Genomic DNA, 226,168 nt, shown 5'->3' with positions numbered 1-226,168 from the left:
ACTAAGGAAAATGACATGAGAAGGAGGACCTGTACACGTGCCATCAATCCCCCAGAAACAGACGTTACCCCCGCAGCATCAGGAGCAACAGCCTGGGATCGAGAGCGAAATGACACCGCGTCCCGTAACCGTCGCCCCTCATTAATGGTAAACGGCTGACCGGTTTCGGCAGCCGTTTTTTCTTGGTTCGCTCCCCCGGGACCGCCATGAAGCGGAATCAGCCCGCGTCCTTGCCCCGGGCGGGCAGCGTGACGGTAAAGCTGGACCCAACGCCCTCCTCGCTTTCCACGCGAATCCGGCCGCCGTGGGCATCCACAATCCACTTCGCGATGGACAGGCCCAAGCCGGTTCCTTCCATCTCCCGGGAACGCATTTTGTCCCCGCGGTAAAACCGGTCGAAGATGAAGGGCAGGTCCTCCTTGGAAATGCCGATGCCGGTATCGGCCACGACCATCGTGACCCAATGGCTGTCCCGTCTGCACGTGACCTTGATCGTCCCTTTTTCTTTCGTGTATTTCAAGGCGTTGTCCAGGAGAATCACCAGCAGTTGGTACAGCCGCTCCTCATCTCCCCAGATTTCCAGCGGCTGCTCGATGTCCGCCTGCACGTCAATCTCCTTCATCTCCGCAAGCTGCTGAAAGGACTGCACCGCTTTCCCCGCCAGCTCATCCAGCCGAACGCGCCGCTTCATAATCTGCAGCTCGTTGGAATCGGAGCGGGCCAGGGTCAGCAAATCGGAGACCAGCTTGTTTAACCGCTTCGTCTCCTGAATGCTCACCCAAATGTTTTCGCTTTCCTGCTCGATCGTATGGTCGGGATTGCGGAACAGCCGTTCGAGGTGAAGGAGAATGACCGACAGCGGCGTGCGCAGCTCGTGGGAGGCGTCCGCGATGAATCGCTGCTGCTTCTCCCAGGACAGTTGAATGGGAATCAGCGCCCTTTTCGCGAGGAACAGTCCCGCAAAGACAGCGATCACGATGCTGACCACACCGCCGATCCCCAACACGTACAGGAGGGTGTTCAGCATTTTTTCTTCCGGTTCCAGGTTGACCACCATCTGGATCTGTTTCACTTTCCACACCCGACCGTCCGCGAACACCCGCTTGTCGATGGACAAGGTGTAGACGCGATAGGTCTGCCCGTCCACCGTCAAGGTTTCGATGCCGTCCGCCCCTCCTCTCGGCCGGAATGTGAGCAGTTCTTCCGCGTCGATGGAGTCGCCGTATTCCTTGCGAATGAGCTCTCCCCGATCGTCCCAGAGCAGGAAGACCATCCGCCTGTCCACGTCGAGCATCCGCTTTTTCTCGGGCCGAAAAAACGGGAACGGATCGAACAAGAGGCGTTTTCCGATCTGCCGCAATTCTGCATCCACCTGGGCATACAGCCGATACTGCATGGAGACGTACAGCGCGCTTCCCAGGCCGTTCAGCAGCAGGACGAACACGATCACGTTCAGCGTGACCAGGCGGATCCGCGTCTTTCTAAACATGATCCTTGTTCCCCTTCAGGATGTAGCCGACGTTTCGAATCGTGCGGATATAGTGGTCGCACCCGTGATCGGCCAGCTTTTTGCGCAGGTAATGGACATACAGGTCCACAATGCCGTAGTTGACCTCGGATTCGATCCCCCAGACCCGGTCGAAAATCTGGTCGCGGGACAAAATCTGTTCCCGGTTGTAGAGAAAATACTTGAGCAGATCGTACTCCTTGCTGGTTAACCGCAGCGGATGGGGCCCCACATACCCGTCGTGCTCGTACTCCTTCAGACAAATCGGGCCGTAGCTCAGTTCGCCTTCCTTGGCAAACTTGCCGTTTCGCCGCAGCAGCGCTCTCGTTCGCGCCAGCAGTTCTTCCACCGCGAACGGTTTGACCAGGTAGTCGTCGGCTCCGGCGTCCAATCCTTCGACCCGGGCTTCCACGCTGTCTTTGGCGGTCAGGAACAAAACCGGCGTCAGATTACCTTTTGACCGCAGCTTTCTGACGATCGACAAGCCGTCCAATCCGGGCATCATGATATCCAGCACCAGCAGGTCGTAAATGCCTCGTTCCGCCAGCAGCAGGCCTTCATCCCCCCTGTCGGCACAGTCAACCTGGTACCCTTCTTCCGTGAACACGGCGGAAATCGCCTGAAGCAAATGACGCTCATCCTCTACTGCGAGAATTCGCATACCCATCCCTCTTTCCTGCTCCAATCCCCCTCCCGTCTGCGTCCGGGAGACGCCGGGAGGGAACGCATTTCCTTTTTCATCTATACTACACCAATTGTGCTTGTGACCGTACTCTCCCATTTTATTAGTAAACCATCCGTTTTTTTGAAACAGATTTGAAAAAGGCAGGTGATCGCTCACCTGCCCTCTTTTCTCCCGTTTCAGAAATTACGGTTCTACCACGGTCTTTTCGGCGTGACCGGCGGGAAAGGTCCGCTCGATCAGCTTTTTCACCACGTTCTCGATCTCTTCTTTTCGCTTGTCCGCCTGCTCCTGCGTCAGCTTGCCTTCTTTCACCGCTGCTGCCAGGCGTTCTTCCTGCTGCTTGGTCAAGAGGCTGACCAGCTCATCCGTGGAAACGCCCTGCGCCTTGGCGATTTCAGCCAGCGACTTGCCGGCTTTCAGCTCGCTTTGCAGCTTTTCTTCATCCAGCTTCAGCAGCGCCAGCAGTTCTTCATTGCGGCCGAATCCCGGGAACTTTACGATGAACTTCCCAAAGCCTTTTCCCGGATGAGTGCCTTCCACAATGTGCTGCACCCGCTCGGCAATGGTCTCCTTCAGCTTGTCAGCCTGCTCCTGCGTCAGCTTGCCTTCTTTCACCGCCGCTGCCAGGTGTTCTTCCTGCTGCTTGGTCAAGAGGCTGATCAGCTCATCCGTGGAAACGCCCTGGGCCTTGGCGATTTCAGCCAGCGACTTGCCGGCTTTCAGCTCGCTTTGCAGCTTTTCTTCATCCAGCTTCAGCAGCGCCAGCAGTTCTTCATTGCGGCCGAATCCCGGGAACTTTACGATGAACTTCCCAAAGCCTTTTCCCTGATGAGTGCCTTCCACAATGTGCTGCACCCGCTCGGCAATGGTCTCCTTCAGCTTGTCAGCCTGCTCCTGCGTCAGCTTGCCTTCTTTCACCGCCGCTGCCAGGTGTTCTTCCTGCTTGGTCAAGAGGCTGACCAGCTCATCCGTGGAAACGCCCTGGGCCTTGGCGATTTCAGCCAGCGACTTGCCGGCTTTCAGCTCGCTTTGCAGCTTCTCTTCATCCAGCTTCAGCAGCGCCAGCAGTTCTTCATTGTGGCCGAACCCCGGGAACTTTACGATGAACTTCCCAAATCCTTTTCCCGGATGGGTGTCTTCCACAATGTGCTGCACCCGCTCGGAAATGGTCTCCTTCAGCTTGTCAGCCTGCTCCTGCGTCAGCTTGCCCTCTTTCACCGCCGCTGCCAGGTGTTCTTCCTCCTGCTTGGTCAAGAGGCTGACCAGTTCATCCGTGGAAACGCCCTGCTCCTTGGCCACGTCGGCCAGGGACTTGCCGGCTTTCAGCTCGGTTTGCAGTTTCTCTTCATCCAGCTTCAGCAGAGCCAGCAGATCGGCGTTTTCCCAGAGGGACGGCCCTTTCACAATCACTTTTCCTTCTCCGGGTTTCCCCACTTTGAACCAGCCCTGCCGTTCGATCTTGACGCTTTGTTCCGCAGACGGCTGATTGTCGGCCGCGGCGTAGACGCTTCCGATACTGCCGACGCTCAACGCCGTAGCCATTGCTCCCAAAAGCATTCCGATTTTTGCTTTGCTGAACATGCTGCTTCACCCTTTCCATCATTTTGGACTTGTACCTAGGTACAGCTTTAGTGTAGAGTCTCAATTTTTGATTCGCCTTTGAGAACTGTGGAAAACTGTAGGAATGATCGTGGAAGAGTTGTGTGTCGGGGGAACGCATGCAAAAAGAGAACCCGCTGCTTTTCAGCGGGTTCCCTGTCGTAAGTGTCCTCCGGGGTTTCCCCCCGGGGTATTCATTCAGATCTCTTCTCCGTCCAATTCAATGTCGCCGCTGTCGGCATCGCCGAAGAAGTCGTGCAGTTCATAATCGTCGTCGGAGATGTCAATAATAACCCCATCGATGTCCGCATCCTCGAATTCATCCCAGATATCGCTGCAGATGTTTTCCACCAGATCCTCGATGTCGCTGGTAGTAAGATCGTCGTATTCGTCCTGGTACTCGTCGAGGTCGACTTCGATCTCCACGTCAATGTCGTCCTCGTCACCGCTCAGGTAAATCGACCATTCCAGATCCTCATAATCCCCGTAGTCATCGTTCAGGTCATCTTCCAGCTCGTCGATCCGGTCATCGACGTCATCGTCATCGGCGCTCGCCAGTTCGTCCTCCGCATCCTGCAATTTCTTCTCCAGTTCGGCAATCCGGGCATCCTTTTGCGCAATTTCCGCCTGCAGGGAGGCAATCCGCGGGTCCTCCTTGTCCGTGACGCTCACGGTATACGTGTTCCCGTCCCACGCCACGTTCTTGTTAAACACACCGGCCATCATCCGCAGAGGAATGTAGGTCGTGCCGTTGATCAAAAACGGTTCGATGTCGGTGGGAACAAGCTGACCGTTATACGTCACTTTCACATTGTTGTATTTGACCTGCACGTTCTTGGTCGCGACCGCGGCATCGGAACTGGACGCCAGGACGCCTGCCAGCAGCACGGAGGACAGGACAACGGCCGACGTTTTTTTCCACATGCCAGATCCCTCCCCCTTGGTTTTTTTCAACACCATGTCTCACCCCTTCAGCCATTCCTGATTTTGGTACCGTTCCGGTACAAGCCCAGTGTACCGTTTCTTTTTTTGAATTCTCTTTGAAATCGGACATTCTTTGCGCAGACCATCACCCGCTCACCTGGCGCATTTTTCGCGTCATGCTTTCCACGGTGTGCATGATCCGGGCCAGTCCCCACGACAGGAACACGGTGCCCGCGTAGATCACCAGCAGATAGAGCAGCGTAAACCAGATGTTGGCGAAAATCCACGACAGGTCCCCCGTCAGCTTGATCAGCGCGAGGTTGCAGCAGATCATGACGGCCGAATGGGACAAATAGATGAACAGCGTGAGCCCTTTCCGGAACCGGACGGGAATGGAATCGGCCCAGCGCTCCAGGACCATCAGCAGCACGATCAGGGAAACAAACGCAACCAACACGAATCGCAGGTGAACCGCCACATAGATGGTGTCGGACAGGACAAACAGGACCGTGCTCACGACGGACAGCAGCGTACAGGCGAGCAGCAGCCCCCGATGCTTTCGCAGGAATTGCATCGTCTCATGCCGGTACCAATACAGCAGATGGCCCAGGTAAAAGGTGAAGATCCAGGCGGGAAAGAAATGGCGCGTCGTCAACCCCAGCCATCCGTGATGAAGGTAGTGAATGTACACGAATTGGAGCGCCATGAACAGCCAGATCAGGACCGTGATGTTTTGTTTGGTGATGATGTTTCGAAACAGGTAGGCAAAGACGTAGTACTGGCACAGCATGAACAGAAAGTAGAGCTGGTCGCCCGTCTTTCCCAGCAGAATATGGACAAACGCTTCTTTCGTATGCGGCCATTCGGCAAAGAGCAAATAGTGGTAAACCACTCCGGCGCTCAGGAAGGGCACGACGATATACAGCAGCTTCCCGGAAAAGTACTGCCGCGCTGTGGGCTGTTTGGTCTCAAAGGTATGGGCCGTAAAAAACCCGCTGATCATGGCCAGCAGAACGGTGCCGTACCGACTCAACTGATTCAGGGCCGTGACCCAGAAAGCACTGTCGTACTGAAGCACCAAAGCCGTGTAATGCCCCGAAAACACGAGAAAGGACGACAACAACTGCGTAAGGAAAAGCGATTTGAACAATCGCGACTCTCTTCCCATCTCCACGCTCCTTTGTATAGGGATTGCCGGTCGTGTCCCAAGCTGCCCGAGCCCTCTGCTTTTGGAAAACGGTTTTAGTATAAAATAACAAATTTTGATTCAGATTTGAAAACGGCTATCGCTGCCCGGTCTGCTCTCTGGACCAAGCAGCGATAGCCGTTTTCCCTTGTTGTGACCTTTTCACGCGCCGTACAACAGACAGCCGGCACGGATACCGGGATACCGAAACGGAATGACCCGCGCCAGTCATCGACGCGGGTGGAGATGTGTGCCGGAAGCCAATTGGCTTACGCGGTTTTCTTCAGCTTTTTGGCCGCCCAGTTGCCGAGCGATTGGATTGCCTGCACCAGGCAGATCAGAATGATGACCGTCATGATCATCACTTCGATATCCCACTGCTGATAGCCGTAGCGCAGCGCCAAATCACCCAGACCGCCCGCGCCAACCGCTCCCGCCATCGCCGTCGCCCCGATCAGGCCGATGGTCGCGATGGTCAGACACAAGACAATGCCCGGTCTGGCTTCGCGAATCATGATGCGGAAAATGATTTGCGAGCGGGAAGCGCCCATTGCCTGATACGCCTCAATCACGCCCCGGTCCACTTCGAGCAGCGCCGTTTCCATCAGGCGGGCGATATACGGCGTGGTATACACGATAAGCGGCACGATCGCGCCCTCAACCCCGATGGAGGTGCCGACGACAAACTCTGTGAACGGGATGATCGCCACCATCAAAATGATGAAGGGAAGCGAGCGAATCACGTTGATGATGACGTTGAGACTGTGATAGACCCACTTGTTGGGGGCAAGGTGATCCGGACGGGTAATGACCAGCAGCACCCCCAGCGGAATGCCCAGCAGTGTGGAGATGAACAAGGAGATCCCGACCATGATCACCGTTTCTTCAAAAGATTGATAAAACAGCGGCAGCAGTTCCACCAGTCGATCCATTATCTCCCCACCTCCTCTTGCGATACGACATCCACCCGGTACACGGACTCGCGCAGATAAGCGATTCCCTCCTGCACCGCTTTTTCTTCACCGGAAATATGCAGCAGCAGGATGCCGAGCGCGGTTCCTTTTATCGAGCTGATCGACCCGTACAGCAGGTTTGTCCTGACCGGATAGCGGGAGGCAAGCGTTCCCAGAACGGGATCGAGGGCCGCATCTCCGCGGAACGCGACGCGCAGGATGTACGCGCTGGGACCGGCGTTCTTGATTTTGGCCAGCATCTCTTTCGGGACCTGGTCATCAAAGACCGTCTTGATAAAGTTGCGCGTCGTCGGCTGCTGCGGATTGCTGAAGACATCCAATACCGTTCCCTGCTCGATGATGACCCCGTTTTCCATAATGGCCACGCGGTCGCAGATTTTTTTGATCACCTGCATCTCGTGGGTGATCAGCACAATCGTCAGGTTAAACTTTTGGTTGATGTCCAAAAGCAGGTCAAGAATCGACTCCGTGGTTTGCGGGTCAAGCGCCGAGGTCGCCTCGTCGCACAGCAGGATTTCCGGATCCATGGCAAGCGCCCGGGCTATCCCCACCCGCTGTTTCTGCCCGCCCGACAATTGGGAGGGGTAGGCGCTCGCCTTGTCTTCCAACCCTACCAGGCGCAGCAGTTCCTCCACTTTTTTTCGAATCTGCTCTTTCGGCACCCGATTCATCCTGAGAATTTCGGCGACGTTGTCAAAAACGTTGTACGACGACAGCAGGTTAAAGTGCTGAAAAATGACGCCGATCTTTTTGCGGGCGTGGCGCAGTTCCTTCTCGGACAGCTTCAGCATGTCCTGCCCGTTGACCACGACCGATCCGCTTGTCGGCTTTTCCAGCAGGTTGATCGTTCGGAGCAGGGTGCTTTTCCCTGCTCCGCTGAACCCGATCACGCCGAAAATTTCGCCTTTGTTGACGTGGAGCGTTACGCCTTTCAGTGCTTCCACCTGTTTGCTGCCAACCTTGTACGTCTTGTGAATATTCGTTAGCTGTATCATCTGCCCATGCTCCTCCCTGTTGGGACGTTTCCCTCCTTACCAAGAAGGGAGCACCGATCCGGAAAACTCTTCCTCGATGAACTTCTTGACTTCCTCCGAGCGGTAGATCTTGACCAGTTTTTGATAGACAGGGTTGTCCTTGTCCTTCTCGTTTACGGCGAGAATGTTGACGTACGGGGAGTCCGGCCCTTCGGCAAAAATCGCGTCTTTTTTCGGGTTGTACCCCGCTTCCATCGCAAAGTTGGTGTTGATGCTTGCCGCGTCCAGGCTTTTCAGCGTCCGGGCGAGCAGTGCCGCCTCCAGTTCTTTAAAGACCAGCTTTTTCGGGTTTTCGATGATGTCCTGCGGCGTTGCTTTGTTGCCGACGCCGTCTTTCAGCTTGATCAATCCCGCGGCCTGATAGAGCTGCAGGGCGCGCGCCCGGTTGGTCGGGTCGTTTTGGATGCCGACCGTGCCGCCTTCCGGGATGTCCTCCACCTTCTTGTACTTGGTGGAGTAAATCCCCATCGGGAAGGTGACGGTTTTGCCAATTTCGACAATATGAGTTTTGTGATCTTCGTTAAATTTCTCTAAAAACGGAATGGTTTGAAAGCTGTTTACGTCAATGTTTCCTTTATCCAGCGCCTGATTGGGAAGAACGTAGTCGTTGAACACGACGACTTCGATGTCCAATCCTTCTTTTTTGGCCACTTCCTTTACCTTGTTGAGGATTTGTTCGTGCGGGCCGGCGGTGACGCCCACTTTGATCGTTGTTTTTTCCCCAGCCGGTGCGGCCGAATTGTCCGACTTGTTTCCTCCGCAGGCGGAAAGCAGCGTGGCGATCACAAGCAGCATGATCAACAAGAAACGCGTTTTTTTCATGATGGTCTTCTCTCCTTTTCTCCGATGAAACGATGTATGAATGCATGATGGGAAAACAACGGCGTCGATGTGAACGCATCCTCTCCTTTCAATAAAAAAACCTCTTACAAAGAAGAGGTAAGGGCAGCAAGCCGCCTGCTGCGTAAATACCTCTCTTATCTTTCGGAATCGAACCTAGCGGAATCGATCCGTTGGATTTGGCACCACAAATGTTCGTTTAGGTTGCCGAGGCTTCACAGGGCCAGTCCCTCCACCTCTCTTCATAAGAGATCATCCTATCCAGTTGTAAGTGCAATTCCGATTTGATTAGTTGGATTATAACGTGTCCGCAGGTGTCTGTCAATGACTTTATCGTTTATTGTCGCTATGTATTGAAAATTGTCAAAACGAATCGAATCAGGTCGCAAAACGAACGAAAGAGGCGGAAAGCCGCCTCTCCTTGGTCCCCCGAGCGAGTCGCCGAAGCGATCCACGAACAGTCCTTGGCCGAATCGCTACGGTTGAAAGATCTTGTACTCCTGCATTTTGCGATAGAGCGTATTGCGGCTGATCTGAAGCATTCGGGCTGCCTTGCTGATATTCCAGCGGGCCAATCGAAGCGACTGCTCGATCGCCTCTTTTTCCAAAACCGGTAAGGAAGGAACCTTTTGTTGATGTTCCTCCTCCCGTTCTTCCGTTTCAAACTGAAGATGTTCGGGACCGATCGAATTCCCTTCCGCCAAGAAGACCGCCTGGTTTAACACGCTGTACAGCTCCCGTACGTTTCCCGGCCACGAATAGGCACGCAGCTTTGTCTGTGCTTCCGCGGAAAGTGTGATCGCAGCAGAGCCGCTCATCGTCCGGAGAAGATGTTCCGCCAGCTCAATCACATCGCTCCGCTTGCGAAGCGGCGGCAGGGTTATCTGAATTCCTTTCAATCGGTAGTAGAGGTCGGCCCGGAATCGATTCGCCTTGATCTCTTCCCGCAGGTCCTTGTTTGTTGCCGCGATGATGCGGACATCGACCGGTTTGCTTTTCACACTGCCCACCGGGGTAACCACTTTCTCCTGCAGGACGCGGAGCAGCGCCGCCTGGGCACGGAGGGACATGTCGCCGATCTCGTCCAAAAACAGCGTTCCCTGATGCGCCGCTTCGATTTTCCCGATATTCCCCTCGGCTTTCGCTCCCGTGAAGGCACCTCCCTCGTATCCGAACAGTTCGCTTTCGATGATCGTTTCCGGAATGGCGCTGCAGTTGACGGCAATAAACGGATGCCGCGCTCGCAAACTGGCGGAATGAATGGATTGGGCAAACAGTTCTTTGCCCGTTCCCGTTTCGCCCAAGAGAAGAACGGACAGATCCGTTTCCGCCACTTTTTGTGCCAGCGCCTTGGCGCTCTGCAGACTGGGACAAGAGCCCGCTATCCGCTCAAATGTGTGCAGCGGCTGTCTGGCCGCATCCTTCGTGAGCACCGCAACAGACCGCCAGATTTTGCGCGTATGGTCCACGATGGATTCGATTACGAACCCCTTTTTCTCTCGGAATTCCTTGCCCACGCAATCCTTTCCCAGTATGCGCCGTGCCGCTTGATTCGCACGAATGATGCGGTTGTCGCCGTCGAGGGTCAGAAGCGGGGTATGAAGCCGATTGGACGTGTGTTCCAGTTCCTTCAGGGTGATGAGGTGTTCGTGCTTGACCTCTTCCAGCAGAAGGCGGTTTTGCACGGATTCCGCAATGAACTGCACAAGCGAGGAGAGAAAGGGATGGAATTGGTCCCTCGTCGCACTGATGTTGATCGCCCCTGCCAGTTCACCGGCGGGCGTAAACAGGGGGGACGCGGCGCACGTGAGAAACCGGTTCTGAACAAAGAAGTGCTGTTCGCCGTGAATACGCACGGACATTTTCTCCTCCAGGGCGACTCCCATCGCGTTTGTCCCCTTCTTTTTCTCATGCCAATTCGCCCCTACGCGCAGGTGCAGCTTTTTGGCCTGGCTGTCAAAGTCGGGATCGCTTCGTGTATGGAGCACGACTCCCTGGCGATCGACCAGCAGCGCGATTTGGCCGCTTTTCCTGAGAGAGGGGGTCAACTTCTCAAACACGGCGGCCACGTGGCAAAGCAAAGCGTGATTCTCCTGCAGCAATTCGTGTACCTGTCGGTCGGGAAGGAGCTCATCCTCGACGGCATCCATCGGTGTGAATCCAAACGAATAGCATCGTTTCCACGAACGCTGTATCATTTGCTGCTCTTCCAGAGGCGTAAGAGATGACAACAGGATCACCTCCAAACAAGCAATGGGATGGTGCACACCCAGTATATCACAAAATATTTGTATATTTGCTCAATATTTGCGCAGTTTGTTGTTTCAAAGTGGAGCAGTTCACCATCCCCCTCTGCGAAAGCGCTGTCACGATCGGCGATCTGGGTCTGGCATGCCTTTTGCTTTACATGTCCTGCGCAATCCCATTCATGATAAGTAAGGAGGAATTGGCATGGCAAGCAACCGGGGAGTCGTCTACATGGGACCAGGCAAGGTAGAGGTGCAGGACATTTCGTTTCCGGATTTGGTACTGCGGGACGGGCCGGGGGTGAATCCGCTGAACGTCGGCCGCAAATGTGACCACGGCGTGATCCTGAAGGTGGTGACGACAAACATTTGCGGAAGCGACCAACACATGGTGCGCGGCCGCACCACGGCGCCCCCCGGACTCGTCCTGGGCCACGAAATTACGGGAGAGGTGATCGAGGTCGGACGCGATGTGGAATTCATCAAAAAAGGCGACCTCGTTTCCGTGCCGTTCAACATTGCCTGCGGACGTTGCCGGAACTGCAAGGAACAAAATACCCATGTCTGCCTGAACGTGAACCCGGATCGTCCCGGATCTGCCTACGGGTATGTCGACATGGGCGGCTGGGTAGGCGGTCAATCGGAATACGTCATGGTTCCCTATGCAGACTTTCAACTGCTGGCATTCCCCGACAAGGATCAGGCGATGGAAAAAATCCTCGATCTGACCATGCTGTCGGATATTTTCCCGACAGGGTACCACGGTGCCGTCAGTGCCGGCGTGCGTCCCGGCTCTACCGTCTACGTCGCCGGAGCAGGGCCGGTTGGGCTTGCCGCTGCCCATTCCGCCCAACTGTTGGGCGCATCCGTCGTCATTGTCGGCGACTTGAATCCCGCCCGGCTGGAACAGGCGAGAAGCTTTGGATGCGAAACCATCAACCTGAGTGAACACGACAACCTGGGAGAACAAATTGAACACATTCTGGGCGTTCCCGAAGTGGATTGCGCGATCGACTGCGTTGGTTTTGAAGCGCACGGTCACGGTCGCGACCATTCCGAGGCACCCGCCACCGTGCTCAACTCCATTATGGAAATTACCAGAGCCGCAGGCCGACTCGGCATCCCGGGGCTGTACGTGACGGGTGATCCTGGCGCCGTGGACGAGGAGGCCAAGGTGGGGACATTGAAAATTCGCATCGGCCTGGGCTGGGCAAAAGCCCATACCTTTGTCACCGGACAGACGCCGGTCATGAGATACCACCGCGAGTTGATGATGGCCATCCTCCATGGCAAGGCGCAGATCGCCAAAGCGGTCAATGCCACCAAAATTTCGCTGGACGAAGCCCCGAAAGCCTACAGCGACTTTGATAAAGGGGCGGCGAGAAAATACGTGATTGATCCCCATGGCTTGGTCAAGTAACGCCCTCCGCCTGCGTGAGGCTGTCCCCGGCGGGGATTCCATCGGTTGCAGGAATGGTGCGAAGGAAAGGTGGTGTGACCATGGAGCATCCACCTGCTTTATGGAGGCGGAGTCTCGCTGAGTTTGTCGGTACGGCCCTGCTGGTGCTCATCGGCCCGGGCAGTGCCGCCTTTCACGGAATCCTGTCGGCAAAGGCGAATCACCCCACCACGTTGGCCGATATCGGCGTCATCAGCCTGGCTTTTGCCATCATCGTCACCGCGATGATCTACACCTTTGGAAACGTATCCGGGTGCCACATCAATCCGGCGGTGACCATCGGATTGGCGGCGGCGGGACGCTTTTCCTGGAGGGACGTCCCCGCCTACGTGACGGCGCAGTGTGCGGGAGGAATCGCGGGCGCCCTATTGATCCTGGTCGTGCTGGGCACGGACGGAGCCGTCATCGGAAATCTCGGCGCCACCGTCCTTTCGCCGACCACCGGATACGTGCAGGGCATTGCCATCGAAGCGCTGGAGACCTTTATTCTGATGCTTGTCATAATGGGAGTGGCCGTCGATTCGCGGGCGCCCCACGGATTCGCGGGACTGGTCATCGGCCTGACGGTTGGCGGCATCATCATGATGACGGCCGGACCGACGGGTTCCTCCTTCAATCCGGCCCGAACCTTCGGCCCTTACGTGGTGGACAGTTTGGCAGGCGGAACCGTGGACTGGAGCCATTTTCCCGTCTATGTGATCGGTCCCCTGCTCGGCGCCGTCCTGGCTGCCTTCACCTATGAGGCGATTTCTGCGCCTGCGCGCGGTGCCGCTTCCGGGAGAACCACAGATACAGGCAGGTAACAGGTGAGCAGAAAAAGTCTCTGGCTTCCCCCATTGTTTATCAAAGAAGAAGGGCTGTCTCGTCGCAGACAGCCCTTTTTCCATGCTTCCATCCCACGCGAAAGGCTGCTTTTTCCGCGGGCCGCGCAGGCGTAAGGGATTGACTGCCAGCACCCTATTTTGGATCCCGGAACCGTAGGCGGAGGACAGCGGCAAGATCAACCTGCGTATGCCATCATCACTGCACCGGCCGTTTGCAGTTGAGACGGAATGGGAAGGCCACAGAAAAGGGAGGCAGACTGCGGCCTGCAGCACCAGAACCCATAAGCAATCAGACAATTTTTCCCCCTTTACAACCAAAGCCAAACATAAGGATGATTGGTCTAATAAGTGTCAGGGAGTGGAAACGGAATAGAGGTTGTTTCCTTAGTAAAAAAGCGCATGAAAGGAGGGAAACGGAATGGATGCTGTTACCTTAGTAAAAAAAGCGCAGCAGGGCGATGAAACGGCTTACCTTGCATTGTTTCAACAATACGAAGAAATGATGTACAGGATCGCTTTTGTCTATGTGAAAAATCAAGAAGATGCCCTCGATATTGTTCAAGAGGCGGCTTATCGCTCCTTCAAGTCAATCAAGACATTACGGGAACCCCGATACTTTAAAACATGGGTAACGAAAATTACCATGAGCTGTTCGATCAACTTGCTTCAGAAACGAAAGAAAGTCGTTCCATTGAAGCCGGAACAATTGGATTTTTTTCATTCAATGGATGAGGATCTTCCTCTTTCCATCACATTAAAAGATGTGCTTGAAAAATTAGATGTGAATGAAAAAAGTGTGGTCTTGCTGAGGTTTTATCAAGACTACACGTTGAAGGATATCGCTCAGATGTTAGAACTCCCCTTGGGTACAACCAAAACCATTTTGTATAGAGCCTTGGAAAAACTTCGTGGAATTTTAAGGGAGGAGGAGCGTTCATGAAAAGAAGCACCCTGAAAGAGGAAATGGAAAAAATTGAGATTCCGCCAGATCTTCATCACAGAAGTAAAATGGGTATCCAACAAGCGAAATTAGAAGAGCGACATAGCGAGAGGATCATTGGGAAGAAACGCGTATGGGGCGGAATCGTTTCGGCTGCCGTTTTGGTGTCTGCCATTATTGCTTTGAACGATTCCAGTCTGGCTTCATCTGTACGTGGATATTTCAGGGATATCGTCAACTGGAAGAACGAGGTGGTAGACACACAATATTCCCAAGCTACGGATGAAATTAAGGTCGAGGCGAATTCAGCCACTGTACAATCTGAAACGATTATTGTGCCAGTAACGGTTACCCTACAAGACATTACGAAACCGCCTTACAGTACGATAGAGGTTCTTACTTTCGGCGATTTCGAGGTTGTGGGAAGTTCAGGAGAGTCTTTGACCAACAACCAAATTACCGTCCAGGCTGCATCAGACAACCGTTATGAATTTGATATAAAAGATCGTGACAAACTTCTTTCCGAAGTAAAAAGTCCGAAAGCGAATGAAAGAGTGTTTCAGGCAAACCTTCTCCTTGATGCTGGCTTCTTCAATAACAATGAGCGTTTTACGTTGAAGATCCGTTCATTCTTCGGACAGAAAAAAGCTGACTCGCCTTTAAAAATAGAAGGGGATTGGAAGGTTGCTGTTTCTGTGAAGCGTTCCTAACTGCTGCTTCTGTCCTTTGTTTCAAAACAATTCATGTCCCATTGGGGTCTTACCCTCTCAAGTAAACAGACTCTGGGCTCGGTATTAAACCGGGCTCAGGTAGTCCCCATGGAAAATCCCCTCCAAGGTAACAGGAAGGGAGTTTATCCTTTACTGTCTACATAGAAGGGGTTTATTGAGATGGGGATGTTTTTGACAATCCCTAAATGAAGCTAATCAAGGCCGTCGTTAGGCCGGGTGATAATGATCGTACGGGTGTGATGTGTCCTAACGTCGGGCCCCGTCCAGGTGTAAAACCGGCCGGCAAAGGTGAACGCTTCTCAGTGAAACGAACAACACGAGTTGTTAAAACGCAATAAAAATGAAAAACAAGACTAGAACATACCCCGGAAACATCGAAAGTTGTATACTGTGTTTTTTACTGTTAATGAAATGGGCCCAGTAAAAGGATATTGATCCCAAAACAGCTGTGTAAAAAAACATGTCGATTGGGTTTCTATGCAACACAAATTTATGAATCAAATACGAATACATTGCACCTGTTAACGCAAAGATAATGGTTCCAATAATGCGGCTATTTATTTTGGACGCAAATGTATATACTAATTCTCCGATTAAGCACCCAGCGTAACAAACCGGAAGTAAATAAAATGACAGCATAAACGCAATAAACTTATGGACTCCCTCTTCACGAAAAGATTCAACAGGTACAATACTAACGATATATACAATGGCACTGATGAGATAAACGACACCTGATGAAGCAAAAAAACGTACGATTCTCATAAACACCCCCATATCATCAGTGGTAATCTTATGTTTTTTACATGATTGAATACTTGAGGAGAAATTTTCCATGGACAACTTTGTACACAATTTTTATTTAGGGTTACAAGGAGTCTTTATTGTATATATTCTCTTTTCCCTATATTTCTCTATAATTAAAAACGAGGGATTACGTGCCTTCTTTGACTGGAAGTTAATAAGTATTAACTTAGCGGTAGCCGTAATAATTGCTGCTATTTCAACTTTGGTTATATAAGACTACGGGGGGATGATCCCCCTTTTTCTTTTCCCATGCTTCCAGCAACTTGATGTCGTCCGGGTGTGATCGATCCCATTCGATGTACTCTTCCCGGGCCAATGCGGCCAGCACCTCCAACACGCCGCTGCGGCTGCGGCCGGTTTTCACGCACAACTCATCCACTGTCGGCGTGCGCCGGCGCCCAACTGAGAAATTGGCAATGATGTGCAGAACTTTCCGTTCAATATCCTGCAGCATGACGTTTCACCACTGGGGCAACGGCAAGGATGTTGTCAACGGAGAATACACGGAACGCCCTACGTGCAAAGCAGTAGGCTTTCACCCGGCCGCTGCTGATCTCATGTATCCGGACTGTTCGCTTCGACGTTCGGCCGTGGCGATCCAAATAGATGATCTCGACAAGCTGACCTCTGCTCATATAGCGTTTTAAGTTCCCGAGCATATTCGTTCCCCTCTGCAATACGAACACGAGGCGAACATGTAAAAAATAAAGACACCTGGAGAGGGGGTTGACTCATAAAAAAACTCCGACCATCTAAAGATGATCGGAGAAGTAGTACGTGAATGATGTTATTATAATTACTGACAATTGGAATTTCCTTAGATTATTGATGGTAAGTGAGTAAAGAATATCCTCAATTGGTGCTTGAATGAAAAAAAGGAGACAGTCTCCTGCACAATTTGACTGCCTCAATTCATTACCCCAAGAACATTTCGTAGAGGACTTACCTCTTCACCCTGTTTATCGGATGGAGAGGATTATACATTCATGCATAAATTATGGAAATTGGTCTGACCACCTGCCGCCACATGACGAAGTGCTCGCTACGGTCGCTCTTCTGGCCCATTATGGTGATGCCGGCGCGCCGCAGCTCCTTGGCGGCTTCTCTCTCCTTGGTGAACGCTGCTTTGCCGAGTAGACGAAGATACGCCCCATACACGATCAGAAAGGTATCTGACGACACCACCAAGGGAAGGTCGTCCTGCACGTACTTTACGGCCTGACGATCTCAAACAACGTATGCAAGAAGAAAACGAACGAGAAGAGACCATTCGTCAACAACTGCAGGTTGAGACCTTATTTGAGAAACAGCAACCAAAACTCTCCCCCAATGAGGTCATAGAAGTAGCCAAAAGTCTGAAAGAGAACTGGTCCTTTCTTGAGCCGGATCACAAAAAAATGATCATGCAAACCCTCTTCTCGGAGATTACCATAGACGTCACTGGAGAGGCAGTTGGAGGTCCAGGTCGAAGAGCCCCAGCTGAGATTATTTCACTGAAAACGAACTGAAGAGGCGGATTTCCGCCTCTTCTTCATTCCAGTTAATCCCAAGCGAAACGTTGTTCGCGCCACGGGTCGCCGTACATGTGATACCCGTTCTTCTCCCAGAACCCCTGCTTGTCTTTTTCCAAAAACTCGACGCCGCGCACCCACTTGGCGCTCTTCCAGAAGTACAGGTGCGGGATGACGAAGCGGAGCGGCCAGCCGTGTTCCGGGGTGAGATCCTGTCCGTTGTGCTTGAAGGCAAACAGGTTGCCCGGCTTGAGGAAGTCGTCCAGCGGCATGTTGGCCGTCCAGCCGAATTCGGCGTGCAGCATCACGTATTTGGCCTCCGGCTTCACCTTGACCAGCTTCACGATTTCTTCCACGGGAATGCCTTCCCAGACGTTGTCCAGCTTGCTCCAGCCAGTGACGCAGTGAATGTCGTTGGTCACCTGCGCTTTGGGCAGGGCCATGATCTGCTCATAGGTAAGCGTCACTTCCTGCTCCACCAGGCCGAAAATGCGAAAGCTCCACTGGGTCGCCAAATCGGTGTACTCCGGCACATCGCCGTAGTGCAGGACGGGAAAGCCGGTCGTCACTTTCTGATTGGGAGGCACGCGGTCATGCCTGGTTTCCAGGGTCTTGTTGGTAAACATGGGGCTTCACTCCTTTGTCCGACAGGCGTGATCGATTCCCGGGCGCAAACGCCGTCCCGCGTAGTATGTGCGGAGAGCGGCCAGCCATACGGGAACGACTCGTTGTAGGTATACCACCTTCTTACCATATCCCGCAGGTCGCTGCAAGAAAAACACCCCCGCCAATGTGCGGGGGGACGTCCCTCGCGAATACGGGACAACAACCCGCACGCAGTCCGCTGCCGGACGGCTGCGTCCGCCGGTCTATTTTTTCCCCACGCGCAGGAGGGCGTGATCCACCTTGATGCACAGGTCCATGATGACCTCGATGCCGTGCTGTTTCGCCAGCGCGGCCGCCTCTTCGCTGACGATCCCCTGCTGCAGCCAGAGGGCCTTGGGTTTCAGTTTGACCGCTTCCTCGGCGACCGGCGGCACGTCCTCGCTGCGGCGAAACACGTTGACAATGTCAACCGGCTCGTCGATCTCGCTCAGGGAAGCGACCGCTTTTTCGCCCAGCACTGTCTCGCCGGCAATCGTCGGGTTGACCGGAATGATGCGGTAGCCCGCGTTTTGCATGGCGGCCGCGACCATGTAGCTGGTGCGCTCCGGCTTGTTGGAAAGGCCGACCACCGCGATGGTTTTCGCCTCCTCCAGCAGTTGGCGGCGGCGTTCGTCACTCGGATTGTGGAACATGGCTTGACAACTCCTTTACGCATTGGATTGGCTGCGGTTCAGCACAAATTGGGCAAGCGTGCGGACCATGACGCCGGTTCCGCCCGCCGGCTGCATGTCGCCCGCGCTGCCGGTGTACGCCGTGCCGGCAATGTCCAGGTGGACCCACGGGGTATCACCCGCGAACTCCCGCAAAAAGGCTCCGCCGATGATGCAGTGGCCGTAACGGCCGCCCGAGTTTTTCAGATCGGCATAGCGGCTTTTGTTCAACTCGCGATACTCCTCAAACATCGGCAGCTGCCAGAGGCGTTCCCCGGCCTGCTCGGCCGCGGACAGCAGTTCGCCGACGAGCGCCTCGTCGTTGGTCATCGCGCCGGAGCAGTAGTGGCCCAGGGCGACGACGATCCCGCCGGTCAGGGTGGCGGCGTCCACCAGGCAGGAGACGCCCTGTTCCTTGGCGTAGGTGATGCAGTCGGCCAGGACCATCCGTCCCTCGGCGTCGGTCGTGATGATTTCCACCGTCTTGCCGCTCATCGTGGTAATCACGTCCCCCGGCTTGTAGGCCGTTCCCGACGGCATGTTTTCCACGCAGCCGATGACCGCGAGCACGTTCGCCCGGGGCTTGAGCTGGCCCAGCGCTTCCAACGCCCCGATCACGGCAGCCGCTCCGCCCATGTCGGACTTCATGTCTTCCATGCCGGCAACCGACTTGATGGAAATGCCGCCGGTATCAAAGGTGACGCCTTTGCCGATCAGGCCGATCACGTCCTCCCAGGTCTCTGTTCCCTGGTATTTCACCGCGACGACGTACGGCTCTTCCGCGCTGCCCCTGGCGACGGCCAGCACGCCGCCCATGCCCATTTCCTCCAGCTTATCTTTTGTCAGCACCTCGTACGCCATACCGTAGCGTTCGGCCACGGCCACCGCCGCGTCTTTCAGGGCGCGCGGCGTCAGGTAATTGCCCGGTTCGTTGACCAGCGTCCGCGCCAAGTTGGTTCCCTGCGCCAGCGCTTCGCCGCGCATCACGCCCAGCATGGCGCTGGCCGCTTCCTCGTCGCTGCCGACGAGAAGCTGCACCGTCCCCAGCGGCTCCGTCTCCCGCTTCGGCTTTTGCCGATAGCCTTCGTAGTGATACGCCGCCAGGCAAAACGCCTCCGTCACCGCCTGCGCGAAGCGGCCGGTCGACAGCTTCCGCCCGCCGCGCAGATCCACGGCCACGGTTTTGCCGCTGCCTTTGCCTCCCACCGTCTTGGCGGCCCGCCCCCAGGCGGCGCGGATGGAGACGAAGTCGGCCTTCTCCCGGTCACCCATGCCGATGACGATCAGCTTTTTGGCCACAAGCCGGCCCATCGTGTGAACGACGGCCACCGCCTTGGCCTCCCCGCTGATTTCCTTGTCCCGCTGCAGCGCGGCCAGCCCGCCTGCAAACCGTTGATCCAGATCCGGATACACCTGCGCCAGCTCCTCCTCTTTCCACAGCGGGATCACCAGCTCATCGCACGGAACGGTCCACCATTCGCTCCGTTTTTCTACCGTGACGTTCATATACCCTTCCTTCTTTCTCTATGATAGGATAAAACTACGGGCACATGCATGCCTCAGCGTGTGCCCAGACTCAGATGCAGGGAAGGAAACGGGATGGCTTTCGCTTCCGTGTACGGAATGGCGTCCGCCTGTGGCAGCGCGGCCGTGCAGTCGTCGAGAAAACGGAGAATGGCGTCGACATCGAGATCCCAGTGGCGCGGACCGTATCTGGCCAGATATTTGCGGGCGTTGGCAAACATCAGGCGCGCACCCTTGACGTTGCCGCCGGAGAAGTGATACAGCCCGACCGCCATCTGCAGCAGTCCCTGGAGAAACTTGTTCGATTTGTCTTCCATCCAGATTTCCTCAAGCAGGTCGTGGCACTCGTAGTACTCGCCGGCGTTGAACTTTTCGATAAACCGTATGTACTGCTCGGGGTATCGCATGGTCAACCGCCACCGTCCTTCCGCTTTCCATCGTAACACAGATTGCCCGGTCTCGAAATCCTGACGAAAACTTTACGGATGAGCGAAACGCCGTTCTGTTACAATAAACGCAGACGCAGCAGAAAGGAATGGATCTTTCTATGGCAGCAATACTCGACAACTTTCCGTTATGGGCGGCTCTGATTGCCATAGGAATTGCCCAGTTGATCAAAATCCCGCTTCACTACATCGCCACCCGGACCTGGCAGTGGTCGCTGATGTTCAGCACAGGCGGCATGCCCAGCTCCCATTCGTCCGCAGTGACCGCTCTCTCGACGGCCGTGGGCATCCGGGAAGGGTTCAGCAGCAGCATGTTCGCCATCTCCGCCATTATCGGGGTCATCGTCATGTTCGACGCGGCCGGTGTCCGCCGCCACGCCGGCATGCAGGCAGTCGTGCTGAACAAGCTGGTGGACGAATTCAACCACCTGCTGGAGGGGATGAAGACCTTCAAGGTGCGTCCCAACCAGGAAAAGGCCCAAAAGCTGAAAGAACTGCTCGGCCACCAGCCGATCGAGGTATTCATCGGCGGATGGCTGGGTGTCATGATCGCGCTGATCACACATAGGTTGATGTAGGGCGGCAGGAGACCGCCGGAGTTGTCCCGCACCGGAAACGGAGCCGGGCAGCGCCGTTTCGGGGAGGGAGAGCATGCGCATCGTTTCCATTTGTCCGAGCAATACGGAAATCCTCTATTATCTGGGACTGGGCGATCAGGTGGTCGGTCTGGACGACCACTCCGACTGGCCGGGCGAATGGCAGCACCTGCCGCGCGTCGGACCCGATCTGTCCATCGACATGGAGAAAGTGGAGGCGCTGCGGCCCGATCTGGTCGTCGCCTCGCTCAGCGTTCCGGGCATGGAAAAAAACGTAGAGGAACTCGCCGCCCGGCGGATTCCCCATCTCGTGCTGAATCCGTCGCGGATCGCCGACATCCCCCAGGACATCCGGCTGGTGGGCGAGGCCACCGGTACGGAACAGGCCGCCGAACGGCTGGCCCAGCAATTTGCCGAAAGAGTGGAAACCATCCGTCAGGCGGCAGCGCGGAGGGGCACCCGGCCAAAGCTCTACTGGGAATGGTGGCCCAATCCGATCTACACCCCCGGACGAGACAACTGGCTTACGGACGTAAGCGAGATCGCCGGTGGCGTCAACGTGTTCGCCGACTTTCCCTGCGCCAATGTCAAAGCGACCCGCGACATGGTGCGGGAGCGGAATCCCGATCACATCTGCGTCGTCTGGTGCGGCATCGAGCTGCGCCGGATCAAACCGGGGATGATCACCGACCGGCCCGAGTGGCGGGAGATGGACGCCATCCGCCGCGGGCGCGTCCATCTGCTGGAAGAAGGACTCTACTGCCGCCCGTCGCCCCGCATCCTGGACGGGTTGGAGCACCTGGTCAAGCTGCTGCACCCGGACGACGTCACCTGAGAGCGTGTTTCCCCTGTACACAAGCAAAGGATTTGCCGCCGGCATCAACACCGGGGCAAATCCTTTTGTGTGTTCCCATCCCGCTAAAGTCAGTGGATGGGGTCGGCCATTGCCGCGATTCCTTTTTCGTTCAGTCGGGTCATCATCGCTTCCGTCACCTTGCCGTCGCCGCGGCGGATGACGTACACGTCCAGGGCTTTTTTGCCCCACTGCTTGAACACATCCTGCTTGGTTTCAAAATAGAGGTCGATCTTGTGGCCGCGAATGGCCCCTCCTTTGTCCGCCACCACGCCGTAGCCGTAACCGGGTATGTACAGGACCGTTCCCAGCGGAAACACGCGCAGGTCGGCGGCAATGGTGGAGTATTCATCCCGGCGAACCCTCACGCCCGAGTATGTAATGCCGTAAGACGGATGGGACGGATGTTTGCCCGTCGATTCATACCCGGCGTAATACCCCGTCGCCACGACGCGAACCTTGGGATACTGCTCCAGCATCCGTTCGTTCTTGTCGGTCATCGGGAGGAAGGAGCTGGTGGAAACCGTCCGTTTCTTGACGACCTGCCTGCCATCCCTCGTCTCCGTGACGCCGAATGCGGTCTGGACGGAGCGATCCCCCATCACATTGTAGCCCAATCCGTCGGTCGCGAAGCCGGTCAGTACGGTAACGCCCAAGACGATCATACTCACCAATCGCTTACCATTCATTCTGTAAAAAACCTCCTCTCGGTTCTAGTCTTGTCCCGAAGAGAAGGAAACTATACACAAAATGACCCCATTACAAAAATATTCTGGATCTTGCGGCACAAAAAAGCCGCCCCGTGCCGGAAGGCGGAAGCTCCTGTCGCCGAGAAGGTTGTGCAGCCTGAACAGAAAAAGGCAGACCCCGCAAAAGGCCCGCCCGAACCGTCGTTAAAACATCCGATACCCTTTTTTCCGCAGCGTTTGGATCGTCCAGCCGCTGACCACCGTGCCCGCCATGCCGCATCCCAGGATGATCGCGTCCCAGGGGCCGGGAACGATTTTTTTGTACAACAGCGCCCCGACCACCACGCCGATGACGAGCACCACCGGCAGCCAGGTCGTCCGCAAAATCATGTTTATGATAAAACCGATGCCAAAACCGAGCACGGCAAACAGCACAATGGACACTACAAATTGCAGCAAACTCATCGCCCGTTCAATCCTCCAGCCTTCTGGACGTATCGGCATTCGCGTCCAAACCACGTCCGTTTCCGCTTTTTAGTGTAGCCCAATCCCCGGGGGAGGTCAATCGCAAAAGCGGCACCGCCCTGTGCAGGCCCAAACAAAAGAGCCGACGTTCGTCGGCTTTCGGCTACGCTTTGACGGGAGAAGCGGCCGTCATCGGTTCGGAATGAGTCCCGGTGCCGTCACAGCCCGGACAGTTCTCGGTGCCGCCCAGCAGCAGTTGGAAATACCCCTGCCCCTTGCAGTACGGGCATTGTTCTTGTTCGGTTCTCATGGTGACCTCTCCTTTCCCATCCACTTTGGGAAATAAATTGTATTTTCTGATTTTTTGGATGTGTCTTACTATAACAAAGAATCCGCAGGCACGACAACGGGAAAATCACTCGGAAAACGGAAAAAAACCGGGATGTAAGCGGCTGCATCCCGGTTTTTCTGTCTATTTCTCACGCTTACATAGTCCATCCAGAAGACCACCACAAAAACCCCCGGTATTTCGCCGGGGGCATTCGTGCATGTCTGTCCTGCTTTCCCAAACCGCCTGCGTTTCGCCGGCCCTTTTCTTCGCGCTACTCGTCGTCTGCGTCGAGCAGGCCGTTGTCGATCATGTAGCGGAGGTTCTCCCGGTCCCGCTCCCGCCCTTTTTCTTTCAGGCGTTCGATCGCGGGCAGGATCAGGATGTCGACTTCGCGCTGCACGTGCTGGGCCAGGTCGTAGCGACCCTGTTCCTCCAGGTAGGCGCCTACCTCCATCAGCGCGTTGTAGCGCTCCAGCTCATCCCTCGTCAGCAATCCTCTGACCTGAATACTGGCGTGACGCATGGCTGCCTCTTACAACCGCACTTTTTTCATGGCCAGACCGACCCCGCCGATCTTCCACAGGTAGCGGAGGTCGCTCGCCTTCTTCATCAGGGCGGCGGTGCTGCCGAACAGCTTTTTCGAGCCGACCATGCCGATGCCTTCACCTTTGCCGAGCGATGCCAGGGTGCCCTGCAGCGCCGGAACGAACGGCTGCATCACTTCGCCGCGAATCAGGGCCACCAGGTTGTCGCCCAGGTTTTCCCCTTCCTGTACGGCGATCTGGGCGGTCGGCGGATACGGACGGCCCTCGGCGTTAAAGATCAGGGCGCAGTCGCCGACGACAAACACGTTTTCGTAGCCTGGCGCGCGCAGGTACTCGTCTACTTTCACGCGGCCGCGCATGACTTCGAAGCCGGATTTCTCCACGATGCTGTTGCCGCGCACACCCGCCGCCCAAACGACGGTTTTCGACTTGATCTCTTCGCCGGTAGCCAGCAGGACGCCATCTGCGGTGCACTCCTTGATCGGCGTGCCGATCTTGAACTCGACGCCTTTGCGGCCCAGGACGTCCATCGCGTAGCTGACCAGCTCCGGATCAAAGCCCGGCAGAGCGGTCGGCGCCGCTTCGATGCAGTAGATTTTCACCAGTTCCGGATCGACGTCAAACTCCCGGCACAGCTCCGGAACACGGTCGGCCAGCTCGCCGCAGAACTCGATGCCGGTGAAGCCGGCTCCGCCCACCACGAAGGTGAGGTAATCGGTGCGCTCCGGCTCGTTTTTGTACTTTGCGAACATGTACTCGATGTGCTCGCGGATCTGACGCACGGCGTTGATGCTGCGGATGCTGAACGCGTATTCTTTCAAGCCTTGGATGCCGAACGTTTCCGGCTCGCTGCCCAGACCGATCACCAGGTAGTCATAGCTGAGCACTTCGCCGTTTTCCAGCGTGACGGTTTGTTCGTCCGGCTGGATGGACTGAACGGTGCCTTTTACAAAGTTCACCTTGTTCATGTCGATGATCTGATCCAGGCTGACGCGGGCGTGGTCGGCGGAAGCGGTGCCGGCAGCCGGCTCGTGCAGCCAGGTGGTGATGTAGTGGTAGTTGTGCTTGTTGACCAGCGTGATTTCCGCTTCGTTGTAGTTCAGCTTTTTCTGCAGCTTCAGCGTGGTCAGCAGGCCTCCGTATCCGGCGCCGAGGATGAGAATTTTGGGTGTGCTCATGGTATCCCTTCCATTCGTGTTATGATAGGCATTCCCTGGAAGTTTGTGCGAAATTTCACGTGATTGGATACGCTTAAGATGCCCTGAACGACCGCTCCTGTATAAACGGAATAATTGCCCTGCCAGATCCGGTGCTCCAATCTGTGAAAAAAAGCACAATCCAGGAAACAAAAAATTTTGTCAAATTCGTTACATTCACACTCATATTAAAAGGAGTCGACAAGATTTTCAAGTCATTTTTGCCCATCTCCCCGTTTTTTCTCTTCTTTTTTTCGTTTACAGGTATGGGTATAATAGGAAAGGATGCTTTCAGAATATTTCGGAGGTGCTTGAGATTGAACCTTCTGCAAAAGGACGAGCAGGTGTATGACATTACCATTATCGGAGGCGGCCCTGCCGGCTTGTTCACCGCGTTTTACGGCGGGATGCGCCAGGTTAGCGTAAAGATTATCGAAAGCATGCCGCAGCTTGGCGGACAGCTTTCTGCCCTGTACCCGGAAAAATACATATACGATGTGGCCGGGTTTCCGAAAGTGCTGGCCCAGGACCTGATCAACCATTTGAAAGAACAGGTCTCCCGGTTTCAACCGACCGTCTGCCTGGAGGAAAAGGTGGAAAACGTCGAGAAGAAACCGAACGACATTTTTGAAATCACCACCGACAAAGGCATTCACTACTCGCGCGCCGTCATCATCACCGCCGGCGTGGGCGCGTTTGAGCCCCGCAAACTGGAACATCCTGACGCCGCCAAGTACGAAAAAGCCAACCTGCACTATTTCGTCACCGATCTGAACTCCTTCAAGGGACAGCGCGTAGCCGTCATCGGCGGCGGCGACTCCGCCGTGGACTGGGCGCTGATGCTCGAACCGATTGCCAAGGAAGTCACTCTCATCCACCGCCGCGACAAGTTCCGCGCTCACGAACACAGTGTCGAAATGCTGATGGCCTCCAGCGTCAACGTCACCACGCCGTATGAAATCGCCGCCCTGCACGGCGACGAACGCATCGAACGACTCACGATCGTCAACAACGTCACCAAAGAAGAGCGCGACCTGGAAGTGGACGCGGTCATCGTCAACTTTGGCTTCATCTCGTCTTTGGGACCGATCAAGAACTGGGGACTGGAACTGGAAAAAGGGGGCATCCTCGTCAACTCCCGCATGGAGACCAACATTCCGGGGATCTACGCGGCCGGCGACATCGCCACCTATCCGGGCAAGGTCAAACTGATCGCCGTCGGCTTCGGCGAAGCGCCTACCGCTGTCAACAACGCGGTCGCCTACATCAATCCGGATGCGAAACTGCAGCCCGGCCACTCCTCCAGCATGGACAATTTCAAGTCGTAACCGTTCGCAGCAGCGCCCTGCCAGCCGTTATCTTCGGCTGGACAGGGCTTTTTTTGTCGGGCAAGCCCGAACAAGCGTCCCACCCGTCCTTCCGCGTGGGACGGCCCGTTTGCCTGCGCCAGCCGCTCTGCATAGGGGATGCCGCCCCGGCGCACAGTAGGGAGAGAACGACGCCACAAAAAAGGAGGGATCCATCCGGCCATGGACCATCTCTGCCCCGTCTGCAACGGCCTCATGCCCTACCAGGAAGCGTGCCCCCGCTGCGGCCGCCCGTTGGACGACGCCGGACGGCTGTATGACTACTACGGCGATTACAGCCCGTACCTGGAGATCGACGACTCCAAGCTGAGCAACGGCTTTCCCGACCGGCTCCACCACCACTGCCTGCACGTGGGCTGGTGTCCCGCCTGCAGGCAGGAGCATCTGTCGGTGATCGAGGAGTGGAGCAGCCAGGCGCTGCAGGACCAGTCACCGCCGCCCTTTACTCCGGATGCAGGGGAATCTCCACGGTAAAGCAGACGCCATCGTCCGTGTTGGCCGCCCGCAAAGGGGCACGGTGCAGCCGGGCAATCCGCTGCACAATCGCCAAGCCCAGGCCGAACTCCCCCTTCTCCCCTTTCACAAACTGCTTGAACAGCGCTTCCTCCTCCGGAATGGGCGGCCCGTCGTTGCCGATGCGCAGCACCGCCTTTCCGGCTTCCTGCCGCAGTGAGAGGAAAATCCGCTCCCGGGCATAGCGCGTCTGGTTGTCCAGCAGGTTTTCCAGCAGGACGCCCCACTGCTCTCTGTCGCCCGTGACGGTCACCGGCTCCAGCGACTCCTCCCAGCGGACGTCGTCCGCCGCCAGCGCAGCCGCTCCCATACATCGCGGGCCAGCTCGTCCAGGCGAAACGGCCGGTGCTCCGGCCGGCGCGTCTCCAGATAATCCAGCTTGGTCATGTAGAGCAGGCCGCGAATCCGTTTTTCCAACCGCTCCGCCTCGCTGTCGATCACCTGCACCGACCCCTGCAGGTCTCCGCGCGGATAAATTCCGTCCAGGATCGACTGGGCGTAGCTGCGAATCACCATCACCGGCGTTTTCAGCTCGTGGGAGACGTCCTGCAAAAAGGCCTGCTGGGCTTCATCCTGCCGAACCAGCCGCTCCCTCATCCGCTCGATCGAACGGGCCAGCCGGCCGATTTCGTCGCTGCGGTCCGTCACGAACGGCTCGTGCCAATCCCGGTCGGCGATCCGTTTCACCCGCTTTTCCATCTGCACCAGCGGACGGGTGAGGTAGCGGGCCAGCCAGATGCAGGGCAGCAGGCTGGCCACCAGCACGATCCCCAGGATCAGGAACAGCCGGCGAACCAGCGTGCGCACCAGGTCGTTCAAGTAGGTCTCCCAGACGTACGACACCAGGTACACCGTCCTGCCGCTCGCCTGTTCCCGGCGAATGACGTAGAAGATGGTATCGTCGTCCACGCTGCGGATATACCGCTGGACGTCGGGAAGCTACGTGCGAATATCCTCCCCGACCACCTCGACAAACGAACGCGGCAGCATCCGTCCGACAATCGGCCTGCCGTTTTCGCGAAAGAAGACGTGGTCCACCGTGCGAATGTTTTTCCTCTCCAGTTCCCGCCTGAACAGCCTGTTTTCCTCCAGGGGAGGCCGGATGTAATCCAGCAGCGTATCCTGGGCCGTCTCGATGGTGGCGAAGACTTCCCGGGTAAAAAAGCTGCGCAGCGTCCACGGAAACAAAAGGGCCAGGAGGATCGCGACGCCCAGCGTGATGCCGGCGAAGACCAGCCAGATCTGGACAGCCAACGGGTAGTTTTTCATGAGCCGATCATCCTGTAGCCAAATCCGTACAGGGTTTCCAGCCGCAGCTCCGGCATTCTCTTGCGCAGGCGGCGCACCAGATCGTCGACGACGCGGTCGGTCCCGTCGCAATCATCGCCCCAGATGCGGCGCAGGATGCTTTCCCGTTCAAACGCCTGGCCCAGGCCGCTTCCCCGTTGTGAAACGAACGCACCTGCCACCCTTCGTTTTGCAAATAGGAGGTGAGTACCCGGTTGAGATTATCCTCATCTTCCACCAGATAAATGAGATAGCTCACGTTCATGCCTCCTCCGTCTTCCCCCTGCGAATGCCGGCATCCCGTCCGGCCGGCCCATTCCATGAAAAAAGGACGCGCACGGGGACACGTCCTTTTTGGTTCCTATTGTACCGAAAACCGGCGGCTGCCCGCTAGTTTTTCTTCTGTTCCAGCTTTTTGGCGAGGTGCTGGTTGACCGTTTTCACCTCGTCCAGGAGCTTCGGCAGCACGTCCTTGATCTTCGCGGCGTCACCGGATTGGATCGCGGCGTCGAACGCCTCGTGGGTCTGTTTAAACTGTTCCATCACGGCGCGCATCGTTTCCGCGTCTTTTGAATTGCGCTCGCCGAAGTTCTTGACGCGCCATTCTTTCAACTGCTGCTTCATCTGCTCTCGGGTGATCTCGCCATTTTTCACCTGCTCGTGCAGTTTTTCGCTCAGTGCTTTCCATTCCTCCCGCAGTTTTTGTTTTTGCTCGTCCTGGCCGTTTTGCTCCCGCACCGCCTTCAGTTCCGTCATCAGGCGTTCCCGTTCGGCAAAAGCGGCTTTCCATTCGTCCACGCTGTCCGGCGTGTACTTTTCGGCCAGCAGGGTCAGGTACATCTGACGGTGTGCATTCAGGTGCATCCCGCGGTGCCATTTGCCTTTTTGGTGTTCGCCTTGATGCTCGTGCTGCGCGCCGACCTGTCCGGCCTGGATGAGCTTCGCCGCCGGCCGTGCCTGGGTGTCCGCCGCGTGTACGCCGGCCGGAATCGCCAGACCCGTCACAAGTGCTGTCGCCAAAACGCTTTTTTGCCAAAGTTTCATGTTCCGTCACTCCTTTTTGCGTGCTGATCTGGTCAAGATGCCGGTCGCTTCCCGGCTGCAGGTAACAGTCTACGCAAACAATGTGGCACGATTGTCAAGCGAATGTGGAAAATTGTGAAATGGCCTGGCTACAGCGGCCGCAGCCCGTCCCTGTCCAACCCCAGCCTCTCCACCAATCCCATCTGTTCGAGATCGTTCCGGGTTTTCGGCGTGCCCAGCCGGTAGATCGTGCGGTAAATCTCGCGCAGGTTGTCGTCGTACTCGTCGTTGTCCCGATCCGGCATGTCGCTCCACAAGGTATGCCCGTGCATCCACATCATGAAGTCCCCGTGCACGCAGTGGTTGAACAGGTCGCGCAGCATTCCCGCTTCCACCTCGGTCGCCTCGATCTCAAAGTCGTAGGTGGAATCGCCCTTGACGTCGCGGATCTCGGCCACGGTCGTCCCCGACTGCAGCGTGATGTAATACCGGTTTCTTTCCAGGGCCATCATCTCCTCTGCTTCAAACTCGGCCCTGCCGTAAGCGGAGCCTATGGAGGTTGCATGCAAGCATTCCCTTTCTATCATGCGCCGGGCAGAGGGAAAATATGTATCTCGCAATCTAAAAAATTGTAATCATGTAGCATATTTTGCCTTGACGACTCACATGAAGTCATCATATACTGGCCTCGTTAACGATAATGATAATCGTTATCATACATTTTTTTATTCTTACAAGGAGGTTCATCCATGAAGTTCCATTTGCTCAAACCGCTTTACACCACGACCCTGATCGCCGCGATTCTCTCAGGTGCAGCACCTGTCCTCGCCGCTCCTGCCGATGCGGGTGCATCCGAAGCTGCTGCTGCGGCCCCGGCAGAAATTTCCGACCTGACGCTTGAGCAGGCGATTGAAAAGGCAATCACCAGCAGCATCGACCTAAGGCTGCTCAAGCTCGACAGCGACTCCGCCTATTACACAACACGCCTGACTTTATTGGGCACGAAAGCGACGAAAGTAGATTCCATCAAGACCTTGAGCAGTGCCAAATCGAAATTCGAGACAGAAGCAGATGCGATCAGGGATTACAAGGTCGCCGAGTCCAACTGGAAAATACAAGAAAACAACGTCCGACTCAATGTACACAAAGCGTATTTTGATGTACTGGCAGCGAAAGAGAAGGCGGACTTGCAAAAGAAGTACGTCGAAATGATGAACGGGGACAACAGCAGCGACGCTCAAGAAACACTCCGCGAACTCGAAGCCAAGTATCGTGAGGCGCTTGCCAAACTGAATCAACTGATGAACGAAAAGAGCGACAAAGAGTGGAACCTGGCAGCCGTGAATTATTCCGCCTTCCAACTGCTCCCGGTCGACGAATACAAAAAAACCGCCTACGAAAAACGCCCCGATCTGGTGAAAGCCTCCGCCGAAAAAGCATTTTACCAAGCCAAAGTAAACTACATCAGCCAGTACGCCTCCCTCAGTACCTACCCTGGGCGTATCGCACAAATTGAGCTGACAAAAGCCGAGCTTTTGTGGCAAACAGCCCAACGGAAAGCTGACCAGGAAATCGCGGCCAATTACGAGAAAGTGATTCAGGCGAAACAAGCCATGGAGGAAAGCAGCGCAAGTCAAAAATCGGCGGAAGAACGTTACCGTCAAACCTACATCGACTACCTGAACGGACAAGCATCCGCATCTGAGCTGGCTGACCGTAAGGAAAAATGGCTGGACAGCATTGCCGAAAGCATTGATTCTGCGTATCAATACAATGTTGCAGTAGCCACTTTGCAATATTCCATCGGATTTTAATCGCCCCATTACCTGTATGGCCCTCTATCCGCTGTGCTGACAAGCTGGCACTTTACGGAATGGAGACGAAACCATAGTATCGCGCGTTTGTCACGAACCCTGGGATAAAGCAGGTGTTTGCACTACGCAACAAACGGGCTTCATCATAACAAAAGCGTGGCGGTCAAGAACCTGTTCACACGTTCTGTCCGCCACGCTTTTCCTGCTGCTGCTCCTCTACTTGTTTTCTTTGCGCAAATTGTGCCCCGTATTTTCCCCCGTATGGGGAGGTGTGCTGCGAGAGCCGGCCGCAGCCTCAGTCGGCCGTTTGTCCTTGTTGTTGTGCTTTGCCATCTGGGATCTCCTCCTGCGTGTAGGATACCCCTGTAGGATGTCCTGCGGCAGAATGGAAAAAACACCCTGACCCGCGCTGCAGGCCAAAGTGTTTTGAGAGGTCGTGCTCTTCTTTGTTCGTTTGCTTTATTTCACCACGAGTGTGGCGACCATTTTGCCGTGATCGGGACCGCAGACGACGTTGCAGAAGATTTTGTACTCGCCCGGCTTGTCGACGGTCAGCGTCTTGCTGCCCTCGTTCTGGATGTCCACGTCCAGCCCTTCAATGCCGATGCCGTGGAAGCCTTCGGTCGACTTGAAGTTGATCGTAAACGGCTCACCCGCTTTTACTTCAAATGTATCCTGGTTGAACTTCCAGTTGCTCGCCTCAATGTTGATCGCCGTGCCGGACGCCGCCGGAGCGGGTTGGCTGCTCCCTTGAGCCGCTTCCTGTTTGTCGCCGCCGCAGCCTGCCAGCATGACGGACAAGACTGCTGCCGACATCATGAGACCCCACATTTTTTTCATAAGACACCCTTCTTTCATGCAATGTCTTCACGTTCTACAATTTCATTGTAGCGAAAGAAATCGGTCCAGAATCTGCCAACCTGTGAACGAATCTTGACGAACCGGCGAACGATTGGTGAACGCCGCTGGCGGCCGCTTCCCTACCCGCGCTTCTCATCGATGCCGTACTTCTCGCTGTCCCTGCGGGCGTTCCACCATGCCAGCGCTCGCTGTTCCAGCGCCTTGACAAACGCGTCTTTGCCGGCGACGTACGCAGCAATGTCGGCGGGAAACCGCTCCGCCAAACGCCGCTTCAGGTCACGGTAGGCCGCCGCTTCCGCCGGATGGGCCATCAGATAGTCGCGAAACGCCAGAAGGCGGATCACCTCGTCGCTGCCCTGTTGAAAGACATGGACATGATGGGTCCGCTTGTCGCCTCCTTTGCAGAAGTAACGCCGCCCGGGGATGCCGTTTTCGCCGCGCGCTTCGTAGCCCAATGACTCCATGCGGCTGCAGCGGGCATCCACGCTCTCGATCCGGTCCACCTCCACCAGGATGTCGAGAATCGGTTTGGCGGCCATGCCTGGCACCGACGTACTGCCGATGTGATGAATGTCCCGTACGGCACCGCCAACGGCCTCCCTGATCTTCGCCGCTTCCTCCCGAAACATCTCCGGCCAGCGGTCGTCGTACGCTACAACCTCCACGGTTCGCATCGAATCGCCTCCCGCTTCTCTATTCCTCCTCCCCTGCTCCAACTCCTTCCAGCCCGTAAAAGGGGCGATATCCCCTATGCATGTCAACGGGAAGCGAGGTTCGCCTCCGTCGAGCGAGGATCATCTACGTCTTCGTCGGCAAAAAAGAAACCCTCGCCGGCATCGCATGACCGTCATGCAATGCCCACGAAGGTTGTGTCCTCTCGTTATGCGTCTTACTCGTCGCACTTCTCCGGCTTGCCCTCGGCCAGCGCCGTTCGAAACGACGCGCCGCAGCCGCAGGAGGCGACCGCATTGGGGTTGTCGATGGAGAAGCCGCCGCCCATCAGCGATTCCTTGTAGTCGATTCGCGTGCCTTCAATGTATAGATAGCTGTCCTTGTCGACAACAATCTTGATTCCGTCCTGTTCGAAGGTGTGGTCGCCTTCCTTCATTTCCTGATCCCAGCCCATCCCATAGGTAAAGCCGCTGCATCCGCCCGGACGGACGCCTACGCGCAGGAACAGCTTGGGATTGTTTTCCGCAGCCAGCATCTCCTTTACCTTCCGGCTGGCTTGTTCCGTCAATGTGATCATCTCGTTTCCCTCCTTCACCGGCGGTTTCCATTCCATGAGACACCACGCAAACGCCGTGTTCCTTTTTACAGGGTGCCGCTTTCTGCTTTCAGTATACAAAAGGAAGACGCGTTTTCACAAGGCTGCCCTGCACTTCGGGCGCCTGCCCCCTTCCCCCACTGAACACGCCTGCCCAAACAAAAAAAGAGGGGTTGCCCTCCTCACGCAAAATGCGCCTTGTTTTCCAACATGTAAAAGCGATACGGTTTTGACTTTTTGCCTACCTTGGACAGACTATGATCCAATTGGTTCAGTTCGTTGTGAAGTTGATCAATCTGCTTACTGTATTCCAGGACATCCGGATGATCCAACCCAAACTCTAACCCCATTTTCACCATACGCTGTCGAAGGAGTTCGATTTTTTCGAGTACCATATCTCGCATTGCTGAAGCTCCTCCTAAAGATAGATAAGGCGTTCGTACCTTCATTTCATTTACATTTTACAGGAACTGCAGCCATAAGGCAATCAAAATTTCCTTATATAACCATGAAAATACCGGGTTTTTGGCGATATTTGCAAGATTTTTACAGGTCGGACGCTGCTAAACTTCTGATATTGTTCCACCTTCCCAAGAGGTTTATAATTATAGATGCTTTTGTGAACGATTGACGGATCAGCCCTGACCACCCGCATCAGGGAAACCGACCGGACGAAATCTGAGAAGGGAAGTGTTCGGATGGCGCTTGACACCTTAACCATCCAAGACCAATCGCTGGCCGGCGTGGCGGAAAAGGTCATTCACGGCGAGCGGCTTACACTGGAAGACGGCCTCACCCTGTTCAACTCGAACGATCTGTTGACCATCGGCCAACTGGCCAACCTGGTCAACCAGCGAAAAAACGGGAATAACGTCTATTTTATTCAAAACATGTACATCAACCCGACCAACGTCTGTGAGGCGCACTGCAGGTTCTGCGGTTTCCGTCGAGATCTCGGGGAAGACGGCGCTTACACGATGAGCATGGACGAACTGCTGCACTACGTCGGCTCGCGGTATCGCGAAGGCATCCGCGAGTTCCACATCGTCGGCGGCCACAATCCGCACGTGCCGTTTGACTATTACGTAGACACGATCCGCACCCTGAAAAAGGCGTATCCGCACGTAACGATCAAAGCGTACACCGGCGCGGAGATCGAATTCTTCACACGCATCTCCGGCCTGTCCATCAAGGAAGTGCTGCAGGAGCTGATGAAAGCCGGGCTGGAAAGCCTGACCGGGGGCGGCGCGGAAATCCTGACGGAGCGGTACCGCATGAAGATGAGCCCGGAAAAGGCCAGCACGGACATGTACCTGCAGGTGCACCGCACGGCTCATCAGCTCGGCCTGAAGACCCACACCACGATGCTGTACGGCTCCATCGAGACGCTGGAGGAGCGCCTGATTCACATGATCCGCCTGCGCGAACTGCAGGACGAGACCAACGGCTTTTTGGTGTTCATCCCGCTGGCGGTGCAGCCGATCAAGGCGTCGGCCGGCATCAAGCGGCGCAACTCGGCGATCGACGACCTGAAGACGATGGCCATCAGCCGCCTGATGATGGACAATTTCCAGCATATCAAGGCGTACTTTATCAACATCGGCACGCAGTTGACGCAGGTGTCCCTGACCATGGGCATGTCCGACGTGCACGGCACGCTGATCGAAGAGCGCATCAGCCACTCCGCCGGCGCGCTGACCCAACAGGCCCTCACCGTCGACGAACTGGTCTGGCTGATCAAAGGAGCCGGCAAACGCGCGCTGGAACGGGATACGTTCTACAACGTCATCAAGGAACACTGAGAACCGGACCCGCGACACGACATGCCGCCATACCCTCACCGCAAGCTGGCGTCTCTCTTATGGGCGTCGGCTTGTTTTGTTTCGCCCCCGTGTCGGACTGCTTCCCCAGAGGGTTCAGCGGATGACATTCAGACGTCGTCCGCATTCGGTTCCACCAAAAAAGGCACGCCGAAGCATTCGGCCGTGCCTTTTTCATCCACCTGTCTTTAAAACGGGAATCCGTCATCCTCCTCGTCTTCCCGCAGCTTTTTCTTGATGTTCGCCAGAAGCTCCTCCGCGGTGGCCGCCTGGACCAGGTCGCCGTTCACCAGCGCAAACGGCTGCATGTAGCATTCGCCGCAATGGCCGAGACAGCCGTACTCCAGCACGTCCACATCCAGCTCGGGATCGTTTTCCAGCGCCTCCATCACGGATTTTGTATAGGAAGAGACGTTGCTCGCGCAAAATTCAACTAATGGCTTCATCCATTTTCACCTGCCGTCAACATGGACTGTTCTCCTCATCGTGTACCGCGTCATGGCAAACGCTGCGGTCCACAGGGGAATTTTCCGGCGAACCCGCACGCGGAATGCGTCGTCAGCGCCGGCATTCCCGGTTTCGTGCGAGCCCTCCAGACCCTCCCCCTATCATAGCAAACTGAGGCCTGATCGCAACTGGTTTCCCCCCTGGCAGGTGCAGTGATCCGCGAATGAACGGGAAAAAGATTCTGCTTGCAATTTGCGCAAAAGAGACTAACAATAGAATGGGTGCTGTAAAATAACGGACAGAAGAAAGGACTAGACCTTCTATGAAACGACTTGTGATCCTTGGCGGAGGGTACGGGGGTCTGCGGATTATCGAGCGGGTCCTGTCCCCGGATTTGCCTGACAACGTCTTTGTGACGCTTGTGGACCGGATGCCGTTTCACGGCTTGAAAACGGAGTATTACGCCCTCGCGGCGGGAACGGAACCGGAAAAAGCCGTGCGCGTCCCGTTTCCAAGCGATCCTCGTTTGACGACAAAATTCGGGGAGGTAACCGGCGTAAATATGGACGAGCGGATCGTCACGTTCGCAAACGGTGACACCCTCTCCTACGACTGGCTGGTTATCGCGCTCGGATGTGAAGACCGTTATCATGACATCCCGGGAGCGGAACAATATACCCACTCGATTCAAACCATGAACGCGACCCGCAACACCTACGCAGCCATCAACAACCTGGACCCGTACGGTACAGTGACGATCGTCGGCGGAGGTTTGAGCGGCGTGGAGCTGGCCTCCGAACTGCGGGAAAGCCGCCCGGACCTGAACATTCGCATTCTGGACCGCGGCCCGAGCATTCTCAGCCCGTTCCCGAAAAAACTGCAGCAGTACGCCTCCCAGTGGTTTATCGAACACGATGTGCAGTTGGTCTCCATGGCCAGCGTCAACCGCGTCGAGCCGGGCGTGGTCTACAACCACAACGAGCCGGTGGAAACCGACGTCACCGTCTGGACGGCCGGAATCCAGGCCAGCCGCATCGTGCGCGCTCTGCCGATCGAGAAGGACAACATCGGCCGGGCCAAGCTGAACCAGTATCACCAGATTCCCGAGTATCCCAACGTGTACGTGGTGGGCGACTGTGCCAGCCTGCCCATCGCCCCGAGTGCCCAATCGGCGGAACTGCAGGGTGAACAGATCGCCCTGATGCTGAAGAAGGACATCAAGGGCGAAGAATACCCCGCTTCCCTGCCGGACATCAAGCACAAGGGATTCCTCGGCTCGCTGGGCAAAAAGGAAGGCTTTGGCGTGATGGGCAAAGTCTCCCTGGTCGGCCAAATGCCCCGCGTGATGAAGAGCGGCGTGCTGTGGATGTACAAGAAGCATCTCGGATAGTGCGGATCAAGATGAACAAAGCCTTTCGGTTCCTCGCCGAAAGGCTTTTTCGTTTCCAGATGACACGGTTACTGCGAGACATACATGAAATTGTTGATGTAACTGCCATCTTTCTGCAGGAAAATCGTCTGCAGTGCTCCCGTTTGGAAATCGTAATAGTAAATGTCCCTTTCCTGTTTGTGGGAGGAGTCTTTGCTGCCGCCCAGGAAGTACAATCCCTTCCCGTCTTTGGTCAAAAAGACGCCGGTTCTGGCAGAGATAGGCAAGTCAAGTTTCCGTCTCTTCCCCGTATTAATGTCCACCAGATTGTATTCGACCGGTGGCCTGAGCACATGGGGCGACGTGACCAGAAACAGTTGCCCGCCTCTGGCCGAAATCCCCATAATTTGCTCATCTTTCAGCTCGATGATGTTCCGCTTCTGTTTGGTGACGTTGTCGATTTCGACTACGGTGTGGGTGGCGGGCACCATGAAGGTCTGTGTCTCGTTGGCGTGCATCAGTTTTGCATAATCCTCTTTGTCCGAATACTGCACAAGATATGTCTTGTTTGTCTCGGGATCGTAGCTGGCCGTCCACGTGTTCGTGTCCGTGTCCTGCTCGTCGATAAATTCGAGCCTCTTCGTCTTTTTCTCGTAAAAGGCCGTTTGCAGCACGCGCCTCCCTTTTTTCACCGCGATCACAATCACCGGGCCTTCCGCAGTCGTCGGAATGATGTGATTGATGGCAAATAGATCGGTGGATAACTGTTCGGTCTTTCCGTCGCGCAAATCGTACGCAAACAATTGGTCACCCTTGTCACCTACGTCGGCGGAGTAGTACAGCTTGTGTTCAGGCCAGGAAACAACCGTCAGGGGGTATTGGGACGTGTACGGGATGTCATTGACGTGAACAAGTTTTCCGTTGGCCAGATCGTAGGTGTACACTCCCATCGACATCCCGCCTTCGGGACTATACCCGTCCACGTACTCGGTTCTCGTTATTGACAAATAATCACCCGACGGCGGCACAGGAGAAGCACACCCTTGAAGCACCGCACAGAATAGCAGTGCGGCTGCAAAACATGCCCCTGCTTGGGATAATCGTCGCATCATGGTTACCTCATTTCACTGGTATAACTGCACCATAACCACCATCTTTAGCAAAAGCGGCCTTCTCCAAAGAACAGTTTTCGTTCCCTTACTTGTCCTGCGGATAAATGATCTCTTTGATCAGACCTTCCCCGTCATATATGACCCTCATACCGGGCTCGGGGGCGGGATTTTCCAAGTGGTATACGGGTAAATCCTTTGCTTCTTCCCGAATTTTTTGCACCATTCTCTCTTCTTCCTCAAGCAGTTTCTTTTGTTCGGGTGAGAGTGGCTTTTTCTCGATCGGCTTCTTTTCGGGAACCGGTTCCCCTTCCACAATGATTTTCATCCTGTTGTTTTCGTCAAATTCGATGATCGTCCCAGCTTTCATTTGGTCTGGGATCCGGGTTACTACCTGCCCGTTGTCGTCCTCACGCAATTGTGCTGCCGTAAAAACAGCAACCGTGCCCAATACGAGTACAACAAGCAAAAGAACGCTTCCGCCAGCTTTTCTTAACATAGCGCCCTCCTGGTAACAATTGTGTCCCTCGGCGAATTACAGGTATATTTTACTAACAATCGCAATCAAAAGTATTACAAATGATTTACGAAAAGGCAGTTTTGATTAAATGAGCCTTTCGGTTTGTCGCCGAAAGGCTTTTTACGTTGCCACTTGATACTGTACTGCGTGACATACATGAAATTGTTGAGATAACTGCCGTCAGGGGGGGATTGAGACGTATACGGGATGTCATTGAGGTTGAACCAATTTTCCATCGACATCCCGCCTTCAGAGACTATTGCCGTCCACGTACTCGGTACTTGTAGTCGTCAGGTATTCACCCGAAGTCTGCACAGGTGGAGAGGACGTTTGCGGGCTTGCGGTCGGTCGATTTGCATCAGCAGTGAAGCACCGCATAAAAAGCAGCGCGGCTGCAAAACATGCACCTGCTCTGGATAATCGTTGCATCGTGATTGCCTCATATAACTGTAACCAAGCTTAGCGTTACGAAAGATACTGGATGTACGTTTTATTTATCATCATTTTCATTAAACTCGTAGTAATATCTTCCTTTAAACGACAACGATGACGACCAGGTCAAACCGTATAACTCGACTCCTGTTTTCCAAATGTCAAGGACTGCATCAGGGAGAGCACCATTGTCTCTTTTATATACATATGCAAAAACGTCGTTTTCGAGGTTCCTTGAAGCAATCTTTGTCCCATAACTTGGATTGTCAATCTCGCCTTTTGTCGCACAATCGCCTTTTTTCAACGTATTGTCATTCTCTCCAACCGTATCTGAGTAGTTGGTAAAGCGACCTTCTCCAAGTACGGAACCCGATGTGGTTCCTTTAATCGTAATGCTGTTGTTACTTTTGCCGTATGTGTATGTCCCTGGGGGTTTCCTCGTACCTCTGGGAAGTGGCTTATACGCATTAGGAGAAATATTCTTCGGATAAATAATCTCTCTGATCAAACCTTCCCCGTCATAAATGACCCTCATACCGGGCTGGGGGGCGGGATTTTTCAAGTGGTATACTGGCAAATCTTTTGCTTCTTCCCGAATTTTTTGAACCATCTTTTCTTCTTCCTCAAGCAGTTTCTGCTGTTCTGGCGAAAGAACCTTTCTCATGATTGGCTTCTTTTTGGGAACTGGTTCCCCTTCAACGATGATTCTCATCTTGTTGTCTTCGTCAAATTCTATGATCGTCCCAGCTTTCATTTGATCTGGGATCCGGGTTACTTGTTCGCTGGCGGCAACTTGCGCACTTATTCCTGTGAAGAAAACAGCAGTCGCCAAGGTAATTGATAGCGGAATGATCCTCTTAGTCTTTTTTCGCATGGTTCTCCTTCCCTTCAATAGAATTTTGGATACGAAGTTAATCAGTTTATTTACAACTCTTTCCATTACTCATTTTACCAATTATTCCTATATTTTGAATAGGTACATTTTACTAAATGATATTAATTCCTCATAGTGAAATACGGACTTTTGTCATCTATACAATGAGAAAGATTATTCATCAGACTAAAATTCGCAAAATTTATTTTTAATATTTTGATTATTATGTATATGAATAAATTGATAAACAAAACCTTTCCTTACTCTTTGTCAGCAGAAACCTTTACAGTTGGAAATGCGAGCATACATAAAAAAAGCCTTTCGGATTCTCACCGAAAGGCTTTTCCCTCAAATGCGGCTATCGCTTTTGCACGCGCAGGACGGGAATGTGTTTTCGTTCGTATGTTCCCTCCAGGATGCCGTCGTGAATCACGTTCAGCTTGAGCAGACTGGCGATTTTTCCGGCGTCCGCCCGGGACATCAGCCGCCACAGCGATGGATCGGGCAGGGCATTGTAAACCCGCTCATCGTAGTACTCCCGCCGCTCCTGATAGTGGATGGTCAGCTTGTACGCCCCTGCCTCGGCACCTCCGCTATCCCCATATTCTGCCAACAGTTTCTGCCTCAGGTCGTTCAGCTCTTCCTCGATTTTCTTTTGTGTTTCTTTCAGCTCGTAATAGCGAGCCAACTGCTGTTCCATGCAGGGCGCCCTCCTCGATTCCAGTTTTTCCTCTGGATGTATATGAATCGGGTGGGACACGTAGAACTCTCTTCCCGGGGGGGAGTTAGATAGTTTTGAAAATTAAGATAATAATCCTGTTACTCTACGAATGAAGCAGACACCTGCAATAGGTGGCGACAAGGATTATGCCAAAATCTTGCTTCTTCCGTGCGTCACCCTGCATACAAACGAAAACGAGCGGGATTGCTCCCGCTCGCTCCTATTTCGCCGCGTCGAGCGGGGTTACCCCCAGCTCTTCCAGCTTGGCGTATATATCTTTCAGTTTCGGATTTCCCTCGCCGACAATTTCCCCGGAAATTACGACAAGCGGATACCACAAATCTTCTTCCACAATGCGTTTGGCCCAGCTTTTGTCATCTTCTGTCTCGGGCTGCTGAAAGTCCTTGTACACGATGCGGACGCTGTCGTTTCCGAATTTGCGGGAGACTGCCGCCTGCAGCCAGTCGGCCGTCTCCCTGGCCGACGGCAGGTTGACGCAGCTCGCGCACAACTGCTCGGTGCCGTAGACCTTGATTTCCACGCTCATCTGCTCCGCCCCCTGCTCCTCTTTCCTGTCTCTCAGGAAAGGGCTTGTTCCAGGTCGTCAATCAGATCCTGCACATCTTCAATCCCTACCGAGATGCGGATCAATCCGTCCGTGATGCCCAATTCCGCCCGCCGCTCGGCCGGAATGGAGGCGTGGGTCATGCGGGCCGGGACGCTGATCAGGCTCTCCACCGCACCCAGCGATTCTGCCAGCGTAAAGTATTTCACCTTGGCCAGCACTTCATCGGCCCGTTCGGCGCTGCCGACGTCAAAGGAGATCATGCCGCCGAAGCCGCGCGCCTGTTTTTTCGCCAGCTCGTGGTTGGGGTGGCTGGGCAGGCCGGGGTAGATGACGCGTTTGATGTCGTTCCGCTCGGCCAGCCAGTTGGCCAGTGTTCGCGCGTTTTGCTCGTGCTCTTCCATGCGTACGCCCAGCGTCTTCATCCCGCGCAGCAGCAGCCAGGAATCCTGCGGCCCGAGGATGCCGCCGATCGCGTTTTGCAGGAAGTGCAGCTCTCCGCCCACCTTGGCATCTTTGGCCACGACCAGGCCGGCCACCACGTCGCTGTGTCCGCCCAGGTACTTGGTCGCGCTGTGGTAGACGATGTCGGCGCCCAGCTCAAGCGGATTTTGCCAGTACGGGGTCATGAACGTGTTGTCCACCATCAGCATGATCCCTTTCGCTTTGGCGATCGCGGACAGGGCGGCAATGTCGCTTACTTTTAACAGCGGGTTGGTCGGTGTTTCCATGATGATCGCCTTGGTTTCCGGGCGAATGGCCGCTTCCACCGCAGCCGGATTGCTCGTGTCCACGTAGGTGGCATCCAGTCCCAGGCGGGAAAAGACGCGGGTAATCACCCGGTACGTGCCGCCGTACACGTCGTCGCCCACCACGAGATGGTCTCCTTTGGAGAACAGGGAGAGAACCGTGGACAGCGCCGCCATGCCGGAGCCGAACGCCAGGCCGCGCGCTCCGCCCTCCAGCTCGGCGATGTAGGTTTCCAGTGCGTGGCGGGTCGGGTTGCCCGTGCGGGAGTATTCATAGCCCTTGTGCTTGCCGACTGCTTCCTGCTTGTATGTGCTGACTTGATAAATCGGGACGGAAACGGCTCCCGTATGGGGATCTCCCTCAATCCCTCCGTGGATCAGGCGTGTTTTGATCCGCATCTTATACTCCTCCTTGGTAGATTTTTTTGCTCAAATAACGCTCGCTGCTGTCGGCAAACAAGGTGACGATGTTGGTCCCCGGCTTTGCTGCCCGCGCTTCCCGCAGCGCCGCCGCCATCGCCGCGCCCGCCGAACTGCCCACCAGCAGTCCCTCTTTGGCGGCCAACTGTCTGACCATCTCAAAGGCGTCCACATCCAGGATAGTGTGGATGGCGTCAAAGTAGCTCGTGTCCATAAACGGCGGCAAGAACTCCATCCCGATTCCTTCCGTCTTGTGCGGACCGGGTTCGCCGCCGTTCAGAATGGAGCCCTCCGGTTCGACAATTACGGTTTTAATGGACGGCTTCTGTTCTTTCAGGTAGCGGGCTACCCCCATGAAGGTGCCGCCGGAACCGGCCCCCGCCACAAACACGTCCACGTTGCCCTCCATCTGCTTCCAGATTTCCGGTCCTGTCGTTTTGTAATGAGCCGCCGGGTTGGCCGGATTGGCAAACTGCTGGGGTACGTACGCGCCGGGAATGGACGCCGCCAGTTCCTGCGCCTTGGCGATCGCCCCTTTCATGCCCAGCTCGGTCGGCGTGTTCACCACTTCCGCTCCCAGTGCGCGCATCAGTTCCTGCTTTTCTTCGGAAAACTTGGCCGGCACGCAGAAGATCACGCGATAGCCGGTTCCGATCGCGGCCAGCGCCAGGCCGATTCCCGTGTTCCCCGCCGTCGGCTCGATAATCGTTCCGCCCGGCTTCAACTGCCCGCTCTCTTCGGCGGCGCGGATCAGCTCCAGTCCCAAGCGGTCCTTGACGCTGCCGCCCGGGTTGAAAAACTCCAGTTTTGCAAACAGTCGAACGCCTTCCGGCACATCAAACTGTGTCAGCTCGACAATCGGCGTGTTGCCGATCAATTCCTTCACGTTACGGTATACGTTCACGACACCGACCCCTTATCTTGTTGTTCCTTTTCGCCCCTCTATTATAACATGAGGCCGTGCGAAAAAGTCCATGCGGCACGCCACCGGGAACACGATCCCCGACAAAGTGCCGCTTCGGGCGCATCGGTCATGGATTTATCGGCTCCGGGAGATTATAATAGAGGGAGGATGGAAAGGAGTGAAATTCCCATGGACATGTTCGATCAAGTACAGGAAGTACTCGATAAACTGCGTCCGTACCTGCAGCGCGACGGCGGCGACGTGCAGCTCGTCGATGTAGAGGACGGCGTCGTCAAACTGCGCCTGATGGGTGCCTGCGGAAGCTGCCCTTCTTCCACGATCACGCTGAAAGCAGGGATCGAGCGCGCGCTGCTGGAAGAAGTGCCGGGGATCAAAGAAGTACAGCAAGTATTCTAATGCAAGCGAAAGCCCTTACCGGTTTCTGGCCGGCAAGGGCTTTTCCGTTTTCAGCAGCGTCTTGTGGAAAAAAGCGGCCACCCTCTCTCCGTACTCGTCGGGCATCATGGCGTAGCTGCGCACATGGCCCGCCTGCGGCACCAGCCAGAGCGCGGAATCCGGGTGAGCGGAGAGCGCCCGAAGCTGTTCGCTGTTGCCGCACGGCACGGTTTCGTCGCCGGTGCCGTGGATGAACAGGATCGGCTTGTCGGCCCGCTTCACCGCCATGTACGGCCTGACCTCCGACGGATTGGCCCGCAGCATGACCGGGCTGAGCGTCAGAATCAACCAGTTGAACGGCACCCGCGGCAGGCCTGTCCACTGCGGCAGGTTTTCCTCCAAATACTCGCGCAGCGAATAAAACGGCGAGTCGGCCACCACGGCCTGCACACGCTCGTCTGTCCCGCCGACCAGAAGCGAAGTGGCGGCACCCATGGAAAACCCGATCAGACCGATCTTTTGCCCGGGACGGCTTTGTTCCACGTAATCGATCGCGCCCCGCAGGTCCTGCTGCTCCCGAAGACCGATCGTCGTCAGCGCGGGGGTTGACTCTCCCGCATTGCGAAAGTCAAACATCAGCACGTCGTAGCCGGCGGCCAGCATCCGTGCGGCCAGCGACAGGGCGGGCAGATGCGGTTCCAGCCGGTTTTGCCCGTAGCCGTGGGCAAAGATCAGCGTACAGCCGTTGCCGTCGTGTCCGTTGGCTTCCGCCGGTATGTACCAGCCGCTCAGGGTGATGCCGTCCTCCCGGCTGGGAAAGGTGACGGCTTCCACGTGACCGATGCCGAAGCGGGAGGGCTCCATGTCCACCGGCCTGCGGCGCGGGTGCGTCAATTTCCAGGCCACGCGCAGCGCCACGGCCGCCATGCATGCCGCTGCCAGCACCAGACCGGCCACCGTCGCAATCATCCAGTTCATACGGGGGTTACGGGCTCCTTTCCGCTCAGCACGGCGGCGATGTTGGCCGCAGCCAGCCGGGCCATTTCCAGTCGTGTCTGATGCGTCGCGCTGCCGATGTGCGGCAGGGCCACCACGTTGGGCAGCGACAAGAGCGGGTTGTCGAGAGGCACAGGCTCCTGCTGGAACACGTCCAGACCGGCGGCCCAGATTTGCTTGTCGACCAGCGCCCGGTAGAGCGCCGCTTCGTCCACCGTGCCGCCGCGCGACACGTTGACGAACACGGCGGTCGGCTTCATCAGGGAAAACTCCCGCTCGCCCATCAGATGGCGCGTCTCCGCCGTCAGCGGCGTCAGCAGCACGACGTAGTCCGATTCCCGGAGCAGTTCGTCAAACGGCGCGTACTGCGCTCCTGTCGTTCGCTCCGCTTCCGGCCGACGGCTGCGGTTGTAATAGAGAATCCGCATGCCGAAGCCCGCTGCCCGCCGGGCTACCGCCTGTCCGATGCGGCCCATGCCGACGATGCCGAGCGTCGCTCCGTAGATGTTTTGGCCGACCATCAGGTGAGGGTTCCAGGATGTCCACCCGCCGGCCAGCAAAAAGCGGTTGGCCTCCACCAGCCGCCGGCCCGCCGCCATCAGCAGGGCAAAGGCCAAATCGGCGGTCGCCTCCGTCAGCACGTCCGGCGTGTTGGTCACGATCACGCCATGCCGTTTGGCCGCCGCCACGTCGATATTGTCGTAGCCGACGGCCATGTTGGCGACGATGCGCAGCCGTTTCGCCCGCATCAGCAGTTCTTCGTCAATCCGTTCCGTCAGCATGGTCAAGAGGGCGCTGGCTTCTTCCGCCTTTTGCAGAAATACCTCTCGGGGGATGGGACGATCCTCCGCCCAAACTTCCACGTCCGCCACCGCCTCCAGCATGGCGATGGCTTCATCCGCCACTTGCCTCGTCACGTACACCATCGGTTTTGTCATCGGCAGGCCTCCACAACCAGTCAATGTGCGGAACCGGCGCCCCGTATCGCTGCGCAATCGTCTGCGGATAGCGGCGAAGCGCCTCTTCCATGTGTATCAGTTCTTCCTCCAAGTGTTCTTTCCACGCCGCGCCGTCCACTTCCTGCCGCTCTTCCCACGGCAATGCGCGATACGTCTCCACCAGCTTGAGAAAGCGCCCGGGGTACAGCATCAGGCCGTAAACCACGGCGTATTCGCTTTCCAACAGCGGGCAGACGCTGTTGTACCCGTCCAGGAAACGGGTCACCACGTCTTCCTGCCAGCCGTTCCGGCGCACTTCCGCCTTGATCCACTGGCCGATGTCGCGCGCCCGCATGTCGAGCACCCAGTTCCATTCGCCGCAGACGTAGCGAACGGCCTCTTCATTCCATAAGATATACCCCTGATCAAAATTTTGGTAGGCAACTTTGCCGCAGTGGGCCGTTTCCTTCACCACGCTGTCGTAACCGGCATGGTACAGGTACTGCACCGCCGTCTCCCCCAACTGGTGAACATAGGTGTAGCTGGTCAGGAGATACTCGTCAAACGGGAATATCTCGCCGTCCGCTTCGTCCATGTCCTCCCGGTAGCCGTTGTACTCGCGCAGTTTTTTCCGCCACATGCCGGGCCAACGGCCGAGCGTGGAGTAAGGCAAAAACAGCTTGTCGCTCTTGAACGAACGGGTCGCCTGATGAAACTGGGCCAGCGCCTGCCCTGCGGCAAACGCCGGATCGTCCGGGACCCCTTCCCGCACGCCCCGGTACAGGTAGTAGATCTGGTCGTCGCTGACGACGTGCGGGTATCCCTCTTTCGTCTTGACCAGCGACAGCATGTTCACTTCCTGCTGCTGCGCCAGTTGTTTTTTCACCCGCTCGATGAACCTGCTTTTGTATTTGGATCCCGCCGGCGCGGTATACAGGTAAAACAGCCCCTGATCCGTCTCCAGCACGGTTCCCGCCCCGGCGGTTCGGCAGCCGTGCAGGGAAAATCCGTATGCTTCTTCTAGCAAGGCTTTGTACTCCATGAGAACAACCTCCCCACACACCTTCTCATGGAGCATGGTATGTAGCGCCGGCGGGATAGGTGCCTATCTCGCTGCAGATACTACCCACGTGCACGTAGAGCAGCACCTACCTGCCTGGCCGGCAATCGCCGCAGGCGGGTACCCAGGAAAGCCGTGGCGAGAGGAGGACAGCGGTGAACCACAACAATCCGCTCAACAGCTACACGTGTTACGACGCCGTCGTCACGCTGATGGAGCAGCGCGGCGTCCACATCGACCACATTGCCGAGATCGTCATGTTTCTGCAAAAAGACTACATTTCCGACCTCTCCATGGACACGTGCCGCGAAAGCGTACGGGCCGTATTGAAGAAGCGGGAAGTGCAGAACGCCCTTTTCACCGGCATTCAGCTCGACATGCTGGCCGAAGAAAAGAAGCTGCTCCCCCCGCTTCAGGACATCATCGCGTCGGATGAACCGCTCTACGGAGTGGACGAAGTGCTGGCGCTGGCCGTCGTGAACCTGTACGGCAGCATCGGGTTCACCAACTACGGGTACGTGGACAAGGTCAAGTACGGCAAGCTGCGGGAGCTAAACGACAAGCGCTTTGGCGTCCACACGTTTCTGGACGATCTGGTCGGGGCCATAGCCGCCGCGGCGTCCAGCCGCATCGCCCACCGCCAGAAGCAGGCGGAGGAAGACTGCCTACCCTCCGATTCTTCGCAGCCAGTCCGCTAGATCGGATGCGATGTGCGTCGGCCGGCAGGGGTGCGTGTCCACGTCCTCCCTCGTGGAGTAACCGGTCAGGACCAGCAGGCTGTCCATGCCCGAGCGGTTTCCCGCAGCTATGTCGGTATCCAGGTTGTCCCCGACGATCAGCGTCTCCCCGGCGGACGTGCCCAGCCGCGCCAGCGCGTAGTCAACGATGATGCGCTCCGGCTTGCCGACGACCACCGGCTTGACCCCGGACGCCGTGGAGACGGCCGCCACCAGCGAACCGTTGCCGGGAAACAGTCCCTGTTCCGTCGGCAGGGCGGCATCGGCGTTGGTGGCGACCAGTGTGGCCCCCTGCCGGATCGCCCGGGCGGCCGCCGTCAATTTGTCGTAATGGAACGAACGGTCAATCCCCACCACCACGTACCGGGGGCTCTCCTCGCTCATGACAAAGCCGCTGGCCGTCAACTGCGCGATCAGTCCCTCCTCGCCGATGACGTACACCGGCGTGCCGGCCGGGGCCTGCTCCCTGAGAAACTGGGCGGTCGCCATTGCGGAGGTGTAGACCTCTTCCGGCTTCGCGTCGATGCCCAGCCCGGTCAAGCGCGCCGCCACCTGCTCCGGCGAAGCGGACGCATTGTTGGTCAGATACAGGTACGGAATGCCCTGTTCGCGCAAATGCCGGACAAACCGGGCGGCTCCCGGAATTGCCTCCCTGCCGCGATAAATGGTTCCGTCCAGATCCAGCAAATACCCCTTGTACTTCTTCATGCTACGTCATCCTTTCCCCGTTCACAACAAAATCCACCCGGCGACGAGTGGATTTACGCACGTTGTCATTCGTTTAGGCCTGCCGCGCTTCCTTGATTTCAAACACGCATTTGTCTCCGCCCTTGGCCATGCAGGAGGTCTGTACCACGTCGGCTTTCAGCACGCGGCGGAACAGGGAGAGCTCGCAGTTGCACGCCTGGTTGAATTCGCGCGCCACCTGGGAGATGGGACAGTTGTACTCGCGGATGCGGTAGCAGCCGCTCTGTTCGTCCTTTTCCCACTCCACCATGTAGCCCTTCTCGTTTTGCAGTTCGGCCAGCTTGGCGACCCGCTCTTCCAGGGCCTCCTGCTGTATCTGCTTGCGGTATGCTTCTTCCAACCGGTTCTCCCGGCGGCGGAACAGCATTTCCACTTTCCCGGTTCCGTCCATGGCTTCCAAATCGCGCAAAAAGTCGAGCGTCAGATGAGAGTAGTTGCGCGGAAACAGCTCATCTGCCTCCTCCGACAGCGAGTAGACATTGGTCGGGCGTCCCATCGCCTGGCGTACCAGCGTCGATTTGATCAGATTGTCCCGCTCCAGCGTATTCAGATGGCGCCGCACGGCCATCTCCGTGATCCCCAGCTCGACGGCCATGTCGCTGACGGACAGCGAGCCTTTTACCTTGAGCATGTTGAGGATCTGGTCGCGGGTGGAAGTTCCTTCGTTGGCCATCGTAATCACCGCCCTTTCTCTCTATTGTAGCGAATCGGGCCTCTTTAGTAAACAAAAGAAAACGTTTTGTATAAAAAATCCGCGATTCACGCGTCAAAACAGTTCGTTTTGCAGATACGTGCGGACAGCGGGTTCGAACTGGCGAAGCGTCGGCAGGCTGTTTTGCACCAGCGCCACCATCTCCGCCGCCGGTACACGGGTATACTGGTTGACCAGATGACGGCGGAACTCCACCACGTCTGTCAGCACCCGCGCCTGCTCGTCGCTGATCACCCGCTCGTCCCGCAAAATTTCCACGATGTCGGAATAGCTGCCGGGATCGCGCATGATAAAGCCGTCAATCAGCGCGTTGCCCACGTCGATCACCGCCTCGATGGACAGATGCAGCGCCCTCTCCATCGCCGCCTCGGCCACGTCGTCGGCAAGAACGTTCTCCGCTCCCCGGGCCGCCAGCTTGTCCAGCAGGTCGAGCATCCGGGACAGGTGAGTCAACACTTCGTCGATCTTTTTCGTATTTACGTCGTACATCGAGAGATCTCCTTTATCATTTTCGCTTTTTCGCTGCCCATTTTGCGTAGAATACGGTAATGGCAAACGTCAGCACCAGCACCAGAAGAACCAATTCCCCTTGCCGCAGGTAGGAATCGTTCATCGCCTTCACCTCTTTTCATCCATCAGTATACCAAAATTGTCTGGACTGTCACGAATCCCCCTCTCATTTGTGTTACAATGAGGGGTGAGTTTTTGGCGGCACAAGGGGAGGATACGCAACTGTGGAACGCGAACTGGCACTGGAAGTGGTGCGTGTAACGGAAATGGCGGCGCTGGCCTCTTCCCACTGGTTGGGGCGAGGCAGGAAAAACGAGGCCGACGAAGCGGCGACGAGTGCCATGCGCGCCATGTTTGAGACGATCAACATGCGCGGAACGGTCGTGATCGGCGAGGGCGAGCTGGACGAGGCGCCGATGCTCTACATCGGCGAAAGGCTGGGCCATCCGGACGCGACCGGTCCGGAGGTGGACGTGGCCGTCGATCCGTTGGAAGGCACCACGATTGTCGCCAAAGGACACAACAACGCCATGTCGGTGGTGGCCATCGGCGACAAGGGGACGCTGCTGCACGCCCCCGACATGTACATGAGCAAAATGGCGGTGGGCAGGCGGGCCGCCGGCAAGATCGGGCTGGACGACCCGGTGGAAAAGATGATCGAAGTGGTGGCGGAAGCGAACAACAAGCGCATCCAGGACGTCACCGTGATCATCCAGGAACGGGAGCGCCATCAGGCGATCATCGATGCAGTTCGGGACAAAGGGGCGCGCGTCAAGCTGTTTGGCGACGGCGACGTGGGCGCGGCCATCGCCGCCTGCATGCCGCATACGGGGATTGACCTGTTTCTCGGCACAGGCGGTGCGCCGGAAGGAGTGATCAGCGCGGCGGCGATCAAATGCCTCGGCGGCGACATGCAGGCCCGGCTCCGGCCGCAAAACGACGCGGAACGGCAGCGCTGCATCCGGATGGGGCTGGCCGATCCGGAGCAGCTGCTGACCCTGAACGATCTCGTCAAAGGAGACGACGCGATCTTCGCCGCCACCGGCGTCTCGGACGGCGAACTGCTGCAGGGCGTCCGCTACCTCGGCGACGACATGGTGGAGACCCACTCCATCGTGATGCGCGCCCAGACCAAGACCATCCGTTTTATCCGCGCGCTGCACAATCTCACCCACAAGCCCAATCTCGTATGGAAGTAAGGGGGAAGGAAATGGCCAACGACCTGTTTTTCCTGTACGACGAGACCGAGGAGACCAAGACCCGGTTCGTCAGCTTTATGGGCGAAGCGACGCGCTTTGATCTGGCGATAACGACCACCAACCGCTTTTACGGCAAAAAACTGGTGATCAACATCCAGAACGGCCGCTCCGCCATCATCGGCGACGACGATCTGAAAGAGGAAGGCTACCTGGAGTACGCCTTCAACCTGAACGAAAAGGAAGCGGAAGAACTGCGCTCGTTTTTGCATACCGTGATTTACTGATCCGGGACTGTACACGGTGCATCACTTGGGCAAATCGACACGGGGGAATCCGCCCGCCTGCTGCCGGATAGAAGCAGGCTGCTTGCATGGATACGGGCGGAGACGACCGGGGATTCAACGAACCTTTCTCACGCCAAACAAGGGACGGCCTGACATAAAGGCTCGTCCCTTTTTCACCGCACGATGAGGGCTCGGCGTGTTAAAAACTTTTTTGTAGTTAAGTAAAGGAAGGATATCCCTGGTCAGAAACGTTTTCATTTCCGGTACACCCGCCCATTTCCCTGCGGACAACGCTCCACCCGGGCAGATGTCTCGTATACTGCAACTACAAAGCAGACAACACGAGAGGAGTGCCACATCGCGCGATGCAACCGTATCCCTCCGAACAATCAGGCGATTTTCCGTACGAGTCGCGTAGCCATCAACACCACAGGGAAGATCTGGCCGCCCCGGTGTTTTGGCGGCGGCGGAGAAGGCATCCCCGGTTTGATGTCATCATTCCGTTTGTCTTCCCGTTCGGCGGTTTCTACCCGTATTATTCCTACTATCCACCGTTTCCCTACGCTCCCTACCCATTCTACCCGTTTTATCCGTATTGAGGCTGCCGTGTTGTACCGCCGGCGTGACGGCATGTCGGAGACCCAAGGCATCGATCCGCGCTCAGCGGACGGTGCCTTGTCGCGTTTTTACGCGGGTGTCTCCCGTGCTGGCGATCCTGCTTTTGGTCGGCATGGGCGGAGCGCTGTATGCCTTTTACCGGATATTCCTGATCCTGTTTTGATGTGCGGACCGCGACAAAAAACAACAGCCCGATCCATCGGATTCGGGCTGTTTTCAGGTCAACTGCCAGTGGGCTGGTTTACGATTCCCGTTTTGGTTGGTTGGGACCGGCCGGGATCTTGTCCCGTTCGCGGTTGGTTCGCGGCGCATTCTGACGGCGTTCTTTTCCGCCGTCGCGTCCGCTTTTTTCCCCCTTGGCAAACTTGCTCTTGTTGTCTCCCCGCTCCTGGCGGCCGCTGCGCTCTGCGGATGGGCCGTTCCGCTCGGTTCGTTCCTGTCTGCCGTGGCGCGGGTGGAAACGGCGGCGTTCCTTTCGTTCGATATACAGGGATTGTTCGTCCCTGTCCGATTCCTTGCGCTGGTCGGCGTCCGTCCCCTCGTCTCCGGCATCCGTTTCCTGCCCATGCTGACCCGAGACAGGCGAGGCCGGTTTTACCTTTTTCAGCACGAAATAGGGACAGCCGAAGTTGCAAAACTCGTGCAGGTATTCATCCAACGCGGCGATTCGCTGCTCGAACGGCACTTTGCGGTTGGTGTTCTCGTAAAACCCGCGCAGGCGAAGCTGGCCGTATCCCCAATCCCCCACGATGTAATCGTACTTGTCGAGAATGTCGCTGTAGCGTTCCTTGAACGCTTCCGGGTTCCACCCGTCGCGATTTTCCTCCATGACCTCGTAAGTACCGGCTGGCGTGCGAATCAAGTCCGCTTCCTCCTTACACTTGCATACTACGTCCATCTTATCACATTTTTCGCAGGGGGAGATAAAATTCCCACGAAAACAGCCCCCCCTCGGGGGACACCCTACCTGTAGGGGGTGGAACCATTGAAAAAAACATGGCTGTTTCCCGTAATCGCAGGTCTAGCTTTGGTCGCGTCCGCTTGTACGCCAAACGCCGCTCCGAATGACCGCCAACAAGGCACGACGGTTCACCAGGCCGCTCCCCGCACGCAGTTCGACGGCGTCGGCGTGCGGAACTACGACGGTGTCGGCGCGCGTCCTTTCGACGGCCTCGGTACGCGTCCCTTTGACGGTTTGGGTGTGCGCAATTACGATCTGGGCGTGAGAAACACTCCCTACGGCACCGACTACCACAACTACAACGCGTACACCAGCGGCGCCCGTTCGTACAATGCCTTTACGGACGACGGCCGGCGCCCGCTTGACGGCATTGGCGCCCCGTCCATCTATCGCGCCCGCAACGGCGCGGGCGTGATGGCGACGACGATGCCGCGATTGGGCTATGCCCAAATCGACCGGAAGCACGTCCGTACGGCTGGAGGGAACAATGTCTTTGTCGACCGGGAAGCGCTGGCCCGCGCCGTGGGCAACGTGACCGCTACCTGTCCGGGCGTGGACCGCTCCACTGTTCTCGTCACGGACGAGGAGATTTTCGTCGGCCTCAACACGCTGGGCGACAACGCCCGCACGGCCAAGGAACAGGCGCGCATGGGCGCCCAGTCGATTGCGCCGCGCTACTACAAGGTGTATGTGACCGACAACGCGAACGACATCGCCGAAATCTCCCGGATCGCGAGCCGCGCGAGCAATGTCTCGATGGGGCGCGCCGACGAAGAACGCAGCGTGGATGCCCTGATCAAGCGGATGGGCGGCATGGTGGACGGCGAAGAAATGAGGACCAAAGGCTCCAGGATGACCACAACCACCCGCTAACGGCAACAAACCCCTATGTCTGACATAGGGGTTTGCGTTTTTCCTTGGTTATTTTGCCTGGGCGATCGTTTCCTTGGCGGCGTTGGCCTGTTCGTGGGCGTGGTACGAGCTGCGCACCAGCGGTCCCGCCTCCACGTGGCTGAACCCGCGCTTCATGCCCTCTTCCTTGAGGCGGGCAAACTCGTCGGGATGGTAGTACTTTTCCACGGGCAGGTGCTTTTTGGTCGGCTGCAGGTACTGGCCGATGGTCATGATGTTGACGTCGACCGCGCGCAGATCGTCCATGGTTTCCAGAATCTCCTCGAACGTCTCGCCTACCCCGATCATCAGGCTGGACTTGGTCGGGATGTCCGGCTGCAGTTCCTTGGACTTTTTCAAAAGCGCCAGCGTCCGGTCGTACTTGGCGCGCGCCCGCACGCGGTCGGAGAGGCGGCGCACCGCTTCGATGTTGTGGTTCAGCACGTCAGGCCGGGCATCCATGACGACTTTGAGTGCATCCCAGTTGCCCATGAAGTCGGGGATCAGCACCTCCACGGAGGCGAGCGGCAGGCGGCGGCGAATCGCCTTGATCGTCTCCGCGAAGATCATCGCCCCGCCGTCCGCCAGATCGTCGCGGGCGACCGAGGTGACGACGACGTGTTTCAGCCCCATTTGCTCCGCCGCTTCCGCCACGCGTTCCGGCTCGGCCAGGTCCAGCTCCGTCGGCAGGCCGGTCTTCACCGCGCAAAACCGACAGGCCCGGGTACATATATCACCCAAAATCATGAAGGTGGCCGTACGGTTGGCCCAGCATTCATGAATGTTGGGACACTTTGCTTCCTCGCATACGGTATGCAGCGTCTTGCTGCGCATGGTCTGCTTCAGTTCCTTGAAGTTGGCCAGTTCTTTTCCTGATACAAGGTTGATCTTGAGCCACTCCGGTTTGCGTTGCGTCATTGGGCTCACTCCTCATTGGACTTGGTCATCCTCCATTATAGAGGAACGCCTTTGGGGGGAGCAATATCCGCTCCCGTTTCGGGTGTACGGACGCCCGCCCCGCCAGACGCCCGGACCGGTGAAGCCAGATGCATGAACCGGGTGAGGCCCGCCGCCCCTGTCCCTTTCGGCCGCTTTACAGCCGGTGCACCATGTGCCGGTCCGATCCCCGCAGGTACGGCTCCAACAGCGTCAGCTCCCGCTCCTGGCAGGTGAACAGGAACACCTGATGCTCTTCGCTCAGTTCCGCCACAAAGGTCAGCGTCCGCTTCAGCCGCTCCTGATCGTAATGGGCGAAATGGTCGTCGAGAAACAGCGGCAGCGGCTCCGTCTGCCGGCTGACGAGGCGCAGCAGCGCCACCCGCTGCGCAAAGTGGAGCTGATCCTGCGTGCCCAGGGAGCACTGTTCCTGCTCCACGACCAGATGCCGGTCGGGTTCCAGCAGCCGGACCGCAAACCGTTCGCGCGGGTCCAGCCGCACGTCCCGGTACCTGCCGCCCGTGATTCGCGCCATCACATCGGAAGCCAGTCCGTTCAGGACAGGAGAGACGTCCCGATTCCATTCCGCCAAAGCCTCCTGCAGCGTGTCGCGGGCGAGCTGCAGCGCTTCCCTCCGCATCTGCAGGCTGCGCAGGACGGCCGCGGCGTCCTCGTACTCGCTGCGTGCCCGCGCAACCGATACCGCGTCATGGCTCCCCATCTCGCCCGATGCCCGGGCGATCTGCTCCCGCAGCTCCTGCAGCCGCTCTTCCGTCTCCCTCAGCGACTGCACGAGACCGTCCCGTTCCCTGTCACGTTCCGCTTTTTCCGCTTCCAGCAAGGAGCGCAGCGCATCCCCCCAGCGGGCAAGCAGCCGCGCTTCCTCCTCGCGCCGCTTCCACTCCGCCGCCTGCCTGTCCGCTTCCCGCTGCCGGCTGCGGTTCATCTGTTCTTCCCGGAGCAGGAGGAACGCGTCCCAATCAGCCGCGTTCCATTCCCGATAGATGTCGCAAAGCTCCGCTTCCAGGCGGTCCGCCTCCTGCTGCAGGCGCCGCCACTCCTCGATGACGGCCGGCACGCGCTGGTTTCCGCGTGCGCGTCTGCGGCTCCACGCGCCCACCGCAGCCAAGAAGACAGCCAGTACGCTGGCGATCCAGCCAAACGCGCCTCTCCCTGCCGCAAAGGCGCCCGCCGCCAGCGCCATCAGCAGACCGCTGCCCGCCCACAACAGCCGGTGTGCGGAAAGCCCCCCGGCGGCTTTTCGTCCCTGCCGCGGCCGCTCCGTTCCGGCGATGGCGGATGCGGCCAGGCGGTTCACCTGTTCCCGGCACGCTTCCCACGCCTTGCGCAGCTCCACGGCCCGCTGGTAGGCCGCTTCCAGCCGTTCCCGTTCCGCTCCCGGCTCCGTATCGGCATCGGGGACAGACCGGGCGGCCAGCGCAGCCAGCCGCTCCCGCGTCTCCCGGTGCAGGCGGCGCTCTTCCGCCGTGACGGCATTCCGCTCCCACTCCTCCCACTGTTCAGGGGAAGGAGGAACGTGGCTATGCCGCCAGCGCGCCTGCCACTCCGCTTCTTCCTGTTCCATCCTCTGCAGGCGCTGCCGCAGCTTCTCCCGCGCCCGCTCCCGTTCCTTTCGCTCCGCTTCCCAATCCGCGATGTGCCGGGCCAGCCTGCTCGCAGCAGCCCACCCCGCTTCCGCTTCGGCCAGGGCACGCTCTTTTTCTGCGACGCGGGCGCCTGCTTTTCCCAGCAGCGTATTTTCCGCCCGCTCCTTTTTCCCGATGGCCGCCAGTTCCCGCTCCAGCTCCGCCAGGACCCGGTTGACAGCCGGGTCGGCTTCGTCCGTGCCCAGCGAGGGCAGCAGGTGCTCCGCCGCCGCCATCGGCTCCCGCCTGATCCAGGTGACATCGGTAAACAGGCTGCGCGTCAATCCGAGATGCAGCTCGAGAAAATTGCGCTCCTTTCGCCGGTCTTCCTGGTACAGGCCGGTTACCTCCGACCAGTCCGGATTGAGAAACAGCCGCGCCTGCTCCCGCTCCTTTTCCAGCCAGCGGTGCAGCCGGTAGGATTTGCCTGCCACTTCGTACTGGACAATGGTTTCGTACGCCCCGCCGTCCCAGGGCAGGTACTTCTCGTATTCCGGCAGGTAGCGGGCCGTCCGGACGTAGTCTTTTTTCATCCCGTACAGCGCGGCAAACAGCCCCTGCAGCAGGGTGGATTTGCCCGCTTCGTTGGGGGCGCAAAACAGGTTGATGCCCGGGGCGAAGCGGAATACCGCCTCACGCCATTTGCCGAATCCCCGGAGCTGCAGTTCGTCGATTCTCACCGCATGATCCCCCCGATTCGCGCCAGCGCTTCCCGGCGGGCCATCCGGACGACGTTACGGCGCCATTCGTCGGCCCCTTCCGCCTCCGCTTCCGCTTCTGCCAGCTTGGACAGCCACCTGCCCCAGACGCCGGACTGGGCTTGCAGGTGTTCCGCGTCCAGATCGGGCCAGGTGCGGTCCGTGCACTGCACGAAAAAGAAGCGGGACAACCGCTGCTCCAGCACCTCCACCGGCGGCGTGAAGTGGACGGGCCGCTCCCCCGTCAGCGTCAGGTACAGCAGGCGGCCGTCCCCCTCGTCGGCCAGCTCCCGCTCCAGCACATTGACGAGCTGTTCCGTCGTCTCCGCCCCCGCCACGTCCACCTCCCGCCTGGAGATGATGCGGCTTTGCACCGGCACGTGCTCCAGCCGGAGGCGTCCGTCTCCGTCCAGCTCACCCAAAATGACAAAACGCTCCCCCGCTTCTTTGGCGGAAAGCCCTTCCGGCGAACCGGGATAGGCGGCAAACGGCGTCTGGCTGATCGGGTGGAGAAACACGGCCGGCTTGTGGATATGGCCCAGCGCGATGTAGTCCATGCCCGCCGCAGCCAGTTCTTCCAGCGTCACCGGCGCGTACGGATGATGCCCGTCCGCCCCGCCGTTGACCACGCTGCCGTGCAGCACCATCAAATGGTGACGGTACCCGTGCAGCCGGCCGGGAAAGGCAGGCAGCGGTGATTCGTACACGTGCGGCTGGGGAAAGCCCCATCCGTAGACGACGCAGGATTTGTCCGGGAATTCGTACGCCCCCCATTCCGGCGTAAACCAGAAGACATTGCCCGGCCACTCCAGCGTCTGGTAATAGGAGTCGGGATGCCACGGATCGTGGTTGCCTGGCGCGATGCAGACCGGCACCGGTGCCACGCTGGCAAACAAATCGCGCAAAAAGAGTGCGGTGGAGCGCCTCCCTCCGTGGTATTCCAGCAGGTCTCCGGCGATCAGCCAGAAATCGGCCTGCCTGGCCAGCACCAGGTCGCGGATGGTCCGCATCGTCCGGCGAAAGTCGTCCTGCCTGAGCTCGTACAGGGCGGACAGCGTCTGAAGCGGCGCATCCAAATGGACGTCCGCAGTATGGATAAACCTCAGCATGTGAACCTCCCCGACATGACAGCGCCCCGCTGCCGTGATACACTTTGGTCAACGGATGAATCGTCACGCGAACATATTTTCCCTTTCATGATACAGGAAAAAACAACCGATTGAAAAGGAGCGATTGCGATGCGCATAGCGTATCTGGACTGTTTTTCCGGGATCAGCGGCGACATGCTGCTGGCCGCGCTGGTGGACGCGGGGGCGGACCGCGGCCGGATCGAACAGGAACTGCGCAAACTGCCGCTGGGGCCGTTTCGACTGGAGTGGAAAACCGTCGTCAAAAAAGGCGTCAGCGCACTAAAACTGGACGTCGTCGACGAGGAGCAGGAACGCGCCCGCGAGCTCAAGAAGCTGCCCGTTCTGGCCGGCCGCCATCACGGGCATGGCGACCACGGACATGAGCATGACCACGGGCATCATCATCACGACCACGGCCATCACCACGAACACGGCCATCACCACCGCCGCTACAAGGAGATCGCCGAGATGATCGATGCGGCCGAACTGGCTCCGCGAGTTGCGGCCCGGGCTCAAGCCGTGTTTGAAAAAATCGCGGTCGCCGAGGCAAAAATCCACAACATCCCGGTGGAAACGGTCCACTTTCACGAAGTGGGGGCGCTGGACTCGATCGTGGACGTTGTCGGGATCGCCCTGGCCCTGGAAGAACTGGAGATCGACCAGTTGTACGCCGGTCCCGTCCCCACCGGAAACGGCTATGTCCGCTGCGACCACGGGCTCTATCCGGTCCCCGCTCCGGCGACGATGGAGATGCTCAAAGGCATTCCCCTGCGCCGCACCGACATCCAAAAGGAGCTGACCACGCCCACGGGGGCGGGCGTCGCGGCGGCCCTGGTTCGCGAGTTTGGGCCGCTGCCGGCGATGAGCGTGGAAGCGATCGGCTACGGGGCCGGCACGCGCGATCTGCCCGACCAGCCCAACGTCCTGCGCGTGCTGATCGGCCGTCCCTGATGAGCAAAAAAACAGCCTTGCCCGCTTTTCCGGCGGACAAGGCTGTCGTTTTTTCGCTAGCGGAGCAGGCGAATAAACTCGCGCATGAATCCCGGCAGATCCGGCCAGGCGTGAGCCGACACCAGATTGCCGTGCACGTGCAGCGTGTCGGTTTTGTAAACGGCGCCGCACGCCTCCACATCGGGACGGCATGCCTGGTAGGCGGTCATTTCCCGGCCGCGCAGGTGTTCCTTGACCAGGGCCAGGACTTGCGAGCCGTGGCAGATCACCGCGATCGGCTTGTTCGTTTCAAAGAAGTGGGCGAGGATCGGCTTCAGGTGTTCGTTCAGCCTGATGTACTCCGGTGCCCGTCCCCCGGGAATGATCAGGCCGTCGTACTCTTCCGCCTTGACGTCGGCAAACGCGACGTGGGAAGACAACTGGTAGGCGGGCTTTTCTGTGTACGTCTCGCTGTGGGCTTCAAAATCGTGACATACCGTGTGCAGCGTCTTTTTGGCGGGGGAAGCGATCACCGCTTCGAATCCCTCTTCCAGGCAGCGGTAGTACGGATAAAAGACTTCCAGTGCCTCTACCGCGTCACCGGTGACAATCAACACCTTTTTACTCATCGCACAGCCTCCCTGCGTCTTTCTGAGGAATCTCTTCCTCTCTTTTCCATTTCTCCACGCCGCCTTCTTCCTCCTGCCTGGTTTGCGCCTTCGCGGATTCCGCCAGCAGCAGCGCCTGCTGGTACACCTGCTTCAACGGCACCCCGGCCTGCTTCGCCAAACGGGCGCAGACATCGTATTCCGGCGCCGCCTGCACCCGCTCTCCCCGGTGGTAGCCCAGCTTGACCGGCACGTCTCCCCACGGGGTAGTCGCGGTGACGACGCGGCGGGCCAGCCTGTGGCAGGAAACGGGAAAATACCGAACGCCAAAGGTGGTCGTCTCCCGAAACAGGATGGATTTCAGTTCGTCCAGCCGGCTGCCGTAGCACAATGCCTGCAGCAGCACACCGGGACGGCTCTTTTTCATCGTCGCGGGCAGAAAGTGGACGTCGTTGGCTCCCGCCGCCAACAGCCTGTCCAGCACATGGGCCAGCCACTCGGGACTGCTGTCGTCCAGATTGGCCTGGAGCAGGTACATTCCTTCGTCAATGTGCTCCTCTTCGTGCTGCCGCCGTTCCTTGACGACGGGCACGTCGGTCCCGTCACCCCGCGCTTCGCTCTCCAGCCGGATCACCGCCACCCCTTCCCCGTGCTCCACCCGCGCAAGCCGGCCTTCAAGCCGGGCGAGCGGCCGGGCGCCCACGGCCTGCAGCCACAGCATGGCAAGCGGGGAGAACAGCGCCCAGGGCCAGTCCTCTTCACGGATCATCCAGCCCTCGAGCAGCGTGAGCAGGGGAACGGGCAGACCGGCGGGGACGGGCAGGCACTGTACCCCAAGCGCGACACGCCGGCCGTTTTCCGGAAGAAGCGTCATCAGCGTCCGCAGCGCCGCCACTTCCGCCGCCCAGTCGTCCTCCCGGCAAAACGGCCGGTACGCCGCAGCGCGATTCAGGATGTCCGCGACCCGTTCGTTCGCGGAGAAACAGTCCGTTTCCCCGGCGGGCAGCAGGCGCCTCAGCGGTTCGGCCAGTTCGCGCAAAAACAGCGGCCGTTCGCTGCGTATGACCAATCTCATCATCACCCATCCCTCCGGCACGGTTCCTTTTCTTGCATCATACACCAATTCTTCTTCCGGCGCCTGCCATTCCGTCTGCCATTTGGCAAAAAGTAATGCGGATAAAGCGGGGAAGCTGGCAGAAACTACAACGAGAAACTACCTGGCTGGAGGGAGACGGAATGTTTGTTTTCCGCCTAATCGTTCAGATCAGCTTGTGTTTGGCAGTTGCCGCCTGTCCGCTGTCTTCCGCTGTAACGGCTGCTTCGTCCGTCTCGTCCGGCACTCAGGCCGATCCCGTCCTCAAGGAGCGGCTGGAGCTGTTCCAGCGGATGGAACTGGTCTACGGTATCCCCTGGCCGTATGTGGCGGCCATTGATCAATACGAGCGAACCATGCAAAAGCGGTCCAAACAGGAGCCCCCTCAGAAGGAGCCGGAGCGCTTGACCGCGATCGACATTCCCCCCGCCCTGTGGTGCGGAGAACTCAATCCCGAGGACGACGACACGGATCCGGTTTCCATCCGCTTTTTTGGCGGAATCGGGGCAGACGGGGACGGAGACGGAAAAGCGGACCGCACCAACGACATGGACGTGCTTGCGGCGATGATCCGCTTCCTCGCCTCGTACGGCTTCCAGCATGACGACTGGCGCATCGGCTTGTGGGCCTACTACAAGTGGGATTGGGCGGTCAAGACCATCACCCAGTTTGCCGCCGTTTACGACAAGTACAAGCGGCTGGATCTGGACGGCCACCACTTCCCCATCCCCAAGCGGTACAACTACAGCTACCACAGCACGTGGGGCGACCCGCGCGGCTGGGGCGGGCGGCGCATCCACGAAGGGACGGACATCTTTGCCGGATACGGGACGCCCGTGCTCAGCACAGGGTACGGCGTGATCGAAGTGGTCGGCTGGAACCGGTACGGAGGGTGGCGCATCGGGATGCGGGACATGGGCAACGTCTACCACTACTTTGCCCACCTCTCCTCTTTCCGAAAGGGGCTGAAGCCGGGAGACATCGTCGAACCGGGGGAAGTGCTGGGCTACGTCGGCAGTTCCGGCTACGGCAAACCGGGGACATCCGGCAAGTTTCCCCCCCACCTGCACTACGGCATGTACCGGGACAGGGGCTACAGCGAATGGGCATTTGACCCGTATCCCTATCTGAAGCGCTGGGAACGGCAGATGTACAGCAAAAAGAAGCGGTGAAAAGCCGCTTCTTTTTTTGCGTCCGCCCCAACCGAACGGCATCGTTCCTCGACGGGAAAACGGCCGTTGGTTCGTTTGACACATGTGGCGCGTTTGACAGAAACACCCACCCTACATACAATGAAAACAGAAAAACTGGACATTTGTCCAAAAAATGGTGGTGTGTAAAACCGTGACCCGTTCCGCCCGTTCACAAACAAAAGCGGACGCCAAACGGGCCTACCTGATCGAACAGGCGACCCGCTGCCTCGCCGAAAAAGGGTACGCCCGCGTCTCGCTGCGTGACATCGCCCGGGAGTCCGGCGTCTCGCTGGGCATCCTGCACTATTATTTTGCCGGCAAGGAAGACCTGCTGCTTGCCGTCATCTCGGGGTACAAGGAGCGGTTTCTGCGGGAGCTGGAGCAGGAACTCCTGAGCGCCCCCCTGGAAGGGTGGATGGACCGGCTGCTCGCGGTGCTGCGCCGGGCGTTGGTCGAGGATCAGGCGGTGCACCGCCTGTGGTACGACTTTCAGGTGCAGGCCATGTACCTGCCCGCATTTCGCGACGGCGTGCGGGAGATACGCGCCCGCCTCTTCGAGCTGATCGGCGAGATGCTGGACAGATTGCGCAGGGAAGCGGGGTTTTCTCCCCTGACGGAAGCGGATGAGGCCGTCCCGCTGCTCTACTCCCTGATCGACGGCCTGTTTTTTCAAGCGCTTCTCGACGAGGCGGACGATCCCGAGCAGACGGTGAATCGGCTGGAGCAGGCGCTCCCCCGCATGCTTGCGCTGTTATTGTCCCCATCATCCCAAACGGAGAGGTGATCCACCATGGGCGTTCTCACGATGCAAAATCCGGCCACCGGCGCCATCCTCGGCGAACTGGCGGAGGCGACGCCGGAGGAGGTACGCCTGGCAATGGAGCGAGCCAGGCAGTCGTTTGGCGGTTGGTCCGCCACGCCGCTTCCGGAACGGCTCCACTACCTGACCCGGCTGCGCCATTACCTGGTGGAGCAGGCGGAAGCGCTGGCGGAGAAAATCAGCGCCGACACCGGCAAACTCACGCTGGAAGCGCTCATGACGGAAATCTTCGTCACCGCGGACACGATCCGCTTCTACGAGAAGAACGCAAAGCGGATGCTGTCCCCCAGACGGGTGCCCACGCCGCTGGTGCTGTGGCCGAAACGGTCGTCCATCCACTACAAACCGCTGGGCGTGGTCGCGGTCATTTCGCCGTGGAATTACCCGTTCCAGCTTTCCGTCATTCCCGCCCTTTCCGCGCTGGCGGCCGGCAACACGGTCCTGCTGAAGCCGTCGGAAGTCACGCCGTACACCGGCCTGGTCATGGACGAACTGTTTCGGGCCGTCGGCTTCCCCGAGGGGGTCATCCAGGTGCTTCACGGCGGCAGGGAGGTGGGGCAGGCGCTGGTGGCTGCCAAGCCGGACAAGATCTTTTTCACCGGCTCGGCGGCGACGGGCCGCGCCATCATGAAGCAGGCGGCGGAACACCTGATCCCGGTGGAACTGGAGCTGGGCGGCAAGGACCCGATGATCGTCTTTGCCGACGCCCATTTGGAGCGGGCCGCCAATGCCGCCGTCTGGGGCGCGTTCACCAACGCGGGACAGGTCTGCATGTCCGTCGAGCGTCTCTACGTCGAGCAAAGCGTGTACCCGCAGTTTGTGGAGCTGGTCAAGGCGAAGACGGCGGCGCTGCGCCAAGGCTTTCCCCGTCAGGCGGACATCGGGTCAATGACCTTTCCCCGACAGGTCGAGATCGTTCGTGACCACGTGGCCGACGCCATCGCCAAGGGAGCCGTGGTGGAGATCGGCGGCCGCTTTGAAGAAGACGGGATGTTTCTGCCCCCGACCGTCCTGACGGGCGTGACGCACGCGATGAAAATCATGCGCGAGGAGACGTTTGGCCCCGTCCTGCCGATCATGCCCTTTTCCTCCGAGGAAGAAGCGATCCGCCTGGCAAACGACTCGCCGTACGGGCTGAACGCTTCTGTCTGGTCGCAGGACGAGACAAAGGCCAGACGAGTCGCGCTGCAGTTGGAAACCGGCAATGTCTGCATCAACGACTGCCTGGTCAGCTACGCCAACCCCCATCTGCCGTTCGGCGGCGTAAAACAGAGCGGCATCGGGCGCTACCGCGGTCCGGAAGGCTTGCGGGCGTTTACGCACGCCGTCTCCGTCATGCACGATCCCGGCAGGCGAAAACGGGAGGTCAACTGGTATCCCTACACCGAGGAGCAGGAGACGATGTTTGTCGGGCTGATCAAGGCCCTGTTCGGCAGGGAACGGAAATGGAACCGCCAGGCCCTGCGTGCGGCCTGGCGGGAGTGGAAGCGTCTGCGGGAATAGCGGCCGCCCTTTAGGCGAACTGCCGGTTCAGGTTCGCCATTTCGATGGCGGCTGCGGCCGCTTCCCATCCTTTGTTGCCTGCTTTGGTGCCGGCCCGCTCGATCGCCTGCTCGATCGAGTCCGTCGTCAGCACGCCAAAAATCACGGGAACGCCCGTAGCCAGGGAGATGGACGCCACCCCTTTGGCGCATTCGCTGCACACGTAGTCAAAGTGAGGCGTCGCTCCGCGAATGACCGCGCCCAGCGTGACGACGGCGTCGTAGCGGCCGGACTCCGCCATTCGCTTGGCGATCAGCGGGATTTCAAAGGCGCCGGGCACCCAGGCCACGTCGACGTTTGCTTCCTCCACGCCGTGCCTCTTCAGCGCGTCCAGCGCGCCGCCGAGCAGCTTGCTGACGATCAATTCGTTAAACCGGGCTGCCACGATGCCTACGCGCAGACCCGTTCCTACCAGATTTCCCTCGAACACTTTCATGGTTGTTCACTCCTTGTTCAAAGTTGAAGCAGGTGACCCAGCTTCTCGTGTTTGGCGGCCAGATACCGCCTGTTGTGCGGATGGGCCGGCATCTGAATCGGCACCCGCTCTGCCACTTCCAGTCCGTAGCCGCTGAGGCCGCGGATCTTCCGCGGGTTGTTGGTCAACAGCCGCATGCGTTTCACGCCCAGATCGCGCAGGATTTGCGCCCCGATCCCGTAGTCGCGCAGGTCGGCGGGGAAGCCCAGCTTTTCGTTCGCTTCCACGGTGTCGTAGCCGTCCTCCTGCAGCTTGTAGGCGCGCAGTTTGTTGATCAGGCCGATGCCGCGCCCCTCCTGCCGCATGTACAGGAGGACGCCCCGTCCTTCCGCTTCGATCTGCCGCAGGGCGGCGTGCAGTTGGGGGCCGCAGTCGCAGCGGTGCGAGCCGAAAATATCGCCGGTCAGGCACTCGGAGTGGACCCGCACCAGCACCGGTTCGTCGGGCGTGATCTCTCCCTTGATCACCGCCACGTGCTCTTTGCCGTCCAGTTCGTTGGTGTAGGCGGCGATGCGGAAGTCGCCGTATTCGGTAGGCAGGTTCACCTCGATTTCCCGCTTGACCAGCCGCTCCGTCCGCATCCGGTAGCGGATCAGGTCGGCAATGGTGATCAGCTTGAGATCAAAACGCTCGGCGATCTCGGCCAGTTGGGGCAGGCGGGCCATCGTCCCGTCCTCGTTCATGATTTCGCAGATCACCCCGGCGGGAAAAGCGCCCGCCAGCCGGGCCAGATCGACGGCCGCCTCGGTGTGTCCGGCCCGGCGCAGGACGCCGCCCGGTTTGGCGATCAGCGGAAAGATGTGGCCCGGACGTTGAAAATCGTCCGCCGTTTTTTGATCGTCCAGCATCGCCAGCACGGTGCGCGAGCGTTCGTGAGCGGAGATGCCCGTATGGGTTCCCGCTTCGTCGATGGAGACGGTAAACGCCGTACCCTGCCGGTCCGTGTTTGCCTCCACCATCGGCTTGAGCCGCAGCCGGGCGGCGTGCTCTTCCGTGATCGGCACGCAGACGAGGCCGCGTCCGTGCGTCACCATGAAATTGATCATCTCCGGCGTGGCCGCTTCCGCCAGGCAGACGAAATCCCCTTCGTTTTCCCGGTCCTCGTCGTCCACGACGATCACCGCTTTTCCCTGTCTCAAGTCTTCCAGCGCTTCTTCTATGGCATGGAACATGGTCGGTTCCCTCCCCTCTGTTTTGGCAGCACCCGTCGATTCCATCAGACGAACCCGTGCTCCCGCAAAAACTCCGGCGTAAGCCCCGTCCGCCGCTCCGGCTGCGGCTGTTCGGAGCGCCACGCCAGCAGCCTCTCCACGTACTTGCCGATGACGTCCGCTTCGAGGTTGACCGGATCCCCGATCCGCTTGTCCCGCAAATTGGTGTGGGCCAAGGTGTGCGGGATGATGGAGACGGAAAAGCTTTCCGCGTCCACGTCGACGACCGTCAGGCTGATGCCGTCCAGGCAGATCGAGCCGCGCGGCACCACGTATTTGAGCACATCCGGCTCCGCTCCGATCCGAAACAGCACCGCGTTGGCATGCGGGTGGCGCGAGAGAATGGTTCCCGTCCCGTCCACGTGGCCGGAGACGATGTGGCCGCCGAAGCGGTCCCCCAGCCTCATCGCCCGCTCCAGGTTGACAATCTGCCCCCGTTTTGCCTGCCGCAAACTGGTTTTGTTCAAGGTCTCCGGCATCACGTCCACGCTGAATTGACGGTCGGTATGGGCCGTTACGGTCAGGCAGACGCCGTTGACGGCGATGCTGTCGCCGACGCGGACGCCCTCCAGCACCCGCTCGGCGCGGATCACCATGCGGCATGCCTGGCCGTCTCCCGTCACGCTCTCCACTACGCCCACTTCTTCCACCAGTCCGGTAAACATGGCGTCGCTCTCCTCCTTGTGTCTCATGATTCCGAATCCCAGACGGGGTAGCCGGTGATCCGCAGGTCGTGCGGTCCCACCTGCTCCCACTCGACATCGGCCAGCGGCACCGCCTCGTCCATCCGTTCCAGCCCCGGACCGCCAAACGGCGTGGGGGCACCGGCGCCGCCGACCAGCTTCATGGAGAGGTAGGCGACGATCTTTTGGACCGCCCGCGCGCGGAGAAACGAGCCGTTTACCTCCGCACCGCCTTCCACCAAAAGCGAGGTGATGCCCCGCGCTCCCAGTTCATCCAGCACCTGCTCCACCGTGACCGGTCCGTCCGGCACGAGTACCGTCACACCGCGCTCCTCCAGCGCCGCCCGCTTCTCTGCCGGCGCCTCCGCCGAGGTGACAATCCACGTCGGCGCCTTGCCGTCATTCACCACGCGGGCATCCAGCGGCGTGCGCAGCCGCCTGTCCAGGATGACCCGAACCGGCTGACGGCCCGTCGCCGTGCCCGCCGTCCGGGCCGTCAGCTCGGGGTCGTCGGCGATCACCGTCCCGACCCCCACGAGAATCGCGTCGTGCCGCCGGCGCAGTTCGTGCACCTGCCCGCGCGCCTCCTCGCCCGTGATCCAGCGGCTGTGCCCCGTCACCGTGGCGATTTTGCCGTCCAGGGTGCTGGCCGTCTTCACGGTGACGAACGGCCGCCGGGTGGTGATGTAGTGGAAAAAGACTTCGTTGAGCCGCCGCGCCTCCGTCTCCCCGATGCCGACGGTGACCTCCACGCCGGCGGCGATCAGCCGGGACACCCCCTGCCCCGCCACCAGCGGATTGGGATCCAGCACGGCCACCACCACACGGCTGATCCCCGCCTGGATGACCGCGTCGGCGCAGGGAGGCGTTCGTCCGTAATGGCTGCACGGCTCCAGCGTGACGTACAAGGTGGCCCCTTTTGCCCGTTCGCCGGCCATCCGCAGCGCGTGCACCTCTGCATGAGGCTCGCCTGCTTTCAGGTGGGCCCCCATGCCGACGACCTCGCCGTCTTTTACCACCACGGCCCCCACCAGCGGATTGGGGCTGGTCTGTCCCGCCGCGGAGCGCGCCAGCTCCAGCGCCAGCGCCATGTATCGTGCGTCGTGTTCCATCGTGCGCTCCTTTCCCGCTTCGTTTTCGCCCCAACAAAAAATGCCCTGACATCGAATCAGGGCATAGGGGAATAAGCCTGTTGCCGTCCGTTTTTTCCAAAAAACGGACGCACAGGCTCACCAAATACCTTCTCCCATCCGGACTGTACCGTCGGCCTTGGAATTTCACCAAGTCAGTCGCTGTCGGCCAAAGCCGTCAGCGAGTCGCGGGCTGAGACGTGCGTTCGTCATCACCGCCGGTCGGGAATTTCACCCTGCCCTGAAGGTTGGTATTCAGTTACGGGCATTATACCACAATTTCAGACGAGTCCTACACTTTTTCCGGCGACGGCGGCGAAATCAGCAGAAAAGCCCGGAATTCTTCATCCGGGCTTTCCCCTTACGGCGTGTTGTCCGGCTGAGCATCCGGCCTTGGCACATCCGGCTTTCCTTCCGGATTGTTGTACAGGTACTGCGGCACGTCGCCGATGACGAGCGAGTGGGTGATCGGGATTTTGGTGGTCACCGTCTTCTGGTCGGTGGCAAACGGGATGACGATCCGCAAATCCACGTCGACGTAGATGTACACCGTGACCAGCACCATGTTGATGCCCGCTTCCTTCATCTCCGTATCCAGGCGCGTCTTCACCGCCCCGATCGGCATAAAGGTGACGGGAAGTTCCGGCCCCATCTGCGCCAGGAAGCTGCTGCCCGTCGCCAATCCGAGCGGGATGTGGCGGTCCACTTTTTCGTCTTCCAATTCCTTCAACCGGTTCTGAACGCGGGAGGTGGTTTCTCCTACAATCCGCGAATACTCCTTGAAGTTGAACTGGTACGCCTGAATCCGCCCCTCGTTGTCCTTTTCAATCTTGACGATCTGGTTGAAGTCCACGCCCTGCTGCGTGATCCGTTTCGTCACCGCGTCGGTGATGGCCTGCTTGGCCAACTGCTCCGCCTTTTGCGACGCCAGGATCAGAAGCGTCGGCTTCAGGCGATTCTCGACAAAGACCAGAAACTGGATTATCATCACGAAGAATATGACCAGCGCGATAAAAAACGCTTTCGTGCGCGAAAGCGGATGTCTCCATCGCCGACGGGGTCGAAACATCGCCACGCCCGTCACCTCCCAGTTGGTACATCCTATGCGGGAGGGAGCCAAAAGAGAAGCCGAACCTGCCTCGGGCGGTTTGGCTCCGCTTCTCGCCGTTGCACTTCTCGCCGCTGCCGTTTTCACGTGACAGCCGCCCCCCTCCGCCTCAAGGACGGGGCAGAGGGGGTACGGGCGTTATTGCACATGGCCGATCAATCCTGTCGCAAGCCCCGGGAATAACGCCAGCAGCGCGATGAACAGCAGCATGATCACGGCGTACGGGGCCGCGCCGCGCACGATCAGGGCGATCGGTGTGGACGGGTCGATGCCCTTGAGCACAAACAGGTTCAGTCCCACGGGCGGCGTAATCAGGGCCAGCTCCATGTTGACCACCATGATGATGGCGAACCAGATGGGGTCAAAGCCCAGGGACGTGATAATCGGATACAAAATGGGCAGTGTGATGACCAGGATGGAGACCGTCTCCAGGAAGCATCCGAGCACGAGCAGGAGCAGGTTGATCAGGATGAACACGACCCACTTGGAGACCGGCAGGCCGGTGGCCATCTCCGTCATCGCCTGCGGAATCTGCAGGGAGGTGAGGATGAAGCCGAACAGCATCGCCCCGACGATGATGAACAGGATCATCGCGTTGGTGGCGACGGTCGACAGCAGGATGTTTTTGATGTTGGCCCAGGTGAGGCTGCGGTAGACGATCCCCGCCACCAGCAGGCTGAATATTACGCCGGCGGCGGCCGCCTCGGTGGGGGTGAACACCCCGGAGTAGATGCCGCCGATGATCAAAACGGGCATCAAGAGGCCCCAGACCGCTTTGCGCGTCCCCTGCCAACGCTCCTGCCAGCTGGCCGGCTCGCCTTTGATGTGGCGCATGCTCCACGACGCGTACGCCATAAAAATTGCCAGCAGCAAAATCCCCGGCACCACTCCGGCGATAAACAGCTTGCCGACCGATTCGCCGGTGACCGAGCCGTAGATGATCATCGGCACGCTGGGCGGGATCAGGATGCCCAAGGTACCGCCCGCCGCCAACAGGCCCAGCACCGTTTTTTTGTCATAACCCCGTGTGGTCATCTCGGGAATTGCCACCGTGCCAATCGTCACCGCCGTCGCCACACTGGAACCGGAGATGGCGGCAAAGATGCCGCAGCACACCAGTGTGGCCAGCCCGAGGCCGCCCGGCAGATGACGCAGCCAGCGGCTCGCCATTTCGTACAGCTCCCTGCCTACGCCGCTGTAGAGCAAAATCTGACTCATCAGCACGTACATCGGCAGGGAGCTGATGGTAAAGTCATCCAGCGCCTTGTACGCGATGATGGGAATCTGGTGCAGCCCCAGTACGCCGCCGTTGAACCAGTACAGGCCGATCGCGGCCAAGAGCGAGAGGGCAAAGGCAACGGGCACGCCGATCAAGAGCAGCGAGGCCATGCCGCCCGCAAAGAACAGGCCCATTACGCACCGCCCCCTTTCCCGCCGCGTATGCAGTCCGCCACCTGCAGCAGAAAGGCGAGACTCAGCAGCGTGCCGCCGATCGGCAGCAGCATCTCCGGCATGTACATGGGTATCTGCAAGAGCGAGGTGGAGGTAAAGCCGAGCTCCATCGACCGCTTGACGTGTTCCCAGCCGAAGATGGCAAACAGCAGGCTGAACGCGAGCCCCAGCAGGGCGGAAACGATCAGCAGCCAGCGGCGCGCGGCGGCCGGCACGTTGTGCAGGAGCAAATCCACCTTGATGTGGGCGTCTGCCCGGACCGCGTACGCCGCCCCGATGAAACAACTGCCGATGATCGCGTAAACGGACAGCTCGGTGGCCCAGGTCGTCGGGGCGTCAAAGAGCGAACGGGAGACGATCTCGTAAAAAATCATGCCCGTCGTCACCACGATCAGGATCCCTGCCGTGATTCCCCCCCACAGGATCAAGCGGTCCAGCCAGCGGTACAGGTATGAAAACCATTTCATTCAGCGTCCTCCCTTCCTCGCGTTCTGCCGCACGGTTACTTGATGTTCTGCACGTCGTCCAGCAGCTCTTTGCCCAAGTCCCCGGCGGTTTTCAGGTACTCGTCCCAGGCCGGCCTGGCCGCTTCCTTCCACTGCGGGAGGTCGCTCTCCGGCACCACGTACACGTCCATGCCTTTTTGTTTCAACTGCTCGGTCGTCTGTTTGTCCTCTTCTTCCGCCTGCTTGCGGATCCACTCTTCCGTCTCCCTGGCCGTCGCGGTCAACAGCTCCTGCGTTTTGGGCGGCAGCGCGTCCCAGTACTGCTTGTTGACGGCGAGCAGGAATTCCAGGTAGGCGTAGTTGACGACCGTCAAATAGCGGGACACCTCGTCGTACTTGCGCTGCACCATGGCCGTCGTGCCGGAGGTGGCGCCGTCGATCGTCTTGCGCTGCAGCGCCATGTACACCTCTCCCGCGCCCATGAAGACGGGAGCCGCGCCGTACGCCTGGATCATCACCGACGGAATGTGACCGATGCTGCGGATTTTCAGCCCGTGAAAATCGTCCGGCCTGGTCAGCGGGCGGACGCTGTTGGCAAATTGGGCGTAGCCATAGTCGGCGTACATCAGCACTTTGGCCCCCTTCTTCTCCATCTCCGCATTCAGCTTCTGGCCGACAGGGCCGGACAGGGCCTTGCCCGCCAGCTCGTAGGTGGGAAACGCGAACGGCACGTCAAAAATCCCCATCGCCGGCACCACCGACGACCACAGCGTGGACGAGTTGACCCCCATCTCGACGCCGCCGGTCAGGATCGCCTGGTTCATTTCCTTGTCGCTCAGCAGTTGGCCGGCCGGATACACCTGGATTTTCACCTTGCCGCCGGAGCGCTCCGTCACGTTTTTCGCAAATGCTTCCACCCCGCGCGCGATGTGGTGGTCCTGCGGCAGGTTGTAGGCGAGGCGGATGGTCGCCTCCTGGTAGCCGTCAGCGGATGCCGCCTGCCCGCCGGACGTGCCGACCGCCGCGGTGCCGCCCGGTGCCGCCGCTCCGCCGCAGCCGGCCAGCAGGCCGCCCAGCAGTCCGATCGTCGTCCATGCGGTGATCCAACTTTTTTTCATCGTGGTTTTCCCCCTTGGTCATCTGTGAATCGTTGGCTGTTCTTTCGATTCCACCAGCCGGATGCGGCCCAGCGGCATGCGCATGGAGAAGCTGACGGCGTATTCGGCAGCGTCCAGCATCTTGGAAAAATCCACTCCGGTGCGCACCTTCATCCGTTCAAACATGTACACGACATCCTCCGTCGCCGCGTTGCCGGCGGCGCCCGGCGCAAACGGACAGCCGCCCAGCCCGCCGACCGCGGTCTCGAAGCTGCGGATCCCCGCCGTGTAAGCGGCGTACGTGTTCGCCAGCGCCAAGCCGCGGGTGTCGTGCAGATGCAGCGCGATTCGCTCCGTCCCCACGGCGTCGATCAGCCGTCTGGACAGCGCGTACACTTCGTCCGGAACGGCGATGCCGATCGTGTCGGCGACGCCGATCTCATCCGCACCGGCGGCAATCGCCTGCTCGGCCAGCCGGAGCACGACGTCCGGGTCTACCCTGCCGGAGAACGGACAGCCGAAACTGGTGGCGATGGAAAAGCGGATCCGCTGCCCCGCCTGCCGGACCAGCGGAACAAGCTCGCGGAAGGCCTCCAGATTTTCCTCGATTGTCTGGTTGATGTTGCGCCGGTTGAACGCCGGACTGGCGGAGGTGACCCAGTTGATTTCGTCCAGCCGGTACGCGGCCGCCCGCTCCAATCCCCTCCGGTTGGGAATGAGCGCGGCAAACGAGACCCCGGACACCCGGGGCAGTCCGCCCATCACCGCTTCGGCATCGGCCATCTGGGGCACGCGCTGCGGATGGACGAACGACGCCGCCTCGATCCGGCGCAGGCCCGCATCGGCGAGCATGCCGATCAGGCGCAGCTTTTTCTCCGTCGGGATGAAGCCCGGTTCGTTTTGCAGGCCGTCACGCGGCCCCACTTCGATGATCGTCACGTCTGTCGTCATATGGCTTTCTTCTCCTTCAACCGGGCCAGCGCGGCGTCATCCAGCCTGAGCAGACCCTTGAGGATTTCCTCGTTGTGCTCCCCCAACCGCGGCCCCACCCACTCGTGGCCGCCGGGCGTCTCCGACAGCTTGGGGACCACGCCGGGAAACAACACCGTCTCGCCGTCCGGCAGACGGATTTCCTCCAGCATGTTACGCGCCCGGTAATGTTCGTCTCCGACAATCTCCTCAATGCTGTAGATCGGCCCTACGGGAACGGCCGCCTCGTCCAGGCGGCGCTGCACCTCCTGGAGCGGATGCCGCTTCGTCCACTCCTCGATCACCTGATCGATGAACGCCGCGTCTTCCGCCCGTCCCTGGTTGGTGGCGTAACGGGGGTCTTCCGCCAGGTCGCTGCGGCCGATGGCGTGCATCAGCCGCTTGAAGATGCTGTCCCCGTTGGCGCCGATCACGACGTACTTGCCGTCGGCGCACAGGTAGGTGTTGGACGGCGCGATGCCCGGCAGCGCACTGCCCGTCCGCTCCCGTACCACCCCCTTCAGGTCGTATTCCGGCAGCACGCCTTCCAGCAGGCTGAACACGGCTTCGTACAAGGCCACGTCCACCAGTTGGCCCTTTCCTTCCGGCGAGCGGCTGCGGGCGTGGAGCGCCATCAACGCCCCGATCACCGCGTACAAGCCCGCCGTCAGGTCGCCGATGGCGATGCCCACCCGCACCGGCGGGCGATCGGGGAACCCGGTCAGGTAGCGCAGGCCGCCGATCGCTTCCGCCACGCTGCCGAATCCCGGCTTGCCGCGGTAGGGACCGGTCTGCCCGTAACCGGAGATGCGGACCATGATCAGGCCGGGGTTGATCCCGCTCAGCACCTCGTAGCCGAGCCCCCATTTCTCCAGCGTCCCGGGCCGGAAATTTTCGATGACGATGTCCACTTCACGGGCCAGCGAGCGGATGATCTCCTGCCCCTCTTCCATGCGCATGTCGACGGTAATCGATTTTTTGTTGCGGGCCTGGACGTACCACCAGACGGACGTGTCGTGATGCATGGCCCGCCAGTTGCGCAGCGGATCGCCCGTTTCCGGGGGCTCCACCTTGATCACCTCCGCTCCGAACTCGGCAAAAATCTTGCCGGCGAACGGCGCGGCCACCAGCGTGCCCAGTTCCAGCACGCGCACGCCCTGCAGCGGTTTTCGTGCGTTCATCGGTCCCCTCCTTGTCGTGTTGGTGTGCGGTTGGCTTCCATGCACAGGCGGAAATCGCGGGTAATGTGCTCGGCCATGCTCGCTGCGGCCGCGTCTCCGTCGCGCCTGCGGATGGCGTCGAGGATCGCCGCGTGTTCGGCAATGACGGTTTCCGGCCGCTGCGGATGCACCTGCAGGATGGCGTTGCGGTAGAACGAAATCAGCACCTTCAGATCGTTCATGATCTTGGCCATATACGGGTTTTTGCTCGCTTCCGCGACGCGCTGGTGAAAGGCGAAATGGAGCTCGTGGGTTCGGCGGGCATCGCTCTCGCGGGCAATGTCCGCCATCCGGGCCAACAGTTCCTGCAGGTCGGCCAATTCCTCCTCCGTCCGGCGCTCGGCGGCAAAACGGGCCGCCGCCGGTTCCAGATGGAGACGGCACTCGAACAGCGAGGTAAAATCATCGAGCGTCGGCTGGTAGACCGTGACTCCTCCCTGTGCCTGCACCACCACCAGGCCGTCCTTTTCCAGCCGGCGGATCGCTTCGCGGATCGGGCTGCGGCTCACGCCCGTCTCCTCGCACAGGCGCTCCTCGATCAGCCGCTGCCCCGGGGCGAGCCCGCCGAACAGAATCTGTTCCCGCAAATATTCGTACACTTGTTCCTGGAGCGTCTCGCTTCGCTTGATCATCCTGGGCATGACCCTCAAACCCTTCCCCTGTCATGAATACGGTATGCTGTATACGAAAGCGATTTCTAAATAGTAATTCAATTCTAAAAATGGTGTCAATTATTCTCGTTTGAAATATGGCCGGCAAGAAGAAAGAGAGCCCGCGTCCTCCACCGGAATCCGCGTACAGACTTTTTGGGAAAAATCGTCTACAATGAGGGAAACGCCTGGAAAAGGAGAGATGAAGATGGCAGTGAAAAAGATCGAACACGTCGGCCTGATGGTCAAGGATCTGGAGCGGTCGATCGCCTTTTACCGGGATGTCGTGGGGCTGGAATGCCGCGGCACGCTGGTCCACACCAATCCGGCGATCACGCTGGCGTTTCTGGGGTTCCCCGGCACCACGGAAACGGAACTGGAACTGATCCACGGCTACAACGACGATCTGCCGGTGGAAGGCAAGGTGCACCACCTCGCGTTTACGGTGGACAACCTGGTCGAGGAAATCGAGCGGCTGAAGCGGCTGGGCGTCACCTTTGTGGACGATGCGGCGACGACGCTGCCCAACGGTTCACGCTACATCTTTTTCGAGGGGCCGGACGGGGAACGGCTGGAGTTCTTTGAGACCACCCGCTGACGGCATGCGCCTGTTACGCGAGACGGAGGGATGCCGATGAAGCTGCACAAAGGGGACGTCCTGTTTCGCCAGGGAGAGCGGGGACCGCTTTTTCGCATCCAATCGGGCCTGCTGAAGGTGGTCAGGCTGCAGCAGGACGGCTCGCCGTTTCTGTTCAACATCCTGCTGCCCGGGGAGATCGTTCCCCACCATTCGCTCCTGTCGGTCAAGGAATACCACGGAACGGCGATCGCCCTGATGACCAGCGACGTGGACGTCATCCCTCCGGACGAGTGGTACCGCTCGCTGGAGGAAAACCCGCTGATGTACCGGGACATCGCGCTGCAGCTCCAGATGAAGCTGCGCCTCACGCAGCAGCGCATGGACCAGTTGACCGCTTCCTCCCCGGCGGACAAGCTGGCGCTTTTGAACGAATGGTTTCGCACGTACGTGGGCGATTACGCCTTGACCGAGCTGCTCACCCAGGAAGAGATCGGCCAGTTGGTCGGGCTGCGGCGGGAGACGGTGAACCGGCTGCTGCGCAAAAACACGTAGGCACACCATGGAACAGTTCCGTGGTGTGCCTGTTTGCCGTTACAGGCTTTCGTTACATGTCTTCAGTGATCGCGGACAGCTCGTCGGCGGAGACGGCCACCTGCGAAACCGCCTGATTGATGTCTTCCATCACCTTGAAGAAGCGTTCCAGCTCCCGCTGGATGTGCGTGCTCTGCTCCTTGCTCTCGGTCACCGCCTGCAAGATTTCCGCGAAAAAGGCGGTGGTCTCGGCGGTCATCGCGGTGCTGGACGCCACCATCCGCTCCACTTCCCTGACCACGGCGGACAGGCTGGCCGTCTGGGCGCTGGTCTTTTCGATCAGTTCGGTCACGCCGGAGACGGACTGTTTCGTCTGCTCCGCCAATTTGCGCACTTCGTCGGCCACGACGGCAAAACCGCGCCCTTGTTCTCCCGCGCGGGCCGCTTCGATCGCGGCGTTGAGGGCCAGCAGGTTGGTCTGCTCGGCGATGGCCGTCACCACGTCGACGATGCCGCGAATTTTCGCCGCAATCTCCTCCAGCGTCCCCATTTCCGCGGCGATCTGCTGCGCGCTCCGCTGGATCAGCCCCATCTGCTCCTGCTGCGTCTCCAGCTTTTCCCTGCCTTCCTGGGACAACTGCTGGGCGCGCAGGGAGTGGCCCGTACCGCTCTCCGCAAAACGGAGCACGTCCCGCGATTGTTCCGTCAACTGCTGCACCGACGCGCTGGTCTGCTGCGAGACGGCCGCCAGCTCGTGAGCGGACTGGGCCAGGACCTGGCGAAGCTGCTCGTTTTTCCGCCGCGCTTCCTGCCGGATCCGCTCATGCTCGTTCTCGTACTCTTCCAGCACGAGCTGCTGCTCGATGTTGAGGAGTTTCGTCACCACCGTCACGGCCCGGACAAATTCCCGCTTGTCCGCAATCGCGTCGTCCATAATCTTGATCAGCGAGACCAGCAGGTTCTGAAACGAGCTCATGTACCATTTCGGCTCCAGCCCGATTTTCACGTGGACGATGGCGATCCGTCTGCGCTGCTCGATGAAGGCGGCGTCGATCCGGCCGCTGAACATCTCTTGAATGTGCCGTTTCAGCGTCTGTTTGAGCCGTTCGATCGAGCTGTTTTTCTCGATGATGGACATCAATAGCGGCTCTCGTTCTATCTTTTCATAAAAGAAATGGACGATGTTGTCGATGTGTTGGACAATCAAGGGCTGCAGCGCTTTAACCACTGCCAGATCCTCTTCGTTCAAGTGAATCATCGACAATTGTCTGGCCAGCTCGGACTGCGGCTCAATGCGCACTTCTCCCTTTTCCCGCATGTCCCGGAAAAAAGACTCGCCGCTTCGGCCGCCCTTCCGGCCAAAGAAATTCGAAAATGGGCTCTTGCTCATTGCTTGCTCTCCTTTTGTTCCATCGATTTTCACCATGGCTACCCATTCGGTATCACCCTATTCTTATACCCCCATTGTTCCGCTTCCCAAACCCGACGCCTGGCCCCACGACCAAAAAAAGGCGCGGCCTTGATTCAGCCGCGCCCTTCGCGTCAGACGGTCCGCACCGGCAGCATCTCCAGCGCCCCCGGATTCATCAGGCTGGACGTGTCGCCGAGCGTTTCGCCGAGAAATTTCTGCTTGATCAGCCGGCGCATGATCTTGTGCGTCCGGGTTTTCGGCAGGTCGTGGACGAGATGCACTTCGCCCGGTTCGTACGGCCTGCCGAGCGCCGCGGCCACGTGCCGCTTCAGCGCCGCCGGGTCGGGCGCTGCTCCCGGTTTGGCGACGATGAACAGGATCAGCTCTTCCCCCTTGAGCGGGTGGGGCACGCCGATCGCGGCCGATTCCAGCACAGACGGATGCCGGTTGACCACGTCCTCGATTTCGCCCGGTCCGGTGCGGCGTCCCGACACCTTGATCACGTCGTCGGCCCGCCCCAGGTGAAACCAGTACCCCTCTTCGTCCACCATGACGATGTCTCCCTGCCACCACATGTCCGTCCCCAGGGAAAAATAGGTGTCCAGATACCGCTGCGGATTTTTCCAAAACCCTCGGGTTTGCGCGGGCTGCGGCAGGGTAAACACGAGATAGCCCGGTTTTCCGGCCGGCACCGGCGCTCCCGACTCGTCCACCACGCGCGGGCCGACTGCCGGCGTCACGCCCAGGCAGGTGGCTTTGTGCGGCTCGACGCAGGTGGAGGAGATGATCTCGGCAAACACCTCCGTCCCGCCGCTGCCGTTGATGATCGGGGCCCTGCCGTTCGTCCACGACGCGTACCAGGTCCAGGTCTCTTCGTCGATCGGCTCGCCCGTGTGGCCGAGGATTCGCAAGGAGGAGAGGTCCGCCTTGGCGCGAAACGGTTCGGCGTACGTTTTCAGCAGGCGGAGCGCGGTCGCCGGCGCGCCGAACACGGTGACGCGGTGTTTTTCCACCAGGTCGTACAGCCTGCCGGGATGGGGATGCATCGGACTGCCTTCGTACATCAGATAGGGAGCGGCCACCGCATGGGCGGAAAACAGCGGGAGCTGCCCCATCATCCAGCCGAAGTCGGTCACCATGAAAAAGCGGTCGTCCGGGTGGGTGTCGTAGACGAACATGCCCACTTCCGCCGTTTTCACCGCGATTCCGCCGTGCACGTGGACGATCCCTTTGGGACTGCCGGTCGTGCCGGACGAATAGCTGACCATGCAGACCTCTTCCGCGTCCGTTTCCACGGTCGCAAAGACGTCCGGCGCATCCCGCAGCGCCTCGCTCCAGCGCCAGTCGCGGCCGGGCGTGTACAGCGCCTTTTCGCCGAGCCGTTCCGCCACCACCACCGCCTGCACCGCAGGAGCCGAGTCCAGCGCCCTGTCCAGCACGTGCTTCAGCAGGACCGGCTGCCCGCCGCGGTAAAACCCGTCGGCCGTCACCACCGCTTTGGCCTCCACGTCCCGCAGGCGAACCGCCACCGCCTCGGGGCCAAACCCGGAAAAGAGCGGCACGGCCACGCCCCCTGCCTTGTAAATGCCGTACAGGGCGATCACCGTTTCGGGAATCATCGGCATGTAAATGGCGACGCGGTCTCCCCTGCCCACACCCAGGCGGTTCAGCGCGTGGGCGAAGCGGTTGGCTTCCCGGTACAGCGCGGCAAACGTGAAGCGCCGCTCCTCGCCGTCCTCCCCTTCCCAGAGCAGGGCCAGCCGCTCCGCCGTCTCCGCCTGAAGTGCCCATTTATCCAAAAAGTTGTGAACGAGGTTGATTTTCCCGCCGACGAACCACTTCGGCCACGGCAGGCCGCGGGACAAGTCGACGACGGTATGGTACGGGCGGGTGAACCGGATGTCGGCAAAGCGGAGAAACGCCTCCCAAAACCAGCCCACGTCCTCCTCCGAACGCCTCAGCAGTTCCCGGTAGTCGGCGATGTTCTCCTGCTCCATGAAACGCCACAGGTTGCTGCTCCTGAGCTGTTCTTCCGACGGCACCCACGCGACGGGACGGCTCCTGGTCATGTGCTCCCCTCCAAATTTAGTCCGAATAGTTTGAAAACAATTTCTTTTCATCATTTTCGTATGGGGGACCAGCCCCTGTCAATACGCGGCGGAAATACGACCCAGCGAGGAAACAAATGGCGGAAAGTGAGGCACACTACGGGAAGGAATCCGGGCTGTCCGTCAAAACGAAAACGGCAAGCGGACGGGCGTGCCGTCATACCCTTGATGGTGAGACCGATTGGGAAAGAGGAGGCGGTATCCCATGAAGACGTCCGACCCGGACGAGGTCGTCCGCGGCGCTCCCAGCAGACAGGCGCTGCGGACGGCGTACGAGCTGATCCTGACGCGCATCTGGCCGCGCATGGCGGCCCGGCAGACTCCGAGCGGCGGCGCGTCCCCGAACGCGCCCCCTCCCCCATCATCCACCGGCAGGAGCATGGTTCATGAAGATTCGACTGATACAGAACGGACTGATCACCCAGATTGACGACCTCGACGAGACGCGCACGCCGCCCGACAACGGCTTTTACTGGATCGACGCCACCCTGTTTGACCTCGATGTGCTGCAGCCGCTGTTCGGCCTGCACGACCTGGCGATCGACGACTGCCTGGACGAGGAGGAGCAGCGGCCCAAGCTGGAGGTGTACCACGATCACTACTTCATCGTCATCAACCACGCGGAATTCCGCGACCAGGACATCTTTTTGCGAGAGGTCAACATTTTTTTGGGCGGCCACTACATCATCACCGTCACCAAGCATCCCCACGGAATCTACCCCCGCTTGCTGCAAATCGTCAGGGAGGAAGAACTGAACCGGCCGGACGCGTTTCTCTACCATCTGGTGGACCAGATCGTGGACCAGTATTTTCAGGTGATGGAACACATCGAGGAACTGATCGAAAAACTGGAGGAAGACATCCTGCTCAACGTGCGCAAAACGCAGTTGAACCAGATCATCGGCCTTCGCAGCGAAGTGCTGTACGCGCGCAAGATGCTCCTGCCGCAGCGCGATCTGATCGATGCGCTGCACACAAAAGAACTTCCGCTGATCGAGCCCCGTCTGCGGAAGTACTTCGGCGACATATTGGAAAACGCGGTCAAGATCGTGGAAAGCTTCGAGACGTTTCGCGACCTGATCGGCAACCTGCGCGAAGCGTACCACTCCGCCGTGGCCGGGCGGACGAACGACATCATGCGCATCTTTACCGCCCTGACCACGATTTTCATGCCGCTGACCATCGTGACCGGCATCTACGGGATGAACTTCGAATACATGCCGGAGCTGAAATCCCGGTACGGCTACTACATCGTCCTCGCGTTCATGGCCGCGCTCGGCTTGACGATGTTCTGGATTTTCAAGCGGAAAAAGTGGCTCTGAGGAGACTCGCCGCGCGATCTCATACCAGTCCGTCGCAGGCGACGATCATCAGTTGAAGCCGCTTCGACAGGTCGTACTCGTACGGCGACGCCACCGGCTCCCCGTTCTCGTCGTAGAGAATGCGGACGATGGGCCTGCTGGGCATGCCCTTGTTGGAATCGACGACCACGCCCGACTCGCCCGTGTTGAGCGTCACCGACAAGCCCAGCGGATAGAGGGAGATGGTGTCCCGCATCCTCTCCACGAATGTCTTGGCAAACAGTGTATCCGTCCCGGCAAACAGCTTCTCCATCGCTTCGTGAGGCAGAAGCGGCGGGCGGTAGATGCGGTGCGTGGTCAGCGCGTCAAACACGTCGCAAACGGTCACCAACTGGGCGTACGGATGGATTTCCCCGCCCTTCAACCCGCGCGGGTAGCCTGTCCCGTCCAGCCGTTCGTGATGCTGGTACGCGCAGTGGGCGGCCAACAGCGGAATGTCTTCCTGCCGGCGCAGCAGTTCAAACCCGTACTCGGCGTGCTTTTTCATCACTTCATACTCGTCAGGGGTGAGGCGGTCCGGCTTTTTCAGGATGTCGTCGGGAATGGCCATCTTGCCGATGTCGTGCATCATGGCGCCCATGCCGATCTCCAGCACCTCTCGTTCCGAAAAACCGGATTTGATCGCCAGCGCGGTGCCGTACAGCGTCACGTTGAAGGAGTGGGAGAAAATGTAGTGATCGGAGGCGCAGGCATCGGCCAGCAGGTTCATCGCCGAGCGGCAGCCTCTCAACTCGTCCGCCATCCGGGACAACACCTGCCGCAGTTGGCGGCCCAACTGCCTGTCCGTAAACACCTGCTGCCATTTGTGCGGAAACTCGTGCACCGAGCGGAACGCGGTTTGAATGACGCTCATCGCTTCCCGCCGGGTTTGCTCCGACACGGGCGTTTCCAGCACGATGTCTTCCGTGCGCTTGTCCTGTATGTAAAGCGTGGCAATGTTCATCTGTTTCAGCCTGTCCAGCATGCGCTGCGTCAATTCGACGCCGGCGCCCACCAGGACGGTTCCGTTCTCCGCGTAAATGGCCCGGGCCAGCGTGTCGCCCGGCCGGCACTTGTGGATTGAGGTCAATCTCATGTCCATTCTTCGCCTTTCGTCATAGTACCCCTATTATAACGCGATTCGCTCGGCTTCTACATTCTTTTTCTCGACAAGGCCGCCCCTGTCGAAACGAGGAACCCGTTCGACACGCGTTGGACTGCAGGGCGCAGCAGCCAAGCCCCGCGATTCCATGAAAAAAATCGCCTCCGTCTGTGCCGACCAAGGCGATTTTTTCACGCAATCCGTATGGCTTCGCGTCCGGACAGGCTAAAACATTTTGCGGACGGCGTCGCGGCCGATTGTGCCGGGGGTGATCCCCAGGCGCTCCGCCGTGACCGTCACCGATTCCAACGGAGCGTCCAGCAGCTCCTCGATCGTTTTGACCCCCACCGCGCGGCCGGCGATAATCTCCCGGCTGGCCAGGCGTTCGTTCAACAGGCCGACGTCCAGCGCGCCGCACATGATGTACCCTTTGTCCGTGGTGACGGCCAGCAGTGTGGTCTTGGGCAGGCGCACGGTCACGGCGATGGCGGTTCCCTCTTCAAAATGGACGGGTGCGATCTCGATCATCGCGGATTCCTCCTTTGTCTCCAACTATCCGTGGCGCTACCATCCTATGACATCCGGCCAGAAAGGGTGTAATCGCGGAAGGTCAATGCACCAGCGGGGAGGGGGACTGCTCGTCTTCCATCGCCACCTTGCGCTTCATCACTTCGATCATGTAGGTGGCCAGCATCTGAAACAGCTCTTCCTCCTCCATGTCCGACACCAGGCGGAGCAAATCCTCCCGGGACTGTTCCGCCAGGATGCCGACGACGATGGCAACGATGTCCTCCTCGCTGCCGTTGAAGTGGCCTTTGTACATGTTGTACACTTCGTCGATAAACCGCATGATTCGCTCCTCCTTTCCCCTGTAGCATGCCCCATTCGCCGGGCGGGTGTGCAGGATCGCCGTCAGATGGACACGGGCAGCCAGCGCGGTTGAAAGCCGGCGCGAACCAGTTCGTCATCCCCCAGCGTCACGGCGAGGATTTCCCGCAGCAGTTCCGGGAGGTAAAACCGAATCTCGCCGCCGTCCGCCAGTTCCGGGAACAGGCGGCTGAACATGAACATATCCACGGTGCCGACCCGATACGTCCGCCCGGGATCAAGCGGCTGGCCGTTCACTTCGACCCGCTCGATGTCCGGCCGCTCGCCCGGGCGGTACCACACCCGCAGGCCGTCGATGCCCATCCAGCCGATCTGGATGCCCCGGAAGCCGAAACCGCGCAGTTCCCGCTGCACCATCTCCGGCTGGACGGCCCGCTTCAGCACCCCCAGCAGTTGTTCCCCCGTCAGCGTGACGGCGCAGGGATTGATGGGATGCGGCACGCAGGTCAGCAGGTCTTTGTACGACACAGTGCCCCGCTTCAGCGGCGCAAGCAGCAGCCCGCCGTTGGCCAGCCCCACCTCCGCCCCGGTCCATTTGCGCAGGCTGGCGGCCAGCACCGAACCAAACGGCGTTTCGTTCGACCATCCGATGTCCAGATCCGCCGAGAGAGAAACCGCCGGACGCGCCAGCAGGGTTTCGGCCGCCTGCTTTTCCCGCCGCAAAAAGTCGTCCAGCTCCGGTTCGGGCAGATAATCCTTCGTGCGAAACAGCTCGGCGCACAGACCGCTCACCTGTTTCGCCGCCGCATCCCAGGTCAGACGCACGTGTCCGACATGCTCGCCATAACGGCCTGCCTGGGCGATCAGCGTGCGGCCGATGCGCTCGCCGTGCTCCAGCAGATGATGGGTGTGGCCGCCGAGGATCACGTCCAGGCCGTCCACCTCCCGAGCCAGCCGGCAGTCCGCCTGATAGCCCAAATGGGACAGGAGCACGATCACGTCCACCTGCGGACGAAGCATGGCCACCTGTTCGCGGATCAGCGGCAGCGGCTCGCGCAGATCCCACCCCATCATCCGGTAAAACGGGACAAACGGGATCGTCACCCCCAGGATCGCCACCCGCAGATCGGGCCATTGATGCACCGCGTACGGCACCGCCCACTGCGGCGTCCGCCCGCTCGCCGGCTCGATCAGGTTGCCGGCCACCACCGTAAAGTCGGCGTGTTCGTACAAAGCGTCCAGTTTCTCTTTGGGAAAGGTAATCCCCTCGTTGTTGCCGATCGTCACGTACTGGTACCCGCTCCGGTTCATCACCCCGACGTTGGCCCGCCCCCAGGTCGCTTCCGTTTTGAGGCTCATGCGGTCCACGTGGTCGCCGATGTCGACGGTCAGCACCCGCTCGCCCCGCGCTTCCCACCCCTGCCGGTTCTGGCGCAGGCAGGAGGCGATCTGCGGCATGTTGGCAAAGTTGCTGTGCACGTCGTTGGTGTGCAGAATGTGCAAGGTACAAGTGTCCGCCACAGCTCTCCCCTCCCTCTCGCAACTACTTCCAGATCGCTTCGCCGATCATCTGGATCCCCACTCCCAGGATCAGAACCCGCAGCAGCAGCACAATCGTTTTGCCTTTCAAGCGGGCGGCCAGGGCCGCCCCCAGATTGCCGCCGATCCAGGCGCCCGGCGCCAGCATGGCGGCGAACAGCCAGTGCACGTGATCATGCAGGATGTTGGTCGCGGAACCGACAGCGGCGGAGAACAGAATGACCAGCATCGACGTAGCGGTCGCGATGTGCGGCGGGAAGCGGAACAACACGATCAGTGCCGGCACCATCAGCAGGCCCCCGCCCACGCCAAACAGCGACGAGACGACGCCCACCAAAAAGGCGACCGCCACGGCTGCCCACCGCTTGTACCCGTACTCGTACTCGACGCCGTCGGGATCGACGAAGCGGCGCTTCACATCCCAAGACAGGTTTCGCGGCTTGATTTTGTCCTTGACCATCATCAGGGCAAACATGCCCAACTGAAACAGCCCGAACAACAGCGAAAACGTCTTCACTGGCAGTAGTGTATTCAGGTAGACGCCCGCGACAGCACCGGGGGCGCTGCCCAAAAAAAAGAGCAGGGCGGTCTGCACGTCCGCCTTTTTCTGCCTGATGTAGGAAATCGATGACGAGAGCGCCGTCACCCCGATGACCAACAGGGACGTGCCGGCCGCCACCTGCGGGCTGACAGAGCCCGGCTCGTAGGCGTTGGCAAAGTAAAGCAGCGCCGGCACAAAAAACATCCCGCCGCCCAGGCCGGCGATGCTGCCGATCACGCCGGCCACCAGTCCCACGACGAGAAACAAAGCCGCCATAGCGTAAACCATCTGCAAACCTTCTTTCGTACTGTTAGAACAGCTCCAGTTGACGCGGATTCAGACCCGTCGGCCGGACGTCCAGCATGTCCATGAACTGCTTGGCGTTGCCGGCGGCGTGCCCGCCCGAGTTGTTGTTGAACAGGATGCACACTTCCGCCGCCTCTCGGGCCACTTCCCGAACGCGCGGCACCCACTCCGCCAGTTCCGATTCGCTGTACTGGTAGAGATAGCGGACATCCCGCCAGTTTTGCCCTTCGCCCGGATCGCGCCAGCCGGAGACGTTCCGCCCGTGAAAGCGGATCAGGGCCAGCTTGGGGTCGGTCACGGCGACGACGACAGGGACGCAGCCGCTGCCTGCCTGCGGCTCGTCGCAGAGGACGTGTGCCGCCCCGATGGTTCTGAGAAACTCCAGGGTCTTCTCACGGTAGCGCGGCTCAAACCAACTGCGGTGGCGAAATTCCACGGCAAACGGATACGCGGCCAGCGCCTGCCGGCAGGCCTGGACGTACTGCACGTGCTCCCGCGTGCAGTCAAACCAGGGGGGATATTGAAACAGCAGCGCTTTCAGCTTGCCCGCCTCCACCAGCGGCTGGATGCTCTCCTCAAACTGGCGGAACAGCTCCCGCCGATCCAGGGGCGCTTCACTGCGCTGGTGGCCGGTCATCGCCTGATGCGGCTTGACGATGAAGCCAAAGCAGTCCGGTGTTTCACGCGCCCACGTCTCGTAATTGCGCTGCGGTAAAATGGCGTAAAAGGAACTGTCCAGTTCCACGATGGGGAAGTGGCCGGCGTAGACGGACAGCTTGTCCCGGCTGCGCGTCCCCGGGGGATACAGGTCGTAGTGGTCTCCCCAACCGCACACTCCCACATGGATCGTATTCATCTCAGCGCATACCTCCAACACCAACGGGGAAGAAATGACCAATCGTTCAGGAACCGGCCCCTGCCCGTTCGTTCATGGCGGGACCCCTTTGCGATTAAGCATACCAAACTATGCCGGGAGGGAAAAGTGGCGAATGCCTCCCGGTTGCGCACCGGACGGCCCATGGTACAATCGACTGTAACAAGTCATGTTTGCTTGTGCCGTTGATGCACGCCACATTCCTGACGGAGGAGAAGCCGCATGTACGACGATCTGATGGGCCATCCCTTTGCCAGTCGAAACGCCGTTTTGTCTCTGGCCCGGCACACGGCCAAACGCCTCCTGGCCGAAGCGCAGGAGGCGTTACCGTACGAGTATTCCGCGCTGCTGACAGGGCGCGGCTCTATGGTGACCGGCCATCTGCCGATGCGCTCGGCCGGCCACGGCAGGCACGCGTTTTCGTGGGACGCCCCCTCCTTTTTTCAGGCGCTTGCCATCGTGAGGAAGGCTGGCGTCCAGTGGGTCGGCGTCCTGCACAGCCATCCGACGACCCCGCCCGTTCCCTCCGAAGCGGACCAAAGCGGCTGGCACTATCCCCAGCTCGCCTACTGGATTCTCGGCCTCGCAGGCAGTCTCCCCGACCTGCGGCTGTACCAGTGGTCGGACGGCCGCTTTGTCGAGCGCCCCTACGCGCTTGCGGACATCACCTGAAGCGCGTCTCCACGGCAAGCGCCGCGCTGCCGCGCAGCGTTTGAACAACCATCCACGCCTGACGGGAGGAAGGGGATCACGGGTTTGAGTCTCGATCCGGGGTTCTGAGAGAACTGCCGATCGTCCGGATCTTCAAATCAACATTCACATCGACGACCATCTGTTCCATAAAGGTTTTGGGGTCTCGCTTCAACGCATGGTACAGGTCCGGGTGGTTTTTCAATCGGGTGGTCAACCGGAACACATCCGCTTTGAACTTGTCTTTCAGCTTGTTCGCCGTCGCGGTTAGCCGTTTTTTCAGCATGGCCCCGTACCACCGCTCAGCCTTTCGGATCTGTTCCGGTTCGGAAAAGGAGGCGCCCAGGCATTGGTATTCGATCAGCTCCGTCTCGAGACTGACCCGAAACGTGAGATGGGGACGGCCATTTTGCATGGCAGGTTCGATTCTGCTTCTCCCCGCCAAGATCTGAAGCCCCGCTTTTTTGCCTCCGGAACACGGGAAGGACAGCAGCCCCCGTTCAATTTCATTCTGCAAAAGGGACAGGTCCTGCATTTGATCCGTTGAAAGGGTACCCACCATTTTTTTGCGGTCAAATACGGCCGCTTGTTTCATGTTGATCTTTTTGTTTTTGTCCAACGACGCTGTTACCAGGATGAACGGTATGTGTCCCCGAACGCTTTTGGAGACCACCCCCAGGTTGGACTCGGGCATCACCAGCGTCCGCTGTACATTTGCCGCCATCTCCGCCATGTGCAGTGCCGGGGTGGGTTGGGAGATGCTCGGCGTGGTAAAGAACCGGGAAACCGGTCCATCCAGCACGATGATTTCCGTGTGGCGTCGCATCTGGGGCAGACGGGTCAAAAAGTCGTACAGCTCGTTGATGCCGTTTTTCGCCAACGTTTCCCCCACCCCGATGAGCTGCAGGTGAGCCAAATTGGGAATGCGATCACTGAGGGACACGATCCGCTCGATTCCTTCCGAAAACGACGGCGTCGTGATGACGATGTTCGTGTAGGCTTTCCGGCTGGTTGCCTGCGTACTGCCCCCCGCTCCCATATTCCCTCCTGCGCCTGCCGGTTCGACCACCTGTACGAGAACCTGGTACATCCGCATCTTTTTGCCTTTGTACGTGGCCGGAGGCAGCTCGTCAACTCCGATGCCGACAATGACCGCCCGCTTCTCCAGCTCCCGGTAATCCCAGCATCCGGCAAGCAGGACGCCGATAAAAAGGATAACCGTGACGGCCGCGAGCCAGTTCCGACGCCGTTTTGTCATGTCACATCACCGTCCTTGCGGGGAGAAGAGAGATGTCCCAGCTTGCGCCGCACAACAATGCACACCAGCATGATCAAGGGGTACGGAACGGTAAAAAACAATCCAACAAGCCCGACCTTGTCGGACCACTTCAGCATGGCGATCAAATTGTCGGGAATCAGCGACAAGACGAAGACCAGCGGCAGCAGCAGCACCATCCACCACCGCAACGCCAGGCGCGGAAACGTGCGATGGAACGAAAACGCACTGCTGAAAAAGAAGCCGAGGTGGGTGGTGTACGCGAGCGGAAGCCACAGGATGATCAGCAGCAGTTCGGCCCGCTCCACAAACTGGCGCACCAGCTCGATCGTCTTTGCCATGGTCACGACGGGAAAGGTCTGGGTGATGGTCACATCCGGACCAAGGGTCACCAGCGTGCCCAACACGAGAAAGGCGTAAAACATTCCCCCCGCGGCAATCGCGATCGACGTGCTGGCGAAAGCCTTCTCCTTGCGGGTGACGAACGGATAGTACAGAAACAGCACTTCATAGCCGAGGAACGAATAAATCGTTTGGGGAAGGGCAGAAATGACGGGACGGATGCCGTCCTGAAACGGAATTCGCAGTTCGGTCCAGTCAGCGCGCAAATAGGCCAGCAGAAAAAACATGACCATCAACAACAGCGTGACGGGCAGCCCCGATTCGAACATGCGGATGATCGGCATCAGCCCGTTCCATGCGGGGTACACGAGCACCAGCAGCATCGCGGCGATAATGACTTCCACAGGCGTAAACGGCAGCATTTCCTCTCTCACCACTTCGGCCATGACGCGAATGCCGGTAACGGTAAAGAACAGATAGTACAAGCCCCATGCGACGTTCAACAGGCTGCCGATGATGGTTCCAAACAGCTTGGGATTGTAGTCAAACACGGTCTCATGCGGAAACGTGCGGGCCACCCGGTTGATCACCCACAGCGACGCGATCGCGCACAATCCCGCCAGGATGACGGTCAGCCACGCATCTTCCCGGGCTTTCTCCATCGCACCTCTGGGCATGATGAGGAACCCTACTCCCACAAAAACGCCGAATTCAAACATGACAAGCTGGGTCGGACTAATCGCGGGACGCTGTTCCAGTCCTTGCACGAGTGATCATTCCTTTCGCGGAAAATGCAGCCTTTACTTGTTCCGCCGGTCGCGGTGCATCATCGGGGAGTCCCCCGCTTTCTTTGGCTTGCGCGTTTTCAGAAACGCGGGGCGTGTTTGCAGCTTTTTCATCGGAATGCGAACCAGCATATCCGTCCAATCCCGCAAACGCAGCGGAGAAAGCGGAGCCAGATAGGGAACGCCGAATGAAACAAGCCGGGCTACATGGGCGTGGATGAGGAACAGGCCCAGGATGAATCCGTAGGTCCCCAATAAACTGCTGCATAACAGCAGAAAGAAACGCAGAATCCGGTACGTGATGCCGAGATAATACACAGGCGCCGTGAAGGAGGAGATCGCGGTCAGCGCGACGATGACGACCGTCACGGGACTGACCAGATTGGCGTTCACAGCCGCTTCCCCAATCACAAGCCCGCCGATGATGCTTACCGCCTGCCCGACCGGTTTGGGCAGCTTGATGCCGGCTTCGCGCAAAATCTCGATCATCAGTTCCATGATGAAAATTTCCACCAGAAAGGGAAACGCGACCTTGACCCGAGCGGCGTCCATGGAGATGAGCAGCCGGGTGGGAATCAGCTCCGGGTTGTACGCGACCAGTGACAGGTACAGCCCGGGCGTCGTGATGCTGAAAAACAGGGCGATCATCCGCACAAAGCGGATCAGCGTGGCGTACTGCCAACTGGTGTAGTAATCGTCGACGGTTTCCAGCAGTTGAAAGAACGTGATCGGCAGAAGCAGCGCGTGCGACGCCCCCTCGACCATGACCGCCACGTTTCCCTCGATCAGATAGGAACAGGTGACGTCGGGCCGTTCGGTGGGGCGCAGTTGGGGAAACAGGGAGAACGAATTGTTCTCCAGGTATTCCTGAAGCTGCATCTGGCCGATCAGGCTGTCTGTTTCGATGCAGGAAAGACGCCGCCTCACTTCTTCCACGATGCGCGGATTGGCCACGTCCGCGAGGTACAATACGGCGGTTTCCTGCTTCGTCCGTCTTCCCACCACGACGGATTCCACCCGCAGATACGGGTCGCGCAGGCGCTGGCGAACCAGTCCGATATTGGTGTTGAGGGTTTCCACAAAACTTTCTTTCGGTCCAATGACGCTTTGTTCCGTGTCCGGCGGCTCGATGCTCCGGCCGTTTTCCTTTTTCACTCCAACAGCCAACCCGGCTGTCTCACCGTCCACCAAGAGCAGCGCTTTGCCGTACAGGATCTGCTCGATCGCGGTCTGCCAGTCCTCCACCCGCTGTGTGTCACTTGCGGACACGATGCCCTCCTGGATGAGCGGGAGCAGGCTTCTCTCCTCCTTGTCCCCGGCCGGGGACGTCTCCTGAGCGGTCGGGAACAAGCCCGCTCTCTGCTGCAGGGACACGATCACCTGCCGGTTCAGGCGGTCGGGATCTGCCAGACTGCGCAGGAAGAACAGGCTGACATTCCTGTCCAGACACGTGAGGTGGCAGGCGGCAAAATCACTGCTGCCGCCCAGCCGCTCCGTCAGCTCCTCCGCGTTTTTGACCAGCGACGCATGAAGGGGCGTTTTCCCGATCGTGTTCACCGCTTGTTTTTCGCGTAACAGAAACCGCTTTGATTTATCCACCGATTTGCGCCAAAACAGGTTGAACTGCATAGGGGGTTCAAACCTTTCCTTCCATTCATTCCCTTCAAGCCTCTATAGTGTTGGCGAATCGCGGTCCAATTATGAATGAATTCCCCGGCGCTTCCCGCCTGCTGCTCCGATCGGCATCACGATTTACGCGAAGGGATGGGCGCATGACAAAAAGCAGGCTTCCCCCCGGCGAGGGAAACCTGCTTGTGATGAACATGGAATGGCCCCAGCGGCCCCCCTCCACAAGGGGGGCGTCAGGTCTGCTGTTCCGCTGCGGACCTTGCCGGACGATGGGCAGGGTCCGCAGCCGGGAGCGGCTCGGCCGCGGCCGCCGCCTGCTGCGCCGCGGGCTGCGGCACGGCCGGGGCCTCCGGTTTGGCCGGCTGCATGAAGTCGGCGATCATTTTGTTCATGTCCAGACCGGAGACGTCCTTCAGCATTTCCGGAAGCTGGGCCATCAGCCTGGTCACGTTGCCGCTCAGCCGGTTGACGCCGTCGCCCTGCCCGCCGCCGGTGTCGATGATGGTCACCTTGTCGATCGCCTTCATCGGCTCGGCCACCTTCTCGGCCAGCTCAGGCAGCATCTTGGCGATGATGTCCAGCACGGCCGCCTGCCCGAACTTTTCGAACGCTTCGGCCAGCTTCTCCTTCCCCTCCGCCTCCGCTTCCAGCTTCAGGCGGGTAACCTCGGCCTCGGCGCTGCCTCGCGCCTTTTCCGCCTCGGCGATGGCCAGCCCTTCCAGCCGCTTCTGTTCGGCCAGCGCTTTCGCTTCCGCCTCGATGCGGTACTTCAGCGCGTCGGCTTCGCGGATTTTCTTCGCCTTTTCCGCTTCCGCCGCCTGTTCCACGGCATAGCGGTCGGCGTCCGCCTTTTTCTTCACTTCGGCGTCGTACTGCCGCTCGCGGCGCAGGATTTCCTTTTCCTCCAGCTCGATTTCCTTCTGCTTGCGGACGAGGTCGATTTTCATCTCCTCCTCCGTCACCTTTTGCTTCGCGACGGCTTCCTGCAGCTTGTAGGCCTGGTCGGCGACGGCTTTCGCCTTGTCCTGCTCCTGCTTGAAGGAGGCGATTTTCAGTTCCTTGTCCTTCTCCGCCTCGGCGATGTTGGTCTCTTTCAGCAGTTCCGCCTTGCGCGCCTCTTCTTCCGCCTGGGCCTGGCGGATGCGCGCTTCCTTGTCCGCTTCCGCCTGGGAAATCGTGGCGTCCCGCTTGACGGCCGCAATCTGCGGAATCCCCAGCGCCGCCAGGTAGCCGTTTTTGTCGCGCACGTCCTTGATCGTGAAGCTGACCACGGAGAGCCCCATCTTTTTCAGGTCCTTGGCGGCGACGGCCTGCACCTCCTGGGCAAAGCGCTCCCGGTTTTTGTAGATCTCCTCCACGGTCATGCTGCCGAGGATGGCGCGCAGGTAGCCTTCCAGCACTTCCTGGGCCTCCGCTTTCAGCGCGTCGTCCGACTTGCCCATGAACTGCTCCGCGGCTGTGGCGATGTCCTCGATCGACCCGCCCACCTTGATGATGGCGACACCGTCCGCCATCACCGGAACGCCCTGCTCCGTGTACACTTCCGGCGTGGAGACGTCCAGCTTGTGGGACAGCAGGCTGAGGAAGTTGGCCTGTTGGAAAATCGGCAGGATGAAGGCGCCGCCGCCCCGGACGATTTTCATCTTGCGGCCGGACTCGTCGCTGAGCACGTTTTTGGTGCCCAAAAAGCTGCCGGTCACGATCATCGCCTCATCGGCGCCCACCGTCTTGTACCGGGCCCAAAAAGCGATGCCCAGCACCACGAAGACGCTGACGACGACGGCGACGGTGACGAGAATAGTCGGTTCGTTCATAGCATGCTCTCCTTTTCTTCATAATGGGGGAACGGTGTGACATGCAGAACGTGGTCGCGCACCTCTACCACCACGACCCGCGTCCCTTCCCGGATCGGTTCGCCATCGACGCTGGCGGCCATGTGGTGGGTGGTGCCGGCCACCATGGCAATCAGCACTTCTCCCAGACCGCCCGAGGGGATCGACGTCCACACTTCGCCGATCTGGCCGACGAGCTGCTGCATCGAGTACCCGGTCGAGTTTTCCGCCTTCGCCATCGGCTCCACCCAGACAAAGTACGCCAGAACCGCCAGCGCCGCTCCGCCCGCAGCGGCCAAGCCCAGCACCGTCCACGCGGAAAAGGAGGTCAGACGGGACAGGAGCAAACCCGCGGCGCCAAAAGCGGTGATCCCGCTGACCAGGAGGACGGGCTGCAGCACCGGCAGATGGGTCTGTTCCAGCCAGTCGGAAACGGCCCCGCCCCACAAAAGCGTCATCAACGTATAGACAAGGCCAAACGCCATGCAGATGAGGTAGACGGTATCCATCACGCCCATGTTTGTCACCCCTTTCCATTCCTGTCATCCTTTTCATACGTATGGGTAGGCCAAATGTTTCGATTTTTCGGCAATATTTTCATCGAAAGTGGGACTTGCGTTACATGCTGGTCAGACAAAAAAAGCAGACGTCCCCGCCGCTTCGGACGGCAGGAACGTCTGTCAGGTTCCGGTCTCGGCGCTTTGATCACCCATCACGGACAGGGGACCGCCATACGGACCCCGTCCTCTTCCGGCCGGTCTCCGCCATTTTGATCGCCTCCGCCAGCCTGCGAATCCCCTCCTCCAGCGCCTCGCTGCTCTCCCACGAATACGTCAGCCGCATCCAGCCCGGCTCCGCTCCAAACACCTCTCCCGGCGTCATCACCACCCCCGCCCGGATCGCCGCCTCCAGCAGGTCCCGCCCGTCAACGGGCGTGTTCAGCCTGCACCAGATGTGGCAGCTTCCCGCCGGCACGTTCCACGATGCCTCCTTCCGCAGGTGCGTGTCCAGTGCCGCCAGCATCCGGTCCCGCTGGGCGGTGAGAAACGGGCGCAGCCGCTCCATCTGTCTCTCCCACAGCCCTCCTTCCAGGGCCAGCCGGGCCAGCTGCTGCGAAACCGAGCTGGTGCCGTAGTCCATCTGCTGTTTGGCGTCGGCCAGCCGTTCGATGACCGCACGCGGCCCTGCCAGCCAGCCGATCCTCAGTCCGGACGCGATCGTCTTGGACAAGCTGCCGACGTACAGGACGGAGTCTCCGGTGTCCAGCGCCTTCAGCGGCAGCGGCGGACGCTTGGCCCCGTCCAGGGTGAGCGCTCCGTACGCGTCGTCCTCCACCACCGGAATCCGCAGTTCCCGGCAGACGGCCAGAAGCTGACGGCGGCGCGATTCGCTCAGCACGGTGCCGGTGGGATTGTGAAACGTCGGGTTGAGAAACACCATGCGAATCCGGTGTTTTTTGTACAGCGTCCGCATCTCGTCGGGGATCACTCCATCCGCGTCCATCGGGAGCCGGTAGAGGCGCAGCCCCGCCGACGCGAACAAGGGCAGCGAGTACGTGTACGAGGGTCCCTCCATGGCGACGGCATCGCCCGGGGCGAGCAGGCAGAGCGAAATGAGATGGAGGGCCTGCTGCGCGCCCGAGGTGATCAGGATCTCTTCGGGCGAGACGGCAATCCCGTAATGGGTGCGCAGGTGGGCGGACACAGCTTCGCGCAGATGCGGTTCCCCTTTGGGATGGACGTACCCCAACTCGATGGCATCCAGCTTTCCGCCGGGCAAACGCTCGAACCCCAGTGTTGGGAGCATCGCCGTCGCCAGGTCCGCCTTGGCCAGATTGATGATGGCCGGATTCCACCCGGCTTCGCGGATTCGCCTGACGATCGGCAGCGCCGGCAAAAACGCCCCGCCGGTGGTGTACTGGTGCCAGTTGGGCACTTTTTGCACGCCCCACAGGTGTCGGCTGACCCATGTGCCGCTCCCCTGCAGGGACTGGATCAGTCCGGCGGCGCGCAGCTCCTCGTAGGCAGCCGAAACGGTGCCCCGGTTGACGCCGTACTGGCGGGCCAGCGTCCGCTCCGGCGGCAGCGGGGCCCCCGGCGGCAGCGCACCGCTGACAATCTCATGTTCCAGATGCGCAGCGATCTGTTTGTAGACCGGCTGCTCCGCATGCTTGTCCGGCTTCCATTCCACGTGACTTTCCCTCCCGTGCCATCGTTTCCTCCTATGTTCGACAAATTGGCTGATCCACCCTGCGACCAATTGGCTCAAGACTTTTCGCACAGCCTGCCCTACCATGGAGGATGCAACCACATGCTGTGAAAAAAGGATGGGATCATCATGGGAGTTCAAGCCCGAAGCCGGAACAGCCAACCGTCGGGAGCGGCGCAGGAAGCCGCGGGCCGGCGGGGGGAACGGCTCGGCCTCGTCTGGGGTCTGCTCGGCGTCTTCAGCTTCAGCCTGACGCTTCCGGCCACCAAGGCGGCCCTGACCGCCCTGTCTCCGCTCACGGTCGGGCTGGGGCGGGCGCTGGTCGCCGCCGTGCTGGCCGGTTTGGTGCTGCTGCTGAAACGAGAGCGGGTGCCAACCTGGCGGCAAACCAGGCAGCTCGTGATCGTCGCCGCGGGAGTGGTCGGCGGCTTTCCGTTTTTAACCGCCTGGGCGATGGAACGGGTGCCGGCCAGCCACGGCGCGATCGTGCTGGCCCTGCTTCCGCTGGCGACAGCGGGAGCGGCCGCGTTTTTCGCCGGGGAGCGTCCTTCCCGGCGGTACTGGATCTCCAGCGCCGCCGCCTGTCTGGCGATCCTGGCGTACGCAGCCGGCACCGGACTGGGCGGCCTGCAGCAGGCCGATCTGGCGCTGCTCGGCGCCGTGCTGGCCGCCGCCGTTGGATACGCCGTGGGCGGACAGCTGGCCCGCACGATGGGCGGCTGGCAGGTGATCAGTTGGGCGCTGGTCTTTTCCTTTCCACTCCTCGTCGTCCCCATGGCCGTCCCGCTCGTCTCCGAGCTGCGGAACGCTTCCTGGAGCGCGTGGCTGGGTTTTGGCTACGTCAGCGTGGTCAGCCAGTATCTCGGCTTCTTCGCCTGGTATCACGGCCTGGCCGTAGGGGGCGTGGCCCGTGTCGGCCAGACGCAGTACCTGCAGCCGTTTTTCACTCTCGCCGCTTCTGCCCTGCTTTTGGGCGAATCCATCACGCTGGGGGCGGTCGCCGCTGCCGTCATCGTCGTGGCCGCCGTAGCCCAAGGACGCCGTGCCGCCGTCATTCGCATCGAGCGGTCATGACGGAAACAATCCGGCTGTGCCCTGTCCCTGGCTAAACGGAGCCGGACTGCTTTCCCGAGTGATGTCATAAGCGGCAACACACAACGCTGACAGCGGATACCAACGCGCTGATCAGAAGCAGTTGACAACCCCGGTTCTGGCAGTGCATCTTTCCAAAGCAAAAAATCCGGATCTGCCCGCTTCCCTCGGCAGATCCGGATTGCGTTACCGGCTGTCTGAACTTTTTTGTCCCAATCCCTTTATGGACTGGACCGCCGCTGCATCCAGCTTCTTCAGAAGGGCGACGAGGAGCTTTACCGCATGGTCCAAATCATCCCGGTGGACGACGGAGACGTGGCTGTGAATGTAGCGGGCCGGCACGCCGATCACCATGGAGGGGATGCCGTTGTAAGCAGTGTGGATCTTTCCGGCATCGGTGCCGCCGCCCGGCATCACGTCGATCTGAAAGGGGATGCCGTGTTCCCGCGCCGTCTCGATGACGAAGTTTCTGAGCTTGATGTGGGGAATCATCGTTCGATCCAAAAATCCCAAAAGCGGCCCTTTGCCCAATCGGGTCTGCCCATCCTTTTGGGTCATGCCCGGCGTGTCCCCGGCCACTCCGACATCCAGCGCAAACGCGATGTCCGGTGAAATCTTGTGCGCCAGCGTCTCGGCGCCGCGAAGTCCCACTTCCTCCTGAACGGTGGCGCCGGCGTAGACGGTATTGGACAGGTCTTCCCGTTGAATCCGCTCCATCACTTTCAGCGCGAGGTAACAGCCTGCCCGGTTGTCCCACGCTTTCGCCAGCAGCAGCTTGGGGTTGGGGAGGACTTCAAACGGACACACGGGAACCGCCGGGTCGCCCACCTGGACGCCGAACCGCTCCGCTTCCTCCCGGCTGGACGCACCGATGTCGATGAACATGTTGTCGATCTCCAGCACGTTTTTTCGCTCTTCCAGCGAAAGAACATGAGGCGCTTTGGAGCCAATCACCCCGGTCAGGTCTCCTGCGCCGGTCAGCACTTTCACCCGTTGGGCCAGCATCACGTGTCCCCACCAGCCGCCGAGCGGCAGAAACCGCAAAAATCCGTCTTCGGTGATGTGGGTAATCAGAAACGCCACTTCGTCAAGATGCGCCGCCAACAGGATTTTCGGTCCCGATTCCCCTTTTTTCCCGACGATGCTGCCCAGGTTGTCGGCAATCAGCTCCGTTTGCAGATCGGCCAGGTGTTTTCGCATCACCTCGTGGATGCGCACCTCAAATCCGGGCGGCCCGGCCGTCTCCGTCAGTTCCTTCATCAGCAGCAAATCCTTCTCCAGAACCCATCCCTCCTTTTGGTAACCCGATCGTTAGCCTTCCCCAATGGGTCAGCCGCCATGATCCCCGGCACGTGGTTCCCTCCTATTGTCACCCGGTCGTGCGGAGGTTCATTCGGGTCCAGCCGCTTTTTCCGACAAAAAAGCCCTTCCCGGTTCCGGAAGGGCTTAGGCCATGCGGCAGTAATAGGATTGGTTCAGGCGGATCGCAAGCGCCTGGACGGCATTGCGATCCACTTCGTCCGGCAGGGGAGAACGCTCGTATGCGGCGGTCATTTCCGCAAACAGCGTTTCGGCGTAGTCGAGCACGTCCGCAAGCGGCCACTCGCCCCGCTTGATCGCCGCCAGCTCGCTGGCGCTGGGGCGGTGCACCTGCAGCGCTCCCGTTTCCAACAGCTCCCGTCCCATCTGCAAGAGCCGGATCAGATGGTGGGCGTCTTTGGCGTCGTAGGGCTCCCCTTTTCTCGCCAGCTTGCGGATGCTGCCGATGGCGTACCCGCCGTAGGAGCGGTAGAGGCGTTTGGACAAAAACAGGTCCCGGTGGGCCCGCAGCTCTTCGCCCCGCTCATCGGCGTACAGGACGTGGGCAGGCTCCACATGGAGCATTTCCAGGATCGTGGGGTTTCCCTTCACCGCCAGTTTGAGGTACTTGTTCAGGGCGTACACGACCGTGTCCGGTACATCCAGGATCGTCTGCTCGTACGTCTCCAGGCCGAATACGGCTTCCACCGGGGCGAAGGCGATCCCGCGCAGGTCCACGTCGCTCTCGTTCGTCTCCGTTCCGTAGCTGCGGCTGCCCCCGTACACCAGGTAGCAGAGACGGTCCCGCAGGTCGGGCGCCTGCCGCAAAACGGCCGCCAGCATCGATTCGTTCATTGTCTGTCACCGCTCCTCTGCCGCCATGTTCGCCACCGGTTCATTCCTGTTGGGAACGGCTGCCGATGTAGCCGGGGATGTACCCCGTTTCCGTCAGCGCCTGGATCACCTGCTCGCGCCGCAGCGGGTTGTACAGCGGACACGTGCAAAACTCCTCCACCGGCACCCACCCGGCCCAGTCAATCTCTTCGTCGTCCAGTCCGCCGGGGATGGGCGCCGTCTCCTCCCCGACCAACCGGGCCAGGACGCCGATGCCGATCGTGTGCTTGCCGTCACCGGCGGTGTCGATCCGTTCATCCACCCAGAGCATCCGCTCAAACTCCACCAAAAGGCCGGTCTCTTCCCATACCTCGCGCCGCACCGCCTCCGGAATGGTTTCCAGAAACTCCACGCTGCCGCCGGGCAGACTGTAACAGGGCTGTCCGCCGCTTTTTTCCCTGATCAACAAAATCGCGCCCTGGTGTTCCACCACGACGGTGACCCTCATACGAATCGCTTTCATTCCGCTCGCTCCCTTTTCATATGACAGGGGGACGCGTCACATCCAGAGAATTGACTCCGGTCTCCGCAAAGCGTTTCTCCAGTGCGTCGAGTCCTTCGTTCTTTACAAAAGCGGCCTCCGATTCGGAGATGGCGTGCAGCATCATCATCCGAACCACGTCGCTTCCGTCGGTAAAGAGGTCGAAGCCGTCCGCTTCAAAATAGGGGGAAGTGGCCAGCGCCCAACGCAGGCAGGAGCCCTCGGCAATGGGTTCCCGGAGCAAAAAGACGTCCCCGTCCCCAAGCCGCCTTCCCTGTTCGCGCCACAGCCGGGCCACCTGTCCGGCCACGTGCCCGAGGTGGGTGACCATCGCGGGGTTGAACCGATACGAATAGAAGACGCACTCCGTTCCTCCCGTTTGATGCAGCTCCAGCGTCACGTAGGTCCACCAGCCCCGTTTGCGCGTGGCCGGATAGACGGCGATCAGCACGTCCGCCTCCTCGGATTGATACAGTTGTTCCGTGCATCCAAACATCCGGCTGCAGTGGCCCAGCAACCGCTCTACCATTATCATATGTGCGTCTCCGTTCCAACCTGTCGTAAAAAACCCGTCCGGCCAAAATCGCGCGCAAGCCGGTCCGGACGATGTCTGCACCGGGTCGGCGAGGACGAACAATCGCCGAAAGGGTCCCTGATCCGTAAAAAAGGCATGCCTGTGACCAGACATGCCTCCACTGTTCCTTACCCGATGGAACCTTCCATCTCGAACTTGATCAGACGGTTCATTTCTACCGCGTACTCCATCGGCAGTTCCTTGGTAAACGGCTCGATAAAGCCCATGACGATCATCTCGGTCGCTTCCGCTTCGGTCAAACCGCGGCTCATCAGATAGAAGAGCTGGTCCTCGGACACCTTGGAGACCGTCGCCTCGTGCTCCAGCGTGATGTTGTCGTTCATGATCTCGTTGTACGGGATCGTGTCGGACGTGGACAGTTTATCCAGAATCAGCGTGTCGCACTTGATGTTGGACTTGGAGCCTTCCGACTTGCGGCCAAACTGGGCCAGACCGCGGTAGGTCACTTTGCCGCCATCGCGGGAGATGGACTTGGAAATAATCGTGGACGTGCAGTCCGGCGCCAGGTGAACCATTTTCGCCCCCGCGTCCTGATGCTGTCCTTTGCCCGCCACCGCGATGGAGAGAACGGTCCCTTTGGCGCGCGGTCCTTTCATGATCACGGCCGGGTATTTCATCGTCAGCTTGGAGCCGATGTTGCCGTCGATCCACTCCATCGTCGCGTCCGCGTAAGCGACGGCGCGCTTGGTCACGAGGTTGTAGACGTTGTTGGACCAGTTCTGGATGGTGGTGTAACGGCAGCGGCCGCGCTCTTTCACGATGATTTCCACCACGGCGGAGTGCAGCGAGTCGGTGCTGTAAATCGGGGCGGTACAGCCTTCGACGTAGTGCACGAAGGCGTCTTCATCCACGATGATCAGCGTGCGCTCAAACTGCCCCATGTTCTCCGAGTTGATGCGGAAGTACGCCTGCAGCGGGGTTTCCACCTTCACGCCCTTCGGCACGTAGATGAAGGAGCCGCCGGACCATACCGCCGAGTTGAGCGCCGCGAACTTGTTGTCCGCCGGCGGAATGACGGTGGCAAAGTACTCCTTCACGATGTCCGGGTAGAGCTTCACCGCGGAGTCCATGTCGCAGAAGAGCACGCCCAGCTTTTCCAGGTCTTCCTGCATGTTGTGGTAGACGACCTCGGATTCGTACTGGGCGGAAACGCCGGCGAGGAACTTCTGCTCCGCTTCCGGAATGCCCAGCTTGTCAAAGGTCGCCTTGATTTCCTCCGGCACTTCGTCCCAGCTGCGTCCGGTCTTTTCGGACGGCTTGACGTAGTACGTGATGTCGTCGAAGTTGAGGTCGTCCAGGTTGCCGCCCCACTTCGGCATCGGCATTTTCAAAAAGATGTCCAGCGCTTTCAGACGGAATTCGAGCATCCACTCCGGTTCGCCCTTGATGCGGGAGATTTCCTCCACGATCTCGCGGGTCAAGCCCTTTTTCGTACGGAAGACGGAGACGTCCTTGTCGTGAAAGCCGTACTGGTATTCCTGCAATTCAGGGGCTTTCTTAGCCATCCTTACTCACTCCTTTTTGTTGACATGGCGGCTTGACAGCCTGACGAACTTATGACTCCCCGGCCTGTCTGATCCCCTGCTCCAGCGCCTTCCAGGCCAGCGTGGCACACTTGATCCGGGCCGGAAACTTGGCTACGCCGGACAGCGCCTCGATGTCGCCCAGGTCGATCGAATCGTCGATCTCCTTGCCCTGCATCATGTCGGAGAAGATCTGCGCCAGCTTGAGCGCTTCTTCCGCCGACTTGCCCTTGACCGCCTCCGTCATCATCGAGGCGGACGACATGCTGATCGAGCAGCCTTCGCCGAGAAACCTGGCATCGACCACCTTGCCCTCCTCCACCTTCAGGGAGAGCGAGATGCTGTCACCACAGGTCGGGTTGTTCAGGTTGACAACAAGTCCTTCCGATTCATCCAGCTTGCCGCGGTTGCGCGGCTTCTGGTAGTGGTCCATGATCACGCGGCGGTACAGATCATCAAGAGAAGACATTGCCAAAGTACTCCTTCGCCTTTTTCAACCCCGCCACCAGCGCATCCACTTCTTCTTCCGTGTTGTACAGGTAGAAGCTCGCCCGGGCGGTAGCCGTGACGTTCAGCCAGCGCATCAGCGGCTGGGCGCAGTGATGGCCCGCGCGAATGGCGATGCCGTGGCTGTCCAGCACCGTCGCCAGATCGTGTGGATGGACCTCGGCCAGGTTGAATGTGATTAAGCTGCTGCGGTTTTCCGCCGGGCCATAAATGGTCAGCCCTTCGATTTCCCGCATCTGCTCCATAGCATATGCCACCAGTTTTTTCTCATGCCGTTCAATGTTGTCGAGTCCGATTTCCTGCAAAAAGTCGATGGCCGCTCCCAATCCGATGGCGCCGGCAATGATCGGCGTTCCGCCCTCGAACTTCCAGGGAAGCTCTTTCCAGGTGGAATCGAAGTGCTCCACGAAGTCGATCATCTCGCCGCCGAATTCGACCGGCTCCATCCGCTCCAGGACCTCGCGCTTGCCGAACAGCACGCCGACGCCGGTCGGGCCGCACATCTTGTGGCTGGAAAACGCGTAGAAGTCGCAGTCCAGCTCCTGCACATCGATCTTTTTGTGGGGAGCCCCCTGGGCGCCGTCGACGAACAGCAGCGCGCCGTGGCGGTGGGCAATCTCGGCGATCTCCTTCACCGGCGTGGTGTCGCCGAGCACGTTGGAGACGTGGTGGATGGCGACCAGTTTGGTGTTGGCCGTAATCGCCTGCTTCACCGCCTCCAGCGTCACCGTGCCGTCTTCCGCCAGCGGAATGAACTTGAAGGTGGCGCCGGTCGCCTTGGCCGCCTGCTGCCAGGGGATGAAGTTGCTGTGGTGCTCCACCAGGGTGGTCACGATCTCGTCGCCTGGCTTGAGAAACGCACGGGCGAATCCGTAGGCCACCATGTTGACGGCCGTGGTCGTGCCCCGGGTAAAGACGACTTCCGCCGCCTCACGGGCGTTGATGAAGGCGCGGACCTTCTCACGCGCGCCTTCGTATCCGTCTGTCGCCCTGCTGCCCAGGGTGTGCACGCCGCGGTGCACGTTGGAGTTGTACTCCTTGTAGTACTTGTCGACCGCTTCGATCACCTGGATCGGCTTTTGCGAGGTCGCCGCGTTGTCCAGGTAGACGAGCGGGTGGCCGTTTACCTCTTGGTGCAGGATGGGAAAGTATTGACGAAGCTCTTTGGCGTTCATCAGCCCAACTTCCTTTCGAGCGCCTGGCGCAGCCGGTTCTTCACTTCATCGATCGGAATCTCAGCGACAACCGGTTCCAGGAAGCCGAGGATAATCAAACGCTCCGCTTCCTGGCGGTCGATCCCGCGGGACATCAGGTAATAGATGCTCTCCTCGCTCACCCGGCCCACCGACGCGGCGTGACCCGCTTTCACGTCGTCCTCGTCGATCAGGAGAATCGGGTTGGCGTCGCCGCGCGCTTTTTCGCTGAGCATGAGGATGTTTTCCGCCTGCTCGCCGTTTGCCTTTTCGGCGCCTTTTTCAATTTTGGTGATGCCGTTCAAAATGGTCGTCGCTTCGCCCGTCATTACCGCCTTGCTGACCATGTCGGACTCGGAATGCGTGCCGATGTGCTGCACCTGGGAAGTCAGGTTTTGGCGCTGATCGCCGGTTCCCACGGAGACGGTCTTGGTCTCGGCGGAGGAAGCGGTGCCCTTGAGGATCGTCGTGTTGTTGGCCACGGTGTTGCCGTCGTTCATCTCGCCCAGGATCCACTCCATCTTGCCGTCGCGGTCAACGGTGGCGCGGCGGAACGTGTAGTCGTGGACGTCCTTGGAGAGGGAACGAACGGATGCCACCTGCACGGACGCGCCCGGGCCGACGTACACTTCCACGATGCTGTTGGCCACCATGTTGCGGCCTTCGCCGGAGACGTAGGTATCCACGTAGGTCACCTTGCTGTTCGCTTCCGCCACGATCAGCACGTGCGGGCAGAGCAGCGCATTGTCGCCCGCCACTTCAAATACGGCCTGCAGCGGCACGTCCAGCTCCACGTTTTTCGGGACGTAGAGGAAGACCCCGCCGTTGACCACGGCCGTGTGCAGCGCGGTCAGCTTGTGCTCGTCGTACGCCACGACGTTCAGCAGGTATTTTTGCACCAGATCGCCGTGCTCGCGCAGCGCGGTCGCCAGGTCGGTAAAGATGACACCCTTGCTCTTCAGCTCGTCCGCTGCCGCGTGAAACACCGCGGAGGCGTTTTTCTGCACGATCAGGCTTTTTACCGCATTCGCATCGATCTGCGCTTTCACCACGTCGTCCAGTTCGGTTGCGGCGGATACGCTGGCGCTGGTCTGAAACGGCTCAAACTGATCGATGTTCCATTTGTCGATTTTGGTTTTCTCCAAAGCGGGCAGTGGCAGTTCGCCCGCCGCCTTCAAGCCGGCCAGACGCTTTTCCAAGAACCAGGCAGGCTCCCGGTTGGCCTTGGAGAACTCGGTGATCGCTTCACGGTCGAAGCGGAGCTGTACATCCACACTCATCTCACTGCTGCCTCCTTCTTCCTACACGTTCGCGTTTACGGTTTCATCCACGATGCCGAGCTCTTCTTTGATCCAATCGTAGCCTTCCGCCTCGAGGCGCTCCGCCAGCTCCGGACCGCCGGATTTCACGATGCGGCCCTGCATCATCACGTGTACGAAGTCAGGCTTGATGTAGTTCAGCAGGCGCTGGTAGTGGGTGATGATCAAAAAGCCGCGTTCGGGGGAACGCATTTCGTTGACGCCGTTCGCCACCACTTTCAGCGCGTCGATGTCGAGACCGGAGTCGATCTCGTCGAGAATACAGATCTTCGGTTCCAGCATCATCATCTGCAGGATTTCGTTGCGCTTCTTCTCACCGCCGGAGAAGCCTTCGTTCAGGTAGCGGTGAGCAAAGGATTCGTCCATTTCCAGGGTTTTCATCTTCTTGTCGAGCTCGCGGATGAACTTCATCAGCGAAATTTCGTTGCCTTCGCCGCGGCGCGCGTTGATCGCGGAACGCAGGAAGTCGGAGTTGGTCACCCCGCTGATTTCAGACGGATACTGCATCGCCAGGAACAGACCGGCGCGGGCGCGCTCGTCCACTTCCATCTCAAGCAGGTTTTCTCCGTTGAGGATCACTTCGCCTTCGGTCACTTCGTATTTCGGGTGACCCATCAGCGTGGACGCCAGCGTGGATTTCCCAGTACCGTTCGGCCCCATGATCGCGTGCACTTCGCCGCCTTTGATTTCCAGGGTGAGACCCTTGAGGATTTCCTTGTCCTCAATTTTGGCGCGAAGGTTTTTTATTTGCAAATGCGGTACTGCTGTCATGTGCTTTCCCTCCATCAGTATCGTGAAATGAATGGGTTATTCTCAATTCATTCTCAATGACTATCTTATAATAAGAATAATTTTAAATCAAGGAATGGAACATATCTGTAATTTTTAAATAATTATGTTTAGTATATTTGGCAAGTTGTTTCCGCGTACTGGGCATTCATATCATTTTTACTTCCTTTAAAAAGAAAAATCAATTCCATATGACTGGAAAAAAGACCCACGATTGACTTGGGCTTGTACGGGCAGCAAACTGCTCGCGAAAAAAAGGCGCCCGGCGGCCATTCCGGCCGGGGCGCCTTTCGCGTATCCTGGTTATTGAACGCGCGGACCCGCCTTGGCGATGTCTGTCGCGTTGGGGAATTTCTTTTGGAAGTTCTCGACGAAGCGGGCCGCCAGCTCGCGCGCCTGTCTGTCGTACGCTTCCTTGTCCGCCCAGGTGTTGCGCGGCTGCAGCACGTCCGCCGGCACGTTCGGGCACGACGTCGGCACCTGCACGCCAAAGACGGGATCGGTCACGTAGTCCACGTGTTCCAGCTCGCCGTTCAGCGCGGCGGTTACCATCGCGCGGGTGTAGGCCAGCTTCATGCGCGAGCCCACGCCGACCGGGCCGCCGGTCCAACCGGTGTTGACCAGGTAGACCCGCACGTCGCGCTCGTCGATCTTTTTGCCCAGCATCTCGGCGTAGACGACCGGATGCAGCGGCAGGAACGGAGAGCCGAAGCAGGTGGAGAACTCCGTCTGCGGGGTGGTCACGCCGCGCTCGGTGCCGGCCATTTTGCTGGTGTAGCCGGACAGGAAATGGTACATCGCCTGTTCCTTCGACAGTTTGGAGATCGGCGGAAGCACTCCGAAGGAATCGGCGGTCAGGAAGATGATCACGTTCGGATGGCCGCCGACGCCCGGAATGACGGCGCCCGGAATCGCTTCAACCGGATAGGCGGCGCGGGTGTTTTCCGTGTAGGCATCGCTGTCGTAATCGGCGACGCGGCTCACCGGGTCAACCACCACGTTTTCCAGCACGGTGCCGAACTGGATCGCCTTCCAGATTTGCGGCTCGCCTTCTTCGGACAAGCGGATGCACTTGGCGTAGCAGCCGCCCTCGATGTTGAAGACGCCGTCGTCCGACCAGCCGTGCTCGTCGTCGCCGATCAGGAAGCGGTTCGGGTCGGCGGACAGCGTCGTCTTGCCCGTGCCGGAGAGGCCGAAGAACAGCGCCACATCGCCGTCTTTGCCCACGTTGGCGGAGCAGTGCATGGACAGCACGTTGCGCTCGGGCAGCAGCAGATTCATCACGCTGAAAATCGATTTTTTCATTTCGCCGGCGTATTCGGTCCCGCCGATCAGCACGGTTTTCTGTTCAAAGCTGATGATGATGAACGTCTCCGAGTTGGTGCCGTGCACAGCCGGGTCGGCCTTGAATGTCGGCGCGTAAATGACGGTGAACTCCGGCTTGTGCTCGGCCAGTTCTTCCGCGGTCGGGCGGATGAAGAGCTGGCGGGCAAACAGGTTGTGCCACGCGTATTCGTTTACCACGCGGATCGGCAGACGGTAGGTTTTGTCCGCGCCGGCAAAGCCGTCAAAGACGAACAGCTCTTTCGTCTGCAGGTACTCCAACACGTCCTGGTAGAGGGCCTGAAACTTCTCCGGAGAGATCGGCTGGTTGACCGGTCCCCAGTTGACTTTATCATGCACGGAGGCTTCGTCCACCACAAATTTGTCTTTGGGCGAGCGGCCGGTAAACTTACCCGTTAACGCGTTGAGCGCTCCCTTGTCGGTCAGAATGCCTTCGCCGCGTTTTACCGCCATCTCAACGAGTTGGGCGACAGGCAGGTTTGCGTGAACGGTTGCCGTCGCCAGTACGTCAGCAAGCTTGTAAACCGTCTTGGTTTCCATGTGTGAACGATCTCCTTCCCATGTAAATCCGAGTCATGCCTTTCTCATGTCACTTGATTTGTAATTAGTATATCACATTTCGTTAAATAAGCTACAAGATTTTAATTTTTGGGTGTGAACAAAATGTGAATGACTGTCTGCCAACACATACGGCCGGGGTTTCCTGTTTCTAGGGTTCCCCGGCGCGTCCGCTTCCTCCGCCTCCGCATCGCTTTTGTCCGTTCCAGATCATGGCGGCACTGCCTGCATGGCGCCGAACGACAAAAGCCTCCGCCGGATGGCGGAGGCACCGTTCCCCGTATTTACGTTGATTGCTCCCCGTGAAGGTGGGCAAATGTCCGGACCACAACGCGCGCGAGGATTTCCGCGCCGGCAAGCAGGGCGGTGCGATCGAAGCGCATGTGCGGATGGTGCAGCCCGGGCGTCAGATCGCAGCCGAGCGCGAGCATCGTCGCCTTGATGTGCGGCCGCTCCACGGTGTAAAAATGAAAGTCTTCCGCGCCGGGACTTACCGGAGCGGGCCGCAGGTGTTCCGCTCCCAAGACGTCCACGATCGCCTGTTCCATCAGCCGCCTGGCCTCTTCGTCCACTTCCGCCGCCACCATCCGCGAACCGGTCGTCACGCTGATGTCGGCCCCAAACATCGCGGCCGCGCCGTCGATCACCTGCCGGACGCGGGCGGCCAGCTCCTCCATCGCCTGGTTGGTCTGCGCCCGCAGGTCAAGCGCGAAGCGGGCCTTGTCGGGGATGATGTTGTAGCTGTCCCCGCCCGCCTGCAGCATGGTCATTTTCACGGTCGCCGGCACCATCGGATTGGTGCGCACCTGCCCCAACCCGTTGAGGATGGCCCCCGCCACCTCGATGGCGTTGACGCCCAGGTGCGGCCGGGCCCCGTGCGCCGACACGCCGGTGATCTCTCCCGTCATGAACATCGCCGCGCCGTTGTAGATCGCCGGCCCCGCGTCGCCCGCCGCCATTTCCTGAATCGGCCGCAGATGGACGCCGTAGAGGAAGTCGATGTCGTCCACCACCCCTTTTTCCACCAGCTTGAGCGCGCCCTCTCCCTTTTCCTCGGCGGGCTGGAACAGGATTTTCACGGTCCCTTTCGGCTGGTACCCGGAAGCGATCAGCGCCTCCACCGCCTCCAGCACGATCGTCATGTGGGCGTCGTGACCGCACGAGTGATTGGCCCGCCACACGCCGTCCACTTCCTGCCAAAGCGCGTCGATGTCGGTCCTGAGGCCCACGACCGGCTCGCCTTCCCCCCACTCCGCCACCAGCCCGGTGCAGTCGTCAAACGCCGTCACGCGCAGCCCCAGGGCGCGCATCCGGTCTGCCAGATAGCGGGTCGTCTCCACTTCTTTCCAACTGATCTCCGGATGGGCGTGCAGATGGTCAAACGTGCGGTATACGTGGGCTTCCCGCGCGGCCAGCGTCTCTTTCAACGGCAGCGCTGTCGTCATGTTCCCCTCTCCTTTTTTCACCGTATTGCGAATGTTCCGTCATCATCGAGCATGGCTGCTCCCTGTTGCCTCGTCTTCCGACCGGAACGTTCTCCCGGGACCATTATAGCACAGGACCGGCTCAGCACCGCAGGGGACAGTCACGGCGCCGCGACGGCGCACCTGGCCCCTTCCGGCCGCCATCCGCGCCTGGCTGTTCAGCCCGACAAGCGGAGCAGCGCCTCCAGCTTCAGCCGGTCGCCGATCCGTCCCTTTGTGGACACCTGCTGCTTGGCGTACTGGTAGGCCAGTTCATCGCTGCCGAACAGCATCGCCAGATCACGCGCGCGCCCCCGCACTTCCAGATGGACCGGTTCCTGCCATGCCGTACACGCCACGCCACCGCCGGAAAACGTCAGGCAGTAGCGCGCCGGCACATCTTCCGCGACAATCCCCACGACCCGGTCCCATCCGGCCGTCAAGGGTTTCAAATGGGCTTTCCGCCCCACCCGCTCCGCCTTCTCCGCCAACAGCCGCTCCAGACACACCGCCACCGCCATCTCCTCCTTTTTCTTCTCCCTTACGTTCGGGGAGGGGCGGGTCGAATCCTTTGACGAGCAGTCGGAGCCGATGTCGGCTGGTGTCATCCGCCACCCTTTTTCTCGACACACACTCGCAGGGCGGGACGCCGGCAGATGGCCCTCGGGACAGCAAAACGGCACCTGCCGTCTGCAGATGCCGTTCTCCATCTATCTCAAAGCCGCTGCTTGGTTACTCGTCAAACTCGTCCTTGTCCAGGCGGACCTCCAGATGGTGGCCGTCCGGCGTTTCAAAATAGAGGTTGTAGCTGGTCGGCCGGGCAATGGGGCCGCGGTAGCAGATGTTGCATGCCTCCAGCTTGTCGACCAGGTAATCCAGCTCCGCCCGGCTGGTCACGGAAAAGGCGATGTGATCCACCTGTCCGATGCCGCCTTTGCCTTCGTCACCGGTGCAGGGATGGAGACCAATCCGTGTGTAAGTGCCGATTTGAAAGTAGATAGGTGCTCCTTCTGTCATGTGTTCATCCGGGATGGGAACTTCCAATATGTCTTTGAAAAAACGAGCTACCTTCACGACATCGCGGCAATTCAGGGCGATGTGGTGTACACCTTTCAAATGAAACATTTACACTGCCTCCCACGTCAACTCGATCACACGCTGCGCTTTGACATTTCCTTCCGCTTGTTGTACTGCTTCAGCCGCTCGCTCAACCGCTTGAGGCGAAGCATCAGCGCTTCCCGCCAGTCGTCGTCGTTCAGCTCTTTCGCCACGCCCAGCAAGTCGAGGGAAATGTCAATCTGCTGTTTCAGCACGTCGGCGAAGCTGGCTGCTTCGTCCGTCATGCTACAATTCTCAAACAACTCGGATGTATTGTCAACACTCACAAAGTCGGCAAAGTCGACTTCCGGTGCATGATCGCCCTGCGCATACTCTACCAAGATCTCGTACTCTCCCTCAATGGCCGGATGGACTTCGATCCGGTCGCAAACCGGGCAAAACAGGATGGGCACGTTGTGCACAAGCGTCTTGTAATGACGCACGGTTCCGATCGAACCGACCATTCCGGCTCCGCAGCAAAAGCTCATACCTCTCCCTCCTTTTCGCCAAACGCTTGCACGTTTGCACGAATTCTGTCTGTATAGGCATTGTAGCCTACAAACGGACGTCAACTCCAGACGCAAATGATACCAGTCCCCTGCGCGGAAGGGGTGAAATCGTACTCCTATTGTATCGGAAAACAACAGCACTGACCATTTTTTTCTGACTAGTTCGAACATTTCCGGCGCATTTTCCGCTCCTGCCTGGACGCCGCCGCCCGCAGCCCGGCGCGTTTTCTCCCCCTCATCGGGCAGCAGTTTCGTGGTGTCCCGCCGCTTGGCCCGTCCCGGAGCCCCGGCCGCCCCATGCACAAAAGGCCGGAGCATACCGCTTCCGGCCTTTTCGTCCACGTGCCTATTCTTTTACCATCGCTTCGTATTTGTCCGCGTCCAGCAGCTTATCCAGCTCGCTCGGATCGGACATTTCCACGACGATCATCCACGCCTGTTCGTACGGCGACGTGTTGACCAGCTCCGGCGCGTTTTCCAGCTCGCCGTTTACCTCCACCACTTTTCCGCTGACAGGAGCATACAGCTCGGATACGGTCTTGACCGACTCCACGCTGCCAAACGGTTCATCCTGCTTGATCTCGGCCCCTACTTCCGGCAGTTCGACGAACACGATGTCGCCCAGCTCGGATTGGGCAAAAGCCGTAATGCCGATATACGCCTTGTTTCCTTCTACGCGCACCCACTCGTGCTCTTCACTGTAACGAAGGTGTTTCGGGAATTCCATCGCTCACGTATCCTCCTATCGGGTACAGTCAATTACCCCTTACTTATTGGACAAACGCTCTAGGATTCCTCTTCAATCCCCAAAATTCGATGAAGGCGTTTCTTCACCAGGTTGAGCCCCTTCTCGCCCGCCTGGAAGTGGCGGAGCTGCAGGTTTTCGTCAAACAGGTAGAAAGCCGGGACGTATTCGTTTTGGAACGCGTCGGTGGTCTTCATCTGGTTGTCGATGGCAATCGGGTGCGTCAGCTTGTACTCGGCGATGGTTTCCTTGATCGCCTCCACGTTGGTATCCGCTTCGGAGCGCGGCATGTGGATGCCCACCACCTGCAGGCCGTTGGCGGCGTATTTGTCGCGCCACTCGTTGACCTGCGGCAGCGACTCCTTGCACATGTAACAGCTAATCGACCAGAAGTGAACCAGGACCGGTTTGCCGGCCAGTTCAGACTTGCTCGCCTGTCCGTTGACCCATTCCGTCACACCGGGGAAATCAGGCAGTTCTTCGCGCAAACGCATGGAAAGCACATCTCCTTTCGGGTTCCTACAGAAAAGCATATGCCGAAAGCGGCCCTTCTATTGATAGGAGTCGCCGCACTTCGATCCTGCAAAAAAAGGGTCTAACAGCAGGTTGTTAGACCCTTTTTCATCCTGTTGTCGCGATTCTTACTTCGCAGTCAGGTGAGCTTCACCCGGACGCCAGTTGGCCGGGCACAGACCGCCGGATTGCAGTGCTTGCAGCACGCGCAGCGTTTCGTCTACGGAGCGGCCGATGTTCAGATCGGTTACCACTTGGTAGCGCAGAATGCCTTCCGGGTCGATGATGAACAGACCGCGGAATGCTACGCCGGCTTCTTCATCCAGAACGCCGTAAGCGCGAGCGGTGGTTTTGTTGAAGTCGGAAGCGAGCGGGTAGTTCAGGCCGCCCAGACCGTTTTGGTCGCGCGGAGTGTTGATCCATGCGCGGTGGGAGTGCTTGGAGTCAACGGATACGCCGAGCACTTCCGCATCCAGATCCTTGAAGTCTTCGATCGCATCGCTCAGCGCGATGATTTCCGTCGGGCACACGAAAGTGAAGTCGAGCGGATAGAAGAACAGCACCAGCCATTTGCCGCGGTAGTCGGAGAGGGAAACCTTACCGAAATCCTTGCCGTTGCCGAGAGCGGTTTCCAGAGTAAAGTCAGGGGCCGGAAGACCAACAAGACGTTGTGCCATATGTAACAACCTCCTTGGAATTGTTGTATTGCCTACAGTTCTCATCATATCAACGGAACTCTTTATAGTCAATATAATATAGGAATCATTTCAACCTGTAATTCCATCTCAATGGCCCAACAGCTAGGTTTTCCACTCGCGGGGGAGTCTATACGCCGGTCGGCCTTCTTTGCAAAATGCCGGATGCCGCGATCCTGTCGGCCGCTTCCCGCAGCACGTCCGGCGGCTGCACCAGGGCAATGCGCACGTAGCCTTCTCCTTCCGCGCCGAATGCGCTGCCGGGGACGACCACCACGCCCGCTTCTTCCAGCAGGGCAAAGGCAAACGCCCGGGAACTCCACCCGGCCGGCACCGGCGCCCAGACAAACATGGTCGCCTTGGGCGGCTCGATCGACCAGCCCGCTTCCCTCAGCGCAGCGAGCAACACGTCCCGCCGTTCCTGGTAGAGGGGGCCCACCGCGTTTGGCGAACCCGACTCCCTGTCCAGCCGCAGCGCCGCCACCGCCATCTGCTGCACAGGGAGAAAGACGCCGTAATCCACGTTGGATTTGACCGCGGCCAGCGGCTTGATGATCTCTTCATTGCCTACCACGTAGGCGATCCGGCAGCCGGCCATGTTGAAGCTTTTGGAAAACGAGTTGAACTCGATGCCCACGTCTTTGGCTCCGGGCGCCTGCAGAAAACTGGGCGGCCGATAACCGTCAAACGCCATTTCCGAGTAGGCCAAGTCGTGCACCACGATGATGTCGTGCCGTTTGGCAAAGGACACCACCTGTTCAAAAAAGGAGAGCGGGGCCACGGCAGACACCGGGTTGTTCGGATAGTTGAGAATCATGAAGCGGGCGCGCCGGGCCACCTCTTCCGGAATTTTCGCCAGATCGGGCAGGAAGTCGTTTTCCGCCCGCAGCGGCATCGGGTACAGGTCGGCCCCCGCCAAACGGACGCTGCCGGCGTAGATGGGATACCCCGGGTCCGGCACCAGCACCACGTCGCCGGGGTCGGCCCAGGCCAGGGCAAAGTGGGCCAGACCGTCCTGGGAGCCCATCAGCGAGTGTACCTCCCTGTCGGGATCGAGCGCGACGCCGAACCGGTACCGGTACCAGCGGGCCACTTCGGCGCGAAATTCGTCCGTCCCGTCGGTCATCGGATAGCCGAACGCTCCCGGCTGCCGCACGGCTTCGATCAGCACGTCCACCAGCTCAGGCGCGGGCGGCTGGTCCGGACTGCCGATGCTCAGGTCGATGACGGGACGGCGCTGCGCCGCGCTCCGCTTGCGCCTCGCGAGTTCGGAAAATATCGCCGACGACAGGTGCTCCAAACGCCGCGACGGGGTCCGCATCGTCAGCGCGCCCCCCACGCTTTTTCGTACTCGTCTTCCTTGAAGCCAACTGTTACCGTCCTGCCGTCCGTCACCAGCGGACGCTTGATCAGCTTGCCGTTGGACGAAAGCAGCTCCAGCATCTCGTCCTCGCTCATCGCGGGCAGCTTGTCCTTCAGCCCCAGTTCGCGGTAGTGCTGGCCGCTGGTGTTGAAAAACTTGCGCAGGTCAAGCCCGCTCGCCTGCCACATCCGGCGCAGCTCCTCCTTGGACGGCGGCGCCTCGACGATGGGAATCTCCTCAACAGCGACACCGTGCCGGTTGAGCCACTGCTTCGCTTTGCGGCAGGTGCCGCATTTGTCGTAGAGGTATGCTTTGATCGTCATACTGGTTCACCTCGAACACTCGTGATAAAAAGCAGGTGGAAAGAATGGTTCCTGCTTCTAGCATACCACGATGGCCCTGGCAGCAAAAAAGGTATCTGTCTGAAGGCAGCAAGAAAACGTTTATGACAAGTAACGATTCCATTGGACCCTCTCTTGTTCAGCCGGGGGCGGCCGTGAGCAGGTTAGAAAACTTGGCTTTGCCAAGCCTTGGCGCGGGCAAAGCCTTAGTTCGACTGTTTCCGATGGACGACGTGTACAGGTTTCTGGTGAAATGTAACGAAATTGGTAATAAAAACGTCAGACTATCGATGACTTGATTTACTGGATAAACATGCTTGGAGGGACATTGATGAAGTTCAAAAAATCGATCATGCTTTTTGCATCGCTCAGCCTGTTTACCACCATCTCAGCATCAGCTGCGTCGCCGATTGTCGAAAAAATGAAAAAAGCAGACCAGCAGCGGTTGGAAGCGGAAAAAAATAAGGAATGCGGCATGGGCTGTCGTGCAGGAAGAGATCTCTACATGGGGATTGGCCCGGTTTTTTATGAAATGCAGTTGAAAAACGATACGTTGACCCCGGAGCAGGTATACATCTTAGATAAGGTTAAGGACATTCTTCAGAAAGAATCGGAGATCATCGATCTGTACAAGGCAAACGAGCGAGCGCCGTACAACAAAGTTCGTGAAGACGTACAAGCGACGATACTGGATATGCTGACCTATACGTCCAAGATGAAAGAAGTCTCCGCGAACGATGTGAAAGTTTTAACCTACGCTGTATCCAAAGCGCGCGAACTCTATGTGGATGCATCTTGGCAGGAGAGCTGGGTAGCCGATCGCGACACCGAGTATCTTTATGCATACATGAATGGTGTCGTCGCCGTGCTTGATCGTTTTCAGCACGATTTGCCCCAATTCGCCGACTATATCCCAGGTGGCAGCTTCTCCGAATACAGCTGGGCGCATTCGGTTGCCATGAGATCGATTGCGGAATTCACCAAGTCGCTGGAGTCGAACTACCATGATACTGTGCAAGAGCTGTACGATACGTACACCAGAAATTATCTGAATCTGGTTCAGGCCGATCAAAGTTTGAATCTCGAGTACAAAATGAGAAACGCGACGGACATTTACAGCGCATACAAAACCCAACTTGGAACTGCGTTCAAAAACAATATGATTGCCACTACACAGGAAGTGATCATCAATGTCCTCAAGCAAAACAATGCGGAGATCAAAGAGAACGAACGATACTACCAGGATTACTCCCAGGCGATCGAAATGATCGATGCATTTGTCGGGCAGAAGGAAATAGCAGTGGCAACCAAAAAACAGCTCCGCCTGCAATGGTACCAATCGTTCATGGCAGGACTGGATAAGCTGGACGTCAGTATATATAATGGAGAATTTTATTGGTATGTCGACTATCTGGTCAACAATAAGCTCAAGCAATTTGCGCAAGCTCATCCTGCGGAAATGAAGAAGCTGGCAGCAAAGCTGCTGACAAAAGTGAAAGCCGAAAAAAATCCGAAAGATGCAGCGGCGTATAATAAAGCAATCGCGACATTGACCAAGCTGAGCCGTTAACAGGCGCAGCATGCTTGGCGGAGTCACTCGGTTTTGCTAAGGGATAAAGCGCGATTACACCACCTTGCCAAGCAGCGGTAAACATGAGGGACGTATCTTCAACTGCGAAAAACCCCCAAAATTTTATACGTTCCGATATTACAAAAGAACGGCAGCCGCGCGTACCGCCGGCTGCCGCTCCCTGTCGTGCAGTCGCTTATTCCGTTGTCCGTGCCGGTTCACCGGGCGCGCCGCCCGGCTCTGCCGCTTCCGCCCCCGGATTGACCTGCCACGTCTGCGCCAGCGGCGAAAAGGGCACCCCCAGCGGGTCCGCCTCCGCCGCTTCCGCGAGCGTGCCGGTCAACGGTTCCGTGTATTGAATCCGCTCTTGGGTCACGTGCGTTCGCCTCCTCCACTCCGATGTCTTACAGTGTGGAGATCAGGCGGCCGCTTTATGCACGTCAGGCGGAGACAGTCACCTGCACCTGATAACCGGCGTGTTTTTTCGCCTGGAAGACGCCGTTTTCAAAAATCAGGTACTGGGCCTTGACGCCGATCAGCTTGCCGCCGACGCTCTCCTGCTTGTCCAGCGTCAGCGAATGGATCTTGTCCAGCGACTCCAGAATCGGATAGGTGATGTCCACCCATTCGTCCTCCCGGTACTGAAACGGCTTGAACTCCTCGGGGAAGTGGGCGTACACCTCTTCGCGCAGGGCCAGGAGATCCACTTCCTTGACGTCCCCTTTCAGCATTTTTCGCCAGTTGGTCTTGTCCGGCAAAAACTGGCTCAGGTGCACCTCCAGTTCTCCCGCCATGCGCCGGGTCGGCACCTCCGCGATCGGAATGGCGCGGATGGCCCCCTGGTCCACCCAGCGTTTCAGCTCGTTGTTTTTTCGCGTCAGCCCCACCTTCACGTCGCTGGATACGGCCAGGTAGACGTAGTGCGGAATCATGCAGTGCGCCTCCCCGAAGCTGGCGTCCCGACAGGTCCCCTGATCGTAGTGGCATTCGTGCGGCTTGACGATGCACAAGTCGTTTTCCGGCAGCTTGGTAAAACAGGGGTAGCAGTACCCGTTGTTAAAGGTCTTGTTGGTCTTGCGTCCGCAGGCGATGCAGTTTTTCTCGCCGAGAAAGGCGATGGTCAGTTCCCGGCCCAGCCATTCGTTCAACGGCAGCCGGTCTTCTCCCACCTGCAGATAGTAGTCGACAGGCTGATCCTTGCCGTGGTACTGGTGGGCCAGCCCATGTAGAACACCGCGGAGTTCCACCATACTCTCTCCTCCCCTATGTACGGTCCCTTCATTCTACCACATCCCGTTTCCCCGCTGGCCGCTGTTTTCTTTTGGCAGCATGTTTTCCCGGGGCCCGGTGAAGCTAGGAGATGACAACAAAGCAAAGGAGGCGGTAGTCATGCGCCGCAGGATGCTGTTTGCCTGTCTGCTCCTCTGCCTCTTGGGGTGGACGCCCCGCACCGCCGCGTCTGTTCCGCCTGTCCCCGCCTACGAGCCCATCCATCGCATCGACACCCCGAAAAAGGTGGTGGCGCTCACCTTTGACGACGGACCGGACGCCGTCTACACGCCGAAGATCCTGGAAGTGCTGCACCGCAACAACGTGTCGGCCACCTTTTTCGTGCTCGGCTCCAAAGCGGACCAATATCCCAAGGTGATGCAGTGGATCAAGAAAGCCGGGCACGAGATCGGCAATCACGGGTACCATCACTACGACCTGCACAAGCTGACCGAACAGGAGATTTACGACGAGATCAAGCGCGCGGAGCAGTCCATCCTGCGCACGACCGGCGTGCTGGCCCAGTACTACCGGCCGCCCGGCGGCGTGATGACCCATGACGTGATGAACGCCGTCCAGTCATGCGGGTACGACATCATCCACTGGTCGGTCGATCCGCGCGACTGGTCGTTGGCCCGCACCGCCTCGGTGATCGCCAAAAGCGTCAAAAGCAACGTCTCGGCCGGAGACATCATCCTGTTTCACGACGGCGGGCTGAACCAGCGGCAGACCGTAGCGGCGCTGCAGGAGCTGATTGCCGATCTCCGCTCCCAGGGCTACCGCTTTGTCACCGTGAGCCAGCTTCTGGACGCCGCCCAATAAGTGCTGCGCCCGTCAGCATCCTTCGCTTCGGCGAGCCAACCGCGCCCCGTTTGCGTCCAGCGGATGGACATGGCCCCGCCGGCCCCCGCGATCCGAATCCGGGGGTGGACAAACAGCAAAACGCCCTCACGCGGAGGGCGTTTTTCGCATATGGCCGCACGCTTACGCCGACGTCCTGCCCAAAAAGGCGCGCAGCCGGTCGTTTCGCGGACTGGAAAAAATCTGTTCGGGCGCTCCTTCTTCGACGATGACGCCCTGGTCCATGAAAATCACCCGGTCGCTCACCTCGCGGGCAAAGCCCATCTCGTGTGTGACGACGATCATGGTCATGCCTTCCCTGGCCAGGTTTTTCATCACGCCCAGCACTTCGCCGACCAGTTCCGGGTCGAGTGCGGAGGTCGGCTCGTCAAACAGCATCACTTTGGGGTTCATGGCCAGCGCGCGGGCAATCGCCACCCGCTGCATCTGTCCGCCCGAGAGGCGGTCCGGGTAGACGTCCGCCTTGTCTTCCAGCCCCACCTTTTTCAGCAGGGCCAGGCCGTGCTTTCGCGCTTCCTCCGGCGGCATCTTCTTCACCTTGATCGGGGCAAGGGTGACGTTTTCCAGCACGGTCTTGTGCGGGAACAGGTTGAACCGCTGGAACACCATGCCCACTTCCTCCCGCACCTTGTTGATGTCCACCTTGGGATCGCTCAGGTCGCGGCCGGCGATGACGATCCGTCCGCCCGACATCTCCTCCAACTGGTTGAGACAGCGCAAAAAGGTGCTTTTTCCCGAGCCGGACGGCCCGATCACGCACACCACTTCCCGTTCCGCCACCTGGGTGGTGATGCCTTTCAGCACCTCCAGCTTTCCGTAACTCTTTCGCAGGTCCGTCACTTGGATGATCACGCAATGTACCCCCTGGTTCCGTATGTCTGTATCCCTGTCTCCCTATTGTAGCGCAATGTTTCGAAAATTACAGCAGTTTGTGCAAGCTTAGCCGTACGGACCCGGCCGATTCTTCGCGCCGACTCCCGGAATACCGGTCTGCGCGTCGCCGGGAGCGCCCGTCCCATTTTTTCCAGCGGCGCGCCGATGCGTAGCCGTCAGCGGTGCGGCACATGCTATGTCGTGAGGTGGTTTGTCATGAATCGCAGAAAATGGACGGCGCTGGTCATCGTGCTGGCCGTGTTCGCCCTCGGCCTGACGGTGGAAAGCCTGTTCGGCGGCTATGCGCAGATGGCGAACCATCCGGCGTACGCCATCGACGAAACGGTCGTCTCCGGTGCGGGGACGAGCAAAATCGTGCAGTTGTTTGTCAGCGGGGTCATCTCCAGCGAGCGGACCAACGCCTCCCTCGCCCCGATGACCGAACGGCTCGCCGAACAATTGCGCCGCGTGGAGGAAGACGAGCTGGTGAAAGCGGTCGTCTTGCGAATCGACAGCCCCGGCGGCGAGGTCGTCGCCACCGACGAAATTCACCGGCGGCTGCTGCGCCTCAAACAGACGCGCCGCATTCCGATTGTCGTCAGCATGGGCTCCACCGCGGCGTCGGGAGGGTATTACCTGGCCACGGCCGGCGACACGATCTTCGCCAACCCCAACACGCTGACCGGCAGCCTGGGGGTAATTTTTTCGCTGACCAACTACAGCGAAGCCATCGACAAACTGGGCATTCGGACGTACGCCATCAAAAGCGGCCGCTTCAAGGACATCGGCAGTCCCGCCCGCCCGCTGACCGAACCGGAACGGCACATCTTTCAAACACTGGTGAACGAGAGCTATCAGCGCTTTGTCAACGTGATCGTCCAGGGGCGCAAACTGCCCCGCACACGCGTTTTGCAGATCGCGGACGGACGGATTTACTCGGGCGAACAGGCGAAGCGGTTGGGCCTGGTCGACCGGTTTGGCGACCTGGACGACGCCACCGGATACGCCCTCTCCCTGTCCGGGGAACGGGAGGCGCTGGTCGTGCGCTACACGGACAGCCTCTCCCTGGGCAGCCTGCTGTTCAGCCTGCAGAGCCGCTGGGCCAATCCCGATCCGCTCGGACTGGATCGGATCGTCACCCGCCACGGCTCCCCCCGTCTGCTGTATCAATACATGCCGTAACGGCAAGGAGGTTTTGATCCATGGACGACAAAATCACCCGCCCGTCTGCAGCCGATGACGGGCCGGACAGGCCCCTCCGGCGCACCGGCGACGAGCCCCCCGAATCGCTGCTTGACGCCGATGCAGCGGCGGCAACCGGCACAGTCTCGGGCTTTGCCGGCCCCGACCAGCACGTCGGCAGTCCCTCTTACGCCTTCGCCGGTTTCTGGATTCGCGCGCTGGCCACGCTGCTCGACGGCCTGCTTCTCACCGGCCTCACCCTGCTCGTGTTCAATCCGCTCCGCAGGGCGCTGGGCGTGGAAGCTGCGCTCTTTTCCCTCGTCGACGGGCTGGAAATGCTGGTTGACTTCTTGTACATGATCCTCTTGACCTGGTGGAGCGGCCAAACGCTGGGGAAGGTGATCACCGGCATCCGCGTGATCAGCGCCCGGCAGCCCCGGGGCAACCTGACGATCGGCCAGGTGCTCCTGCGGGAGGTCGTCGGCAAGCTGCTGTCCGGCCTGCCGCTCGGGCTGGGCTACATGTGGGCCGGCTGGCATCCCAAGAAACAGGCCTGGCACGATCTGATCGCCAAGACCTACGTGGTGCGCGAGCGCAGATAGCGCCGGATGCGCCGCGGCAGCGGTTTTGCCGCGCTTCGCGTCTCGCGGTGCCGTGTTTGCATGGGAAACGCGCGTTTCCGCAAGTTCGCGAAGGCATAGGGCGCCAGCTGCAGCGGGATGATATGGCCGTCAGCGGCAGATGAAAAAAAGCGAAGAGATATGGAACGACAAAAATATCTAAACATATTTTTAGGGAGGATAATATTATCCCCCTTCAGTGTGTAGACAAAGTGGCTGCTGGGGGGAGAAGCACGTTTCCGTCATCCGCTCCGTGCTCGCCCAGCAGGGATGCATAGACTGCACGCTCCGCACCGATTTGCGGGGGATCGCCAAAGTCGCATCGCTACGCAGTCCATTCAGAGGTGGCGCTCCTTTTTCCCGCAAATCGCTGCTCCGCTCGGTAGGGCTCACAAGTCGCTCTGCCTGGAAACATGCTTCTCCTCCGATACAATTGGTTTGTCTTCAGTCTATAGGGAGGATAATATTATCCCCCCTTTTGATTTTTAGTCATTTTTCTTTATGTTGTTTCCACTTATACCATACGAGGTTAATTAGAAAAACGACAACCAACTGGATCAGAAAAACTAGTTCATCATTTTTACCATCATAGAAAAACCTAAAAAACAATAGGCTTGACAGTGCAAAGGTAGCAAGAAAGATTAAAGCAATCCTGATAATAGTAAAAATATCCCTGACCAAGTTTTTCATGAATCCAGTTCACACCTTGTGTTACCGTTTTTTTAGGTCAGCAAGTGCCTGCCATTCAATAGTTCCTTTTTTAAAGTCTGCATTCAAATAACCCTCATCATAAGCAATTGCACCAGTCAGACCAGAATTAATCGTGTAGGGAACAGTACCGGTTCCAAAACTGCTCGGAGTGAAAGTGTACTCTTTTATAACGCCAATTGTACCTCCAACGGCGCCATATGTGGTTACAGAAAGTTTTGGTTTGGAAGTAACAGTTGAAACATTGGCACTAGAGTAAATAGTCCCTTTAACTGCACCACCTATGGCGTTCAGACCAACCATGAGGTCATTAGTCCAGACAGTTCCTGTTGCATCTGCCTTAGAAGCCCTTTTTAGTTGTTGCCTCTAGGGTAACATAGACTCTCCTGCAAGAAAATGGAGAGAACAAAACATGACAAGAGCCAGGAAAGATAAGACTATTGTGCGGGGACATCCGCCCGGACACCGGCGCTGTACGGCAGCCGGCGCGCGGCAGACAGCCCCTCCAGGACAGCCCCCCAAACGTAAACATCCCGTACCACGTGGATCGTGATACGGGATGCCTGGTGCAAGCCATGCATTCTCGTCGGCCGGACCGGCCGCGAGCGCGGGTATGTGTGCCGTCGCCCTATCGGACGGTCGCCTGAGGAGCGACGGGAGCGGGCGCCGGTTTGCTGTCATCCGTAAAGAACGGAACGACGACCAGGCTCAGCAGAAAAAACAGAATCCAGATAATCCCCCGTTTGAACACGGATGGCGTAAGCATCGGGTCGACCCCTTTCGGCAAAAAGTGGGACTATCCTTACGTTTCCCCTGCTGTTCTCTTTTTATGCCGGGAGCTCCGCTCATTCTCTGGGTCCACGCCCAATTTGGGGGACTTTCAGCAAAAACGGCCCTTGAGTCCGGCCGCATGACAGCCGCCCCTCCGGCCGCAGAAGGACGCTGCGCCTAGCTTTTTTGGGTATGAAGCCGCATCTTTTCCGGCTGGGGCCGCTGCAGCAGGCAGGCGGCGGCAAAGGCGAGAAGCTGCCCTCCCATCAGCCAGAAGATGGTCCACGGCTCCCACAACTGCATCATGAGACCGTTCACGTTGGGCGCGAGAATGCTGGCCACGCCGAAGTTCACGCCGGCGATGATGCCTGCCGTCGGCACCATGGAAGCCGGCAGGATGTCGGCCGCAAAGGCGAGGCCCAGCGAGTAAAACGACCCGACCGCCGCTCCCGCCAGGGCCAACAGCAGCATCATCCCCCAGACGCTGCTGCCGCTCAGCGGGAACAGCAGAAAGGCAGCCGCCCCCACCAATGCGCAGGCACCCATCACCTGCCTGCGTCCGATCCGGTCGCTCAGCGCTCCCAGCGGCATTTGCAGAATGATGCTGCCTACGACAAACGACGGCAGGATCAGCGACACCCACTCCACCGAGATGCCCGTCCGCAGCGCGTAAACGGGGAAACTGCCGTTGAGCGACGTCTCCATGTATCCGTACAAAAACGACGGAATAAGCGCCAGCCACCCCAGCCGGAAGACGGCAGCGTAGCGGTTTTCCCGCCCTCCATCCGCAGCCGGCGGAACCGGATCCGGAAACGCGTTGCGGATGCGGGCCAGCAGGCAAAACGCCAGCACGTACAGGACCGTGACCGCCGCAAACGGCGCCCAGATCCCGAACGGCAGCAGATTGATCCCCAGCGGTCCGATGCTGAAGCCGATCCCGTACGCCAGCCCGTACAGCGACAAATCCCGTCCCCGCCGCTCTGGCGGCGCGATTTTCGTCACCCACATCTGGCTGGCGTAGTGCAGCGAAGAATCGCCCACGCCCATCAGCAGCCGCAGGCCAAACCAAACGGCCAGATGGGAAAAGAGCGGGAGCAGCACAGTGGCGGCGGTAACCATCAGCAGCCCCCACAAAATGGTGGAACGGTAGCCGATCCGTCTGAGCGGCATCTCCAGCCACGGGGAAACCAGTACCATCCCGATGTACAGGGCGGCCGCGTTCAGCCCGTTGGCCAGGGACGACACCCCCTGCTTTTCCAACAGCACGGCCAGAAGCGGGATGGTCAGGCCCTGGCTGACGCCGGCGATCATCACCACCAGGATCAGTACCCAAAAGGTATAACGCGTTGACGACATGATGCCTGGTAACTCCTCTCGAACTCTCTTCCTTTTCGCATACGCGCATACGCAGCCTTCCCGCCGCGTCAGGGTCACCCCCCTACTGCTCCATCGTCGCAGAGAGACGCCCCTGCTGCAACTGGTACATTTTTTGATACAGCCCGTTTAGGGCCATCAGTTCCTCGTGCGTTCCGCGCTCCACCACTTCGCCGCGCGACAGGACCAGAATCAGATCGGCATGCTGGATGGTGGACAGCCGATGCGCGATGACAAAGGTCGTCCGGCCGCGCGACAGCACATGCAGCGCTTCCTGGATGGCCGACTCCGTTTCGCTGTCGATGCTGGCCGTCGCTTCGTCCAGAATCAGAATGGCCGGATCGGCGGCCAGCGCCCGGGCAAACGAAATCAACTGGCGCTGCCCCGCGGACAGCGTCATGCCCCGCTCCACGACCGGCTCGTCGTACCCCTCCGGCAGGCGGCGGATAAATTCGTCCGCCCTCACCGCTTCGGCCGCCCGCTTCACGTCCTCGTCGGAAATGGCCTCGTTGTACAGCCGGACATTGAAGGCGACGCTGCCCGCAAACAGGAACGGGTCCTGCAGCACCAGACCCACATGGCGTCGCAGCGCCCGGGTGTCCAGTTCGTTCATGTCGATCCCGTCGATGGTGATCCGTCCCCGCGTGACCGGATAAAAGCCGAGCAGCAGGTTCATCAGCGAGCTTTTCCCCGAACCGGTGTGGCCGACCAGGGCCACGGTCTGCCCGGGGCGGGCGGTGAACGAGACGTTTTTCAGCACGTACTCGTCTCCCTGATAGGCAAACGAGACGTTTTCAAACACCACTTCGCCGCGCGGCCGGCCGATCTGGCGGCCGCCCCGCTCCGCCTCGGACGGCGTATCCAGCACGTCAAACACCCGCTGCGCCGATATGGCCGCCTGCTGAAGCTGCGACAGGCGGTTCATGATCATGTTGACCGGTTCGAAAAACCGTCCCATGTAATCGACGAACGCAAACAGCGCACCAAACGAGATGGCGCCGTGAAACGAACGCGACCCGAAGTACCAGACGATGACCGTCAGCGCAATTTTCCAGATCAGGTCAACGGCCGGCCTAAGCAGCAGCGCCTCCAGGTTGTTCTCTTTCAGGCGGACGCGGAAATACTCGTCGTTTACCCGGGCGAACTCCTGCTGCACGCCCGTCTCCCGGCGAAACGCCTGCACCACCGGCATGTTGTGGATCATCTCGTTGATCGTCGTGTTCATGTCGCTCAACCGGCTGCGGATCGCCGCGTAGTAACGGGAACTGTAGCGCTGGTAGACGACGATCAGAACGACCAGGAGCGGCACCGTCAGACAGCAGAACAGGGCCAGCTCCGGCTGCAGCAGAAACAGCGCGATCAGGATGCCGAGGAGGTAGATTCCGTTTTGCACAAACGTGGCCAGCACGCTGACGTACAGCTCGCGAATCGCCTCCGTGTCGTTCGTCACCCGGGAGACGAGCTGCCCCACCGGCGTCCGGTCAAAAAAGGAGACCGGCAGCTTTTGCAGATGGGCGAAGAGCTGCATCCGCATCCGCTGGATGATGCGCTGCGCCGTCGTCTGCAGCGACAAAATCTGAATGTAATTGAACAGGGCGCTGACCAGGATCAGCACCGCATACCCGCCGGCCAGGAACAGAATGGGGAAGATGTCCCGGCTGTACAGGTCCCGGACCTCCGCCGCGAGCAGGCGGACGCCTTCCGTCCGGTCCAGCGTGCGCCCCGCCTGCCGAAGCGTCGCTTCCACCCGTTCCCGTCCGTCTGCGCCGGCGATCGGCCGAATCTGCGTGTCGCCTTCTCCCCTGAGCGGACGGTCCAACAAGTAGTAGGTCGTCCCCTCGGTGACCACCTGTGCCAACGTCCCTTGGGCGGCCGCATCCGGCGGCAGGTCGTCCAGCCAGTCTTCCCGGACGTAATAGCGTCCCGCGATGGGAATGCCGACGCGGTTGCCCTCCCGATCGACCGGCTCGCGTTCGAACCGGTACCAGGTTTTCTGAATGGCCAGGATGTGGTTGTCGATCATCACTTTGGCCAGAAAGGGACCGGCCAGCTCCGCGCCGGTGCCGAGCAACAGCAGCAGCAGGGCTCCCGCAATCTGTTTGCGAAACGGCATGGCGAATTCCGCCAGCCGCCGCCATACGCTTGTCTCGTTCATCGAAAGCCCCCCTCCCTATCCCTGTCCGGCGAAGTACCGTTCCATCTGCTGCCGGCGGTACTGCTCCGCGTACCAGCCGTCCAGCGCCATCAGTTCGTCGTGCGTTCCCCGCTCCACGACCCTTCCTTCGTCCAGCACCAGAATCAGGTGGGCGTGCTGCACGGCGGAGAGGCGGTGGGCGGCGATAATCGTCGTCTTGCCGGCCCGCTCCTCCCGCAAATGGCGCAGAATGCTCTCCTCCGTCCGCGCGTCGACGGCCGACAGGCAATCGTCCAGCACCAGAATATCGGCATTCATCAACAGCGCGCGGGCGATGGAGATCCGCTGTTTCTGTCCGCCGGAAAGGGTGACGCCCTTTTCGCCCACCATCGTCTCCAGGCCTGCCGGGAACTGCGACAGATCGCGCCCCATTTCCGCCAGTTCCAGCGCGTGCGCCACCTCGTCCCGGGTCGCGTCCGGCCGGCCGAACGCCGCATTGGCCGCGATCGTGCGGGAGAAGAGCAGATGCTCCTGCGGCACGTAGGCGATTTTTTCCCGCAAGGCGGACAAGGAAATCCGTTCAACCGGCACGCCGCCGACAAACAGCGACTCCCTCTCCACCGGATACTGGTGCAGCAGCGCGCGGCAGAGCGTCGACTTGCCGCTGCCGGTGCGGCCGACGATGCCGAGCGTCTCCCCTTCCTTCAAAACAAAGCTGACGTCGCGCAGCGCCGGCATCTCCGCTCCGGGATAGCGGAAGGTAAACGAGCGGGCCTCCACCGTGCTTGACGTCAGACGGGTGACGGGCTGCGGCGGATCGGCGACGTCCGGCTGTTCGTCAAACAGCTCCAGCAAACGCTTGTGGGAAGCGCTCCCCCGCTGCAGGATGTTCATCAGCCAGCCAAACGCAAACATCGGCCAGATCAGCAGACCGAGGTACAGATTGAACGCGACCAGGTCCCCGAGCGAGATCGCGCTGGTAAAGACGAGATAGGTGCCGTAGCCGAGCCCGATCAAAAAGCTGAAGCCGATGATGACGGCAATCGTCGGCTCAAACAGGGCGTCGATGCGGGAGACGCTGACGTTTCGCTCCAGCGTCTTTTCGCTTACCCGGCGAAACGCCTCCACGTCCTCCTCTTCCTGGACAAAGGCGCGCAGCACCCGCACGCCGGAGACGGACTGCTGCACGTGGTCGTTCAGCTCCCCGAACGCCTCCTGGGCGAGGTAAAACCGCTCGTGCAGCAATCGTCCGTAGTAGGCGGTCGCCCAGGCCAACAGCGGCATCGGCACCAGCGCCGCCAGCGTCAGCTTCCAGTCGATCGCCACGATCATCACGCTCAGCGTCAGCAGCGTGGCAAACAGCGAGTCGACCAGCGTGAGCACGCCATCGCCCGCCGTCATCTGAATGGCGGGAATGTCGTTGGTGGCCACCGCCATCAGGTCGCCGCTGCGGCGCCGCTGGTAAAACGACGGCGTCATCCGGGTCAGATGGGCAAACAGCCGGTCCCTGAGCGTCCGCTCCAGGATCAGCGCACCCCCATACAGCAGGTAGCGCCAGAGGAAACGAATGGCGTACATCACCAGCCCGAGGCCGAGCAGGATCGCCACGGTCCGGGCCAGGCCGGACGGCGTCAGCGAACCGTTGCGGATCTGATCCACCGTCTGCCCGATCAGGTGGGGCGGCCACAGCATCAGCAGATCGATGACAAACAGAAAGAAAATGCCAACTGCGTATCTTTTCCAATATTTCCGAAAAAACCAGGACAACTGAAGCAAGGTGCGCACGCTGCTCCCCCTTTCGCCGGCTCTCGTTTCAACAAAGAACTCGTTTCAACAAAGAAAGGGATGCGCGTCACGCAACCCTTTTTTCGCTGTTATGATCGTATTTTACCCAAAATTTCTTGTCAATCCAACTTTTTCTTTCGCATCCCGCTCCCGCTCTCGTCCGCGGACGTCCGGCTTCGCCACTCCGCAGCGAGCATGCCGTAGACGGCGTGGTCGACGTAATGGTCGTACAAAAATTCGTTGCTGCGCAGCACGCCCTCCAGCCGGAAGCCGAGTCTCTCGGGAATGGCCCGGCTTTTGTGATTGCCCGTCGCCGCCTGGATGGCGACGCGTTCCAGGTCCCACTCGCCAAACACAAGATGGTCCAGGTAAGCGGCCACCGCCTGGGTCATCAGCCCTTTTCCCTGAAACTGCGCCCCCAGCCAATACCCGATGGACGTCTTCCGGTTGGCCCAGTCGATGCTGTGGACGCCCAGCGTCCCGGCCAGCCTGCCGTTGTACCAGATTCCGTAATGGGTGCCCTGGCGGCGGTGATGCTGGTCAATCGTCAAGGCGATGAACCGGGCCGTGTCTTTCACCTCGCGCACCATGTCGAGCCACGGCAGCCACTGGCGCAAATAGGGCCGGTTGACATCCGTCAGCCAGAACATCTCCTCCGCGTCGGCCGGCTCCAGCTGCTTCAGGCAGGCCTCCGCCGTCATGGGAATGATTTTCATGCCGCTCCTCCTCCAGGAAACGCAAACAGCGCCCGGGGGCGCTTTACCAACGTGGAAAACGGGACCGCCGGGAAAGACGCACCTTCCCAGGGGCGGCCCGGGGGCTGTTTGCCGTTATCGTTTGCAATTGCGGATCTCGTCCGGTTTGTAGATGCCGTTTTCGGTGACGATGGCCGTGATGTAGCGGGCCGGAGTGACGTCAAACGCGGGATTGTACACCTTGATGCCGTCCGGGGCCACCTGTTTGCCCAATCCGTGCGTAATCTCCACCGCCGGCCGCTCCTCGATCGGAATGTCCGCACCCGTCGGCGTGTCGAGATCGACCGAAGACAGCGGGGCCGCCACGTAAAACGGAATGCCGTGCGCGTGTGCCAGAACCGCCACGCCGTAGGTCCCGATCTTGTTGGCGACGTCGCCGTTGGCCGCCACGCGGTCCGTGCCGACGATGACCGCCTGCACCTTGCCCTGGGCCATCACCATCGCCGCCATGTTGTCGCAGATCAGCGTGACGTCGATGCCCGCCTGCTGCAGCTCGTAGGCGGTGAGGCGCGCCCCCTGCAGCACCGGCCGGGTCTCGTCGGCGTACACTTTCAGGTTCCAGCCGCGCTCCTTGGCGAGGTAGAGCGGGGCCGTCGCCGTACCGTAGGCCGCGGTCGCGAGCGCACCCGGATTGCAGTGCGTCAGGATGCCCATGCCGTCTTTCAACAGGGTGAGCAGGTGCTCTCCGATTCGGCGGCACACTTCCGCGTCTTCCCGCTGGATGGACAGGGCTTCGTCCAGAACCGCCGCCTTCAGCTCTGCCACCGGTTTGCCGGCTTCGCGCTGCACGCGGGCCTTGATCCTGTCCAGGGCCCAGAACAGGTTGACCGCCGTCGGGCGGGAAGTGCCGAGGTAGTCGGCCTGCTCGCTCAAATGATGCCAAAACGCCTCAAAATCGTTGGCGTCGCTGCTGCGGACGCCGAGATACAAGCCGTAGGCGGCCGCCATGCCGATGGCGGGCGCCCCGCGCACCTGCAGATGGCGGATGGCTGCCCACACTTCCTCCGAAGTGGTCAGCGTCAGGTAGATCGTTTCAACGGGCAGCCGGGTCTGGTCCAGCAGGACGAGCGCGTCATCCTGCCACTTGACCGGCGCAAATGGCGTGCTGGTCGTTGTCATACTGCAGCCTCCTGGTCGTATCGTGCGGTAACCGTCCGAACGATGTCTGTGATGTCTGTCGATACCTCCACGCCGTTCCGCTCCAGAATCAGCGCCTGGCCGATCGCCAGCGCCAGCCGCTCCGCTTCCGCGCGGGTCTGATCGTCGGCGATGCTGTTCAGGTCGGCGACGCCCGCCAACCCGATGACGCGGCGCAGGATTTTGCAGCCGGCGAAGCCCGCCGCGTCCCGGATCAGCCGCTGCACGTAGCTCTGCCAGAAGCCTTCGGTGTGGGCGCTGCGCTCTTTCGCCTGTTTGTGCCAGAGCTGGACGAACTGGGAGACAAACTCGTTCCAGACGTCTTCCACCGTCGCCAACAGATATTCGCGATAGGCCTCCCGCTTTCCTGTATCCGGCTGCAGGCCGTGCTGGCCCGCGTAGTTCAGCAGCAGGTTGGCGATCACCGCGCCGATGTCGAAGCCGATCGGGCCGTAGTAGGCGAATTCGGGGTCGATCACCTTGATCGACGTCGGCGAAATGAAGATGCTGCCGGTATGCAGGTCGCCGTGCACCAGCGCCTCCGCCCGGGTGAGGAAATCGTACTTGAGCTTGGCGATTTCCAGCTTCAGCGGCTTGTTGTTCCAGATCGCCTCCACCTCCCGCCGGATCAGCGGGTTGAAGCTGTTGGTCGGCGCGTCTTCGTAGGGATCGGTGAAGACGAGGTCTTCAGTAATTTTGCATAATTCCGGATTTATGAATCTTCCGACGAGCGCTTTTTTGTCGTAGGGATGCGCCCCCAAATCGGACGTGTAAAACAGCGTATGGGCGAGAAAGCGGCCGATCTGTTTGGCGAACAGCGGGTAGCGGTTGCCCGCGATCAAGCCTTTTCGCATGATCACGTGGTCGCTGACGTCTTCCATCACCGTCAGGGCCAGCTCCTCGTCAAAGTGATACACCTCCGGCACGAGATCCGGCACGTATTTGTGCTGGATGCGCAGCGCCTCGCTTTCGATCCGGGCGCGGTCCAGCGTGAGCGGCCAGGATTCGCCCACCACGCGGGCGTAGGGCAGCGCCTGCTTGACGACGACGCTTTTGCCCGTCGCTTCCTCCCGGATGTGGAACACCAGGTTGAGATTGCCGTCGCCGATCTCCCGGCTGGTCAGTTCCGCTTCCGCCGCAAACAGGTCCGGCAGTTGTTTTACGTACTGCACTGCTTCTTGTTCGCTCAATGCGCGATACGCCATGGTTCAATTCCCCTCTCCTTCGGCAGATGCCGCTTGTCTTCACATTTCCGGTGTGTCTATTCAGTGGCCGCCGGGCGGCGCGTGAACCGCTGCCGCCTCCAGCCAGAGCATTCCGCACATGCAAAAAGACCTCTTTTCCCGAAGAATAGAGGTCTGTCCGTACGCGTCTGCGTGTCGTCTCCCCCTTATCTTCCAGAATACTTTTGTTTCTGCAGGAATTAGCACCGTGCACGCGCTGCACGTCCGTCGCCGGAAGCGCTCGGACAGCGTCATGTCGGTTGCCGGGTTTCATCGGGCCAGTCCCTCCACCTTCTCTGGATAAGGTATCCAACGTATGCGGTTTTGACGTTTGTTTGAATCATACAACCCCGGTTTCGCGCTGTCAACACCCTTTTTTGGGTGAAATGTCCAGTCTTCACGGACTGGTCCGCTGGCCCGAGGCACTCGGCCGGTCCCAGTTCCACCAGTCGATCCGGCCCACGAAGGCAGCCGTGATCGACGGCTCCTGCCGCAGCTTGAGCAGTTCCTTGACAGGGCCCGTCACGACCGCCCCGTAGAGGCGCACACCGTTCTGCTGCAGGTAGCGGCAGCGTTCCTCGATGCGCAGCCGGTTTCCGGCGGTCACAAGCCGCTCGCCAATGGCGTTCGTCAGCCGTTCCTGTCCCGCGAGATACTCCATTTCCGCCAGGTACGCCCGGGCGCGCCGCTCACCTTCGCCATGTGCCTGAATCGGCGCTTCGCCGTAATCGAGTTCTCTTTCCGCGTATCCCCACACGTCACCGGCCGACAGCAGCAGACTGCCTTCCGCCGCGTCCGGATGGTTTCGCTCCTGCCCCGTGTCCACGGCGAACCAGGTGGTATCCAAGTCGTAGCTGGAAAGCAGGGCGTAGTACTCATCATGGGTCAGCAGCCGGTCAAACGAGACGGCGAGCTGCGCCACCGTTCCCTCTGGCAGCTTTTCCAGCGCGTTCCAGGCGGGATTTCTGCGGAAGGCGCTTTCTTCCCGATCGGCCGCTGACGACGGAAAGAGAAAAAAGAGCCGCTCTTTCCGCAAACCGTCGGTCCATGCCGGCTTCGCGGAAATGATCGAGAAGACGTTGCTGATCGAAAAGGTTCCGGCGTTCTGATCGTCTCCCCCCACCTGTTCACGCAGTTCCATGTTTATCTCCCCGTACAGAAATCCGATTTGCGAACCGCTGCTGCCCACCGTGAGCCCCGGCTGGGTAAAGTGCACCATGTCCCGGGCCACCCGGTAGGTGTCCTCGTGCAAATACCAGCCGATCCACCCGTTGGCAAACATCAGGACCGCCCCGACGAGAAGCGAGATGCCCACCGTGTAAGCCGCGTTGCCCAGCCTGTGGCGCCATTTGCTGCGGCGGAGGATGGCGCGCTGCGTCTCTTCGGACAGCACGTCCGTTTCTCTCTCCTCCTGTCCGCCGCTGCCCAGCAGCAGCTCCTCCAATCGTTCCGCATACAGCTCGTCCGCTGCGATCCTCGCACGGAAAGAGGCGGCTTCTTCCTCCGTCATTTCACCGCGCAGATATGCCAGCAGTTCCCGTTCCCGCTCTTCATTTGCCTTGTCCGTCGTCATGTTCATCCCTCCACATTCTGCGTAGTGTTTGCCGCCCGCGAAACAATGAGCGCTTTACGTCCGCCGCGTCGATGCCCAGCACCTCGGCGATTTCCGCGTAGCTGAGCTGTCCGCAATGCAGCAGGATCACCTGTTTTTGCTTCTCCGGCAGCCGGTCCAGGCACGTCCGCAGCGATGACCACGCCTCTTGGCTCAGCAGCGCCCGCACCGGGTCCGCCGCCGCCCCGTCCGGCTGTTCCGGGATCGTCTCCACCAATCGCCACGGACGCTTCTTCCGCCTCCGATGCCAGTCCACAAACGTGTGGTAGGCCGCCTTGAACAGCCAGGGGCGCACCTTTTCCCCCCGGTAGGCATCCAGGTATTGATACGCCCGGAAAAAGGTCTCCTGCGTCAGGTCTTCCGCCTGCACCCGGTCACCGGTCAATCGGCAGAGGTAGCGGTATATGTCGTTGACGTACAAGCGGTACACGTCTTCCAGTCCGACCTTTTCCACGGATTCACACCCTTTCACTCCTATCCACGCACATGGCGGGAAAAAGTTCCACCGCGCCGCAGCATTTTTTCAAAAGATTGAGGTTTATGGTAAAATAAGGGGTATTATAACACGGTGTCCAAGGAGCGATTTGATGGGTTATGGCATCGACCTGCTGGAGCACGTGCGGGCATTGGAGCAAAAAATTATACGGGAAGGACTGGACAACCCGCTGGAGTATATCCATTTCCGGTTTGCGAACAATAGCTTTCGCTACTGGAACACGCCGCCCGACCTGCACGTCTTTGCCGAGACCGGCTGCGACGGCATTCATTACGGCTTTCTGACCGATTTCGGCCGCATCACAGACCTGACAGAGGCGCCCATTGTCTGCGTCAGCCCGACGGACGACCCATCCTTGCGCATTATCGCACGCAATCTGGAAGATTTTTTCCGCCTGGTTGTGACGATCGAATCCGCAGGCGACCTTGGCAGTCTGGTGTCCGTCCGCACCCCACAGCAATGGGAACGGTATTGGGCCAATCTCGCAGAAAGTCGGCATGAGGAGTCAACAGACACGCAGTTACGAAACTACTTTCAGCGTCGCCAGACCGTTTTGCATCACATGCGGACAGACCTGGGCCTTGAACCGATTCCCGGCGTCATGCGGTATCTGAACGACCTGGAGAGCGAGCGCCGGTCCGCAGGCTGGATTCCGACCATCGACGGGTTGGGAGTCGTGCCAATTGACGGAAAGCCCGCTGCTGATTACGTGTTCCCGTTTGCCGGCACCAGCAGGGATCACATACCGCTGGACGACATACGCGCCTATCTGGCCGCCGCTCCGCCTGCACACCGATGCGCGTTTGTACGCGATGCCATCTTCTGGTGGGGGGTGGACGAAACGTCCGAACTGTGGCCGCTTCTCCAAAACGTGCACGTACAGCGCTGAACCGGCGCAAAGGCCGCGCTCAATACGGCCGGACGAACCCAGGCCGCGCACCCTGCCGGCTTTTCAACAGCGCCGCACATTTCCCCCAATCAAGGGTTGACTCCCTGAGAGGAACGTCATATCATGGGGGTATCTACCAAGCAAAACCGCATAGCGAACGATTCACACTCTTATCGCGAGCTGGCTGAGGGACTGGCCCTATGATGCCCGGCAACCGGCGCTTTCCAGGCAGGGAGGCGTAACGGTGCTAAATCCTGCGGAAATGTTTTTCCGAGAGATGAGAGGAGACGCTGACTGAACGACAACCGCCTCCCCTCCTCCATGGGGAGGTTTTTTGTTGGAACACAGCGGCCCCGTCGGCTCGCCCGCGGCACCTCCCCGGGGCAGCGCGGGCAATCGCCGGGACAGCGTGAAGGACCCGGCGGCCGGGAGGGCACAACAAAGGAGGATCATCCCATCCATGAACGAACAACGCATCCTCGTCACCTATCTGACACAAGCGAAAGACCTGCGAAAAAAAGCAGAGGGGATCGCCGTCGGGATGACCGTCGGCACCTGGACCGACCTGCCTGCCGCCAAACAGGCGGAACTGAAACCGTACCTGGGCGAAGCGGTGGACACCCAACCGCTGGAGACGCGGGAAAACGGGGAAACGCGCGGCCTGATCACCGTAAGCTATCCGGTGCGCAACTTTACCGCCGACATCCCGTCGCTGTTGACCGGCATCTTCGGCAAGCTCTCCATGGACGGCAAGATCAAGCTGATCGACGTGCAGTTCCCGGAAGCGTTCCTCAACGGCTTTCCCGGCCCCCGCTTCGGCATCGACGGCCTTCGCGAACGGCTCGGCGTGCATGACCGCCCGCTCCTGATGAGCATTTTCAAGTCCTGCCTGGGAATGCCGTTTGACGATCTGAAAGCCCAGTTCCGCGCCCAGGCGCTGGGCGGCGTGGACCTGGTCAAGGACGACGAAATCTTTTTCGCCGATGACCGCGCCCCGTTTCTGGAGCGGATCAAGGCGTTCAAGCAGATTGCCGCGGAAACGGAAGCACAGACCGGCAAACCCGTCCTCTATGCGGCCAATCTGACCGGTCCGGTGCACGAGTTGAACGAGCGGGCCAAGCGGGCGGTGGAGGCCGGCGCCGACTGCCTGCTGTTCAACGTGCTGGCGTTCGGCTTCGACGCTCTGCACCGCCTGGCAGCCGATCCGGACGTCAGCGTGCCGATCATGGCCCATCCGGCGCTGGCGGGCGCGTTCTACCCGTCGCCCGACTACGGCATCGCCACGCCGCTGCTCTTGGGCAAACTGATGCGGATCGCCGGCGCCGACCTGGTGCTCTTCCCGTCGCCGTACGGCAGCGTGGCCCTGGACAAAGCGGAAGCCCTGCGCCTGGCGGAGCATCTGACCGCTCCCCTGCACGGCATGCGGCGCGCCTTCCCGGTCCCGTCCGCGGGCATTCACCCCGGCCTGGTGCCGCAACTGTACGAAGATTTTGGACAGGATCAGGTGGTCAACGCCGGCGGCGGCATTCACGGCCATCCCGGCGGGGCGACGGCGGGCGGACGCGCGTTTGTGGCCGCCATCGAAGCGGTCGTCGCCGGACGCTCGCTCGCCGACGCGGCAGCCGAGTCGCCGGAACTGGCGGCAGCCCTGGAGAAATGGGGGAGCGGACGATGACCAGATCACTCGTGCTGTTCTGCGACTTTGACGGCACCATTACGGAAAAGGACAACATCGTCGCCATCATGCGCCGCTTTGCTCCCCCGGAGTGGGAGGCGCTGACGGAAAAGATCCTTTCCCAGCAGGTGAGCGTCCGCGAAGGCGTGGGCCAGCTGTTTCAGCTCCTCCCCTCCTCGCTCAGGCAGGAGATTGTCGACTTCATCGTGGGCGAAGCAGTGATCCGCCCCGGCTTTGCCGAATTCGTCCGCTTTTGCCGGGACGAAGGCATCGAGCTTTTGATCACCAGCGGCGGCATCGACTTTTTCGTGGAGCCGATCCTCGCCCCGTTTGAGCTGAACGTGCCCATCTACTGCAACGGCAGCGATTTCAGCGGCGAGCGCATCACCATCACCTGGCCGCACCGCTGCGACGAACACTGCGACAACGACTGCGGCATGTGCAAAACGACGATCATCCGGCGATACGATCCGGACCGCCACTTCCGCGTGGTCATCGGCGATTCCGTCACCGATCTGGCGGGTGCCAAGATTGCCGATTTCGTCATCGCCCGTTCGCTGCTCGCGCAAAAATGCGCTGAACTGGGCCTGCCGCATCGGACGTTTGCCACCTTCCACGACGTCATCGCCATTTTGCAGGATTTACGAACCCAACAGGAGGTCGGCTCACCATGACAGTCACACTGGAACAACGCGCAGACGCGTTTCGCCGGCTGGACGAAGCGAAGCTGACGTTTGCCCGCCGCGACTGGTTTCCCGGTACCAGCGGCAATCTCTCGATCAAGCTCTCCGACGATCCGCTGCAGTTTGCCGTGACGGCCAGCGGAAAAGACAAGACCAAGCTCTCCCCGGAAGACTACCTGGTGGTCGACGGGGAGTCCCGCCCGGTCGAACCGACAGCGCTCAAGCCCTCGGCGGAAACGCTGATCCACGCCGTGGTCTACAAGCGCATTCCGCAGGCGGGCGCCTGCTTCCACGTGCATACGGTGTGGAACAACCTCGTGTCCGAACTCTACTTCGGGCAGCGCGCCTTTTCCATTCAGGGGCAGGAACTGATCAAGGGACTGGGCATCTGGGAGGAAAACGCCTGCATTACCATTCCGATTGTCGAGAATTTTGCCCACATTCCGACACTGGCGGCCGCGATCGACAAAGTGATCACGCCCGATGTCCCCGGCGTGCTGATCCGCAACCACGGCATCTATGCCTGGGGCGCCAACGACTTCGAGGCGAAGCGCCACCTGGAGTCGTTCGAATTCCTGTTTGAGTACCACGTGCGCTGGCTGCAGCTTCGCCAGACCGCCGTGTCCTTCACACATACCAGCTAAAATCATTGGAGGAGGTATTGTATCATGGCAAAAGTTCGTTTTCACGACAACAACGAGTACATTACGGCACCGGAGGAGGTTTCTACATTCCTGCAAACCCAAGAAATCATCTATGAACACTGGGGGGTGGACCGCCTGGATGCCAACCTGCGCGACAACTACAACCTGACCGACGAGGAAAAGCAGCAGATTCTCGACGCGTTCCGCCCGGAAATCGACGACATCAGCAAGCGGCGCGGCTATCTCACTGCCGACATCATCGTCCTCTCCGACCAAACGCCCAACCTGGATGAGCTGCTGGTCAAATTTAAAGCGGAACACCATCACACCGACGACGAGTGCCGCTTCTGCGTGGACGGCCACGGCATCTTCGCGATCAAAGGCAAGGACGGCCGCTACTTTGACGTGGAAATGGAGCCGGGCGACCTGATCTCCGTCCCGTCCTACTACCGCCATTACTTCACGCTGATGGACGACCGCAAGATCAAGGCGATCCGCCTGTTCGTCACTCCGGCCGGCTGGGAAGCGATCTACTAAACCGGAAACGATGAAACGATGAAACGATGAAGCCGAGGGGCGTCCCCCTCGGCTTCTTTCCTTTTCGTAAGTTACAGCACGTACCCGTCCGCTTCGATGACGCGGTCGGCGATGACCCGTTTCAGGTGGACGGTGTTGATCGGCGTCCGGCGGGTCAGCTTTTTCAGGATGGACAGGCGCATGCGGAGATCGTCGCCTTCCTCCATCGCCGCCAGCGCCTCTTTTGCCCAGGCCTCGATCCTGTCAAACGCTTCGTGCACGTACACGGTGGCGAGATCCAGCTTTTGCCGCTCTTTCTCCACGCCGTTTTTCGCGATCGCTTTTTCCGTCCGCTTCACGACGCTGTCCATCGCGTACAGCTCGATCAGCATGTCGGCGGCCAGCGCCAAGAGCTCCTGCTCCTTGGCAATCGCCTGCTGGTACTTCATCAGCGCGGAACCGGCCACCATCAGGATGATCTTGCGGGTCATCCCGATCAGGTGTTTTTCCACCGCCAGCGGCGCTTCCTCGATTTCTTCCGGATAGTAGCTCATCAGCTCTTCCTGCAGGCCGGCGGCCGCTTGCAGCAGAGGCAGTTCCCCTTTCATCGCCTTTTTCACCAGCATGTCGGGGATCAGCAGGCGGTTGATTTCGTTCGTTCCTTCGAAAATGCGGTTGATGCGGGAATCGCGGTACATGCCCTCGATCTCGTATTCCTGGATAAAGCCGTATCCGCCGTGGATCTGTACGCCCTCGTCCACGCAGTAGTCCAGCACTTCCGAAGCAAATACCTTGTTGATGGAGCATTCGATCGCATACTCGGCAATGGCCTTGGCCACTTCACGGCCGTCCTCCGCCTTCTCGCCAAGAGCGGAGAGGGCGGCATCAAACAGTCCGACCGTGCGGTACACCGAGGATTCCGCAGCGTAGATCTTTGCCGCCATGGTGCCCAATTTGTTCTTGATGATGGTGAAGTTGGCGATTGGCGTTTTGAACTGCCTGCGTTCCTTGGCGTAGGTGGTCGCCAGATGGAGGGCGTGTTTCGCGGAGCCAACCGTTCCGACGGCCAGTTTGTACCGCCCGACGTTCAGGATGTTGAACGCGATCACGTGCCCTTTCCCCGGCTCTCCCAGCAGGTTCTCCACCGGGACGCGAGCGTCTTCGAGAATGAGCGGACGGGTCGAGGAGCACTTGATGCCCATTTTCTTCTCTTCCGCGCCGACCGATACCCCCGGGAAGTCGCGCTCCACGATGAACGCGGAGAAATGTTCCCCGTCAATTTTCGCATAGACGATGAAGACATCGGCAAAACCGGCGTTTGTGATGAACTGCTTGGTTCCGTTCAAAATGTAATGCGTGCCGTCTTCGGACAATTTTGCCGTGGTTTTGGCGCCGAGCGCGTCGGAACCGGAGCCCGGCTCCGTCAGGCAGTACGCGGCGATCCGCTTTCCGGTGGCGAGATCGGGCAAATAGCGCTGCTTTTGATCTTCATTGCCGAAGTACACGATGGGCAGGGAACCAATGCCGACGTGCGCCCCAAACGTAATCGCAAACCCGCGCCCCAGTGCAAATTTTTCTCCCAGCAGAGCGGAACTGATCTTATCCAGGCTGAGACCTCCGTACTTCTCCGGCACGTCCGCTGCCAGAAGGCCCAGTTCCCCCGCTTTCTTCAACAGCGATACGGACAGCTCGAAGTTTTGGTGCTCCAGCTCTTCCATGTGCGGGCGCACTTCGTTACGGATGAAATCCTCCGTCGTCTGCGCGATCAGTTTCTGCTCGTCGGTGATTTCCTCCAGCGCGAACACGTCGTCCGGCGAACCGGCATTGATCAGGAAGCTGCCGCCGCGGATCAGATCTTTCGTTTCAGCCATCGTATCCCTCTCCCTTTTTCAAAATTGGGGTGTTCCACCGTGCTTACAGCATTTCGAACACGCCGGCGGCCCCCATGCCGCCGCCGATGCACATCGTCACGACGCCGTACCTGCCGCCGCGCCGCTTCAGCTCGTTCAACAGGGAAACGGTCAGCTTCGCCCCGGTGCAGCCCAGCGGATGGCCCAGGGCAATGGCGCCGCCGTTGACGTTTACCTTTGCCGGGTCGAGGCCCAGTTCGCGGATCACGGCGAGCGACTGGGAGGCAAACGCCTCGTTCAGCTCGAACAGATCCACGTCGGCCACGCTCAATCCGGCCATGTTCAGCGCTTTCGGAACGGCGACGACAGGACCGATCCCCATCACGTCGGGATCGACGCCGCCAACCGTGAACGAGCGGAACCTGGCGATCGGACGAATGCCCAGACGGTCCGCCTTTTCCGCCGACATCACCAGCACGGCGGCCGCGCCGTCGCTCGTCTGCGAAGAGTTTCCGGCCGTGACCGTGCCCTGCACGTGAAACACCGGCTTCAGCTTGGCCAGCGCTTCCAGCGAGGTGTCGGCCCGCACGCCCTCGTCCGTGTCAAAGACGCGCTCCGTGACGTGCAGCCTGCCGTCCTCGTCCACGCGGTGCTGCTTTACCGTCAGCGGCACGATCTCGTCCTGGAACTTGCCGGCGGCGATGGCGGCCGCGGCCCGCTGATGGCTTTGCAGCGCGAACGCGTCCTGGTCCTCGCGGCTGACGCCGTAGCGCTTTGCCACTTCCTCCGCCGTGTGCCCCATGCCCATGTACGCTTCCGGCATCGTCTCCATCAGCGTCGGATTGAGCGCCACCTTGTGGCCGGCCATCGGCAGCAGGCTCATGCTCTCCACCCCGCCGGCCACGATCACGTCGGCCCCGCCGGCAATAATCTGATGGGCGGCGTAGGCGATGGTCTGCAGGCCGGACGAGCAGAAACGGTTGACGGTAATGCCGGCGACGTTGGTCGGCAGCCCGGCGCGCAGGCCGATCAGGCGGGCCATGTTCATCCCCTGCTCCGCTTCCGGCACGGCCGTCCCGATGATCACGTCCTCGATCTCGGCCGGGTCGAGCTCGGGGACGCGGCGCAACAGATCGCTCACGACCGCGGCGCCCATGTCGACGGGATGCACGTCCTTCAGGCTGCCCCGCTTCGCTTTTCCGACCGCGGTGCGGGCGCCGGCGACGATCACTGCTTCTCTCATGTCTTTCCCCTCCCTAGTTACGCAATGGCTTGTTCTTCGTCAGCATGTGCTGCATGCGCTGCTGCGTCTTGGGCGTCTTGATCAGCTCGAGGAACGCCTGGCGCTCCAGCTCCAGGATGTACTGCTCCGTCACCTCGGTGCCGGCCGGCACGCTGCCGCCGGCCATGACGTAGGCGATCTTGCTGGCGATCAGTTCGTCGTGATCGCTGATGTAGCCGCTCTTTTTCATCGTGTAGATGCTTTGCCGAAGGGTGGCGTAACCCGATTCGCCGATGACGCGGATCTTGCGCGGTCGCTGCGGCGTGTACCCTTCTTTGACCATCGCCAAAACGAGCTGCTTGGCGTCGTAGAGGAGGTGATCCGGATTGATGCTGATCCGGTCGCTCGGGCGCAGGTAGCCCAGGTTGATCGCTTCCCTGCCGCTGGTGGAGACTTTGGCCATGGCGATCGTCTCGAACGCGCGGGCCACGAACGGGAACGGGTCAACCGGCACGGTGCCGCCTTCCGGCACATTTTCCATCGCCCGAAACAGCATCTCCTTGGTGCCGCCGCCGCCGGGCAAGAGGCCCACGCCCACTTCCACCAGCCCCATGTAGGTCTCGGCGGACGCCTGCACGCGGTCGGCCAGGAAGCAGATTTCCACGCCGCCGCCGAGCGTCATGCCGAACGGCGCCGCCACGACCGGACGGTGCATGGTGCGCAGCGCGTGCCCCACCTTGTGAAACTGTTTGACCAACATGTCCAGCTCGAACCAGTTTTCGTCCTGCGCCTCCATCAAGGCCAGGCCCAGGTTCATGCCGACGCAGAAGTTTTTGCCCTGGTTGCCGATCACGAGACCGAGGAAGTTGCGCTGCACCTCTTCCGCCGCGAAGGCTGCCATCTGCAGCACGTCCATGCCCAGCGCGTTGTGCGGAGAGGTAAACTCCAGGCAGGCTACACCGTCGCCCAGGTCCACCAGCGCGGCGCCCGCGTTTTTCCTGATCAGCCGGCCCTGCTCCTTGAGCGCCGCCAGGTTGATCCGCTCTTTGTTCTCCTCGACGTCCTTGTATCGGCCGCCGACGGCAAACGCAGCCACGCGCCCGTCCTGTTTCTGATAGAACGAGGTCTTGCCGCTCGCCAGCAGTTCCTCCACCAGCGGCGGGATCGTCTCGCCCTCTTCGCGCATGCGGGCCACCGACTTTTCCACGCCGATCGCGTCCCAGGTCTCAAACGGTCCCAGCTCCCAGCCGAAGCCCCATTTCATCGCCCGGTCGACGGACACGATGTCGTCGGCGATTTCGTAAGCCTTGGCCGCGGAGTAGAGCAGCACTTTCTTGAAGACGCTCCAGAGGAACTCGCTTCCCTTGTCCTTTCCGTACACAAGCGCTTTCAGTTTTTCCGGCAGCGTCTTCGCCGTCTTGGCCGCCTCCAGCGACGGAAACTTCGCCTTGACGCGCGGACGGTATTCCATCGTGTGGTAGTCGAGCGCGAGAATGTCCTTGCCTTCTGCCGTTTTTACCTGCTTGAAGAAGCCCTGCCCCGCCTTTTGGCCGATCCAGCGCTTTTCCACCATCTCCAGCACGAAGGACGGCACTTCGAAGACCGCTTTTTCCGCGTCATCCGCGCTCTTGTTTTTCACGTTGTTGGCCACGTGCACGTACGTGTCCAGCCCGACCACGTCCAGCGTGCGGAAGGTGGCGCTCTTCGGACGGCCGATGACCGGACCCGTCAGCGCATCCACCTCGTCGACGCCCAGTCCGAGCCGCACCATCTCCTGGATCGAGATCTGCAGGCCGTAAGTCCCGATGCGGTTGGCGATGAAGTTGGGCGTGTCCTTGCAGAGCACCGTACCTTTGCCCAGCACGAACTCGCCGAAGCGCATCATGTAGTCCACGATCGCCGGGTCCGTGTCGTTCCCGGGAATAATCTCAAGAAGTTTCAGATAACGAGGCGGATTAAAAAAGTGCGTGCCCAGAAAATGCTTGCGGAACTCGTCGGAACGTCCCTCGCTCATCTCGTTGATGGAGACGCCCGACGTATTGGAGGAGACGATGGTGCCCGGCCTGCGGTGCGCCTCGACCAGTCCGAACACCTTTTTCTTCACGTCGAGGTTTTCCACGACCGCCTCGATGATCCAGTCAGCGTCGCCGAGGTACGACAGGTGGTCTTCCATGTTGCCGACGGTGATCAGGTCGAGGTTCGCCTTGTCGTAGAGCGGAGCCGGCTTTTCCTTCAGCAGCCGGTCCTTGCCGGCCTGCGCGATGCGGTTGCGGACGACGGGATCAGCCAGCGTCAGCCCTTTTTTGCTCTCTTCCTCTGTCAGCTCACGCGGCACGATGTCCAGCAGGTAGACGGGGATGCCGACGTTGGCCAGATGCGCGGCGATGCCTGCTCCCATCACGCCGGAACCGAGCACGGCCGCTTTGCGAATGTTGCGTTCCATCCATTACCCTCCTCACTAAGAAATGGGGTCCCTGCGAAAAAAGGCGAAACAGTCCGAACTCGCAGAGTTTTTTGTGAATGAATTCTACTTGTTCAAAAGGTATTCCTGTTTTTCGCCGCACATGTCACCCCTTGAATGAATGCTCATTCATTTTGCTGGTGTAAAAAAACACCCCACCGTAAAAGCCCTCGGTCAACGTGAGATGTTTGGCGATTCAGACGAAACTGAATGATCGCTCAGTTTCATTGTAATCGAAAAGGAGAGCGGTTGCAATCTTCATTTGCCGATTTTTCCCGCTCTCCTCTTCCTGGACGCTTCTCAACCCGCCGCAGCGGACAAAGACAGGGCAGGCGGCGAAAGAAGCGGCCGCACCTGCCTTTCTGCCGCGCCGCTACTTCTGGATGAATTTGATCGATGTCACCTTGCGGCCAAACGGGTTTCCTTCATCCGGTTCCAGCAGGTACTCCAACTCGTAGTTGCCCACTTTGGGATCTGCGTAGGCAGCCGCGACCCACAGCTTGTTCTTGTCGGTGTCATCCTTCCTGAGGGTGAGCGCCACGCGATAGTCATGCAGCGGCAGCGCGATTTTGGCGATGCTCTCCTGCGCCGGCTTGCTCAGATACGCGTCCAGCCATTTCCCATTCTTCGTGCGGTACGCATGGTTGGCGGCCGTCAGCAGCAGGTTGACCGCCTTTTGCTGCCGCTGCTGCGATTCCCGGAACTGTTTGGCGGCGTCGTCCGCGTAAAAATCGTACAGGCGCTTCAGCACGGCGGCGAACTCTGCACGCGTCATGTTTTTGTAGGGATTAAACAGCCGCGTCTCGCTGAACAGGTGGAATTCACGAATCGCTCCCGCATAAGGCGAGGCGGTGTCGGGATAACTGCTCGGCTGTTTCCATCCGTGGTACCCGGCAAAGAAGGGGGCTACATCCTGCGGCTTCACATTCATGCTTCTCATCTTGTACGGGGCGAGCACGTGAAACAAGATCATGCTGGCTTCTTCCCGCGAGAGCGGATACTGCAGGTACTGGGTCGGCACCCACCAGTCGACCAGTTCTTTCTGCGGCGTTTTCATCAACTGGCCCTGCGAAGCCAGATGGAGATAGTAGAGAATTTTGTCACCCGGCCGGTATTCGTTGACAAAGCCTGTCTGGACGTCCAGCAGCACCTGCAGGTTGGCCGTCAGCGCTTCGATTTCCTTTCGGAGCGGATACCTGTGATCGAGGTAGGCCTTCTCCTCGGGAGCAGCCAACGGGCCGTAGACGGCTTCAAAGACGCGGTTCACCAGCGCCAGCGCCTCGCCGCGGGTAATCGGCTTGTCCGGGTAAAAATGGCGCGTGCCGTTCCCCTTGTATACGCCCTGTTCGGTCAGGAACTGAATCTGCTCGCTGGCCCAGTGCCCCTTGACGTCGTCGTACGCGGTTTCGGCGTTCGCGCGCGGAACAAAGACGCCCTGGATCAACAAGCAAACCATGAGAACCCACAACAGACTTCTCTTGAACATGATGGTCTCCTTTCCTCTCCATTTGAAATTGCGTCGAATGGAATGATCGCACAAATGATTTCCGGGACAAAACAGCATGTTTTACCGCCCAACCGCTGCGCAGTATGAGACAAAAATACCAACTGTTCCCACCTTTGTAAAGATAGCTTGAAAAATTTAGGATGGGACGCACAAGGCCCCCGCCCGAACGAATAGTCCTTTCCTCCTGCCAATAGGAAACGGTATCCATTTTTAGGTTCCGCGTCGTGCGTCTTTCCGCTCCCTTTGCCGCGCTGGCCGTTCGCCCCAATCGAGTAGGAGGGGGCGACTAACCCCCGTCCTCTCACACCACCGTACATACCGTCCGGTATACGGCGGTTCATCAAGCTTGACGAAGTGCGAAATATCGCTGCACCAAACTCATGAGCCCTTGTTGTTGCCAGTAGGTAATACCAAGGGCTTTGTGAATGTGCGGAGATTTGGTTGTTCGCCATGCACCCTTGCGGGTATTTGCAATCTCCAGTGCTTTGCTGTGGGGAAGACCGAGGGAACGAAGTTCGCGGTATCGCGTACGGATTCGTTTCCATTGCGTCCACAGGCAGAGACGGAGCCTTCGGCGAATCCATTCCTCAATCCGCAGGAGGTGGGTTTTCGCCTCAGCCAACGCAAAATATCCGATCCATCCCATGAGGTATTGGTTGAGTTTTTGAATTCGCTCCTGTATAGGGATGCTCCAATGCGGGTTGGTCAGTTGGCGAATTCGTTCTTTTAACCGGATGATCGATTTGGGATGCAGGCGTATCCGTGCCTCTTTTCCCGGAGCAAAGCTAAAGCCGAGGAACTTTCGATTGCACGGCCGATCTACCGCACTTTTCTGTTGGTTTATCTTGAGTTTGAGCACCCTGGTCAAGTATCGCTCCACGCTCGCCTTTACCCGTTCCCCCGCGCGTTTGGTGCGGACATAGATGTTGCAGTCGTCCGCATAGCGGCAGAAACGGTGTCCCCTCCTTTCCAGTTCCTTGTCCAAGTCGTCCAGCAGAATGTTGGCCAACAACGGACTCAGGGGGCCACCTTGCGGTGTACCCTCTTCCGTTGAGACGCACACTCCGTTGACCATAACTCCGGATTGCAGGTAAGCGCGGATTAGTTTAAGGAGACGCTTGTCCTTCACCTTGCGGGCTACCCGGCTCATCAGGATGTCATGGTTGACCCGGTCGAAGAACTTCTCCAGGTCGATGTCGACCACATACCGGAATCCTTCCTTGATGTACTGTTGCGCTCTCTGCACAGCATTGTGAGCGCGGCGACCCGGGCGGAATCCGAGGCTTGAATCGGAGAATTCTGGGTCAAAGATGGGAGTCAATACCTGCAGGATGGCCTGCTGGATGAAGCGATCTACCACGGTAGGGATGCCTAGCAACCGTATTCCCCCGTCAGGTTTCGGGATTTCGACCCTGCGAACAGGAGTCGGTTTGTAGGTTTCCGTCTCGATTTGCGACCGGATGGTCGCCCAGTGCAGGCGAAGGTAGTCGCGCAGTTGTTCAGTTGAAACACCGTCGACTCCCGCAGCGCCTTTGTTGGCTTCCACTCGTTTGAGGGCGGCCGTGAGGTTGTCCCGAGACAGAACCTTCTCCAGCAGATCCATAACGATACTCCTTCCTCCGCGCACATGTCGCCAAGCTTGCCGTACGATGCTCAGCCCTTCTCTGTACCCTCGGGGCTTCACCCCTACTCTCCAGAGGAAGTTCCAGTTCTGAATTCTGCTTCGACACACCGTATCGAAAGAGGTTGGGACATATGCTGACTTGATGTTCGGCCCTTCCCCCTCAGGCGTCCCCGATTGGGGTACTATGGCCTCTGCTGACTTCTGCATGTTCAACGCCCCCTCACGGAGGCGGTTGCCAACGATAGTAGGCGTACCATGCAGACCTCCCCGGGTAAGAGCGGTAGCCTTCGTCCCATGTACCTGCCCAATTTACTGTTGTACCCTTTGGCTGTATGGGGCTTCACCTTGTGCGGCAGGCTCGCCCAAGTACAACAGCCTCAAATCGGGTTCGTGTACCTCAGGTCGGGACTTTGCCGCCGGCTTCCTTCAGATTCCGCCTCGCGGCGGACACCCTTGCCTTAGGCTAACGGTTGGTACAGCCAACCCCCGTTCGGGACTTTCACCCTATAGCTACCGCCCATGCCGGGCGCACTGCAAAAAAACCGGAGGAATGGCTCCTCCGGTTGGTGGACTGCGGCACAAGCAGATTCGGTTACGACTGGATCTTATCCATCCATTCGGGTCCTTTGGTCACCAGCGCCCGGCAGAGCACCAGGTCCAGGACGGCGAACAAGACAAACAGCGTCAGGCTGATGCCGTACAGCGACGGCTTCCCCTGGAACGCCAGGAACAGCGTCGGCGCTGCGGTGACCACCACGGCCGCCATCGAGAACAGCGTGTTCCAGTTCTGCTTGACCGCCTTCTGCTCCGAATCCCAATCCAGTTTGGGCATCCGCAGGTCAATGATGATCCCGATCAGATTGATGAACACGATGCCCGGCAGGCTGGCGAGCAACGCGAGCAGGAGAAATTGCACCGGCGGATGCAGCACCAGCCCGGCGGCGGCGCACATCAGCAGCATGCTGAGGATGCCCAGCACCGTTCCCGGCACCACTTTGGCCGCGATGATCTGCGCATAGGGAACAGGCAGGTACTTGTTGACGAAAAAGGTCTGCCCGTCCCGCGAGATGGCCGTTGTTGACACGCTGTTCGCGGACGTCATGAAAAGGGCGAGCGCAAACGCGACCGCCACGCCGATTCCGGCTGCGGCGTCTTCCTGAAGAAACTGACCCCACTCGCGCACTGTCGCAAACCCGTCCGGGCGGCTGAGCACGGGAATGAACATCAGCAAGGGCCACAAGAAGCAGGACAGGACGCAGTTCAGAAAGTAGGCGGGGGTGCGCAGCAGCACCTTCCATTCCTTGGCGGCGAACGCTAGCACAGGCGACCGGCGTCCGGTCAGCTTGTCGAACTCTTCTCCGCTGACGCACCTGCGCTTGGCCGCTGTCTCGGCGATCCCCATGACGCCCTTCAGGTACAAGCGGTCTCCCAGCAAGACGAAGGCCGCGGCAAACGCCGCCGACACCAGCAGAAAGGCGAGCAGATAGCCGAGACCGGCGAGAACTCCCGACTCGGCAAGCGCCATCGCCCCCAGCTTGGTGCTGGGGAACAGTCGGGTGACGAGCGAAAGCAGGGCGTTGTTTTCCGAGAGAATCATCTGTGTCAACTGCTCGACGCTGTCCCTCCCTGCGCTGTTCCGATGGATGACAATTTGAAAACCCAGCACGGCCGCGATCCCGATCACGCCGCCGATCAGGCGGAACCGGTCCCTGCTTTTTCCCACGCTGGTCACACGCATGAACAGCATGGCCAAGAGTGAGGCGATTACCAGCGGGATGACCGGCAGCGCCAAAAAGACGACGGCCGCGTACAGGTAGTAGAGCGGCCCGGCTCCGCTTTTCACCCCGTACGTAATCAGCAGCGGCAGCAGCAGAAACGCGGTCGGCACGTACTCGTACGCCAGCGTGACGAGGAACTTCGCCCCGAGAATGTCGGACGGCTTGAGCGGCAGGGGCAGCAGGTGCTCCACGTCCTGCGAGTAGTAGTACACGGTCAAGACGTAAAAAATCCCGAAAAACAGGATGCCCAGACAGGCAATCGCCATGCCCATCCCCAAAAGCGCGCTCTCTTGCCCGCTTGCCGCCAGCCCGTCGTACAGGCCGATGACTCCCATCACGTAACCGGACATCAGCGGAAAAAAGGCGACGGCCATCAGCAGGATCATCAGCAGCTTTTTCCACCCGCTCCCCCGTTTCCCGCTCCAGAGGCCGCTGCCGTTTTTCATCAGCATCTTGGTCAAGAGCCAGGTCCTATTCATGCTTCGTCAGCTCCAGGAACAGCCGCTCCAGCGATTCGCTCGAGCGGAAGTGCTCTTGCATCTCCTTGAACGTGCCGCAAAACAGGATGACGCCCTTGTTGATGATGGCGACGCGGTCACACAGCTTTTCCGCCACTTCCAGCACGTGCGTGGAGAAAAACACGGTCCGGCCGCTGTCAGCGTGTTCCCGCATCATTTCCTTCAGCGTGAACGCCGATTTCGGGTCCAGCCCGGTCAGCGGTTCGTCGAGAATCCAGACTTCCGGATGGTGGACCAGCACCCCCATGATCACGATTTTTTGCCTCATGCCGTGCGAGTAGCTCTGAATCGGATCGGAGAGGGCGTCCGTCATGTCAAACCGTTCCGCCAGCCGGGCGATCCGCTCCTTGCGCACGTCCTGCGGCACCCCGTACATGTCGGCCATGAAGGTGACGTACTCCAGCCCCTTCAGCCGCAAAAACAGGTCGGGACTGTCCGGCACATAGCCAAACTGCCGCTTGGCCTCCAGCGGTTCGGTCCCGATGTCCTTGCCGTTCACCCGGATGGTTCCCTGGTCCGGCCGGACAATGCCGGTGATCATCTTGATCGTCGTTGTCTTGCCCGCCCCGTTTGGCCCGAGAAAACCGAAAATTTCCCCGCGGGGAACGGTCAGGGTGAGGCGGTCAACCGCCTTGACGGTACCGTTGTAGCTTTTGGTTACGTCCACGAGTTCGATCATGGTCGTCCTCCTTTTGCCCGGGAAGTGCGTCGTACTATCACGTATTACGAAACAGCCGGAAATCGGTTGCGGCCTCCCCTGCCGCCAACGGTTCGCCTGAGCCTGACAAAAGAGCCGGCTCGCATGCCGGCTCACGTGTTAGTTTTGCGGTATAAAACTGCCGTCGCGGAGCATGGTCAGTTCGCCCATGAAGAACGCCACGTCTTCCGAATCGGGCAGCTCGCCGTTCGCCTCCAGCGTCTCCAGACGGCGCAGCAGAATGTTGGCGAAGTCGCTGATTTGAAGCGGATGCGCCTCCATGTCCGCATCGTCCAGCACCGAAAAACCGGTCATGGCTTCCAGGTGGATCATGATGCGGAATCCGCCCAGTTCACCCAGGTATTCCCGCTTGTTCAGCGGCGACTTTTCCAGCTTTTGCAGCATGCTGACAATGTCATCGGCATACATGCTGCGAAACGCGACCATGTAAATGTCGCGAAGTTGCGATTCTTCCGTCTTGATCAGCAATACGTCGATGCCGTCCATCTTTTTTGCCTTTTTTCCAAAACCGAACATGCCTATTCCACCTCAACTGTTTTTCAACCTCATTCCATGATAGCCATAATCGCGTCCGGGAAACAACCCCTATCTCTCAACCTGTTCACTTCGTTCCTGCCGCACCCGTTTTTGGGGCGCTGTTTTTCGTGCGGAACACGGCGGCGGAAACGAGGCGGGCGGTGCCGGGGCCCGCAGCGGCGATCCGGACAAGCGGCAAAAATAAGTGCGGAACCCCCTTGACATTTACACTGGCCGGCGCGAATAATTATGAATTAACAAACGTGAATGAACAAACGTGCATAGTCAATGGCGATGACGGGGATCAGTAAAACCGCCCTTCAGGTACAGAGAGCGAAATTCAGCGGCTGAGAGATTTCGCCCGTGAACCGGTTTGAACCCACCCCCGAGCGGCCAGGGATGACCTGGACAGGTTTCTTTCACCTGTTATCAAAGAAAGAGAGCCGGACGGTTTGGCGGCTGAACACGGGAGCGGAACGCCTCGTTCTTCCCCTGGTTTGGGACGCCTGAATACCGTCAAATAAGGTGGTACCGCGGAAGAGAGATACCCTTTCGTCCTTATGTGTGGGATGAAAGGGTTTTTTGCTTGTTCTTGCTGGAAAGAGGAGGGTTACACGATGAAGAAGGGAAAAATGCGGCTGGTCGTAAAGGTGGGCAGCAGTTCGCTGGCGGCGCCGGGCGGCGGGTGCGACCCGGCGAAGATGTCGCTGCTCGTATCCGCCGTCAGCCGTCTGCGGGACGCCGGCCATCAGGTCGTGCTCGTCTCCTCGGGAGCGGTGGCGAGCGGCTTTCGGAGGCTGGGGTACCAGCAGCGGCCCCGGACGCTGGCGGCCAAACAGGCGGCGGCGGCCATCGGGCAAAGCCTCCTGATGCAAACCTACACCGAGCTGTTCGCCGCGTACGGCTGCACCGTGGCGCAAATCCTTCTGACCCGGGGCGACTTTTCCGACCGCGAACGCTATCACCACGCCTTTCAGACCCTGTCTCTCCTGCTGGAGAAAAACGTCCTGCCGATCATCAACGAAAACGACACCGTCTCCGTGGCGGAGCTGACCTTTGGCGACAACGACATGCTGGGCGCGCTGGTCGCCGGTCTGGTACACGCCGACCTGTACCTGATCCTGACGGACACCAACGGACTGTACGACAAGGACCCGCGGACCCACGCGGACGCGGTCCGCATCCCCTATCTCCCCGCCGTCACGGACGAGGTGGAGGCGCTGGCCGGCGGGGCCTCCCGTTTGGGCACGGGCGGGATGCGCTCCAAGCTGATTGCCGCCAAAACGGCCCAGCAGTTGGGCGTTCCCAGCTTTATCGGCAACCTGGCGCAGCCGTCCGACCTGCTCGACGTGCTGGACGGCAGCGGCAGCGGCACCTACGTCGGCTTCCGGCCCGAATCGCCCGCGGGCCACGCGCTGCCGACCCGCAAGCAGTGGATCGCGCTTCACTCCCCCGTCCGCGGGCGGATCAGCGTGGACCGCGGCGCCGCCGAAGCCGTGCTGCGGCACCGGCGCAGCCTGCTTTTGGCCGGCGTGCGTGACGTGGATGGCGCGTTTGCCCCCGGCGAGGTGATCGAGGTGTACTGCGACGGCCAATTGATCGGCCGCGGCGTCAGCCGCTGCAGCGCCGCCGACCTGCGGGCGAAGCTCTCCCCCGCCGGTCCGGCCCGGCCGAAAGGCATCGTCATCCACCGCGACCAATGGACGGAAGCGGCTTGTTTTGCGGCAATCGGCGGCAGCGACAGAACGTGAAGCAGGGGATGATTCCCTCGCGATAAAGGAGATGAGGAATGTGGAGAAGAGCCAAACTACGGAGAAAAGACAGAACATGGAGAAGAGCCTGAAAGATCGCGTATACGAACAGATCCGCCTGGCCAAACAGGCGGCGCGGAGCCTGGCCTTGCTGTCCCGCCCGGAAAAGGACCGCGCCCTGCATGCGGTCGGCGAACGTCTGCTGGCTGACGAAGCGGCCATCCTCACCGCCAACGGGCGGGATGTGGCCCGCGCGGAGGCGGACGGTCAACCGGCCGCCTATCTGGACCGGCTGCGCCTGCCGCCGGAACGGCTGCGCGATCTGGTCGAGGGGCTGCGCCAACTGGTCGAGCTGAACGATCCGGTGGGCGAAGTGACAGCCCGCTGGACCCGGCCAAACGGTCTGGTGATCGAGCAGGTGCGGGTCCCGCTGGGCGTGATCGGCATGGTCTACGAGGCCCGGCCGAACGTCACCGTGGACGCGGCCGCGATTGCTCTCAAGACCGGCAATGCGATCGTCCTGCGCGGCAGCCGCAGCGCACGGGAAAGCAACCTCGCCCTGACGCACAGCATCCGCGCCGCTCTGGCGGACGCCGGGCTGCCGGCGGAGGCGGTGCAGTACCTGCCCTATGCCGAACACGAATCCGTCGATCTGCTGTGCACGGCCAACGGCTTGATCGACGTCGTCATCCCGCGCGGCGGCGCCTCGCTGATCAGCCGCGTGCTGCGCACCTCCACCGTCCCGGTGCTGGAGACGGGGGTGGGCAACTGTCACATCTACATCGACCAATCGGCCGAGTACGCCATGGCCGAAGCCATCACCCTCAACGCCAAAACGAGCCGTCCCGCCGTCTGCAACGCGGCCGAAACCCTGCTCCTGCACCGCGGCTGGCCCGAACGGCACCGGCGCGACCTGTTGGCCCGTCTGCTGGCCGCCGGCATCGAACTGCGCGCCTGCGAGGAGACGCGGCGGCTCCATCCGGAGCTGGCCGACCGGCTCGTTCCCGCCACGCCGGAGGACTGGGACGCGGAATACCTCGGCTTGATCCTGGCCGTGCGCACGGTAGACAGCCTGGATGACGCGCTGGACCATATCGCCCGTCACGGCACCGGCCACTCCGAAGCGATCGTGACGCAGGACGCCGCGCGAGCGGAACGGTTCCTCGCCGCCGTCGATGCAGCCGCCGTCTACCACAACGCGTCCACCCGCTTTACGGACGGCGGGGAATTCGGCTTCGGCGCGGAGATCGGCATCAGCACGCAGAAGCTGCACGCCCGCGGTCCGATGGGCCTGCCCGCGCTCACGTCCAGCAAGTACGTCGTACGCGGAACCGGACAGATACGCTAACGGAAGGAGGATGCAGCATGAGTGACCATTCGACGCTCTCTTTCGACACGCGGATCGGCTTTCTTGGAGCCGGTTCGATCGTCGAGGCCATGCTGGCCGGCATTTTGAAAAACGAACTCATTGCGCCGGAGCGGATTTATGTCGGCAATCGCAGCGACCGGGCGCGGCTCAGGCGGCTGGCGGAAACGTTCGGGGTGAACGCCTGCGAGGACAAAGCCGCTCTGGTGGAGCAATCCGACATTCTCATCCTGGCGATGAAGCCCAAGGACGCCCCGGATGCGTGCCGCAGCCTGCGCGGACTGGTCCGTCCGGAACAACTGGTGATTTCCGTCGTCGCCGGCGTTTCCACGGCCTGCATCAGCGACTGGCTGGGCACGAATGGCCCGATCGTCAGAACCATGCCGAACACGTCGTCCGCCGTCGGGCTTTCCGTCACGGGCCTCTCCGCCAACCGCTTCGTGACCGAGGAGCAGCTTCGCGCGGCCACTGCTCTTTTCGAAGCGATCGGTTCCGTCCACATCGTGCCCGAGGACGAGCTGGACATCATCACCGGCCTCTCCGGCAGCGGCCCGGCCTACATTTACTACCTGGCGGAAGCGATGGAAGGCGCGGGCGCGGAAGCCGGGCTGTCCCGCGAGATGGCCCGGCAGCTCACCGTCCAGACCTTGCTGGGGGCAGCGCAGATGCTGCTTCATTCCAGCGATGAACCCGCCCTCCTGCGGAAAAAAGTAACCAGTCCGGGCGGAACCACCCAGGCCGGTCTGGAAGTGTTGGATTCGTACCGGTTTCAACAGGCCGTCGCCTCCGCGGTGCTGCGCGCCGCCGAACGGGCTCGCGAGCTTGGCGCGCAGTACCGGTGATCCGTTTTGCCTCTCCGCCCGATCGTGTATACTAAAGAAAAACGACGGACAAGGAGGAGCCGATGGAGATTTACGCCCTCTACGGAACGAGCGGGACGGGAAAAAGCACGAGCGCGCTGCAGTTGGCTCACCAGATGGACATTGACGCCATCATCGACGACGGCATCCTGATTTACCAGGGCCGCAAGGTGGCCGGCACCTCCGCCAAGTACGAAAAAACGAAAATCCAGGCGGTCAAGCGGGCGATTTTCCACTATCGCGACCACGCGGAGGAAGTACGCCGCGCCCTCGCCGCCATCCGCCCCCGGCGCCTGTTGGTGATCGGCACCTCGAAGCGGATGATCGAGCGGATTCGGGAAGCGCTGGACCTGCCCGCCCCCGTCCGCCACATTCCGATCGAATCGATCAAACCGGCGCATGAAATCGAAGCGGCCCGGTACATTCGGGAGACCCAGGGAAAGCACGTGATTCCGATCCCCCGCGTCGAAGTGGAAAAAGACTTTTGGCAGCGGATGATCGCCTCTGCCCAACAGATCTTTTCCGCCAAAAAGGAAGTCATCGGGGAAACGACCGTGGTTCACCCGCCGTTTACCGGCGGCCGCATCCTGATTCACCCGCAGGTGCTGCGCAAGATCGTCCAGGTGACGTGCAGCCGCTTTCCGTTCGTCAGCCAGGTGAAGAACATGACGTACACGTTTGAAGACGTGCCCCGCCTGCAGGTCTCCCTGGATGTCCGGCTCCCGTTTGGCGCGTCCATTCCCCCGCTGGCCCGGGAGATTCAAGAGGCGCTTCTACGGGAAACGAGCCACTGTCTCAATTTTGCCCCGGCCAGCATTGACATACGGATTATGACCTTGCAGTTGGTGTGAATCATTCCCAACCAGATACGCAACTGGTTCTCCGGTTTGCCGCGCTGTCATCCGACACGAGGCAAACCGGCTTTCGTTTTGCCTGCAAATACAAGTCATGACCCGCCTTCCCGCTGCCCATGCTAAGAGGTGTATCCCATTCCACCGTGAAAGGAGATCGCCTCATGCCAACGACGATGTTCTCTCCTCAGCAAACGCAGGCGCCGATTCCCCAACCGCCCCGGGTGATTTCGACCAAAGACGCCAGCTATCTGAAGGACGCCCTTTCCTGGGAGCTGCTGGCGTTTAAAAAGCTGCACTTCTTCGCCCAGCAGGCGACGGACCCGCAGGTGAAGCAGGCACTGGAAAAAGCCGGCCAGATGCACCAGCGCCACTACCAGAAGCTGCTTACCCACCTGCAGGTAAACAACGCACAGGCGATGGCCGCCATTCCCCAGACTCAGGCACAGCAGCAGCAACAGCAAACGCAGATGCAGTAACAAGGGAGGGAAACCAGATGCCGAACCAAAACCAGATTGCCAATCCGCAGACGGGTGTCCCGCAGGTAAAAGGACCGCAGATGAATGACCGGGACTTTTTGAACGACGGCCTGGCGACATGCAAGTACCTGACGGACAGCCTGAACGTGGCCGTACGGGAAGCCAGCCACCAGCAGCTTTACGCCGACATGCTGCAAATCCTGACGGAGACGCACCAGAGCGCCCGCGACATGTTCAACCTGATGTTCCAAAAGGGATGGTACAAACTGGAGGCGGAAGACCAGCAAAAGCTGCAGCAGGCGTATCAGCAGTACAGCGGGTATTCCACCCAGTTTCCGTACCACTGATGGAGGACCGCCGTAGGCAGGGAAAAAGGGACATCCGACAGGGGATGTCCCTTTTGTCTACACCGTAAAAGCGTCGGTCTTTCCGCGCAGTTCTCTGATCTGTCCGGCCACGTCCCGTACTTCCTCGGCGACGGCGTGGATGTACTCCCTGACATCGTGAATCGTCGCGGTCACTTCCTCCGCCGAGGCGGCCGTCTGCTCCGAGATGGCGGTCACCGACAGGACGTCCTGCTGAATCGTCTGCTGGAAGCGGGCCATGTCCGCCATCGTCTCCACGATTTGCTCCAGCGACCGGTTCAGCTCGCCGGTGATCACGGACAGACGGGAAACCCCTTGCGACACCTCGTCGATTTTGTGCGCCTCCTCTTCGTACTGCCGTTTCGTCACGCCCACTTCATGTTTGGTCTGTTCCACTTCCTGCTGCACGTCGCGAATGCTGGCCTGAATCTCTTTGGTCGCTTCCGCCGTCTGCTCAGCCAGCTTGCGCACCTCCGCGGCCACCACCGCAAAGCCTTTGCCCGCCTCCCCGGCGCGGGAACTTTCGATCGCGGCGTTCAAGGCCAGCAGGTTGGTCTGGGCGGCAATCGACTGAATCGCCGACACCACCTGATCGATGGCGACGGATTTTTCCACCAGCCGTTCCATGCTCGCTTCCACCCGCTTGAAGTGCTGCGCCGTTTCCGCGCTGTGGGTCACAAAAGACTGCAGCGATTCCCGGCTTTCCCGCTCCGTTTGCGACACGTCCTGTCCCAGCCGGTTCATTCCCTCCACCAGCCGGTTGACGTGGTCGATCTTGCCGGTCAGGTCGCCGTTCAGCCTGGAAATGGCTTCGACCGAAGCGGCCGTCTGCTCGTTTCCCTGGGCGATTTCCGTGCTGGCCGTGACAATCGCGTCCGCCTGCTCCCGCATCTCGCCGACACGGCGGGCCATCCCTTCCGCCATGCGGTCGATCCGGTGCGCCGCCGTCTTCATATCGGTGATCAGCCCGCGCAGATAGTCCACCATTTGCGAAAACGAATCCATGATCTGGCCGATTTCGTCGCGGCGCTTGTAGCTGAACGAACATTCCGTCAACACACCCGCCGATACTTCCAGTGCCTTGTCGCTGATCACGCGCAGCGGCTGCAGCCGTCTGCGGATCAGCCAAGCGAGAACGACGGCTGCCGCGAGGGCAATCAGCAGATTGAGCGTAAGCGCCACGGGCAGGCTCTCCCATTGAACGCGTGTGGTGACCGAACCGACCGTGGACGCGTTAATGTCTACCCCGAGGATGCCGATTACCGTACCGTCCGGCTTGGCGATGGGCGCAAATGCGGACAGGTAGTCTCCGTATCGGGGGTCGTGCACAATCGGCGTGCTGCTCGTCTCCCCGCGCAGGACGGGAGCCACATCCCGATACGCCGTGGCACTCGCCGGATCGCCGATATCCGAGGCGTTTTCCGCATCCCGGGGCTGACCGTCGATCATCACCCGCAGCTGCTCTCCATCCGCCTGGAGAATGTAGACGTACAGCGCCCCCGTCTTTTCCCGAAAGTCGTTGAGCTGCTGGCGCAGGTTCCAGTAGTCTTCCCCCTTTTGCGGCTGCTGCAAAAAGCGCTCGTACGCCTGCACATCCACCTGTCTGGCTATCGTGGCGGCCCATTCCGTGCCGAACGTGCCGACCGTCCTCTCCACCGTGTTGGCGTTGTTGACATACAGGCTGACCGCGTTGACGGCCGTCAGCGCCGCCATCCCCAGCACGATCAGCAGCAGGACATGAGTGACAATGCTTTTGGTTTTCATCACGTTCCCTCCTGTGGCCAAGTCGTGGTTGTTACCCTATACATACCCGTTGGCCCACAGGCGTAAACGTCGGCCGGCCTCCCCGGATCGGCACTGGCGCAGCCCCCGCTCCGCCGTCGGTCACGCCATCTCTCTGATCAATCGGGACAGGCGGTGAAGCGCCCGCTCCATCTGCTGCTCATCGGCGTACGCGTAAGAGAGGCGCAGGTGGCAGTGGTCCGTGCCGTCGTAAATGTAGCCGGGATTGAGCAGAATCCCCTCGGCCAGCGCCCGCGAAAAGAGCGTCCGCATCGACACCGACCGGCGCAGCCGCAGCCAGATGTAAAAGCCGCCCCGCGGCTCCCTCCACTCTGCCAGATCGGCAAACCAGCGCCTGAGCGACTCGCACGCGCACGCCCTGCGCGCTCTAAGCGCTTCCCTCACCGTTTGCAGGTGGCGTTGGTACAGGCCGCTGCTCAGCCATTCCGCCGCCACCTGCTGGGAAAGGGCGCTGGCCCCGTAATCGGTCTGCATTTTCACGTCGGCCAGCCGCTCGACAACCGGTTCCGGCCCGACGATCCAGCCGATCCGCAGACCGGGGCTGAGCGATTTGGACAGGCTGCCCACGTACAGGACCAGCCCGTTGGGGTCGAGCGCCTTCAAGGGAGGCGGCCCCGGTTCGTCCAGCCACAACTCGCCGTAGACGTCATCCTCCAGGATGGGCAGCCGCTCCCGTTCGCAGACGGCCATCACCTGCTGCCGCCGTTTCTCCGACATCAGGGTGCCGGTCGGATTGTGAAAGGACGGAATGGTGTAGAGCAGAGCCGCCTGGTGGGCCTGTTTCAGCCGCGCCAGCGCATCCGGCCGGATCCCTTCGCCGTCCAGCGGGACGCCGGTCAGCCGCATGCGCGACGACTGAAAGACCGGCAGCGAGTACAGGTATGAAGGGCGCTCCAGCAAAATGGCCGAGCCTTGGCGCAAAATGCCCAGCGAGATGAGCTGCAGCGCCTGCAGCGCGCCGGACACGACGAGGATGGACGCCGGCGGCGCGTCGATGCCGCGCGTCCGCAGATGGGCGCTGATCGCCTGCCGCAGCGACTTTAGCCCCTTGGGTTCCGAATAGCCGAGCTGGGCAACCTGTCCGCCCAATCGTCCCATGATCTCCGCCATGCCGGCGGACGGCAGCAGGTCGGGCGACAGCTCCCCCGTGCCCAGCCGAATGATCTGCGGATCGTGTTCATGGCGGTTGATGGCCTGGATGGTCGGCTGATTGGGCGGATGTTCGCCCGCCTGGACGTAGCTCAGCCAATCGGGAGGCGGGGCGGAAGCCAGCAGCGACCAGGTGTTGTTGCTGACCACGGTGCCGCTGCCCACGACGGCTTCGATCAGCCCTTCCGCCTTCAGTTCGTCCAGCGCCGTCACCACCGTGCTCCGGTTGACGCCAAACGCCTCGGCCAAAGCCCGCTGCGTCGGCAGCCTGCTTTTGACCGGCCAGTCGCCGGTGGCGATTTTTTCCCGGATGTAGGCGACAATCTGGGCGTAGATCGGCACATCCGACGCCTTGTCCGGCTTCCAGTCAATGGTCGGCACCATCGATTCCCCCTCCAGTCTTCATGCTGCCCTTATTGTAGCCAATTGGTCGGGTCGCTGCCAAACCAATTGGCTGGAGACAGACGGCCCGATTTGTCTTACTGTGGAAGCCATGGGATACACCGCAAAAGGAGGAGCTTTACGCATGTGGGAAGCCGCCCTGCACGGATTTGTGCTCGCATTCGGATTAATCCTGCCGCTCGGCGTGCAAAATGTCTTTGTCTTCAATCAGGGAGCGGCCCAGCCGACGCTGTGGCGCGCACTCCCTGTCGTCCTGACCGCAGCCGTCTGCGACACGCTCCTGATCCTGTTGGCCGTGCTGGGCGTGTCGCTGGCGGTGCTCACCTTTGCCTGGCTGAAAACCATCCTCTACGTCGGCGGAGTTTTCTTTCTGGTCTACATGGGCATCCTCACCTGGCGCAGCCGCCCTTCCGCCGAGGCGCAGGAGGCGGAACGGTTCCCGCCGAAACGCCAGGTGATGTTCGCCGCATCGGTGTCGCTGTTGAATCCGCACGCGATCCTGGACACCATCGGCGTCATCGGCACCAGCTCGCTGGGCTACGCCGGAGCGGCGAAGTGGGGATTCGCCGCCGCCTGCATTCTCGTCTCCTGGCTGTGGTTTTTCGGACTGGCGCTGGCCGGACGGATGGCGGGCAGACTTGACTCGTCCGGCCGGCTGCTGCGCGCCCTCAACGTCGCCTCCGCCTTTCTCATCTGGGGCGTAGCCGCGTATATGGCGGTTTCGCTGGTGCGGGAGCTAGTCGCGTAGGAATCGCCAGGAAGCGAGAAAGGGGAGCAAGTGGCTCCCCTTTCAATCGTTTTTGGTTAATGTCCCGGATCCATTGTATGCATCTGAATATTTTTTTTATGCAAAACATCAGCGCTAAAACTTCCCACTTTTTTTATGGGCTGATCATTCCATAATAAAACAAAAAATAGCGCCAATACAGTCAATCTCTTCCATTTCATCATTACTTACTCACCTTCCTTTGTTTATTTATTAATAATTTTACTATAAACCTCCCCAAACTTTTCCACAAATTGTATATCAATCGGTTTTCTCAATTTGGTGAACTGTGACAGAATATTAGTCATACATTCGGTTATTTCCTGGTAGGCGCTCACTTCTCCGTAGGCGCACAAACCGTTAAGATAACTGTCAATCCCTTCCTCATGGGAGCCTGTCTGTATTTGAAACTCTCCCTTGTAGCGATAGTATCTTCCAATCGACCGATGTTTATAGGGTGTTTGCGGATTTTCCGGCAGGATTTCCTTTTCCTTTCTCAACAGCTCGGCAATTTCATGGTGATTGTTCGTCTGCAGATAAATGTCCAGCAGTTCATTCACAACATGAATGCGCGAATCCGGGCTAACCTCGCGTAAACACTCTTTCAACATGGGAACAGCCACATCATATTCTTTTTTCCGTGCTTTTACGATCGCACACGTAAACTTGGCTGTATATGCAACAAATTCATAATCAAACCTTTCAAACACACGCAAGTGGGATTCAACAGCGTCATACTCCCCCAACCAATAAAATGAGTTGATCATGGCCAAGTACGCTCTGGCTGTCAGTTCCGTTTCAGCCGTTTTCAATTTAAGGCCCGCTTCACAATATTCAATACACCGTTCGTATTGCTGGATGTTGTGAGCATGGAGCGCCATCCTAAAATAATAAATCGTCTGTTCGTCTCGGGTTAAAAAATCAATATAATGCATAATTTCTTCGCCAACTCTGAACGAATCGTCCAACCGCTTAAAATCATACCTTTCAATCAGATATTTTTTGAGCAGCCCTTTGGCAATATACTGCGGGATTCCGTGTTCTCTCGCGTATTTGACAATGGTGTTGAAAAGCGGCAGGCTGAGCTCGGTATTGGTGGTGGTGTCAGCGAGGTGATACAGCCGTTGCAATGCTGTGTAGGTGTCTACCTGGGGAGATTGCAGGAACTTGACGGCCACTTTTTCCAACAGCGGAATGTTGTCGCCTCGTTGAATGACATCCTGCAGGATTTCATATAACGTCTCTGACCGTTGTTCGTCATCCACATAACATTCAATGATTTCTTCATAGGGCTGAGGCAGGACAGCCGCTAACGCCTTAACTGTTTTATATTCCGGCCGCTTCGTTTCCCCGCTTTCAATTTTATAAAGTGCCCCTTTGGTCACACCAGTCTGTGCTTCCACTTCCGAAAAAGAAACCCCGCTTTGTTTACGGTAAAGAGATAACAGATCTCCGAGGGTTTTCCTTCGTAGCCGGTCCCTTTCCAACTATAACACTCCATTTCCAAACATTACTATTTTAAAGAGATTATAAACAGAAAATAAAAACAAATCAATAAAGATCATTTTTTTGGCTCTGTATGATGTATAAAAATGTCGAACGTTTTCTAAAAAGTGATGTTGGCTGCATTTGGTAAATAGTGGGTACAGTAAAGGAAGGAAATGGAATCTCACTATCAATACTTGGAGGCATTCAGAAATGGAGGGCTGGCGAGCAATAAACCATGAAGACCTTTCGCAAATCATTGAGAACCTCCAAAAACAACTGAATGAGCTTGTCAAACAAAAAGGATCGTTGACGGATTGTGCTGTATTGAATGTTAGCCAGGAACTGGACAGGTACATCGTGGAAAGCCAGCGCAGGATACTGGAAAGCAGGAAAGAAAGCATTCCTTTCAGCTCAACATTCCACCAAAATCCCGGCAAGGTTGGGACATCTGATACGATGAAAAGGAGTTGATGATTCATAAAGAAACCTTTCGGATTTTTAGCAAGTGCAGTAATTGTCGCTGCAATTGGAATGACATCGGTTGCCGCAGCACAGTTGAACACTTCTTCCCCCGATCCGGGACAGGGGAAAGCGGCTGTGTATGCCGCCGAGGTTCAAAGACTGGCAGAAAGCCGCACGTTTGTTGACAACGGATTGGAAGTCCAGGTACTGGATGAAGCGGTGAACGTGGATGAAAACACAGCGCTTGAAGCTGCAAAACATTTCATTGGTTCCTCACGAGGGGATACCGCCAAGAAAGTGACGATGACCTTGGCAAGATTCACGGATACGCAAGTTGAACAGGGAATCTTGTCCGATTCCAACCTGCCCGTACAAGACGTTCCCGTATGGATTGTTACCTTCCACGGCGTGGATATGCCGAGAAACGGGAAGGCTGGCAGCGGGAAACAATATGTGAACGCTGATGTTCATGTGATAATCGATGCCAATACCGGCGAAGAAATCGAAATGATCGCCGGCAAGCACGGAAAATAAACGGGTAATCACGGAACATAAAAGCAAAAGCCCTGATCGCCGACATCTTCCGGGATCAGGGCTTTTTTCATATCGGATCGGCTACCCCTCCCGCGCTTTCGTTGTTTATCCCCGACCAGGCCAGGACAGGATAATAGTAACAGCACAGATCATGCACACGCGAAGGAGCTGAAGTGTAATGACTCGTCACCGTTTCAGGCAGCTTCGCTATCCGTTCATCGCGCTGGCGCTGATATCGGGTCTGTTGGCCTTGCATGACCACTACCGTTTGAACGCCTCCCCGGTCGCGGCCCAACGCGTTCAAACCGTCACCATTGCCAGCGCCGGCTTTTTGCCCAACCGGCTCGTCTTTCACCAAGGAGAGACGGTCTCCCTGACGATCGTCAACGCGGACACCCGTCCCCACAACCTGGTGATTCGCGAGCTGAACGTCTCTTCCGCCGATCTGAAACCGAGTCAGTCGGCGACGCTCCAGTTTGCGGCCAGCAAAAAAGGGCGCTATCCGTTTGTCTCGGATACGCCCGGTTATCCGGAAACAGGGTATCAGGGGCTGCTGATTATCGACTAGGCTGTCCTGACGCGAGCTGTTCCTGCTGCTTCTCTTCCGGAGCGGAGTGTTTCCACGGCCCGAAGCGGATGATCAGCAGCGGAATCAGTCCGGCCGCGGTGGCCAGGCCGAAAAACAGGTACGTGTCCAGGATGGAAAACGCGTCCTTGATCCAGCCGCCCACCAGGTTGCAGGTCATCGAGCCCAGCCCGTTGCCGACGGAAGCGTAGAGGGCCAGCGCGGTCACCTGCAGGGAAGCGGGTGTATTTTCCCGCACGAACTGCGCCGCCGTGGCCAGGTAACACCCGACGGAGAGGCCCTGGATGAAAAAGAGGGCGATCACCGCGGTCGTGCCGGGAGCCGTGCTGTACCAGAGCCAGCGCAGGGCGGAGACCGTGCCCGCCAGCAGAATGGTCAGCTCCAGCCCCCAGCGGCGCACAAAGAAACCGGCGATTTTCATAAACGGCGCCTCGCTGCCGGCGAAGAGCAGAAAGGCCAGACCCACGCCGGCCACCGTTCCCCCGATGTGCTGGTAGTACAGGGAAAACCAGATGTTATGGGCGTTGATCGCCCCAAAGATAAAGAAGGACGCCGCGAGAAACAGGACAAACCGGGGCAGGCGGATCAGTTCGGTCAGTCCCTTGAAGACGCTCACGGTGAACGGCGCCGCTTCCGCGTGTTCCGGAATCCGGCGCAGACACAGGCCGGCGATCAGGTAAGCGCCGCAGTACGAGTAAAAAATGGCGGCATGCCCCCACTGTTCCACCGCCAGCCCGGTCAGAAACGCGGCGAGGGCAAAACCGACCGCGCCCCACATGCGAATGTCGCCGAACTGGATGTTGTGCCGTTTGGCGTACCCCAGCGCCAGACTGTCCGACACGGGCACGACCGCGCTTTGAAACACGGACATGGCGATGTAGAGCAAAAACACCCAGGCAAACGTGGAAACGGCGGGAAACAGCAGCCCGACCGCCCCCGCCGCGGCCAGGGTCAGCATCAGGACCTGCTTGCGGATGTGAAAGCGGTCGCAGATCATGCCCCACAGCGGCTGCGTCACAATGGAGATCACCGGCGTCACGGCGCTGATCACGCCGATCTGCGTTCCGGTCAGGCGGATCGATTCGTAGTACTGGGTAATCAGCGGAAAAAACGAGCCGAACCCGTAGTAGGCAAACAGGTAGAATGCGTTCAGGCTAACGCGCTGTGCCGCGCGTTCTTCGCTCGCTTGGCTGGACAGTGCTTCGGACATACGCTCTCCTTTGGGTCAGGCTGAAGAGACGAGCAGGCACCGCTCGTCTCCTCGGCCGAATGCGCTGGCTTTCAGATGTCGGGAACGCGGGAGTTCCCGGTGGTGACGGTGTCCCGCCTTGGTCGGCAGCGGACCCCTTACTGCTTCACTGCCGGCAGGATTTTCTCCATGTTGACCGTCCGCTTTTTCTCCCACGTCTCCGGCTTTGTCTCATCGTACTGCTCCAGGAACTGGATGACCTCTTTGGTCAGCGGCGTCGGCGTGGACGCGCCGGACGTGACCGCCACCTTTTTCTTTCCTTTCAGCCATTCCAGTTTCAGTTCGGACAAATCGGCGATGCGGTAGGCCGGCACGCCGGCGATCTCCTCCGCCACCTGCGCCAACCGGTTGGAGTTGTTGCTGCGCGGGTCGCCGACGACAATGCAGAGATCGGCCTCTCCGGCCTGCTCCGCGACCGCCTCCTGGCGCACCTGGGTGGCCAGGCAGATTTCGTTGTGCACCTCCACCTGCGGGAAGCGTTTGACGATCGCGTCCATCAGGTGTTTGACGTCCCACTGGCTCATCGTCGTCTGGTTGGTAACGATCAGCTTGTCGGCGGGCAGATTCAGCGCCTCGATCTCGTCCACGGTCTGCACCAGATGCACCTTGTCGGGGGCAATACCGACCGCTCCCTCCGGCTCCGGATGCCCTTTTTTGCCGATGTAGATGACGTGATACCCGTCCGCCACTTTTTCGCGGATCAGGTCATGGGTCTTGGTGACGTCCGGGCAGGTGGCATCCACCACGGTCAATCCCTTTTCGCGCGCTTTTTTCCGCACTTCGGGGGAAACGCCGTGCGCGGTGAAAATCACCGTTCCCTTGTCGATCTTGTCGAGCAGCGCCAGCCGGTCTTCGCCGTCCAGCGTCTTCACGCCCAGTTTTTCAAACGCCTCGACGACGTGGGCGTTGTGTACAATCATCCCCAAAATGTGAATGGGGCGGGGCAGGTCAAAATTTTGCGCCGTTTTCAGCGCCAGCACCATGGCGTCCACGACGCCGTAACAGTAACCGCGGGGGGAAATCTTGATCACTTCCATGTATACCCCTCCTCTCGAGATCAGCAAATCGTTACTATTATACCTTATTTGCCTGCTTCCCGCTTCCGTTCGTAAACCTTCAGATTATTGTAGACAACTTTGAGCAGCGGCGCGGCAACACCCAGCTCCTCCGCCCGCTTCAGCAGGTAGCCCTGCAGGTGATCCGCTTCCACCGGCAGCCCTTTTTCCATGTCGCGCAGCATCGACGACTTCATCCCGTAGCCCAGGTTCAGAAACGTCTTCATCTGCTTCTCGACAATATCTTCGTCGATCGGGGCATGTAGAGCGCGCATCACGGAGGCCACCTCTTCGGCCAGTTGGCGCGTCAGCTCCACCCCGTAGGCAGCGTCACGGATCGGCCCCACCGCCGCGTTCATCAGCGTGGTCATGCCCGACAGGGTGGTGATGAACAGGTACTTGTGCCACATGTCGCGCTGGATGTTGGCGCTCGCCCGGAACGAGGCCGCCGTCCCGGCAAAGGCCCGTTCCATCGCGTCCACCCGCTCGCTTCGCCCGCCGTCCCACTCGCCGAACACCGCTTCGTGCGTCGGGCTGGTCTGCACCACATCGCCATCCTCGTTCAGCGTCGTCTCGATAAAACAGAGACCGCCCAGGATCCGCTCCCGTCCAAAACGCTCCCATAACAGCTCCATGTGGGCGATCCCGTTCAACAGCGGCACCACCGCCGTCTGTTCGCCCACGTACGGAGCGATCGCCTCCAGGCTGTCGTGCAGGTGATACGCCTTGTTGGACAGGATCACAACGTCAAACGGCCCTGCCGCTTCGCCTGCGACGATCAACTGCGGCTGTTCGAGATGGATGTCGCCGTGCACGCTCTGCACGCGCAGGCCCCGTTCCAGAAGCTGTCGCCGCCGGCGTTCCCGCACAAGGAAGGTAACATCTCCCCCGTTTTCCGCCAATCGGGCACCAAAATAGCCGCCAACCGCACCTGCCCCCAACACCAACACTTTCATCCGCTTTCCTCCCACTCTTGTTCGAAATAGTCTGTCTCCATTCTACAAAAACAGACCCTTTTGCAACACCCCGCAATATTACGTCAGAAAATCTGACATAAAACGTGATAAAACCTCTTGACAGTCCCAAAATCCAACCACTATAATCGCTAGTATAGAAACGGACGAAAATCGAACGTTAAGACGAAAACCTCGATGATTATTCGTAAATGGAGTGATCGCTATGGATATGAAAGCAGTTCTTTCCCTGATCGAATCAGAAAACATCGAATATGTCGACTTCCGCATCGTCGACCTGCCCGGCCGCCAGCATCATGTCACCATCCCCGCCTACGCGGTTGACGAAGGGACCTTCCTCAACGGCGTCGCCTTTGACGGCTCCAGCCTGACCGGGTACAAAGGCATCGAGGAAAGCGACATGGTGGCGATGCCCGACCCGGCCAGCGCGTTTATCGACCCGTTTGTCGAAGCGAAAACGCTGAACATCGTCTGCAACATCTGCAATCCGGACGGCACTCCCTACGAACGCGACCCGCGCGGCATCGCCCTGAAGGCGGAGGCCTACCTGAAGCAGACCGGCCTGGCCACCGACGCCTACTTCGGCCCGGAATCGGAGTTCTTCCTGTTTGACAGCGTCCGCTACGCTTCCGGACCGTCCGGCTCCTTTTTCCACATCGACTCCGAGGAAGCGTTCTGGAACACCGGCAAGGAAGGGCAGAACCTGGGCTACAAGGTGCGCAACAAGGGCGGCTACTTCCCCGTGCAGCCGACCGACACGCAGATGGACATCCGCAATGAGATGTGCACGCTGATGACCCAAGCCGGCCTGAAAGTGGAGCGCCATCACCACGAGGTGGCCACCGCCGGCCAAGGGGAAATCAACTTCCGCTTTGACACCCTGACGCGCACGGCTGACAACCTGCTGCTGTTCAAGTACATCGTCCGCAACGTGGCGGCCAAGCACGGCAAAACGGCCACCTTCATGCCGAAGCCGATCGTCGGCGACAACGGCAGCGGCATGCACGTGCACCAAAGCCTGTTTGACGGCGAACGACCGCTCTTCTACGAAAAAGGCGGCTACGCCAATCTGAGCCAAATGGCGCTCTACTACATCGGCGGCATCCTGTATCACGCGCCGGCCCTGATCGCGCTGACCAATCCGAGCACCAACTCGTTCAAACGGCTGGTGCCCGGCTACGAAGCGCCGGTCAACCTGGTCTTCTCCAAAGGGAACCGCTCCGCCGCCATCCGCATTCCGGTGGCTGCCGTGACGCCGAAAGCGGCTCGCATCGAGTTCCGCACCCCGGACTCCACGGCGAATCCGTACCTGGCCTTCGCCGCCATGCTGATGGCCGGCCTGGACGGGATCAAGCGCAGGCTGGACCCGCGCGAACTGGGCTACGGGCCGGTTGACCGCAACATCTACGACCTCTCCGATGCGGAGAAACAGGAGATCAAGAGCGCACCCGGCTCGCTGGAAGAAGCGCTGAACGCGCTGGAACGGGACCACAACTTCCTGCTGGAAGGCGGCGTCTTCACCCGCGACGTGATCGAAAGCTGGATCGCCCTCAAGCGCGGCGAAATCCAACAAGTGGAACGCACCGTCAATCCGAAGGAATACGAACTGTACTATGATCTGTAAGCCGGGGCCCGCACGGCGAACCGGTTCCTCTCCGATCCGGAACCGCGAAAAACCGAATCTGCCGCGAGAAACGAAAAGACCGAGGCACAGTCCCTCGGTCTTTTCGCGTCAAAAAAGCGTCATGCGAACGGCCAACGGTTTCAGCCGCTTCGTTACAGCGAACGCAGCCGCTCCGCCAGTTCGCCCGGCGTCCGGGGCAGGCCGCGGCCGAGCCGTTCTTTCACATGGCCGGGGATGGCTTCCCACAGCTCCAGTACGGCGGGCGGTTTCATCCGCAAGTCGGCCAGGATGTCCCGGCGGGCAAAGACCCGCTCCGGCTCCCCGGCCAGCACAAGCCGCCCCGCGTCCATCACAAACACCCAGTCCGCCCAGGCAAACGCGAAATCCAGGTCATGCGTCGCCATCACAATCGTGGTGCCTGCCGCATGGATGCGCTCCAGCTCGCGGACAAAGGCCTCCGTCTGCCACGGGTCCAGGTAGGACGTCGGCTCATCCAGCAAAAGCAGTTCCGGCTCCATCACCATCACGCCGGCCAGTGCCACCCGCCGCTTCTGGCCGAGACTCAGATGGTGAACCGGGGTGTCGGCCCACTCACTCATCCCGAACGCCTCCAGTGTCCGCCGCACTTTTTCCTTGATCTCGTCTTCCGGCAGATGGAGGTTGCACAGTCCGTACGACAGATCCTCGGCGACGGTGGCGGCGATCAACTGCTGTTCCGGGTCCTGAAACACAAGGCCCACGTTTCGTTTGAGCGCCTGCAGTTCCGCACGGCGAGCGCTGATCGGCACGCCTTTCCACAGGACCTGTCCCTTTTGCGGGCGAAAAATGCCGTTCGCATGCAGAAACAGCGTCGACTTGCCGCAGCCGTTGCGGCCGAGCAGCGCGCATCTCCGGCCGGCGGGCACGGCCAGCGTCACGCCGTTCAGCGCCGGCTGGCGGGCGCCCGGATAGGTGTAATGCACGTCGGCAAACTCAAGCACATGCGTTGTCACGTCTCATCCTCCGATCCACCATTCCCATGCCGCCAGCAGCACGCATCCGGCCAGCGCCTCCCGCTCGTGCCGCTTGGAGCGGACATGTGCCGACAGGCCGACGACGCGAAAGTCCTCCGTGAAGCCTCTCGCCATCATGCCCAGGTACACCTGCCGATACCGGAGCATCGCTCTTCCGAACAACCGGGTGACCAACCTGCCGGTGTCGCGGAGCGCCGCGCGAACTCCCTGATAACCGCCCCTCGCGATTTGCGCGGTCCGCAGCCAGGCTGCCGTTTCCAGAAACACAAACACGAAGCGGTACATGATCATCACGAGATCGGTCAGGACCGCCGGCAGGCCGATGCGGCGCAGCACCTGGAGCAGCTCGGCAAACGGCACGGTAAAGAGCACGAAATAAAAGCACGACAGTGCCGCGAGGGAGCGGCACAAGAGGGTCGCCGCCCGCGCGACGCCGTCCGTTGTCACATAGGCCACCCAGCCTCCCCACTGCCAGGCGGCCAGGACATTCGCGCCGCTGCCCCACCCCGTTACAGGCGCCACTTCCACCAACAGGGCCGGCATTCCCGCCGCCAAAAACGACAGCGCGAGAACGAGGCCGACCAGGTAGACGCGACAGGGGATGCGGGCGTAGCCGACGATCCAGACGCTGATCCAGACAAAGGCGGCGAGCTGCACCGGCGGATGGCTGGCCAGGACGATCAGCATCAGCGCCAGGGCAAACAGCAGCTTGCGCCCGGGTGACAGGCGGCGCAGCCGGTTGGTGTAGGCGAGCGCATCCAACTGCCCGATCATTGTTCCTTGCTGTTGTTCAACCGGCCCCGGTACAGGCCGATTGCGTATCCGATAAATCCGGCGCCCAAGGCGGCCTGCACGGCGAACAGCAGGCTCTCCGTCTCGCCGCCCGGCGGCTCCAGCAGCGGCTGGAACCACGGCTCATAGCCGGGGGCCACTTCTTTGATCGCTTCTTCCGCCGCGCCGTCCGACCCGCCAAACTCCGAATCTTTCACCAATACCAGCGGCAGCGCGGCCAGCACCGCCACCAGCAGCAAAAGCACCCAGTTGGACCAGCGTTTCATTTACATCCCCTCCCGTTTGAGCAGCGGCAGCTGCATCAGCTCTTTTGCGTTGTACGACTGCAGCCAGTTCCAGACGAGCACCGTCAGCAGCCCCTCGCTTACGGCCAGCGGAACCTGGGTCAGCGCGAAAATGCCGGCAAATTTGGCGAACGAGGCGGCGACACCGCCGGAAGCGGCCGGAAACGCCAGCGCCAACTGCAGCGACGTCACCACGTACGTGCTCAGGTCGGCCAGGGCCGCCGACAGGAAGACAGCCAGCCGCTGGCCGCCGTTGGCCCGAAGCACCAGCCGATACACCCCGTAGGCGACAAACGGCCCGACCACCGCCATGGAAAACGCGTTGGCGCCCAGCGTGGTCAAGCCTCCGTGGGCGAGCAGCAGGGCCTGGAACAGCAGCACCAGGGTGCCCAGCACCGACATCACCAGCGGGCCGAACAGGATGGCTCCCAGGCCCGTCCCGGTCGGGTGGGAACTGCTCCCGGTCACGGACGGAATTTTCAGCGCGGACAGGACAAAGGTAAACGCCCCCGCCACGCCTAACAACAGCTTCAATTCGGGGTTATCCTGGACCAGCCGCTTGATGGAGCGCAGGCCCAGCAGGAAAAAGGGCAGAAACACGGCCCACCAGAACAGCGACCAGCCCACCGGCAAAAAGCCTTCCATGATGTGCATGGCGTATCCGGTCTCAGGCTCATTCAGTACAAAGTACAGGACAAATCCGGTCACAAGCAATCCGCTCATCAGCGAACGCGAACGGCTCATTCAGCATCCTCTCCCTATCTGGTTCGACATCGAACGTCCAAGAAAAAAACTCATCCGGCCGGATGAGCTTTGCGCAATGTCAATAGACGACTACTCCCTGAAACGAAACAGTCGTGCTGCCTGGGCTCACCTCTCCTTTCCTCGAAGGCTTTTGGGTGCGGCAGCTAGGTAGGTCTCCTGGCTTCCAGATCATCACGCTCTTTTGCCTTCCCCGTCCGGCGACCGGCGAGTGGCCTGTCAAAAGAGAATTCCCTGGTTACAGTGGCGGGACCGCTCGGGATTTTCACCCGATTCCCTGTTACCCCTTATATGCATAAGGGCACCTAGCTCCGTTGTATTCCGTTTTCCATCATTTTCTTGGACGTTTGCGTCCATTATATACGAACCCCCGCGAAAGCAAAAGGGGAGAATCGCTTTTGCCCCGAGGTGCGCTATCGCGCGTCCACGCCCACCGCGTCGCTGATGCGGGCAAACCCGTCCCGCTTCAATAGCTGCACCAGCCGTTTGTTGATCTGGCGGGCGATGCCCGGCCCGCGGTAGATCATCCCCGTGTACACCTGCACCAGGCTGGCGCCGGCGCGAATCTTGCGGTAGGCGTCGTCGCCGGTGAAGATACCGCCCACTCCGACGATCGGCACCTTGTCCCCCACTTCCTGGTAAATTTCTCTTACCCAGGCGGTGGACCGCTCCTCCAGCGGCTTTCCGCTCAAGCCGCCCGCCTCCTCGGCGTAGGGATGGCTCTCCACCCCATCGCGGGACAGCGTCGTGTTGGTGGCGATGATGCCGGCCGCCCCCTCGGCCACCGCAGTCCTGACCACGTCACTCATCTGCTCGTCCGCCATGTCGGGCGACACCTTCACCAGGATCGGCTTCGCCTTGACGCCGCGCATCTCCAGTTCGGACGCCTTGGCCTTCACTTCGCGGATGATGGCCCGCAGGCTTTCCGACTCCTGCAAATCGCGCAGGTTGGGCGTGTTGGGCGAACTGACGTTGATCACAAAGTAGTGGCCGTACGGATAGAGCAGGTCCAGGCACTTGCTGTAATCGGCCGCCGCTTCCTCATTGGGCGTCAGCTTGTTCTTGCCGATGTTGATGCCGATCGGGATGTCGGCATAGGCGTAGTCCACCAGGTTTTGCGAGGCGGTGTAGGCGCCGTAGTTGTTGAAACCCATGCGGTTGATCACCGCCTGCTGCTCCGGCAGGCGGAACAGCCGCGGCTGCGGATTGCCCGGCTGTCCCTGCGGCGTGATCGTGCCCACTTCCACGAACCCGAAGCCCAGCGAAGCCAGCGCGTGGTAGACTTCGGCGTTTTTGTCAAATCCGGCGGCCAGTCCCACCGGATTGGGAAAGCGGATGCCCCAGAGCTTTGTCTCCAAACGTTCGTCGCGGAACTGGTACACCATCTTCAGGATGCTTTTGCCCGGTGCGGAGTTTTCCACTGACCGGAGCACGTGTATGGTCTTCTCGTGCGCCTCTTCCGCGTCCATCTGAAACAGGAACTTTTTGACCAGTTGATACATCGCTGCACTCCTCACTCGTTCTACTGCCTAGTAGCATACCATATTTGCAAAAGGGTACGCACTACGAGAGAAGTACCCTTTCCCTCCGGTTACGGAAAACCTTCTGCCAATATCTAGGGAAGACACTGGTCCATCCGCAGCAGGCGGCTATTCCGTCACAACTCCTCCTGCCTGCCGGCAGCCGGCGCCTTTAGCAACTATTATCCTCATTCCCTATGCCTGTATTCTCTCAAACCCGATCTCCCGGCAAAAAAACTGCCCGCCCCGATCGGCAGGGCAGGCAGTTGGTCACGGTTGTGCTGTGTCGGCTGGGATCGTCCCGGCCCGGTCAGTTTTTCACCAGCAGCACGTCGTCGATGGAGACGTACGGCAGGTTGTGCGCTTCGGCGACGGCCTTGTAGGTCACTTTGCCGTCGATCACGTTGACCCCTTTGGCCAGCGCGCGGTTCTCCAGGATCGCTTGGCGGTAGCCCTTGTTGGCCAACTGAACGGCGTAGGGCACGGTCACGTTGGTCAGGGCCAGCGTGGAAGTGCGCGCCACCGCGCCCGGCATGTTGGCGACCGCGTAGTGGATCACGCCGTGTTTTTCGTAGGTCGGGTTGTCGTGGGTGGTGATGCGGTCGATCGTTTCGATGGATCCGCCCTGGTCGATGGCCACGTCGACGATCACGGAGCCCGGCGCCATCGTTTTGACCATTTCTTCCGTCACCAGGCGAGGCGCACGGGCGCCCGGGATGAGCACGGCGCCGACGAGCAGGTCCGCCTTTTTCACCGCGTTGGCGATGTTGAACGAGTTGGACATCAGGGTTTGCACGCGGCCTTGGAACAGGTCTTCCAGTTGGCGCAGGCGATCGGCGTTCACGTCGATGATGGTGACGTTGGCGCCCAGGCCGACCGCCATTTTGGCCGCGTTGGTGCCGACGATGCCGCCGCCGATGATGACCACTTCACCCTTCTGCACGCCAGGCACGCCGCCGAGCAGCACGCCCTTGCCGCCGTACGGCTTTTCCAGGAACTGCGCGCCGATCTGCACCGCCATGCGGCCGGCCACTTCGGACATCGGCATCAGGAGAGGCAGTGCGCCGTTGTCCAATTGGATGGTTTCGTACGCGATCGCCACCACTTTTTTCTCCATCAGGGCGCGGGTCAGTTCCGGTTCCGGCGCCAGGTGCAGGTAGGTAAACAGGATCAGGCCTTCGCGGAAGTAGCCGTATTCGGACGGAAGCGGTTCTTTTACTTTCATCACCATATCGGCTGCCCAGGCTTCCGCCGCCGTCGCGACGATCTCCGCCCCAACCGCCGTGTAATCGTCATTGGTAAAGCCGCTGCCCAGGCCTGCACCGTTTTCGATGCGAACCGTGTGGCCGTTTTGCACCAGTGCAGCCACGCCGGCAGGCGTAATGGCTACGCGATTTTCGTTGTTCTTGATCTCTTTGGGAATCCCTACAATCATGGTAGTACGTCCTCCTTCGCAACGCCGATTAACGTGTGTACTACCATTGTACAGCGTTTTCAGGACGCGTTTCCTTGGGGATTCCCTTAATCTTTTCGCCTCTCTGTTTGTGTGTTTTCACAAACGAACTAGCGTTCCCGGTCCAACTTGTCCATTTTCAGTTCCAGATACAACGCGGCGCGCTGGTTCATGTCCTCCAGGTCGACCCGCAGAATCTCCTCGATGCGGCGCAGGCGGTACCCCAGGGTGTTGATGTGGATGTGCAGCCGCTGGGCGGTGACGTTCGCCCGGCCGGCAGCGTCCAGGTACGTCTCCAGCGTCTCCATCAGCGCGGTCTGGTTTTCCCGGTCATACGCCTTGAGCCGGGCCAGCCGGTCGTTTTCGTAGCCCTGCTCCTCGTCCCACTCCTTCAGCTTCAGCAGGTAGCGGTAGATGCCCAGTTCGTGGTACCCGTGGATCCCTTCCGTTTCGCGCGGAAACAGCCGCTTTACCCGGACCGCGTGGAGCGCTTCCCGGTAGCTTTTCACGATGTCGGGGTAGGCCTTGTAGACGCAGCCGTAGCCGGCCGTCACCTGGCCTTCGCGGACGTGGGCCACCAGCTTGCCGAGCGAGTCGGCCAGAAACTGCTCCGTTTTGCGCAGCAGCTCGTCTTTTCCCTCCTTGCCCGAACCGAAGAGGCCGATCAGCAGCACGATCTGTCCGCCATCCACCACCCACAGCAGCTTGTCGCGCATCAGCAGCGGGTAGAGGTACTGCTCCAGCCCCGTTCCGGCCGCCTCGATGACGCAGATGAGGTAGGAGGAAGGCAGCCTCATCTGCAGACTTTCCGCTTTTTGCCGAATCAGCGTGTCGCTGGTGTGATTGCCCAGCAACAGCTCCCAGAGAAACTCCTTGCGCCGCCGCTCCTCCGCCTTCCGCTTTCCCTGCCGCTGCACCAGCCGGGTCACCGCGGCCCGCGCCGCCTGTCGCAAAATTTCGTCGTCTTCCTCGGTCAAGGGACGGTTTACTTCCTGGGCCCAGATGTATCCCAGCACGTCGCTGCCGCGGCGAATCGCGATCGCCACCCGCTTGCCAAGCCCCACCTCGTCTTTTGCCGGAATGTGCACGGGGTCGTCCTTTGTCAACAGCTCCTGAAACACCCCGTCCTTCCACAACCGGGTCAGCACGTGTTCCGGCACCCGCCGGCCCATGATCGTCGACCAGCGGGCCTGGTCGGTGCTTTCCCCGTGGGAGCTGTAGGCGATCAGCCTGTGGTCGGCATCTTCGATCGTGATCGGATTTTGCAGGAGATCCCCGATGATGTCCGCCAGTTCTTCGATATCCGCATGTTGGTACTGCTGAAAGTAATCAGGTTGAACAGACACGGTTCCACCTCTTTGCCGGCCATGTGTACGTGGTTCTATTATACCGGAAAGGCGGAAGGGGGCGGAACAAAAGAAAGCGGGTCACCGCTTTGCCTGCCTGGCAGCGATGACCTGCTTGACGTCATCCGTGAACAGCCTGGCCGATCCCGCCCCGAACCGCCTCCCAGAGCGTTTCGGACAGCGTCGGATGAGGCGCGATCACGTTCTCCGCCGCCTCGGCTGTCATTTCCGTGTGCAGCAGCAGCGCGGCCTGGCCGATCAATTCGGTTGCCCGCGGCCCCACCAGGGAAATCCCCACGATTTCATGATAGCGGGGTTCGATCATGACCTTTGCCTTGCCGGCTGTCTCCTGCAAGATCTGCGCCCTGCCGTTGGCCGCAAAGGGAAACTCGCCGACCAGGATCTCCCCGTAGGCTTCCCGCGCCTGCCGCTCTGTCAGTCCGACAGAGGCCACTTCCGGCGAGGTGTAGATGCAGCGCGGCACCGCGCGGTAATGGACGGTGCGGTCCCCTCCGCAGATGTTGACGGCGCTCACCTCTCCTTCATGAAACGCCACATGGGCGAGCTGGATCCCCCCGATCGCATCGCCCGCCGCGAAAATGTGCGGCAGGTTGGTCTGCATCCGCTCGTTCACCTCGATCCCGCGCGAAGTGACGCGCACCCCGATCCGTTCCAATCCCAGACCGGCCACCCGGGGCCTGCGTCCGATGGCCACGAGAACGGCATCTGCGGCGACCTCGATCAGGCCCGCCGGTGTGCGTACCCGCGCAGTTCTCGTCGTGTGATCCAGCGCTTCCACACGGCTGCCCAGATGGACGGTGACCCCCGATTGCTTCAATCCCCGCTCCAGGACGGCGGCAATGTCGGCATCTTCGCCGGGCAGCAGTTGGTCTGCCATCTCGACGACGATCACTTTGCTCCCCATCCGCCCGTACAGCGAAGCGAATTCACAGCCGATCACGCCGCCGCCCACGATCAGAAGCACGGGCGGGGCCGCGTCAAGCGACATGGCGTGACCGCTGTGCAGGATCCACTCGCCATCGAACGGCGCAAACGGCAGGGCGACGGGCTCCGCGCCGCTGGCGATGAGAAAGCGGTCCGCTTCCAGCCGCTGTTCACCGTCCGTCCGCTCAATGCGCAGCCGGTGCTCGTCGATGAATGCCGCCTTCCCGCGTATGACCTGCACCTGGTTTTTCTTCATCAAGTGATGAACCCCGCTGGTCAGCCTGCGCACAATGCCCTGCTTGTACGCCTGCACGTTTTTCCAGTTGACGCGGGCCGCTTCCGCCGGCACGTCGATGCCGAAGCGGCCGGCGCGCTGAACATGCTGGTACATCTCTGCCGACTCCAGCAGCGCTTTGGTCGGCATGCAGCCTTCGTTCAGACAGGTGCCGCCCAGTTCCTTTTCCTCGATCAGGAACACCCGTTTCCCCAGGCGTGCGGCGGTGATGGCCGCCACGTACCCTGCCGGGCCTCCGCCAATAATCGCAACGTTTTGCATGTGGGTGTCCTCCCTAGAGCAGCAGGCTGTACGGCTCTTCGAGATAGCGCTTCACCGCCGCCAGGAATGCCGCTGCCGGAGCGCCGTCCAGCACCCGATGATCAAAGGTGAGCGAAAGCGGCAGCATGCTTCGCCGCACAAGTTCGTCGCCGACGAAGACAGGCGTATCCCTCACGGCCCCGACACCGAGAATACCCGTCTCCGGAGGGTTGAGGATCGGGGTAAAGGTTTCCACACCGTATCCGCCCAGATTGGTGATGGTGAAGGTGGAGCCTTTCATCTCATCCGGCGCGAGCTGGTTTTGGCGGGCGCGAACCCCCAGCGACTTGATCTCCCTGGACAGTTCGGCAAGCGACAGCTTCCCGGCCCGCCTGATGACCGGCACCACCAGTCCTTTTTCCAGAGCGACGGCGATGCCCAGATGAACCTCCTCGTACCGCTCGATGCGATCGCCGAGAAACGCGCTGTTCATCTCCTTGCGGCGTGACAGGGCCAGCACCGCCGCCCTGGCGATCAAATCGGTGACGGTCAGCTTCACACCGTAGCGGTCCTGCAGTTCGCCCGACACCTGTTCCTTCATCCGCAGCAAGTCCGTCACATCGGCATGCGCCGTCATGGTGAGCTGGGCGCTCTGCATCAGGCTGTTTTGCATCCGCTCGGCAATCACCCTGCGCATTCCCGTCACCGGGATGTGTTCGGCACCCGTTTCACCAATTGGCCCCTCGTCCGCCGCTGCCTGCCCGGCCGGCGCGTTTCCTTCGTTCTCCCTCGTCGCCAGCACCGCCTCGATATCTTCCTTGGTAATGCGTCCCTGCGGACCCGATCCGGCGATGTTCGTGTAGTCCAGCCCGGCCTCTTCCGCCATTTTGCGGGCCACGGGCGAAATCTTGACGCCCTCCCGCGACCGGGCCGGTGCTCCTCCTGCCAACACCGGTGCTCCTTCTGCCAACACCGTTGCTCCTCCTGCAGCCGGTGCTCCTGTCGCGGCTGTCGCAGACGTCGTCGGCTCCGCAGCCGCCAGCGACGCGGCCGATTCCACCTGCGCAGCGGCCGACACCGCCGCGGGCACTGCCGCTGCCGTCTCGTTCGGTTGGCCTACCACGCCCAGCACCGTGCCGTAGGGAACGACGCCTCCCTCGGCAACGTCAATGCGCAGCAGGACGCCATCGGCCGGTGCTTCCACTTCCATTTCGATTTTTTCCGAGCTGATCTCGACGATGCCCTCTCCCTTTTTCACGGCATCGCCCGCCCGTTTTTTCCAGGCGATGACGGTTCCCTCCACCATCGCCATGCCCAGTTTGGGCATGATCACTTCATGAGCCAAGCCGATCTCTCCTCTCCCTGCTTCAAAGTCACCCAGAAACGAGCCGGGAGCCCCCGGCGCGGCTGCCGCGCCGAACCGGACGCTCCCGGGCGTACAGTTCCTTGCCGGTCCCGCTCTCTCCGGTGATCAGGACGGCCAGCGGGCTCCGCCACCATTCCGCAGCGATTACGACACTGCCGCGATGGAAGCGTCTCCGATCAGTTCCGAGACGGCCTCCACCACTTTTTGGGGCGAAGGCAGATACAATTCCTCCAGGACCGGCGAGAACGGCACCGGGGTATGCGGCGCGGTGATCCGCTTGATCGGCGCATCCAGTGTATCGAACCCCTTGTCCGCCACCAAGGCCGCGATATCGGTTGCAATGCTGCATCGCGGATTGGCTTCGTCGATCACGATCAGGCGATTGGTCTTGGCGACCGACGCGAGGATGGTGTCTTCGTCCAGCGGCGAGAGCGTGCGCGGGTCCACCACCTCTGCCTCGACGCCTTTTTTGGCCAGTCGCTCGGCCGCCTGCAGCGCCGTCTGGACCTGCTTGCCGATGGCCACGATCGTCACGTCGCTGCCGGCCCGTTTGATGTCCGCCTTGCCGAGCGGGAGGGTGTAATACTCTTCCGGCACGTCACCGGTGGTGTTGTACAGCGTCTTGTCTTCAAAGAAAATCACCGGGTCGTTGTCCGCGATGGAAGCGAGCAGCAGCCCTTTGGCGTCGTACGGGGTGGACGGGACGACCACCTTGATGCCCGGAATGTGGGTAAACATCGAGTACAGGCTTTGGGAGTGCTGGGCGGCGGCGCCAAAGCCCGCGCCGTGCATGGTCCGAATCGTGACGGGCACCTGCGCCTTGCCGCCGAACATGTAGCGGAACTTGGCCCCCTGGTTCATCACCATGTCGAGACAACTGCCGATAAAGTCGTTGAACATCAGTTCCGCGATCGGACGCAGGCCGGTCGCCGCGGCTCCCATGGCCGCTCCGATAAAGCCCGCTTCCGTAATCGGCGTGTCCAGCACCCGCTCACGGCCAAACTCCTGCACCAGTCCCTTGGTCACGCCGAGCACGCCTCCCCAGGCTTCGTCATCCTGCAGATGGTCCACCTGCGCGCCTCCGGCCACGTCTTCACCGAGCAGGATGACGTTTTCGTCGGCCCGCATGGCCAGCTTCATCGCTTCGTTGATGGCGGCAGAAAAGCTGATTTTTCTCGTCATGATTACATCCTCCTTCCTTAGTAGGACACATACACGTCGGTCAGGAGTTCGCTCGCATCCGGATACGGGCTTTCCTCCGCGAACCGGATCGCCTCCTGCACGGCCGCTTCCACGTCGCGCTCGATGCCGCTGATCTCGTCGGCGGTCAGCGTCTGCGTGGCGAGAAGGTGCCTGCGGAACAGGGCGATGGCATCCCGTTCGTTGAGATGTTCGGCCTTCTCTTCCTCCGTTTTGTACTTTTGGGCGTCTCCTTCGAAATGGCCGTAATTGCGGTAGGTGATGCACTCGATCAGCGTGGGACCTTCGCCTCTGCGGGCGCGGGCAATCGCTTCTCCCGCCGCCCGGTAAACGGCCAGCACGTCCTTGCCGTCGACGACCACGCCGGGCATGTTGTAACCGCTTGCACGATCGGCGATACGGGTACAGCTCGAGGCGTACGTGAACGGGGTTGCCTCCGCATACCCGTTGTTTTCCGCCACGAAGACGACCGGCAGCTTCCAGATGGCGGCCAGGTTCAGGCCTTCATGGAAGGTTCCCTGATTGTTGGCTCCGTCGCCGAAGAAACACACGCTGACCGCGCCGCTCTTTTTCACCTTGGCCGTCAGCGCCGCGCCGCAGGCGAGCGGGAATCCTCCTCCCACGATTCCGTTCGCGCCGAGCATGCCTTTGTCCAGATCGGCGATGTGCATCGACCCGCCTTTCCCTTTGCACAGACCGGTGGCTTTGCCGTACAGCTCCGCCATCATGCCGTTCAGGTCGCATTCCTTGGCGATGCAGTGACCGTGGCCGCGGTGCGTGCTGGTGATGCTGTCCTGCTGGTTCAAGTGGGCGCCAACCCCTACCGCGATCGCTTCCTCTCCCGCGTACAGATGAACGAAGCCCGGCAGTTTGCCCTGCCCGAACAGCAGGTGAACCGCATCTTCGAACTGCCGGATCTCCACCATCTTCCGGTACATCCATCTCGCCTGTTCGCTGGACAATACCTGTTCTTCCGCTTGTGTCGCTTTCATCGCTTACGCCTCCCATCGTGATTTCCTGGCAGCGAAACCGCTCGTGCCTCCTGACTGATTGCAACCCCCGTGCCAGCCGGAAGGTCGCGCAAAAAGCGAGCGGCGGCGCGGATTTTCCTCTGCGCCGCCGCTCCCCGCTTCCGCACCGAGCGGCACCGGATGGGACACGTTCCCAAATCGTCCCGTTTTGTCTCAGGCGCGGTGTGCGTGCGGACACAAAAAAACGCCGGTTCATGTCAAACCGACGCTGCCGTTTCGCGCCCTCAGCGCGGCAAGCGACCGCTTCACGTCTGCTTCCAGCGAGGCGGGGCAGGCGTTCATCTCCTCCACCGTCCCCAGCCCGGCCAGCACGTCCCGCACCCGACCGGCAAATGCGCCTGCTCCCCCGCTCATGCCCAGTTCGCTCAGGCTGGCCATCCGCTCCGGCACCACGCGGGGAAAGGCGCCTGCCGTCGCGCCTTCCCCGGCCATCCGGTAAAAGTCTCGCGCCGCCTCGCCGTATGTGCGGCCGCTCCCTTCCGTCAGGACAAACGCCTGCACGACGACCGCGCGCGTGAGACGCCGCTGGGCAATCCCGCAGAATTTGAAGCCGTCGATGCTGAGATCGTAGGAACCGGGACAGTAGGCTCCCTCCACTTCTCCTGTTTGCACCCGCTGTCCCGTCGTGCCAAGGGCCTCTCGAATCAAGGCCGCCATGCGCTCGAAATGCGGTTCGGGGGTTAAATCATGGGCGGGAGCGGGCATGACCAACGACAGGTTCACGACCCCGCCGTCGAGCGGAACCGCCGCTCCGCCCGAGTGCCTGACGGCCGTCTGGCACCCCCGCTCCCGCAGCAGCCGGACTGCCAGAGCCGCATTCGGCAGCTTCGCGTCCCGCGCTCCCAGCACCATCGCCCGCCGATGCCTCCAGAGATGGACGAGTGGCGGCACCGGTTCTGTTTCCCGCGCCGCCAGCCGGGCGTAGGCTTCGTCTATGCTGAACGGAACCAGAACGTCCCCGGATTGGATGGATGCGGCCGTATTGAGCATGCGGATGACCGGCATTGGATTCATTGGGTTCCTCCTTGCAGCTACAACTGATACTTTTTCAGCTTCCGGTAAAACGTGCTGCGGGGGATGCCCAGCATCTCCGCCGCCGCTGAAGCGCTCCCGTTGCTCTTTTCCAGCGCCCGGACGATCGCGTTCTTCTCCAACTGCTCCCGAAACGTGAGCGGGGGGCGCGGGGAAGGGGGCGTCGCTGCGGATTGCGGGGGCAGACCCGGTGAACATTCCGGCTGAACCGCCTCCGACAGAAAGCGCTTCCATTCTTCGCGTGGCGAAACCCTCATCCGTTCCAGCACGTTGAACAGTTCCCGGATATTCCCCGGCCAGTCATAGGCAAGCAGCTCCTCCATCACGTCTACCGGCAGTTCAAGCGCAAAGCCGTTCTGGCCGCAATAGTGACGGATGAGAAACGGGATATCCTCTTTTCGTGCCCGCAGCGGCGGAACCGTGACCGGCAGCACGTGCAGCCGGTAATACAAATCCTCCCGAAACGTTCCTTCCTTCACCAGTTGACGCAGATTGCGGTGGGTGGCGGCGATGACGCGGACGTTCACCGGGATCTCCTCCGCGCTCCCGATCGGGGTGACCTTCCGTTCCTGCAGCACCCGCAACAGCGCCACCTGCATCGCGTGCGGAATCTCGCCGATCTCATCCAAAAACAGCGTGCCGCCGTCCGCCTGAGCCAGCTTCCCTCTGTAGCCGCGGCGCCGGGCTCCGGTAAAAGCGCCCTCTTCGTACCCGAACAATTCGCTTTCCATCAGCTCGCGCGGCACCGCTCCGCAGTTCACCGCCACAAACGGTCCCTCCGCCCGCGGACTGCTGTCGTGAATCGCCCGGGCGATCAATTCCTTCCCCGTACCGCTCTCTCCATAGATCACGACATTGCCGTCCGATGGGGCAATCCGTTCGACTTCGCGCAGGGTGAACTGAAAGGCGCGGCTCGTGCCTGCCTCTCCGCGAAACCGGACCCGGGAGACGGCACGGCCGGTCGCATGCGGACGGACCCGGGTCTCGCTGCGGATCAGTTCGATCCGGTATCCGATCAGCCCTCCGTGCCGCAGCGAGAACACGGGGATCTGAAAGCCTTCCCGAAAGCCGGCTTCCCGCACATGTTCGCGGGGCGCTTCCGCCCAGCCGCGCATCGCCTGCCGGACGCCGCGGCTGGCGTACACCACCCGCTGATCCTGATTGCAGACGACCCAGAGGCGCTCCCCTTCGTCCGGCTCCTCCACCGCCAACCGCATCAGTTCCAGTTCATCCCGCTGCCTCTCTTTCATCCACTCCTGCTCGATCAAGCAGGCCAGCGAGGAGACCGTGGCCATCATCTGGGGATGGCTGCGGGCCAACGGAGCGGAGACATCCACCACCCCGATCAAGGTTCCGTTTCCGTCCCGGATCGGTGCCGCCGAACAGCTCCAGGAGTGAGACGCGACCGAATAGTGCTCCGTACCGTTGATCATGATCGGCTCGCCCGCCATGAGCGCCGTGCCGATCGCATTGGTGCCCACCTCGTCCTCCGTCCAGCGAACGCCTTCCCGAAAATTGATCGCGTGCGCCTCCCGAAGCGTTCGCTGTTCTCCCTGCATACTGAGCACGTAGCCTTCCGGATCGATCACCAGGGCAATCATGCCCACATCGCGAATAAACGGAGACAGCCGGCTGATCTGCGGCAAGGTCAGCTCCAGGAGGCGGCGGCCTTTTTCCTTTTGCAGCTCCCAGGCTTCTCCCTCCAGGATCATCCTCCCTTTTCCCTCGTACGGATTGACTTTCCCGTTCTTGCAGCGATGCCACGATTCCGAGATTCGTTTGTTGAGTCGCGCCGAGTCCAATACACCTTCTTGAACAAAACGTTTCCACATGCGCAGTGAAACGCTTTCCTCAATCATGCATCCTCCACCCTCCGCTCCCCGAATCAATCCCGCTGTCCTTAACATTATATTGAATTTTCAGTTTTTTCAAGAAGATATAAAACCAGACATGGGGTGAGAACCGATCACGGACGCCTCAAAAACGGCCGTCCTTCCCTGCGGAAAAGGCGGCCGTGTCCCCTTACAGCAATCGCGAAATCGCATCCAGCACCTGTTCTTTTTGAAACGGCTTGACGAGAAAGTCCCGCGCGCCCGACTTCATCGCTTCCAGCACTTTTTGACGGTGGCCGATCGCGGAGCAGATCAGCACCCGTGCCTCCCTGTCGTACGCCAGAATCTCGCGCATCGCGTCTATGCCCTGCATCTCGGGCATGCTGATGTCCATGGTGACGATGTCCGGTTTCAGCTCCTTGTACTTGGCGATCGCTTCCATCCCGTTGGCGGCTTCCCCGCACACCTCATGCTCGCCGGCCACCATGTCGGCCAGCATCCGTCTCATAAACGCCGCATCGTCCACAATCAACAAACGGGCCACGCACCTTTTCCCCCTTGAACGGTCTCGCACTTTCTCTTTTAACTTTTACAGAAAACGCAGGACTTGTCCACGAAAGAAATTGGCTGTTTTTGTCGAACGGCCCGTCATGTCCCCTATCGGCCGGCGGTAAAGCCGGTCGGCCGCTCCGCATCTCCCACAGAGGCGAGCGGGCTGCCCGGTTTCGGATGAGGCGTGGTCTCGCCGATCTCCGGCAGCTCCACCTGCGTGAACTCGTCCGGGATGTCCACCTGGGGAATTTCCACAATGTCCTTTTCCATGAGGATCCTCCTTTACCCAACGTATTGCCGGTGTCATCGGCGTTCCCCGTTATCGTTCCCCGAGCGGACGCGGCCCATTCCCCGCCGCATGTTCCGCGGACGGTTGGACATACTTTGAAAGGCAGGCAGCCTCTTCTTGCCTCGATGCGACGAATCTTACACGAATCTTATCGGAGGAGATGCAACGATGCAGCACAATCAATACTCGCCCTACGCCCGCCCCGAGCAGGCGCCGTTTTTTCCCCTGCCGCAGCCTTCCCCCGAAGGGACACGGCAGGCGTACATCAGCCATCCCGCCTACTCTGAACAGATGACGGCCTACCACAATCAGGTTTCTCCCGCCGCTCTTGCCTTCCACGGGCAAATTCCCCCGCAGGCGATCCAGTCGCTCGGCTCATACCCGAGTCCCGCTCCCGCCCAAGGGGGGCAGGCGTACGTCAACGTCAACCCGCTTCCCTACAACGAAAAGACGACGGCCTTCAACAACCAGGTATCCCCTGCCGCTCTCGTCTTCCAGGGGCACATCTCCCCCGAAGCGCTGCAGTCGCTGAACCAGTACCACAACCCTTACGCCGCTCCGTACTCGCCCGTTCCGCTGGCTCCTCACGCCGCACATGCGACGGAAAACCAGAACGCGCTGCACCGGGGCCATCGCTTCTAGCCCATAGGCCGAACGTATCGCCAAGCCCGCGCCATTTTGCGCCGGGCTTTCTTCTTTTTTCCAAAGGAAGGATTTTTGGCCTGTACTGTAGAAGTGTGTTCAATTACGTTTGTTTTTTCGGGAGGAACGAGTCATGCCCAAACTGCAGCCGTTTTCCGCCCTGTTCGTGGGCCTGGTCATCGCCCTGCTCCTCTTGATCACCAGCCAGTTTATGACCAGCATGACACACCTGCAGCAGTTCAACGAAACCGGCAGTTCCAAGAACAAGCTGCGGGTGGCGCTCCTTTTGGAAGGGCCCACGTACGATCAGGGCTGGAACAGCAGCGCGCTGGAGAGCCTGACGGAATTGAAGAAAACGTACGGGTTTTCCCTGGAAGTCGCCAGCAATCTGAAGCCGGACCAGCTTACAGCCGTGACGCAGCAGTACGCCTCCAACGGCTTCGATCTGATCTTCGGTCACGGCGTCATTTTTTCCGAGCCGTTTACCAAGGTCGCTCCCTTCTACCCGGAGACGCGTTTTGTCTCCTTCAACGGGGAAGCGGTCCATCCCAACCAGACGACGATTCGCTACGATATGAAACCGGCCGGCTTTCTCGTCGGGAAACTGGCCGCCACCATGACCAAGACCCGCAAGGTCGGCTATATCATGACGGACAAACCGACCGAGTACGATCAATGGGAAGGCTTCCAGGAGGGGGTCAAGAAAACAAGCCCGCGCACGCAGGTGATCGTCGAGAAAGTGCCTGATTTCAACGACGTGGCGGGTGCCACCCGGGCCGCCCGGAGCATGATTGCCAAAGGCGTGGACGTGATCTACACGACCGGCGACAGCTACAATCTGGCGGTCATCACGGAAGCGCAGCGGGCCGACATCTACGCCATCGGCTACATTGCCGACCAGCGCTACATCGCCCCCAACCACGTGCTCGCCTCGCTGATTCAGGACGTCCGGCAGTGCTACCGAACCATCATGGCCCAGTACACCGCCGGCAAACTTCCCGCCGGAAAGGTCACCTACGGTCTCGCCGAGGGCGTAAACCGTTTCAGCCCGTTTGGCCCGATGGTGCCGCCGGAGATACGCGACGAGATGCAGCAGGAATTTGAACGCCTTACTCATCATCGCCAGCAATAGGTGGAGGATAGTCTACATGTCTCCGTTTCGAAACTTGGGGTTTCAGAAAAAAATGATGCTCAGTTACCTTGTCATGATGCTTCTGATCGGCTGTGTCACCACGCTGTTCAGCTACCAGATGACCAAAGTCACCACGGACGAGACACACCTGACGCAGAACGTGCTGCCGCAGGCGAGCGGCCTGCTTGACGTCAAAAACCAGTTGTACATGAAAACGTACGCGCTGAAAATGTACACCATCACCCGGGAGCCGTCCTATCTGGACGAGTACTACACCAATCTGATCGACACGTCCCGCTTCGAATCCATTCCCAAGACGGACGCCAACAGCGACCTGTTTGCCATCATCGAATCGATCAGCGAACTGGATTTTCTGTTCTTGAACAAAATCAACCCGCTGCTGAAAGCCAACAACGTGGAGGCGGTCAGCTACGTCCTCTCCCAGGAAGTGCAGCCGCGCATCGACAAGCTGGAAAAGCAGCTCACCTTTTCGCTCAACCGGCTGGAGTTCCAGACGAACAAGGAGTTTCAGCGGACCAACGAGAGCCTGAAAGTCTCCCTGATCCTCACCTATTCCGTCTCCGTGGCCGCCATCCTGTTCGGACTGTTCTGCACGTTCTACTTCCGCAAAGAGCTGCTCCGGCCGATCCAATCGCTGATCCGGCAGGTGCGCGAGGTGTCCAAAGGCACGTTCGGGCAGCAGATCATCTACAGCACCCGGGATGAGTTTTACGAGCTGGCGCAGGAGTTCAACCGGATGTCGAGCAACATCGCCCGCCTGTTTCAGCAGGATGAAGCCCGCCGCCTGGTCCTGGAAGAGGAGAAAAACGTGCGCGAGCAGATCCTGAACTCGCTGCCGGTCGGGGTGATCACCCGCCACTATCACTCCGCCTGGGTGCACATCAATCAAAAGGCGAACGAGCTGGTTCAACTGGACAAGAACTACTTCCCGCAGACCGACGATCCCACCGTCTGGGAACAATCGCCGGACACGGACGAGGCGCCGTGGTTCGAAAACCGGAAGATCACCCTGTACAAGCAGGACGGCAGTTCGTTCACCGCGCTGGTCTCCTACGTGCCGCTTCGGAACCAGTACAACCGGGAAGCGGGGTGGATGGTCACCTTTACCGACATCACGGAACAGGAAAAGGTGCAGGCGTACCTGCACCAGTCGGAAAAGCTGGCCATGGTCGGCCAGTTGGCGGCCGGCGCCGCCCACGAAATCCGCAACCCGTTGACCGTCATCTACGGCTTTATTCAACTGCTCCAGCAGCGCCTCCCCGACGAGGAGCGCGACCGCCACTACCTGCCGCTCATCCTGCAGGAGATCGAGCGGGTCAACCGGATCGTGACGGAACTGCTGATGCTCTCCAAGCCGTCACAGCCCAACTACCGGGAAGTGGCGCTGGCCCAGGTGCTGGACTCGATTCTCCCGCTGATGAAGGCGGAAGCGACGCTGCACGGCATCGAAATTGTCGACCTCTGCGACAAGGAGACCCGCATGCCGGTGGACGTGGAGCAGTTGAAACAGATCTTGCTCAACCTGATGAAAAACAGCATCGAAGCGATGCGGCAGGGCGGCGTCCTCACCGTGGAAAGCCGGGTGGACGAGACCCATGTGAACATCCACATCCGCGACACCGGCGAAGGCATCCCGCCGGAGCATCTGGGCCGGATTTTCGATCCGTTCTTCTCGCTCAAGGAGGACGGCACCGGCCTGGGGCTGCCGATCACCCGGCGCATGGTGGAAAACCACGGCGGCGACATGCGCATTTTCAGCAAAGTGGGAGAAGGGACGGAAATCGTCATCTCCCTCCCGATCCAGCCGCGCGCCCTCGAGGGCAGCGCTTAATCCCGGGTAACGCTGTCCAGCCAGGCAAACATCCGCCGGGTGTACGTCTCCATCCGCTCTCCCTGGAACAGGTGGCTGGCTCCGTCCACCAGCCACAGCTCGCAGGGTTTGCCGTACCGCCGCAGCGCGTCCGCCAGGCGAAGGGCGTGCTCCACTCCCACATTTTGGTCCTCTGTCCCGTGAATGATCAGCACGGGGCAGACAATCTCCGCCGCCCGATAGACGGGCGACCGCCAGCGATACGCCTCCGGCTGCTTGCGCGGGTGGCCGACGACGCGGCGAAGCATGCGCCGCAGGTCAACCCGTTCCTCGTAGGTGAGAAACAGGTCGCTGACCCCTCCCCACACCACCGCCGCGCGGAGCCCGGGACACTCGATCGCCGCCAGCAGCGCCATGATCCCGCCGCGGGAAAACCCGTAGACGCTGATCCGCGTCCGATCCACACCCGGCATCGCCCGCAGCAGCTCGTAGGCGGCAAACACATCGTGCCGGTCCTCCCCGCCGAACTCGTCCCGTCCCTCGCCTCCTTCACTTCCGCGGTAGTGCGGAGCCAGCACCACGTAGCCGAATGACGCCATCTGGCTGATCCGCTCCGGCCTCACCCTCCCGACGCCCTTGATGCCGCCGCGGCAGTACAGCAGCGCCGGAAGTTCCGCCGCTTCTGCATCGGGAACAGCCAGAAGCGCTTTGACGCGCAATCCCTGGCTGAGATAGGTGACGGTGTACAGCCGGACGCCCGGCTGGACGGACGGTTCGGGCTGCACCTCCAAAAACGGCGCGCACGCCATTTTGTCTCCTGTTTCCACACTGACTCCTCCTCGTCCTGATGACGTTCGTTTTGCATAAGATGCCCCGCTTTGCCTCCCTCGCCTGCCGGGCATGGCGAAAATGCAAAAAGGGAAGAAGGAACGGTGTCCGGTCCTTCTTCCCGATATGTCAAACCCGTATCAACAAGGCTTTAATAGCCGCGTTTGGCGTTCTTTTTGTTGATGGTAGCAAGGTTCTCTTCGCTGTGCTTCAGCCAACGCTTCAGTTTGTCCTCGAAGGAAGCAGAACTGTCCCGTCTTGCGTTTCCTCCGCGGTCTCCTCCGCGATGGCCACCGCCGCGGCGCTCGTCGCGTTCGCTGCGCTCCGGCGCAGGCAGTGCAGCGCGAACCGAAAGCGAGATTTTGCCTGCATCATCAATGGAGAGTACTTTTACCTTCACCTGATCTCCCACGGAAAAGTGATCGTTAATGTCCTTTACAAAACCGTTTGCTACTTGGGAAATGTGGACCAGCCCCTGCTCGGTTTCGCTGACTGCTACGAACATCCCAAACGGTTTAATCGCTGTCACTTTTCCCTCGATGATGCTTCCCACTTGTACTGCCATTCAGTTTGCACTCCTTTTATCATTTCCCAAAAGTGTAAGAGAACCTCTACCAGAAGCCTCATTTCATAAGTATAGCAGAGAAAATCAAATACTGAAAAGCCTATTCTTTGCCGCAGCACACAGGCCGGCAGAGGTGAAAAGCGGTAGAGTGAAGGGCGCTTGGGCCCGTGTCCGGCTCGCTGTTCCTCCGTAATAGGATGGATGAGCCGCTCATCTTTTATCACGCCGTTTTTGTCCGGGCCGCACCCTCGCGAGAACGATCAGCAGCAGCATCATGCACGCGCCGCTGGCATCCAGCACCACGTCGGCCACCTGCCCCGTCCTGTCCGGCGTAAAGGTTTGATGCCACTCGTCCAGCACTGCAACCGCCAGCGTCAAGAACGCGCTCCACGGCAGGGCGACCGCAAACGGTACAAAGCGGCGCAGCACGCGGTACCCGATCAGGGCGAGCAGGGCAAAGGTGGCAAAATGCGTTCCTTTGCGGAGGAAAAATTCGATAAACCCGTCGGTGCCGCTCTCCTCCACGCTGATCTCCTGTTTCCCGTAGCGGAACGACACGTCCTTCAGACGTTCGCCCACCGCTTGTTCGTCGATGAAGCGGGAGATGGTTCCGCGCATGTCCTGTTGGTAGTAAGGCTGGGACGACGAAACGTACAAGCCGGCCAATATGGCGACCAGCAGCAGCACGTCCAGCAGCCGCACGAATGTCTTCACGCTCTTCTTCCTTTCGCGGTCAATGTTCCGCTTCCATTGTACCAGAAACCCGCGCGGCGCACGCCGCGGAATGTCACGGTTGGGCGTCGCGCGCCGTCACCGGCAGCGGCTGAAAATCCTCCTCGGTCAGCTCGTGCCTGTCCCGTACGGGGACGGCCTCCTCCGCACGCTTCGCCAATCGTTCTTTTTCCTGCCGTTTTTGCTCCCGCGCATCCCGGCGGCGGACCTGTTCATTTTCCCACCAGGCATGCAGCCGGCGGCGCAGTTCCGCAAGCGACACCCCGGCGCGGCCGGCCAGCCTCTGCTCGGCGGCGTGCTGCATCGCCGGCACGAGGACGAGAACGGCGTAGGCGGCCAGGAGCAGGCCCGCCAAGAGAGCGGCGGCAAACGAGGCGTGAAGGCCGGCCCCTTCCGTCCACCCAGCCGCCAGCGGCAGACAGGCGGCGGCCGTCGCCGCCAGAACGCACACCAGCGGACGGAGCGCCCGGCCTGTCCCAGCCCGAATCCCGTCGAGGACGGACGGAGCAACGCCGCCCGCGCGGAACAGTTCGTCCAGATGGATCAGCGCCTGCTGCGTCATCACGGCGCAGGCGGCAGCGATGCCGTACACGCCCATCAGGTTGAGCGGCCGATCCAGCCAGAGCAGCCCGATCGTCACCCCTCCGGCCAAAACGGGCAGGGCGAGCGCCACCACCCCGTCCCGCAGCCGCCGGTGCAAAAGCAGGCTGAACAGGAGCACCGCGGCCGCCGCTCCGGCGACCGCCAGCACCCGTCCGGCCGTGTCCTTTTCGTCGGCTTCCGCTTCTTCCAGCTTGCGCCATTCATTTGCATTGAGGATGGCGTATCCCTCCGGAATGGTGATCTTCTCCTCCATGCTGCGCGGAATCCCGAACGACAAGCCCTCGATCCACTCCGGCATGGAGACGGCGCTGCTCAGCTTGAACACGTACATGCCGTCGACGCGGCGGTAGACCGGCGGTTCTTCGGCAATCGTCCACTCCGTCAGGTCGCCCAGACGGACGGCTCCCTGCGGCGTGCGGATCAAGATGTGTTTCACCTGGTCGGGGTGCTCCATCCACTTGTCGGGAAAGCGGGCGGTTACCGGCACCGCCCCGGTGTTTCCATGCAGGGTTCCGGCCTGCTGCTTTCCGAGATAGGCGGCCAACTGCCGCTTGATCTCCTCTTCCGTCACGCGGTAGCGGACGAGCATCTCCGGTTTGGGGCGGATGGCGATATACGTCCCCGTGCCGCCTTCGCCGAGGCGCTCGTCGGTGATGAGCTCCCGCCCGTCATCATCCGTCCACCGCAGCTCCTGCAAGTAGGCGACCATCTGCCCGGCGATCTCCCGGGCGGTGTGCAGGGACGGCCCTTTTACGGTAAACTCCAGTCTCGTCTTCTGGTCCTCCGAGAGCACCAGGGCAAACGGATCGGTGCCGGGGATCTCCCGCAGCCGTTTGTCCAGCTCTTTTTCCAGTTCCGTCCGCGTCCGGGTCCAGCGGCTCTTGTCGGCCAGTTTCAGATGAAAGGTAAGCCGCTCCCGACTGGCTGTCGTGTACAGGTCGCGCACCTCCTCCAGTCCGCGAAGACGCTCTTCCGCCGTCCGGGCGGCCCGAATCGCCTCATCCAGCGTGCTGCCCCTGACCATCTCCAGCGACAGCGTCTTCTCCTGCCCTTCGATTTTCCCGTACGGTTCCGTCAGGACAAACGCATGCAGCAGCACGACGGCCGACAGCGAGAGCGCCACGGTGATCCCGTACGGCAGAAAGCCCTGGTCGACGGAGCGCTCCCAACGGTTCTTCAGGAAGCGGCCCACTCTGCCGCCCATCAGGCTGCCCGCCGAAAGCCGCCCCTCTGCGGTCCGTCCGCCCGCCGCGCCGTCCGGCAGCCATCGAGCGGCCTGCACCGGCACGATAAACCCGTACACCAGCAGCATGGACAGCGTCCCCAGCAGGAGAACCGGCAGCGCGTCATACAGGAGAGGCAGGTCGGCCGCTTTGAGAAAGTCGGTCACCATCAGCGCGCTCCAGCCGGCGGCACAGACGACGACGGCCAACAGCAGCGGCTTCATCAGGGACCGGGCCTCGCGCAGGCAGAATAGCGGCGACAGTCGCCCCGCTCCGGCCAGCCGATGGATCAGTGCCGCTCCCGCCCCGATGTACAGCAGGGCGAAGACGGCTGTCGGGCCGAGCGAGGTCAACGTCAGCGGCATACCGCTCAGCCACATGCCGCCCAACAGCGCTCCCACCGCCAGACACGCCGCGTACAGCGTCAGCAGGGCGGCCGCCGCGCTGCGGAGCGAAACGCCGAGCATCAGTGCCGCGCCCAACGCGGCCATGGCCACAAGCCAGCCGATGTCGCGCAGCGCAGCCTTCAGCGCCTGTGACCGGTCTTCCACCGGATCCAGCGTGTACCTGCCCGCTGCCTGTTCGTTCCACTCGGCCACGGCCTGCTCCACTTCGGCCCTGACGGCGGGAACCTGCGCCGCTTCCGTCGCGAACACGCTGATCCCCACCGCCGGTTCGCCGCGATAGACCGTGACCTCCTCCCCTTTGCTCCCCCGCAAATCGCGCACCTCGGCCAGTTCTTTCAGCGGCACGTATCCCTTCTCCGTGGCGATCAGCTTTTGGCCCAGCTCCTGGGGGCCCGACAGTTGGCCCGTCCACTGGAAAGAGATCCGCTCACCGCCGGTTCCGACGGCGCCCACCTGCTCGTCCGCGCCGACGCCGCGCAGCTGCCCCAGCACATCCCCCGGCGTCAGGCCGTAGGTCAGCAGCATGGAGGGGCGAAACACCAGCTCCACCTCTTCCCGGACGCTTTGGTCCTCCACCTCCACGCGGGCCACGCCCGGGATGGCGGCCAGTTTGTCGTACACCGCGTAGCGGGCCGCGTCGGCCAGCGTCTGCACGTCCGCACCGTGCAGCAGGTAACGGCCGATCTGTCTGTCGGCCAGGTTGGCCTGGCTGAGACGCCAGCCGTTTACCGGCAGCCGTGCTGCCGCCTCCTGCAGTTTGCGCTCCAGCCGCTCTTTGTAGCCGCTGTCCGGCAGTCCCGCCGTCTTCACCGTGAGCGTCGCCCCTCCCATCCGGGATTCGGAGCTGATGTGCACCCCGGCGTCCAGTTCGCGGACGGCATCCTCCACGGGCCGGGTCACGGACTCGTCCACGGCTTCCGCCGACAGACCGGGCGCCTCCAGGGTGATGACGTACTCCGGCAGGGGGCGGTCGGGAAGCAGCGCGACGTCCATCTTGGCAAGGGCGCCGACGGCCAGCAGGCAGCAGACGAGCGCCAGCAGCCGGGCCAGCGCCGGCCACGTCGAAGCGAATGTGCGGTTACTCATCGGCCACCTTCACCACCTCACCGTCCGCCACGTAGGAGATACCGGAGCTGACAATCTGGTCGCCCGGCTCCAGCCCTTCCAGGACTTCGTAATAGGGACCGTACACATTGCCTACCTTGACGGGCGTTTTCTTGACGGTGTTGTCCTTGATCGCCATGACGTAATAGGACTCTTCGGAGATGCCGACACCGCTCGCGGGCACCAGCACTCCCCCGTTCGGCTTCACCTGGTAGCGGCAGGTGACGGTCATGCCTCCTTTCCAGACGCGTTCCTGGCCGCTGATCGTCACCTCCACCGGATAGGTCCCTGTCCCGGAATCGATCACCGGCGCCACGAAGCTGACCGTCCCCTCCGTCTCCGTGCCGTCCGGCGCCTGCACCGTCACCGTTTTGCCCACGGCAAAGCTGCCGATCTGCTCGCCGGTCACCTGCAGCTTGACCAGCCAGCGGGAGGTGTCCACCAGGCGCATCACCTCACTGCCCGGCCCCGTCTGCTCCGACTCCGCCTGCGATATCGACGCCACCACGCCGGCAAACGGCGCTTTCAACACGGCATCCGCCGCCTCCTGCCGGGCCAGCATCAACTGTACGCTGGCCTGCTGCACCTCGGCGTTGGCCGCTTCCACGTCCAGCTTGTCCGCTCCCTTCAGCAGATTGTCGTAGCGGATCTGCTGCTCCTCCAGGTCCAGCTTCGCCTGTCGTTCGCGGAGAGCCAGGCTGTCCAGCTCGTCTTTGGAAATGGCGCCGTTGGCGTAGAGCAGCTTTCCGCGCGCGTGCTCCTCCGCCGCCTGGGCAGCCGTCTGCCTGGCCTTTTCGAGCTGTATCTTCTGCGCCTCCACCTCGTGCTGCGCCGGTCCCTGCAAGGCCTTCGCCCGGCGAATGGCGGCGCTGGCCACCTGCCCCTGGGCCGCGTTCACCTCCTGCTGCCACACGGACGTGTCGAGCGCGGCCAGCGTCTCGCCCTGCTTGACCGCGCTGCCCTTTTTCACAAAAATGGTGGCAATCCGGCCCGATCGGCCAAACGAAAGCGGCAGTTCCTTGAGCGGTGCCACCACTCCGGCGATCTCCTGGGTCAGGCCGTCCTGCTGTTCGACCGTGTAGGCTTTGACCGTCTTCACCTTGATCACGCCCTCTTCTTCCAGGCGCTTCAGGCTTTCCACGCTTTCCTCCAGTTTTTCGCACCCGGCAATCAGCAGGGCAGCGAGGGAAAGCCCTATCCATTTTTTCATTCCATCAACCCCCACCCCGGACTCGATATGCCGAAACATGAACAGAAAATGGCACATTATATTTTACAGAAAGGCTCTTACTTGCGCCACTTTTCTGTCGATTTTTACGATTTTTACTCTCGTCCGCCGCCGCGCTCTGGTATCATGGTGGAAAAGGCGGAAATCCCCCTGCTTTTCAGCCGATCGCCGCTTCTGGTAAGATGGAGGTAGTCCGCTTTTGTCAGCGCTTTCATGCGTCACTTTTTCTCAATATTTCGAATGGTGGGAGTGAGCTTCATGGCAAAGATCTACTCGTCCTATGCGGAAATCGTGGAAGACATCCACGACGGCGCCACCCTGCTGGTCGGCGGTTTCGGTCTGGTGGGCATCCCGGAGAACCTGATCATCGCACTTCGCGACAAGGGCGTGAAGAACCTGACGGTCGTCTCCAACAACTGCGGCGTCGACGACTGGGGGCTTGGTCTTCTGCTCAAGGAGAAGCAGATCAAGAAAATGGTCTCGTCCTACGTGGGGGAAAACAAGGAGTTTGAGCGGCAGTTCCTCTCGGGAGAACTGGAAGTGGAACTGACGCCGCAGGGGACGCTGGCCGAACGCATCCGGGCCGGCGGGGCCGGCATTCCCGCATTCTACACGCCTGCCGGCGTCGGCACCCCGATCGCCGAAGGGAGGGAAACCCGCGTGTTCAACGGCAAGGAGTACCTGCTGGAACACGCCATCACCGGCGACTTCGCCCTGATCAAGGCATGGAAAGCGGATAAGATGGGCAACCTCGTCTACCGCAAAACGGCCCGCAACTTCAATCCGATGATGGCCGCGGCCGGAAAAATCACCATCGCCGAAGTGGAAGAAATCGTCGAAACAGGTGAGCTGGACCCCGATCAGATTCACACCCCCAGCATCTACGTGCAGCGTTTGATCCAGGCCCCGTCGTTTGAAAAACGGATCGAACGGCGCACGGTGCGGCAGTAATTCCACTAAAAGGAGGATGCAGTGATGGCTCTTACGCGTGAAGAGATTGCGATGCGCGCCGCCCAGGAAATCCAGGACGGCTTTTATGTGAACCTGGGGATCGGCATGCCCACCCTCGTCGCCAACTACATTCCGGAAGGGAAAACGGTCGTGCTCCAGTCGGAAAACGGCCTGCTCGGCATCGGTCCCTACCCGACGGAAGACGAAATCGACCCCGACCTGATCAACGCCGGCAAGGAAACGGTCACCGCCATCCCCGGCGCCGCCTACTTCTCCAGCGCGGAGTCGTTCGCCATGATCCGCGGCGGCCACATCGACCTGGCCATCCTCGGCGCGATGGAAGTCTCCGCCGCAGGTGACCTGGCCAACTGGATGATCCCCGGCAAAATGGTCAAGGGCATGGGCGGTGCGATGGACCTGGTCCACGGGGCGAAGCGGATCGTCGTCATTATGGAGCACGTCAACAAGCACGGCGAACCGAAAATTTTGAACGAGTGCTCCCTGCCGCTGACCGGCAAACGGGTGGTCAACCGGATCATCACCGACCGCGCCGTGCTGGATGTCACCCCGGAAGGGCTGGTGCTGACAGAGGTGGCGGAAGGCTACACCGCCGACGACATCCAGGCCTGCACGCAGCCGAAGCTGATCGTCTCCCCCGACTTGAAAACGATCACGCCGTGAAGAACACCCATGTGAGAACCACCCGGACCCGTCCCTTCCCGCGGACGGGTCCGATTTTCTGTTCGGAGCGGGTTCGCTGCCCGTCCGGGAAACCGTATATAATACGAGGTGTGAACAATCTTGACGGAGAGGTGATGCGTTATGTCCAATACGCTCGGCTGCCTCGTCCTGCACGGCTTTGCCGGCGACATCCGGGACGTGCTGCCGCTGGCGCAGGCGCTGCGGGAAGCGGGCTACCATGTGGAGTGCCCCACCCTGGAAGGACACGGCGCGGATCGGCGGCGGCTGGCCCAAAGCACCCGGCACGACTGGCTGCGCTCCGCCGAAGAAGCGTACAAACGGCTGGCCATGCGGGCCGACCCGATCGTCGTCATCGGCTTTTCCATGGGCGGCCTGCTCGCCTTTCACGTCGCCAGCCGCCATCCCGTCCGCCTGTTGGTTACGATCAACACCCCGTACCATTACTGGGAGGTGCGGCAGGCCCTTCGCAATCTGCGCGAGGATTTTGCCACCCACTCCCGCCGCTACGTCAACAGCCTGGTGAAAATTCCGCTGCGCAGCATGCTGCAGTTTCGCCGCCTGCTGGCGGAGACCAAGCCGCTTTTGCCGAACATCCGCGTCCCGTACGTGCTGCTGCAGTCCAGGCGGGACGATACCGTGCGGCCGTCAAGCGCGGAGCATCTGGCCAAAAGCGTCGCCGCCGAAGCCGGCGCCCGCATCACCTGGTACGACAACTCCGGCCACATGCTGCTGCACAGTCCGGACCGGGACGACGCGATCGCCCGCATCCTGGACGCCATTCGCGAACACGGTCCGGCGTCAAGGAACAGCGCGGGCGGCGAATCCGAGTAAGCGCCCCTGCTCGAAGGCCGGAAGAAACGTGACGAACAGAATGGCAGTCCAACCGGTTGCGATTCAGTCCAACACCTTGTCTTCTCTGGCCGCATGCGCCTGCCCCGCCCGCCCGGACCAGGCGGCCGCCATCGCCAGCAGAAAGCCGGCGGTTCCCGCGTACAGCCCGTTCAGGCCGAACCAGCCGTCTGCCCAAAACGCGAGCAGCGGTCCCGCGGCGGCGCCGAGATCGGTCACCACCGAGTAACACGTCAGCAGCGAAGCGCCGTTGGCCTGTCGGGACGCTTCGTCTGCCGCCAGCGTGTCCATCACCGTGGTCAGAACCGTGCCGGTAAGCTGTATCCCCATGAGCACGCCCAACCAGAGCGCAAAGGGCAGCGGCGCGGCTGTGAGGCCGAACAGCACCGCAGCGGCCAGCACCGCCCCGACCAGCATCCGCCGCCGCCCGCAGCGGTCCGACCACCTGCCGAACCACGGCGCCGCCCACGGTTCCCAGACCCAGCGGGCTCCCTGCACCACTCCGGCCACGACGGCCGAGCCCACCACCATCCCTCCGATCACCGTGAACGGCTGCCGAAGGTCGATCAAGCGGCTCAGCGTGGAAGCCAGCATGCCTTGGTAGCACATGGCGACAAACATCCCCGAGGCCATGGTCAGCGCCACGCTCCCCGTCCATCGGAGCGACGGCCGCACGGCTGCGGGGGACGCATCGCCGCTCCGTCTGGTAAAGGATGAGGGGATGAAGACGTAGACGAGGACGAACGCCACCAGCGACACCCCCGCCAGCAAAAAGGACGTCGTCCGCAGGCCCAACCAGGCGACCAGCAGGGGGCCGGCGAGCATGCCGCCCAGGCTGCCCAGCCGGTACAGCCCGTTGTACAGCCCCATGAAATGGCCGCGATTCCCTTCGTCGGAGACGCTGACGATCAACGAATAGGCGCCCAACCGCAAGAAGGTCCAGGCCGCTCCCCAGAGGCAGCGCATCAAAAGCCACAGCCAAAACCCCTGCAGCCCGTACGAGGCCGTCGTCACAAACGCCAGGAGCACGGCGATCGTCAACCCCGACCGGCCGCCGGTGCGCTCATACCATTTGCCGATAAACGGTCCCAGCGGCACCCGCACCAGCCTGTTGACCGAGAGCAGCACCCCCACTTCCCAGAGCGCGTCCAGTCCCGCCTCCCGCCAATAGAGCGGCAGCGCCACGTACAGCATGGAATCGCCGAGCAGGCACATGGCCGTCACGAGAGCCAGTGTGATCACCTGTGTCTTGCCGTTTTTGTCTCTCATCGCAATCTCCTTTGCCGGATCGAATCTATATGCTTTACACTACAAAGGAGATTCCCAAAAATCCAATACATGTTTGCATCCAACTCATAAGCAATGGTTATGAATGGAGGGAGATGATGAACCTTCACTCGCTGCGGATCTTCGTGAAAGTGGCGGCGCGGGGCAGCGTGACCGCCGCGGCCGATGCGCTGTCCATCAGCCAGCCGGCCGTGACCGCGCACATCCGCAAACTGGAACGGGACCTGGACATCAAGCTGCTCGCGCCGCAGGGGCGGGGCATTGCGCTCACCCCCGAAGGACGTTTTCTGTATGAGAAAGCCCGGCGGATTTTTGACTGGGAACGGGAGATCGAGTCGCAGTTGGAGGAGATCAAACAGGGCAAGCGGGGAAAGCTGCGGGTGGCGTCCACCTTTCTCCCCTCCCATTACCTCCTGCCCAAATGGCTGGCCGCCTACAAACGGCAGTACCCGCAGGCGGACGTGGAAATCCGCGCCGGAAACTCGCAGCAGTCGCTGGAACGTCTGCTCCGCTGTCAGGCCGACCTGGCCGTGGTCACCAACGAGTCGTGGGACGAACACCTGCCCATCCGGCGGCGACACATAACGGATGTGGCATTCTGGTTTATCGTCCCCGCCGGTCATCCGTTTGCCGGCCGGACGGTTTCGTTGGAGGCGCTGATGCGGGAGCCGTTTTTGCTGCGGGAAAAGGGCAGTTCCACGCGGGAACGGCTGTTTTCCCTCTGCCGGGAGCACGGCGTCTCCCCGCCGAAAGTGGGCCTTGAGTACCACGGCCTGATCGAATCGATCCAATCCGTCAAGGCGGGGTACGGCACGATGCTGGCACCGGAACCGGCCGTCCGCGAACTGGTGGAAAGAGGCGAAGTGGGGCGGGTGTTCGTCGACGGCGTGGCGATCAAACGGCCGGTCTACGTCTGCACCCGCGAGGAGGATGACGGCCTGCGCCCCTCCGCCGCCCGGTTTCTGGAGATGATCCTGCCGCCCTGCATGCAAGCGTGGGGATGAGAGGCGGAGGCCGCCGCCGTTCCAATCGGCAGACAGGGTTGATGGATTTCCTGTCATTGTTACAATGGAAATAGCAGGAAATGACTCGTCACGACAAACATACCTGCTTGATTGGGGGATTCCGATGGAACATTACGCGTTGTTTGTGCTCATGTCCGTCCTGCTGATCATCCTGCCCGGTCCCGATACCGGCGTGGTGACGCAAAATACCGTTTTCCACGGGCGAGCAGGCGGGATGAAAACGGTTCTGGGCAGCACGTCGGGACTGCTGATCCACACCCTGGCCGTGGTCTGCGGCATATCCGCGATCCTGGTGAAGTCCGCTTTTCTCTTTTCCGTCATCAAGTACGTCGGGGCCGTCTACCTTCTCTACCTGGGGCTTGTGTCGCTGTGGTCGCTGCGGAATCAGGAAACCGCGGCTGTTGACCGGCCATATGCCAAGCATCAAAGCAAATCCCCCTTTCTGCAGGGGTTTTTGACCAATGTGCTCAATCCGAAAGTGGCCGTCTTCTTCCTGACGTTCCTTCCGCAGTTTGTAAAGCCCGGCAGCTACGCGTTTCTGCAATTCTTCGCCTTGGGCTTGACCTACACGCTGCTCACGGTCGCGTGGTTTTTCCTGTATGTCCAGTTCATTGACCGGATTCGCGCCTGGATGAAAAAAGCGTCCACGCAGCGGGCGATTCAAGGGATCACCGGCCTTGCGCTGGTGGCGTTCGGCATCACGCTGGCCCTGGAAAAGCGCCCGTAAGACCGCGGGCCGCTCCGCCTTCCTCCATTTCCCGAAATGACCCTGCAAAAGCGAAGAGCCCTTCCCGAACGGAAGGGCTCCACCTTACGGAAACACGATTGTCTTGTTACCGTAGACCAGCACCCGGTCCTCCAGGTGCCAGCCGACGGCGCGCGCCAGCACGGTCCGCTCCACCTGGCGCCCCAACTGTTTCAGCGCCTCCACGTCTTCCTCGTGCGTCACCCGCTGCACATCCTGCTCGATGATCGGGCCGGCGTCCAGCTCCTCGGTGACGTAGTGGGCGGTGGCGCCGATCAGCTTGACGCCGCGGCGGTAGGCCTGCTCGTACGGCTTGGCCCCGACGAAGGCAGGCAGGAACGAGTGGTGGATATTGATGATCCGCATCGGATACTCCTGCAAAAAGCGGGGCGACAGAATCTGCATGTAGCGGGCCAGGACGATCACGTCCACGCCGCCGCCCAGCGCGGCCAACTGCTCCTCTTCCGCCTCCGCCTTGCGCTCCTTCGTCACCGGGATATTGCGGTACGGAATCCCGAACGACTCCACGGTCTCCCGCATGTCGGGATGGTTGCTCACCACGATCTCGATATCGGCGTGCAGAGCGCCCGACTTCCAGAGCCACAGCAGTTCCAACAGGCAGTGGTCCTCTTTGGAGACGAAGATGGCCATTTTCTTCCGCTTCTTCGCCTCCACCAGCGACCAATCCATGCCGAAGCTCTCCGCCACCGGCCGGAACGCATCCTTGATCGCCTCGTAGCGCTCCTCCAGATTGACCACGTCAAATTCAATCCGCATGAAAAAGCGGCCCGTTTCCGGATCGGTCGTGTACTGGTCGGACTGAACGATGTTGGCCCCCTGTTCAAACAGGAAGCTGGACACGGCCGCCACAATCCCGGCCCGGTCCGGACACGATATCAGCATGCGCGCCCGGTCCTTGTTCTTCTGCCGGTACGCCTGCCATTCTCTCTCTGACAAACGATGCATGGATGTCTCTCCTCCAAAAATGGACGTCAAAATTATCTTGCCATTCTTTCATCATATCATCCATTTTTGTCGTTTCCATCCCCATCTTTCGCCTGGAGAGGGCGGCCGTGCAATAAAGTTTTTTTATCCGATCAAACCCGTCGTTTCCGGTTCCGGAAATGAACCGGCTCCGGGGAAAGTACCGGCTCCGGCGCGTGGTTCCTCCCGACCGGGACGAGAGCATCCTTACAGGGTCAGCACGACACGGCCGTTGATCTGTCCCTTTTCCATCCGTTCAAAGACTTCGTTGATCTTTTCCAGCGGCTGCGTCTCGATGATAGCGCTTACTTTTCCGCGAGCAGCGAAGTCAAGCGCCTCCTGCATGTCCTTGCGTGTCCCGACAATGGAGCCTTTCACCGAAACGCCGTTCAGCACGGTGTCAAAAATCGGGACAGGCAGCTCGTCGTTGGGCAGTCCCACCACGACCAGCGATCCGCCGCGCCGCACCGAACGGTACGCCTGTTCAAACGCCTTGCGGGTGACAGCGACACTGATGGCCGCGTGCGCTCCTCCGATTTTTTCGGTAATCTCCGCGACCGGATCGGTCTTGGCCCCGTTTACCGTCAGATCGGCCCCCAGTTCTTTGGCCAGCGTCAGCTTCTCATCGTTGATGTCGACGGCCGCCACGTTGTACCCCATCGCTTTTGCATACTGGAGCGCCAGATGCCCCAAACCGCCGATGCCGTAGATGGCCACCCATTCCCCCGGCTTGATGTCGGCCACTTTCAGCGCCTTGTACGTCGTCACGCCGGCGCACAGGATCGGGGCGGCCTCCACGTCGCTCAGGCCGTCGGGGATCCGGGCCACATACGCGGCAGGCGCCTTGCAGTATTCCGCATACCCGCCGTCGACGGAGTATCCGCCGTTCAACTGCTTCTTGCACAGCGTCTCCCATCCCGTCAGACAGTACTCGCATTCGCCGCACGCGGAATACAGCCAGGGAATCCCGACGCGGTCTCCCGGCTTCAGCGAGGTTACCCCTTCCCCTACCTTCTCCACGACCCCGACTCCTTCGTGGCCGGGGATAAGCGGCAGCTTCGGTTTGACCGGCCAGTCTCCGTGCGCCGCATGCAGGTCGGTGTGGCACACCCCGCACGCCTTGATCCGGACCAGCACCTCGCCGAACCCGATCTCGGGAATCGGCACTTCCTTTACCTCCAGCTTTTCGTGAAAGTGATTGACAACGGCTGCTTTCATCTGTTCTCCTCCTTTGAAACATGGGTATGTGACTGCACCGATCCATTTCAGCAAAAAGCGTACCAAGCAAAAATGATCAAATGTTCCAACAATTCCATCACTTCCATCACCGCCGGGACAATTTTTCGGCCCATCTGCCGAAAAAACGGCCCCCGGGCCGATAATTTGTCCTTGGGAAGCGGGCCGCCCCCGTTTACAATAGAACCTAACAGGAGGTGTTCCCATGCAAATCTCCAAATTCATGACGCCGGAAATTATCTTTGGCAACCAGTCGATCAGTCAAATCGGCGAAAGTCTGATCCGGCTGGGGGCAAAAAACGTGTTTCTCGTCAGCGACCCGGGCGTGGTGAACGCCGGGTGGGCGGAGCAGGCGATCCGCTACCTGAAGCAGAGCAGGCTGGAGTACCACCTCTGGACGAACGTCACCTCCAACCCGAAAGACGAAGAGGTGCACGCCGGCGTGGCCGAATACCTCCGCCACGAGTGCAACGCGATTGCCGGCATCGGCGGCGGAAGCGCCATGGACGCAGCCAAGGCGATTGCCCTGCTCGCGGCGAACGGAGGCAGCATCCTTGAGTACGAAGGCGTAGACAAAATCACGCGTCCCCTGCCGCCGATGGTCATGGTTCCGACGACGGCCGGTTCCGGCTCGGAAGTGTCGCAATTTTCGATCATCGTGGATTCCAAGCGCAAGGTCAAGATGACCATCATCTCCAAATCGCTGATTCCCGACATCGCCATCATCGACCCGCAGACGCTGATGACCATGGACAAGCGGCTGACGGCCAACACGGGAATGGACGCGCTGACGCACGCGATCGAGTCGTACGTCTCGCTGGCCGCCACTCCGCTGACGGAAGTCCTGTCGCTGCAGGCGATGCGGCTGATCGCCCGGTACCTGCGCCCGTCCGCGGCCAGTCAGTGCAATGCCGAGGCGAAGCAGGGCATGGCGATGGCCAGTCTGCAGGCGGGTCTCGCCTTTTCCAACGCGATCCTGGGAGCCGTCCACGCGATGTCCCACCAGTTGGGCGGGCTGCTGGATCTGCCGCACGGGGAGGTCAACGCCGTTTTGCTGCCCTACGTGCTGGAATACAACTTCCTCGCCGCCCCGGAAAAGTACAAAAAGATGGCGGAAGCCCTGGGAGAAAACGTCTCCGGATTAAGCCTGTCCGACGCCTCCCGCCTGGCGATGAAAGCGGTCAAAGAGCTGGCGAGCGATCTCGACATCCCGGACCACCTGTCCACGCTGGGGCTGCAGCCGGAGCACATCCCGGTGTTGAGCCGCAACGCCGTCCGCGACGTCTGCATGGCCACCAACCCCCGCGACATGACGGAAGAAGACGTCCACATGCTGTTTTGCAATGCACTTTAGGAGGACGACATGCAACACAAACAAGAAATCCTGGAGAAATTGACCGGCATCCAATCCTCGCGAAAAAGCTACTACCACGAACTGAACCTCGTCGTGGACGAAATGAAGAAAAAGAACAGTCAGCTGGAAGTCATCAACCGCTTGACGAAAATCAAGATCGATGCGGACTGGAGCGAAGTCAGCGCCTATCTCGCCGAGCAGTTGTCCCGGCTGATTCCGTTTGACCTGTTCGCGCTCACGCTGGTCGAGGGAACGGCCCTCTCCGCCTATCTCGCGGAACGAAACGGGGCGGATTGGCGGTTTCGCACCCTGACCCAACCGTTGAAACGGGGAGAGTCCGTCTCCACGAGCGAGCTGGACCGCCTGTTTCAGACCGAACACCCCGGCTGCCACGTCACCTCCGTCGCGCTGCAAAGCCGGCTGAACAAAACATTCGGCTTTATCACCCTGCTCCATCGGGAACAGCCGCTGGACGACGGAGAGCACCTCCTCCTCTTTCAGCAAATTGCCGAACACGTCGGGGTGTCCGTGGAAAACATCCTCCTGTTTAAAGACGTGAGCGAGAAAGTACAGATCGAAGCCCGGCTGATCCAATCAGCCAAGCTGGCCGCCATCGGCGAAATGGCCGCCGGGGTGGCGCACGAACTGAACAGTCCGCTTACCGCCATTTTGGGGAACGTCCAGCTTTTGCTGAGGGAGACGCACACCGAGCCGCAGCGGCAGATGCTGCAGGACGTGTTCCAGTGCAGCGTCCGCTGCAAGAAGATCATTCAAAACCTGCTGACCTTTTCCCGGCAGGAGGAGTACCAGTTTGAGCGTCTTTTCATCAACGACCTGGTCGACGTCGTGCTCGGCCTGATCGGCTACCAGCTCACCGTGTCAGGCATCTCCATCACGAAGCGGCTGGCAGAGGAGCCGCTGGCGGTCCGGGGAAGCCGGCACCAGATCGAGCAGATCATCATCAATTTGCTGTTGAACGCCCGCGACGCGCTGCACGGCGTATCCACCCCCGAGATCGTCATCGAAACCTTTCGCCAGGAAACGGACGACGGCGTCTACGTCGGCATGTCCGTCCGCGACAACGGCGCCGGCATTGAAGCGGAGCATCTGCCGCAGATCTTCCATCCCTTCTTTACGACCAAGGAACAAACAAAGGGAACCGGACTGGGCCTGTCCGTCAGTCTGGGGATCGCCGAGTCGCACGGCGGAACGCTGACCGCGGAGAGCGTGCGGGGAGAGTACAGCACGTTTACGCTCTTGCTGCCCATTTACACAAGCGAGGAGAGTGCCGATGAATCCCAAACAGGTGCTTGTCGTTGACGACGAAGTGGAGGTTACGTCCTTTTTCTCCTATTTTCTCAAAGCCAAGCAGTGCGACGTGACTGTCGCCCACTCGGGAAAAGCGGTCCGTCATCTGCTGGCCGGCGATTCCTTCCCGTTTCACCTGGCGCTGATCGATTTGAAGCTGCCCGACGCCAACGGACTGGAGCTGCTCTCCGCCATCAAGGCGCGACAGCCCGCCTGCGAGGTCATCATCATGACCGGCTACAGCACGATCAAGTCGGCGGTGACCGCCATCCAATCGGGAGCGCGGGACTATTTGGAAAAGCCGTTTGACGATCTGGACAGTCTGGAACAGGTGATCTTCTCCGTCTGGGACGGGCCCGGCGGCCTTCCCGACGAACTGGCCGAGACGGCTGCCCGCTTCGGCATCATCTATGCGGCCGGCAGCCCGATGGCCAAAGTCCTGTCCGTCGCGGACAAGCTGGCGAAAAAGGCGATCAACGTGCTGATCGAGGGCGAAACGGGCACCGGCAAGGAGCTGATGGCCCGCTTTCTGCACGGGGTCAGCGCCCGTTCGCAGCATCCGTTCGTCGGGATCAACTGCGGCGCGATCCCGGAGTCTCTCTTGGAAAGCGAACTGTTCGGCCATGAAAAAGGGGCGTTCACCGGTGCGGTCAAAGAGCGCAAAGGCATCTTCGAACTGGCGAACAACGGGACGCTGTTTCTCGACGAGATCGGGGAAGCGCCCCCGCTCATCCAGGTGAAGCTGCTGCGGGTTATCGAGACGGGCGAGTACATGCGGGTGGGCGGCGAGCAGACGCTGAAGTGCAACGTCCGGTTTATCGCCGCCACCAACCGGAACCTGGAACGGGAGGCGGCATCGTCCCGGTTTCGCGCCGACCTGCTGTACCGCCTGGAAGGAGTGAAGTTGACCATTCCCCCCCTGCGCGAGAGGCCGAACGACATTCCGGCGATTGTGCACGCCTTCCTGGAAAAGAAGTTTGGCGGCGCCTGCCGGGTCGATCCGGAGGCGATGACGCTCCTGCAGCACTATGAATGGCCGGGCAACGTCCGCCAGCTCATCAACGTGGTCAACCAGGCGGTCGCCATCCACGACTGCGCCGTCCTGAAGCCGGAACACCTGCCGCAGCCGATCGTGTGCGGCGCGGGCGGCCCCCGGGAAAAAACGGACGGACCGCCTGCCGTTCAACATGCCATCGAACAGGAAGCGGTCCGTTTTGTACAGAATGTCGTCGGGCGAATCGGTTCGGTGGACGACATTGACTTTGCCCAATTGCTGGGCAGAATCAGGAGGCTGGAGACGGAAGTAGGCCGCCAGGTGATTGCAAAAGGGCTGGCTGAAACCAACGGAGACCGGGAGCTGTTGAGCAGGAAACTGGGCATCTCCAAACGAACGCTTCGCTACATCCTGAACGAAAAGGACTAGCGCTGCGCTTCGCCGCCTCCCGCAAAGAGCGGCCTCCCCCGAGGACATCGTCCTCCCGCGTGCCGGTCCGTCTAGCGGTTGGCGATGCCGTACAGGAGCATGTCCACGGTGAGGGCGATCTGTTCCTCGTCGGAGCGCTTGGCGTATTCCTCCGGCTCCGTCACGTGCTTGAACAGAATCAGCCCGACCAGCGAAGAGAGCACCATGCGAAACACCGCCTCCGTCGGCAGCGGGCGCAGTTCGCCTGCTTCCTTGCGCTCCTCGATCAGTTTCGCCGCCAGCCGCTTCACCTCCTGAAATACCGTGGAGAGCATCGCTTCGCGGATTTCCTCGTGGAAAAACGCCTCCTGCAGGAGAATCCGGACGTGCTTTTCATTGGCCCCAATCAATTCCAGCCGGTTCCGGTACAGCTCGGTGAGCACCTCGGCCAGCGGCTTTTTCGCCTGCTCCTGAAAAATGACCCGCACGTCCTTCAAAATGAACGGGGCGGCAAACTTGACCAGCACCGGGGCCACCACGGCCAGCAGGAGGTCTTTTTTGGACTTGTAGTGGCGGAAGATCGTACCCTCCGCCACCCCCGCCTCCTTGGCGATTTCGGCCGTCGAGCTGGCGTGAAACCCTTTGGCGGCAAACAGCTTGAGCGACGCCTGCAGGATGCGGCGCTGCTTCTCCGTCATTTCGCTCTCGTCTTTCAATTCCTCGACAAACTGCATCAGGCTTTCTTCAAACGATGATCGGCTCATATCCTCGCAAACGCTCCTCCATCCGAGCTTCACATGCGCCGTGTCACTCGATCTTCTTGCGGAACCGCAGCATGGCGACCGTCAGGATCAGCAGGAAAAACGCTGCCATTCCCAGCGCGTCCCGCCACAGGGCGGACAGGTCCACCCCTTTTAAAAAGATGCCCCTCAGGATTTCCAAAAAATACGTCAAGGGGACAATCCCGCCTAACCATTGTATCACGAGCGGCATCGTTTCGCGCGGGAACATGAACCCGGACAGCAGCACGCTGGGCAGTATGAAGGCAAACGCGATCTGCATCGCCTGCAGTTGGGTACGGGCCACCGTGGAGATGAAAATGCCGAGCGTCAGCGTGGTGACCAAAAACAGCACCGACAGGGCGATCAGGAGCGGTACGCTGCCTTTCACCGGAACGCCGAACCACCAGCTTCCCAAAAGCAGGACGAGACAGAAGGAGAAGAAGCCGATGCAGACGTAGGGCGTGATTTTGCCGAGCAAAAGCTCCAGCGGCCGGATCGGGGTGACGATCAACTGCTCCATCGTTCCCCGCTCTTTTTCCCGCACCAGCGAAAACGCGGTCAGGATCATCGTCACGTTCTGCATGATCAGGCCGATCAGGCCGGGAATGTTGAACACGATGCTCTCCATGTTGGGATTGAACAGCACGCGCGTGTCCAGCTCCACGCTCGGTTCAAAGCGGCCCATCCCCTCTTTTTCCATCCGCTCCTGCACCAGGGTGATGGCCCGGTTCTGCACGATCAACTGCGCGTTGGACAAGGCGGTCCGGGCGATGTTGGGATCGGAGCCGTCGATCAGCATCTGCACTGCTGCCGGTTCGCCGCGGTCGCGCTTGCGGGCGTAGTCGGGCGGGATGACCAAGGCCACGTCCGCGCTGCCGTCGTCCAGCATCGCTTCGATCTGCGCATACCCGCCGACGTGGGCGACCACCTGAAACACCCGCGTGTTTTCAAAGTTGGCCGCCAGTTCCCGGCTGTAGGGCGAGGGGCTTTGATCCCACACGACCGTCTTGATGTCGTTGACGTCCGTATTGACGGCATAGCCGAACAAAAACAGCATCATCAGCGGCATCGCCAGCGCGATGGCGAGGCTGGGCCGATCCCGCTTGATCTGGATTACTTCCTTTTTCACCACCGACCAGTACCGCGCCCAGGAAAACCGCTTCATCGACGTTCCTCCCCTCTGCCCGCGGCCTGCCGGGCTTCCTCCTCCTTGACCAGGGTGACAAAGACGTCCTCCAGGTTGTTCGCGCCCATCCGTTCGATCAGCTCCTGCGGGGTTCCCTGGGCCAGCAGGTTGCCGAAGAAAATGAAGCCGATCCAGTCGCAGGTCTGCGCTTCGTCCATGTAGTGGGTGGTGACCAGCACGGTCATCCCCTGCTTCGCCAGGTCGTGGATCACCTCCCAGAAGATGCGGCGGGAGACCGGATCGACGCCCGCGGTCGGTTCGTCCAGAATCAGCAGCTCCGGCTGGTGCAGCAGGGCGCAGGACAGGGCCAGCCGCTGCTTCCAGCCCCCGGAGAGGGAGCCGGCCAACTGCCGCTCCCGCCCGGTCAGCCCGGCCATTTCAATCAGCTCCGCTTTGCGCCGCCTGCGCTCCTCTCTGCCCAGACGGTACACCCCGGCGTAGAAGTCGAGGTTTTCCTCCACCGTGAGATCTTCGTACAGGCTGAACTTTTGCGACATGTAGCCGATGCGCTGCTTGATCTCCTCGCTCTGCGTCATCACGTCGTAGCCGAGCACCGTTCCCCGTCCGGACGTGGGGCTCAACAGGCCGCAGAGCATCCGGATCGTGGTCGACTTGCCCGAGCCGTTGGGGCCGAGAAAGCCGTAGATGGAGCCGGTGGGAACGGACAGCGTCAGGCTGTTGACGGCGACGCGGTCCTGAAAGCGCTTGGTCAACTGCTCGCATTGGATGGCGTAGTTCATTGCGCCCCCTCCTTGCCGGGCAGCAGCACATCGGCGGGCATGCCCGGTTTCAGCTTGTCGAGCCCTTCGCTGATGCGGATCGTCACGGCAAACACCAGCTTGGTCCGCTCATCCGGGGTCTGCACGTTTTTCGGGGTAAACTCCGCCTTGTCGGCAACTGCGCTGATCACGCCGCGAAACGTCTCGCCCGGATAGGCGTCCACCTGTATGCCCACCGTTTCGCCCGGACGCACGCGGCCCAGCTCCGCTTCCGGGATGTACACCTTCAGCTCCAGATGGTCGGCCTTCCTCATCGTAAACAGCGTCGCTCCCGGTTTTGCCACTTCCCCTTGGGTCACGGAGGAACGCAGCACGACGCCGTCCTCCGGCGCGGTGATCACCGCCTTCTCCAACTGCAGCCGGGCCAGCTCCAGCCGCGCCTGGGCCTGCTCCTTGGCCGCCAGCAGGGCGCGAATCGCGTAATCGGTGCTCCCCTCTTTCAATTGGTCAAGCTCGGCCTGCGCACCCGCCCGCTGCGCCTGCGCCGTGCCGGTCTGGGCGAGGGCGGCGGCGACGTCTTCCCGGGCGGCGGCGTACTGGGACCGGGCCGCCTCCAGTTGAGCGGCCAACTGGTTTACCTGTGTCCGGGCCTGATTGACCGCCTCCTGCTTCGCTTCGTACTCCTGTTTCGCAATGGCTCCCCGCTCGTACAACTGGGCCGCTTCCCGCAAGCGGTTCTCCTGGTAGGCGAGCGTCCGCTTCGCCCCTTCCAGCTGCGAAGCGACCTGGTCCATCTGCTCTTTGGCCCGGTCCAGTCCGGCTTCCGCCTGCTTTCGGCGCGCCTCCGCCAGCCGGATGGCGGCGTCCGCCTGGTCTACGGCGGCGATGCCTCTGCGGATGGTCGAGTCGCGGCTGCCCGCCTGGGCTTCTTCCAGCCGCGCCTGGGCCTGGGCCAGCGCCGCCTCCGCTTCGCGTACGCCTGCCTGATAGCTGCGCTTGTCGATCTCCGCCAGCACCTGCCCCTTTTTCACGACGGCGCCATCGTCCACCTTGACGGCCGTCACCAATCCCCCCACTTCGGCGACGACGGGCAGTTCCACCGCTTCAATCGTGCCGGAGAGCGGCCATTCGCGCGGCTGAAACCAGGTGCACCCCGGAAGCGCCGCGAGAGATCCGGCCAGACAGATCAACAGGAAACGACGATACATAAGACCACCTCGACTAAATGATTGATGTGAGTGCTCACTCATTATTGCTGCCAAAAAAACTATCCGGTGCCTGGTGGATGCGTAATCCACTCTGATGATGCGAATGAGTGAGTGATTACTCACTTCCACTTTCTTCGTTCACATTATATGCCTGCTCCCGGCCCCATGTAAAGACGCTCGAAAAAAAATCCCCCCGTTCGGAGGAGAGCCGCGCACCGCCTGTTCAGCCGTCCTCCAGCCGGCACTCGACCTCCCGCCCCACGTACGTCCCTACCTGTTCGCCCTGACAGATCCGCGTCATCGCGCCGGGGGTGTCGAAGTTGAAAACGTGCAGGAGCCTTTTCCCGTCCCCGTTGGCGCGGATAGATCTTCTTCGGCAGAGCAACCGTCAAAACCGTCAAAAAAAGGACGAAAGCGGCAGCGGCTTTCGTCCTTTTGGGAAAAAAGAGGCGGACACGCAACGAGACGCATGTGTTCCCATTACCTGTATCCCCCTCTCCTTACAGGTTGCTCCAAAATCCTTCCATATTTTATGCAAAAACATCGGGATAGTCAAACACATTACGCTGGCCGGCAGCGATTTTCGCCAGCAGATCGTCCGCCGTCTCGCAGGCGAAGCGGTGGTCCTCCGCGCTGATCGCTCCTTCGGCCAGCGCCTCGTCCAGTTCGTCCTGGTCCAGCAGGATGACCGCTCCATCCGGCAGCACAACAATGTCGAGATAGAGATCGTCGTAGTACAAAAACCCCCGCTCGTCCCTGCCGTGTTCCCTGCAGATGTCGATGTACCACTGCACCGTGTGTCCCCGTTCGTCCAGCATTCTGGTGACGGCGTAGGCTTCGCCGTCGGGAAAGTACTGCAGGTAGCAGTAGCCGTTGTCGCCCACCCGCAGCTCGCGTCCGTCAACGGTCATGAACGCCGGTTCCGTCACTTCGTCCAGCGTCAGCCGCACCGCGTAGCCCGTAAAGGCCTCCGACTCCACCCGTTTCTCCGTATACCCCATCTTCTTCACACGCCGCCAGCCGGGGCGGTCCGCCCGTTTTCGCTTCATGGGACATCCTCCTGTTCCACGTCTCCTCCCACTTACTGTAGCACGATTTCCCGTTTTTGTAACCGAAGCGGCACCCCCGATCGTAGAAGAAAACGAGCAGGCCGCCCGCTCCGGCATGCCTGCTCGTCAACGTTTGTTCCCGTATTAACACTCGCTTGCGTCTCGGGCCAGCTTGCTGTGACGTCTGCCGTACGCCAGGTAGACCACGGATCCGGCAACCAGCCAGATCAGGAAACCGATCTTGGTCCCGCCAGGCAGACTGTAGATCAGGTAGCTACAAAACAGGATCGCCAGGATCGGCACCAGCGGCACCAATGGCACGCGGAACGCGCGCCGCAGGCCGGGATTGGTCCTGCGCAGCACCAGCACGCCGGCAGAGACGACGATAAAGGCAAACAGCGTACCGATGTTGGTCAGTTCGGCCAGCTTGTGCAGCGGCAACAGACCGCTGAACAGGGCGACGAGGCCGCCCACGATCAACGTGCTTTGACGGGGAACCTGCCGCTTTTCATTGACGCGGGAAAAGATGGCAGGCAGCAAACCGTCGCGGCTCATGGCAAAAAACAGCCGGGTTTGCCCGTACATCATCACCAGCAGCACGGTGGTAATGCCCGTGATCGCGCCCAGGGAGATGAAGCCGGCCACCCAATCCTGATGCACGAACTCCAAAGCAAAGGAAACCGGGTTCTTCACGTTCAACAGCTCGAACGGCACGATGCCGGTCAGCACCAGCGAGACCGCAATGTACAGAACCGTGCAGATCAGCAGGGAGGCGATGATGCCGATCGGCATGTTGCGCTGGGGATTCCGCACCTCCTCTGCTGCGGTGGAGACGGCATCGAAGCCGATGAAGGCAAAAAAGACCGTCGCCGCTCCCGTGGCCACTCCCGCGAAGCCGTACGGCATGAACGGCGTCCAATTGTCCGGCTTCACGTAACCGATCCCCACGGCCAAAAACAGCAGAATGACCACCACTTTGATAAACACCATCACGTTGTTGAATTTCGCCGACTCGCGTGTGCCCATCATGAGCAGGGCGGTGATGACGGCAGTGATCAGTACGGCGGGCAGGTCGATGATCGTGCCCTTTGCCGGATCGTACGCGCTGGTCAGTGCGGTGGGCAAATGAATGCCGAATCCGGCCAGCAATCCCTGCGCGTATCCGGACCAGCCGCTCGCGACGGCGGCGGACGCTACGCCGTACTCCAATATCAGATCCCATCCGAGAATCCAGGCGACCAGTTCGCCAAAAGCGGCATAGCTGTACGTGTATGCGCTTCCCGAAACGGGCACGGTGGAGGCAAACTCAGCATAACAAAGCGCGGCAAACACGCAGGCCAGTCCGGCCAGGACAAAGGAGAGCACCAACGCGGGACCGGCGTATTTCGCGGCGGCCACACCCGTCAGTACAAAGACGCCGGTGCCGATAATGGCCCCGATGCCCAGCATGGTAAGATCAAACGCCCCCAGTGCCTTGCGCAGCGAGCCGTGCTTGCTTTCCGTCTGCTCCAGCATCTGGGAGATCGATTTTTTGCGAAAGAATTGACGCAAGATGTCCATTTCGTATAACCCCCGATGTTTGTGTTCTCATTCACGTATGGTGTGCCTGCCGCCAAAGAACCGGTAAGCCGTACCGGGAACGCCTCTCATTATACATTGTCATATTTATCAGAACAATATTGTAATTAGGATTATATTTTTGTTATCGTTAAAAGATATTTTATCCAAAAACAAAAAACGGTCGCTGACAGACCGATTTTTTCCTTATTATCCAGTTTATTGCGCAACCGGTGTTCTCGTCTGCCCGCAGCGCTGCCCCCTCTTGAATCGGCAACGTTCCGGGCGCCTATTCATAGATTGCAGACGATGCTGCACGTATATACAGGAAATAGTTTCTAGGCAAACAAAACAATCCGGCTTCCCTCTGGAAACCGGATTGTTCTCTTTTCTTTCGATTCTATTGATGTCGGCCGTCGGTTTCGACAGGCACCGCAACCCCGCCCGCCAGCAGATACAGGTAGCTCTCCGCCACCTTGCGCGTCTTGAGAATCTGCTCCACGGCACGGACGTAGAGGCGGATTTGCTCTTCATACCGCCGTTTCATCTCGTCGATAACCGCAGGAGACGGCTCTGCGGCGATCCGGTCCGTCTTGAAATCGATCAGGACCAACCGGCCGTCCGCCTCCTCCAGCAGGCAGTCGATCACCCCTTGGACGATGACGTGCTCGTCGCCCGCCTCGCCGATCTCCGGGTCCACCTCATGGGCGGGCATCGCCATCGTAAAGGGCAGTTCGCGATGGACCTTGGCCGCCTGTTTCATGCGCGCTCCCAACGGGGAAGCGAAAAAGCGGGCAAGGTCGCGGGCGTTTACCGCCTCCGCCTGCTCCTCGGTCAGAAAGCGGCGCAGCACCAGCGACGCGATCTGCTGCCGGATGTCCTGCTCGTCCAGCGGCCGGCCCAGGTCGAGCTGCTGCAGGACCAGGTGGGTTACCGTCCCCAGTTCGGCGCTGGTCAGGCGATGGCGTGCGTCCTCGACGAGAAAGCGCGGTTTCTCCGCAATCGCCGGCAGCAGATAGGGAAAGCCGCCGCCCGTCTTGGCTCGCCGCTTCAGCTCGCTGACCGTCCACTTGGCGGCCACCCGGGACGCGGCCGAATGGGGATCGCTCCATCCCAGCCGGCGTTCGATGAGCGTGCGCAGCGTTTCGTCGGCCGGGCGCTCGGCGATCGGTTCGCGCCGGGTCAGCCGCTCCCAGACGGACTGGCCCTCCGCCTGACCGTCCGATTCCGCCTGCAGCCGATCCGCCAGGTAAAAATGAAACGACCAGCAGGAATCGTCCGGCACCGTGCGGACCGACACCGGTTCGCCGCCGCGCTCGCGCGGGTAGTCCCTGAGCGGCGAAGCCTGCGGGTGCCTGAGCAGCGCGCGGCCCACCCAGTCGAGGTAGCCCTTGGCCTGAATCAGGTCTTCGTCGTCCAGCCGTTCGCCGTCCCCCTGTCGTCCCCAGGCGGTTACGCTTTTCCCCAAATCCTTGGCAGTGCCCACCAGCACCAGCTTTTCCCGCGCCCGGGTCAGGGCGACGTACAGCACCCGCATCTCTTCGGCCAGCATTTCCCGCCGCATCTGCTGCCGGATGCCCAGCGCCGCCAGGCTGGGGTAGCGGACCTGCAGCTCCGGTTCCACCGCCATCGGACCAAAGCCGAGGTCCTTGTGCAGGAGAAACGGGCTTTTCACATCCATGGTGTTAAACATCTTGCCCATCCCGGCGACAAAGACGACGGGAAACTCCAGCCCCTTGCTCTTGTGGATCGTCATGATTCGCACGACGTCCTCGCTCTCGCCGATGGTTCGGGCTTCGCCCATGTCGCTGCCCGCCTCCCGCAGCCTGTCGACAAAGCGCAGAAAGCGGAACAGTCCCCGGTACGAGCCCGCTTCGTACTGCCGGGCGCGGTCGTACAGCGCGCGCAGGTTGGCCTGCCGCTGCTGGCCGTTTTCCAGGGCGGCAACGTAGTCCAGGTAGCCGGTCTCCCTGTAGAGCGCGGCGATCAGTTCGGCCAGCGGTTCCCGCCGCGCCTGCGTCCGCCACCGCTTCAGGCGGCGAAAAAAGCGGTGCAGTTTTTCTTCCCACCCGCACGTCGCCGGCTGTTCTTCGACGTAGCGGTGCACCGCCTGATAAAACGGCCCCGCCGGATAGCGGATGCGGATGTGGGCCAGCTCCTCCTCGCGCAGCCCGACGAGCGGAGAGCGCAGCACGGCGGCCAGCGGAATATCCTGCAGCGGGTTGTCGATCACGCGCAGAAGCGAGAGCATCACTTCCACTTCGGTCGCGTCAAAGTACCCCTCGCTCTGCTCCGCGTAGACGGGAATGCCGGCGGCCCGCAGCTCTTCCATCATCGCCTCGCCCCAGCCGGAGACAGCCCGCAGCAGGATCACGATGTCCCGGTACGCCAGGGGACGCAGCCCGCCCTCTTTTTTGTCGTAGACCAACAGCGGCGCCTCCCCCTCGCCCGGCTCCATCCAGCGGCGAATCCGCCTGGCGATCAGCCGCGCTTCCAACTGGGCCGTGCTGGCCTCTTCAGCCGCCTCACCCGCAGGGGGCAGGCCCGTCTCCTCTGCTTCGGCCTGATCCCCCGGCTCTTCGGGGGCGGCCCGGTCGATCAGATGAACCTCCGGCCGCAGCCTCTCCGGTTCCGATTCCGGGTAGGCGGCGCGGCAGATGAGTTCGGCGGAACGGTCGTAGTCGATCTCTCCCACCCCGGGCGACATGATCTGCCGGAACAGGAAGTTGACCGCGTCCACCACCTCCCGCCGGCTGCGGAAGTTGGCGGCCAGGTCGATCCGTTCGCCGGGACTTTCGCCGCCCGATCCGGCTTCGTCCGCCTCCGTCGCATACGTCAGGTACTTGTCGAGAAACAGCTTCGGCTCGGCCAGCCGGAAGCGGTAAATGCTCTGCTTCACGTCGCCCACCATAAACCGGTTGGCCGCCCCGTGTGTCTCGGCGTCGCGGGAGACCATCCGCAGGATCGTCTCCTGCACCAGATTGATGTCCTGGTACTCGTCCACCAGCACCTCGGCAAACTGGTCGCGCAGTTGGCGGGAGACCGCGGAAGGAACCGTCCGGCCGTCCTCCGTCCGCTCCGTCAGCACCTGCAGCGCGAGATGTTCCAGGTCGCTGAAATCGACCAGCGAACGGGCCCGCTTTTCCCGCTGAAACGCCGCTTCAAACTCGCAGACGAGCCGGGCGAGCGTCCGCATGTGCGGAGCGAGCCGGCGCACATCCTCCAGATACCGCTCGGCCGGCATGGCAAAATACTGTTCCGTCAGCTCGCCCAGCGCCTTTTTCACCTCGTTGCGCAGGTCCTGCACCTGCTCTTTGACCTCGGGGGCCGCCTCCTTGACCGACGGCAGCCTTCCGAACGATACGGCGCGCACCGCCGACTCCGCCGCTTCCCATCCCTGACGGCAGGCGGCGCCAGCCCGAGCGAGCGCGTCCGCCTCCGCCTCCAGCAGCGGCACGTAGGCCTGGGGGCCGTCCGGTGCCGCAGCGAGAACGGCCGCCCTCCGGATTTTTCCCTCCAACGCCCGCAGTTCCAACGCCAGCGACTGCAGGACGCTTTTGGTCCAGGCCAAGCTGTCCAATCCGCCGGGATCGGCCGCTTCAAACATCCCGGCCGCCTCGTCGAGCCAGCGCTCGGGCTCGGGATGGCTGCGGGAAAACTCGTACAGCCTGACCAGGAGCGTCGCGAGCGGCGTGTCGTCCTGGCCGTCCAGGATCAGATCGGCCAGCGCCTGAAACTCCGCGTCCCGCTCGTACCACGCCTCCATCTGCTCGTCCAGCACGTCCTGGCGCAGCAGCTCGGCTTCCATCTGGTCAGCGATGCGGAAATCGGGGTCCAGCTCCACCAGGTAGTAATACTGGCGCAGGAGCGAAAGACAGAAGGAGTGAAGCGTGGTGATCGTCGCCCGCTGCAGCAGCGCCAGCTGCCGCCGCAGGTGGGCGGAGTGGGGCTGCGCCTTCAGCGCCTTGCGCAGGGCGTCGCCGATGCGGTGCCGCATCTCTGCGGCGGCCGCGTTGGTAAAGGTGACCACCAGCAGTTGGTCCACCCCGACCGGATCGCTTTCATCCATGATCCGCCGGATGATCCGCTCCACCAGGACAGACGTCTTCCCGGAACCGGCCGCCGCCGCCACCAGCAGATTGCGGCCGCGCCGCGTAATCGCCCGCCACTGCTCCTCCGTCCACTGCTCAGGCTTGGCCTCTTGCTGCTGTGACATCGTCGTTTCCTCCTTCTTCCGTTTGCTGTTGGCCGGCCAGCATGCTCCACACCTGTTTGTTGTTCCATTTGGGCAGTTGGCGCATCTCCCCGGCCGATTCCGCGTCAAACTGGCAGACTGGTTTGTACGCGCAGAACTGGCATGCGGTCACGGTCCCCTGGACATACGGGGCGATCTGGATTTCGCCGTCGGTCATGCGCTGCCCGATCGCTTCCACCGTCTCCCGCACGTACTGCTGCAGCGCCTGAAACTGCTCCGGGGTGGCGACGGACGAACGGGCCGACAGGCTGCCGTCCTTTTTCAGCTCAAACGGCAGCAGTTCGGACGGCCCCTGCTCCACGTAGGCGTCCATCATCCGCGCCAGTTCCGGGTCGGCCAGCATCAGCCCCTTCATGCGCAGCTTTTTCGCCCGCTCCCTGGCGGCCTCGTCCGGTGTCAGCAGCCGCTTGGCGGTGACGAACGGATCGGCCACCTGGTAGTAAAAGACCCCCGCCGGTTCCGCCTTTTTCCCCAGCCAGGCCTCCGCGTTGGTCACCACTACGTCCAGGTAGACCAAGAGCTGCAGATTGAGCCCGTTCCACACGTCGGAGAGCTGGAGCTGCTTGGGGCCGGATTTGTAGTCGATGACGCGGAGATACGGCACTTCTTCGTCCAGCGACTGGTCCACGCGGTCGATGCGTCCGACGAGCAGCATTTCCGCCCCGTTCGCCAGTTTCAGCGCCAGCCCCGGCAGGTCACCGCCCGGGCCGAACGCCACCTCCAGCCCCACCGGAGCAAACCGGCTGCGCTTGGCGTGTTCCCCCAGCACGTAGATCGCCCGGCCCACGGCCCGCTTCAGTTTGCCGGACAGGTAGCGGTACCGGGCCGTCCGGGTCAGGATGCTGCTCCGCGTGGCCGGCACCAGCTCGTCCACCACCGCGCTGGCGAGCTGCATGCTGTCGGCCTCGGTCAGCCGTCCCCACTCCAGGTGTTCTTCGTTCATCTTTTCCACGGCCCGCTTCAGCGAGGCGTGGAACAGCTCGCCCACGTCAAACCGCTCCAGCTTGTACAGCCGCCGCTCGCCCAGGCGCAGCCCGTGCGAGGAAAAGTGGGAAAACGGACAGGCCTGGAAGCGTTCCAGGCGGGAGACGCTCATTCTCAGCCGCTCGCCGTACAGCGCCCGGCTGGTCTTTCTGTCGAGCGGCGCCGCCCGGTTGGTGTAGCGCAGGCCGGAAAGCAGCCAGCCTTCCCGTGCCGCATCGGGAGAGCAGCGGACAAACCAGTCGTACACTTCCCACCAAAAGACCGGAAGGGTGCCGCTCTTTTTCATTCCCCGCAAAAGCGTCAGCAGATGGCGAAACAATCGGCGCGGGCTGCCGAGCAGAAAGGCGTCCGCCTCCGCCTCTCCGGTCGGCTCGTTGTGGAAAAAGCGGTGAGGCACGTCGGGAAGCACCTCTTTCACGCGCGAAAAGACGGACGACGGCAGAAGCGCCTTGCCCTCCTCGTCAGCCAGGGCGCAGCTCAGCGCCAGGCGCCGGGAGGGGCGCGTCATCGCCTGATACAGCAGGAACGGCTCGGCCATCAGCCGCTGTCTCGCGCTGGGCGCCAGTTCCACCCCCATCTCGGCCAGCCGCTCCCGCTCCGCTTCGTCCAGGATGCCTTCTTCCTTCGGCTTGAGCGGGATGACGCCCTCGTTGACGCCGAGCAGAAACAGCGCCTTGACGTCTGGCTGGCGGGAGCGCTCCATCGACCCGACCAGCACCTGATCCAGCGCCGGAGGCACCAGCCCCAGCTCGATGCTCTCCAGGCCGCTGTCGAGGACGCGGGCATACGTGGCGATCTCCATCTGCTCGTCGCCCATCACCTCCACCACCTGGTCCAAGAGGTTCATCAAGCCGTTCCAGACCTGGCCGTGCACCTGGGCATCCTCCAGGTCGCCCGCCGCTTCCGCCGTCCGCTGCCAGCGCTCCAGCTTCTGCGGGACCTCCAGCGCAGCGAGAAAGCGGTACAACGCGGCCGTCATCTCCCGCACGTTCTCTTTTTCCGCCCGCTTCAGCTCCGCCTCAAACCGCAGCAGCGGAGCGGCGTAGCGGCGCCGCAGGCCGTCCGCCTCGGCGTCTTCGTCCGCCCCCGCCGGTCCGCCGAAGCGCCAGGGGGCCTCCTGCGCCCAGTGGGAGCCGTAAACACCGTGCGCCAGCACGTAGTTTTCCAAAACGTCAACCTGGCGCCGCACCGCTTCTTCCGCTTCCGCCCCCTCCGCCGCTTCCGGCTCCGGACTGATCAGGTCGGTCTTGAAGCAGCGAAATACTGCCTCGTACCGCCACCTTCCGGCGATCACCTCCAAGGCGGAGCGGACCAGTTCCACCAGCGGGTGGTGCATAACGGTCCGTTTCTGGTCCAGGAAGAACGGGATGCCGTAATCGGTAAAGACGGTCGCCACCTCATCCGCGTACGTCCCGATCTCCCGGAGCAGGATGGCCATGTCCCGCCAGCGGTATCCTTCGTCGCGGGCCAGCGCGAGGATTTGCAGCGCCACCGCTTCCACCTCGGCACGCCGGTTGGCGGCCGAGAGCAGCGCCACTTCGTCCGTGCGGGCAGGCGCGGGCGGCGCTCCCGGGCCGCCCCACTCAAAGTAGCGGGCCTCGAGCTGCTTGAGCCACGGACTGTGTGCAAAGCGGACAGGTTCCGTCAGCAGGACGGGCTTCTCCACGGCGACACCCGCTTCTCGCGCCATCGTCTCCAGCGCCCGGTACGTCCGCAGCGTGGGATGAAACAGGCCCAGTTCATCCAGGGACGCGTCCCGCTCGGCCGGATCGAGACAGAGAGCGATTGTCACCCGCTTGGCATGGATCATCAACTGTTCGATCAGCCGCAGCTCCTGATTGGTAAACCCGCTGAAGCCGTCGATAAACACCTCCGCCTGGCGGATGTAGGCCGATTCGCCCACCTTCGCCGCCACGCGGTTGAGAATGTCGTCGGCGTCGCAGTACCCGTCGGCCAGGTAGGCCTCGTACGCGCCCATGATCAGGCGCAGGTCGTGTATCTTCTGGTTGAGCGTGGCGCTCCCCCACTCCAGGTTTTCCGTATGTTCAAAGGTTACCCCGTACGATTTGCACTCGCTGATCAGCCGTCCCAACTGCGCCGCAAATCCGGGCTCCAGGGCGGAGCGGCCAAACACCTGAAGCTGATCCTTGTACCGCTCCAGCAGCAGGCGCAGCACCATGTGCTTGCCCAGGTCGTCCACCTGCATCAGCGTCAGATCGCCCAGCTCCTGCTGCAGGCGGTGGGCCAGCCGGCCAAAGCTGAGAACCTGCGTGCCGATCACGCCGCCCAGCCCGGACAGGGTGGCCAGCGTCTGCTCCGCCTGGAAACTGGCCTGCTCCGGCACCAGCAAAATCATCGGCGAGCCCAGCGGATCCTCCTGCAGGCGCCGGCCGATTCGCTCCAGAATCGTCCGCGTCTTTCCGGTTCCCGCCCGGCCCAGGACAAATTGGACCGCCATCCGTTTCCCTCCTCTTCGCTCTTCCTCGCAACGTGCCATGGCGGACGTACCGGCCTCGCTCCGCTCCCACGGCCGCACCGGTACACGTCCGCCGCCCTTACTCCACTTCCATGCTGATTTTGCTGCCTTCTCCCAGCGGTTCCGCCGGCGTCACGATCAAACGGCGCGGCATGCGCACGCGAATCTCCGGAACGTGGCTGATCACGCCGATCGTAAAGTCGTCCATGCGCAGCCGTTCCAGCGCGTCCATCACCACTTCCAGCAGCTCGGGGTCCAGCGTCCCGAACCCTTCGTCCAGGAAAAAGAACTCCAGGCGGCCGCCGCGCATCTGGATTTCCATGGAAAGCGCCAGCGCCAGCGCGAGCGACGTCAGGAACGTCTCCCCGCCGGACAGCGTGCTGACGGGACGGCGCAGGCCCCCGGCCCCTTCGTCCCGCAGGACGAATTCGCCTTCGTCGCCGATCTCCAGCGCGTAGCGGTTCTTGGTCATCCGCTTCAGGTGATGGGAGGCGTCGCGTGCGATCGAGGCCAGCTTTTCTTCCGCAATGAACTGGACGAATGCCTTTCCTTCCAACAGCTTTTTCAATTCCTCCAGCCTGCTCAGCTCGTCCGTCTCCGCCTCCAGCAGCTTTTGCAGTTCCTGCCACTTGCCGTGGTTCTCCTCGACGGAAGCGTACGCCTGCCGGGCGACGGCCACCTGTTCCTTGGCCGCGTGATACGCCTGTTCCCACTCGTCCCAGGCCTGCTTTGCCGCCAGCCAGTCCTCGCTGCCGACCGTACGGCCGTCCAGCGCCTGCACCAGCCGCTCTTCGTCGTAGCGGAGGCGGGCCCATTCGCTTTCAAAGGCGGCCAGCCGCTCCTGGTACTGGGGCAGCAGTTCCTTTTCCCCGTACAGTTCCCGGACGCGTTCGGGCGTGCCGAGACCGCTCTCCATGAGCGCGCGCTGCAGCGCTTCCGCGGCCTCTGCCCGCTGCCGGGTCAGCACGGCGTACGTCTCCGAGTGCTTGACCAGGTCGTTCTGCACCCGTTCCCTCGCCTCGGTCGTCTGCCTGCGCCGCTCTTCCGCCGACGTGAGCGCCTCGCGCAGCGCCGACAGGGACCGCTCCACGAGAGCGAGGCGCTCGCGGGCCGGCGTGCCGCCGGTTCGCTCCAGCCACTGCGCCTGTTTTTGCTCCCACAGCCGTTTCCGGTCGTCATGCCGTTCACGCAGGGACGCTTCCCGGGCCAGCAGTTCCGCGCGGGCCGCTTTGGCCGTTTCCCGGCGGCTGCGCAGGCGCTGCATCTGCGCTTCCTGTTCGGAGCGAACCTGCTGCAGCCGGGCCGCTTCCCGGTCTTTTCGGCCGATCTCCTCAAACCGCCGCTCGATCTCCTCCACCGGCAGGTCGCCCCGCTTCGCATCGAGCGCCGCTTCCGCCTGGGCGACCCGGAGGGCGGCCGCTTCCAGACGCTCCCGCATCTCCGCCTGCTTTCGGTGAAGCTGCTCCATCAGCACGGCGATCCGTTCGTAGCGGCGGCGCTCTTCCGCCTCCTGTTCACGCAGCGCATCCGCCTGCTGCTGCAGCCGTTCCCGCTCGGCCGCGAGCCGTTCCCGGCGAGCGGCCTGCTCCCGCAGCGCGGCGTCTTCCCGCTGATAGACGTCCAGCAGTTCCTCGATGCTGCCCGCTTTCCACTTGTCGCCGTGGCTCGCGCACTCCTGCCGGACGGCGGCGATCCGCTGTTCCAGCGCTTCCCGCTCTTCCTGCAGCACGACCTGGCGCTGTTCTCGGGCGCTCCGCTCCGCCTTGGCCGCCTGCAGCGCTTCAAAGGCGGTCCTGAGCTGCCGTTCCGCTTCCCGGAGCGCTTCCTCCGCCGCTTTTACCCGTTCCCGCAGTTCGCGGCCGTCCCGTTCGCCGTCCGCTTTGCCGGCGCCGCCGGGCACCGCCTGGGGATGGTGCGTCGAGCCGCAGACCGGGCAGGGTTCGCCGTCCGACAGACGCTCGCGGAGGAGGCGGGCCATGTTTGCTTCCTGCCACCGCTCCCATTCCGCGCGAAGCCGGTCGCGCTCCGCCTGCAGTCGGGCGAGACGCGCGTCTTCCGCCTGCCACGCCGCCTCCAGATCGCGGCAGCGGGCTTCAGCCTGTTCGCCTTCCCGCACGGCGGCCTGCCACTTTTCCTGCCAGACGGCCATCTGCTGAAGCAGGTCCCGCCATTGGCGTCCCACCTGCTTGATCTGCGCCAGCGTATCCCGGGCGTGCTCCCATTCCGCGTCCGACATCAGCGGCTGAGCGAGCTGTTCTTCCAGCCGTTTGCGCGCCTCTGCCAGCCGGGCCGCGCTCGCTTCCCAACTGGCGCGCAGCTTCTCCGCCTCGGCGGATGCCGCCTGCTGCTCCCGTTCCACGGACGCCAGCTCGGCCTCCAGCTCGCGACGCACGTTCACTTCCCGTTCCCAGTGCTGTTTGGCCTCCCGCGCCGCCGTCAAGAGGTCGCGCCACTCCGGCGTCACGGCGGCCGCGGCCAACTGTTCGGCCAGCCGCTGCCACTCGCGTTCCCCGTTCTCGAGCGCCGCTTCGTCCGCGGCCAACTGCCGTTCCGTCTCGGCCAACTGCTCGCTCACCGCCTGCCGCTCCCGATCCAGGACGGTCCACTCGTCTCTTAGCGCCGCCAGCTCTGTCTCCCACTCCGCGGCCTGGATCAGCCTGCTCTTCTGTTCGATCAAGAGCGGTTCTTCCCGCATGAGCGCGCTCTGGCAGCGCTGGTACTCGCTCTCGGCGGCTTCGTGCGCCTGCCGGGCCGCTTCCTGTTCGCGCCGGCTCTGCTCCAGCTTCCGCGCCGCTTCCGTCCAGTCCGCCTCCAGCCGCTCCCACTGCTGCACCAGCGGCCAGAGGCGCACGCTGGCCTCCCATTCGGCGATCCGGGCCTTCCACTCGTCCGCTTCCGCCTGCCGGGCCATCTGCTTGTCCAGCCGTTCCCGCACGCGCTCAAGCTCCTGCTGCCACTGGTAGAGCTGTTCCATCTCCTTGATTTTCCCGGCCAGCTCCTGCTTTTGTTCCGCGTAGACCTGCTCCTGGCGGGCAGCTTCCTCCAGCGCTTCCCTTGCCGCCTGCAGCGCTTCGGGGCCGGCATCGCCCAAGGCCGCCGCCTCCAACTGCAGCTCGTGCAGCCTTGCCCGCGTCTTCTCCAGCGCGGCGCGCACACGTTCATTCAGCTTTTCGCCGTAGATATGTAGATGAAACATCCGCTGCAGCATCTCGTTTCGCTCGCTGCCCTTCAACGTCAAAAAGCGGGAGAACTGCCCCTGCGGCAGCACCACGGCGCGGGTAAAGTCCTGCAGCGTCAGGCCGATCAGCGCCTCCACGGCCGCCGTGGCCGCGTTCGCTTTGGACTCCAGCACCACGTCCGGTTCGCCCGGCGCTTGGCCGCACTGGATGAGCCGCACCTCCGGGGGACGCCGGTTGCCCTTCTTGTCCAGGCCAAATTCCCGCTCGATCGTGTACCGGCGCCGTTCGCCCGCTTTGCCCAGCTCAAAGGTAAACGAGACGAACACCCGCTGCTCCAGTTGGTTCAGCACATCCTTGGGATGGCTTCCCCCGCCCTGCCGGACGACCTGTCCGTACAGGGCCAGCGTGATGGCATCGAGAATCGTCGATTTGCCGCTCCCGGTCGGGCCGAAAATCCCGAACAGCCCGGCCTCGCAGAGCGTCTCAAAATCCACTTCCTGCATCTCCCGATAGCTGTGCAGCCCGGCCAGCTTCAAGCGTATCGGCTTCATCCCGTCTCCTCCTCTCCGGATTCTTCCGCCAGCAGGCGGAGGAACAGATCGACCAGCCGCTCGTCGGGCTGCGCGCCCCGCCTGCGCTCGAAAAAGCGGCGAAACAACTGGTCAGGCTGCAGCTCCGCCAGTTCGGTCCGCGCTTCTTCCCGCTCTTGTTCCCGTTCGCCCTGCACCACCACGCGCCGAATGCTGACAAAATCGTCGCTCAGTTTGCGCAGCCGCTGAAATTCGGCGGGATCGATCACGTCGGACACGTGCAGCTCCAGATCGATCCACGTGCCCGCGTCCCGTCCTTCTTCCAGCCAGCGCTCCACCTGGGCGATGCCCTCCGTTGCCTTCCAGCGGGCCAGCGGCTTGCCGCTTTGCAGGTAGACGATCTCTTCCTGCACCTCCCCGCCGGGAACGATCTCCACCAGCACGACGGCCTTGCTTTGGCCGGCTTCGGAAAAGCTGTACGCGAGCGGCGAACCGCTGTAGCGGATCAGGGGGCGCTCCCCCAGCTTCTGCAGGCGGTGCAGGTGGCCAAGCGCCACGTAGTGCGCCTGCGGCGGGAAGGCATCCGGCGAAACCGTCAGCGCCCCGCCGATCTGAATCGGCCGCTCCGACTCGGTTTCCTTGCCGCCCATGACAAAGAGATGGCTCATCACCAGGTTGACGGTATCCCCGCGAAACCGGCCGGCCAAATCGGCAAACAGCGTCTGGATCCGCTCGGAAAAGGCGAGCTGCATCTGCTCCGGCGTGAATGTCTCACTCAACAGCTCTTTCAGGCGGGATTCCGACGGATACGGCAGGGCCAGCACGACGGCGTGATGGTCGACGTCCGGCACGGCCAGCTCCAGCCACGACGGTCCCCCGTCCACGATGCGCACGCGCTCCGGCGATGCCTCGGGACCGGACAAGAGCGGCGCTTCCTTGGGCAGGCCGAGCAGGACGATCCCGTGCTTGGAGGCGAGCGGCGCGGCCGCGCGAACGCGCTCCGGCTGGTCGTGGTTCCCGGCAATCACGACCACGCCGCGCCGACCTCCCGCCGACAACCGCTCCAGCGCTTCGTAAAACAGCTCTTCCGCCCAGGCAGGCGGATTGACCGAATCGTACACGTCGCCGGCGACCAGCACCAGGTGGACCTCCCGCTCGTCCGCGATCCGGCACAGCTCGTCCACAAACGCGGCCTGCTCCGCGCGCCGGTCGCGCCCTTCCAACTGCCGCCCGAAATGCCAGTCGGCCGTATGTAAAATGCGCATGCTTTCACCCTTTCCCGATCATGTGTTTGCTTTTATTGTAACAAAAGCGAAGCCAGGCGCGGCAAGAAAAAAGCTGCAGCACCCGTTTACCGGACATTTCCGCCGGCCGGTCCGCGCGGCAAGGAGCGGATTCACCGGCTGGTGCCCGAACGAAATCCTCCCAAGCAAAAAGCCGCACACCCGGCACACGGCCGGATGGCGGCTTCGCTCGTTTTCGCTTGTCAGTGGCGAACGGTGGACTTGTGCGGCTGCTTGAGCGACTGCACGCACATGTAACAGATGACGGCAAACAGACAGGTAATGACCAGCGAGTGGAACAGGGTCGCGTACAGGTGCAGCCGGAACAGGACGACCAACCCGCCGCTCAGGATCTGCACCGCCGTCAGCACGAAGGCCAGGATGCTCGCCCCGTACAGGTCGCGCCGCTTCTCCTTGAAATGGCGGACGGCGTAGATCATGGCGCCCAGGACCAGCACGAACAGCAGGGCGGCAGCCGCCCGGTGCGCGAAGTGAATGCCGGTCTGTCCCGCCAGCTCGGGAATCAGTCTGCCCTGGCAGAGCGGCCAGTCGCTGCATCCCATGCTGGAACCGGTATGGCGGACATAGGCGCCCAGGTAGACGACGCCATAGGCGTACGCGGCCACGCCCCAGATGTAATTGCGGAATCCCTTGGAGACGGGCATCTGCACCCATTTCTCCCGCTTGTCTCTCTGCAGCACGAACAGGCTTAACAGAAAGACGCCGGTAAAGGCCAGCAGGGAAAATCCAAAGTGCAGCGCCAGCACCCCGGACGACTGCGGCCAGATCACCGCGGATGCGCCCAGAATGGACTCCACGACGATAAAGAACAAGCCAAAGATGGCCAGGTTGCGCACTTCCCGGTTGCCCCGGTAGCGGCGCCAGGCCATCACGGAAAACACACCGACCACGATGCCGGCGATCCCCGTGACGAACCGGTGCATGTATTCAATCAGCGATTCCAATGTGTATTCCGGGACCCATCTGCCGTTGCAGAGCGGCCAGTCGTTCCCGCATCCCAATGCCGATTCGGTCTTCGTTACCAGCGAGCCGCCAATCATCACGCCCAACATGACGAGCGTGGCAACGACAGCCAGCGGTTTCAGCCATTTTTCCATCTGTGAACACCTAGCTCGAATAAATTATTGTTGTCCCTCTTTACAATAGTAAAACATCCCCCGCCATGCAAGGGATGTTCCGTTGCCATTTGTGAGCGTTGCGTGTCAAAAGTTCGCGATCATCGTGCTGACGACGACGGCCGCGCAGAACACGGTCAGGTACAGAATGGAAAATCCGAACAGCTTGCGCGCCCACGCCAGGTCATCCTTGGCATGGAAGCCCTGATACAGAAATACGATGTACAGCACGCCCATGAACGCCATGACCGCCAGATAGAGATAGCCAACGTTGCCGTACACGAACAGCAGCAGCGAGGCCGGCAGCAGCACGGAGCCCCACAGGAACATCTGCCGTTTTGTCTCGGCAAACCCTTTGACCACCGGCAGCATCGGAATGCCGCCTGCTCGGTAATCTTCCGTTTTCAGCATGGCCAGCGCCAGGAAATGAGGCGGTTGCCACAGGAACAGAATCAAAAACAGCAGCCACGCGCTCGGGTCCATGTTGTTGGTGACCGCCACCCAGCCGATAACCGGGGGAGCCGCACCGGAAACGCCGCCGATCACCGTGTTCAGAGTGGTGACGCGCTTGAGCGGTGTGTAGATCAACACGTAGAAAATATGACCGATCAAGCCCCACACCGCTGCCAACGGGTTGGCAAAGACAGCCAGCACGACCAGACCAACAAGCAGGAACACGATACCGATCAGCAGCGCATGACGGGGCTGAATGCGCCCGGACGCCAGACCGCGGTCCCTGGTGCGTTTCATCTTTTGATCAAGCTCACGGTCGTAGTAGTTGTTCAGTGCCGCACCGGACATGATCACCAAGGCGGTGCCGAGCATGGTGAACAGCGCCAGTTTCCAATCGGGAAAACCGTGGGAAGCCAGCCACAGACCGGTAAATGTAGCCATCAGGTTAGACATGGTGATGCCCGGTTTGGTGAGCTGCACGTAATCGCGCCAAGTTGCCTGCTGCACCGGTTGGGCCTGCATGGCGGAATCGGTATTGAGCGATTCCTGCATCGTCACTTGCTGGTCCACGTTTCGTACCTCCTGTCTCATTTGTGTGCAAACATCCCTTTACATGGGCATACCGCTTCTAGCGAGGAAGCGGCGGCCCGAATCTCTCACATATATTCGTTTCGGCTAATAAATCAGCTTACATTGTAACGAAACAAGTCCTGACAAGTCAACCTGCGGGGTGCGAGAGTGTGCCCGCTTCTGTCGTTTCGCTGCGGTTACCGCAATTGTATCAGAATAAGCAAATCCAAAACGACATCATTCTTGACAAAATTTCAACAGGCGCTTACCTGCCGAAGATGACGTCCAGCACGCCGGCCGTTTCTCCACCCGGATATATCAGGTACAGCAGGGTGTATACGGTTACGCCCGTGATCGCCGAGCCAAACCAGACTACCGAAGTCCAGGGGCCGATTTTTTTGTGCTTGGCATACTGCTTTTTGTACCCGTAGTAGAGGGTAACCAGCCCCATCACGCCCCCCACCGTAGCCAACACGATGTGAAAGAGCAGGAAAATTTGATAGAAGATGCGGATATCGTCCGGACCGCCAAAATGGGTATTGCCCACGAAGGCAGTGCGAGACACGTAGGTGATAAAGAAGAGGGTGGCGAAAATGGCCGCCCATGTCATCAGCTTGATGTGCGTTTCCGTCCGGCGGCAGCGGATGTTATACCAGCCGAACGCGACGAGAATGCCGCTGATGGCAATAAACGACGTGCTGATGGTCGGCAGAATGATCGACATGTCCTACACCTCAAATCGTCCGTTTCTCTCTGTTTGTTACGCGTTTCCCTTGTCGGCGCCGGACGCAGCCAGATCACCCAATTGTGGTCCGGGCGTCTGCTGGTCCATTGGCAAATCGTTCTGTTTCTCCTGTTTATACCATCGGAAGAAGATGTACGCCAGCACCGAGCTGTATACCCCTTCCTGCACCAGCTTCATGATGATGCCGCCCAGGCGCTGGTCCTCGAAGGCGGTATGGCCCGGAAACAGTAGCGGCGCATTCATGTAGCTGTGATAAAGCGGTTCGCCCGCGAAAATGATCAGGGCACAGGACGGCGTAATCAAGACGCCATTGAGGAACAGATACGCCACTTTCCGCAGCCCTTCCAACGGTTTCTCCTGCACGGGAAGCGGGCTCACGATCGGCCACCACATGCAGAAGGCGGCGAGAAAGATTACCGCGTGAATGGCGTTCATCCAATTGTGGTTCTGGGCCGCATAGTCCAGAATCGCCGGAAAGTGATAAAAGGAAAGCAGGCTGTTGAAGAGAAGCGCCGCTACCACCGGTCGGGTACAGAAACGAAGGACGGCACGCACCCCCCGGTTGCGGAAAATGACGGCCCACAGCCAACCCGGAATGCCCAGCATGATCAT

At 60.3% G+C, this 226,168-nt stretch carries 217 protein-coding genes, 1 pseudogene, 5 riboswitches and 1 other annotated feature (1 of these 224 running past the window's edge); of the genes and pseudogenes, 58 read left to right on the top strand and 160 right to left on the bottom strand.

Annotated elements, in window-relative coordinates; translation table 11 throughout:
• Positions 1-217: 217 nt before the first annotated feature.
• From A6764_RS05195 to A6764_RS05155, 9 genes are all read right to left on the bottom strand, one after another.
• On the bottom strand, positions 218-1,489 hold the full coding sequence (locus tag A6764_RS05195) for a sensor histidine kinase (protein WP_065067167.1): 1,272 nt from the start codon (positions 1,487-1,489) through the stop codon (positions 218-220).
• Positions 1,482-2,168 (bottom strand): response regulator transcription factor, encoded by a 687-nt coding sequence (locus tag A6764_RS05190; RefSeq protein WP_065067168.1) that lies wholly within the window; start codon positions 2,166-2,168, stop codon positions 1,482-1,484. The genes A6764_RS05195 and A6764_RS05190 overlap by 8 nt, the downstream gene beginning before the upstream one ends.
• Before the next feature lie 207 nt (positions 2,169-2,375).
• Positions 2,376-3,773 (bottom strand): hypothetical protein, encoded by a 1,398-nt coding sequence (locus A6764_RS05185; protein ID WP_264622435.1) that lies wholly within the window; start codon positions 3,771-3,773, stop codon positions 2,376-2,378.
• 216 nt (positions 3,774-3,989) lie between these two features.
• On the bottom strand, positions 3,990-4,715 hold the full coding sequence (locus A6764_RS05180; RefSeq protein WP_065067169.1) for a stalk domain-containing protein: 726 nt from the start codon (positions 4,713-4,715) through the stop codon (positions 3,990-3,992).
• A 145-nt stretch (positions 4,716-4,860) separates the two neighbouring features.
• Positions 4,861-5,883: an acyltransferase family protein gene (locus A6764_RS05175; RefSeq protein WP_065067170.1), complete on the bottom strand. Its 1,023-nt coding sequence runs from the start codon at positions 5,881-5,883 to the stop codon at positions 4,861-4,863.
• A 287-nt stretch (positions 5,884-6,170) separates the two neighbouring features.
• A complete protein-coding gene (locus A6764_RS05170) occupies positions 6,171-6,833 on the bottom strand; it encodes a methionine ABC transporter permease (protein ID WP_029098429.1) in 663 nt (220 codons plus the stop codon).
• Positions 6,833-7,870: a methionine ABC transporter ATP-binding protein gene (locus A6764_RS05165; protein ID WP_035299586.1), complete on the bottom strand. Its 1,038-nt coding sequence runs from the start codon at positions 7,868-7,870 to the stop codon at positions 6,833-6,835. Before A6764_RS05165 ends, A6764_RS05170 begins: the two co-directional genes overlap by 1 nt.
• A gap of 36 nt (positions 7,871-7,906) precedes the next feature.
• The gene (locus A6764_RS05160; protein WP_029098427.1) at positions 7,907-8,731 is read right to left on the bottom strand and encodes a MetQ/NlpA family ABC transporter substrate-binding protein; all 825 of its coding nucleotides are present in this window, start codon (positions 8,729-8,731) and stop codon (positions 7,907-7,909) included.
• 152 nt (positions 8,732-8,883) lie between these two features.
• Positions 8,884-9,000: riboswitch (SAM riboswitch) on the bottom strand.
• A gap of 225 nt (positions 9,001-9,225) precedes the next feature.
• Positions 9,226-10,947, bottom strand: coding sequence for a sigma-54-dependent Fis family transcriptional regulator (locus A6764_RS05155; RefSeq protein ID WP_065067171.1), 1,722 nt, complete (start codon positions 10,945-10,947; stop codon positions 9,226-9,228).
• A gap of 253 nt (positions 10,948-11,200) precedes the next feature.
• Here A6764_RS05155 and fdhA point away from each other — a divergent pair, with 253 nt between their 5' ends.
• From fdhA to A6764_RS05135, 4 genes are all read left to right on the top strand, one after another.
• Positions 11,201-12,415: a formaldehyde dehydrogenase, glutathione-independent gene (gene fdhA, locus A6764_RS05150; protein WP_029098425.1), complete on the top strand. Its 1,215-nt coding sequence runs from the start codon at positions 11,201-11,203 to the stop codon at positions 12,413-12,415.
• An 80-nt stretch (positions 12,416-12,495) separates the two neighbouring features.
• A complete protein-coding gene (locus A6764_RS05145; RefSeq protein ID WP_065067172.1) occupies positions 12,496-13,257 on the top strand; it encodes an MIP/aquaporin family protein in 762 nt (253 codons plus the stop codon).
• 439 nt (positions 13,258-13,696) lie between these two features.
• Entirely contained in the window at positions 13,697-14,218 is a 522-nt protein-coding gene (locus A6764_RS05140; RefSeq protein WP_065067173.1) for a sigma-70 family RNA polymerase sigma factor, read from the top strand.
• Positions 14,215-14,928: a hypothetical protein gene (locus tag A6764_RS05135; protein WP_065067174.1), complete on the top strand. Its 714-nt coding sequence runs from the start codon at positions 14,215-14,217 to the stop codon at positions 14,926-14,928. Before A6764_RS05140 ends, A6764_RS05135 begins: the two co-directional genes overlap by 4 nt.
• A 1,024-nt stretch (positions 14,929-15,952) precedes the next feature.
• On the opposite strand, the gene A6764_RS05130 is transcribed toward A6764_RS05135, so the two are convergent.
• Together A6764_RS05130 and A6764_RS05120 are read right to left on the bottom strand one after the other, a co-directional pair.
• A complete protein-coding gene (locus A6764_RS05130; RefSeq protein ID WP_065067177.1) occupies positions 15,953-16,210 on the bottom strand; it encodes a LexA family transcriptional regulator in 258 nt (85 codons plus the stop codon).
• Positions 16,211-16,740: 530 nt separating this feature from the next.
• Positions 16,741-16,944, bottom strand: coding sequence for a hypothetical protein (locus A6764_RS05120; protein ID WP_065067178.1), 204 nt, complete (start codon positions 16,942-16,944; stop codon positions 16,741-16,743).
• A 50-nt stretch (positions 16,945-16,994) separates the two neighbouring features.
• Between A6764_RS05120 and A6764_RS05115 the strand changes: the two genes are divergently transcribed.
• Positions 16,995-17,264 carry a hypothetical protein gene (locus tag A6764_RS05115; RefSeq protein ID WP_044900436.1) on the top strand — a complete coding sequence of 90 codons (270 nt, stop codon included), beginning with the start codon at positions 16,995-16,997 and terminating at the stop codon, positions 17,262-17,264.
• A gap of 32 nt (positions 17,265-17,296) precedes the next feature.
• On the opposite strand, the gene A6764_RS05110 is transcribed toward A6764_RS05115, so the two are convergent.
• From A6764_RS05110 to A6764_RS05095, 4 genes are all read right to left on the bottom strand, one after another.
• Positions 17,297-17,893: a sulfite oxidase-like oxidoreductase gene (locus A6764_RS05110; protein WP_029098419.1), complete on the bottom strand. Its 597-nt coding sequence runs from the start codon at positions 17,891-17,893 to the stop codon at positions 17,297-17,299.
• A 243-nt stretch (positions 17,894-18,136) separates the two neighbouring features.
• Positions 18,137-18,565, bottom strand: coding sequence for a CoA-binding protein (locus tag A6764_RS05105; protein WP_065067179.1), 429 nt, complete (start codon positions 18,563-18,565; stop codon positions 18,137-18,139).
• A 15-nt stretch (positions 18,566-18,580) separates the two neighbouring features.
• Entirely contained in the window at positions 18,581-20,089 is a 1,509-nt protein-coding gene (locus tag A6764_RS05100; RefSeq protein ID WP_065067180.1) for a leucyl aminopeptidase, read from the bottom strand.
• A 53-nt stretch (positions 20,090-20,142) separates the two neighbouring features.
• Entirely contained in the window at positions 20,143-20,514 is a 372-nt protein-coding gene (locus A6764_RS05095; protein ID WP_065067181.1) for a DUF309 domain-containing protein, read from the bottom strand.
• A 140-nt stretch (positions 20,515-20,654) separates the two neighbouring features.
• Here A6764_RS05095 and A6764_RS05090 point away from each other — a divergent pair, with 140 nt between their 5' ends.
• Both A6764_RS05090 and A6764_RS05085 read left to right on the top strand, forming a co-directional pair.
• Entirely contained in the window at positions 20,655-21,131 is a 477-nt protein-coding gene (locus A6764_RS05090; RefSeq protein ID WP_029098415.1) for a divergent PAP2 family protein, read from the top strand.
• 73 nt (positions 21,132-21,204) lie between these two features.
• Positions 21,205-21,984 carry a cobalamin-binding protein gene (locus A6764_RS05085; RefSeq protein WP_065067182.1) on the top strand — a complete coding sequence of 260 codons (780 nt, stop codon included), beginning with the start codon at positions 21,205-21,207 and terminating at the stop codon, positions 21,982-21,984.
• An 89-nt stretch (positions 21,985-22,073) separates the two neighbouring features.
• Here A6764_RS05085 and A6764_RS05080 read toward each other — a convergent pair whose 3' ends face one another.
• The 5 genes from A6764_RS05080 to A6764_RS05060 form a co-directional block, all read right to left on the bottom strand.
• A complete protein-coding gene (locus A6764_RS05080; protein WP_029098413.1) occupies positions 22,074-22,691 on the bottom strand; it encodes a 3D domain-containing protein in 618 nt (205 codons plus the stop codon).
• 204 nt (positions 22,692-22,895) lie between these two features.
• On the bottom strand, positions 22,896-23,156 hold the full coding sequence (locus A6764_RS05075) for a YuiB family protein (RefSeq protein WP_029098412.1): 261 nt from the start codon (positions 23,154-23,156) through the stop codon (positions 22,896-22,898).
• Between the two features lie 163 nt (positions 23,157-23,319).
• The gene (locus A6764_RS05070) at positions 23,320-23,466 is read right to left on the bottom strand and encodes a YuiA family protein (protein ID WP_160297170.1); all 147 of its coding nucleotides are present in this window, start codon (positions 23,464-23,466) and stop codon (positions 23,320-23,322) included.
• 292 nt (positions 23,467-23,758) lie between these two features.
• Positions 23,759-24,010: a hypothetical protein gene (locus tag A6764_RS05065; protein WP_029098410.1), complete on the bottom strand. Its 252-nt coding sequence runs from the start codon at positions 24,008-24,010 to the stop codon at positions 23,759-23,761.
• A gap of 9 nt (positions 24,011-24,019) precedes the next feature.
• Positions 24,020-25,210 (bottom strand): NAD(P)/FAD-dependent oxidoreductase, encoded by a 1,191-nt coding sequence (locus A6764_RS05060; RefSeq protein ID WP_029098409.1) that lies wholly within the window; start codon positions 25,208-25,210, stop codon positions 24,020-24,022.
• A 335-nt stretch (positions 25,211-25,545) separates the two neighbouring features.
• Here A6764_RS05060 and A6764_RS05055 point away from each other — a divergent pair, with 335 nt between their 5' ends.
• Positions 25,546-26,556, top strand: a complete 1,011-nt coding sequence (locus A6764_RS05055; RefSeq protein WP_065067183.1) for an NAD(P)/FAD-dependent oxidoreductase — start codon at positions 25,546-25,548, stop codon at positions 26,554-26,556.
• A 201-nt stretch (positions 26,557-26,757) separates the two neighbouring features.
• On the top strand, positions 26,758-27,069 hold the full coding sequence (locus A6764_RS05050) for a hypothetical protein (RefSeq protein ID WP_255309687.1): 312 nt from the start codon (positions 26,758-26,760) through the stop codon (positions 27,067-27,069).
• Here A6764_RS05050 and A6764_RS05045 read toward each other — a convergent pair.
• The 6 genes and pseudogenes from A6764_RS05045 to A6764_RS05020 form a co-directional block, all read right to left on the bottom strand.
• On the bottom strand, positions 27,038-27,418 hold the full coding sequence (locus A6764_RS05045; RefSeq protein ID WP_218059930.1) for an ATP-binding protein: 381 nt from the start codon (positions 27,416-27,418) through the stop codon (positions 27,038-27,040). The genes A6764_RS05050 and A6764_RS05045 overlap by 32 nt on opposite strands.
• Positions 27,358-28,017 carry a HAMP domain-containing protein gene (locus tag A6764_RS05040; RefSeq protein WP_218059931.1) on the bottom strand — a complete coding sequence of 220 codons (660 nt, stop codon included), beginning with the start codon at positions 28,015-28,017 and terminating at the stop codon, positions 27,358-27,360. Before A6764_RS05040 ends, A6764_RS05045 begins: the two co-directional genes overlap by 61 nt.
• Positions 28,018-28,047: 30 nt before the next feature.
• Positions 28,048-28,377, bottom strand: coding sequence for a hypothetical protein (locus tag A6764_RS05035; RefSeq protein WP_218059932.1), 330 nt, complete (start codon positions 28,375-28,377; stop codon positions 28,048-28,050).
• A pseudogene (locus A6764_RS22350) lies at positions 28,374-28,538 on the bottom strand (winged helix-turn-helix domain-containing protein); the annotation flags it as partial. The gene A6764_RS05035 and the pseudogene A6764_RS22350, both read right to left, overlap by 4 nt.
• Before the next feature lie 247 nt (positions 28,539-28,785).
• A complete protein-coding gene (locus A6764_RS05025; protein ID WP_065067185.1) occupies positions 28,786-29,439 on the bottom strand; it encodes a hypothetical protein in 654 nt (217 codons plus the stop codon).
• A gap of 128 nt (positions 29,440-29,567) precedes the next feature.
• A complete protein-coding gene (locus A6764_RS05020) occupies positions 29,568-29,927 on the bottom strand; it encodes a hypothetical protein (protein WP_029098404.1) in 360 nt (119 codons plus the stop codon).
• Positions 29,928-30,167: 240 nt separating this feature from the next.
• Between A6764_RS05020 and A6764_RS05015 the strand changes: the two genes are divergently transcribed.
• Positions 30,168-31,232, top strand: coding sequence for a TolC family protein (locus tag A6764_RS05015; protein WP_065067186.1), 1,065 nt, complete (start codon positions 30,168-30,170; stop codon positions 31,230-31,232).
• A 459-nt stretch (positions 31,233-31,691) separates the two neighbouring features.
• Here A6764_RS05015 and A6764_RS05010 read toward each other — a convergent pair whose 3' ends face one another.
• From A6764_RS05010 to A6764_RS04995, 4 genes are all read right to left on the bottom strand, one after another.
• The gene (locus A6764_RS05010) at positions 31,692-32,072 is read right to left on the bottom strand and encodes a cupredoxin domain-containing protein (protein WP_029098402.1); all 381 of its coding nucleotides are present in this window, start codon (positions 32,070-32,072) and stop codon (positions 31,692-31,694) included.
• Positions 32,073-32,212: 140 nt separating this feature from the next.
• Positions 32,213-32,767, bottom strand: coding sequence for a GrpB family protein (locus tag A6764_RS05005; RefSeq protein ID WP_051188118.1), 555 nt, complete (start codon positions 32,765-32,767; stop codon positions 32,213-32,215).
• Positions 32,768-32,982: 215 nt separating this feature from the next.
• Positions 32,983-33,342: an iron-sulfur cluster insertion protein ErpA gene (erpA, locus tag A6764_RS05000; protein ID WP_044900428.1), complete on the bottom strand. Its 360-nt coding sequence runs from the start codon at positions 33,340-33,342 to the stop codon at positions 32,983-32,985.
• 200 nt (positions 33,343-33,542) lie between these two features.
• The gene (locus A6764_RS04995; protein WP_029098400.1) at positions 33,543-33,764 is read right to left on the bottom strand and encodes an aspartyl-phosphate phosphatase Spo0E family protein; all 222 of its coding nucleotides are present in this window, start codon (positions 33,762-33,764) and stop codon (positions 33,543-33,545) included.
• A 294-nt stretch (positions 33,765-34,058) separates the two neighbouring features.
• On the opposite strand from A6764_RS04995, the gene mqnE reads away from it, so the two are divergent.
• The gene (gene mqnE / locus A6764_RS04990) at positions 34,059-35,162 is read left to right on the top strand and encodes an aminofutalosine synthase MqnE (RefSeq protein WP_029098398.1); all 1,104 of its coding nucleotides are present in this window, start codon (positions 34,059-34,061) and stop codon (positions 35,160-35,162) included.
• A gap of 206 nt (positions 35,163-35,368) precedes the next feature.
• Here mqnE and A6764_RS04985 read toward each other — a convergent pair whose 3' ends face one another.
• A complete protein-coding gene (locus tag A6764_RS04985; protein ID WP_029098397.1) occupies positions 35,369-35,626 on the bottom strand; it encodes a DUF1450 domain-containing protein in 258 nt (85 codons plus the stop codon).
• Positions 35,627-35,949: 323 nt separating this feature from the next.
• On the opposite strand from A6764_RS04985, the gene A6764_RS04980 reads away from it, so the two are divergent.
• Complete coding sequence (locus A6764_RS04980) at positions 35,950-37,017, top strand: NAD(P)/FAD-dependent oxidoreductase (protein WP_029098396.1); 1,068 nt, start codon at positions 35,950-35,952, stop codon at positions 37,015-37,017.
• Between the two features lie 68 nt (positions 37,018-37,085).
• Here A6764_RS04980 and A6764_RS04975 read toward each other — a convergent pair whose 3' ends face one another.
• The 7 genes from A6764_RS04975 to cysK form a co-directional block, all read right to left on the bottom strand.
• Positions 37,086-37,946, bottom strand: coding sequence for a hypothetical protein (locus A6764_RS04975; protein ID WP_255309689.1), 861 nt, complete (start codon positions 37,944-37,946; stop codon positions 37,086-37,088).
• A gap of 247 nt (positions 37,947-38,193) precedes the next feature.
• Entirely contained in the window at positions 38,194-38,604 is a 411-nt protein-coding gene (locus tag A6764_RS04970; RefSeq protein WP_051188116.1) for a hypothetical protein, read from the bottom strand.
• 511 nt (positions 38,605-39,115) lie between these two features.
• Positions 39,116-39,931, bottom strand: a complete 816-nt coding sequence (locus tag A6764_RS04965) for a hypothetical protein (protein WP_065067187.1) — start codon at positions 39,929-39,931, stop codon at positions 39,116-39,118.
• Positions 39,932-40,289: 358 nt separating this feature from the next.
• Positions 40,290-40,631: a hypothetical protein gene (locus tag A6764_RS04960; protein WP_029098393.1), complete on the bottom strand. Its 342-nt coding sequence runs from the start codon at positions 40,629-40,631 to the stop codon at positions 40,290-40,292.
• Positions 40,632-40,872: 241 nt separating this feature from the next.
• Positions 40,873-41,199, bottom strand: coding sequence for a YuzD family protein (locus A6764_RS04955; protein ID WP_029098392.1), 327 nt, complete (start codon positions 41,197-41,199; stop codon positions 40,873-40,875).
• A 32-nt stretch (positions 41,200-41,231) separates the two neighbouring features.
• On the bottom strand, positions 41,232-42,365 hold the full coding sequence (locus A6764_RS04950; protein ID WP_065067188.1) for a bifunctional cystathionine gamma-lyase/homocysteine desulfhydrase: 1,134 nt from the start codon (positions 42,363-42,365) through the stop codon (positions 41,232-41,234).
• Position 42,366: 1 nt separating this feature from the next.
• Complete coding sequence (gene cysK / locus A6764_RS04945; protein WP_029098390.1) at positions 42,367-43,290, bottom strand: cysteine synthase A; 924 nt, start codon at positions 43,288-43,290, stop codon at positions 42,367-42,369.
• A gap of 189 nt (positions 43,291-43,479) precedes the next feature.
• Here cysK and A6764_RS04940 point away from each other — a divergent pair, with 189 nt between their 5' ends.
• Positions 43,480-43,707: a NifU family protein gene (locus A6764_RS04940; RefSeq protein ID WP_029098389.1), complete on the top strand. Its 228-nt coding sequence runs from the start codon at positions 43,480-43,482 to the stop codon at positions 43,705-43,707.
• Positions 43,708-43,722: 15 nt separating this feature from the next.
• Here A6764_RS04940 and A6764_RS04935 read toward each other — a convergent pair whose 3' ends face one another.
• The 3 genes from A6764_RS04935 to A6764_RS04925 are packed head-to-tail and all read right to left on the bottom strand — an operon-like array spanning position 43,723 to position 46,662.
• The gene (locus A6764_RS04935; protein ID WP_029098388.1) at positions 43,723-44,664 is read right to left on the bottom strand and encodes an alpha/beta hydrolase; all 942 of its coding nucleotides are present in this window, start codon (positions 44,662-44,664) and stop codon (positions 43,723-43,725) included.
• Positions 44,661-45,620, bottom strand: a complete 960-nt coding sequence (locus tag A6764_RS04930; RefSeq protein ID WP_264622433.1) for a 2-hydroxyacid dehydrogenase — start codon at positions 45,618-45,620, stop codon at positions 44,661-44,663. The genes A6764_RS04935 and A6764_RS04930 overlap by 4 nt, the downstream gene beginning before the upstream one ends.
• Positions 45,577-46,662: a hypothetical protein gene (locus A6764_RS04925; RefSeq protein WP_035299550.1), complete on the bottom strand. Its 1,086-nt coding sequence runs from the start codon at positions 46,660-46,662 to the stop codon at positions 45,577-45,579. The genes A6764_RS04930 and A6764_RS04925 overlap by 44 nt, the downstream gene beginning before the upstream one ends.
• 230 nt (positions 46,663-46,892) lie before the next feature.
• On the opposite strand from A6764_RS04925, the gene A6764_RS04920 reads away from it, so the two are divergent.
• Complete coding sequence (locus A6764_RS04920; RefSeq protein ID WP_044900443.1) at positions 46,893-47,378, top strand: phosphatidylglycerophosphatase A family protein; 486 nt, start codon at positions 46,893-46,895, stop codon at positions 47,376-47,378.
• Here the strand turns inward: A6764_RS04920 and A6764_RS04915 are convergent.
• From A6764_RS04915 to A6764_RS04900, 4 genes are all read right to left on the bottom strand, one after another.
• The gene (locus tag A6764_RS04915; protein ID WP_029098384.1) at positions 47,346-48,125 is read right to left on the bottom strand and encodes a TIGR01457 family HAD-type hydrolase; all 780 of its coding nucleotides are present in this window, start codon (positions 48,123-48,125) and stop codon (positions 47,346-47,348) included. The two genes, A6764_RS04920 and A6764_RS04915, sit on opposite strands and share 33 nt — an antisense overlap.
• A 73-nt stretch (positions 48,126-48,198) precedes the next feature.
• On the bottom strand, positions 48,199-48,837 hold the full coding sequence (locus A6764_RS04910; protein WP_044900442.1) for a helix-turn-helix transcriptional regulator: 639 nt from the start codon (positions 48,835-48,837) through the stop codon (positions 48,199-48,201).
• A 93-nt stretch (positions 48,838-48,930) separates the two neighbouring features.
• Entirely contained in the window at positions 48,931-49,365 is a 435-nt protein-coding gene (hepT, locus tag A6764_RS04905; protein WP_044900425.1) for a type VII toxin-antitoxin system HepT family RNase toxin, read from the bottom strand.
• A gap of 16 nt (positions 49,366-49,381) precedes the next feature.
• A complete protein-coding gene (locus A6764_RS04900) occupies positions 49,382-49,489 on the bottom strand; it encodes an amino acid ABC transporter permease (RefSeq protein ID WP_065067190.1) in 108 nt (35 codons plus the stop codon).
• Positions 49,490-49,610: 121 nt separating this feature from the next.
• Here A6764_RS04900 and glpX point away from each other — a divergent pair, with 121 nt between their 5' ends.
• Positions 49,611-50,585: a class II fructose-bisphosphatase gene (gene glpX, locus A6764_RS04895; RefSeq protein WP_035299547.1), complete on the top strand. Its 975-nt coding sequence runs from the start codon at positions 49,611-49,613 to the stop codon at positions 50,583-50,585.
• Between the two features lie 11 nt (positions 50,586-50,596).
• A complete protein-coding gene (locus A6764_RS04890; protein WP_029098379.1) occupies positions 50,597-50,869 on the top strand; it encodes a DUF3055 domain-containing protein in 273 nt (90 codons plus the stop codon).
• Positions 50,870-51,728: 859 nt separating this feature from the next.
• Here the strand turns inward: A6764_RS04890 and A6764_RS04885 are convergent.
• Positions 51,729-52,349: a YutD family protein gene (locus A6764_RS04885; protein ID WP_083989816.1), complete on the bottom strand. Its 621-nt coding sequence runs from the start codon at positions 52,347-52,349 to the stop codon at positions 51,729-51,731.
• A gap of 114 nt (positions 52,350-52,463) precedes the next feature.
• On the opposite strand from A6764_RS04885, the gene A6764_RS04880 reads away from it, so the two are divergent.
• On the top strand, positions 52,464-53,321 hold the full coding sequence (locus A6764_RS04880; RefSeq protein ID WP_255309690.1) for a YhcN/YlaJ family sporulation lipoprotein: 858 nt from the start codon (positions 52,464-52,466) through the stop codon (positions 53,319-53,321).
• A 48-nt stretch (positions 53,322-53,369) separates the two neighbouring features.
• Here the strand turns inward: A6764_RS04880 and lipA are convergent, their stop codons facing one another.
• The 3 genes from lipA to A6764_RS04865 all read right to left on the bottom strand — a co-directional run bounded on the left by lipA (position 53,370) and on the right by A6764_RS04865 (position 57,728).
• A complete protein-coding gene (gene lipA / locus A6764_RS04875; RefSeq protein WP_029098374.1) occupies positions 53,370-54,257 on the bottom strand; it encodes a lipoyl synthase in 888 nt (295 codons plus the stop codon).
• A gap of 175 nt (positions 54,258-54,432) precedes the next feature.
• Entirely contained in the window at positions 54,433-56,601 is a 2,169-nt protein-coding gene (locus tag A6764_RS04870) for an ATP-binding protein (protein ID WP_264622432.1), read from the bottom strand.
• Positions 56,598-57,728, bottom strand: coding sequence for a metallophosphoesterase family protein (locus A6764_RS04865; protein ID WP_264622431.1), 1,131 nt, complete (start codon positions 57,726-57,728; stop codon positions 56,598-56,600). The genes A6764_RS04870 and A6764_RS04865 overlap by 4 nt, the downstream gene beginning before the upstream one ends.
• Positions 57,729-57,857: 129 nt before the next feature.
• Between A6764_RS04865 and A6764_RS04860 the strand changes: the two genes are divergently transcribed.
• Complete coding sequence (locus A6764_RS04860; RefSeq protein WP_065067194.1) at positions 57,858-58,700, top strand: nickel pincer cofactor biosynthesis protein LarC; 843 nt, start codon at positions 57,858-57,860, stop codon at positions 58,698-58,700.
• 56 nt (positions 58,701-58,756) lie between these two features.
• Here A6764_RS04860 and A6764_RS04855 read toward each other — a convergent pair whose 3' ends face one another.
• Together A6764_RS04855 and larC are read right to left on the bottom strand one after the other, a co-directional pair.
• Positions 58,757-59,308, bottom strand: a complete 552-nt coding sequence (locus A6764_RS04855) for a DJ-1/PfpI family protein (RefSeq protein WP_029098370.1) — start codon at positions 59,306-59,308, stop codon at positions 58,757-58,759.
• Positions 59,301-60,365, bottom strand: coding sequence for a nickel pincer cofactor biosynthesis protein LarC2 (gene larC / locus A6764_RS04850; protein WP_255309692.1), 1,065 nt, complete (start codon positions 60,363-60,365; stop codon positions 59,301-59,303). Before larC ends, A6764_RS04855 begins: the two co-directional genes overlap by 8 nt.
• 158 nt (positions 60,366-60,523) lie before the next feature.
• On the opposite strand from larC, the gene A6764_RS04845 reads away from it, so the two are divergent.
• The 3 genes from A6764_RS04845 to A6764_RS04835 all read left to right on the top strand — a co-directional run bounded on the left by A6764_RS04845 (position 60,524) and on the right by A6764_RS04835 (position 63,896).
• Positions 60,524-61,552 carry a M23 family metallopeptidase gene (locus A6764_RS04845; protein WP_035299535.1) on the top strand — a complete coding sequence of 343 codons (1,029 nt, stop codon included), beginning with the start codon at positions 60,524-60,526 and terminating at the stop codon, positions 61,550-61,552.
• Between the two features lie 172 nt (positions 61,553-61,724).
• Positions 61,725-62,357 (top strand): TetR/AcrR family transcriptional regulator, encoded by a 633-nt coding sequence (locus A6764_RS04840; RefSeq protein ID WP_065067195.1) that lies wholly within the window; start codon positions 61,725-61,727, stop codon positions 62,355-62,357.
• A 6-nt stretch (positions 62,358-62,363) separates the two neighbouring features.
• A complete protein-coding gene (locus A6764_RS04835) occupies positions 62,364-63,896 on the top strand; it encodes an aldehyde dehydrogenase family protein (RefSeq protein ID WP_264622430.1) in 1,533 nt (510 codons plus the stop codon).
• A gap of 10 nt (positions 63,897-63,906) precedes the next feature.
• On the opposite strand, the gene ribE is transcribed toward A6764_RS04835, so the two are convergent.
• The 11 genes from ribE to A6764_RS04780 form a co-directional block, all read right to left on the bottom strand.
• Positions 63,907-64,371, bottom strand: a complete 465-nt coding sequence (gene ribE, locus A6764_RS04830) for a 6,7-dimethyl-8-ribityllumazine synthase (protein WP_029098365.1) — start codon at positions 64,369-64,371, stop codon at positions 63,907-63,909.
• A 17-nt stretch (positions 64,372-64,388) separates the two neighbouring features.
• Positions 64,389-65,582, bottom strand: a complete 1,194-nt coding sequence (locus A6764_RS04825; protein ID WP_065067198.1) for a bifunctional 3,4-dihydroxy-2-butanone-4-phosphate synthase/GTP cyclohydrolase II — start codon at positions 65,580-65,582, stop codon at positions 64,389-64,391.
• A 44-nt stretch (positions 65,583-65,626) separates the two neighbouring features.
• Positions 65,627-66,286, bottom strand: a complete 660-nt coding sequence (locus A6764_RS04820; protein ID WP_035299530.1) for a riboflavin synthase — start codon at positions 66,284-66,286, stop codon at positions 65,627-65,629.
• Between the two features lie 23 nt (positions 66,287-66,309).
• Positions 66,310-67,416, bottom strand: coding sequence for a bifunctional diaminohydroxyphosphoribosylaminopyrimidine deaminase/5-amino-6-(5-phosphoribosylamino)uracil reductase RibD (ribD, locus tag A6764_RS04815; protein WP_264622429.1), 1,107 nt, complete (start codon positions 67,414-67,416; stop codon positions 66,310-66,312).
• 122 nt (positions 67,417-67,538) lie between these two features.
• Positions 67,539-67,687, bottom strand: a riboswitch (FMN riboswitch).
• Between the two features lie 108 nt (positions 67,688-67,795).
• A complete protein-coding gene (yunB, locus tag A6764_RS04810) occupies positions 67,796-68,509 on the bottom strand; it encodes a sporulation protein YunB (protein ID WP_141669672.1) in 714 nt (237 codons plus the stop codon).
• Between the two features lie 171 nt (positions 68,510-68,680).
• Positions 68,681-69,955 (bottom strand): TRAP transporter large permease, encoded by a 1,275-nt coding sequence (locus A6764_RS04805; RefSeq protein WP_065067200.1) that lies wholly within the window; start codon positions 69,953-69,955, stop codon positions 68,681-68,683.
• Entirely contained in the window at positions 69,955-70,461 is a 507-nt protein-coding gene (locus tag A6764_RS04800) for a TRAP transporter small permease (RefSeq protein ID WP_065067201.1), read from the bottom strand. Before A6764_RS04800 ends, A6764_RS04805 begins: the two co-directional genes overlap by 1 nt.
• 35 nt (positions 70,462-70,496) lie before the next feature.
• A complete protein-coding gene (locus tag A6764_RS04795; RefSeq protein ID WP_264622428.1) occupies positions 70,497-71,558 on the bottom strand; it encodes a TRAP transporter substrate-binding protein in 1,062 nt (353 codons plus the stop codon).
• 18 nt (positions 71,559-71,576) lie between these two features.
• Positions 71,577-72,488 (bottom strand): hydroxymethylglutaryl-CoA lyase, encoded by a 912-nt coding sequence (locus A6764_RS04790; RefSeq protein ID WP_044897133.1) that lies wholly within the window; start codon positions 72,486-72,488, stop codon positions 71,577-71,579.
• Positions 72,485-73,687 (bottom strand): CaiB/BaiF CoA transferase family protein, encoded by a 1,203-nt coding sequence (locus A6764_RS04785; protein ID WP_264622427.1) that lies wholly within the window; start codon positions 73,685-73,687, stop codon positions 72,485-72,487. Before A6764_RS04785 ends, A6764_RS04790 begins: the two co-directional genes overlap by 4 nt.
• Positions 73,684-74,367 (bottom strand): GntR family transcriptional regulator, encoded by a 684-nt coding sequence (locus tag A6764_RS04780; protein ID WP_035299523.1) that lies wholly within the window; start codon positions 74,365-74,367, stop codon positions 73,684-73,686. Before A6764_RS04780 ends, A6764_RS04785 begins: the two co-directional genes overlap by 4 nt.
• Before the next feature lie 217 nt (positions 74,368-74,584).
• On the opposite strand from A6764_RS04780, the gene A6764_RS04775 reads away from it, so the two are divergent.
• Together A6764_RS04775 and A6764_RS04770 are read left to right on the top strand one after the other, a co-directional pair.
• Positions 74,585-74,974 (top strand): VOC family protein, encoded by a 390-nt coding sequence (locus A6764_RS04775; RefSeq protein WP_035299521.1) that lies wholly within the window; start codon positions 74,585-74,587, stop codon positions 74,972-74,974.
• 36 nt (positions 74,975-75,010) lie between these two features.
• Complete coding sequence (locus A6764_RS04770) at positions 75,011-75,508, top strand: Crp/Fnr family transcriptional regulator (RefSeq protein WP_044897137.1); 498 nt, start codon at positions 75,011-75,013, stop codon at positions 75,506-75,508.
• Positions 75,509-75,560: 52 nt separating this feature from the next.
• On the opposite strand, the gene A6764_RS04765 is transcribed toward A6764_RS04770, so the two are convergent.
• Both A6764_RS04765 and A6764_RS04760 read right to left on the bottom strand, forming a co-directional pair.
• On the bottom strand, positions 75,561-76,877 hold the full coding sequence (locus A6764_RS04765) for a globin-coupled sensor protein (RefSeq protein ID WP_035299519.1): 1,317 nt from the start codon (positions 76,875-76,877) through the stop codon (positions 75,561-75,563).
• A gap of 152 nt (positions 76,878-77,029) precedes the next feature.
• The gene (locus tag A6764_RS04760; protein WP_264622426.1) at positions 77,030-78,967 is read right to left on the bottom strand and encodes an AMP-binding protein; all 1,938 of its coding nucleotides are present in this window, start codon (positions 78,965-78,967) and stop codon (positions 77,030-77,032) included.
• Positions 78,968-79,211: 244 nt separating this feature from the next.
• Here A6764_RS04760 and A6764_RS04755 point away from each other — a divergent pair, with 244 nt between their 5' ends.
• Positions 79,212-79,436, top strand: a complete 225-nt coding sequence (locus A6764_RS04755; RefSeq protein ID WP_141669675.1) for a hypothetical protein — start codon at positions 79,212-79,214, stop codon at positions 79,434-79,436.
• Positions 79,393-80,328, top strand: a complete 936-nt coding sequence (gene corA / locus A6764_RS04750) for a magnesium/cobalt transporter CorA (protein WP_065067205.1) — start codon at positions 79,393-79,395, stop codon at positions 80,326-80,328. The genes A6764_RS04755 and corA overlap by 44 nt, the downstream gene beginning before the upstream one ends.
• Positions 80,329-80,347: 19 nt before the next feature.
• Here corA and A6764_RS04745 read toward each other — a convergent pair whose 3' ends face one another.
• From A6764_RS04745 to A6764_RS04720, 6 genes are all read right to left on the bottom strand, one after another.
• Positions 80,348-81,442 (bottom strand): HD-GYP domain-containing protein, encoded by a 1,095-nt coding sequence (locus tag A6764_RS04745; protein ID WP_065067206.1) that lies wholly within the window; start codon positions 81,440-81,442, stop codon positions 80,348-80,350.
• Positions 81,443-81,673: 231 nt separating this feature from the next.
• The gene (locus A6764_RS04740) at positions 81,674-81,976 is read right to left on the bottom strand and encodes a YunC family protein (protein ID WP_029098348.1); all 303 of its coding nucleotides are present in this window, start codon (positions 81,974-81,976) and stop codon (positions 81,674-81,676) included.
• An 82-nt stretch (positions 81,977-82,058) separates the two neighbouring features.
• Entirely contained in the window at positions 82,059-82,298 is a 240-nt protein-coding gene (locus A6764_RS04735) for a DUF6154 family protein (RefSeq protein WP_029098347.1), read from the bottom strand.
• Between the two features lie 62 nt (positions 82,299-82,360).
• On the bottom strand, positions 82,361-83,797 hold the full coding sequence (locus A6764_RS04730; RefSeq protein WP_035299514.1) for a bifunctional metallophosphatase/5'-nucleotidase: 1,437 nt from the start codon (positions 83,795-83,797) through the stop codon (positions 82,361-82,363).
• A 22-nt stretch (positions 83,798-83,819) separates the two neighbouring features.
• Positions 83,820-84,644 carry a sulfite exporter TauE/SafE family protein gene (locus A6764_RS04725; protein WP_029098345.1) on the bottom strand — a complete coding sequence of 275 codons (825 nt, stop codon included), beginning with the start codon at positions 84,642-84,644 and terminating at the stop codon, positions 83,820-83,822.
• A 22-nt stretch (positions 84,645-84,666) separates the two neighbouring features.
• On the bottom strand, positions 84,667-85,518 hold the full coding sequence (locus A6764_RS04720) for a DUF72 domain-containing protein (protein WP_065067207.1): 852 nt from the start codon (positions 85,516-85,518) through the stop codon (positions 84,667-84,669).
• Between the two features lie 240 nt (positions 85,519-85,758).
• Between A6764_RS04720 and A6764_RS04715 the strand changes: the two genes are divergently transcribed.
• Complete coding sequence (locus A6764_RS04715) at positions 85,759-86,208, top strand: M67 family metallopeptidase (protein ID WP_065067208.1); 450 nt, start codon at positions 85,759-85,761, stop codon at positions 86,206-86,208.
• Positions 86,209-86,284: 76 nt separating this feature from the next.
• On the opposite strand, the gene A6764_RS04710 is transcribed toward A6764_RS04715, so the two are convergent.
• From A6764_RS04710 to A6764_RS04685, 6 genes are all read right to left on the bottom strand, one after another.
• Positions 86,285-87,484, bottom strand: a complete 1,200-nt coding sequence (locus A6764_RS04710) for a Ger(x)C family spore germination protein (RefSeq protein ID WP_065067209.1) — start codon at positions 87,482-87,484, stop codon at positions 86,285-86,287.
• Positions 87,481-88,611, bottom strand: coding sequence for a GerAB/ArcD/ProY family transporter (locus tag A6764_RS04705; protein WP_065067210.1), 1,131 nt, complete (start codon positions 88,609-88,611; stop codon positions 87,481-87,483). The genes A6764_RS04710 and A6764_RS04705 overlap by 4 nt, the downstream gene beginning before the upstream one ends.
• Before the next feature lie 33 nt (positions 88,612-88,644).
• Positions 88,645-90,258, bottom strand: a complete 1,614-nt coding sequence (locus tag A6764_RS04700) for a spore germination protein (protein ID WP_065067211.1) — start codon at positions 90,256-90,258, stop codon at positions 88,645-88,647.
• A gap of 233 nt (positions 90,259-90,491) precedes the next feature.
• Complete coding sequence (locus A6764_RS04695) at positions 90,492-92,072, bottom strand: flotillin lipid rafts scaffold protein FloT (protein ID WP_264622425.1); 1,581 nt, start codon at positions 92,070-92,072, stop codon at positions 90,492-90,494.
• Positions 92,069-92,608 (bottom strand): NfeD family membrane protein, encoded by a 540-nt coding sequence (locus A6764_RS04690; protein ID WP_065067213.1) that lies wholly within the window; start codon positions 92,606-92,608, stop codon positions 92,069-92,071. The genes A6764_RS04695 and A6764_RS04690 overlap by 4 nt, the downstream gene beginning before the upstream one ends.
• Before the next feature lie 187 nt (positions 92,609-92,795).
• The gene (locus tag A6764_RS04685) at positions 92,796-94,280 is read right to left on the bottom strand and encodes an aminotransferase-like domain-containing protein (protein WP_264622424.1); all 1,485 of its coding nucleotides are present in this window, start codon (positions 94,278-94,280) and stop codon (positions 92,796-92,798) included.
• Between the two features lie 147 nt (positions 94,281-94,427).
• On the opposite strand from A6764_RS04685, the gene A6764_RS04680 reads away from it, so the two are divergent.
• On the top strand, positions 94,428-95,372 hold the full coding sequence (locus A6764_RS04680; RefSeq protein WP_264622423.1) for a DMT family transporter: 945 nt from the start codon (positions 94,428-94,430) through the stop codon (positions 95,370-95,372).
• Positions 95,373-95,576: 204 nt separating this feature from the next.
• On the opposite strand, the gene A6764_RS04675 is transcribed toward A6764_RS04680, so the two are convergent.
• The 19 genes from A6764_RS04675 to A6764_RS04585 all read right to left on the bottom strand — a co-directional run bounded on the left by A6764_RS04675 (position 95,577) and on the right by A6764_RS04585 (position 112,601).
• On the bottom strand, positions 95,577-96,650 hold the full coding sequence (locus tag A6764_RS04675) for a M42 family metallopeptidase (RefSeq protein ID WP_065067216.1): 1,074 nt from the start codon (positions 96,648-96,650) through the stop codon (positions 95,577-95,579).
• Between the two features lie 186 nt (positions 96,651-96,836).
• Positions 96,837-97,544, bottom strand: coding sequence for a nucleotidyltransferase domain-containing protein (locus A6764_RS04670; protein ID WP_065067217.1), 708 nt, complete (start codon positions 97,542-97,544; stop codon positions 96,837-96,839).
• A gap of 40 nt (positions 97,545-97,584) precedes the next feature.
• On the bottom strand, positions 97,585-98,046 hold the full coding sequence (locus A6764_RS04665; RefSeq protein WP_029098338.1) for an NUDIX domain-containing protein: 462 nt from the start codon (positions 98,044-98,046) through the stop codon (positions 97,585-97,587).
• Positions 98,047-98,062: 16 nt separating this feature from the next.
• On the bottom strand, positions 98,063-98,599 hold the full coding sequence (locus tag A6764_RS04660) for a suppressor of fused domain protein (RefSeq protein ID WP_065067218.1): 537 nt from the start codon (positions 98,597-98,599) through the stop codon (positions 98,063-98,065).
• A 167-nt stretch (positions 98,600-98,766) separates the two neighbouring features.
• On the bottom strand, positions 98,767-100,164 hold the full coding sequence (gene sufB / locus A6764_RS04655) for a Fe-S cluster assembly protein SufB (RefSeq protein ID WP_065067219.1): 1,398 nt from the start codon (positions 100,162-100,164) through the stop codon (positions 98,767-98,769).
• Between the two features lie 49 nt (positions 100,165-100,213).
• Positions 100,214-100,651 (bottom strand): Fe-S cluster assembly sulfur transfer protein SufU, encoded by a 438-nt coding sequence (sufU, locus tag A6764_RS04650; protein ID WP_065067220.1) that lies wholly within the window; start codon positions 100,649-100,651, stop codon positions 100,214-100,216.
• Positions 100,638-101,864, bottom strand: coding sequence for a cysteine desulfurase (locus A6764_RS04645; protein ID WP_065067221.1), 1,227 nt, complete (start codon positions 101,862-101,864; stop codon positions 100,638-100,640). The genes sufU and A6764_RS04645 overlap by 14 nt, the downstream gene beginning before the upstream one ends.
• Positions 101,864-103,162: a Fe-S cluster assembly protein SufD gene (gene sufD / locus A6764_RS04640; RefSeq protein WP_029098331.1), complete on the bottom strand. Its 1,299-nt coding sequence runs from the start codon at positions 103,160-103,162 to the stop codon at positions 101,864-101,866. The genes A6764_RS04645 and sufD overlap by 1 nt, the downstream gene beginning before the upstream one ends.
• 21 nt (positions 103,163-103,183) lie before the next feature.
• A complete protein-coding gene (gene sufC, locus A6764_RS04635; protein WP_029098330.1) occupies positions 103,184-103,972 on the bottom strand; it encodes a Fe-S cluster assembly ATPase SufC in 789 nt (262 codons plus the stop codon).
• Between the two features lie 321 nt (positions 103,973-104,293).
• Complete coding sequence (gene pckA, locus A6764_RS04630; protein ID WP_065067222.1) at positions 104,294-105,874, bottom strand: phosphoenolpyruvate carboxykinase (ATP); 1,581 nt, start codon at positions 105,872-105,874, stop codon at positions 104,294-104,296.
• A 302-nt stretch (positions 105,875-106,176) separates the two neighbouring features.
• Complete coding sequence (locus A6764_RS04625) at positions 106,177-107,337, bottom strand: M20 peptidase aminoacylase family protein (RefSeq protein WP_065067223.1); 1,161 nt, start codon at positions 107,335-107,337, stop codon at positions 106,177-106,179.
• Positions 107,338-107,534: 197 nt separating this feature from the next.
• On the bottom strand, positions 107,535-107,963 hold the full coding sequence (locus A6764_RS04620) for an SCP-2 sterol transfer family protein (protein ID WP_141669676.1): 429 nt from the start codon (positions 107,961-107,963) through the stop codon (positions 107,535-107,537).
• A gap of 124 nt (positions 107,964-108,087) precedes the next feature.
• Entirely contained in the window at positions 108,088-108,480 is a 393-nt protein-coding gene (locus tag A6764_RS04615) for a VOC family protein (protein ID WP_029098326.1), read from the bottom strand.
• A 26-nt stretch (positions 108,481-108,506) separates the two neighbouring features.
• On the bottom strand, positions 108,507-108,941 hold the full coding sequence (locus tag A6764_RS04610) for a hypothetical protein (RefSeq protein ID WP_035299496.1): 435 nt from the start codon (positions 108,939-108,941) through the stop codon (positions 108,507-108,509).
• A 367-nt stretch (positions 108,942-109,308) separates the two neighbouring features.
• Positions 109,309-109,689, bottom strand: a complete 381-nt coding sequence (gene gcvH / locus A6764_RS04605; RefSeq protein ID WP_029098324.1) for a glycine cleavage system protein GcvH — start codon at positions 109,687-109,689, stop codon at positions 109,309-109,311.
• 59 nt (positions 109,690-109,748) lie between these two features.
• Positions 109,749-110,201, bottom strand: a complete 453-nt coding sequence (locus tag A6764_RS04600; RefSeq protein WP_029098323.1) for a redoxin domain-containing protein — start codon at positions 110,199-110,201, stop codon at positions 109,749-109,751.
• Positions 110,202-110,348: 147 nt separating this feature from the next.
• A complete protein-coding gene (locus A6764_RS04595) occupies positions 110,349-110,897 on the bottom strand; it encodes a peroxiredoxin (RefSeq protein ID WP_029098322.1) in 549 nt (182 codons plus the stop codon).
• Between the two features lie 148 nt (positions 110,898-111,045).
• Positions 111,046-112,236 (bottom strand): aminotransferase class I/II-fold pyridoxal phosphate-dependent enzyme, encoded by a 1,191-nt coding sequence (locus A6764_RS04590; RefSeq protein ID WP_143862988.1) that lies wholly within the window; start codon positions 112,234-112,236, stop codon positions 111,046-111,048.
• Between the two features lie 2 nt (positions 112,237-112,238).
• Complete coding sequence (locus A6764_RS04585; RefSeq protein ID WP_044897164.1) at positions 112,239-112,601, bottom strand: arsenate reductase family protein; 363 nt, start codon at positions 112,599-112,601, stop codon at positions 112,239-112,241.
• Between the two features lie 349 nt (positions 112,602-112,950).
• Here A6764_RS04585 and A6764_RS04580 point away from each other — a divergent pair, with 349 nt between their 5' ends.
• Complete coding sequence (locus A6764_RS04580) at positions 112,951-114,189, top strand: hypothetical protein (RefSeq protein ID WP_065067226.1); 1,239 nt, start codon at positions 112,951-112,953, stop codon at positions 114,187-114,189.
• Between the two features lie 196 nt (positions 114,190-114,385).
• Here A6764_RS04580 and A6764_RS04575 read toward each other — a convergent pair whose 3' ends face one another.
• Both A6764_RS04575 and A6764_RS04570 read right to left on the bottom strand, forming a co-directional pair.
• Complete coding sequence (locus A6764_RS04575) at positions 114,386-114,565, bottom strand: hypothetical protein (protein WP_029098318.1); 180 nt, start codon at positions 114,563-114,565, stop codon at positions 114,386-114,388.
• A gap of 64 nt (positions 114,566-114,629) precedes the next feature.
• Complete coding sequence (locus A6764_RS04570) at positions 114,630-115,436, bottom strand: DUF2797 domain-containing protein (RefSeq protein ID WP_029098317.1); 807 nt, start codon at positions 115,434-115,436, stop codon at positions 114,630-114,632.
• Positions 115,437-115,578: 142 nt separating this feature from the next.
• Between A6764_RS04570 and A6764_RS04565 the strand changes: the two genes are divergently transcribed.
• Complete coding sequence (locus A6764_RS04565) at positions 115,579-116,280, top strand: polysaccharide deacetylase family protein (RefSeq protein ID WP_044897166.1); 702 nt, start codon at positions 115,579-115,581, stop codon at positions 116,278-116,280.
• A gap of 162 nt (positions 116,281-116,442) precedes the next feature.
• On the opposite strand, the gene A6764_RS04560 is transcribed toward A6764_RS04565, so the two are convergent.
• The gene (locus A6764_RS04560; protein WP_029098315.1) at positions 116,443-117,171 is read right to left on the bottom strand and encodes an amino acid ABC transporter ATP-binding protein; all 729 of its coding nucleotides are present in this window, start codon (positions 117,169-117,171) and stop codon (positions 116,443-116,445) included.
• Between the two features lie 237 nt (positions 117,172-117,408).
• Between A6764_RS04560 and sppA the strand changes: the two genes are divergently transcribed.
• On the top strand, positions 117,409-118,374 hold the full coding sequence (gene sppA, locus A6764_RS04555; protein WP_035299494.1) for a signal peptide peptidase SppA: 966 nt from the start codon (positions 117,409-117,411) through the stop codon (positions 118,372-118,374).
• A 20-nt stretch (positions 118,375-118,394) separates the two neighbouring features.
• Complete coding sequence (locus tag A6764_RS04550) at positions 118,395-118,976, top strand: RDD family protein (protein WP_081656458.1); 582 nt, start codon at positions 118,395-118,397, stop codon at positions 118,974-118,976.
• 729 nt (positions 118,977-119,705) lie between these two features.
• On the opposite strand, the gene A6764_RS04545 is transcribed toward A6764_RS04550, so the two are convergent.
• The 10 genes from A6764_RS04545 to A6764_RS04500 all read right to left on the bottom strand — a co-directional run bounded on the left by A6764_RS04545 (position 119,706) and on the right by A6764_RS04500 (position 130,947).
• A complete protein-coding gene (locus A6764_RS04545; RefSeq protein WP_141669677.1) occupies positions 119,706-120,005 on the bottom strand; it encodes a hypothetical protein in 300 nt (99 codons plus the stop codon).
• Positions 120,006-120,330: 325 nt separating this feature from the next.
• On the bottom strand, positions 120,331-120,468 hold the full coding sequence (locus tag A6764_RS04540; protein ID WP_176703284.1) for a hypothetical protein: 138 nt from the start codon (positions 120,466-120,468) through the stop codon (positions 120,331-120,333).
• 182 nt (positions 120,469-120,650) lie between these two features.
• Positions 120,651-121,829 (bottom strand): MFS transporter, encoded by a 1,179-nt coding sequence (locus tag A6764_RS04535; protein WP_065067227.1) that lies wholly within the window; start codon positions 121,827-121,829, stop codon positions 120,651-120,653.
• An 82-nt stretch (positions 121,830-121,911) separates the two neighbouring features.
• A complete protein-coding gene (locus A6764_RS04530) occupies positions 121,912-124,002 on the bottom strand; it encodes an ABC transporter ATP-binding protein (protein WP_065067228.1) in 2,091 nt (696 codons plus the stop codon).
• 15 nt (positions 124,003-124,017) lie between these two features.
• Positions 124,018-125,766, bottom strand: a complete 1,749-nt coding sequence (locus A6764_RS04525) for an ABC transporter ATP-binding protein (protein WP_065067229.1) — start codon at positions 125,764-125,766, stop codon at positions 124,018-124,020.
• Between the two features lie 119 nt (positions 125,767-125,885).
• Positions 125,886-126,482: a GNAT family N-acetyltransferase gene (locus A6764_RS04520; RefSeq protein ID WP_065067230.1), complete on the bottom strand. Its 597-nt coding sequence runs from the start codon at positions 126,480-126,482 to the stop codon at positions 125,886-125,888.
• Positions 126,483-126,596: 114 nt separating this feature from the next.
• Entirely contained in the window at positions 126,597-127,640 is a 1,044-nt protein-coding gene (gene mtnA / locus A6764_RS04515; protein ID WP_264622422.1) for an S-methyl-5-thioribose-1-phosphate isomerase, read from the bottom strand.
• Positions 127,637-128,863: an S-methyl-5-thioribose kinase gene (gene mtnK / locus A6764_RS04510; RefSeq protein WP_065067232.1), complete on the bottom strand. Its 1,227-nt coding sequence runs from the start codon at positions 128,861-128,863 to the stop codon at positions 127,637-127,639. Before mtnK ends, mtnA begins: the two co-directional genes overlap by 4 nt.
• 182 nt (positions 128,864-129,045) lie before the next feature.
• Positions 129,046-129,188, bottom strand: a riboswitch (SAM riboswitch).
• Positions 129,189-129,278: 90 nt separating this feature from the next.
• Positions 129,279-130,454 (bottom strand): anti-sigma factor, encoded by a 1,176-nt coding sequence (locus tag A6764_RS04505; protein WP_065067233.1) that lies wholly within the window; start codon positions 130,452-130,454, stop codon positions 129,279-129,281.
• Positions 130,432-130,947, bottom strand: coding sequence for an RNA polymerase sigma factor (locus tag A6764_RS04500; protein ID WP_065067234.1), 516 nt, complete (start codon positions 130,945-130,947; stop codon positions 130,432-130,434). Before A6764_RS04500 ends, A6764_RS04505 begins: the two co-directional genes overlap by 23 nt.
• 133 nt (positions 130,948-131,080) lie before the next feature.
• Here A6764_RS04500 and A6764_RS04495 point away from each other — a divergent pair, with 133 nt between their 5' ends.
• From A6764_RS04495 to A6764_RS04475, 5 genes are all read left to right on the top strand, one after another.
• On the top strand, positions 131,081-131,878 hold the full coding sequence (locus tag A6764_RS04495; RefSeq protein ID WP_065067235.1) for a hypothetical protein: 798 nt from the start codon (positions 131,081-131,083) through the stop codon (positions 131,876-131,878).
• Between the two features lie 167 nt (positions 131,879-132,045).
• A riboswitch (SAM riboswitch) is annotated at positions 132,046-132,162 on the top strand.
• Between the two features lie 176 nt (positions 132,163-132,338).
• Positions 132,339-133,553: a 2,3-diketo-5-methylthiopentyl-1-phosphate enolase gene (locus tag A6764_RS04490; protein ID WP_264622421.1), complete on the top strand. Its 1,215-nt coding sequence runs from the start codon at positions 132,339-132,341 to the stop codon at positions 133,551-133,553.
• Complete coding sequence (locus A6764_RS04485) at positions 133,550-134,227, top strand: 2-hydroxy-3-keto-5-methylthiopentenyl-1-phosphate phosphatase (protein ID WP_065067243.1); 678 nt, start codon at positions 133,550-133,552, stop codon at positions 134,225-134,227. Before A6764_RS04490 ends, A6764_RS04485 begins: the two co-directional genes overlap by 4 nt.
• Positions 134,224-134,880, top strand: a complete 657-nt coding sequence (locus A6764_RS04480; protein WP_065067237.1) for a methylthioribulose 1-phosphate dehydratase — start codon at positions 134,224-134,226, stop codon at positions 134,878-134,880. The genes A6764_RS04485 and A6764_RS04480 overlap by 4 nt, the downstream gene beginning before the upstream one ends.
• 24 nt (positions 134,881-134,904) lie before the next feature.
• The gene (locus tag A6764_RS04475) at positions 134,905-135,417 is read left to right on the top strand and encodes a 1,2-dihydroxy-3-keto-5-methylthiopentene dioxygenase (protein WP_065067238.1); all 513 of its coding nucleotides are present in this window, start codon (positions 134,905-134,907) and stop codon (positions 135,415-135,417) included.
• A 71-nt stretch (positions 135,418-135,488) separates the two neighbouring features.
• Here the strand turns inward: A6764_RS04475 and A6764_RS04470 are convergent, their stop codons facing one another.
• The 8 genes from A6764_RS04470 to A6764_RS04435 all read right to left on the bottom strand — a co-directional run bounded on the left by A6764_RS04470 (position 135,489) and on the right by A6764_RS04435 (position 147,590).
• Entirely contained in the window at positions 135,489-137,267 is a 1,779-nt protein-coding gene (locus A6764_RS04470; RefSeq protein ID WP_065067239.1) for an acyl-CoA dehydrogenase family protein, read from the bottom strand.
• A 43-nt stretch (positions 137,268-137,310) separates the two neighbouring features.
• Positions 137,311-138,489 (bottom strand): acetyl-CoA C-acetyltransferase, encoded by a 1,179-nt coding sequence (locus tag A6764_RS04465; protein WP_065067240.1) that lies wholly within the window; start codon positions 138,487-138,489, stop codon positions 137,311-137,313.
• 13 nt (positions 138,490-138,502) lie between these two features.
• Complete coding sequence (locus A6764_RS04460; protein ID WP_065067241.1) at positions 138,503-140,911, bottom strand: 3-hydroxyacyl-CoA dehydrogenase/enoyl-CoA hydratase family protein; 2,409 nt, start codon at positions 140,909-140,911, stop codon at positions 138,503-138,505.
• A 391-nt stretch (positions 140,912-141,302) separates the two neighbouring features.
• Complete coding sequence (locus tag A6764_RS04455; RefSeq protein WP_065067242.1) at positions 141,303-142,415, bottom strand: S-layer homology domain-containing protein; 1,113 nt, start codon at positions 142,413-142,415, stop codon at positions 141,303-141,305.
• Between the two features lie 361 nt (positions 142,416-142,776).
• Positions 142,777-144,039 carry a group II intron reverse transcriptase/maturase gene (ltrA, locus tag A6764_RS04450; RefSeq protein WP_065068426.1) on the bottom strand — a complete coding sequence of 421 codons (1,263 nt, stop codon included), beginning with the start codon at positions 144,037-144,039 and terminating at the stop codon, positions 142,777-142,779.
• Between the two features lie 613 nt (positions 144,040-144,652).
• Complete coding sequence (locus tag A6764_RS04445) at positions 144,653-146,317, bottom strand: putative ABC transporter permease subunit (RefSeq protein ID WP_029098297.1); 1,665 nt, start codon at positions 146,315-146,317, stop codon at positions 144,653-144,655.
• Positions 146,310-147,035: an ABC transporter ATP-binding protein gene (locus tag A6764_RS04440; RefSeq protein WP_029098296.1), complete on the bottom strand. Its 726-nt coding sequence runs from the start codon at positions 147,033-147,035 to the stop codon at positions 146,310-146,312. The genes A6764_RS04445 and A6764_RS04440 overlap by 8 nt, the downstream gene beginning before the upstream one ends.
• Positions 147,036-147,173: 138 nt before the next feature.
• Complete coding sequence (locus tag A6764_RS04435) at positions 147,174-147,590, bottom strand: hypothetical protein (protein WP_029098295.1); 417 nt, start codon at positions 147,588-147,590, stop codon at positions 147,174-147,176.
• 285 nt (positions 147,591-147,875) lie between these two features.
• Positions 147,876-148,153: a binding site (T-box leader), on the top strand.
• 54 nt (positions 148,154-148,207) lie between these two features.
• Here A6764_RS04435 and proB point away from each other — a divergent pair.
• From proB to A6764_RS04405, 6 genes are all read left to right on the top strand, one after another.
• Positions 148,208-149,341, top strand: coding sequence for a glutamate 5-kinase (proB, locus tag A6764_RS04430; protein WP_264622420.1), 1,134 nt, complete (start codon positions 148,208-148,210; stop codon positions 149,339-149,341).
• 31 nt (positions 149,342-149,372) lie between these two features.
• Positions 149,373-150,689, top strand: a complete 1,317-nt coding sequence (locus A6764_RS04425) for a glutamate-5-semialdehyde dehydrogenase (protein WP_413541970.1) — start codon at positions 149,373-149,375, stop codon at positions 150,687-150,689.
• Between the two features lie 17 nt (positions 150,690-150,706).
• Positions 150,707-151,549, top strand: a complete 843-nt coding sequence (proC, locus tag A6764_RS04420; protein WP_065067245.1) for a pyrroline-5-carboxylate reductase — start codon at positions 150,707-150,709, stop codon at positions 151,547-151,549.
• A gap of 62 nt (positions 151,550-151,611) precedes the next feature.
• Complete coding sequence (locus A6764_RS04415) at positions 151,612-152,418, top strand: hypothetical protein (protein ID WP_029098292.1); 807 nt, start codon at positions 151,612-151,614, stop codon at positions 152,416-152,418.
• 164 nt (positions 152,419-152,582) lie between these two features.
• Positions 152,583-152,897 carry a ferritin-like domain-containing protein gene (locus A6764_RS04410; RefSeq protein ID WP_029098291.1) on the top strand — a complete coding sequence of 105 codons (315 nt, stop codon included), beginning with the start codon at positions 152,583-152,585 and terminating at the stop codon, positions 152,895-152,897.
• A gap of 17 nt (positions 152,898-152,914) precedes the next feature.
• The gene (locus A6764_RS04405; protein ID WP_044897186.1) at positions 152,915-153,244 is read left to right on the top strand and encodes a spore coat protein; all 330 of its coding nucleotides are present in this window, start codon (positions 152,915-152,917) and stop codon (positions 153,242-153,244) included.
• A gap of 57 nt (positions 153,245-153,301) precedes the next feature.
• Here the strand turns inward: A6764_RS04405 and A6764_RS04400 are convergent, their stop codons facing one another.
• Together A6764_RS04400 and A6764_RS04395 are read right to left on the bottom strand one after the other, a co-directional pair.
• Entirely contained in the window at positions 153,302-155,026 is a 1,725-nt protein-coding gene (locus tag A6764_RS04400; RefSeq protein ID WP_065067246.1) for a methyl-accepting chemotaxis protein, read from the bottom strand.
• 120 nt (positions 155,027-155,146) lie between these two features.
• Positions 155,147-156,598 (bottom strand): MocR-like pyridoxine biosynthesis transcription factor PdxR, encoded by a 1,452-nt coding sequence (locus tag A6764_RS04395; RefSeq protein WP_413541969.1) that lies wholly within the window; start codon positions 156,596-156,598, stop codon positions 155,147-155,149.
• A 142-nt stretch (positions 156,599-156,740) separates the two neighbouring features.
• On the opposite strand from A6764_RS04395, the gene A6764_RS04390 reads away from it, so the two are divergent.
• Positions 156,741-157,364, top strand: a complete 624-nt coding sequence (locus A6764_RS04390) for a LysE/ArgO family amino acid transporter (protein ID WP_065067247.1) — start codon at positions 156,741-156,743, stop codon at positions 157,362-157,364.
• A gap of 56 nt (positions 157,365-157,420) precedes the next feature.
• On the opposite strand, the gene A6764_RS04385 is transcribed toward A6764_RS04390, so the two are convergent.
• On the bottom strand, positions 157,421-157,567 hold the full coding sequence (locus tag A6764_RS04385) for a hypothetical protein (protein WP_176703285.1): 147 nt from the start codon (positions 157,565-157,567) through the stop codon (positions 157,421-157,423).
• Between the two features lie 21 nt (positions 157,568-157,588).
• Entirely contained in the window at positions 157,589-158,869 is a 1,281-nt protein-coding gene (locus A6764_RS04380) for an XRE family transcriptional regulator (RefSeq protein WP_065067248.1), read from the bottom strand.
• A gap of 211 nt (positions 158,870-159,080) precedes the next feature.
• On the opposite strand from A6764_RS04380, the gene A6764_RS04375 reads away from it, so the two are divergent.
• The 3 genes from A6764_RS04375 to A6764_RS04365 all read left to right on the top strand — a co-directional run bounded on the left by A6764_RS04375 (position 159,081) and on the right by A6764_RS04365 (position 160,434).
• Complete coding sequence (locus A6764_RS04375; RefSeq protein ID WP_065067249.1) at positions 159,081-159,341, top strand: aspartyl-phosphate phosphatase Spo0E family protein; 261 nt, start codon at positions 159,081-159,083, stop codon at positions 159,339-159,341.
• Positions 159,342-159,467: 126 nt separating this feature from the next.
• The gene (locus A6764_RS04370) at positions 159,468-159,866 is read left to right on the top strand and encodes a hypothetical protein (protein ID WP_065067250.1); all 399 of its coding nucleotides are present in this window, start codon (positions 159,468-159,470) and stop codon (positions 159,864-159,866) included.
• Positions 159,867-160,044: 178 nt separating this feature from the next.
• A complete protein-coding gene (locus tag A6764_RS04365; RefSeq protein WP_029098285.1) occupies positions 160,045-160,434 on the top strand; it encodes a cupredoxin domain-containing protein in 390 nt (129 codons plus the stop codon).
• Here the strand turns inward: A6764_RS04365 and A6764_RS04360 are convergent.
• The 3 genes from A6764_RS04360 to panE all read right to left on the bottom strand — a co-directional run bounded on the left by A6764_RS04360 (position 160,424) and on the right by panE (position 163,712).
• A complete protein-coding gene (locus tag A6764_RS04360) occupies positions 160,424-161,662 on the bottom strand; it encodes an MFS transporter (protein ID WP_065067251.1) in 1,239 nt (412 codons plus the stop codon). The two genes, A6764_RS04365 and A6764_RS04360, sit on opposite strands and share 11 nt — an antisense overlap.
• Before the next feature lie 137 nt (positions 161,663-161,799).
• Positions 161,800-162,738, bottom strand: a complete 939-nt coding sequence (locus A6764_RS04355; protein ID WP_029098284.1) for a 4-hydroxy-3-methylbut-2-enyl diphosphate reductase — start codon at positions 162,736-162,738, stop codon at positions 161,800-161,802.
• Positions 162,739-162,782: 44 nt separating this feature from the next.
• Positions 162,783-163,712: a 2-dehydropantoate 2-reductase gene (gene panE, locus A6764_RS04350; protein WP_065067252.1), complete on the bottom strand. Its 930-nt coding sequence runs from the start codon at positions 163,710-163,712 to the stop codon at positions 162,783-162,785.
• A 223-nt stretch (positions 163,713-163,935) separates the two neighbouring features.
• On the opposite strand from panE, the gene glnA reads away from it, so the two are divergent.
• Entirely contained in the window at positions 163,936-165,354 is a 1,419-nt protein-coding gene (gene glnA / locus A6764_RS04345; RefSeq protein WP_065067253.1) for a type I glutamate--ammonia ligase, read from the top strand.
• Positions 165,355-165,506: 152 nt separating this feature from the next.
• On the opposite strand, the gene A6764_RS04340 is transcribed toward glnA, so the two are convergent.
• From A6764_RS04340 to A6764_RS04270, 15 genes are all read right to left on the bottom strand, one after another.
• The gene (locus tag A6764_RS04340) at positions 165,507-166,346 is read right to left on the bottom strand and encodes an energy-coupling factor ABC transporter ATP-binding protein (protein ID WP_065067254.1); all 840 of its coding nucleotides are present in this window, start codon (positions 166,344-166,346) and stop codon (positions 165,507-165,509) included.
• 3 nt (positions 166,347-166,349) lie between these two features.
• Positions 166,350-167,141, bottom strand: coding sequence for a cobalt ECF transporter T component CbiQ (gene cbiQ, locus A6764_RS04335; protein ID WP_065067255.1), 792 nt, complete (start codon positions 167,139-167,141; stop codon positions 166,350-166,352).
• The gene (locus A6764_RS04330; protein WP_065067256.1) at positions 167,138-167,425 is read right to left on the bottom strand and encodes an energy-coupling factor ABC transporter substrate-binding protein; all 288 of its coding nucleotides are present in this window, start codon (positions 167,423-167,425) and stop codon (positions 167,138-167,140) included. The genes cbiQ and A6764_RS04330 overlap by 4 nt, the downstream gene beginning before the upstream one ends.
• On the bottom strand, positions 167,426-168,187 hold the full coding sequence (locus tag A6764_RS04325; protein ID WP_044899925.1) for an energy-coupling factor ABC transporter permease: 762 nt from the start codon (positions 168,185-168,187) through the stop codon (positions 167,426-167,428).
• Positions 168,188-168,336: 149 nt separating this feature from the next.
• A riboswitch (cobalamin riboswitch) is annotated at positions 168,337-168,529 on the bottom strand.
• A gap of 89 nt (positions 168,530-168,618) precedes the next feature.
• Positions 168,619-169,707, bottom strand: coding sequence for a quinone-dependent dihydroorotate dehydrogenase (locus A6764_RS04320; RefSeq protein ID WP_065067257.1), 1,089 nt, complete (start codon positions 169,705-169,707; stop codon positions 168,619-168,621).
• Positions 169,708-170,035: 328 nt separating this feature from the next.
• The gene (ald, locus tag A6764_RS04315; RefSeq protein WP_029098276.1) at positions 170,036-171,160 is read right to left on the bottom strand and encodes an alanine dehydrogenase; all 1,125 of its coding nucleotides are present in this window, start codon (positions 171,158-171,160) and stop codon (positions 170,036-170,038) included.
• Positions 171,161-171,288: 128 nt separating this feature from the next.
• The gene (locus A6764_RS04310) at positions 171,289-172,524 is read right to left on the bottom strand and encodes a PucR family transcriptional regulator (RefSeq protein ID WP_029098275.1); all 1,236 of its coding nucleotides are present in this window, start codon (positions 172,522-172,524) and stop codon (positions 171,289-171,291) included.
• A 121-nt stretch (positions 172,525-172,645) separates the two neighbouring features.
• The gene (lpdA, locus tag A6764_RS04305; protein WP_065067258.1) at positions 172,646-174,025 is read right to left on the bottom strand and encodes a dihydrolipoyl dehydrogenase; all 1,380 of its coding nucleotides are present in this window, start codon (positions 174,023-174,025) and stop codon (positions 172,646-172,648) included.
• A 13-nt stretch (positions 174,026-174,038) separates the two neighbouring features.
• Entirely contained in the window at positions 174,039-175,349 is a 1,311-nt protein-coding gene (locus A6764_RS04300) for a dihydrolipoamide acetyltransferase family protein (protein ID WP_264622418.1), read from the bottom strand.
• Between the two features lie 165 nt (positions 175,350-175,514).
• Complete coding sequence (locus A6764_RS04295; RefSeq protein WP_065067261.1) at positions 175,515-176,552, bottom strand: alpha-ketoacid dehydrogenase subunit beta; 1,038 nt, start codon at positions 176,550-176,552, stop codon at positions 175,515-175,517.
• Positions 176,553-176,569: 17 nt separating this feature from the next.
• Positions 176,570-177,562, bottom strand: a complete 993-nt coding sequence (locus tag A6764_RS04290; RefSeq protein ID WP_029098271.1) for a thiamine pyrophosphate-dependent dehydrogenase E1 component subunit alpha — start codon at positions 177,560-177,562, stop codon at positions 176,570-176,572.
• 231 nt (positions 177,563-177,793) lie between these two features.
• Positions 177,794-178,615 carry a lipoate--protein ligase family protein gene (locus tag A6764_RS04285; protein WP_264622417.1) on the bottom strand — a complete coding sequence of 274 codons (822 nt, stop codon included), beginning with the start codon at positions 178,613-178,615 and terminating at the stop codon, positions 177,794-177,796.
• Positions 178,616-178,632: 17 nt separating this feature from the next.
• A complete protein-coding gene (locus A6764_RS04280) occupies positions 178,633-180,492 on the bottom strand; it encodes a sigma-54-dependent Fis family transcriptional regulator (RefSeq protein WP_264622416.1) in 1,860 nt (619 codons plus the stop codon).
• Between the two features lie 163 nt (positions 180,493-180,655).
• Entirely contained in the window at positions 180,656-181,009 is a 354-nt protein-coding gene (locus A6764_RS04275) for a response regulator (RefSeq protein ID WP_029098268.1), read from the bottom strand.
• 113 nt (positions 181,010-181,122) lie between these two features.
• Positions 181,123-181,287, bottom strand: coding sequence for a hypothetical protein (locus A6764_RS04270; RefSeq protein WP_176703286.1), 165 nt, complete (start codon positions 181,285-181,287; stop codon positions 181,123-181,125).
• Positions 181,288-181,474: 187 nt separating this feature from the next.
• Here A6764_RS04270 and A6764_RS04265 point away from each other — a divergent pair, with 187 nt between their 5' ends.
• From A6764_RS04265 to A6764_RS04255, 3 genes are all read left to right on the top strand, one after another.
• Entirely contained in the window at positions 181,475-181,948 is a 474-nt protein-coding gene (locus tag A6764_RS04265; RefSeq protein WP_035299443.1) for a hypothetical protein, read from the top strand.
• A gap of 133 nt (positions 181,949-182,081) precedes the next feature.
• Positions 182,082-183,080: a BMP family ABC transporter substrate-binding protein gene (locus A6764_RS04260; RefSeq protein ID WP_029098266.1), complete on the top strand. Its 999-nt coding sequence runs from the start codon at positions 182,082-182,084 to the stop codon at positions 183,078-183,080.
• A 16-nt stretch (positions 183,081-183,096) separates the two neighbouring features.
• Positions 183,097-184,932 (top strand): sensor histidine kinase, encoded by a 1,836-nt coding sequence (locus A6764_RS04255; RefSeq protein WP_065067263.1) that lies wholly within the window; start codon positions 183,097-183,099, stop codon positions 184,930-184,932.
• On the opposite strand, the gene A6764_RS04250 is transcribed toward A6764_RS04255, so the two are convergent.
• The 5 genes from A6764_RS04250 to A6764_RS04230 form a co-directional block, all read right to left on the bottom strand.
• Complete coding sequence (locus tag A6764_RS04250; RefSeq protein WP_065067266.1) at positions 184,929-185,720, bottom strand: alpha/beta hydrolase family protein; 792 nt, start codon at positions 185,718-185,720, stop codon at positions 184,929-184,931. The two genes, A6764_RS04255 and A6764_RS04250, sit on opposite strands and share 4 nt — an antisense overlap.
• Before the next feature lie 170 nt (positions 185,721-185,890).
• Positions 185,891-186,304 (bottom strand): S1 RNA-binding domain-containing protein, encoded by a 414-nt coding sequence (locus tag A6764_RS04245; RefSeq protein WP_029098263.1) that lies wholly within the window; start codon positions 186,302-186,304, stop codon positions 185,891-185,893.
• Positions 186,305-186,514: 210 nt separating this feature from the next.
• On the bottom strand, positions 186,515-187,018 hold the full coding sequence (locus A6764_RS04240) for a VanZ family protein (protein ID WP_065067264.1): 504 nt from the start codon (positions 187,016-187,018) through the stop codon (positions 186,515-186,517).
• Between the two features lie 73 nt (positions 187,019-187,091).
• Positions 187,092-190,355, bottom strand: a complete 3,264-nt coding sequence (locus A6764_RS04235) for an efflux RND transporter permease subunit (protein WP_264622415.1) — start codon at positions 190,353-190,355, stop codon at positions 187,092-187,094.
• Positions 190,348-191,583 carry an efflux RND transporter periplasmic adaptor subunit gene (locus A6764_RS04230; protein ID WP_264622414.1) on the bottom strand — a complete coding sequence of 412 codons (1,236 nt, stop codon included), beginning with the start codon at positions 191,581-191,583 and terminating at the stop codon, positions 190,348-190,350. Before A6764_RS04230 ends, A6764_RS04235 begins: the two co-directional genes overlap by 8 nt.
• 276 nt (positions 191,584-191,859) lie before the next feature.
• Here A6764_RS04230 and A6764_RS04225 point away from each other — a divergent pair, with 276 nt between their 5' ends.
• From A6764_RS04225 to A6764_RS04215, 3 genes are all read left to right on the top strand, one after another.
• Positions 191,860-192,552 carry a CoA transferase subunit A gene (locus A6764_RS04225; RefSeq protein WP_029098260.1) on the top strand — a complete coding sequence of 231 codons (693 nt, stop codon included), beginning with the start codon at positions 191,860-191,862 and terminating at the stop codon, positions 192,550-192,552.
• Between the two features lie 24 nt (positions 192,553-192,576).
• A complete protein-coding gene (locus A6764_RS04220; RefSeq protein ID WP_065067268.1) occupies positions 192,577-193,233 on the top strand; it encodes a CoA transferase subunit B in 657 nt (218 codons plus the stop codon).
• A gap of 141 nt (positions 193,234-193,374) precedes the next feature.
• Positions 193,375-194,085, top strand: coding sequence for an alpha/beta hydrolase (locus tag A6764_RS04215; protein WP_065067269.1), 711 nt, complete (start codon positions 193,375-193,377; stop codon positions 194,083-194,085).
• 63 nt (positions 194,086-194,148) lie between these two features.
• Here the strand turns inward: A6764_RS04215 and A6764_RS04210 are convergent, their stop codons facing one another.
• On the bottom strand, positions 194,149-195,372 hold the full coding sequence (locus A6764_RS04210) for an MFS transporter (RefSeq protein WP_264622413.1): 1,224 nt from the start codon (positions 195,370-195,372) through the stop codon (positions 194,149-194,151).
• Between the two features lie 116 nt (positions 195,373-195,488).
• Between A6764_RS04210 and A6764_RS04205 the strand changes: the two genes are divergently transcribed.
• Together A6764_RS04205 and A6764_RS04200 are read left to right on the top strand one after the other, a co-directional pair.
• Positions 195,489-196,394, top strand: coding sequence for a LysR family transcriptional regulator (locus tag A6764_RS04205; RefSeq protein ID WP_264622412.1), 906 nt, complete (start codon positions 195,489-195,491; stop codon positions 196,392-196,394).
• Positions 196,395-196,518: 124 nt separating this feature from the next.
• On the top strand, positions 196,519-197,142 hold the full coding sequence (locus A6764_RS04200; protein ID WP_029098255.1) for a LysE family translocator: 624 nt from the start codon (positions 196,519-196,521) through the stop codon (positions 197,140-197,142).
• Between the two features lie 84 nt (positions 197,143-197,226).
• Here A6764_RS04200 and purU read toward each other — a convergent pair whose 3' ends face one another.
• Together purU and adhP are read right to left on the bottom strand one after the other, a co-directional pair.
• The gene (gene purU / locus A6764_RS04195; RefSeq protein ID WP_065067271.1) at positions 197,227-198,126 is read right to left on the bottom strand and encodes a formyltetrahydrofolate deformylase; all 900 of its coding nucleotides are present in this window, start codon (positions 198,124-198,126) and stop codon (positions 197,227-197,229) included.
• Between the two features lie 225 nt (positions 198,127-198,351).
• On the bottom strand, positions 198,352-199,362 hold the full coding sequence (gene adhP / locus A6764_RS04190; protein ID WP_035299433.1) for an alcohol dehydrogenase AdhP: 1,011 nt from the start codon (positions 199,360-199,362) through the stop codon (positions 198,352-198,354).
• A 223-nt stretch (positions 199,363-199,585) separates the two neighbouring features.
• Between adhP and A6764_RS04185 the strand changes: the two genes are divergently transcribed.
• Genes A6764_RS04185 through A6764_RS04175 form a run of 3 tightly spaced genes read left to right on the top strand, consistent with a single transcriptional unit; the run spans position 199,586 to position 203,465 of the window.
• Entirely contained in the window at positions 199,586-200,734 is a 1,149-nt protein-coding gene (locus A6764_RS04185; protein ID WP_035299431.1) for an iron-containing alcohol dehydrogenase, read from the top strand.
• Positions 200,735-200,743: 9 nt separating this feature from the next.
• Entirely contained in the window at positions 200,744-202,054 is a 1,311-nt protein-coding gene (locus tag A6764_RS04180) for a sensor histidine kinase (RefSeq protein WP_065067272.1), read from the top strand.
• Complete coding sequence (locus A6764_RS04175; RefSeq protein WP_065067273.1) at positions 202,026-203,465, top strand: sigma-54-dependent transcriptional regulator; 1,440 nt, start codon at positions 202,026-202,028, stop codon at positions 203,463-203,465. The genes A6764_RS04180 and A6764_RS04175 overlap by 29 nt, the downstream gene beginning before the upstream one ends.
• Before the next feature lie 71 nt (positions 203,466-203,536).
• Here A6764_RS04175 and A6764_RS04170 read toward each other — a convergent pair whose 3' ends face one another.
• From A6764_RS04170 to A6764_RS04105, 14 genes are all read right to left on the bottom strand, one after another.
• A complete protein-coding gene (locus A6764_RS04170) occupies positions 203,537-204,208 on the bottom strand; it encodes a TetR/AcrR family transcriptional regulator (protein WP_035299428.1) in 672 nt (223 codons plus the stop codon).
• A gap of 43 nt (positions 204,209-204,251) precedes the next feature.
• A complete protein-coding gene (locus tag A6764_RS04165; protein ID WP_065067274.1) occupies positions 204,252-205,391 on the bottom strand; it encodes an ABC transporter permease in 1,140 nt (379 codons plus the stop codon).
• Positions 205,388-206,152 carry an ABC transporter ATP-binding protein gene (locus A6764_RS04160; RefSeq protein ID WP_035299425.1) on the bottom strand — a complete coding sequence of 255 codons (765 nt, stop codon included), beginning with the start codon at positions 206,150-206,152 and terminating at the stop codon, positions 205,388-205,390. Before A6764_RS04160 ends, A6764_RS04165 begins: the two co-directional genes overlap by 4 nt.
• Positions 206,149-207,339 (bottom strand): HlyD family secretion protein, encoded by a 1,191-nt coding sequence (locus A6764_RS04155; protein ID WP_264622411.1) that lies wholly within the window; start codon positions 207,337-207,339, stop codon positions 206,149-206,151. The genes A6764_RS04160 and A6764_RS04155 overlap by 4 nt, the downstream gene beginning before the upstream one ends.
• 530 nt (positions 207,340-207,869) lie before the next feature.
• On the bottom strand, positions 207,870-208,388 hold the full coding sequence (locus A6764_RS04150) for a ribonuclease FAU-1 family protein (RefSeq protein WP_065067276.1): 519 nt from the start codon (positions 208,386-208,388) through the stop codon (positions 207,870-207,872).
• A 144-nt stretch (positions 208,389-208,532) separates the two neighbouring features.
• Entirely contained in the window at positions 208,533-209,948 is a 1,416-nt protein-coding gene (locus tag A6764_RS04145) for a branched-chain amino acid transporter BcaP (protein ID WP_065067277.1), read from the bottom strand.
• A 397-nt stretch (positions 209,949-210,345) separates the two neighbouring features.
• A complete protein-coding gene (addA, locus tag A6764_RS04140) occupies positions 210,346-214,161 on the bottom strand; it encodes a helicase-exonuclease AddAB subunit AddA (protein WP_264622410.1) in 3,816 nt (1,271 codons plus the stop codon).
• Positions 214,133-217,642, bottom strand: coding sequence for a helicase-exonuclease AddAB subunit AddB (gene addB, locus A6764_RS04135; protein WP_264622409.1), 3,510 nt, complete (start codon positions 217,640-217,642; stop codon positions 214,133-214,135). The genes addA and addB overlap by 29 nt, the downstream gene beginning before the upstream one ends.
• 97 nt (positions 217,643-217,739) lie before the next feature.
• Positions 217,740-221,390, bottom strand: a complete 3,651-nt coding sequence (locus A6764_RS04130) for an AAA family ATPase (RefSeq protein WP_264622408.1) — start codon at positions 221,388-221,390, stop codon at positions 217,740-217,742.
• A complete protein-coding gene (locus tag A6764_RS04125) occupies positions 221,387-222,634 on the bottom strand; it encodes a metallophosphoesterase family protein (RefSeq protein WP_264622407.1) in 1,248 nt (415 codons plus the stop codon). Before A6764_RS04125 ends, A6764_RS04130 begins: the two co-directional genes overlap by 4 nt.
• A gap of 221 nt (positions 222,635-222,855) precedes the next feature.
• Entirely contained in the window at positions 222,856-223,770 is a 915-nt protein-coding gene (locus A6764_RS04120) for a COX15/CtaA family protein (RefSeq protein WP_029098238.1), read from the bottom strand.
• Positions 223,771-223,875: 105 nt separating this feature from the next.
• On the bottom strand, positions 223,876-224,811 hold the full coding sequence (gene cyoE, locus A6764_RS04115) for a heme o synthase (RefSeq protein WP_065067279.1): 936 nt from the start codon (positions 224,809-224,811) through the stop codon (positions 223,876-223,878).
• A 265-nt stretch (positions 224,812-225,076) separates the two neighbouring features.
• Positions 225,077-225,535 carry a DUF420 domain-containing protein gene (locus A6764_RS04110; protein ID WP_065067280.1) on the bottom strand — a complete coding sequence of 153 codons (459 nt, stop codon included), beginning with the start codon at positions 225,533-225,535 and terminating at the stop codon, positions 225,077-225,079.
• Between the two features lie 36 nt (positions 225,536-225,571).
• A protein-coding gene (locus A6764_RS04105; RefSeq protein ID WP_029098235.1) for a cytochrome c oxidase assembly protein crosses the window boundary here: on the bottom strand, positions 225,572-226,168 show its 3' portion. It continues 306 nt past the right edge of the window; the window shows 597 of its 903 coding nt (coding positions 307-903); its start codon lies beyond the right edge, outside the window; its stop codon occupies positions 225,572-225,574.

Source organism: Brevibacillus sp. WF146 (genome assembly GCF_001673705.2).
GTDB classification, from domain to species: Bacteria; Bacillota; Bacilli; order Brevibacillales; family Brevibacillaceae; genus Brevibacillus; species Brevibacillus thermoruber.
Note: the sequence above shows the minus strand (reverse complement) of the source record. Positions and strands in the feature narration are given on the sequence as shown.

What these genes read in the sequence shown, in the direction of transcription:
- A6764_RS04660 (WP_065067218.1), bottom strand. Translation starts at nt 98,599, where the DNA reads ATGATAATGGTAGAGCGGTTGCTGGGCCACTGCAGCCGGATGTTTGGA.
- A6764_RS05105 (WP_065067179.1), bottom strand. Translation starts at nt 18,565, where the DNA reads ATGTTCCACAATCCGAGTGACGAACGCCGCCGCCAACTGCTGGAGGAG.
- A6764_RS04760 (WP_264622426.1), bottom strand. Translation starts at nt 78,967, where the DNA reads ATGACCAGGAGCCGTCCCGTCGCGTGGGTGCCGTCGGAAGAACAGCTC.
- A6764_RS05015 (WP_065067186.1), top strand. Translation starts at nt 30,168, where the DNA reads ATGAAGTTCCATTTGCTCAAACCGCTTTACACCACGACCCTGATCGCC.
- A6764_RS04535 (WP_065067227.1), bottom strand. Translation starts at nt 121,829, where the DNA reads ATGTCGTCAACGCGTTATACCTTTTGGGTACTGATCCTGGTGGTGATG.
- A6764_RS05135 (WP_065067174.1), top strand. Translation starts at nt 14,215, where the DNA reads ATGAAAAGAAGCACCCTGAAAGAGGAAATGGAAAAAATTGAGATTCCG.
- A6764_RS04565 (WP_044897166.1), top strand. Translation starts at nt 115,579, where the DNA reads ATGCGCCGCAGGATGCTGTTTGCCTGTCTGCTCCTCTGCCTCTTGGGG.
- A6764_RS04125 (WP_264622407.1), bottom strand. Translation starts at nt 222,634, where the DNA reads ATGCGCATTTTACATACGGCCGACTGGCATTTCGGGCGGCAGTTGGAA.
- A6764_RS04925 (WP_035299550.1), bottom strand. Translation starts at nt 46,662, where the DNA reads ATGGAGTACAAAGCCTTGCTAGAAGAAGCATACGGATTTTCCCTGCAC.
- A6764_RS04720 (WP_065067207.1), bottom strand. Translation starts at nt 85,518, where the DNA reads ATGAATACGATCCATGTGGGAGTGTGCGGTTGGGGAGACCACTACGAC.
- A6764_RS04955 (WP_029098392.1), bottom strand. Translation starts at nt 41,199, where the DNA reads ATGAGCGTGGAAATCAAGGTCTACGGCACCGAGCAGTTGTGCGCGAGC.
- A6764_RS04435 (WP_029098295.1), bottom strand. Translation starts at nt 147,590, where the DNA reads ATGTTCGGTTTTGGAAAAAAGGCAAAAAAGATGGACGGCATCGACGTA.
- A6764_RS04935 (WP_029098388.1), bottom strand. Translation starts at nt 44,664, where the DNA reads ATGAACTGGATGATTGCGACGGTGGCCGGTCTGGTGCTGGCAGCGGCA.
- A6764_RS04180 (WP_065067272.1), top strand. Translation starts at nt 200,744, where the DNA reads ATGCAACACAAACAAGAAATCCTGGAGAAATTGACCGGCATCCAATCC.
- A6764_RS04460 (WP_065067241.1), bottom strand. Translation starts at nt 140,911, where the DNA reads ATGGAACGCAACATTCGCAAAGCGGCCGTGCTCGGTTCCGGCGTGATG.
- A6764_RS05050 (WP_255309687.1), top strand. Translation starts at nt 26,758, where the DNA reads ATGGACCATCTCTGCCCCGTCTGCAACGGCCTCATGCCCTACCAGGAA.
- A6764_RS04440 (WP_029098296.1), bottom strand. Translation starts at nt 147,035, where the DNA reads ATGATCGAACTCGTGGACGTAACCAAAAGCTACAACGGTACCGTCAAG.
- A6764_RS04520 (WP_065067230.1), bottom strand. Translation starts at nt 126,482, where the DNA reads ATGAAAATCATTCCCATGACGGCGGAGGCCTGCCTGAAGCAGCTGGAG.
- A6764_RS04400 (WP_065067246.1), bottom strand. Translation starts at nt 155,026, where the DNA reads ATGAAAACCAAAAGCATTGTCACTCATGTCCTGCTGCTGATCGTGCTG.
- A6764_RS04585 (WP_044897164.1), bottom strand. Translation starts at nt 112,601, where the DNA reads ATGACGATCAAAGCATACCTCTACGACAAATGCGGCACCTGCCGCAAA.
- A6764_RS04690 (WP_065067213.1), bottom strand. Translation starts at nt 92,608, where the DNA reads ATGGGCGTGATGGATACCGTCTACCTCATCTGCATGGCGTTTGGCCTT.
- A6764_RS04360 (WP_065067251.1), bottom strand. Translation starts at nt 161,662, where the DNA reads ATGTCCGAAGCACTGTCCAGCCAAGCGAGCGAAGAACGCGCGGCACAG.
- A6764_RS04295 (WP_065067261.1), bottom strand. Translation starts at nt 176,552, where the DNA reads ATGACGAGAAAAATCAGCTTTTCTGCCGCCATCAACGAAGCGATGAAG.
- A6764_RS04805 (WP_065067200.1), bottom strand. Translation starts at nt 69,955, where the DNA reads ATGGGCCTGTTCTTTGCGGGCGGCATGGCCTCGCTGCTCTTGATCGGC.
- A6764_RS04120 (WP_029098238.1), bottom strand. Translation starts at nt 223,770, where the DNA reads ATGGAAAAATGGCTGAAACCGCTGGCTGTCGTTGCCACGCTCGTCATG.
- A6764_RS05175 (WP_065067170.1), bottom strand. Translation starts at nt 5,883, where the DNA reads ATGGGAAGAGAGTCGCGATTGTTCAAATCGCTTTTCCTTACGCAGTTG.
- A6764_RS05130 (WP_065067177.1), bottom strand. Translation starts at nt 16,210, where the DNA reads ATGCTGCAGGATATTGAACGGAAAGTTCTGCACATCATTGCCAATTTC.
- A6764_RS04940 (WP_029098389.1), top strand. Translation starts at nt 43,480, where the DNA reads ATGGACATGTTCGATCAAGTACAGGAAGTACTCGATAAACTGCGTCCG.
- A6764_RS04835 (WP_264622430.1), top strand. Translation starts at nt 62,364, where the DNA reads ATGGGCGTTCTCACGATGCAAAATCCGGCCACCGGCGCCATCCTCGGC.
- larC (WP_255309692.1), bottom strand. Translation starts at nt 60,365, where the DNA reads ATGATGAGATTGGTCATACGCAGCGAACGGCCGCTGTTTTTGCGCGAA.
- A6764_RS04255 (WP_065067263.1), top strand. Translation starts at nt 183,097, where the DNA reads ATGTCTCCGTTTCGAAACTTGGGGTTTCAGAAAAAAATGATGCTCAGT.
- A6764_RS05140 (WP_065067173.1), top strand. Translation starts at nt 13,697, where the DNA reads ATGGATGCTGTTACCTTAGTAAAAAAAGCGCAGCAGGGCGATGAAACG.
- A6764_RS04330 (WP_065067256.1), bottom strand. Translation starts at nt 167,425, where the DNA reads ATGAAACGCTGGTCCAACTGGGTGCTTTTGCTGCTGGTGGCGGTGCTG.
- A6764_RS05065 (WP_029098410.1), bottom strand. Translation starts at nt 24,010, where the DNA reads ATGCGTCACGCCAGTATTCAGGTCAGAGGATTGCTGACGAGGGATGAG.
- A6764_RS04245 (WP_029098263.1), bottom strand. Translation starts at nt 186,304, where the DNA reads ATGGCAGTACAAGTGGGAAGCATCATCGAGGGAAAAGTGACAGCGATT.
- A6764_RS04610 (WP_035299496.1), bottom strand. Translation starts at nt 108,941, where the DNA reads ATGAGCTTTTGCTGCGGAGCCGGAATGGTCGGTTCGATCGGAACCGTG.
- A6764_RS04965 (WP_065067187.1), bottom strand. Translation starts at nt 39,931, where the DNA reads ATGCGAAAAAAGACTAAGAGGATCATTCCGCTATCAATTACCTTGGCG.
- ribE (WP_029098365.1), bottom strand. Translation starts at nt 64,371, where the DNA reads ATGAAAGTGTTCGAGGGAAATCTGGTAGGAACGGGTCTGCGCGTAGGC.
- A6764_RS04550 (WP_081656458.1), top strand. Translation starts at nt 118,395, where the DNA reads ATGGACGACAAAATCACCCGCCCGTCTGCAGCCGATGACGGGCCGGAC.
- A6764_RS04735 (WP_029098347.1), bottom strand. Translation starts at nt 82,298, where the DNA reads ATGCGGTTTATCGACGAAGTGTACAACATGTACAAAGGCCACTTCAAC.
- glnA (WP_065067253.1), top strand. Translation starts at nt 163,936, where the DNA reads ATGGATATGAAAGCAGTTCTTTCCCTGATCGAATCAGAAAACATCGAA.
- A6764_RS04145 (WP_065067277.1), bottom strand. Translation starts at nt 209,948, where the DNA reads ATGGACATCTTGCGTCAATTCTTTCGCAAAAAATCGATCTCCCAGATG.
- A6764_RS04290 (WP_029098271.1), bottom strand. Translation starts at nt 177,562, where the DNA reads ATGAAAGCGACACAAGCGGAAGAACAGGTATTGTCCAGCGAACAGGCG.
- A6764_RS04775 (WP_035299521.1), top strand. Translation starts at nt 74,585, where the DNA reads ATGGCAGTGAAAAAGATCGAACACGTCGGCCTGATGGTCAAGGATCTG.
- mqnE (WP_029098398.1), top strand. Translation starts at nt 34,059, where the DNA reads ATGGCGCTTGACACCTTAACCATCCAAGACCAATCGCTGGCCGGCGTG.
- A6764_RS05010 (WP_029098402.1), bottom strand. Translation starts at nt 32,072, where the DNA reads ATGAAAAAAATGTGGGGTCTCATGATGTCGGCAGCAGTCTTGTCCGTC.
- A6764_RS04225 (WP_029098260.1), top strand. Translation starts at nt 191,860, where the DNA reads ATGGCAAAGATCTACTCGTCCTATGCGGAAATCGTGGAAGACATCCAC.
- A6764_RS04425 (WP_413541970.1), top strand. Translation starts at nt 149,373, where the DNA reads ATGAGGAATGTGGAGAAGAGCCAAACTACGGAGAAAAGACAGAACATG.
- A6764_RS04665 (WP_029098338.1), bottom strand. Translation starts at nt 98,046, where the DNA reads ATGAAAGCGATTCGTATGAGGGTCACCGTCGTGGTGGAACACCAGGGC.
- A6764_RS04475 (WP_065067238.1), top strand. Translation starts at nt 134,905, where the DNA reads ATGGCAAAAGTTCGTTTTCACGACAACAACGAGTACATTACGGCACCG.
- A6764_RS04385 (WP_176703285.1), bottom strand. Translation starts at nt 157,567, where the DNA reads ATGATGAAATGGAAGAGATTGACTGTATTGGCGCTATTTTTTGTTTTA.
- proB (WP_264622420.1), top strand. Translation starts at nt 148,208, where the DNA reads ATGAAGAAGGGAAAAATGCGGCTGGTCGTAAAGGTGGGCAGCAGTTCG.
- A6764_RS04700 (WP_065067211.1), bottom strand. Translation starts at nt 90,258, where the DNA reads ATGCAGTTCAACCTGTTTTGGCGCAAATCGGTGGATAAATCAAAGCGG.
- A6764_RS05110 (WP_029098419.1), bottom strand. Translation starts at nt 17,893, where the DNA reads ATGTTTACCAACAAGACCCTGGAAACCAGGCATGACCGCGTGCCTCCC.
- A6764_RS04740 (WP_029098348.1), bottom strand. Translation starts at nt 81,976, where the DNA reads ATGATCGAGATCGCACCCGTCCATTTTGAAGAGGGAACCGCCATCGCC.
- cbiQ (WP_065067255.1), bottom strand. Translation starts at nt 167,141, where the DNA reads ATGATCGGGCAGTTGGATGCGCTCGCCTACACCAACCGGCTGCGCCGC.
- A6764_RS05060 (WP_029098409.1), bottom strand. Translation starts at nt 25,210, where the DNA reads ATGAGCACACCCAAAATTCTCATCCTCGGCGCCGGATACGGAGGCCTG.
- ald (WP_029098276.1), bottom strand. Translation starts at nt 171,160, where the DNA reads ATGATTGTAGGGATTCCCAAAGAGATCAAGAACAACGAAAATCGCGTA.
- A6764_RS04415 (WP_029098292.1), top strand. Translation starts at nt 151,612, where the DNA reads ATGGAGATTTACGCCCTCTACGGAACGAGCGGGACGGGAAAAAGCACG.
- A6764_RS04530 (WP_065067228.1), bottom strand. Translation starts at nt 124,002, where the DNA reads ATGAACGAGACAAGCGTATGGCGGCGGCTGGCGGAATTCGCCATGCCG.
- panE (WP_065067252.1), bottom strand. Translation starts at nt 163,712, where the DNA reads ATGAAAGTGTTGGTGTTGGGGGCAGGTGCGGTTGGCGGCTATTTTGGT.
- A6764_RS05080 (WP_029098413.1), bottom strand. Translation starts at nt 22,691, where the DNA reads ATGAATGGTAAGCGATTGGTGAGTATGATCGTCTTGGGCGTTACCGTA.
- A6764_RS04820 (WP_035299530.1), bottom strand. Translation starts at nt 66,286, where the DNA reads ATGTTTACCGGACTGGTGGAAGAAGTGGGCGTAGTGGAGAGCGTGACG.
- A6764_RS04215 (WP_065067269.1), top strand. Translation starts at nt 193,375, where the DNA reads ATGTCCAATACGCTCGGCTGCCTCGTCCTGCACGGCTTTGCCGGCGAC.
- A6764_RS05165 (WP_035299586.1), bottom strand. Translation starts at nt 7,870, where the DNA reads ATGATACAGCTAACGAATATTCACAAGACGTACAAGGTTGGCAGCAAA.
- addA (WP_264622410.1), bottom strand. Translation starts at nt 214,161, where the DNA reads ATGTCACAGCAGCAAGAGGCCAAGCCTGAGCAGTGGACGGAGGAGCAG.
- A6764_RS04165 (WP_065067274.1), bottom strand. Translation starts at nt 205,391, where the DNA reads ATGAAGCGGTTTTCCTGGGCGCGGTACTGGTCGGTGGTGAAAAAGGAA.
- adhP (WP_035299433.1), bottom strand. Translation starts at nt 199,362, where the DNA reads ATGAAAGCAGCCGTTGTCAATCACTTTCACGAAAAGCTGGAGGTAAAG.
- A6764_RS04755 (WP_141669675.1), top strand. Translation starts at nt 79,212, where the DNA reads ATGAAGACGTCCGACCCGGACGAGGTCGTCCGCGGCGCTCCCAGCAGA.
- lpdA (WP_065067258.1), bottom strand. Translation starts at nt 174,025, where the DNA reads ATGCAAAACGTTGCGATTATTGGCGGAGGCCCGGCAGGGTACGTGGCG.
- A6764_RS04780 (WP_035299523.1), bottom strand. Translation starts at nt 74,367, where the DNA reads ATGCCCAGGATGATCAAGCGAAGCGAGACGCTCCAGGAACAAGTGTAC.
- A6764_RS05155 (WP_065067171.1), bottom strand. Translation starts at nt 10,947, where the DNA reads ATGATACAGCGTTCGTGGAAACGATGCTATTCGTTTGGATTCACACCG.
- A6764_RS04915 (WP_029098384.1), bottom strand. Translation starts at nt 48,125, where the DNA reads ATGAAGAAGTACAAGGGGTATTTGCTGGATCTGGACGGAACCATTTAT.
- A6764_RS04155 (WP_264622411.1), bottom strand. Translation starts at nt 207,339, where the DNA reads ATGTATCGTCGTTTCCTGTTGATCTGTCTGGCCGGATCTCTCGCGGCG.
- A6764_RS04765 (WP_035299519.1), bottom strand. Translation starts at nt 76,877, where the DNA reads ATGAGCAAGAGCCCATTTTCGAATTTCTTTGGCCGGAAGGGCGGCCGA.
- A6764_RS05180 (WP_065067169.1), bottom strand. Translation starts at nt 4,715, where the DNA reads ATGTGGAAAAAAACGTCGGCCGTTGTCCTGTCCTCCGTGCTGCTGGCA.
- A6764_RS04865 (WP_264622431.1), bottom strand. Translation starts at nt 57,728, where the DNA reads ATGCTGAGGTTTATCCATACTGCGGACGTCCATTTGGATGCGCCGCTT.
- A6764_RS04950 (WP_065067188.1), bottom strand. Translation starts at nt 42,365, where the DNA reads ATGCGGATCAAAACACGCCTGATCCACGGAGGGATTGAGGGAGATCCC.
- A6764_RS04395 (WP_413541969.1), bottom strand. Translation starts at nt 156,598, where the DNA reads ATGGTGCCGACCATTGACTGGAAGCCGGACAAGGCGTCGGATGTGCCG.
- A6764_RS04470 (WP_065067239.1), bottom strand. Translation starts at nt 137,267, where the DNA reads ATGGCTGAAACGAAAGATCTGATCCGCGGCGGCAGCTTCCTGATCAAT.
- A6764_RS04355 (WP_029098284.1), bottom strand. Translation starts at nt 162,738, where the DNA reads ATGGAAGTGATCAAGATTTCCCCCCGCGGTTACTGTTACGGCGTCGTG.
- A6764_RS05085 (WP_065067182.1), top strand. Translation starts at nt 21,205, where the DNA reads ATGCGCATCGTTTCCATTTGTCCGAGCAATACGGAAATCCTCTATTAT.
- A6764_RS05025 (WP_065067185.1), bottom strand. Translation starts at nt 29,439, where the DNA reads ATGAAACTTTGGCAAAAAAGCGTTTTGGCGACAGCACTTGTGACGGGT.
- mtnK (WP_065067232.1), bottom strand. Translation starts at nt 128,863, where the DNA reads ATGGCGTATCGCGCATTGAGCGAACAAGAAGCAGTGCAGTACGTAAAA.
- A6764_RS04205 (WP_264622412.1), top strand. Translation starts at nt 195,489, where the DNA reads ATGAACCTTCACTCGCTGCGGATCTTCGTGAAAGTGGCGGCGCGGGGC.
- A6764_RS04280 (WP_264622416.1), bottom strand. Translation starts at nt 180,492, where the DNA reads ATGATTGAGGAAAGCGTTTCACTGCGCATGTGGAAACGTTTTGTTCAA.
- A6764_RS04800 (WP_065067201.1), bottom strand. Translation starts at nt 70,461, where the DNA reads ATGAAATGGTTTTCATACCTGTACCGCTGGCTGGACCGCTTGATCCTG.
- sufB (WP_065067219.1), bottom strand. Translation starts at nt 100,164, where the DNA reads ATGGCTAAGAAAGCCCCTGAATTGCAGGAATACCAGTACGGCTTTCAC.
- sppA (WP_035299494.1), top strand. Translation starts at nt 117,409, where the DNA reads ATGAATCGCAGAAAATGGACGGCGCTGGTCATCGTGCTGGCCGTGTTC.
- A6764_RS04995 (WP_029098400.1), bottom strand. Translation starts at nt 33,764, where the DNA reads ATGCGAGATATGGTACTCGAAAAAATCGAACTCCTTCGACAGCGTATG.
- purU (WP_065067271.1), bottom strand. Translation starts at nt 198,126, where the DNA reads ATGCATCGTTTGTCAGAGAGAGAATGGCAGGCGTACCGGCAGAAGAAC.
- A6764_RS04675 (WP_065067216.1), bottom strand. Translation starts at nt 96,650, where the DNA reads ATGAAGGAACTGACGGAGACGGCCGGGCCGCCCGGATTTGAGGTGCGC.
- A6764_RS04710 (WP_065067209.1), bottom strand. Translation starts at nt 87,484, where the DNA reads ATGACAAAACGGCGTCGGAACTGGCTCGCGGCCGTCACGGTTATCCTT.
- hepT (WP_044900425.1), bottom strand. Translation starts at nt 49,365, where the DNA reads ATGTACGACGTAAATACGAAAAAGATCGACGAAGTGTTGACTCACCTG.
- A6764_RS05035 (WP_218059932.1), bottom strand. Translation starts at nt 28,377, where the DNA reads ATGAAAAACTACCCGTTGGCTGTCCAGATCTGGCTGGTCTTCGCCGGC.
- A6764_RS04970 (WP_051188116.1), bottom strand. Translation starts at nt 38,604, where the DNA reads ATGTTAAGAAAAGCTGGCGGAAGCGTTCTTTTGCTTGTTGTACTCGTA.
- pckA (WP_065067222.1), bottom strand. Translation starts at nt 105,874, where the DNA reads ATGGAAACCAAGACGGTTTACAAGCTTGCTGACGTACTGGCGACGGCA.
- A6764_RS04670 (WP_065067217.1), bottom strand. Translation starts at nt 97,544, where the DNA reads ATGAACGAATCGATGCTGGCGGCCGTTTTGCGGCAGGCGCCCGACCTG.
- sufU (WP_065067220.1), bottom strand. Translation starts at nt 100,651, where the DNA reads ATGTCTTCTCTTGATGATCTGTACCGCCGCGTGATCATGGACCACTAC.
- A6764_RS05020 (WP_029098404.1), bottom strand. Translation starts at nt 29,927, where the DNA reads ATGGCCCTGGAAAGAAACCGGTATTACATCACGCTGCAGTCGGGGACG.
- A6764_RS05185 (WP_264622435.1), bottom strand. Translation starts at nt 3,773, where the DNA reads ATGTTCAGCAAAGCAAAAATCGGAATGCTTTTGGGAGCAATGGCTACG.
- A6764_RS05145 (WP_065067172.1), top strand. Translation starts at nt 12,496, where the DNA reads ATGGAGCATCCACCTGCTTTATGGAGGCGGAGTCTCGCTGAGTTTGTC.
- A6764_RS04975 (WP_255309689.1), bottom strand. Translation starts at nt 37,946, where the DNA reads ATGGGAGTGTACACCTACGATCTGGCCAACGGAAAACTTGTTCACGTC.
- A6764_RS04200 (WP_029098255.1), top strand. Translation starts at nt 196,519, where the DNA reads ATGGAACATTACGCGTTGTTTGTGCTCATGTCCGTCCTGCTGATCATC.
- A6764_RS04265 (WP_035299443.1), top strand. Translation starts at nt 181,475, where the DNA reads ATGCAGCACAATCAATACTCGCCCTACGCCCGCCCCGAGCAGGCGCCG.
- A6764_RS04615 (WP_029098326.1), bottom strand. Translation starts at nt 108,480, where the DNA reads ATGTTTCATTTGAAAGGTGTACACCACATCGCCCTGAATTGCCGCGAT.
- A6764_RS04505 (WP_065067233.1), bottom strand. Translation starts at nt 130,454, where the DNA reads ATGACGACGGACAAGGCAAATGAAGAGCGGGAACGGGAACTGCTGGCA.
- A6764_RS04445 (WP_029098297.1), bottom strand. Translation starts at nt 146,317, where the DNA reads ATGAATAGGACCTGGCTCTTGACCAAGATGCTGATGAAAAACGGCAGC.
- A6764_RS05005 (WP_051188118.1), bottom strand. Translation starts at nt 32,767, where the DNA reads ATGCGAACCGTGGAGGTTGTAGCGTACGACGACCGCTGGCCGGAGATG.
- A6764_RS04930 (WP_264622433.1), bottom strand. Translation starts at nt 45,620, where the DNA reads ATGACAAAACCGATGGTGTACGTGACGAGGCAAGTGGCGGATGAAGCC.
- A6764_RS04825 (WP_065067198.1), bottom strand. Translation starts at nt 65,582, where the DNA reads ATGTTCCATGCCATAGAAGAAGCGCTGGAAGACTTGAGACAGGGAAAA.
- A6764_RS04485 (WP_065067243.1), top strand. Translation starts at nt 133,550, where the DNA reads ATGACCAGATCACTCGTGCTGTTCTGCGACTTTGACGGCACCATTACG.
- lipA (WP_029098374.1), bottom strand. Translation starts at nt 54,257, where the DNA reads ATGACGCAACGCAAACCGGAGTGGCTCAAGATCAACCTTGTATCAGGA.
- A6764_RS04595 (WP_029098322.1), bottom strand. Translation starts at nt 110,897, where the DNA reads ATGGCACAACGTCTTGTTGGTCTTCCGGCCCCTGACTTTACTCTGGAA.
- A6764_RS04855 (WP_029098370.1), bottom strand. Translation starts at nt 59,308, where the DNA reads ATGAGTAAAAAGGTGTTGATTGTCACCGGTGACGCGGTAGAGGCACTG.
- ribD (WP_264622429.1), bottom strand. Translation starts at nt 67,416, where the DNA reads ATGGAACACGACGCACGATACATGGCGCTGGCGCTGGAGCTGGCGCGC.
- A6764_RS04910 (WP_044900442.1), bottom strand. Translation starts at nt 48,837, where the DNA reads ATGGCCAACGAAGGAACTTCCACCCGCGACCAGATCCTCAACATGCTC.
- A6764_RS04900 (WP_065067190.1), bottom strand. Translation starts at nt 49,489, where the DNA reads ATGAACGATTCCTACCTGCGGCAAGGGGAATTGGTTCTTCTGGTGCTG.
- A6764_RS04130 (WP_264622408.1), bottom strand. Translation starts at nt 221,390, where the DNA reads ATGAAGCCGATACGCTTGAAGCTGGCCGGGCTGCACAGCTATCGGGAG.
- erpA (WP_044900428.1), bottom strand. Translation starts at nt 33,342, where the DNA reads ATGATCACATTGACGGAACAAGCCAGCCGGAAGGTAAAGGAGATGCTG.
- A6764_RS04785 (WP_264622427.1), bottom strand. Translation starts at nt 73,687, where the DNA reads ATGAACGCACGAAAACCGCTGCAGGGCGTGCGCGTGCTGGAACTGGGC.
- A6764_RS04260 (WP_029098266.1), top strand. Translation starts at nt 182,082, where the DNA reads ATGCCCAAACTGCAGCCGTTTTCCGCCCTGTTCGTGGGCCTGGTCATC.
- corA (WP_065067205.1), top strand. Translation starts at nt 79,393, where the DNA reads ATGAAGATTCGACTGATACAGAACGGACTGATCACCCAGATTGACGAC.
- A6764_RS05195 (WP_065067167.1), bottom strand. Translation starts at nt 1,489, where the DNA reads ATGTTTAGAAAGACGCGGATCCGCCTGGTCACGCTGAACGTGATCGTG.
- A6764_RS05070 (WP_160297170.1), bottom strand. Translation starts at nt 23,466, where the DNA reads ATGAGAACCGAACAAGAACAATGCCCGTACTGCAAGGGGCAGGGGTAT.
- A6764_RS05095 (WP_065067181.1), bottom strand. Translation starts at nt 20,514, where the DNA reads ATGCGATACCCCGAGCAGTACATACGGTTTATCGAAAAGTTCAACGCC.
- A6764_RS04210 (WP_264622413.1), bottom strand. Translation starts at nt 195,372, where the DNA reads ATGAGAGACAAAAACGGCAAGACACAGGTGATCACACTGGCTCTCGTG.
- sufD (WP_029098331.1), bottom strand. Translation starts at nt 103,162, where the DNA reads ATGAGTGTGGATGTACAGCTCCGCTTCGACCGTGAAGCGATCACCGAG.
- A6764_RS04715 (WP_065067208.1), top strand. Translation starts at nt 85,759, where the DNA reads ATGTACGACGATCTGATGGGCCATCCCTTTGCCAGTCGAAACGCCGTT.
- A6764_RS05100 (WP_065067180.1), bottom strand. Translation starts at nt 20,089, where the DNA reads ATGAACGTCACGGTAGAAAAACGGAGCGAATGGTGGACCGTTCCGTGC.
- A6764_RS04365 (WP_029098285.1), top strand. Translation starts at nt 160,045, where the DNA reads ATGACTCGTCACCGTTTCAGGCAGCTTCGCTATCCGTTCATCGCGCTG.
- A6764_RS04645 (WP_065067221.1), bottom strand. Translation starts at nt 101,864, where the DNA reads ATGAACGCCAAAGAGCTTCGTCAATACTTTCCCATCCTGCACCAAGAG.
- A6764_RS04455 (WP_065067242.1), bottom strand. Translation starts at nt 142,415, where the DNA reads ATGTTCAAGAGAAGTCTGTTGTGGGTTCTCATGGTTTGCTTGTTGATC.
- sufC (WP_029098330.1), bottom strand. Translation starts at nt 103,972, where the DNA reads ATGACAGCAGTACCGCATTTGCAAATAAAAAACCTTCGCGCCAAAATT.
- A6764_RS04160 (WP_035299425.1), bottom strand. Translation starts at nt 206,152, where the DNA reads ATGAACTACGCCATCCAATGCGAGCAGTTGACCAAGCGCTTTCAGGAC.
- A6764_RS04680 (WP_264622423.1), top strand. Translation starts at nt 94,428, where the DNA reads ATGGGAGTTCAAGCCCGAAGCCGGAACAGCCAACCGTCGGGAGCGGCG.
- A6764_RS04545 (WP_141669677.1), bottom strand. Translation starts at nt 120,005, where the DNA reads ATGGTTGGTCTGAACGCCATAGGTGGTGCAGTTAAAGGGACTATTTAC.
- ltrA (WP_065068426.1), bottom strand. Translation starts at nt 144,039, where the DNA reads ATGGATCTGCTGGAGAAGGTTCTGTCTCGGGACAACCTCACGGCCGCC.
- A6764_RS05075 (WP_029098412.1), bottom strand. Translation starts at nt 23,156, where the DNA reads ATGAGTTTGCTGCAATTTGTAGTGTCCATTGTGCTGTTTGCCGTGCTC.
- proC (WP_065067245.1), top strand. Translation starts at nt 150,707, where the DNA reads ATGAGTGACCATTCGACGCTCTCTTTCGACACGCGGATCGGCTTTCTT.
- A6764_RS04405 (WP_044897186.1), top strand. Translation starts at nt 152,915, where the DNA reads ATGCCGAACCAAAACCAGATTGCCAATCCGCAGACGGGTGTCCCGCAG.
- A6764_RS04625 (WP_065067223.1), bottom strand. Translation starts at nt 107,337, where the DNA reads ATGACGACAGCGCTGCCGTTGAAAGAGACGCTGGCCGCGCGGGAAGCC.
- A6764_RS04150 (WP_065067276.1), bottom strand. Translation starts at nt 208,388, where the DNA reads ATGAAGCGAAAACGGGCGGACCGCCCCGGCTGGCGGCGTGTGAAGAAG.
- A6764_RS05090 (WP_029098415.1), top strand. Translation starts at nt 20,655, where the DNA reads ATGGCAGCAATACTCGACAACTTTCCGTTATGGGCGGCTCTGATTGCC.
- A6764_RS04770 (WP_044897137.1), top strand. Translation starts at nt 75,011, where the DNA reads ATGAAGCTGCACAAAGGGGACGTCCTGTTTCGCCAGGGAGAGCGGGGA.
- A6764_RS04465 (WP_065067240.1), bottom strand. Translation starts at nt 138,489, where the DNA reads ATGAGAGAAGCAGTGATCGTCGCCGGCGCCCGCACCGCGGTCGGAAAA.
- A6764_RS05190 (WP_065067168.1), bottom strand. Translation starts at nt 2,168, where the DNA reads ATGCGAATTCTCGCAGTAGAGGATGAGCGTCATTTGCTTCAGGCGATT.
- A6764_RS05045 (WP_218059930.1), bottom strand. Translation starts at nt 27,418, where the DNA reads ATGGGAGCGGCTGCGCTGGCGGCGGACGACGTCCGCTGGGAGGAGTCG.
- A6764_RS04620 (WP_141669676.1), bottom strand. Translation starts at nt 107,963, where the DNA reads ATGACACCAGCCGACATCGGCTCCGACTGCTCGTCAAAGGATTCGACC.
- A6764_RS04235 (WP_264622415.1), bottom strand. Translation starts at nt 190,355, where the DNA reads ATGAGTAACCGCACATTCGCTTCGACGTGGCCGGCGCTGGCCCGGCTG.
- A6764_RS05160 (WP_029098427.1), bottom strand. Translation starts at nt 8,731, where the DNA reads ATGAAAAAAACGCGTTTCTTGTTGATCATGCTGCTTGTGATCGCCACG.
- A6764_RS04580 (WP_065067226.1), top strand. Translation starts at nt 112,951, where the DNA reads ATGAAGTTCAAAAAATCGATCATGCTTTTTGCATCGCTCAGCCTGTTT.
- A6764_RS04985 (WP_029098397.1), bottom strand. Translation starts at nt 35,626, where the DNA reads ATGAAGCCATTAGTTGAATTTTGCGCGAGCAACGTCTCTTCCTATACA.
- A6764_RS04540 (WP_176703284.1), bottom strand. Translation starts at nt 120,468, where the DNA reads ATGCTTACGCCATCCGTGTTCAAACGGGGGATTATCTGGATTCTGTTT.
- A6764_RS04600 (WP_029098323.1), bottom strand. Translation starts at nt 110,201, where the DNA reads ATGCGTTTGCGCGAAGAACTGCCTGATTTCCCCGGTGTGACGGAATGG.
- A6764_RS04490 (WP_264622421.1), top strand. Translation starts at nt 132,339, where the DNA reads ATGAACGAACAACGCATCCTCGTCACCTATCTGACACAAGCGAAAGAC.
- A6764_RS04725 (WP_029098345.1), bottom strand. Translation starts at nt 84,644, where the DNA reads ATGGTTTACGCTATGGCGGCTTTGTTTCTCGTCGTGGGACTGGTGGCC.
- A6764_RS04695 (WP_264622425.1), bottom strand. Translation starts at nt 92,072, where the DNA reads ATGAACGAACCGACTATTCTCGTCACCGTCGCCGTCGTCGTCAGCGTC.
- A6764_RS04795 (WP_264622428.1), bottom strand. Translation starts at nt 71,558, where the DNA reads ATGAAAAAAAGTTGGATCACCGCATGGACGACGATCGGACTGCTGGGC.
- A6764_RS04980 (WP_029098396.1), top strand. Translation starts at nt 35,950, where the DNA reads ATGAAACGACTTGTGATCCTTGGCGGAGGGTACGGGGGTCTGCGGATT.
- A6764_RS04745 (WP_065067206.1), bottom strand. Translation starts at nt 81,442, where the DNA reads ATGAGATTGACCTCAATCCACAAGTGCCGGCCGGGCGACACGCTGGCC.
- A6764_RS04590 (WP_143862988.1), bottom strand. Translation starts at nt 112,236, where the DNA reads ATGCGGACCCCGTCGCGGCGTTTGGAGCACCTGTCGTCGGCGATATTT.
- A6764_RS04375 (WP_065067249.1), top strand. Translation starts at nt 159,081, where the DNA reads ATGGAGGGCTGGCGAGCAATAAACCATGAAGACCTTTCGCAAATCATT.
- A6764_RS04185 (WP_035299431.1), top strand. Translation starts at nt 199,586, where the DNA reads ATGCAAATCTCCAAATTCATGACGCCGGAAATTATCTTTGGCAACCAG.
- A6764_RS04495 (WP_065067235.1), top strand. Translation starts at nt 131,081, where the DNA reads ATGGGTTATGGCATCGACCTGCTGGAGCACGTGCGGGCATTGGAGCAA.
- A6764_RS04110 (WP_065067280.1), bottom strand. Translation starts at nt 225,535, where the DNA reads ATGTCGATCATTCTGCCGACCATCAGCACGTCGTTTATTGCCATCAGC.
- A6764_RS04790 (WP_044897133.1), bottom strand. Translation starts at nt 72,488, where the DNA reads ATGACGACAGACGTGACGATCATCGAAGTGGGGCCGCGTGACGGCCTG.
- A6764_RS04175 (WP_065067273.1), top strand. Translation starts at nt 202,026, where the DNA reads ATGAATCCCAAACAGGTGCTTGTCGTTGACGACGAAGTGGAGGTTACG.
- A6764_RS05115 (WP_044900436.1), top strand. Translation starts at nt 16,995, where the DNA reads ATGCAAGAAGAAAACGAACGAGAAGAGACCATTCGTCAACAACTGCAG.
- A6764_RS04860 (WP_065067194.1), top strand. Translation starts at nt 57,858, where the DNA reads ATGCGCATAGCGTATCTGGACTGTTTTTCCGGGATCAGCGGCGACATG.
- A6764_RS04960 (WP_029098393.1), bottom strand. Translation starts at nt 40,631, where the DNA reads ATGGAACAGCAGTTGGCTCGCTATTACGAGCTGAAAGAAACACAAAAG.
- A6764_RS04920 (WP_044900443.1), top strand. Translation starts at nt 46,893, where the DNA reads ATGGAGCAGCGCGGCGTCCACATCGACCACATTGCCGAGATCGTCATG.
- A6764_RS04390 (WP_065067247.1), top strand. Translation starts at nt 156,741, where the DNA reads ATGTGGGAAGCCGCCCTGCACGGATTTGTGCTCGCATTCGGATTAATC.
- A6764_RS04250 (WP_065067266.1), bottom strand. Translation starts at nt 185,720, where the DNA reads ATGGCGTGCGCGCCGTTTTTGGAGGTGCAGCCCGAACCGTCCGTCCAG.
- A6764_RS04325 (WP_044899925.1), bottom strand. Translation starts at nt 168,187, where the DNA reads ATGAGCCGTTCGCGTTCGCTGATGAGCGGATTGCTTGTGACCGGATTT.
- A6764_RS04270 (WP_176703286.1), bottom strand. Translation starts at nt 181,287, where the DNA reads ATGGAAAAGGACATTGTGGAAATTCCCCAGGTGGACATCCCGGACGAG.
- fdhA (WP_029098425.1), top strand. Translation starts at nt 11,201, where the DNA reads ATGGCAAGCAACCGGGGAGTCGTCTACATGGGACCAGGCAAGGTAGAG.
- A6764_RS04890 (WP_029098379.1), top strand. Translation starts at nt 50,597, where the DNA reads ATGGCCAACGACCTGTTTTTCCTGTACGACGAGACCGAGGAGACCAAG.
- A6764_RS04320 (WP_065067257.1), bottom strand. Translation starts at nt 169,707, where the DNA reads ATGTATCAACTGGTCAAAAAGTTCCTGTTTCAGATGGACGCGGAAGAG.
- A6764_RS04285 (WP_264622417.1), bottom strand. Translation starts at nt 178,615, where the DNA reads ATGAATCCAATGCCGGTCATCCGCATGCTCAATACGGCCGCATCCATC.
- A6764_RS04410 (WP_029098291.1), top strand. Translation starts at nt 152,583, where the DNA reads ATGCCAACGACGATGTTCTCTCCTCAGCAAACGCAGGCGCCGATTCCC.
- A6764_RS04170 (WP_035299428.1), bottom strand. Translation starts at nt 204,208, where the DNA reads ATGAGCCGATCATCGTTTGAAGAAAGCCTGATGCAGTTTGTCGAGGAA.
- A6764_RS04220 (WP_065067268.1), top strand. Translation starts at nt 192,577, where the DNA reads ATGGCTCTTACGCGTGAAGAGATTGCGATGCGCGCCGCCCAGGAAATC.
- A6764_RS04230 (WP_264622414.1), bottom strand. Translation starts at nt 191,583, where the DNA reads ATGAAAAAATGGATAGGGCTTTCCCTCGCTGCCCTGCTGATTGCCGGG.
- A6764_RS04480 (WP_065067237.1), top strand. Translation starts at nt 134,224, where the DNA reads ATGACAGTCACACTGGAACAACGCGCAGACGCGTTTCGCCGGCTGGAC.
- gcvH (WP_029098324.1), bottom strand. Translation starts at nt 109,689, where the DNA reads ATGGAATTCCCGAAACACCTTCGTTACAGTGAAGAGCACGAGTGGGTG.
- A6764_RS04845 (WP_035299535.1), top strand. Translation starts at nt 60,524, where the DNA reads ATGTTTGTTTTCCGCCTAATCGTTCAGATCAGCTTGTGTTTGGCAGTT.
- A6764_RS05170 (WP_029098429.1), bottom strand. Translation starts at nt 6,833, where the DNA reads ATGGATCGACTGGTGGAACTGCTGCCGCTGTTTTATCAATCTTTTGAA.
- addB (WP_264622409.1), bottom strand. Translation starts at nt 217,642, where the DNA reads ATGGCGGTCCAATTTGTCCTGGGCCGGGCGGGAACCGGAAAGACGCGG.
- mtnA (WP_264622422.1), bottom strand. Translation starts at nt 127,640, where the DNA reads ATGACAACGACCAGCACGCCATTTGCGCCGGTCAAGTGGCAGGATGAC.